The organism is Gymnodinialimonas sp. JB5-7, from assembly GCF_055693405.1.
In genome coordinates, this window is the sequence record NZ_JBVFUX010000012.1 from 2,577,613 (window position 1) to 2,799,974 (window position 222,362).

Consider the following 222,362-nt stretch of genomic DNA (forward strand, 5'->3'; position numbering starts at 1 on the left):
GGCGCGCCCTTGGCGGGTGCGCGGCAGGTTTTGCTGGACGGCCCTGCGGTGGAAGCTGGCAACGCCTTGCCGGCTCAAGTGGTCGATGGCGGTGTCTTGGTGGAGCTGCCGGAGGGCGCGCCGCTGTCGGCGCGGGCACTGTCGCGGGCGACTGAGGGCGCGGATGTCTTTGGCGCATCGGCGCGTGCGGAGGGTGGCGGCGCCGTGCTCGAAAATGATCTTCTGCGCGTCGAGATTGGCGATCACGGCATGATTGCACGGCTCTACGACAAGCGCGCAGGGCGTGAGGTGCTGAAGCCCGGAACCTTTGGCAACCGCCTGGAATTGTTTGAAGATCGACCCATCTCCTGGGACGCGTGGGACATCGACATCTTCTTTGAGGATCGCGGGGAGCTTGTGGGCGGCCTGACCCGGATCGAGGTTGTGGAAACGGGGCCGTTGCGGGCTGTGGTGGAAGTCGAACGCGCCTTTCGGCAATCCAAGATCACGCAGCGCGTGGTCCTGCGCCGAGGCTCCGCCCGGCTCGATTTCGATACGGATGTGGATTGGCATGAAACGCATCTGCTGCTGAAGGCGGCCTTCCCGGTGGATATCCGGGCCAGCCGCGCGGTGTTCGACATCCAATGGGGCCAGATCGACCGGCCCACCCATCGCAACACCTCGTGGGATGCGGCACAATTCGAGGTGCCCGCGCAGAAATGGGCGGATCTGAGCGAGGGCGATTACGGTGTCGCGCTGCTCAACGACTGCAAATACGGGTATGACGTGCGGGATGATGTGCTGCGGCTGAGCCTGATCAAATCAGCCACGATGCCCGATGCGGGTGCGGATCAGGGCGCGCATCGGTTCACCTATGCGCTGTTGCCCCATGTCGGGAACACGCGCGTGGATGTGCGGGCAGAGGCCTATGCCCTGAACTATCCGCCACGTGTGGTGCGCGGGGCCGGGCAGGGGGCGTTGGTGGAGCCTTTGGTGCGCTGCCTGTCGGGCCGCGCGGTGATCGAGACGGTGAAACCGGCCGATGATGGCGACGGGGTGATCGTGCGCCTGTTCGAGGCCCATGCGACGCGCGGCACGGTAGACGTGCGCCTTTCCCCCAGGGTGTCTGGGGTGGAGCAGGTTGGATTGCTGGAAGATGGCGGCACAAAGCTGCCGATCACGTCCGGGATGATCTCCGTGCCTCTTCGCCCTTACGAGATAATCACTCTCAGGCTCCGCCTCGACCCGTAACCAGCGGCGCAAGGCGGGGCTTGTCTTCCATTGGTCAAAAATACCTCGGGGAGTCCGAAGGACGGGGTGCAGCGCCCCCGCTCGGTCGACCGCGTCAGCGGGCGAAACCGATCATGTCACGCGACCGCCAGACCTTCATCGGAAAGCCCATGCAACCTTGGCATCAGGGACAGCAGACTTTGCGTGTAGGGATGCTGTGGATTGGCGAAGAGCGCCTCGGTCTCGGCCACCTCGACCAGCTCGCCGTTCTTCATCACACCGACCCGGTCGCACATCTGGCGCACCACCGGCAGGTCGTGGGAAATAAACAGCATCGTAAGGCCCAGATGTTCCTGCAAGTCCTTCAGGATGTTGAGGATCTGCGCCTGGATGGAGACGTCGAGGGCGGAGGTCGGCTCATCACAGATCAGGAAGCGCGGCTGTGTGGCCAGCGCGCGGGCGATGGAGATGCGTTGGCGTTGGCCGCCGGAGAATTCGTGGGGGTATTTGAGACCCGCTTCCGCGCCGAGGCCCACGCGGTCGAGCAGTTCGGCCACGCGAACCTTGAGCGCTTGCCCGGCCAGTAGCCCGTGATGGCGGGCGGGCTCGGCCACGATCTCATCCACGCGCATGCGCGGGTTGAGCGAGGAATAGGGGTCCTGAAAGATCATCTGGATCTGCTTGCGGTAGCTGTCGGGCACACCGCCGGGCTGCGGCGCGACTTGGGCGCCGTCAAACCAGACCTCGCCGCCATCAACGGCGTAAAGCCCCGCGATCATCCGCGCGATGGTCGATTTGCCGGAGCCGCTCTCGCCCACAAGGCCGAACACTTCGCCTTCCTTGATATCGAACCGCGCCTGATCGACGGCAGTGAAGTATTCCCGGTTGCGCGGCAGGATCGCGCGTTTTTGCAGGAAGGTTTTGGTCAGGCCTTTGGCTTCAACCAGCGGCTTGGCGCGGTCGACCTGCGTTGTGGGCCAGTTGCGTTTCAGGTCTTCGATGGCGAATTCTGTCACGCGGCCGCCGTAGGAGATCAGCGGGAAGCGGTGCAGCTTGACCGTCGGGCGGGGGACGGCGGCGATGAGGCTTTTGGTGTAGGGGTGGTTCGGTTTGCCGAGGACCTGTTCGGTCGTGCCGCTCTCCACCACTTCGCCCATATACATGACCGTCACCTTGTCGGTCGTATCGGCAATCACGCCCATATCGTGGGTGATGAGGATCACGCCCACCTGCCGTTCGCGGGTCAGTTCCTTGATCAGCTCAAGGATTTGCGCCTGGATCGAGACGTCGAGGGCGGTTGTCGGCTCGTCCGCGATGATGACATCGGGTTCCGAGCAGAGGGCCAGCGCGATCACCACGCGCTGCCGCATTCCGCCCGAGAATTGGTGCGGGTACTGGTCGAGGCGCGTTTCAGGGTCGGGGATGCCGACACGGTCGATCAGGTCGCGGGCGCGTTGGTTGGCCTCGTCGTCGGAGACGTCGAGATGTTCGGAGATGGTTTCGACAAGCTGCTGACGAACGGTGAAGAGCGGGTTGAGCGAGGTCAGCGGGTCCTGAAAGATCATGGAGATCTTCTTGCCACGGAGCGCGCGCATGGCGTCGGTGTCGAGGCCGGAGATCTCCTCACCCTTGTAGCGAATAATCCCGCCCGCAATGCGCCCGGGGCGGTCCAAGAGGCCCATGATGGCCGCGCCGATGGTGGACTTGCCAGCTCCGGATTCGCCCACGAGGCCGTGAATTTCGCCGGGTTCCACAGAGAGGTGCGCGTTCTTCACGGCGGTGAAGACCTGACGGCGGGTCGGGAATTCGACGGTGAGGTTTTGGATTTCGAGAAGGGACATCAGGCGCTCAATTCACTTACGGCGCGAACGACGTCTGCACCAAGTTGTCTTGTGTTCTTGGGATTTCCAGCACCATTCAAAAGGTCGACTCCAAACTTGGCGGCAAGGTCGCGCAGGACAGGTTTCGAAGGCTGGATAATCGCTTCGCCAGAGGTCACTTTGATCGTGCCATTTTCCAAAACAGAGACTTCGAATCCGTGGGTTGCGACAGAATTCTGGACCGGAATTTCGCGCAGAGGCTTGTTGGGTTTCTCCATTGCAGAGACACCTATACGGAGTTTTCCATTGTTTTCGCGCATCGTTGGTCGGGCGTCTTCAGGGCTGCCGTCGAACAATTCCTCGATCGAGACTTCTCCCTCATCGATCAATATTCGCAAAACGAGAATGCGATTCACTCTATCGAGAGTGTTTTGGTTGAACGCCACATGGTTAGACGACGTGATGGTCTTCACAGATATGCGCTCGCCCTCGGCGCTGACCACATCGTAACCTTGTTGGTTTACGTCTGACGCCATTTGGCCACGGGTGATCATGGCCGCGTAGAGTTCGCCAATTCGGCCCGTCAGGTGATTAAGTTCTGCGGGGCTTGTTCCCCAAGACAGTTCACGTTCAAACCAGCTGAGCGCTTCACTCAGAGACTGAATGATCTGAACCTGACTGAGCGCCATACTAACGCAACCTCGGATTGAGGGCATCGCGGAGCCAGTCGCCAAGCAGATTCACGCTCAGCGCCAGGACCAGCAGCGTCGCAGCAGGGAAGACCAAAATCCACCAATTGCCGGAGAACAGGAACGTCTGGCCGATGCGGATGAGGGTGCCGAGGGAGGGCTCGGTTGGGGGCGCTCCGACGCCGAGGAAGCTGAGCGTGGCTTCGGCGATGATGGCCAGCGCCAGCGAAATCGTGGCAATGACAAGGACCGGCGAGAGCACGTTGGGCAGGATATGGCGGGCCATGATGACGAAGGGTGAGCGGCCAATCAGGCGGGCGGCTTGCACGTATTCCTTGTTCTTCTCGACGAGCGTGGCGCCACGGACGACCCGTGCGAATTGCACCCAATCCGACAGGCCGATGGCGAGGATCAGGACGGCGATGGCGACCTGATCGCGGTACTCGATGGGCGTGATGCCTTTGGCAATGCCGAAGATCAGCATGGCCACGAGGATCGACGGGAAGGTGAGCTGAATGTCGGCGATGCGCATGATGATCGTTTCGGTCCAACCGCCGACGTAGGCCGCGATCAGGCCGAGGGTGACGCCGAGGACCAGCGCGAATGTGACGGCGGCAAAGCCCACGAAGAGAGACACGCGCATCCCGTAGAGGATGGTGGAGAAGACATCGCGGCCTTGGTCGTCGGTCCCCAGAAGGAAGGTCTCTCCGGTAAACGCAGACGGCACGCCGGGGGCGGTGAGGCCGTTCAAAAGGTTCAGCGTGGCGGGGTTGAACGGGTCGTGAGGCGCGATGAGCGGCGCGAAGACGGCGGCGAGGATCAGCGTCAGCGTCACGATGGCCGAGATCATGGCCACCGGCGAATGGCGAAAGGCATAGCCCACGTCGCTGTCCCACGCCCGGGCAAGGCGGCTTTGGGCGCGGGCCTCGGGGACGGCGGGAATATCGTCTGGCGTGTCGGTCATCAGCTTACCCTCAGGCGCGGGTCAATGAAGACGTAGAGGAGGTCGACGATCAGGTTGATCGCCACAAACATCACCGAAATGAGCATGAGGTACGCGGCCATCACGGGGATGTCGACGAACTGGATCGCGTTGATGAAGAGCAGGCCCACTCCGGGCCATTGGAACACCGTCTCGGTGATGATGGCGAAGGCGATGATGGAGCCGAGTTGCAGGCCCGTCACCGTGATCACCGGCACCATCGTGTTCTTGAGCGCGTGGCGGAAGTTGATGGCGCGGTCGCCAAGACCACGGGCGCGGGCGAAGCGGATGTAATCGGCGCGCAGCACCTCCAGCATTTCGGCCCGCACGAGGCGCATGATCAACGTCATCTGGTAGAGGCCCAGGGTGATGGCGGGCAGGATGATGGACTGGATGCCGTCCCATGTGGCGAAGCCCGTGGTCCAGCCGAAAATCTCGCCAGTATCGCCGCGCCCGAATGTGGGCATGCCGCCGGTGTTGAACGTCATGTCGGTGAACGGAATGCGGATGTCGATGCCCACGCCGAAGCCGTAGATCAGGAGGACGCCGATCAGGAAGGTGGGCAGCGAGACGCCAATCAGGCTGATGCTCATGACAAGGTTTGCCGTGATCCCGTCGCGTCGGATGGCCGTGAAGATGCCCAGGACGATGCCAAAAAAGAGCGCCAGGGCACCGGACACGAGCGCAAGCTCCAACGTGGCGGGCAGGCGTTCTGCGATGATCTCGGCCACAGGGCGGCCCTGGCGGTAGGAAATCCCCAGATCTCCTTGCACGGCGCGGACGAGGAAATCCCAGTATTGGATGAAGAAGGGTTTGTTCAGGCCCAATTGCTCCCGCAGGCGGTCAATATCCTCAAGCGTGCGTTCCTGACCCAGCATCGTGTCGATCGGGTCGCCCACAAAGCGGAACATCGCAAAGGCCACGAGGCCCACGACCAAAAGGACGAGGACGGATTGGAAGATGCGTCTGAGGATGAAGCTGAGCATTGATCGGTTGTGCGGCGAAGGGTGGGGGGCGTCAAGTCTGGAGCAGGGGAAAACCGGGTTGTGCGGCTTAGATCATCGAACCATCAGCTTGCTTGGCCATGGCTTGGGCATCTCCGCGATCATCTTTGTTCTCTAAATATGCCGAGGAGTCGCCCTTGGCGACGGGGCAGAGCCCCCAGAGAGCGATGGGGGAGCGCGAGGGGGGTATCCCCCTCGCATTGGTCGCCCCGGCCCAGGGCCGGGGCGAAACCACTCAATTCTCGGCGCCGACCGTCACCCAACGCAGGATGAAGAAGTTGTCAGGGCGCTGGGTCAGCTCGATCCCGTCGCGCACACCCCAGAGCAGAGGCTGGACGTACATCGTGTTGTAGACGGCATCGTCCTGAATGATCTGTGCGGCCTCATCCAACATCGCCTGACGGGCGCTGTCGTCGATTTCCGACTGGATCAGGGGCAGAAGTTCATCAATGCGGGGGTTGGAATAGCCGCCGAAGTTCCAGGTTCCCAAGCGCTCACCATTGGTGTGGACGAGGAATCGGATCGGATGCTCGGCGTCAAACGTGCCGGGCGACCAACCCAGCAGGTACATGTCGAAATTATCCTCGCGCAGCTGCGGCCAGTAGTTGGAGACCGGCATCGCGTCGAGCGTGGCGTTGAGACCCACTTGCGCCAGCATCGCCACGATGGCCTGACAGACGGCCTCATCATTCAGGTAGCGGTCATTGGGGCACGACAGGGTGAAATTTGCGCCCTCGGCCCCGGCCTCGGCAATCAGCGACCGAGCGAGGTCCGGATCGTAAGCGGGTCGCTCTGAGAGCGCCTCCGAATAGCCGCGCATGGCGGGGGAGACCAGTTGGCTGGCCTCTTCCGCGACGCCGCCCATGATCGCTTGCAGGATGGCGGGCACGTTCACGGCGTGCGCAACGGCCTGGCGGACGCGGACATCGGCGAAGATGTTCGGGTCGCCATTCAGCAGGGTTTCGTGGTCATGGGCGAAGCCCAACATGATGACGCGGGCCTCAATTCCGTCGAGCACGTAGACGCCATCGGCGTCGTTCACGCGCGCGGCGTCTTGCACGGGCACAGGGTCGATCAGGTCAATGTCACCTGCCAGAAGGGCCGCGACGGCGGTGGCGGAGTTCTGGATTGGCGTGAAGACGGCCTCGGTCACGTTATGCTCGACCTCACCCCACCAGCCGTCGAACGGGACCAGCACGGTTTCCAGATCGGGCTGGCGGGATTGCAGCATGAAGGCACCTGTGCCGTTCACATTACGGGTGGCGTAGTTTTCGGCATCTCGTGCAGGGCGTTCGGCGCCATTCTCGGCCGCCCAACCGCTGTCCATCATCATCCAGTTGGCGATACTGTCGGGAAAGATCGGCTGCGGCGAGGACGTCAGGATATCGACGGTGAAGTCATCCACCACCACCACGTCGGAGACGGGGAGAACCAGCTGGCGACATCGCTGTCCTCGGAACTGGCACGCTGATAGCTGAACAGCACATCTTCGGCGGTGAACGCTTCGCCGCCATGGAAGGTCACACCTTCGCGCAGGTTGAAGCGCCAGCCTGCGCCGTCGGGCAGCGGCTCCCAGCTTTCGGCCAGCGCGCCTTCGATGGACATGTCGCGGCCACGGCGCACGAGACCTTCGTAGACATTGTTCAGAAAGCCCAGAACCGGCGCAGAGGACACGGCATGCGGGTCCATGGTTTGCGGGTCAGTGGTGGCGGCCCACCGAAAGGTCTCGGCCTGCGCGGGCAGGGCGGTGGCCAGCGCCAGAAGACTGGCGGTCATTAGGCGATTCATGAAATCTCTCCCCAGAGTTGGTGTGCGTGCGACCCGGTCCGCCGCGTATGGCCAAACGTGACCCAACCGCGAGCATAGCACGAGGGGGGCATTGTCACGAACGCGTGATCGGCTGTCCCGGGTTGCAATTGCGCGGTCGCCTACGCTCTATGCGGGCAAGGGTCTTGAGGGTGAGGCAGGGACATGCTGGAGTTTTTCTGGGGAATGGTCGGCAGCCGACCAGTCGAGTGGATCGCCGTGGCCTGCGGCATCCTGAATGTCAGCCTGATCATCCGCCGGTCGATCTGGAATTACCCGTTCGGGTTTGCGGTTGTGACGCTGTATTTCTTCATCTTCTGGGAATATCGTCTTTATAGCGACGCGTTGTTGCAGATCTATTTCTTCGTGATCCAGATCTATGGGCTTTACTACTGGCTCAAGGGCCGCGCGCCGGATGGGCGCATTGTTGTGGCGCCATTGGGGGCGGGGGCTTTTGCCGGGTATCTGCTGGCCACGGCATTGGTCTGGCTGATCGTGGCAAGCCTGATGTCTGCCTATACGGACGCGGCGGCCCCCTATTGGGATGCGGCGGTCGCGGCGTTGAGTGTGACGGCGCAGTTCCTGTTGTCGCGTCGCCACCTGCAAAGCTGGTATCTGTGGATTGCGGTCGATGTGTTGGCCATTGGCCTGTTCTACACCCGCGGGTTGGAGCCGACGGCGGCGCTTTACGTGGTTTTCCTGGGTCTGGCGATCACGGGGCTGATCCAGTGGCGCCGTGCCGCCCGCGCAACCGCATGACCACGCGCGGCTTTCTTTTGGGGAAGTTCATGCCACCCCATGCAGGCCATTTGCATTGCGCCGAGGTCGGGCGCGCGCGGTGCGATGTGATGACAGTGCTTGTCTGCTCGACCCCCTCCGAGCCCATCGACGGGTTTTTGCGGGCGGATTGGATGCGCGCTTGCCTGACTGCGCCGGGCTACCGAGTGGTGCATATGCACCGCGACATCCCGCAAGCGCCCGAGGATCATCCCGACTTCTGGCCGATCTGGCGGGCCGCGATTGCCGAGCATCACCCAGAGCCCATCGATTGGGTCTTCGGGTCGGAGGCCTATGTGCATCGCCTTGCCGCCGAAGTCGGGGCGCGGCCGTTTCCGGTGGACCCAGAGCGGCGGGTCGTGCCGGTGTCGGCCAGTGCAATCCGCGCCGACCCGTCGGCCCATTGGGGCCATGTACCATCCCCTGTCCGAAGCTTTTTCCAGCGGCGTGTGGTTCTTCTGGGGGCCGAGAGCACCGGGAAAACCACGCTGTCGGAGGCATTGGCAAGCGACCAGGGGGCGTCCCGGTTCCGGAATACGGGCGCGATTACGATGCGTTGTTCCGGCATGGCCAGACATGGGATGCGGACGATTTTGCCGCCATCGTGGACGGCCATGCGGCCTTGGCCACGGCCATGGCGATGCGCGGTGGGCCGATGGTGATTGAGGATACCGACGCTATCCAAACGCTTGTCTGGGCCGAGGCACTGTTAGGTGCCGTGCCCGAGGCGTTGGTGGCACGGGCGCAAAACCGCGCGGGTGCGGGCAAAAGACCTACCTGCTGCTGGATCATGCAACGCCCTGGCACGACGATGGCACGCGCCACTTCCCTGACCCGGCGCGGCGGGCGTGGTTCACGGAGCGGTTGGAGGCCTGGCTGGAGGCATTCGGGGCCGATTGGCACCGGATTTCGGGCCCTGACTGGGCCGCGCGCGCCAACGCGGCCCGATCCGTTGTGAATGTGCTTAATGCACGGTCAGAACCGAGCATTCCGCCCCATGGCCGACTTTCTGGCTGACCGATCCCAGGAACAGGCTGGCCACCGAGCCGAGCCCGCGGCGGCCCATGACGATCAGGTCCGCGTCATTGAGTTTGGCGATGCGCAGGATCGTTTCAGTCGGATCGCCAGCCATGACGTGGGTGCTGGCAGGCGTGACCCCGGCCTCCGTCGCCTGGGCCAAGGCGGCTTCCATGACGGCTTTGCCAGCCTCTTCGATTTTTTCGGCGGTCAACGGCAGTTCAACAACCGAATAGCCCACGGCGACCATGGTTGTGTCGATCTGTGGTGTATGGACCAGGTGCAGCTCGGCCCCGAGTGTTTTGGCCAATTCGCATGCCTTGTCGAGCGCATGTTTGGACGGTTCCGAGCCGTCGACGGGGGCGATGATGGTCTTGAACATGGTGTGTCCTTTCCAGACTGTTCGCGCAATTGGCTGCGCTTACGAGTCTGGCAGAACGAGGGCGTGGGCGCCTTGAGATGGATCAAGCGGGGCCGGTTCGACAGATGCTCAGCCCCGCTTGGAGGGTTTGCGGAAGGGTCGCGCATCTCCACTCTGGGCCTTTGCGGATGTCTTGTGTTTTGACTTGTGGCGCTGTTTGCGCCCCCCAGAGACTTTCCCGGATCAGACGCGCTGTTGTCGGGCTTTTGGCGCTTTTTGTCGCCTGTTGTGGAATGAGGCTTGGGCTTGGGGCCGTCGGTTTTGGGTTGCGGTGGCTTGGATTTGCCGTGCGCGGGCTTGGGTTTCTTGTGGCTCTTGCTATGCGCGGGCTTTTCGCCGCGGGCCGGTTGAGCCGCGGGTTTTGCCGAGGGCTTGCCTTTGTGTTTGTGAGGCTTTTTCGCGGGCTTGTCCGTTTGGTCCGCACCATCGGACGTCTGAGCGGGCTTCGCGGGTTTGCCTTTGTGCGGCTTATGTGCGGGCGCAGGCGCGGCGGGCATGTGGGCGGCGGCGGGCGGTCCTTTGGGTGAGGCATCAAAATCCGGCAGGCCGGGCAATTGGGTCAGCTTTGCGCCTTGCTCCATCACCATCTCAGGGCCCAGTTCCTGGGTCATGGCTGGGATGGCCTCGTTGGCGATTTCGATGAAGGTTTCCTGAAACTGGACGCGAATTGCGCCGATGGTGTCCTTCGAGATGCCTGCGTTGCGGCAGATCATTGGCAGTAGCCAGCGCGGCTCGGCCCGATGCATGCGCCCAAGCGACAGGGAAAACCACGTGCTTGGCCCGAAGTCGGCATGTTCGCGGCCCTTGCGGGCGGGGCGCTCGCCGGGGGCGGGCACCGCGCTGAGCAGTTCAGGGGCGGAGTGACGCTCGCGGTAAAGGCGCAGGTAGGCGGCGGCGATTTGTTCGGGTTGGTGGAGGTTTAAAAGCTTCTCGGCAAAGGCGCGTTCCTCACCGCTGAGCGTGTCGTTCCACGCCGGATCGGCGAGGATGCGATCCTCGTCACGGGCGCGGATGTCGTCAGGGGAGGGGGCGTGCCCCATTCGGCCTGAAGTTTGCCGCCTTTGAGCAGGCGTTGGGCCTTGGCGCGTTGACGGCAAGGGACGATCAGGACGGATGTGCCTTTACGGCCCGCGCGGCCTGTGCGGCCTGAGCGGTGTAGAAGGGATTCGGAATTGGACGGAAGATCGGCGTGGATCACCAGCTCCAACCCCGGAAGGTCGATGCCACGAGCCGCCACATCGGTGGCCACACAGACCCGCGCGCGTCCGTCACGGAGCGCTTGCAGGGCGTTGGTGCGTTCGGCCTGACTAAGCTCACCGGACAGCGAAACGACGGAGAGGCCCCGATTGGAAAACTTGGCGCTGAGGCGGGCCACCATGGAGCGGGTGTTGGCGAAAACGATGGCGGTTTGCGCCTCGTGATAGCGCAGAAGGTTGATGATGGCCTTTTCGATATCGGAAGGGGCCACTTCCAGGGCGCGATAGGCGATATCGGTGTGCTGTGTATCGGCGCTGCCGATCTTGAGGCGCTGCGCGTTGTCCTTCTGGTGCGTCTGGGCGAGTTTCGTGATGCCGTGGGGCACGGTCGCCGAGAACATCAAGGTGCGCCGGTCGGCGGGGGTTTGATCGAGGATGAATTCCAGATCCTCGGCAAAGCCCATATCGAGCATTTCATCGGCTTCATCGAGCACGACGGTGCGCAGGTCGGATAGGTCGATCACACCCCGCATGGCGTGGTCGCGCAGGCGTCCCGGCGTGGCAACCACCACGTGCGCGCCCCGTTCCAGCGCGCGGCGTTCGGTGCGCGTGTCCATGCCGCCCACGGCGGAGGCGGTGACGATCCCGGCTTCGGCATAGAGCCAGTCGAATTCGCGGCGGACCTGCATGGCGAGTTCACGCGTGGGGGCGATGACGAGCGCCAGCGGCGTTGCGGCGGGACCGAAGCGGCCTTCCCCGTCGAGGATGTCGCCCGCCATTGCAAGCCCGAAGCCCACGGTCTTGCCGGACCCGGTTTGCGCAGAGACCAACAGGTCGATCCCCGAAAGGGCAGGGTCCGAGACCGCCTCTTGAACAGGGGTCAGGCCGGTATAGCCCTTTTTCAAGCGCTGTGGAGAGCGTCTTTGGAACGCCGGAAAAGTCTTGCATGGATCACCAAATGCCGGGGAAGCCGTGGCCCTAGTGCGTTTTGTGGGCGGTGTATAGCCCGCGTGGCGTACGTGTGGCGGCGGGAGCAAAGAAAAAGCCCGGCGATTTGCATCGCCGGGCGTTCTGTTTGGGTAAGGCGTGCGCCTTAGTTCAGCTCAAAATACTTGAACAGGACCTGATCGTCCGCATCCACTTCCGAGGACCAGGCATCCGAGATGCCCCAGTTCAGGACCTGGTTATGGATCGGCAAATAGATCAGCTCTTCCTCGGACATGGCAAACAGGTCCGCGATGGTCTGGTTGCGCACGTCGAGGTCCGTTTCGGACGACAGCGAGACGATCATCTCGTTCATCTCAGGATTGTCGAAGCGCGTGCCGTTCCACGAGCCACGGCCTTCGGAGCGACCGTGATAGAGGAAGTTAAAGATATACTCCGCGTCATAGGTCGGAACGCCCCAGCCGAGGAGGTAGAAATCGGTCTCCAGGTTAGCGATCAGCGGGAAGTGCTGCGCACGCGGCAGGGCCGATAGGTTCACGGTAATGCCGAGCTGCGCGAACATGCCCACGGCGGCCTGACAGATCGCTTCGTCGTTGATGTAGCGATCGTTGGGACAGTCGAGCTGAATGGTGAAGCCGTCCGGATAGCCAGCCTCTGCCATCAGGGCGCGGGCAGCGTCGATGTCATAGGCGGGGTATTCGTCCAACTCAGCCGTCCAGCCGTTGACCGGCGGGGGCGACAGAACACCGGCGGGGGCCGACTGGCCGCGCATGACGATCTGTTGGATCGCTTCGCGGTTGATGGCCATGTTCATCGCCTGGCGCACCAGCGGGTTGGCGAGCGGGTTTTCGCCCTCGACATCATCAAGCGTCAGGTCGTCGTCGCCCACGTTCATTCCGAAGAAGATCACGCGGTTCTGGGGCCCGGAGAGCAGGCCGATGCCATCGGCGGCTTCCACACGTTCAAGGTCTTGGACGGGCACGTCCTGGATGAAGTCCACTTCACCACCAAGGAACGCGGCCAGACGGGTGGCGGGGTTCTGGATCGGCGTGAAGACGATCTGGGTGATGTCCATCGGATATTCATCCGCGCCCCAATAGCCGTCGTTGCGGTTCAGGACGGTTTCGGTATCGGGCGTGCGGCTTTCAAGGATGAAAGGCCCTGTTCCGTTGACGTTGCGGGCTGCGAAGGTGTCTTCACCACCTGCATAATCCTGCACGTTTTCGGAGCCATTTTCGGTCGTCCAGCCCTCATCCATCATCATGATGTTGGTCAGGTTGTTGGGCAAAAGCGGGTTCGGGCCGTCGGTTTCGATCTCAACCGTGTAGTCGCCCGTGGCGCGGACTTCGACGACGCCGGAGAGGAGTTCCTTGAAGTTCGACGTCTCCTGCATCGCGCGGTTTAGCGAGAATACTACGTCCGACGCATCAAACGTTTCGCCGCCGTGGAATGTCACGCCTTCGCGGATCTGGAAGACCCAGACGTTCGGGTTGTCGGCCGATGGCTCCCACGAGGTGGCAAGGGTGGGGACCATGGCACCGGTCATGTCGTTGAGGACGAGCGGCTCATAAATCTGGTGCATGAGGGTCGTGGTCGGGCCCTCGTTCTGGGAATGCGGATCGAGCGTGAGGGCCTCGGCCGCGCGGGCCCATCGCAAGGTCTCGGCATTCGAAGTTGTGGCCGTCAGGGCAGTCGTGGCCAGAAGGGCCGCGCTGAAGGCGGTGAAACGGTTCATCATTGTCTTCTCCCGGTTGGTCCCCGTGTCTGGGGTCAGTCACGTCAGTCGTTGCTGATGGGTGGAAGAGTATGGACGGATTTCGAAATGTCCAGCGGGCTTGGCGATGGGCTGCATGGTGATTAAATCCGGCAAGGGACAAAGAAGGGACATGTCATGGAAACGGAATTCACGCCCTGGGCGTCGCTGGCCGGCGGTGCGATGATCGGGTTGGCGGCGGTGTTGCTGATGGCCGTGGCGGGCCGCGTCATGGGGGCCACCGGCATTTTGGCGGGCGCGCTGTTGCCGGAGGACCGCGACGATGGGCTTTGGCGCTGGGTGATGATTGCGGGCATGGTCACGGCGCCTGCGCTGTATCTGCTTGGAACAGGCGATTGGCCGGAAATCACCGTGCCAGTCAGCACGCCGATGCTTTTGGTTGGCGGCTTTCTTGTCGGTCTTGGCGTGACCTTTGGCGGTGGCTGTACCTCTGGCCACGGGGTGTGCGGGATCGCACGGTTCTCCGTCCGCTCCATCGTGGCGACGGGGGTGTTCATGGTGGCGTGTTTCGCCACCGTCTACGTCGTGCGCCATGTGGTGGGGGGCTGAGCCATGCGGTTGATCTTGATCTTTCTGATCGGGGCCTTGTTCGGCCTTGGCATCGTCATCTCAGGCATGGGAAACCCGGCCAAGGTGGTGAATTTCTTCGATATCGCGGGCACATGGGACCCAAGCCTGATCTTTGTGATGGGCGGCGCCCTGGCCGTAACCCTGGTGGGCTACCGCGTGGCCGTCCCACGTGCGCGGCCCCTGTTTGACGTGAATTTCCATTTGCCGGTTGCCAAGCAGATCGACCGGCGATTGGTGCTGGGTGCCACCACGTTCGGCGTGGGCTGGGGGATTGCCGGGTTCTGCCCCGGAGGTGCCCTGCCAGTCCTGGGCGCATTTGATGCGTCGGTGTGGCTCTTCACGGGGGCGCTTGTGGCGGGTATCCTTGTCGCACGTTTGGGGCCTGGCCTGTTGGCACGCCGCGCGTCTGCTTGAGGAGGTGAGAGAATGGCTTATCCGGTTGACATGAACGTGCATCCGAAAGTGACGGGGTTCTTCGACGAGGCGACCAATACGATCTCTTACGTGGTGCAGGACCCCGATAGCCCGGCCTGTGCAGTGATCGATACGGTTCTGGATATCGACTATGCGGCGGGACGGATCAGCTATGACAGCGCCGATGAGATCATCGCGTTCGTGCAAGAGAACGGCTTGGAGGTCGAATGGCTGATCGAAACCCATGTCCATGCAGATCACCTGTCAGCGGCGCCCTACCTGCAGGAGAAACTGGGCGGCAAGATTGGGATCGGCGAGAAGATCACGCAAGTGCAGGAGGTCTTTGGGAAGGTCTTCAACGAGGGCACGGAGTTCCAACGCGACGGATCGCAATTTGATGCGCTGTTCAAGGATGGCGACACGTACGAGGTTGGCGGCATGACCTGTTTTGCGATGGCCACACCCGGCCATACGCCTGCGTGCATGGTCCACGTTGCAGGGGATGCGGCCTTTGTTGGCGACACGCTGTTCATGCCCGACGGAGGCTCGGCCCGGTGCGATTTCCCAGGTGGCGATGCTGGGGAATTGTACGACTCGATCCAGAAGGTTCTGAGCCTGCCGGACGAGATGCGGCTGTTCATCTGCCATGATTACGGGCCCGGAGGACGTGCGATTGCGTGGGAGACGACTGTGGCCGAAGAGCGGGAGCGCAACATTCACCTTGCCGGTGGCACGTCGCGTGAAGAGTTCATCCGGGTGCGCGAAGAGCGGGATGCGACGTTGGCCATGCCCAAACTGATCATCCCCTCGCTTCAGGTGAATATGCGCGCAGGCGATATTCCAACAGATGGCGACGGGCGCCCGGTTCTGAAGGTGCCGTTGAACGGATTGTAGGGGCCGCGCGGCAGACGCTCGGCTGACGCCATCGCCCCTCCCGCCGTCCCGTAACGCGCATTATGCGGCGAGGTCGATCCAGACCGGGACGTGGTCCGACGGCTTTTCGCGGCCGCGCACGTCCTTTTCGATCCAGCAATCCTGAAGCAGGTCTGCCGCTTCCGGGCTGAGCAGGTGATGGTCGATGCGGATGCCGTCGTTTCGGTCCCATGCGCCGGCCTGATAATCCCAGAAGGAATAGAGGCCCGGCGCCTGGTTGCGGGCGCGGAAGGCTTCGGTCAGGCCGAGGCTCAGGAGGCGGCGAAAGGCGGCGCGGCTTTCCGGGCGGGCAAGCGCATCTTCCTGCCAGACCTCCGGGCGGGCCGCGTCTTCGTCCTGTGGGATAATGTTGTAATCGCCTGCCATGACGAAGGGGATTTCCTGCGCCATCATATCGGCGGCATGGGCATGGAGCCGCTCCATCCAGGCCAGTTTGTAGTCGTATTTCGGGCCCGGCACGGGGTTGCCGTTGGGCAGGTAGAGGCCGCAGAGGCGAACGGGATGGGTGTCGCCCATGACGGTGGCCTCGATCCAGCGGGCCTGTTCGTCGCTGTCATCGCCGGGCAGGCCGCGGCTCACGTCTTCCAGCGGCAGTTTCGACAGGATCGCCACGCCATTGAAGCCCTTTTGACCGTGGGTTTCGACGTTATAGCCTTTGTCCTCAAAGAGCTCGCGCGGGAAGCCTTCATCCACCGATTTGATCTCCTGCAAGAGCGCGACGTCAGGTTGCGCGGCGTCCAGCCAATCGCTGAGCGCGGCGATCCGTGCCTTGACGCCATTGATGTTGAAGGTCGCGATCTTCATGGGCCCCTCCCGGTTTGAAGGCCTTTGTGCCTGCTTGGACGGGTAATGCCAAGCAGGGCCTTGCCGATCATTATTCCCCGCCCCATCTGGGTTTTGCTGCGCTGCCGCATGGGGTAGGCAGATGGAAACGATCAACATTGAGGTAAGAGATGTTCAAGTTCCTGTTTGGTGGAAAGAAAGTTTCCGAAGAGGCTGTACCGGAGACGGATCGGGAGCAGTTCAAGCGGCTGACGACGGACCTGAACGCGTTGATCGACAGCTTGCCCACAAAGCCAAAGGTAACGTTGGACCCTGCAACTGGGCGGATCGAGTTGGAGGAGCCGGAGCAATTTGCAGATGAGGCGCTGGCTTTGCCAGCACCGGAGGCGGATGAGGAAGCGGTGGTGCCAGCCGAGGCGGACGCCAAGCCAGTTGCGGCTGACAAAATCACTGAGGGGGATGCCGTGGCCGCCGCACCAAAAGCGCCGGTGCCAAATCCGCCGAAGCCCAACCCACCGCAGCCGAGCGCCCCGGAGGCGCGCTAGGCTGTTGCAGGGGCCTTGTTCAGCCATTCGCGCGCACTGGCTTCGTCGTTGAAGCTGCGGATCTCATAGCCGGGGATCAACGCGGATTCGATCGCAGCCGCGTTGCGGAAGAAGGCGTTATGGCTGACCAGCGCCGCGCGGTCGAGTTGGTGGAGCATGGCCATCATCTGCGGCCAATGCCGCAGCTCGACCCCGATGGCGCCCACGGTCGGCCATTCCGCGCCCTCGTCGATGATCAGGACATCGCCATGGGCCATGCCCTCCATCTCGGTCGACATCTGCTGCAGCGCGACCTCCATCAGGGCCGCGTCGATCTGGCCTGCAATGGCTATGCGCAGGCTGTTTGGGCCTTCGCGGGTGATTTCGAATTTCGGGTCTGACATCTGCTTTCCTCCTTCGTTTGCTTTCGAAGAAGGATAATCAAGGCGCAGGTTAAGCGCCTTGATGCGTGTCAATTCGTCCTCAGAAAAAGGCCTGCAGGCCAGTTTGTGCGCGCCCAAGGATCAGGGCGTGGACATCATGCGTGCCTTCATAGGTGTTGACCGTCTCCAGGTTCTGGGCGTGCCGCATGACATGGTATTCGGCCATGATCCCGTTACCGCCATGCATGTCGCGGGCCTGACGCGCGATATCCAGAGCCTTGCCGCAATTGTTTCGTTTGATGAGGGAAATCATTTCCGGGGCCGCGGCGCCGTCATCCATCAGGCGGCCCACACGCAGGGCGGCTTGGAGGCCGAGGGTGATTTCGGTCTGCATGTCGGCGAGTTTCTTTTGGAAAAGCTGGGTTTGCGCCAGCGGGCGGCCGAATTGCGTGCGGTCGAGGCCGTATTGGCGGGCGCGGTGCCAGCAATCCTCAGCCGCGCCCATGGTGCCCCAGGCGATGCCGTAGCGCGCGCGGTTGAGGCAGCCAAACGGACCTTTCAGGCCCTCGACGCCGGGCAGAAGCGCATCGTCGCCAACCTCGACATTGTCCATCACGATTTCGCCCGTGACGGAGGCGCGGAGGGAGAGTTTGCCGCCGATCTTGGGGGCGGAGAGGCCTGTCATGCCCTTCTCAAGGATGAACCCACGGATCTTGCCGCCATGGGCTTCGGACTTGGCCCAGACAACGAAGACATCGGCGATGGGAGAGTTGGAGATCCACATCTTGGCGCCGTTGATGACGTAGCCGCCATTAGTCTTCTTGGCATTCGTCTTCATGCCCGCGGGATCGGAGCCCGCATCGGGTTCTGTCAGGCCGAAACAGCCGATTTTTGTGCCCGCAGCGAGGCCAGGCAGGTATTTCTGGCGCTGTTCCTCGGACCCATAGGCATGGATCGGATACATCACGAGCGAGCTCTGCACCGACATCATCGAGCGATAGCCGCTGTCGACACGCTCAACCTCACGCGCGACGAGGCCGTAGGTGACATAGCCCGCGCCGAGGCCGCCATATTCCTCCGGGATTGTGGTGCCGAGCAGGCCCATTTCGCCCATCTCTGCAAAGACCTCGGGCGTGACATGTTCTTCCAGATAAGCGTCGGTCACGCGCGGTAGCAGCTTGTCTTGCGCGAAAGTGGCCGCACTTTCGGCGACCATGCGTTCTTCTTCCGTTAGCTGGCTCTGCAGGTGGAAGGGATCCGCCCAATCGAACGGGGCAAGGGAAGGTCCGGTGTGGCGCGTCTGACCGTCGGGCATCTGGTCTCTCCTCGTGTCGTGTTTCGTGGAGTCTGGGGCTGGGACGCAGGATTGGCAAGGGCGGTGCCTTGCCGCGCCCCCTTGGGCGGGCTAGCGTTTGGGCAGGGAGAGGCAGACACAATGGCTGGTAGAGAATTACCCAAGGTTTTGAGCGGTTTGCGCCTTCCGGTGGTGGGCAGCCCGATGTTCATCGTGTCAGGCCCGGACTTGGTTATTGCGCAATGCTGCGCGGGAATCGTGGGCTCTTTCCCGGCGCTGAATGCGCGGGAGGCGGACGGCGAGCCGATCATGCTGGAGGCCTGGCTGCAGCGGATCACCGAGGCGTTGGATGCGTGGAACCAGGCAAATCCTGACCGGCCTGCCGCGCCCTTTGCCGTCAATCAGATTGTGCATCGGTCGAACACGCGGCTGGAGCGCGATCTTGAGATTTGCGCGAAGTGGAAGGTGCCGATCTGGATCACATCGCTTGGTGCACGGGTGGAGGTGAACGAGGCCGCGCATTCGTGCGGCGGCATCGCGTTGCATGACGTAATCAACAACACGTTTGCCAAAAAAGCGGTCGACAAGGGCGCGGATGGGTTGATCGCAGTGGCCGCTGGTGCGGGTGGTCATGCCGGGCCGCAATCGCCCTTTGCCCTGGTGCAGGAAATTCGGGAATGGTTTGAAGGGCCGCTGCTTTTGAGCGGGTCAATTGCCACGGGCGGCGCGGTGTTGGCGGCGCGCGCGATGGGGGCAGATCTGGCCTATATCGGCTCGCCCTTCATCGCCACGGCTGAGGCGAATGCCGTGACGGATTACAAACAGATGATTGTGGACGGTGGGGCGGAGGACATCGTGACATCTTCTTTGTTCACAGGGGTTTCCGGGAACTACTTAAAGCCGTCCATTGCGGCAGCGGGGCTCGACCCCGATGCGCTTCCGGGGCGGATGCGCGGTCAATGGATTTCGGCAAAGGCTCGGCCAAGCCCAAGGCATGGAGCCAGATCTGGGGCTCTGGCCAGGGGATTGGCGCGGTGAAAGCAGTGGAGCCGGTGGCCGAGTTCGTAGATCGGTTGGAGCGGGAATATGTCGCCGCACGGGAGGGATTGTAGATGGACCTGGGTGTTTCGGAGCGGGTGAAGCCGCTGGTCGAGGCCGTGCGCCGCATGGTGCGCGATGAGATTGCGCCGCTGGATGCCGAGTATCACGCGGAGGTGGGCAAGCACCCATCAGGCGACCGGTTTGCCATGACGGACCGGCAGGTGGAGATCCTTAAGTCTTTGAAAGAAAAGGCCCGCGCGCAGGGGCTTTGGAATTTCTGGCTGACGGATTCAGAGGAAGGTTATGGGCTGAGCACGGTCGAATATGCCTACTTGGCCGAGGAAATGGGCGCGGTGTCCATCGCGCCGGAAATCTTCAACTGCAACGCGCCGGATACGGGCAACATGGAGGTGTTGGAGCGCTACGGGACCGACGCGCAAAAGGCGCGGTGGTTACCGGATTTGATGGAGGGCAAGAGCCGGTCGGCCTATCTGATGACGGAGCCGCAGGTCGCCTCCTCCGATGCTACGCAGATTTCGTTAAAATGCGAACGGCAGGGTGAAGACTATATCCTAAACGGCGAGAAATATTGGGCAACTGGGGCAGGGGACCCGCGTTGCGCGCTGTATATCGTAATGGCCTGCACCGATCCGGATGGCCCGAAACATGCGCGGCACACGATGCTGCTGGTTCCTGCGGACAGTCGCGGGATCGAAAAGTTGCGGCCGATGGAGGTGTTCGGCCATGACGACGCACCGCACGGGCATATGCATATCCGGTTTACGGATGTCCGGGTGCCCGCCGACGCGGTTGTTCTGGGCGAAGGGCGCGGGTTCGAGGTGGCGCAAGGGCGACTTGGGCCTGGGCGGATCCACCATTGTATGCGCGCGATTGGGCGGGCGGAATATGCCCTTGAATTGATGGTGAAACGGGGCCTTTCGCGCGAGGCATTCGGCAAGCGCTTGGTCGATCTGGGGGCGAACTACGACATCATCGCCAATGCGCGAATGGAGATCGAAATGACGCGCTTGTTGTGCCTGAAAGCGGCGTGGATGATGGACCATGCGGGCGTGCGTGCGGCACAGCCCTGGATCTCTAAGGTGAAGGTCGTGGCGCCGTTGATGGCGCTCAAGGTCGTGGACGAGGCAATGCAGATGTTCGGAGCGACGGGGCTAAGCCAGGACACGCCATTGGCGCGGCTTTACTGCGACTTGCGCACGTTACGCCTGGCAGATGGACCCGATGCGGTGCACAGGCGGCAGGTGGCACGGGCGGAGCTGCGCAAGTTCTCGAACGACGCGCCATGAGCGGGCTTGATCTTGCCCGGCTCGGCCCTTGGCTGAACTTGAACCTCGGGCTGCAAGGGCCTTTTGAGGCAGAGAAATTCTCCGGCGGACAATCCAACCCGACCTTTTTGGTGAAAGGCGCGTCACGGTCGGTAGTGGTGCGCCGGAAACCGCCCGGAAAGCTGTTGAAATCCGCCCATGCCGTGGACCGCGAATTCCGGGTGCAGAAAGCGCTGGCGGGCTCGGACGTGCCTGTGGCGGAGGTTTATGCGCTGTGCGAGGACAAGGCGGTGATCGGATCGTCGTTCTACGTAATAGAAAACATCGCGGGCCGGGTCTTTGATGACCCGCGCCTGGACAGCATCACGCAACCGGAAAGACGGAGTTTTATCAAAGAGATGGGGCGCGTTCTTGCAGCGATCCACAGCGTGGATCTGGAGCAAACGGGCCTGTCGGATTATGGGCCTACGGGGAACTATTTCCGCCGCCAGATTGATCGCTGGTCCGGGCAGTACCGCGCCAGCGAAACCGGCGAGATCGCGGCCATGGACCGGTTGATTGAAGCTTTGGACCGAGCCTGCCCTGAGGATGATGGCCGGGTGACGTTGGTGCACGGCGACTACCGGATCGACAACTTGATGTTTGATACGGATGCGCCCGAAGTGCGGGCGGTTTTGGATTGGGAATTGTCGACGCTTGGCCATCCGTTTGCCGATCTGGCGGCAGTGATCATGCAGTGGCAGATGCCGCCCGGTGATCAGGGGCGGGGCTTGCGCGGGGTGGATCGTGCGGCGCAAGGCCTTGTTTCTGATGAGGAATTCGTTGCGGATTACTGTGCGCGGATGGGCATCGGGGCGATTGAGAATTTCGGCTTCTACGTCGCGTTTTGCTTCTTTCGCATGGGGGCGATCTTGCAGGGCGTGGCAAAACGGGCGCTGGACGGCAACGCGTCTGACCCGGAACGGGGCCGAAAACTGGGCGCTTTCGTGCCGCTATACGCTGCCGCGGGATTGGAGGCTTTGGGATGAGTGTTCCGCCGGACTTAGAGGAGCCATTTTATCCACTTCAACGGCATCTGGGCTACCGTTTGATGGACTGGTCCGAAGGGGCGGCGACCATCGAACAACCGCTGCTGACGCATCTGGAGAACCGGCAAGGCCTTCCCCATGGCGGGGTGCATGCGACCTTACTTGACACGGCGATGGGCTATGCGGGCTGTTTCACGGGCGACCCGGACCGCAAGCAGATGGCACTGACCCTTTCGCTGACAATCAATTTCATTTCCCGACCCAAGGGCACCCGCTTGATTGCAACAGCACGCAAAACGGGCGGGGGCAAGTCGACCTATTTCGCCGAGGGCGAAGTAAAGGACGATTTGGGGGAGTTGATTGCGACAGGAACCGGTGTTTTTCGCTATCGCAAGGGCGATTTGGTCGTCGGTTGAGCGGGCAGATGTTGCGGAAATGAGATTTTGTGAGGGCAATCTGCGCCCAGAATCCGCTTTTATTACTCTTTTCGAACCTTCATCCCCTTATGTCACGCGAAGTCTGCGACAAGCTCAGGAATGGCCTTCTTGAATCGGAAAAATCCGTGTGTCGCGTGGGGCCAAGCGGCGCTGTCCCAAGTGCGGCGGCATTCCACCAACGAAATCCCGTCCGCGCCAAGGCGTTTGCGCAAACTCCTCAAGGTCGAAGCGGCAGGGCCGACGGTGGCAAATGGAGCGACCACTTGTTCCAAGCCTTCCGATTTGACCCATTCTACGATCTCGCCAACGGAATGAGTGACCGGTCCGCGTGTGCCAAGCCTGCCTTGCCACCGTTCCAACGCATCTGTCGCCGCGGCATCGACATATGCGATGACTTTCTCACTCACGGTGCGTGGCGATCTGCGTGATGGAGATAGCAAAGCCGCACAAGCCACAGGCGCGGTGGGCAGTACATCGAGCAGATAGCCAGGTGACAGGTCATCTTCATGCAGAAGGACGCCCGTCCGCAGACCGGCTTTTACCTCACCCACATCGCGCAGCGGGCGGCGTTCGGGGTGGGGTTGCCCGGACAGGGGATCGGCCTGAGTGTTCAACCGCCATTCCGGGTTGTGGCGGCCTTCGGTGTACTTAGAGATGTTCGAAGACCGTGCGATGTAGTGTTTTCCATGGGTCTGTAGGCCGGCCACCCAGCGCCAGCTGAGCGTATTGGACGCGGGATCACCATCGAGCAAGTGACGCATGAAGAAATCTGCGCCCGCCTGCCAGGGCAGCCCCAGCGTGAAAATCCAGATTGAGGCGAACCACATCCGGGCGTGGTTGTGGAGATACCCGGTCTCTACCAGCTCGCGGGCCCAAGCATTGAAGGCGTCGATATCTGTTTCGCCGGTCTCAGCTGCCGCGACTTGAGGATCGACCTGCAACGCATTGAGAGAATTGGCATAGTCTGCCCAAACGCCTGGCCTCAGCTCCAACCAGCCTTTCCAGTAGGTGCGCCAGCAAACCTCCTGAACAAACTTTTCGGCCGTTCCCAAGGAATAGCGTCCCAAGATGGCTTGGATCACCTCCTGCTCCGTCAGGAGCCTGTGGCGGAGGTAGGGGGAAAGCCGGCTGACATGGGGATGGCCCTGATCGGGCAAGTCGTAATTGCGCTTCGCCGCATAATCGCGGCCCGATTTGGGGACAAAATCGGACAGGCGGGCGAGCGCTTCAAGTCGGGTCGGGGGGAACGGATCGGTCATGCGAGGGCGAGATATTCCTAAGACCCGGATAATCAACCGATACGAATTCGACAGGACCTGCCCTTGCAGGCCCCCATGGGCAGACATAAGACTCAAGGACCGTACCGCGATGAATTCGAGAGGCAGGCGCGATGCAAGATCCCATTGAGACGTATAACAACCTTGTTCCCATGGTCGTGGAACAGACCAGCCGCGGCGAACGCGCCTATGATATTTTCAGCCGTCTGCTGAAAGAACGTATCATTTTCGTCAACGGCCCCATCCATGACGGCATGAGCCACCTGATCGTGGCGCAGCTTCTGCACCTTGAGGCGGAAAATCCGTCCAAGGAAATCAGCATGTACATCAACTCTCCCGGCGGCGTTGTGACGTCCGGTTTGTCGATCTACGACACGATGCAATACATCAAACCGGCGGTGTCGACGCTGGTGGTGGGGCAGGCGGCCTCGATGGGTTCGATCCTGTCGGTGGGCGGGGCGAAAGATATGCGCTTCTCCCTTCCCAACAGCCGGATCATGGTGCACCAGCCCTCTGGCGGCTATCAGGGCCAGGCGACCGATATCATGATCCACGCGCAAGAAACGCAGAAGATCAAAGATAAATTGATCGGTATTTACGAAAAACACACCGGTCAAAGTGCAGAAGATATCTTTGAGGCGCTGGAGCGTGATAATTTCATGTCTCCAGAAGAAGCGAAGGCATGGGGCCATATCGACGAGATCGTTGAAAACCGGTCATCGGACGAGGGCTGAGGCCCTCGCGCAACCGTGTCAAACGGTGCGTGATTGTTCCGGAATTTGCGATTGTGGCCCGGGCAGCGCTGTTCTAGGCTGGCGCAAACTCGGGTCCAGCACCGACCCTGAGGGGGCCATTCTGCCCCCGACGGACCGCACAAGGTAGACGAGATGGCAAGTAATTCCGGCAACGACTCCAAGAACACGCTGTACTGTTCGTTCTGTGGAAAAAGCCAGCACGAGGTCCGCAAACTGATTGCAGGCCCAACCGTATTCATCTGCGATGAATGCGTTGAATTGTGCATGGATATCATCCGCGAAGAAACGAAATCGGCGGGTCTGAAATCCGACGATGGGGTGCCCTCGCCGAAAGAGATCTGCGGTGTTCTGGACGATTACGTGATCGGCCAGGCGCACGCGAAACGCGTTTTGTCGGTTGCCGTGCACAACCACTACAAACGCCTGAACCATTCCGGAAAGTCCGAGATCGAGCTGGCGAAATCAAACATCCTGCTGATTGGCCCCACGGGCTGCGGCAAGACGCTGCTGGCGCAGACGCTGGCGCGCATTCTGGATGTGCCGTTTACAATGGCAGACGCCACCACGCTGACCGAAGCGGGCTATGTGGGTGAGGATGTCGAAAACATCATCCTCAAGCTGTTGCAGGCGTCGGAATACAATGTCGACCGTGCACAGCGCGGCATCGTTTATATCGACGAGGTCGACAAGATCACGCGCAAGTCCGACAACCCCTCGATCACCCGCGATGTTTCGGGGAGGGCGTGCAGCAGGCGCTTCTGAAGATCATGGAAGGCACGGTGGCAAGCGTTCCGCCGCAAGGTGGCCGCAAGCATCCGCAGCAGGAATTCCTGCAAGTCGACACGACGAACATCCTGTTCATCTGTGGCGGCGCGTTTGCGGGGCTCGACAAGATCATCGCGCAGCGCGGCAAGGGTTCGGCCATGGGCTTTGGTGCCGATGTGCGCGACCCGGAAAGCAAGTCCGTGGGCGAATATTTCAAGGATCTGGAGCCGGAAGACCTGCTGAAGTTCGGCCTGATCCCGGAATTCGTGGGCCGCTTGCCGGTTATCGCGACGCTGGAAGATCTGGACGAGGATGCCCTTGTTACCATCCTGACCCAGCCCAAGAACGCCCTGGTCAAGCAATACCAGCGCCTGTTCGAGCTGGAAGATGTGCAACTGACCTTCACCGAGGATGCGCTGAGCGCGATTGCCAAGCGTGCGATCGAGCGCAAAACCGGCGCGCGCGGCCTGCGGTCGATCATGGAAGATATCCTGCTGGATACGATGTTCGATCTGCCGGGTGCGGAAGGCGTAGAAGAGGTTGTCGTCAACGATGACGCCGTAAACTCCGATACCCAGCCGATGATGGTCTATTCCGATAAGGCCAAGGAAGAACCGGCAAGCGCAGGGTGATCCGGCGTATCCATTCCGGTGGTCCTTTCGAAGAAAGGGTTGGCTATTGCCGCGCCGTTGTGGCGGGCGGCATGGTGCATGTTGCCGGATGCTGCGCCCATTCAGATGACATGCCGACAGACACGCCGGGGCAATGTGCATCGGCCCTTCGCGTGATCAAGCGGGCCTTGGAAGAGGCGGGCACTGATTTCGCGCATGTCGTGCGCGTCGTCTATTACATGGCGGATATCCGGGAGTTCGAATCCTGCTGGCCGCTTCTGAGAGAGGCGTTCGGAGAGAACCCGCCTGCGGCTACGGTCATCGAAGCAAAGCTCATTGATCCGATGGATACGATAGAGATCGAGGTCACGGCAGTTCTGCCCGAAGCAGGTTAGCGCAGCCAGAGCTTCTCACGCTTCAGGGTGTTTCTGATCGCCTGTTCCCGGCGCGGAAGGTTCGCGCGATCAAACAGCGCCCGGGCTTTTTGGCCTTTCCCCTGATAGATCATCCGCTTCATGGGGTCGTAGTTCTTTAAGACTTTCTTGATCTTGTTGGGGGCCGAGACCTCCTCCAACACGTCGACAACCCGCTGCTCTTCCCTTGCATAAAGAAGCGGCAGAACGCGGTAGTGGCAGGTGGTTTGGCCGTCCAGCCAGCCTGGCTCCAACGCATCCCGACCGCCCCCGAAGGAGTGGATCACAAGGGGAAGTGCGACTTGATCGAGCCAGGGGTCGAGGACCTGGCAGACGATTTCCTCCGGTCCGTTGTCGCGGATCGTGGTGGCGTATTCGGCGAAGCGTTGCCCGAATTCGTGCGGGCATTTGTAGTAGAAGAACCCAGCGTTGAAGTAGAGGTGGCGGCGCCAGTATTCCTCGGGTTGGTCCGTATCCAATGAGCTTTCGAAATCCAGCCCAAATTGGTCGTAGAGAGATTTCCAGGTGGCGGTGTAGCCGGGCCCATAAAGCTCGATCTTCGGCCAGGTGCCTTCCACGCGCAGACTGGCCGAAGGCCTTTCAAAGTCGAAGGGCACTTTGGTGAGATCATCCATCACCAGCGTATCGGTATCGAAGAAGACGAAAGGCTCACCCTTGGGCAGGGCCTTGAGCGCTTCGATCTTGTTGCCGTAGGGATAGTATTCACCGAAGTGATTGTTCTCGAACGGAATAATCTCAGCCCCAAGCTCTTCCAGCAGTCCACGGACGGCGTTGTCCCCCATGCGCGGATCCTTGGACCAGCGGTGGTTGGGTTGAGGTTCGGCGACGAATAGACGGCCCGGAAACTTTGGGTTTGCGGCCCGGAACGACGCGGCGAAGAGGGCTGCTTCGTATTGAAGCCGACCGTTTTGGCCAACGATCATGACGTTGAATGGGGGCGTCTTTGGCTTTTTCGCCATTATGGTGGTCCGCTGCTCATTATTTTTTCCGACTATAGCGGTATCACGGGCAGCGTTCCAATGGGTTTACGGGGCCATTGCGTACGAGACATCCCGCAATCGCTTGCCAGACGGATCAAAGGGGGACTCGTGCAGAATGCGCGCTTCGTGCGGTTGGCCGAGGATAGCCACATGAACCATGTCGCCCGGATCTGCGGATGCCGTCTTGATATAGGCCAGCGCCAGTGATTGGGACACGCTGTATCCGTAGGCCCCGGACGAGACCTGTCCGATGGGCGTGCCGTCGGGAAGAAAAACCGGCTCTCCCCCGCTGGCATCCGCGGTCTTTGCATCGATCGAAAGCAGAACCATCGTTTCGCGGGGGGCTTTGTCCTTGATCTTCAACCAACTGTCTTTGTTCAGAAAATTCTTGTCCGTCTTCATCAGGCCGGCCAAACCGCTTTCCTGGGGCCAGTATTCCGGTGAATAGTCCCGACCCCATGAGCCATAGCCTTTCTCAAGCCGCAAGGACATCAGCGCGCGGGAGCCGACTGGCCCTGCGTTGACGGCTTTTCCTGCATCGATCAGCGCGGTGTAGAGTGCAACCTGATCGCCCTCGGCGCAGTGCAACTCCCATCCCAGGTCGCCGGTGAAGGAAACGCGGATGGCCACGCAATCGACGCCCGCAACGGTGATGCGCTGAGACCTAAAGAAGGGGAAGGCGTCGTTGGAAAGGTCCGCATTTGTGAGGCGTTGCAATAGGTTGCGTGCCTGGGGACCAGCGGTATTGAAGCCGCAGGTGGCCTCGGTCAGGCTGTCGAAGGTTGTGCCTTCGGGCAGGGGGATGGCCCTGAAGAAGCGTTGGTGGAAGCGTTCCGCAGCCCCACCGCCAAGGATCCAGAATTCGTCGTCCGCGAGGCGAGTAACCGTGAAGTCGCCCGCCACGCCGCCGCGTTTCCCGATGAGGGGCGTCAGGCAGGAGCGGCCCATAGCTTTGGGCATTTTGTTGGGGAAAAGCGCGTTCAGCCATTTCTCAGCGCCGGCCCCTTTCACGCGGTATTTGGCGAAGTTCGAGATGTCGATGATGCCTGCGTTCTCGCGCAACATCCGCGCTTCGCGACCCACAACATCCCACCAGGGTTGGCGCGCAAAACCGGCGCTGTCGGGCGTGGTTTCGTCAAAGAACAGCGGATGCTCCCAGCCATAGTTCAAGCCGAACTTGGCCCCCATCGCGGACTGCATTTCATAGGCCGGACGCATGCGAACCGGGCGCCCTGCTTCACGTTCTTCGCCAGGGAAATGGATTTTGAAGCGGTGAGCGTATTGGTCTTCGACGCGGGCCTTGGTGAAGGCTTTGCCGGCCCAATGGCCATAGCGCGCGAGGTCCCAGCCGAAGAGATCGAGGGATGGTTCGCCTTCGACCATCCATTCGGCAGCGAGTTTGCCCAGGCCGCCGTTTTGCGAGAAGCCCGGGATGATGCCGTTGCAGCAGAAGTATCCCTTCAATTCGGGGACTGGGCCGAAAAGCGCGCTTGAGGTCGGGCGACCAGATCATCGGGCCGTTGATGACGCGCTTGATGCCCGCCGTGCCGACAACCGGCACGCGGTCGATGGCGCGCATCATGTTGGGCTCGATCCGTTCCAGATCATCGGCGAAAAGCTCGTGCCCAAAGCCTTTCGGCGTGCCGTCTTCGGCCCAAAACCGCATGTCTTTCTCATAGGCCCCGACGAGCAGGCCTTGCCCCTCCTGGCGCAGGTAATATTCTCCGTCTCGGTCCGCTACAGAGGGCAGCCGGCTCTCCATCGCGGCGATCTCGGCGATGGTCTCGGTCACGAAATATTGGTGCTCAGTCGGGATCAGCGGCAGTTCAATCCCCGCCATGGCAGCCACTTCGCGGCCCCAGAGGCCAGCGGCGTTCACGACCCAAGGCGTGCGGATGTCACCTTTTTCCGTGCGCACGATCCAGTTGCCGTCGGGTTGTTGTTCGGTGCCAGTGACAGGGCAAAAGCGGATGATTTCCGCCCCCCGCTGCCGCGCCCCAAGGGCGTAGGCGTTGGTCACGCCGGATGGGTCGACATTGCCGCCGTCGGGTTCAAACATGATGCAGCGGATGCCGTCATAGTCGACGAGCGGGTGCAGGCGTTCGGCCTCATCCCGGCTGACTTCATGGAAATTCATGTCGTAGCGGCGCGCCTTGGCCTCTTGCAGGCGCAGCTGATGTTCGCGGTCTTCGGTTTGGGCAAGATACAGGGACCCGGGCTGAAAGACGCCACAGGATTGGCCGGTTTCCTCCTCCAACTCCTTATACAAGTTCATCGTATAGTGCTGGAGCCGCGAGATATTCGTGCTGTCGTGGAGGCCATGGATATTGGCCGCCGCGTGCCAGGTGGAGCCGGACGTCAGCTCATCGCGTTCCAAAAGGACCACGTCGGTCCAGCCCGCCTTGGCAAGGTGGTAGAGGATCGAGCAGCCGACAACGCCGCCCCCGATGACGACGGCCTGGGCGTGGGTTTTCATGGGGTATGCTCCGGTCTGCGGTCCATGGAAGGAGGGTGCGCCGGGGCCGCGCGCGATTCTGGTCAGGGGGCGACGTTTGCAGGCAAAATCGCGCAAGGGGTCGCGGGGCGGGTAATTGTGGTAAGCAGTAACCGGGGGCTTTCGGGACCGTTTCTTGCAGAAACGACCCTGTCGCTTCTCGCCAGCATCCTTAGGATGCGGCGGTGGTGGGTGACCCTGGAATCGAACCAGGCGTGAGTCGCCTCGAGGGAGTTACAGTCCCCTGCCACACCTTGCGGCCTGTCACCCATTCCGACGCAGTGCGCGAAACGTGGACGCGGGATATCCATGCGCGCGGGAGGGGTCAAGCGGGAATGCGGCTTTGCATAGGCTCCATGCAACGCTAAGGGTGCGACATGGCAAAAAACCGACATGGGTGATCGACAAGGAACGCGGCAAACGGGCTGCAGCGGCGGAAACGCTATGGCTGTTCGGACTGCACGCGGTGCGCGACGCGTTGGCGAATCCCAACCGCGAGGTGTTGCGGCTGGTGGTCAGCAAAAACGCCGCCGATAAGCTGGCAGAGGCAATTGGCGCGCGGGGGATCACCCCGAGATGGCCGATCCGCGCAAATTTCCAGTGCCGCTTGATCCGGGCTCGGTCCATCAGGGGGCAGCTGTTGAGGTCAAACCGCTCGATTGGGGGGATTGGCGCGCCTTGGCGCGGGGCACGGGCGGTCGGTCTGTGGTCGTGATGCTCGACCGGGTCAGCGACCCGCACAATGTGGGCGCCATCCTGCGGTCGGCTGAGGTGTTCGGGGCGACAGCGGTGCTGGCACCCGCGCGGCATTCGGCGCCAGAGACGGGCGCATTGGCCAAGACGGCCTCCGGCGCGTTGGAGCGGATGCCATACGCGCGCATCGGCAATCTGGGTGACGCGATGGAGGCGCTCAAGGCCGATGGATTCTGGATGGTTGGTCTTGCCGAAGAGGGCGCGCAGGATATTCACGAGGTCGCGAAGGTCCACGCCGAAGGGCACGTGGCGCTTGTGATGGGCGCCGAAGGCCCGGGCTTGCGGGAACGGACACGGGAATTGTGCGATGTTCTGGCGAAAATCCCCTTTGCGCGCGATTTCGGATCGCTCAACGTCTCAAATGCGGCGGCTGTTGCCCTATATGCCCTGACGAAGGGGTAACAGATGCCACAAAACACGAAAATCGCGACCTGTTCGTATTGCGGGCGGCGTCAGACACTCAATTTCACCGCACGGCAGGGTCATGAGCTCGCCTGCGGCGCGTGCGGCGCGCCGATCCACGAGATGAAGTGGCTGAAACCGCCGGAGCAGCGGGGTGCGGTAAAACGATCCCCGCAGCGGCCTGCGCCCCATGGGTTTGGGCTGCCGGAGCGGGAGCTGAAGAGCCGCCGTAAGAAAAAGCATAAACCCAAATGGAAACGGGTGATGAAGGACGTGTTTGAAGACGCTTTCGATGTCATCGAAGATATTTTCGACTGACGCATTTTCACGAACGCGCCAGCCTGGGTTCCCTTTTGCGGAAACATGGGCATTTTGCACGGCGAACGACGCCTTCACCGGGAGCCTTCTCATGCTGACACGCCGCACGACCCTTTCCATGTTGACCGCTTCGACCGCGATCCTTCTGGCGCCGCCTGCGCTGGCGATGGAGCCGCCCGTCTATGCCGAGGGCGGGGTCGCCATCGACGGGGCGGATGCGGTTGCGTTCTTTTCGCTGGCCGAGGACGACGATCCGGTCATAGGTGTCGCGGATCACGCATTTGAGTGGAACGGGGCCACGTGGCATTTCGCAAATGCCGAAAACCGCGCCCTGTTCGCGGCCGATCCGGAGGCCTATGCGCCTGCCTTTGGCGGCTATTGCGCCTTTGCCGCGGCGCGCGGCTATGTGGCGAGCACGGTGCCCGAGGCCTGGTCAATCGTCGACGGGCGATTGTTCTTGAACTATTCCCTGCGCATCCGCCGCCGTTGGCTGCGTGAATTGCCCGAGGCGATTGGGAATGGCGACGCAAATTGGCCGGCAATTCTTGGCTAAGACAGGCGTGATCACGTTTTTGTAGCGCCTCTTTTCCAAGGCATTGGGCGACCCCATATCACTAACAGGCGCCGCGGGTCGGAACCCCGCGCGCCCATCACTGTCCCTCGTTCCGAAACTGCGCCCGCCGGATCTTCCGATGCGGGCGCCTTTTTTGTTTGCTATGAGGGGCCTATGACGACGACTCCTTCAGATGATCTGCTCCGCGAGGTCCTCAAGACCTCCAAATCCTTCGCCTGTGTGGGCGTCTCTCCCAACCCTGTGCGACCGTCGCACTATGTGGCGCGTTACCTGAGGCTGAAGGGGTACGATGTGATCCCCGTCAATCCCGGCCATGCTGGAAAAACCCTGTTTGGGGCGGAGGTTAGGTCAGATCTGGCCGACATTCCGGAGCCGTTCGATGTGGTCGATATCTTCCGGCGGCCCGAGGCTGTGCCAGATCTTGTGGACGCCGCCCTGGCGCTGGCGGTCCGGCCGAAGGTGATCTGGATGCAAATCGGTGTGACCCATGCGGAGGCTGCTGCAAAGGCGGAAGCGGAGGGTCTGATTGTGATTCAGAACCGCTGTCCCAAGATCGAGTATCAGCGTTTGTTCGGCGAGTTGAGGATGGGCGGGTTCAACACCGGAATTATTTCGTCCAAGCTGTGAAGACCGGGCGCTCCCGTGATCACCGCCAGTCGGCTTTGCCGACATGTTGGCGATCTTTGGGCCGCGCGCGCCGTTGGGCCGCAAGCGGCCCAACGGCGCGGGACGTCGCGCGGAATGGTGAGGGCAGTGCGTACGGGGGACGGTTGGATTCCTGCTGAGAGGCCGTTTGCTGGCATCTGTGCCATCAAACAGGCCGGTTCGAGTGTGGTCTGCGAGTCGGCTGCCGCGTCAAGGACAAGCCGCGCGGGCCGCGCGCGGTCGGCTGTGCCGATCCTTGACCCAGCCCTCGAGTCGCGGATGTCAGGCGCGAAGATCGGCGCGGACACGCATGAGGATTTCGCCCAATTTGTTGAGGCCCGTGCCGTCTTGACCGCCGCCCCAATAGTAATCCATCGGCGCATTTTCGACGATGCGGGCGGTGCCGGTGCCAAGAAGCAAATCGCGCGCTGCCGCATGGGTGCGAAATTTGCGTGAGACAGCGGCGTACATGATGCCGTCTTTCACCTCTTCCCAATCGGCGCGAAGGGGGACTGCGCGGGTCATGCCCAGGGCCTTGGCATCCTTGGGTTTGGAGGCGGATCGGATGCGCTCGCGGTAATCGGCGTCGTGAAACTTCATGGCCTGGAAGTAATGCTCGACGGTGCGCCAGTAGGTGCCCTCCATCTCCACGCCGAAGGGCGCGAAGTTGGAGAATTCGGCGTAGGGGTCGGTCTGGGCGTAGAAGTAGATCGTGTCAGCCACGGCTGGCCTTTTCCGCCAGGCCGGATTGGGCGCTGCGGCGGGCGAGTTCTGCCTCGATATCCGCGAGGCTCACGTCGCGGGCGGCGCACATGACGAGCAGGTGGTAGAGAGCGTCGGCGGCCTCGGATGTGAGGGCTGCGCGGTCGCCTTTGACGGCCTCAACGATGGCCTCGATGGCCTCTTCCCCGAACTTTTCCGCGCATTTTTCCGGGCCCTTGGCGAGGAGTTTGGCGGTCCACGAACTGTCGGGGTCTGCGGATTTGCGGGCTTCGATGGTGGCGGCCAGGTCTTGGATGCTCATGTCAGCCTCATTGGGATACCGGCGGCGGCCATGTGGGCCTTGGCCTCGCCGATTGTATAGGTGCCGAAGTGGAAGATTGAGGCGGCGAGCACGGCCGACGCGCCGCCCTCGGTGACACCTTCGACAAGGTGGTCGAGCGTGCCGACGCCTCCCGAGGCGATGACAGGGACGTTGACCGCATCGCTGACGGCGCGGGTCAGGGGCAGGTTGAAGCCCGCCTTCGTGCCGTCGCGGTCCATCGAGGTCAGCAGGATCTCACCAGCACCTTTGGCAACGACCGTTTTGGCGAAGGCCACGGCGTCGATACCGGTGGCTTTGCGGCCGCCATGGGTGAAGATTTCCCACTTTCCAGGCGCCACTGTCTTGGCGTCGATGGCGCAGACGATGCACTGGCTGCCGAACTTGTCGGCGGCGCGCGCGATGCAATCGGGGTCGGCCACGGCGGCGGAGTTGAACGAGACCTTGTCGGCGCCCGCCAGCAGCAGATTGCGCACGTCATCCACAGTGCGCACGCCGCCGCCGATGGTGAGCGGCATGAAGCACTGCTCAGCCGTGCGCGTGGCGAGGTCGTACATGGTGCCGCGGTTCTCATGCGTGGCCTTGATGTCGAGAAAGCACAGCTCATCCGCGCCGGCCGCGTCATAGGCGCGGGCTTGTTCGACGGGATCGCCCGCGTCGATCAGATCGACGAAATTGACGCCTTTGACGGTGCGGCCTTCGGCGACGTCGAGGCAGGGGATGATGCGGGTTTTCAACATGGGCGGGTTTTAGACCGAGACGGGCGCGCACGAAAGGGTGATTGGCGGGACGCTCCAATCGTGTGGACACTTTGCGCGAGACCAACACAAAATATGAGGTACACGATGACGCGGATGATGACACTCGCAGGAGCTTTGATCATAGCAGCCAGCCCGGTATTTGCAGAAGACTACGCGCAGCGCAGCAGCGCAGATGGCGTGGCCACGACGATGGATCGCCTGGTGGCTGCCGTGGAAAACGCAGGCGCGACCGTGTTCGCGCGGGTCAATCACGGCGCGGGGGCCGCGTCCGTTGATATGGACCTTGTGGATGCGGAGTTGCTGGTCTTTGGCAATCCGATGTTGGGCACACCGGCCTTGCAAGATGACATTCGCGCTGGCCTGCATTTGCCGTTGCGCGTGCTTGTGTACGGCGATGGTGAGGGCAGCGTGATCACATGGCAAACGCCTGAGGCCATGTTCGACGATCTCGATATTGCTGACGATGCCGCGTATCTGGAGCGGATGAACGGCGCATTAGGCAATCTCACGGCGGCGGCCGCAGGCGAGTGAATCAGTCGTCGTCGACTGAGCCGCCAAGCCAACGCACCAGAACCCACGTCACGCCTGCGATGCAGGTCAGCCCGCCTAGAATGAGAGCGCCTTGAACGATCACGGCGTTGGCGATGTTACGTCCGATATTGGCATCGCCGGTTCCGTTGCTGGCCGTCCATGCGATGGCACAGATCAACACACCTGCGGCAAGAGTGATCAGGGGACCTGTGAGTTTCATGGCTAAGCGTCCTTAAGCGTGTGATGCTCACAGCCTAGCAGATCATACCGCTATCACGCGATCAGCGCGCGGGCCTCCTGCATGCGCAGAACGGGGCGGGCCGGTGGGCCCCAACAAGCGGGCGCGGTGCGTAGATCGGGAAACAGCGTGAAAAGCTCTTCCCGGGTCCGGGCGGAAAGGGCCTGTTTGGCCATATCGCCGGGATGGAAGCTTTCCATCGGCAGGTCGTTGGCTTGGATGATTTCATGCCCATCGAAAAGCAGATGAATATACGTAACTGTCCGGGCCTTGGTATCTTGCGCAAAGAGCGCTTTGGCCGGGGCCAGCACCTCAGCCTCGCTGAACAAAAGCTGCGCGCTGGCGCCCCGCATCAGGATACGGTGCTGGGGCGAGACCTGCGTGTCGCGCGACGGAAGACCGGGTCCAAAGCTATCAGCAGGGATCGTGACCGGCGATAGGGCAGGATCATCTTCAGGTAACGCAACAGTCTGGCTGCAGATCCAGCGCAACGGTTGCAAGCCGTGATCCCGGGTGATGACCAGATCGCCCACCGACAGATCCTCAACCGCACGATAGCCTTGCGGGGTCGCAATCGCAGTGCCTGTCGTGAAGCAAAGAATCGCGCCTTGCTCAAACGTGACAATGCCAACGCCTTCATCGGCGTGCCCGGTATCGCCATCGACGGACGTATCCTCCTCAAACCGGAGCTGGATCGTATCCGTTCCCGCATTGTCATTGCGGAAGATGACATTGCCGGTGTCGGTGTCATTGCGTGTCTGGGTTTCCGCGACGGTGATCGGATTGGTGAAATCATCGCCAGTGGAGTAGGTGGACCAGCCGGAATTCACGGTGCTGCCGTTCAGGGCGGCACCACTGTCTGTGCCATTCCCGGGCTCAATTGCGATCCAGCCCACTTGTTCGGTGCCGTGCACGCCGTCCTGGCTTTCGGCCTCTTCCACGATCAGGTCGAACCCTGAGGCGGTGATATTGTAAGGATCGCTGTCGACGTTGGAGGCATCATTGTCGGACGCCACCGTGGTCAGCACCACGGGCGGGGCGGAGAACCCTGCGCCGAAGCCCACGGCCTCTCCATCGCCATCGGCATCGGCGTGACGCGCTTCGATCAGGCGGCCGTCGGGCAAGACATGGCTGCCTTCCTCGACCGCGATCCAATTGATGTCCTCGACGCGAGGATGGGGACCATCATGGTTTTCCCACTCGTCCATGGTGAACCGAAAACCGGTCGCCTCGCCAGCGGCATTGGTCTGCACGTCGATCACGCGCAGAGAGAACTTGTTGCCTCCGAAATCGGTGGCCATCAGCACGATGACAGGATCATCGAGCGGGTCCGCGAAGGTCACGACAATGGGCTCGCCCGTGACGGTGGTGTTGTCGCTGATTGTACCGGCTTCTCCGATCGCCAATGTGGGCTCCTGATCCATCGTGCTTTGTGTCCGGTTTTCGTTTGAAAACAGGAGGAAACTCGCACCTGTATACAGCTAACGGACAAATCAGTTCAGGGGGAAATGTGGCGCGACGTTGCCCCTAGCACCGGTCAGCGGGGCCTTGCCGAAACCGCGCATCGCGCAGGCGGTGGAGCGCTTAGCCAGACCCTTCGCGCCGCCGAACGACAAACTCCCAGACGCCTGCCAAAACCAACAGCGCAGCGCCGAACAGAATGCCAAGCCCATAGGCAAGTAGAGCAACACCCGAAATCCGGTCTGCGGCCGTTCCAGTTAGCCCAATCCCGGGACAGGTCCCAAATCCGTAGAGGAAATTGCCGGTACAGTTGGCCGTCAAAGCAATAAACACCACAAAGGCTGCGGTTAAAGTGACGACCCAGAAAAGCGCGCTGAGCTTGAGGATCTTGGACAGGCGCAGCGACCAGGAATGGGCGCCCCAGGCGGCAAAGGCCGCGCAGATGCACCAGGTCGGCAGCAATACGGTCAGGGATGCAACGATAAGATCGCTCACGCCAATGCGCCAAGCGCCTCGGCGAGGTCGAGCGCACCGTCGTAGAGCGCGCGGCCCGAAATGGCGCCTGAGATCACACCGGTGGCTTTGAGGGCCTGCAAGTCCGCGAGCGACGACACGCCGCCTGATGCAATCACCGGAATGGATGTCGCGCGCGCAAGATCAGCGGTGGCCTGCACATTCGGGCCACCCATCGCGCCGTCACGGTCGATGTCGGTGTAGATGATGGCGGCTACGCCCGCATCCTCAAAAGCTTGCGCGAGGTCGGTGACCATAACGTCGGTCTCTTCCGCCCAACCCTTGGTGGCGACACGGCCCTTGCGGGCGTCGATGCCGACCGCGACCTTTTCTGGGAACGCTTTTGCGGCTTCGCGCACCAGGTCGGGGTTTTCCACCGCGACAGTCCCAAGGATCACGCGCGCGATCCCCTTTTTCAGCCACATCTCGATGGTGGACATGTCGCGGATGCCGCCGCCAAGCTGCGTCGGTACGTTTGTTGCGGCGAGGATGGCCTCAACCGCTGCTCCATTCACCGGCTCCCCCGCGAAAGCGCCATTAAGATCAACGAGGTGCAGCCATTCGCAGCCAGCCTCCTCAAATGCCTTGGCTTGTGCGGCGGGGTCGGTGTTGAAGACGGTCGCTTCAGACATCTCGCCCCGCAAAAGGCGCACGGCGTTGCCGTCTTTGAGGTCGATGGCGGGGTAGAGGATCATGGGTATCTCGCGTCCAAAGGGCAGGTTTGCGCGGCTTTTGTCGCAGACAAGGCGGGCCTGCAAGGCCGCAACGTCATCCTTGCCACCATGGGTTGCACACGAAATGATCGCGCTCAGAGGAGACCAAGGGAGAACAAGGTTATGAAAAAGACGCTTCTTGGCGCCGTTTTGGCGCTAGTTGGCATGGCGGGGGCCGCGGCTGCGGATCCGTCGCATGGGGTGTGGCAGACCGAAGTGGATGACGGCAGCTATGCCTATGTCACGCTTGCGGGCTGCGGAGGGGCCGTTTGCGGCACCATCAGCCGCACGTTTGACAGCACCGGCGAATATCAAAGCCCGAACCTGGGCCGTCAGATCGTCATCGACATGGTGCCGCAGGGCGGCGGTGAGTACGAAGGCTCTGTCTGGCGCCCGTCGAATGACCGTATCTATATCGGCCGGATGAATGTCAGCGGCAACCAGTTGACGCTGCGCGGCTGCGTGGCCGGTGGCCTGATCTGCGCCCGTCAGACCTGGGTGCGCATCCAGTAGAGACTGTTCCAGAACAAAAAAAGGGGCGAGCCATTGGCGCGCCCCTTTCGCATTCTAAGGTGGCGTCTATGAGCCGCCGAAGGGTTGCCAGCGGGTCAGCTGGATCGCATTGCCCGTGCGAACGGCGTTGCGAACCTGGCTTTGCGAAGCGCAGGACAAGACATGGCCGGCGTTCTGGGTGCGGGCCGAAACACAGATGCCATCGCGGCCATTGTCGACCTCGCCCGCATAAATCGGATAGCCGAAGCCCGGGATCGGATTTGGTTCCGGCACCAGACGACAAACAGTGCGCAAGCCGTTGGAATCGTTTGAGAACTGCGTCATCGCAAGGATGCGGCCATATTCGTCTGGGACGTAGACTTCCAGATCAAACACATAGTTGCCGGTGAAGCAGTTCGCCGCCGTATAGTTCTCAGGGTAGACGGTGGTGGTCGTGGGGGTACAGGCCGAAAGGCCAACAAGCGCCAGAACGGCAACAAGCATGCGGATCAAGGGATTCTCCTCCGGGGTTAAGCGTGATCACGGATATGTGAACGTTAACTGATCGGTCCATTTTTGCCATGACCAAAAGCGCCAGCCCCACGCGTGATGTGCGGGTGTTGCACGGGTGACATGACCTTTCCGACAGTTAATCCTCTTGTGTTTAGCAAGCGTTCCGATCACCGTGTGATCCGATATTATGTATTACTTTTAGGAGTTTGAGATGTCTGATGACAACGAGGCCGGTGAATGGGCCGGCGAGATCCCATGCAAGCACAAGGGATAACGGAGACGGGTCTTCGACCACGACGTACACCTCCGCGAATTTTAACGAGAACCACTCGGAAACGACTTGGACCGCAGAGCGCACTCAATATTCAGGCGACCCAAATCTTGAGACACACAGCGTTACGATCAGGTCACATCGTGAAGACGGAGCGGTTGTTGAAGTAACCTATTCGGGGGCCCGCGATACCGAAGGTTTCAAGGAAATGATCGAGACCCTGGAAGCAGGGGAGTTGCCAAATGAAGCCGACAGTGCAGATCCCGAAGACCAGCCGAAAGAGGAGGAAGGGACGGAAAAGAAAGAACGCAAAGGGCTGCGCCGGTTTCTGAACCGCGTCGGTCGGTTCCTGGGCATCGGGGGGCGAAACGGCTTCCACATCCCTGTAAACGAAGAGGATTTCGGGCCTGGCGGACCTTTGGAGAACAGCGATGGCGGGCCGTGGGATCGCTTCCCAAACGGGCCAGTTGTCTTGATGGCCCAGGGCGACGACAAACAAGTGCTTGCCGTTGGGCCGCAAGCCGTTGCTGCGTGGATGGATAAAAATCTGCGTGGAAAGTAACGTGCGTTAGGGCCGCCAGCGCAGGAAATTCGCGATCATGCGCAGGCCTGCGGATTGGCTTTTCTCTGGGTGAAATTGCGTGCCGATCATGGTGTCGCGACCGACGATGGCCGTGACATCGCCGCCGTAATCGACATGCGCCAGACGGTGGGCAGGCGTGTCCACACGCATCGCGTAGGAGTGCACGAAGTAGGCGTGATCACCGGTAGAAACGCCTTCTAAAACAGGGTGTTGTGCGTCGATCTTCAAGTCGTTCCAGCCCATATGCGGGATCTTCAATGCCGGGGCTGAGGGGGTGATCCGGTCCACGACGCCGTCGATCCAGCCAAATCCCGCAACCTCCTGATATTCGAGGCCTAGGCGCGCCATCATTTGCATGCCAACGCAGATCCCGAAGAATGGCACGCCGCGTGCCTCGACAGCTTCAAGCAGCGCTTCTTCCAGCCCGTCAATCTCTCTAAGCCCTTGACGACACGCAGGAAAAGCGCCGTCACCGGGGAGGACGATGCGGTCTGCTTTCGCGACAGTATCGGGATCGGCGGTGACGATCAGATCGCCTGAGCCGACCTCGGCCGACATGCGCTGAAACGCTTTTTCGGCGGAGTGCAGATTGCCCGCGTCATAGTCGATCAGAACGGTGGTCATGGGCGCATCCTTGGGCATCGAGAACCAGTAAACTGTGACCAAATGGACGGATATGTGTTCATTTGGTCAGTTTTTTCGCGAAAATTGCGTCCAAATGATCACATTTTTCACAGGGCAGCAGGGCGGCCTGAATATGTGACCATTTGGACGGGTTTGCATGCCCTATAGCGTGCCCTTGGTGGAGGGGATATCGCCAGCCTTGCGGGGATCAACCTCAAGCGCGTCACGCAGGCTGCGGGCGACGGCCTTGAAGGCGGCCTCGGCAATGTGGTGGCTGTTGAAGCCCGCGCCTTGCGTGATGTGGAGCGTGATCCCGCCATGGGTCGCGAAGGCCTGGAAGAACTCTCGCACCAGCTCGGTGTCGAACGTGCCGATCTTCTGAGTTGGCATCTCAACCTCCCACACCAGAAAGGGGCGGCCGGACAGGTCCAGCGCGCAGGCGACGCGCGCGTCGTCCATCGGCAGGGTGCATTCGCCGTAACGGCGGATGCCGCGCTTGTCGCCCATGGCCTGGGTCAAGGCCTGGCCCAGTGCGATGCCAACATCTTCGACGGAGTGGTGATCATCGATGTGCAGATCGCCGGTGCAGCGCACGACCATGTCGATCAGGGCGTGGCGCGCCAACTGATCGAGCATGTGATCGAAGAATCCCACGCCGGTCTGATTGTTATAGGTGCCGGTTCCGTCGAGGTTGATCTCGACCGAAATGTCGGTTTCCGCGGTCTTGCGGCTGATCTGAGCCCTGCGCATGGTCGTGGTCCCTTGATGTCCGCCTGCCTTATAGAAACGCCAAGGGGCGTCGCCAAGGCGGGCGCGGGGCTTTTGTGGAGAGCGCGGCTATTGGGACGCGGTGAAGGATTTGGTGGGGGCGTCGGCGTGGATGCACTTGCTGGCGCGGGACCCTATTGAAGGTGGAGCAAGTACAGACTGCGCCAAAGGGCTGTAGGCATATCCGTGCCAGAGAGTTCGGTTCGCTCGATCCTGTAGCTTCCGCGCACTCTGTATTCCGTTCCCCAGCCGCCTTGGTCGACGATGGATGCCTCCATGACCTCGGCAGGGAAGGCGATGTATTGCTCACTTTGGCAGTCATTCGCGTCCCGCGGTACTTCCAGAACCAGCCAGCCGGGCATTTCGGTATCGGAAAAGGCCGCTCTGAAGCCTGTGTCTTCCGGGAGGCATGTGTCGTCCCGGTTGTCGTGCCGAAGGTCGCGATCAGGAACGCCGAAGCTGAGATCAACCTCGATTATTTCGCCGCCCACATCCTCCATCCGTCTGCGCAACGCGCGGTTTCCTTCGCAGGTGTCGGTGATGGCGGGGCAAAGTTCCCCCTGCCAGGACAGATCCCGTTCGAAAAGCTGCGCAAACAACCCTCCAACATTGAGGATCGCGCCGACACCGCTGCCGATGCTGCCGATCAAGACCAGTGCGACGATGATGGGATGTCGTTGAATCCATTCGAGCATTTTGCGCCTGCTATCTTTGCTTCGACCTTCCGAAAACCATAGGCCCGAGCCTTTGCGGTCGTAAACGACATTGTCGCGGAGATGGAACATGCGGGAGCAGGTGCACCGTGGAAATGCCCCGCGCCACCAGTCTAAAACGACGAAGGGCCGCCGGTTGGCGACCCTGTCGTAACACCCTCAAATTCCGAGGATATTTGGAGCGGGTGATGAGATTCGAACTCACGACCCTTACCTTGGCAAGGTAATGCTCTACCCCTGAGCTACACCCGCTCACTAAGTGTGCGGGCGTCTTATAAACGTTTTCGGAGGGGCGCAAGGGGAATTTCCTACCATTGTGCGAAGAGGTGGATCACGCCAGAGTGAGCGTGACCGCCCCAATGTTTCGGGGCACTGGGAGGACCGGGCCTTGACCGATCCGCTTGATAGATTCCGCGCCCGCCGATGGCGGGCTGCGGCGCATGATCCACCGGGGCGTCCAATTTCTTATGGCGCATCCGGGGATACCGGCCGGGTTGGCCTATGCTGGCCCGGATACGAAGACCCCTGAGACGGAGACAATATTTCCATGATTTCAAACCATCCCTTCCTGCCCGCGCTCGCGCTGGCAGCCACCGCTTTTGTGACACCTGCTATTGCACAGACCGAGGCGCTGACCCTTTCGAGCCTGACGGTCACCCGTTACGACACGATGCCCAATATCGACCCCGATCTGGCCTCGCCTTGCTGTGCCTTGCACACCTACGAGATCCGGTGAGGCCGAGGATTTCATCTATATCGACGCAAACTTTGCCGTTGCCTGGTCTGACGAGCTGGAACGCGTGCAGGTGCGGGCGGGCGATATTGGTCTGCAGTTGGAAAACGAGCCTGAAGCGCGCAGTGCGTGGGGGCGGTTCAATTTCTTCCCCGAGGTCGAGCGCGGCGGTAACAGCCTGAACGCGCGCCGTCCGCGGGATTGGCCGGAAGAGAATGCCGGTGGGCATCTGGACCTCGTCTTTACCGTGCCCGCAGGGGCCACAAGTGCGACCCTTGTGATCGGCGAAGGCGAGACGACGATGCGCATTCCGGTGGATCTGAACGTGCCCGTCACCGAATTGCCCGAAGCGTCGAGCTTCTTTGATGTTGCGATCAGCGGCATTTCTGCGTCGCCGGAACTGGTCACGGAAGACCGGATCGGTCGCACCAATATCCCCGGCCGGATCGTGCCGCGTCTGGGGGAGATCGTGCGGGTCGATATCTCGGTCACCGCTTTGCAGAACATCAATGTGGATGCGGAGCCGGGTGAGAACTCCTCCTTCTTCACCAACACCGATTTCGCGTTGATTGGCCCGGCGGGGTATCCGCTGCTGCCGATGGGTCGGTCGGTCTCGGGGTCGGTCCGCAACCGTTATTCGAATTCCATTAGCTGGGATGGGGAAGGGGCCTCTAACCCGGTCTCTGTCACCCTGTTCTTTCTGGGCGCCGGAACGGAAGGGGACTATGAGCTGTTCTTCTTCAACGAGACGGTTGGGAAGGTGACGTTGGGCGGGTAACGCCTTTGCAGTTGTGATGTAAGGCCCTCGGCGATGCCGGGGGCCTTTTCGTTTGTCGCCTTGAGCATTTTGCGTTTGATTGGAGTCGCAACCCGCTGCCGCGCGCCGATGACGCGAAAGCGGAACGCGATAGGATTGGCTCAGATAAGACGCAAAGTGCTTTAACGTTCGTAGGTCAGGACGGAGCCATCGGAGAGGGCAAAATCCTCGGTATGGAGCACAACGGTGTTCTTGAGGGCGAGAAGGATGCCGTAGGCACCCGGCTCATCCACCGAATCCGCGAAGGTGCCCTGGCCCAGGATCATCGGGATCTGGTGGCAGGGGCTTTTGAGGATGCTGACCGGCAGGCCGTCCGCGGAGGCATGGATGGTGCGGTGGATATGTCCGCAGATCAGGTGCTTCACATGGGGGGCCGCGTGCAGGCGTGACAGCAGGGCGTCTGCATTGGCCAGACCAATCGCGTCCATTGCCCAAAAGCCCACGGGGATGGGCGGGTGGTGGCACATGACGACCACGCTTTTGCCATCGGAGGCGGCGCGCGCAAGTTCAGCGTCCAGCCAGGCCAGCCGAGTGGCGCAAAGATAGCCATCATGTTCCAGCGGGGCCTGCCCGTCATAGTCATGGGTGTCGAGGATCAGCAGGCGCAGGGGGCCGAGGTCGAGGGCGGATTGCACGAAGCCGTCACGGTCAAGCGCGTCGGGGAAGACGGCGTGCAGGTTGTCGCGCAGGTCGTGGTTGCCCATCGTCGCGGTGATCGGGATGGGACAATCGGCCAGGGCGGGGGCGAGGTGCGCGTATTCGGCAGGGGTGCCGTTATGCGTCAGGTCCCCCAGAAGGATCAGGTGCTGGGCGTCGGGGTGACGGGCCAAGGCATGGGCGAGGCCTTGCTTGAACCGCGCCAGCGGGTCGAGGCCGATGATCGTTTCGCCCTCGGGGACGATGTGAAGATCGGTAAAGATCAGGGCTTTGTCGAAATGCTCTCCCATCTCGTGACGGTGCCGCAAGGGGCGCGGCGGGGCAAGACCCGTGCGTCAGCCGGCGCTGATTTCGACGTCGTCGATGGCGTAGAATTCATCGGATGTAGGTTCGGTCGAGTTTGATCCGACACCGAAGGTGAGCGTCTCACCCGGGTCGTCGACGGTGATTGTATAAGTCGCGCGGCTGTCATGGCCGTGGGTGCCGGAGCCCATCGGATCGTTGGTGTATTGCTGGTCCACGGTCACGGAGATGCCTGCGACAGCGGGTGCGGAGGTGGTGATATTGCCGTGGTTGTCGGAGTAGATCGCAACCGCTTGCCCGTTGACGAAGACGGTCGCGGGCGCGCCGGAGAGGTCATCGACGCCGATCAGGTCGAATGTGATGGTGGCAGCAGTCGAGCCGGCGGGCAGCGTCGCTGTGGTTGTCGCCAGCACGCCCGGGCCAAGTTGCAGGACGTGTCCGAAGCCCGCTAGGTTGACCATCTGGCCACCGGACCAACCGGCGGCGCCGGCAGAGAAGGTATCGGAAAAGATCGAGCTGAGATTGCTGAAGGGGAGGCGCCCACGCGCATATTGGCGAGGCTGTTGCCGATATCGCCTGTCAGGTTCTCGACCCCGCTGGACAGGACGGCCATGGCCGCCAGGCCAAGCCCGACAAGGCCGCCCGTCAGGACAACCCAATCGACGGTGACTGCACCGCTTTCATCCGTGGCGAATTCCGCAAACATCATTTGCGCGCCTTGTTCCTGACTGCGCCCCCAAGACATAGTAAACAGGGTCAGTTGGGCGGAAATATGGCGCGTCTTACTGCCAATTGGCCGGAAGTGGGTCAGGCGTGAGCGACTGCCACAAATAGTCATTGCCGGGCTGGGCCGCGATCACGCGGGTGGTGTAGTTGCCGTAGAGGCCTTCGGGGGTTGCAAGCGACCAGTCGCGGACATCTGCGGCCTCGAATGTCACACGGTCGCCTTGGCTCCAATCGCCCAAGTTGAACGGCTGGTTGTTGAGGAAGCCCTCAAAGCTGCCATCTTCCAATTGCCGGAACCCGGCGACCCAGATGATCTCGTCCCCGATATCCTGCGGGAAGGTCTGGAAGGCGACCTTCAGCGACCCGCCCTGCGCGATGCCGAATTCGTCGAGGACGAAATCGAGGAACAGGGGCAGGGTTGCCTGCGCCTCGGCCACGGCTTCGTTCATGACGATATGGGTGTCCTCGAACAGCTCGATGCCGTCGGCGTCGATGATTGCGGGTGCATCCTCTGGCGGGTCGGTCTTTTGCGCGAGCGCCGGGGTGGACAGCAAAACAAGGATCAGGGTCAGGCGGAGAAGCGGCATCATTTCCAATCCGGTGGCAAGATATCTGGCATGAGGCTTGCGAGAAATTCGGGGTTGTTCTGGGCAATGGCCTGCGCGCGGGCGCTGAGATAACCCCAGCGGCGTCCATCGGGGGCGACGAAGCCCCAATCGGCCAGTGCCACGTCACTTACGCTGATCGGGGTGCCTGCGGGCAGGTTGGTGTGCGGAGCCGGTGATCAGGAGGCCGTGAAACAGGCCATCCGTGTCGTGGCGGATCTGGTTCACCCAGAGGAATTCCGCGTTCGAGGAGTCCGGTGGTGAGCGGAAGGCGAACAGCAGCTGCGCGTTCGGGTGGCCCGTGCCGGTTTCGTCGAAGGCGTGGTCCATGAAGGTGGGCAGGGTCGCATCGAGCAGGCGAAAGACCATATCGAGCGGTTCTTCCCCCTCCAACAAAACGGCCGCCTGGGCATGGGCCGGTGGGGCAAGCGTGGTCAGCAGTAACGCGAGGAGGAGGCGGCGCATGGGGTCAGTTCCAGTCTGGCGGCAGAGGGTCTGGCATCAACGTCATCATAACCGCGCCGCCATCAGGGGCCCAGATTACGAAATCGCGGCCCCGGAAGTTACCATAGAAGCGGCCTTCGGAGGCGGGGGTGATGAGTTGCCAATCCCAGACCTGATCGGTGGTGAAGGTGAAGGTCTGCCCGAAGAGATGGGAGTGATGGGACATGGAGTTGCGGACGACGGTGCCTTCGTATTGGCCGTCGCCCAGGGCGCGGATGCCGCGCATGGGCTCGATGGAGCCGGAGGGGCAATCGGGGGTGAGGGTTCCGGGAGGTGGACCGAGACGTCGAGAAGGTCGGGGCCGGTGCCGTCGGTGAAGGTGTTGCGGACAAGGGTGGGAAAGCTGTCGCGGGCCGGGGTGGTATCGTAAAGCTGGATGCTTGGGGGCGAAGTTTGGCAGAGGGGGAGGGTTTGGGCGAGCGCCGGGGCGGGGAGGAGGACGCAGAGGGTGAGCAGGACGACGCGCATGGGGTGGGTCCGGTTTGGTTGGGGTCCTTTGGAATGTAGGGCTGGAGTGGGGCGTTCCCAAGCGGGGAGTGTGGATGATGAGGGGTTTGGCGTCGCAGCGAAGGGCGGGTTTGAGCCCAGACCTCCCAAATGCCGCGACGCAACGAAAGTCGGTTTAGCGCAGCGGGATCGCCGAGGACAAAACCAGCGATTTGGCCATTGCGCTGTCCAGCTGGTATCGCACCACCAACTCAGCCGACCAGCGGGTTATGGTTTGCGACGATGTACGATTCTACCCGCCAACGCGGCCAAACACAAAAAACCGCGCTACACCAAACTTTCGCCAAAGTCCTCCGCTACGTGTCAACCATGCCAATATGGAACATAATCTGGGCAACTTTCTTCGGCGGATCCTGTCTCGTTTTCGGGACTTGCGCCCTGTTCGGGTACTTTCCCGGAGAAAGCATCGGCGTCGTTATGTTTGCTCAGTTGGCCGAAAGGTTTGGTGCTATTGAAACGGGCCTTGGTACCATTTCGGTCGGCCTGATCCTGACCATCTGGTTCCTTCTGTCGCGCCCCGGGGTTGCCCATGACGGTGGTATGGGCTGCGACGGTGGCGGAGACGGCGGCGACTAGAAAACGCTCAGGTCGTTCAGTCCGATCCGCCAAAACCGGCGACACGGGTCCGCCGCCGTCATAGCACCGGGACTACCGCTTGTTTCGAACCGTCTAACTTAAAGATGATCAAAGCGGGCCTTACGAAGCGCGCTTCCGAGGTCCGCTTCGTCCGCGAAGCGGACCTATAAGCATCTCGCCAAAACCTTGACGCGGTGTGACCGGAGCGGGTGGTGCCTCACTCCAACTCCACCAGCAGATCCTTGGCGTCGATCTGGCCGCCGGGTGTGACGTGCACGGCCTTGATCGCGGCATCCTTTTCGGCGTGGAGGCCGGTTTCCATCTTCATCGCCTCGATGGTCAGTAGCAGCGTGCCTGCGGCGACCTTTTGGCCGGCTTGCACACCGACGCTCGCCACCACACCGGGCATGGGGGCGCCGATGTGGTTGGGGTTTCCGGCCTCGGCCTTGGGGCGCGCGGCCTTGCCGCCGCCTGCGATGCGGTTGGGGACGCGGACGGTGCGGGGTTGGCCGTTGAGCTCGAAGAACACGCGGACCTCGCCTTCGTCATTGGTCTCACCCACGGCGACGAGGCGGATGACGAGGGTGACGCCGGGGTCGATCTCGGCCTCGATCTCCTCGCCCTGGTCCATGCCGTAGAAGAAGGTCTTGGTGGGCAGGGTGCGGACGGGGCCGTATTCGGCGTGGCGGGTGGCGTAGTCGGTGAAGACCTTGGGGTACATGAGGTAGCCGTTGAGGTCTTCGTCGTCGATGTCGACGCCGAGTTCCTCGGCCAGTTTGGCGCGGGTGGCTTCGATGTCGACGGGGTCGAGGTGTTTGCCGGGGCGTTCGAGGTTGGGCTTTTCGCCCTTGAGGCGCCTTCTTGACGATGGCCTTGGGGAAGCCGTTGGGGGGCTGGCCCAGATCGCCCTTGAGCATGCCGATAACGGTGTCGGGGAAGGAGACTTCGGTGTTCGGGTCTTCGACCTGCGCGCGGTCGAGGCCTTGGGAGACCATCATTAGGGCCATGTCGCCGACAACCTTGGAGGACGGCGTGACCTTCACGATATCGCCGAACATCTGGTTCACGTCGGCATACATCTGCGCCACTTCGTGCCAGCGCTCTTCGAGGCCCATGGACCGCGCCTGCGCCTTGAGGTTGGTGAACTGGCCGCCGGGCATTTCATGCAGGTAGACCTCGGATGCGGGGGCCTGCATGCCGGACTCGAAGGCGGCGTAGTGGAAGCGGACGGCCTCCCAATAGTCGGAGATCTGGCGGATCGCGCCGATGTCGAGCCCGGTGTCGCGTTCGGTGAAGCGCAGGGATTCGACGATGGTGCCGAGGGTGGCCTGGGACGTGTTCCCCGAGAGCGCGTCCATGGCGCAATCGACGGCGTCCACGCCCGCTTCGGACGCGCGCAGGATGGTGCCGCAGGCGCTGCCAGCCGTGTCGTGGGTGTGGAAGTGGATCGGCAGATCGGTGGCGTCCTTGAGGGCGGGGATCAGGACCTCTGCTGCTGCTGGGCGCAGGAGGCCTGCCATATCCTTGAGGCCGAGAACGTGGGCGCCGGCCTTTTCCAGCTCCTTGGCCATGTCGACGTAATATTTCACGTCATATTTGGCGCGGTCGGGGTCGAGGATATTGCCGGTATAGCAGATCGTGCCTTCGACGATCTTGCCGGTCTCGCCCACCGCGTCCATGGCGACGCGCATGTTTTCGACCCAGTTGAGGCTGTCGAAGATGCGGAAGACATCTACGCCCGACTCCGCCGCCTGCTTGGCGAAGCCTTGCACCACGTTGTCGGGGTAGTTGGTATAGCCCACGCCGTTGGAGGCGCGCAGGAGCATCTGCGTCATGATGTTGGGCATCTTGGCGCGGATGTCGCGCAGGCGCTGCCATGGGCATTCCTGAAGGAAGCGGTAGGCGACGTCGAAGGTGGCCCCGCCCCAGCATTCGACGGAGAAGAGGCCGGAGAGGTTGTGGGCATAGGCGGGCGCGACCTTGATCATGTCGAGCGAGCGCATGCGGGTGGCGAGGAGCGATTGGTGGCCGTCGCGCATGGTCGTGTCAGTGATGAGGAGCTGTTTCTGCGCCTTCATCCACTTGGCGACGGCCTCGGGGCCTTTGTCGTCCAGCAGGTTGCGGGTGCCCGGGGGCGGGGCGTCGTAGGACACCTTTGGCGGACGCGCGGGCTTGATGTCGGCGGGCGGCGTGGGTCTGCCCTGCGTTTCCGGGTGCCCGTTGACGGTGATGTCGGCGACGTAGCGCAGGATTTTGGTGGCGCGGTCGCGGCGGGGCCGGAAATCGAAAAGCTCCGGCGTCTCGTCGATGAACTTGGTGTGGTACTGGTAGTTCAGGAACGTCGGGTGCTTGAGGAGGTTTTCCACGAAGGCGATGTTTGTGGACACACCCCGGATGCGGAATTCGCGAAGCGCGCGGTCCATCCGGGCGATGGCGGCGTCTGGCGTTGGGGCCCAGGCGGTGACTTTCTCCAGCAGGGAGTCGTAATAGCGCGTGATCACCGCGCCGGAGTAGGCCGTACCGCCGTCGAGGCGGATGCCCATGCCGGTGGCACCCCGATAGGCGGTGATGCGGCCATAGTCGGGAATGAAGTTGTTCGCCGGGTCTTCGGTTGTGACGCGGCACTGGATCGCGTGGCCGTCGAGTTTCACGTCGTATTGAGAGGCAACGCCGGTGGCGGCGGCCAGCATCTTGCCCTCGGCGATCAGGATTTGGGCGCGGACGATGTCGATGCCGGTGACTTCTTCGGTCACGGTATGTTCGACCTGCACGCGGGGGTTGACCTCGATGAAGTAGAAATTGCCCGAGTCCATATCCATCAGGAATTCGACGGTGCCCGCGCATTCGTAGTTCACGTGCTCGCAGATCTTCTTGCCGAGAAGGCAGATCTCATTGCGCTGCATGTCGGTCAGGTACGGCGCAGGCGCGCGTTCCACGACCTTCTGGTTGCGGCGCTGAACCGAGCAGTCGCGTTCGTAGAGGTGGTAGATATTGCCGTGGCTGTCGCCGAGGATCTGCACTTCCACATGGCGGGCGCGGAGGATCATCTTTTCAAGATAGCCTTCGCCGTTGCCGAAGGCGGCCTCGGCCTCGCGGCGGCCTTCGAGGACCTTTTCTTCGAGTTCATCCTCAGATGCGATGGGGCGCATGCCGCGCCCGCCGCCACCCCAAGAGGCCTTGAGCATCAGGGGATAGCCGATTTCAGCGGCTTCTTTCTTGATGGCGTCCATATCGTCGCCGAGGACTTCGGTGGCGGGGATGACGGGGACACCGGCCTCGATCGCGACGCGGCGGGCAGCAGGCCTTGTCGCCAAGGGCGCGCATGGTTTCTGCTTTGGGGCCGATGAAGGTGATGCCGTTCGCGGCGCAGGCATCCACGAAATCGGGGTTCTCCGAAAGCAGACCGTAGCCGGGGTGGATCGCGTCGGCGCCGCATTGCTTGGCGACGCGGATGATTTCTTCGATGGAAAGGTAGGCGGCGACGGGGCCCAGGCCTTCGCCGATCTTGTAGGCTTCGTCCGCCTTGAAGCGGTGCAGGCTGAGTTTGTCTTCCTCGGCATAGACGGCGACGGTGCGCTTGCCCAATTCGTTGGCGGCGCGCATCACGCGGATGGCGATTTCGCCCCGGTTTGCGACAAGGATTTTCTGGAATTCAGCCATGGGTGCACGTCCCTCAAGTAGCGAAGCGGTAGGGCGGAAAGACTGCCCTCAAGTAGCGAAGCGGTAGGGCGGAAAGACTGCCCTCAAGTAGCGAAGCGATAGGGTATTTCGGCACCCTTTCGCAGTTGCAGCAAATCTGTAAGGGCAGCGTGACCTGAGGGCAAGCGAGACGCAGGGAGGTGGCGGCAATTGCGGCTGGTCTGGAAACCAATTTCTAACGATTTGACGCTAGTTCAATTCGAGCAGCCACAAAGGCGAGGAGCTTTGCGCCGTGCATCGCGTCATCTACAGAAGCCGTGCCACGCGGTACTTTTCCGTTCAGGGCGTTGAGGCGTTGAGTGCCACGTGCCGCCGCAAAAATGCGGCGCTGGAGCTGACGGGCATTCTGGTTTTCCACGAAGGCCGGTTCTTTCAGGTTCTGGAGGGTGAGGATCAGGCGCTTCTGAATGTGATGCAGTCGATCACGAAAGACACACGGCACATGCAGCTGGAGCTGTTGGAGCATGGCCCGGTTGAACGGCGTGCCTTTCAGACATGGCGGATGGGGTATGCGATCCCGGACGGGTTGCAACGATCCCCTTTGGCGGCGTTTTCGATCCGGGATTTGTTGTCGCCGGACAGCCAGTATCGCGGGCAGGATGCGAATGTGCGCAATCACGTCCGACTGTTTCTGGCGAGTCTGCAGCAGCTTCCCAGCGCTGCGGCGAGTTAGGGACGCGCCCCGCGCAGCCGGAAGGGTTGGGTCATTTGCCAGCGGATGAGGTAATCCTCATCATAGACCTGATAGGCCACGCCGTGATGGCGGCTGACGGTCTCTATCTGGTACTCGTACTGGCTTTCGACCCCATCGGTGTCGATCAGAACCACCATCGGCTCCAACCCGGCCTCAAGCGCGTTGAACGTGGCCTGGTGCAGGCTGTCATAGGCCCCGCGCGTGCGGTCCAGTCCAACCTCGATCGCATGGGTGTCGGTCACGCAATCCACCCTGAACGTGGGACGAGACCGCATGCAGATCATAGGCGACCCGCTGCTCGGGCTCGCCGCCCAGAAGGGCGCACAGGATCAGGATGGCATCGGCCTCGGTCATGAGAACGATATAGGAACATACGCTCCGGATGTTAACCCATTGTTAATGAATTCGGTTAACGGAGTGTGAATGGGCGTGGACGGCGCGCAGGGTGCGGTAATCAGCATTCCGGCCCGATATAACGCACGCGGTTGAAGCCGGTTTGTTCAATCAAACCATCGCTGTAGATGGCGAAGGCGGCCTCGGTCACCATGCCCGTGTCGTGCTGCCCTGCGGGTGTGGAATAGGGAAAGGCAGCGGCAAAGGCATCGTCGATTTCGCGCGCGGTCATCTCGCAGCCGTTCGCCACCATCATGGCGACATACCAGTCACGCGCCTGATCCAAAGTGGTCAGGCTGCCCTGAGCCATGGCGGCAGAGGCCCAAAGGGCCAACACAGGCAGCAGAATGGGGTGTGCGGTGCGCATCGTATCAACTCCGTCCGTCGTAATAGGGCGACTTGCAAAGACGGCCCGGGATTTCGGCAAGGGTTCGCGCCCCGATCTGGGCCATATTGCTTTCCATGTCCTTTACGAGGACGTCGTGCCAATGGGCTGGGCCCTCGGCGCCGAGCGCACCAAGCGCGTAGTGCCAAGCCCGACCCATCATGACGAAATCTGCCCCAAGGGCCAGCGCACGGATCACGTCGAGCCCGCCTTCCACGCCGCTGTCGAAAATCAGGGGCAGGCGCGTGGCTGCGCGCATGTCCGGCAGCACGCCAGCCGCGCCCGGCGCGCCATCGAACTGGCGGCCGGCATGGTTCGACACCCAGATGGCATCGACGCCCTCTGTTTCGGCGCGCTTGGCGATTTCAGGCTCTGTCACGCCTTTGAGGATGAATGCGCCGTCCCATCGGTCGCGGAGCGCCGCGACATAGTCCCAGTCCGGGGCCGCGCGCAGCAGGTAGCCGATATGGGCGGTCGAGGGCAGGGGGCCTTTTTCAAGCAGCCCCTCCGCGTAGCTGTCCATCAGCCGCATGCGGGGCATGCCGCTGGCCCGGATGCCAAGCGCCCAGGCCGGGCAGCGCGCGACCTGCGCCAACAGGCGCGGCGTGAGCCGGGGCGGCTGCACCAACCCGCCGCGGGTCTGGCGTTCGCGGCGCGAGGCGGCCGGGACATCGACGGTCAGCACCAGCGTGTGAAAGCCTGCGGCCTTGGCGCGGGTCAGCATATCATCGCGGATCTCCAGCGCTTTGGGGGGATACATCTGGAACCAGCCCTGATCGGCAACCATTGGCCCGATGGCCTCGGGCAGGGCGGTCGCCACGGTGGACAGCCCGTAAGGAATGCCCGCGTGCGCGGCGTGCCGGGCCAGCAGCCCCTCCGCCTCGGGCCAGATCAGGCCCGACATGCCGACGGGCGCGATGCCGAACGGCACCGGATAGTCCCGCCCCAGAAAGGTGGCGGCGAGCGACGGGGCAACCTCACCGCGCAAGGCAGCGGGATGGAGCAAAACCGCATCGAGCGCCGCCCGGTTCCGGCGCGCCGTGGCCTCTTGCCCGGTGGCCGAGTCCAAATATTCCCAAACGAAATGCGGAATGCGCCGACGCGCGCGCGCCTTCAGATCGCTCAGGGCAGGGTATTTGGCATGCAGATCCATGGCGCCTGAATACCGCCAAACCCCCGCAACTCAATCAGATTTGTCACAAATTGCGCGCGCGCCCTCTTTGTTCCCCGAAAATGCCGGGGGAGCGCGAGGGGGCTGGCCCCCTCGCACCGGACCTCGGCTACAGACGCGGACAGAACAATCTGCGAACAAACCTTTAAAATCATGCGCGCCCGCTCTATTCTCCCGCGCATGAGCAGTTTTGACGATTCCGACGCGTTCGAGGCCGCCGCTGGCGCCTCCCTCGCGGCCCGCGCCATGGCCGCGCGGCCCATGCCCTATATGGACGGCCTGAACCCCGCGCAGCGGGAGGCGGTCGAACAACTCGACGGTCCCGTCCTGATGCTGGCGGGCGCGGGCACGGGAAAAACCCGTGCGTTGACGGCGCGGATTGCGCATCTGCTGAGCACCGGCCATGCGCGCCCCAATGACATTCTGGCCGTGACCTTCACCAACAAGGCCGCGCGCGAGATGAAGAACCGGGTGGGCCAGCTTCTGGGCCAACCGGCGGAGGGGATGCCCTGGCTGGGCACGTTCCACGCGATCTGCGTGAAACTTCTGCGGCGGCATGCGGAGTTGGTGGATCTGAAGTCGAACTTCACGATCCTCGATACCGATGATCAGAACCGGCTCTTGAAGCAGTTGATCATTGCGGCGGAGATTGACGAAAAGCGCTGGCCTGCGCGCGCCTTGGGGTCGATCATCGACGGCTGGAAAAACCGCGCGTTGTTGCCTGACAAGGTGCCCGCTGCCGACCACGGCGCGTTCAACCATCGCGGCGTGGAGCTTTATGCGCAGTATCAGGCCCGCCTGCGCGACCTGAACGCCTGCGATTTCGGCGACCTGCTGCTGCACATGATCCGGATTTTCCAGGAAAACGAGGACCTTCTGGCGCAGTACCAACGCTGGTTCCGCTACATCCTGGTGGACGAGTATCAGGATACGAACGTCGCGCAGTATCTGTGGCTGCGGCTGCTGGCGGCCGGGCATCAGAATATCTGCTGCGTGGGCGATGATGACCAGTCGATCTACGGCTGGCGCGGGGCCGAGGTGGGCAACATCCTGCGGTTCGAGAAGGATTTTCCGGGCGCCAAGGTCGTGCGGTTGGAACAGAATTACCGCTCGACGGGCCATATTCTGGCGGCGGCGTCCGGCGTGATCGAGGGCAATAAGGGGCGGCTTGGCAAGACGCTGTGGACTGCTGGCGAGGACGGCGAAAAGGTCCGCCTGATCGGCCATTGGGACGGCGATGAAGAAGCGCGCTGGGTTGGTGAAGAGATCGAAGCGATGGGGCAGGGCACGCGGGGGATGGACCCGATCGGCCCGAATTCCATTGCGATCCTCGTCCGCGCCTCGCACCAGATGCGGGCGTTTGAGGACCGATTTCTGACGATTGGACTGCCGTATCGGGTGATCGGCGGGCCGCGCTTTTATGAGCGGATGGAGATCCGCGATGCCATGGCCTATTTCCGCGTGGTCGTCAGCCCCGACGATGATCTGGCGTTTGAGCGGATTGTGAACACGCCCAAGCGGGGTCTTGGCGACAAGGCGCAGCAGACCATCCAGAAAATGGCGCGCTCCAACGGGGTGAGCCTGCTGGAAGGCGCGCGGCTGTGTGTGGAAACCAAGGCGATTGGCGGGAAGGGCGGCAAGGCGCTGGGGGAGTTGGTCGAAGGGATCGGGCGCTGGCGTCAGATGCTGACCGGGCCGCTGCGACAGGTCGGGCCTGCCGAGGATCTGATCGAGGAAGAGAACGCGCCATCCGGGGTCAGCCACATTGAACTGGCCGAGATCATTCTGGATGAGAGCGGCTACACCGCCCATTGGCAGAACGACAAGACGCCCGAGGCGCCGGGGCGGTTGGAGAACCTCAAGGAACTGGTCAAGGCGCTGGAATCGTTTGAGAACCTGCAAGGCTTCCTCGAACATGTCAGCCTAATCATGGACAACGAGATCCGACGATCAGGAGCCGAAGGTCACGATCATGACGCTGCACGCCGCGAAGGGGCTGGAATTTCCGGCGATCTTCCTGCCGGGCTGGGAAGATGGTCTGTTCCCCAGTCAGCGCAGCATGGATGAGAGCGGGATGACCGGCTTGGAGGAAGAGCGGCGGCTTGCTTATGTGGGCATCACGCGCGCCGAGGAGGTCTGCACGATCAGCTTTGCGGGCAATCGGCGGGTTTATGGGCAATGGCAAAGCCAGCTTCCCAGCCGGTTCATCGATGAATTGCCGGAGGAGCATGTGGAGGTGCTGACGCCGCCGGGGCTCTATGGGCATCAGGGATCAGTTTCGGCCAGTGCCTCACCGGTTTCGCAGACCATGGCGGGCAGCAACCTGCATGATCGGGCGTCCAAGGCGGATGTCTATAACTCGCCCGGACTGGCGGCGGTTGCAGGCCAATCAGGGGCAGCGCCCCATGCGCCAGCCGTCTGAGGCCAAGAACATGACCATCGACGCGGATGCGGTCAGCGCATTCACCATTGGCGATCGCGTTTTTCACCAGAAGTTCGGCTATGGCGAGGTCATGAGCGTTGAGGGCGACAAGCTGGGGATCGAGTTTGACAAGGCGGGCAGCAAGCACGTGGTGGGCCGGTTTCTGGTGGCGGCGGGCAGCGAAGGCGGCGACGTGCCGTTCTAGCGGCTGGCGCCTGCGGGTTAACCCGCTATCGACATTTCGCGCACAGTGCTTAGGTTTTCACGGAATTGCCCGCCGCTTTGAAGGATAACGCAATGACGATCCGCTTGTTTGCCCCCTCTCTACTGGCCATCGGCCTGTGTGCCGCACCCGTTGCCGCGCAGGAGTTTCTGAGCCGGGCGGAGGTTGAGGCGGTGATGCAGGACTTTGCGTTTTGCTATCATCCAAGCGACCGGTTTTCCTGCGCCTGGGCCGAGATTTATTCGGAATTTGGCGAGGATCACGTGATTTTGCACACGGCCTCGGCCGTGTGGGAGGAGCCGCTGGAGGTGCAGCGCTATCGCCTAAACTGGGTCGATAATGCCCTGTGCATTCCCTACGAGGATCAGGGGCTTGAGGCGGCCTGGGAGGCCGATGGCTACCGCTTTGCCTTTGATCTGTCCGGGCTGACACCGTTGGGCGATGACGTTCTGCCGGAGCGGATCGAGAACCTGCGCGAGGCCTCGCCGCGCGATTTCTGTTTCCGCTACACGATTGATGACGCCGGGCCCGATGCGTTGTTCCAGCATGTCTTCCGCGATGGCGTCGTCGATGAGGCGCTGGATCCGATTGCGCTGATCCCGCTGTTTGCCAGCGGTGTTGCGATTGCGCCGTCGGGTTAACCCTCGGACGGCAGCAGCATCGGGTAGAGCGACAGGACCAGCAGGGCGGCCATTGTCCAGTTGAACGCTTGCAGGCGGCCCGGGCCATCCAGCCAGCGTCGGATCTGCGTGCCGCCCCACGCCCAGGTGAAGACCGAGGGCAGGTTCACCATCCCGAAGACCAAAGCCACCAGGACCGCGCCGAACCAGCCGCCATCATCGGGGGCATAGGTCGTTTGCGCGTAGATCGACATATAGATGGCCTTGGGGTTCACCCACTGAAAGCCCGCGGCCTGCAGGAAGGTGAGCGGTCGTGCGTCGTGGTCCGCGTCTTTGGGTGGGGCCGCGTTGGCGACTTTCCAGGCCAGCCAGAGCAAGTAAGCGACGGAAATGACGGTCAGCGTGGTGCGCAGCCATGGGATGACCTCGAATACCTGCACGAGGCCCAGGCCCAGGATCAGCGTCATCGCGGCATGGCCCATCGACACGCCCAACATATGCGGCAGCGTGCGGGAGAGGCCGAAATTCACACCGGAGGCCATGAGCATGATGTTGTTCGGCCCCGGCGTGATCGAGGAGGCGAAGGCAAAGAGCACGAGGCCGGAGAGAAGTTCGTATGTCATGGACGCAACATTAGGCAGGTGCAGGGGCAATGAAATTGCGAAGTTGCGTGAGATGGGGTAGTTTTCGCAACAAATGACGAAGGTTGACGAAAAAGACCAGCAAATATTGCAAGAGCTGGCGCGGGACGGCCGGATCTCGAGATCTGGATCTGGCGGAACGTGTGGCGCTGTCGCCCTCGGCCACGCTGCGCCGGGTGCAGGCGCTTGAGGCAGCCGGCGTGATCAGCGGATATCGCGCGGTGTTGGATCAGGCAAAGCTGGGGATCGGCTTTATCGCCTATATTACGGTTGGTTTGGGGACGCATACCAAGGCGAGCCAGGCTGCGTTCGAGGCGGCGATTGCGCGGGCGGACGAGGTGCGGGAGTGCCATAACATCACCGGGACCGTGGAATATCTGCTGCGGGTCGAGGTGGCGGACCTGCCGACCTACAAGCAATTCCACACCGATGTTCTGGGCGCGCTGCCGCAGGTGGCGACGATCACGACTTTCGTGGTGATGGGATCGCCGAAGGACACTCGGGCCTAGAGATCAGCAGCATAAAAAAACGGCGATGATCCAAGGGAGGAGAGGATCATCGCCGCATATCTTGGCCCCTTCCAAGGGAGGAGAGGAAGGCGCCTATGGCATCGCCCCTCAAGGGAGGACGAGGAACTTTGCCGGTCGTCACGGCCCCGATTTGGGAGGAGAGGGACCGATCTTCAAGACCCGTAGCCGAGCCTTTTGTTGGTGCGGACAGACCCAAGGGAGGAGAGGGTTGCCCGCCGTCCCATGCGCCAAGGGAGGAGCGGCGCATGGTATTCCGTGAGGTGCCTCAGGCGTTCTTGCCGTAGGCGGCTTCCAGCGCGATGCGGCGGATCATCGAGGGGTTGATGCCCAGATCAGCCATTTCGCGAGCCGAAAGCTCATTCAATTCGTTCAGCGTGTTGCGGTAGACGCGCCAGTTGCGGTACGCCGCCACTGCGTCGGTGCGCAGGGCTGCAAAGCGGGCGGCAAGCGATTCAGTTGCTGCGCGGTTGCTCGTTACATATGCCATTTTACTACTCTCTCATCGATCTGCTGCGGTCCGGACCCCTTGTCCTTGAACCGCGTTGGTGATTGGGTCGTTACCCTGTCCCGATTGAATTTAGGCCAATGCTGCAATTGCACAATAACCGATGGCGAATTGCTGCTATGCAGCGAGCGCATGACACATTTCCGTTACATTACGTATGGTTAACGGGATGCTGATTGCCGGTGGAGCCTTCGCGGATCGTCAATTTCGGCTGTTTTTCGGCGGCGTGTTCTTTGCCGTGCAGGCCATTTGGATCCAGCGCGTGACTTTGGGATGGCTGGCGTGGGAGCGCACAGGCTCCGCCCGCGTCGTGGGGTTGGTTGCGGCACTGAGCCTTATGCCGACGCTCTTCGCGGGGCCGTTCTTCGGCGTTCTGGCGGACCGGGTGGATATAAAGCGCGCGGCCCTGGTCACAAACGGCTTGATGGCGCTGGTGCTGGCCGTTCTGGCGGTGATCGCGGGGGAAGTGGGGCCAGTGGGGCTCGGGGCTGCGGCTTTGGCGATTGGCATCATCTCGGCCGCGCACCATCCGATCCGGATGTCGTTGGGGCCACGGTTGGTGGGCACCGACATGGTGCAACACGTGGTTTCGGCCACGGCGCTGAATTTCAACATTGCGCGTCTGGTTGCGCCGGTCTTTGCGGGCTGGATCATTGCGACAGCAGGGGGCGGCACCGCGCTATGGATCGCGGCCGTCTGTTACGTGCCGATGCTGGCCGTGCTGCCGGTGTTGCGCCCCAGAGCTTTGGAGCCGCGCGCGACGTCGCCGTTCCTGCGCGATCTGCGCGACGGGATCGCCTATGCCGTGAAAACGCCGCTGATCCGGCAGGCGCTGCTGATCACGCTGGTCTTTGCAACGGTTGCGCGCGGCGCGCTGGAGGTTTTGCCGGTGCTGGCCGATGGCGGGTTTGGACGCGGGGCGGCGGGCCTGGGCTTTCTGACAGGGGCGGCCGGGGCCGGGGCCTTGGCGTCAGCGGTGATGAAGGCGGCCGGTGTGGGGGCCGTGGGCGCGCGCATTCCGCTGGCGGTCTGGGCGGCGGCTTTGGCCGGGCAGGGTGCCGTGATCGCCATGGGGCTGGCGCCGAGCTGGCCCATGGCGCTGGCCGCCACCGCACTGACCGGCTTTTGCGCAACTTGGTGTGGTGTCAGCCTGCAATCGGCCATCCAGACCGATCTGCCCGACGGATTGCGGGGCCGCGTGATGAGCCTGTGGGTGGTTGTGGGTTTCGGCACGGTGGCGATCGGCGCGCTTGGGATTGGCGCGCTGGCAGATGTGACCGATGTCGGCCGGGCGCTGGCCCTTGCAGGCGTTTGCGGGGCTGCGGCAATGGGGGCGGTCGCCTTGGGGGTGCGCACCTGGCGAAATCACCCTATGTGAGGGGAAAGATGCCTGTGCCCTGGAGCTTTCTGACATGTCGCAAACTCGTGAAACCATTCTGGATGCCTTGCGCGCAGTGGCCTTGCCCGATGGCGGTGATCTGGTCAGCCGGGACATGGTGCGTGCAGTTCAGGTGCAAGGCGCGAAGGTGAGCTTCATCATTGAAGCCGCAACGCCTGAGGCAGCGCAGGCTATGGGCCCGGTGCGGGACGCGGCGCAGGCGCTGGTCGAACGCATGGACGGTGTGGACAGCGCCATGGTCGCCCTGACGGCCCCGGCGCCTGCCAAGGCCGCCGCACCGCAAACACCGCCCCCAATCTGAAAGTGGGCGGGCATATGAAGCCGCAGGAAGGGTCGATGAAGCCGAGCGGCGTGCAGCGGATCATCGGCATCGGCTCGGGCAAGGGGGGCGTCGGCAAATCGACCGTGTCCACAAACCTTGCCGTGGCTCTGGCCCGGCAGGGGCGCAAGGTTGGTCTGTTGGATGCGGACATCTACGGGCCGTCCGTCCCGCGCATGATGGGGGTGAACAAGCGCCCGGCCTCGCCCGATGGGAAGACGATCATTCCGCTTCAGGGGCACGGCGTGACGCTGATGTCGATCGGCTTCATGCTGCCCGAGGAGAAGGCCGTGGTCTGGCGCGGCCCGATGCTGATGGGTGCGTTGCAACAGATGCTGACGCAGGTGGAATGGGGCGAGCTGGACGTTTTGCTCGTCGATCTGCCGCCCGGGACCGGTGATGTGGCGATGACGCTGTGCCAGAAATCGGACGTGACCGGGGCGATCATCGTGTCGACCCCGCAGGACGTGGCGCTGTTGGATGCGAAGAAAGCGCTCGACATGTTCAACACGCTCAAGACGCCGATCCTGGGCCTGATCGAGAATATGGGTGCCTTCCATTGCCCCAATTGCGGGCATGAGGCGCATATCTTCGGGCAGGGCGGGGTGATGGATGCCGCGGCTGAGGCCGGGCTGCCGTTTCTTGGAACGCTGCCAATTGATCTGGAGACGCGCGTGGCCGGCGATGCCGGTGTACCGATTGCCGCGGGCGATAGCCCTATGGCGGAGGCCTATGCCTCCCTCGCGCGGCGCTTCATCGACGGTGGGATGGCCTGATCTCGGGCCATCCTGAGGTGAAACGAGATCACCTGAAACCAGAACAAACCAAGATCGTCTGATCTGCCTTGGGATTTTCTGGGAAAAAACTTCCACATTCCTCCACTTTCTTCCCTCACCGCTTGTGAACCCCATATCGTGGGACTGTCTTCCACTGGGACACAATATGGGGCGTCTGCGGCCGTGCGTTTCACACAAGATGCAGTGTTACAGTGGAGTCAAAATCAATAGATTGGGGCAAAGTGGAGAAAAAAGGTGTTGATTGGGAGGCATTCCCATGGGACACATAGTCATCGGCAGAACGAGACACACAACGGGTCGCAAAGACCTGAACCAAAAACAAAAATAGGCAGGTTCATACAGGCATCTCATTACGCCGAACAAAGAGATCCGGCGCGCAGGCGAGCAGACATCCCCCCAGGTAGTTTGCGCAGTCGGACACCCCAGAAATGGGACGAGGGCGGCGGTTGAGGAGTGGCAGCTTCCTCAACCGCCGTTTCCATTTCCGGGACGAAGATTAAGGCCGCTTTGCGGCGAGAATGTGGCGCGACTGACGCGCCCGGGACATGAGGCAGCAGCTAGGTGGACGCGCGCTTTACAGGAACAAGCACCGTCAAGGTTGACGGGAAGGGCCGGGTCTCGCTCCCGGCTAAGTTCCGTCGTGCGTTGCAGGCCGCCGATAGCGCCTGCGGCCCCGGCGATGCGCCGCGCCTCTACATCGCTTATGGCAACCCGGCATACGATTATGTCGAGTGTCTGTCGGGCGACGCTTATGACGACCTTGATGCGCGCATTCAGGCCATGCCAGAGGGCGAGGCCGAGCGCGAAGTCCTTGAAATTCTGTTCTATTCCCTCTGCGACGAGATCGTGGTCGACGATGCAGGCCGCTTCGTTCTGCCCGGTGCGGCGCGTGAGAAGCTGGCGCTGGACGGCGAGGCCGTCTTCCAGGGCAAGGGCACCAAGTTCCACATCCTCAAGCCCGCCGACAGCGAGGCGTCGAAGGACAAGCTGGCCGCGATGCTCGCCGAAGCTTGGCGAGGGCAAGGAGTTCTTCAACCCCGTTTCCCTGGCAAATCCGCCCAAATCCACTCCGGTAAATGACGATGACGCATGACCGACAGCCCGCATATCCCCGTTCTTCTTGGCGCAATCCTGGAGCACGTGGGCCCGATCTCTGGCGTGTGGTTGGACGGAACCTTCGGCGCTGGTGGATACGCCCGTGGATTGCTGGATAGGGGGCGGATCTGGTGATTGGGGTGGATCGCGATCCTTTGGCATTTGAAATGGCTGCTGACTGGGCCGGGACCTACGGGGACCGGCTTCGGCTTGTCTCGGGCACGTTTTCTGATCTGGACGAATTGGCCGGTGAGCCCCTGGACGGGGTGACACTGGATCTTGGCGTATCTTCCATGCAGTTGGACATGGCGGAGCGCGGCTTTTCCTTCATGCGTGACGGGCCGCTGGACATGCGAATGGGGCAGGCCGGTGTGTCGGCTGAAGATGTTGTGAACGAGGCATCGGAGGCGCTGCTGGCGGACATTCTGTTTCATTACGGAGAGGAGCGTGCGGCGCGACGGATTGCCAAAGCGATTGTTGCGGAGAGATTAAAGCAACGCATTAACTCCACTTTGCAACTCACTGAGATTGTTGAGAAGTGTTTGCCGCGAAAGAAGCCGGGTCAAAGCCATCCAGCGACCCGCAGCTTTCAGGCGATCCGCATCGCGGTCAACGATGAATATGGCCAACTGGCCCAAGGCCTCATGGCCGCCGAGCGCGCGTTGAAGCCCGGCGGGAAGCTTGCGGTTGTCACGTTTCATTCGTCCGAGGATCGGATCGTGAAGCGCTTCATGACTGAACGTTCCAGCACCGGTGGCGGCGGATCGCGATATGCGCCTGAGGCCGATGCGAAGACGCCCGCCTTCACGCTGACGCCCCGCAAGGCCATTCCGCCGACGGACGTGGAAATTGCGCAAAACCCGCGTGCGCGGTCCGCGAAGTTACGGATCGCCACGCGCACGGATGCGCCTGCGCAAAGTATCGACCCAAGCCAGCTTGGCCTTCCTGATGTGAGGTTGAACTGATGCGGTTGACGACCCTTATCGCTGCGATTGTTGTGATTGGCCTTGGCTATTGGGCCTATCACCAGACGATCCAGACCCAGATGGCGGACCGTCAGGTGGACCGGTTGCAGCGCCAGATCGCGGCGGAGCATGAGCGTTTGGGCGTTTTGCGCGCCGAATGGGCCTATCTGAACCGCCCGGACCGCTTGAGGGACCTTGCGGCTTTCAATTTTGAGCGTCTTGGCCTGTTGCCGCTGGCGCCGGACCAGTTTGGCGATGTGGCGCAAATCCCGTTCCCGCCGCCGGAGCCGGAAGAGCTTGCCCCGGAACTCCTGCAAGGCACGTCGTCCTTGCCAGAAGGGGAGATTGAGCCGCTATGAGTCTGCGTATTCCCCTGCGTCCGCTGACGCGCATTCTTGATGCCCGCGCACGGGGCGAAAACCCTGATAACGTTGAGAAAGAGAACCTGCGTCTGCGTCACGAGGCGCAGCGCGACAAGCTGCGCGTCCGGGCCGAGAGCCGCCTTTTGCTGGTCGCGGCCTGCTTTGTCATGGCGTTTGGCGCGGTGGGCTACAAGATGGCCGCGCTGGCGACTTCCGAGCCCTCGGAGCCACGTATCATCAGCCAGGGTCCGACGATCCTGAACACACGCGCCGACATTACGGACCGCCACGGGCGTCTGTTGGCCACGAATTTCGCCACCAACGCGCTTTATGCGCATCCGCAAGACATCATCTACCCGCGCCGCGCGGCCGATGGTCTGGCGGCCATCTTCCCTGAGATGGATGCCGAGGACCTCTATCGCCGGTTCACGGGCGAGAGCCGCTTCATCTGGCTGCGTCGCTACATCTCGCCCGAGCAGGAGCAACAGGTGCATGACATCGGCTCCCCCGGATTGCTGTTTGGGCCGCGTGAAATGCGGCTGTATCCCAACGGCTCCATCGCGGCGCATGTTTTGGGCGGTGCGAGCTTCGGGGAAGAGGCGGTGAATGCCGCCGAGGTCATCGGGATTGCGGGCGTCGAGGCGCATTTTGACGAAGAGTTGCGCGATCCCGCGCCGTGTTGACCCGCTGATGCTGTCGCTGGATCTTACGGTGCAGGCGACGGTCGAAGAAGTGCTGGCGGGTGGCATGGCGTTGATGAACGCGCGCGGTGCGGCTGCGGTGTTGATGGATGTGCACACCGGTGAAGTCATCTCGATGGCGAGCTTGCCGGATTTCGACCCGAACGCGCGGCCCCGCCCGCTGCTGGAAGGGGATCAGGCTGACAGCCCGCTGTTCAACCGCGCCGTGCAGGGGGTTTACGAATTGGGCAGTGTTTTCAAGACGTTCACCATCGCGCAGGCGCTGGAACTGAACCTGTTCAGCCCCTATGACATGATCGATACGACCGGGCCAATCCGCATGGCTGGCTTTGCGATCCGCGACTTCTCGAATTACGGGCCAGAGCAGTCGGTGGCGGACGTTCTGATCCATTCCTCCAACATTGGCACGGCCCGTATCGCGCGGGTGATCGGGGCCTCGCGGCAGGAGAACTTCCTGGCTTCGCTGAACCTGTTGGAGCCCACGGAGGTGGAGCTGGTCGAAGCGCCGTCCGGGCGTCCGCTGACACCGCCCCGTTGGGGCGAGTTGGCGACGATGACGATCAGCTATGGTCACGGCATCTCTACCAGCCCGCTGCATTTGGCCGCCGCCTATTCCACTATCGTGAATGGCGGGACAGAGATCATTCCGACGCTGGAACGCCGCGAAGAGCCACAGAATGGCGAGCGCATCATCTCGGAGGCGACCAGCGTGGCGATGAACGCGCTGTTGCGCGCCATTGTGACGGATGGCACGGCCAGCTTTGGCGAGGTCGAGGGTTACCATGTGGGCGGCAAGACCGGCACAGCCGACTTGCCGCGCCCCAATGGCGGCTATTACGAGGACCGCAACCTCAACACGTTCGCCAGCGCGTTCCCGATGAATGATCCGCAATATGTGCTGATCGTGACCTTGCAGGAGGCGGCGGAGCTGTCTGGCCCGCAACCGCGCCGGACGGCAGGCTGGACCGCTGTTCCGGTGGCGGCCGAGATCATTCGGCGCACGGCGCCGCTTGCTGGGCTTGCGGCCTGACATTGAACATCCCCTTGGTTTGCAGCTATCCAACTCCTCGAATTGAGGGGTGAGGCGCATGGCTGCAAAACGACTCTCCGATCTGGGCCTGACGCCCCGCGGGGATGACGTGCCTGTCACGGGTGTGGTTCTGGATCTCGCGGAACGTCGAAAGAGGCAATCTTTTCGCGGCATTGCCCGGCACGCGGGTGCACGGGGCGGAGTTCATTCAATACGCGTTGCGGATGGGTGCAGGTGCGGTTCTGACGGATCGGGACGGGGCCGAAATTGCAAAGGACCGAGTTGGACGCGTCAGAGGCCGCGCTGGTTGTGGTTGAGGATCCGGCGGGGGCCTTGGCCCATGCGGCGGCGCTGTTTTTTGGCGGGCAACCGGACTGTATGGTTGCGGTGACGGGGACCAATGGCAAAACCTCGGTCGCGAGTTTCACGCGCCAGATCTGGGAAGCGCTTGGGCGCGAGGCCGTCAATATCGGCACAACCGGTGTTGAGGGCGCGTTTGCCGCGCCCGGCCTTCACACGACGCCGGAGCCTGTGACCCTGCATAAAGTGCTGGCGGATATGGCGGCGGGTGGCGTGACCCATGCGGCGATGGAGGCGTCGTCCCACGGGCTGGATCAGAAACGGATGGATGGCGTGCGGCTGGCGGCGGCGGCATTCACGAACCTGACGCAGGACCATCTGGATTATCACGGAGATATGGAGACGTATTTCCAGGCCAAGCTGCGGCTCTTCAACGATCTTTTGACCGAGGATGGCTTGGCGGTTGTCAACATGGACGACAGCTACGGCGCGCGTGTGGCCGAAGCCTGTGCTGCGCGTGGGATCGAAGTGCTGGGTGTCGGGCAATATGCGGAGGCCGCGCTGAAGATTACCGGGCGCCGGATCGATGAGACGGGGCAGGATGTGCTGTTCCGTTGGCAGGGCGAGGCGCGGCAGACGCGGCTGGACCTAATCGGTGCGTTTCAGGCGATGAACGTGCTGACGGCGGCGGGGCTGGTGATTGCAGGCGGCGAAGCGCCGGATGATGTCTTTGCTGTGCTTCCGAAGCTGGAAGGCGTGCGGGGGCGGATGCAGCTGGCGGCCCGGCGGGGCCACGGCGCGCCGATCTACGTGGATTATTCGCATACGCCGGACTCGCTGAAGGTCGCGCTGAAGGCGTTGCGCCCCCATGTTCTGGGCCGATTGATCGTGGTCTTTGGCGCCGGTGGGGACAGGGACAAGGGCAAACGCCCGCTGATGGGCAAAGCGGCGGCGGATTATGCCGATATTGCCATCGTCACGGACGACAACCCACGCAGTGAAGAGCCGGGGATCATCCGCATGGAAGTGCTGGCGGGCTGCCCCGAGGCGACCGAAGTGGGCGACCGGGCCGAGGCGATTTTGCGCGCCGTGGACATGTTGGAGCCCGGTGATGCGCTGTTGATTGCGGGCAAAGGGCACGAGACCGGACAGCAAGTGGGCGATGTGGTCTATCCCTTTGATGATGTTGAACAAGCCTCGGTTGCCGTGGCCGCGTTGGAGGGGTTGGTATGAGCCTTTGGACAGCCTCTGAGGCCGCTGAAGCGACGGGTGGTCAAGGTCGCCTCGGATTGGGTGGCGGACGGCGTTTCGATCGACACGCGGACGTTGCAGCCGGGCGATCTGTTTGTGGCGCTGTCGGACCTGACGGGACGGGCACGATTTTGTGGCGCAAGCGTTGGAGGGCGGTGCCGCGGCGGCGATGGTGAGCCGTGTGCCAGACGGCGTGGACCCTGCGCAGTGCCTGCTGGTTGAAGATGTGTTGCCCGCGTTGGAGCGGCTTGGCGTCGCGGCACGCGCCCGGACGGAGGCGAAGGTGATCGCGATCACCGGCTCGGTCGGCAAGACAACGGCCAAGGAAATGCTGCGCAAGGCGCTGGAGGGGCAGGGGAACATCCATGCAGCGGTGGCCAGCTACAACAACCATTGGGGCGTGCCGTTGACGCTGGCGCGCATGCCCGTGGACACCGACTATCGCGATCATTGAGATCGGCATGAACCATGCCGGAGAGATTGCACCGCTGACCAAGATGGCCCGGCCTCACGTGGCGATGATCACGACGATTGCACCGGCGCATCTGGAAAATCTCGGCTCGATGGAGGCGATTGCTGCCGAGAAGGGCGCGATCTTCGAAGGGCTTGAGCCGGGCGGCATTGCCGTCGTTCCGCTCGACGTGGAAACGCGCGGCATCCTGTTGGCGGCGGGTCAGGCCCATGCGGCGGAGGTTGTGACCTTTGGCGAAACGCCGGGCGCTGACCTGCAGCTAAGCGATGTGATCGTGGCCGATGACAGCACGGTGATGCGTGTGGCCACGCCGGAAGGCGCGCGGTTGGCCAAATTGTCCGTTGCCGGGCGTCACTATGCCAGCAACGCGGTCGGCGTGATGCTGACCGTTGCGGCGGCGGGGGCTGACCTGACCCAGGCCACCATGGCGCTGTCGCAATGGCAGCCGGTGGAAGGGCGGGGCCAGCGTGAGCGGATCACCTTGAGCCGGACCGATGATATCGCCATCGAACTGATTGATGATGCGTTCAACGCCAATCCAACCTCGCTGGCCGCGGGTCTGGAGGTTTTGGCGGGGATCGAGCCACCGCGCGGCGGACGGCGGATCGCTGTTCTGGGTGACATGTTGGAACTGGGGCCAGAGGCGGAGGTGATGCATGCCGAGGTCGCGGACCTGCCTGCGATGGACGCGGTGGCGGAGGTGCACACCTGCGGCCCCTTGATGGAGCATCTGCACAATGCGTTGCCCGGCGCAAAGCGCGGGCTGCACACGGAAACGGCGCAGGACATGCGCCAACAGATTGTCCGACATCTGCGGCCCGGCGACGTGGTTCTGGTCAAGGGATCAAAGGGATCGAAGGTGTCCCTCGTGGTTGACGCGCTGCGCAAACTCGGGCAATCGGTTGAGGCGTGAGAGGTGAGGAACCGCTAGATGTTGTATTGGCTGAGTGACCTTTCGGACGGCGGCGGTTTCTTCAACCTGTTTCGCTATATCACCTTTCGGGCCGGTGGCGCGTTCTTCACGGCGCTCGTCTTTGGCTTCATCTTTGGCCAGCCCCTGATCAACATGCTGCGGCGCAAGTACCAGCATGGCCAGCCGATCCGCGAGGATGGCCCCGCCAGCCATCTGGAAACCAAGGCGGGCACGCCCACGATGGGCGGGCTGTTGATTTTGGCGGCATTGACGCTGTCGACGTTGCTTTGGGCGCGGATGGACAACCCCTATGTCTGGCTGGTTCTGGGCGTCACGGTCTGCTTCGGTCTGATCGGCTTTGCCGACGATTGGGCGAAGGTCAGTCGCAACACGACCGCTGGCGTGTCCGGCAAGATCAGGTTGGCGGCGGGCTTTGCCGTGGCCTGCGCGGCCGCCCTGGTGGCGGCGCAACTGCACCCGGTCGAGCTGTCGAACCATCTGGCCTTTCCGGTGTTCAAGGACGTGCTTTTGAACATGGGCTGGCTGTTCATTCCCTTTGCGATGATCGTCATCGTGGGCTCTGCCAATGCGGTGAATCTGACGGATGGTCTGGATGGTCTGGCGATTATGCCAGTGATGATTGCGGCGGGCACACTTGGCGTGATTGCCTATGCGGTGGGCCGCGTCGATTTCACCGAATATCTTGATGTGCACTACGTGCCTGGCACGGGTGAGTTGTTGATCTTCACCGCCGGTCTGATCGGCGGGGGCCTTGGCTTTCTGTGGTACAACGCGCCTCCGGCGGCGGTGTTCATGGGCGATACCGGCTCGCTTGCCTTGGGCGGGGCCTTGGGCGCGATTGCGGTGGCCACAAAGCACGAGATTGTTCTGGCGATTGTCGGCGGATTGTTCGTGGCAGAAGCCGTTTCGGTCATCATCCAGGTCGCCTATTTCAAGGCCACCGGTAAGCGCGTCTTCCTGATGGCGCCAATCCACCACCACTACGAAAAGCGCGGATGGGCCGAGCCGCAGATCGTGATCCGCTTCTGGATCATCTCGCTGATTTTGGCGTTGATCGGTTTGGCGACGCTGAAATTGCGGTGAATGTCGCGGCCTGCGCTGGCATGCGGTGGCCGTTGCAAGGGGCGAAGGCGGTATGGCGCTGTTCGATAAATGGGTGCGGGTCGAGGTTGAGGGCCGCCGGATCGAATGTCTGAACACCTGGTTCAACGGGGCGGCGATCTTTGTCGATGGCGTTGAGGTTGCGCGCAATATGGGCAAGCTGGCGCTGGACGAAGCTCATCCCTTTGTGGACGCGCAGGTGGATGATTTGCATATCGAGATGCATATTCTGTCGATCCTGTTCACGCAGATCGAGGTGCGTGTGAACGGGCGGCATGTGGCAGGCGACCGACTGGTCAAGGAGAGCGGCGAATGATCCCGGTATTGGGTTTTGAGGGGGCCAAGGTTCTGGTTCTGGGGCTGGGGCGCTCTGGCTTGGCCGCAGCGCGCGCTTTGCGGGCTGGCGGGGCACAGGCGCTGTGCTGGGACGATGGTGAGGCGGGCCGTGCGCGCGCCGAGGAAGAGGGGTTCATGCTGCGCGTCCCGATGGGCAACGGCGCGTTTGCGGATGTCGCTTCTCTGATAACGTCACCCGGTATTCCGCACCTCTACCCCACGCCTCACCGCGCGATTGCTGCGGCCTACGCGGCGGGTGTGTCGGTGGATAATGATATCGGGCTGTTTTTCCGCTCTCTCGCGACGCCGGAATGGGACCGGATGGAAAGCCCGCCCAAGGTTGTGGCGGTGACGGGATCGAACGGGAAATCGACGACCTCTGCCCTGATTGCGCATATTCTGGAGGCGACGGGCACTGAGGTGCAATTGGCCGGGAATATCGGGCGTGGGGTCCTGGATATCGACCCGCCGACCGATGGCGGAGTGGTGGTGCTTGAGTTGAGCTCATACCAGACGGAGCTTGCGCGCGCGCTGACACCGGACATCGCGGTCTTTACCAATCTCAGCCCCGATCATCTGGACCGGCATGGCGGAATGGGCGGCTATTTCGCCGCCAAGCGCAGGCTCTTTGCGGAAGGCGGGCCGGAGCGGGCGATTGTGGGTGTGGACGAGGCCGAGGGCGCTTATCTTGCCGGGCAATTGAGCGAACGCGCCAGTGATCCCCGCGTGATCCGCGTGCGATCAGGCAAGATCGGCGATGCCCCGGGATGGGAGCTTTCGACGCGCAAAGGTTGGCTGAGCGAGGTGCGCAAAGGGCGGCAGGTTGCCTCGCTGGATCTGCGCGGTGTTCCGGGGCTGCCTGGTGCACACAATCACCAGAACGCGGCCTGCGCCTACGGTGTGGCGCGCGCTTTGGGGATCGCGCCGCGCGTGATCGAGGACGCATTCCAGACGTTCGAAGGGTTGCCGCACCGGTCCCAGCGCGTGGCCGATATCGGCGGCGTGGCCTTTGTGAACGACAGCAAGGCCACGAACGTGGATGCGGCGGCGAAGGCTTTGGGTGCGTTTAAGCGGATCCGGTGGATCTGCGGTGGGCTTGAGAAGGAAGGTGGCCTCGATGGGTTGTGGGAGGCTGCGAATTCCGTTGTGAAAGCCTATGTCATCGGGCGCGAGGCCGAGGCCTTTGCGATGCGTCTGGGCGATATCCCCAGCGAGGTGTGCGGCGATATGGCGACGGCCGTGGCGCGTGCGGCGGCTGAGGCCGAAGCGGGCGAGACGGTATTGCTGGCACCGGCGGCGGCCAGTTTCGATCAATACGACAGTTTTGAGGCGCGGGGCGCGGATTTCATTGCGCAGGTTGAGGGCCTGCCGCGTTAAGCGCGCGGGCTTGCCAGACCGCGAGGGCCGTCACCAGCAGCGCGTCGGCGGCCAAAAGGGTCGCACCGACCGGGGTGTTGACCGGGCCCAAAAGCAGTGCGGCGATCAGGATGAGGACATAAGCCGCAAGTCCCGCCAGGTTGAGACGCGTCCAATACGACGATGCTGGCGCGGCCAGAGGCCCACAGCAGCATGAGCATATGCACAAGCAGTGCGCCCCCAAGCACCTGATAGCTGGTCCCAGATAACAGCCCGATGGTTTGCGCCAGAGGCGCGGACATCAACACACCAGCCATGCCTGTCACAAGCGATGCCAGCGCGTTCGCGCGCAAGGCGCGGGGCAGGGTGGGTTTGGCGACGATCATGGCTCTGACTTTCTGCCATTCGGCCCGTCTGCGCAATGCGCGGGCAGTTTATGGGGATTTCCCCCCATATCGCGCGGGGGCCTTTCGGGCTTTATTCGCCCCAAGCCGAGCGCGTCCCCTTCACCCCTTTGCAGCCCGGTATTGATTTATCCCTCCCGAAAGGAGGCCCATTATGAAAAAGATATTTTTCCTTCTCGCCGTCGCCGCAACCTTGCCCTTTGTTTCGCCAACCCCTGCTGAGGCCTGTTTTTCCGCCGATTGTGGCGAATATACGACTGGTGCAGTCGTGCAAGGACTCGGGAACACCGAATTCATCGTTGTTCAAACCTACCCAAGCGACGGAACCAGTTGGGGTAATGATCCCTTCAACCCATTGCCCCATGCCGAAGTCATCAGCCGCACGCGGTTCGACGTTTTCGTGACGGATGCGCGCGCTGAGTGTCCCGGAAATTGGAGCAGGATTAATTGCCCTCTCGTGGTTCATGCCGACGGCCGGCAGGAGGGTATGATGATCCGCAACTATACCCATCAAGGCGCCCGGACGATTACAGTAGAACGGATTGAGTATCCTGGTTGGGTTGCAGCGACCGATGCTTCGCCGGTGCACTTTGTTGCGGTTGAGGGCTGAGAGGATGATACGCTTCGTTCTGATTGCCGCCCTTCTGGCGCCAAATGCGGCACTGTCCCAAAGCTTCTTGGATACGGTCAACGCCGGGTTGCCGCCGGTGATCGCCGAGACCCCAATGATTGTTGAGGTTTTGGCCGAGCCCGGTGCCTGCATGGTGCATCCACTGATGCCGCCGTCCGCGTGTGCCCGCGTGCGGATGCCGGACGGGTCGTTGCAGGATCACTTCATTGAAGGCTTTGACGAGGAAGGTCCGGCGAGGCTGCACGTGAACAGGCTGACCTATGATTGGTCGCAAAACACGCTGAGCCATCCGGTTGTGCCGGGCTTCTCGCTGATTGAACGGCTGGATTGAGCGCGTGCCCTACTTTTCAAAATCCACCCGCGCTGAAAGGAGGCGTCCTTTGTTCAACTTCCTTTTCGGGTTTGTCCTTGTAGCTGCCCTTCCATTTTCGGCCTTTGCGGACACTGATGTGATTTCTGTGCCAGACCAGGTGAGCCGCGTTCTGACCGGTTTCGAGCATCCGGAAACGGCACGCTCTCCCAACCGCACCGATGGCGCCATTCACCGGGCCGTGCCGCCGATCGATTACGCAACAGTGTCAAGCTATCACGACGCAACAGTTGAGCGCGTTGAGATAATTGCGGGGCCCGCGATGCACACATGCCTTTTGATATCGCGCGGTGATGGACAGGGTCGGCCAGAGATGCCGTGCGCCCATTATCTGTTCCCCGATGGTCGAACCGGCCCGTTGCAGCTTGTGGGTGACGTGGACGTTCAGATTGAATATGCGACCGCGCCGCGCGTTTTGATCGATGTGTTGAGCAGGGTAAACTTCACTTCCTGCATGGGGCACAGACCTGATGCTTGCCGGTTTACGGAGTATCATCAGGTGGTGGAGTGATCTTGGGCGCGGCCCAGGGCCGTCGGCTTGTGACGGCCCGACACACGCAAACCCTAGCCAGCCCTGCATTTTCAGGCTAAACTGACCGGATAGATCCGGGAAAACCCGGGCTTTGAGCAGAATACGCGGTGGCAAACACCGCATGGCAAGGCAGGCGACCCATGACAGAAATGGCGCATGGCACGGTAATCGTGCACACGGGCGACGCGGTTATTCCGCGATGGTGGAGCACGATCGATCGGGTCACGCTCGGCTGTATCTTTGGGCTTTTCGCCATCGGCATCCTTCTGGGCTTCGCGGCCTCGCCGCCTTTGGCCGAACGCAACGGGCATGAGCCGTTCTACTACGTGATCCGTCAGGCGCTGTTTGGCGGATTGGCGCTGAGCGTGATGGTGCTGGTGTCGATGATGACGCCAACAACCGTACGCCGGTGGGGTGTTTTGGGCTTTTTTGCCGCCGTCGCCGCCGTGGCTTTGCTGCCCGTCTTCGGGACGGATTACGGGATGGGTGCGACGCGGTGGTATTCGCTTGGCTTTGCCTCCCTCCAGCCGTCGGAATTCCTCAAGCCGATGTTCGTGGTCTTCACGGCGTGGATGATGGCGGCGAGCCAGGAGGTTGCCGGCCCACCTGGCAAGAGCGTGTCTTTGTTCGTGACCGTGATGATTGTGGGCTTCCTCGCGTTGCAGCCTGACTTTGGGCAGGCCGCGTTGATCATCTTCGCCTGGGGTGTGATCTACTTCGTGGCGGGCGCGCCGATGCTGATCCTGATGATCCTTGCGGGTGCGGTGGTCGGTGTCGGGGTGTTGGCCTACAACTCGTCTGAGCACTTTCAACGCCGGATCGACGGTTTCCTGAGCGATGAAGTGGGCGAGAATACGCAGCTGGGATTTGCCACGGATGCCATCCGCGAGGGCGGCTTGTTCGGCACCGGGCTCGGCGAGGGGTCGGTCAAATGGACGCTGCCTGATGCGCATACCGATTTCATCATCGCGGTTGCGGCGGAAGAGTATGGCTTCGTCCTGGTCGCTGTGATCATCGCGCTGTTCCTGACGATTGCCATGCGCAGCTATTTCCGCCTGATGAAAGAGCGTGACCCCTTCGCGCGCCTCGCCGGCACTGGGTTGGTCAGCCTGCTGGCGTTGCAGGCGTTCATCAACATGGGCGTGGCCGTGCGGCTTTTGCCGGCGAAAGGCATGACCTTGCCGTTTGTCAGCTATGGCGGTTCGTCCCTGATTGCGACGGGCATCGCCGTTGGTATGCTGTTGGTGTTCACGCGGACGCGGCCGCAGGGCGATATTGCGGATCATCTTCTTACGAGGTCCCGGTAAGGCATGACGCAGAAGCACCTCATCATCGCGGCGGGCGGCACGGGTGGGCATATGTTCCCGGCCCAAGCCTTGTCCGAGGTGATGTTGCGGAAAGGCTGGCGCGTGACGCTTTCGACCGACGCGCGTGGGGCAAGGTATGTCGAGCGGGTTTTCCCATGCCGTTGAGGTCCGGCAGGTGTCCAGCGCCACGTTCACACGCGGTGGTGTGTTGGCCAAGCTGGCGGTTCCGTTTCGGATTTTCGGCGGGGTGATCGGGGCGACCTTCCGCATGTGGCGGGAAAAGCCTGATGTCGTTGTGGGCTTTGGCGGCTATCCAACGATCCCTGCCATGGCGGCAGCGGTTCTGACGCGGCGACCCCGGATGCTGCATGAACAAAACGGCGTTCTGGGCCGGGTGAACCGCATCTTTGCCAAGCGTGTAGCCCATGTGGCCTGCGGCACCTGGCCGACCGAGGTGCCCGAGGGTGCCGATGCGCGCGACACCGGCAATCCAGTGCGCGCGGCGATTGTTGAGCGCGCCGGTGCCCCATACACGCCGCCGGGCGATTGGCCGATGAGCCTGCTGGTGTTCGGCGGCTCCCAAGGGGCGCGGATCCTGTCGGATATGGTGCCTGCGGCGGTGGCCCTGTTACCAGAGGATATCCGCCACCATTTGCGCGTCAGCCAACAGGCCCGCGAAGAAGATGTGGAGCGGGTGCGGCACGCTTATGACGAGATGGGCCTGCGGGCAGAAGTTGAAACGTTCCTGCACGATATGCCGACCCGGTTGGCGGAGGCGCAGCTTGTGATTTGTCGGTCTGGCGCGTCTTCCGTGGCCGATATCTGCGTTGTGGGGCGGCCTGCGATTTACGTGCCATTGGCCATTGCTGTGCGGGACGAGCAAACGGCAAACGCGCGTGGTCCGGTGGATGCGGGGGCCGCTGCCCTTATGCCGGAAAGCCAATTGACGCCTGAGGCTTTGGCCGAGATCATCAAATCAATCCTGACCCAGCCTGAGGCTGCCACGCAGATGGCGATTGCGGCCTTGTCCGTCGGCAAGCCCGATGCCACCGAAAGGCTGGTTGCGCTCGTGGAAGATCTGGCCGAAGAGCGCGCCTGAGCAAAAAAGGACTAAGCGAATGAATGCCGCCGCGACGAAACTGCCCACACAACTTGGTCCGATCCATTTTGTCGGCATCGGCGGGATCGGCATGTCGGGGATCGCGGAGGTTCTGCTGAACCACGGCTATCAGGTGCAGGGCTCTGATCTGAAGCCGTCGAAGATCACCGAAAGGCTGCGGGACCTGGGCGCGCAGATCTTCATCGGGCAGAAGGCCGAGAACCTGGAAAATGCGGAAGTCGTCGTGATCTCCAGCGCGATCAAGCCGGGCAATGCAGAATTGGACGCAGCGCGCCTGAAGGGTCTGCCGGTGGTGCGCCGGGCTGAGATGCTGGCGGAATTGATGCGTCTGCGGTCAAACATCGCCGTTGCGGGCACGCACGGCAAGACGACGACCACAACGCTTGTGGCCACACTTCTGGATCATGGCGGGGTGGACCCGACCGTGATCAACGGCGGGATCATCCACGCCTATGGCTCAAACGCGCGAGTGGGGCAGGGCGACTGGATGGTGGTGGAGGCCGACGAGAGCGATGGCACGTTCAACCGTTTGCCCGCGACCATCGCCATCGTCACCAACATCGACCCCGAGCATATGGAGCATTGGGGCACGGAGGAGAACCTGCACCAGGGTTTCCTCGATTTTGTGTCGAACATCCCTTTCTATGGCGTGGCCGTCTGCTGCACGGATGACCCCGATGTGCAGACGCTGGTGGGCCGGATCACCGACCGCCGCGTTGTGACCTTCGGCTTCAATGCGCAGGCAGATGTGCGGGCGATGAACCTGACTTATCAGGGCGGCGTGGCGCATTTCGATATTGCGTTGCAGGGCGATGACATGGTGATCGAGAATTGCCGCCTTCCGATGCCGGGAAATCACAACGTCTCCAACGCTTTGGCGGCGGTCGCTGTTGCGCGGCATCTGGGCATGAAGGCGGATGAAATCCGCGAGGCTCTGGCGGGATTCAAAGGTGTGAACCGTCGGTTCACCAAGGTGGGCGAGGTTGGCGGGATCACGGTAATCGACGATTACGGCCATCACCCGGTGGAAATTGCCGCCGTCCTGAAAGCCGCGCGCCAATCCAGCGAAGGACGTGTGATTGCCGTGCATCAGCCGCACCGCTACTCGCGCCTGCATTCGCTGTTCGAGGATTTCTGCGGCTGTTTCAGCGAAGCCGACGTGGTCGCGATTGCCGAGGTATATGCCGCCGGGGAGGAGCCGATTGAGGGCGCGTCCCGCGACGATCTGGTGGCGGGCATGATCCGCCACGGGCATCGCCATGCTCGTGCCATAATGGACGAGGATGATCTGGAGCGACTTCGTGCGCGAACAGGCGCGCCCTGGTGATATGGTTGTTTGCCTAGGTGCGGGTACGATCAGCGCATGGGCCAATGGCCTGCCTGAGCGCTTGAAGGATCTGGACAAGAAGGTGGTCGGCGGATGACAGCGAACGCGTCCGTTTGCGGAGGTTGGATGTGATGCCCGGTGTCGGCTGGATCACGATTCTTACCGTGCTTCCGGGCCTTCTGGCGTTCGGATTGTCGCGCAAGTTCGGCGCTCGCGCTGGCTGGATCGTTGTGGGCTGTGTCGCCCTTCTGAACCTGCCGAATGCTCTGGGTCATGTGAGCTTGATGATCGAACGCTCACAATCCTCGATCGGCGCGTTTGACGCGCCTGGAGATGCGGTGATTGGGGCTTCGGGCTACTTGGCGCTTGGGGCTTTCTCATTCGTCTTTGCGACGCTGCTATCGGCCGTACTGGGAACGGTTTTCGGTGCCCGCAACAGGAAAGGGGCCGCGGCATGAGCCTTGCCTTGATCCTCGCCAGCTTTTGGATTGTCGCCTCGGCCTTTCACGGCGATGCTGCCCTATCGCATGCAGTTTCCACCCGGCATTGCGTTGTTGGTGCTGTCCGTGCCGCTGCTCATCTTTATCGGTATCAGCCATGGGTTCATCTGGGTCGCATTGTTCCTATTTGCCATCGGCTCCATGTTCCGTAATCCGCTGATCTACTTTGCAAAGCGTTTGACAGGGCGGGCCACCTGATGCCGCTATCGCTGATCCTTGCCTGCATCTGGGCGTTGATTGCCTGTGCCGCTGGCATGGGGCCGCGCCGGTTCCATATCCCAGCCGCATGGGTGCTGATCCTGACAGGTATCCCGCTTCTGGGCTTCGTAACTTATCAAACCGGCCCGTTCTGGGGGATCGTCCTGCTTTTAGCCGGTGCTTCGGTTCTGCGCTGGCCCCTGATCCGGCTGGGGCAGCGCATTCGCCGCGCCCTGTTCCCGGCAGCAGGCGGAGGATGAGGCAGGGCTGATGGATACGCTGGTGCTCTATATCGGTTTTGCGATCCTCGCAGGCATGGCAGCGGGCTATATGACCGCGCGTCTTGGCACCCGGCGGATGGTGTTGGCGCTGTGGTCGGCAAGTGCGTTGACGATCACCGCAGCCATCCTGTGGTCGGATGCCCATGGCGGCAATGTGGATGCGATCTTGCTGGTCTACGGCATGCTGGTGCCATTTGCCGGGTGCGCCATTGTCGCCGGTGCCTTGGGGCTGGCGGTGCGTTCGGTCGTGGCGCGCGTTGGTTCGGAATGAGTTTTACCCTGCCGGACGTTCGGGGGCGCCTGACCCCCAATCGCGACCTGTCGGGTCTGACCTGGCTGCGCGTGGGTGGCCCGGCGGAGTGGCTGTTTCAACCTGCTGATGCGGCTGATCTTGCGGAGTTTCTAGCAGCTCTTGACCCTGATGTGCCTGTGTTCCCGATGGGCGTCGGATCGAACCTGATCGTTCGGGACGGGGGACTTCCCGGTGTCACGATCAAGCTGGGGCGTCCGTTCATGGATGTCGTGGTGGATGGTGACCGGATAACGGCCGGGGCCGCAGCCCTTGATGCGCGTGTGGCAAAGGTGGCGGCAGATGCCGGTGTGGACCTCACATTTTTGCGGACGATCCCGGGCTCGCTTGGCGGGGCCCTCAAGATGAATGCGGGGTGTTATGGCAGCTATATCGCCGATCATTTTGTATCGGCACAGGCGATCTTGCGCGATGGGACAGCGATCAGCCTGACAAAAGACGACATCATGTTCGACTACCGCCAAACTGACATACCCGATGGAGCGATCATCGTCTTTGTTACCTTGCAAGGTCCCCATGCGGAACCGGCCACGTTGCACGCCCAGATGGAAGAGCAACTCGCCAAACGCGATGCGACCCAACCCACAAAGGAGCTGACAGCGGGCTCCACCTTCCGCAATCCGGCGGGTTTCAGCTCAACCGGCAGGGCCGACGATACCCATGATCTGAAGGCCTGGAAGGTGATTGACGAGGCCGGAATGCGCGGAGCGACGCGCGGCGGGGCTAAGATGTCTGAGATGCATTCCAATTTCCTCGTGAACAAGGGTGGCGCAACTGCCGCAGATTTGGAGGGATTGGGCGAAGAGGTGCGAAAAAGGGTTTCCGAAACCCAAGGCATCGATTTACAGTGGGAAATCATGCGGGTGGGTGTTCCCATCGGCAATTCATAAAAGCAAGGGTCCGCGAAAATCGCGGGCATAACCGACCCGGCAGGCATGTATCTGATGGGCAGTTTGAGGACCAGGTGGTGGCAGGGCAGAGCAGCCTCCCCTCCCGCGTCGTCGTTTTGATGGGTGGCCCCTCGGCGGAACGCGAGGTGTCGCTGAGCACCGGAGCAGGGTGCGCCGAAGCGTTACGCGGTGAAGGTTTTGACGTGATCGAACTCGATCCCGGTGCCTTTGGCTCGGGTGAAGATTTGTGCGTGTCGCTTCGCGCCGCCAATCCCGATGTCGTGTTCAATGCATTGCACGGGCGCTGGGGCGAAGATGGCTGTGTGCAGGGTCTGCTGGAATGGATGCGCCTGCCATACACGCATTCCGGTGTGTTGGCCTCGGCGCTTGCGATGGACAAAACCCGCGCCAAGGACGTGTATCGTCGCCATGGACTGCCGGTTGCGAATTCCGTGATTGCGCCGCGCGACCAAGTGCGGGTCGAGCATGTGATGGACGCGCCTTATGTGGTGAAGCCGAACAATGAAGGCTCCTCCGTTGGCGTTTACCTGGTGCACGAGGCCGCGAATGGCCCGCCGCAGCTGGATGATCAAATGCCCGAAGACGTTCTGGTTGAGCAATTCGCGCCGGGCCGCGAGCTGACCTGTTCCGTTCTGGGCAATGGCCCGAATGATCCGGGCGCGTTGACCGTGACGGACATCATCACGGACGGCTGGTACGATTACGACGCCAAGTACAAGCCGGGCGGTTCGCGCCATGAAGTGCCCGCCAATGTGCCGGCCGAGATTTTCGACGCCTGCATGGATATGGCTGCACGTGCGCATACAGCGCTTGGATGCCGTGGCGTCAGCCGCACGGATTTCCGCTGGGACGACAGCAAAGGCCTCGGCGGTCTGATCGTGTTGGAGACAAATACGCAGCCCGGCATGACGCCCACCTCGCTGACGCCAGAACAGGCCGAGGCGAAAGGCATGTCGTTTGGGGCCTTGTGCCGCTGGTTGGTGGAGGATGCCTCATGCGATCGTTGATTGCCGGTAAGTCGTCAGTGCCGCAGCGCCCCGTTGCCCCCCATGATCCCGCACCCTCGCGGTTGAGCTACCGCGTGCAACGCCTTTGGCTGACGCCCGTTTTCCGCAAAGCGCTCAACATCGGCGTACCTCTATTCCTGCTGTTTGCTGCGATCAGTTGGTATCTGAGTGACGAAGAGCGGGTCGCGAGCCTGTTTGACGCCGCCTATGAGATCCGCCGCGAGGTGGAGAACCGCCCCGAATTCCGCGTGAACGTTCTGGGCATTGATGGCGCCAGCGACGATGTCACGGAAGAGGTGCGTGCCGCCCTTGCGATTGACCTGCCCATCTCCTCCTTCGATCTGGACCTTGAGGAATTGCGTGGTCGGCTTGAGGCGTTGCCCGCCGTGCGCACCGCCGATCTTCGCATCCAGACCGGTGGCTATCTGGCCGTGCGCATTGATGAACGCCGCCCCGCAGCGCTTTGGCTGACCCATGAGGGTCTTTCAATCATCGACCATGAAGGGCATTTCATTGCCGGTTTTGGGCAGCGTGCGTTGGATGGCCCGCTTCCGCTATTGGCAGGTGAGGGCGCAGACCTGGCCGTGCCCGAGGCGCTGGAATTGATTGAGGCCGCCTTGCCGCTTGGCGAACGTGTGCATGGCTTGGTGCGTATGGGTGAACGGCGCTGGGACGTCGTTTTGACCAATGGCACACGGGTCATGCTGCCAGAGGTCGGCGCCCGCGGGGCGTTTGACCGTGTGCTGGCCCTTCATGATGTGGGCGAGATCCTGTCGCGCGATCTGACAGCGGTTGATTTGCGCAATCCGGGCCGCCTGACGGTTCGCCTGACAGATACAGCTATGGAAGAGTTTCGCCGCATCCGTGCGTTGGTGGCGAATGGGACGAGTGGAGAGAACCAGGGATGACGTTGCTCTATCAGACGCAGCGGGCCATGCGGGCCAAGCGGACGGAAGCCATGCGGCGCGGTGTGATTGCTGTATTGGACATTGGCACTTTCAAGGTTGCCTGCCTCGTGCTGCGCTTTGACGGCGCGCAAGTTGAGGATGAGGGCATCGGCGCAATGGCCGGGCAGTCGTCGTTCCGTGTGATCGGAGCCGCGACCACAAGGTCGCGTGGCGTAAAGTTCGGCGAAATCGATACCGTCCACGAGACGGAACGCGCGATCCGAACCGCTGTGCAGGCGGCGCAGAAGATGGCGAACGCGCGCGTTGACCATGTGATCGTGTCACTCTCCGGCGCGCGGCCGCGCAGCTATGGCCTGACCGGGGAAGTTGAGATCCAAACAGGGGCTGTGGAAGATCACGATATCGGGCGCGTGCTGGCGATGTGCGATATGCCGGACATTGGGCCAGGTCGCGAGGTGCTGCATGCGCAGCCCGTAAATTTCTCGCTGGATCACCGCACGGGCCTGGGCGATCCGCGTGGTCATGTCGGCAACCGCCTTTCGTGCGATATGCACCTTTTGACGGTGGACGCCGCCGCGATTGAGACATTGCTGCACTGTGTAAAGCGCTGCGATCTTGAACTTGCCGGCGTGGCCAGCGCACCTTACGTCGCCGCGATGTCCTCGCTGGTAGAAGATGAGCAAGAGCTAGGCGCGGCCTGCATCGACCTTGGGGCAGGGGCGACTTCGCTCTCCATCTTCATGAAAAAACACATGATTTTTGCCGATACGGTGCGGATGGGCGGGGCCCATGTGACACGCGATATCAGCCAGGGACTTCAAATTCCGGTCGACGACGCAGAACGGATCAAAACCAAGTTCGGCGGGTTGATGGCCACTGGCCTGGATGATCGTGAAATCATCGAGCTTGAGGGGCAGACCGGCGATTGGCACCACGACAGGCGCACGGTCAGCCGGGCCGAGTTGATCGGCGTGATGCGCCCCCGCGTCGAAGAGATTCTTGAAGAGGTGCGCGCACGGCTTGATGCGGCCGGGTTTGAACATCTGCCGTCACAACGGATCGTCCTGACAGGCGGCAGCGCGCAGATCCCGGGTCTAGACGGCCTCGCAAGTCGCATTCTGGGCAATCAGGTGCGCCTTGGGCGTCCCATGCGCGTCGCGGGCCTGCCGCAATCGGCCTACGGGTCCGCGTTTTCGGCCTGTGTCGGCCTTTCGCTGTTCGCAGCCAGCCCGCAGGACGAGTGGTGGGACTTCGATCTGCCCGCCGACAGACTGCCTGCGCGGTCCATCCGGCGTGCCGTTAAGTGGTTCCGCGACAACTGGTAGGCCCTTCATCTGGGGTGCAGACGCTAAATCGCCGGTTTTCACGTCACATTGTGGCCACATTTCGCCCATTGGGGGTATTTTCCGCGTGACGCGCCGGAAACGAGTCGGTAGGCTTGCGTCCAATAAATGAGGCAGAACGGCGATCCGGCGCAGACTGGAAGCCAGGACAGAAACAGGCGGACAGTACCCATGACTCTTAATCTTACCATGACCGACGCTCAGCCTGAGCTGAAGCCACGTATTACAGTATTCGGCGTCGGCGGGGCCGGCGGCAATGCGGTCAACAACATGATCGACCAGCAATTGGACGGTTGTGAATTCGTCGTCGCCAATACGGACGCGCAGGCGCTGCAGCAAAGCCGTGCCCATAGCCGCATCCAGATGGGTGCGCGCGTGACCGAAGGCCTTGGCGCAGGTGCGCGTCCCGCAGTCGGCGCAAGCGCGGCGGAAGAAAGCATTGAAGATATCGTCGACCATCTGGCCGGTGCGCACATGGCGTTCATCACCGCTGGTATGGGCGGTGGCACGGGCACAGGTGCCGCGCCCATCATCGCGCAAGCCGCGCGGGAACTTGGCGTTCTGACGGTCGGCGTGGTCACCAAGCCGTTCCAGTTCGAAGGCAATAAGCGGATGAAGCAGGCCGATGAGGGGATCGAAGCCCTTCAGAAGGTTGTCGACACGCTGATCATTATCCCGAACCAGAACCTGTTCCGGCTCGCCAACGAAAAGACCACCTTCACCGAAGCCTTCGCGCTTGCGGATGATGTGCTTTATCAAGGCGTTAAGGGCGTGACCGACCTGATGGTGCGCCCGGGCCTCATCAACCTCGACTTCGCGGATGTCCGCGCCGTGATGAACGAGATGGGCAAAGCCATGATGGGCACTGGCGAGGCCGACGGCGAAAATCGCGCCTTGGCTGCGGCTGAGAAGGCCATTGCCAACCCGCTGCTCGATGAAATCAGCCTCAAGGTGCAAAAGGCGTCCTGATCAACGTGACCGGCGGCTACGACCTGACCCTGTTCGAGCTGGACGAGGCGGCCAACCGTATCCGCGAGGAAGTGGATCAGGAAGCCAACATCATCGTTGGCTCGACGCTCGACACCGACATGGAAGGCCAAATGCGCGTCAGCGTTGTGGCCACTGGCATCGACGCGGCTGAGCGCCAGGCTGAAACGCCAATGCCCGCGCGCCAGCTGGCTGCGGCTGCTGCAGCCATGACCGAGACCGAAGTGTCGGCTGAGGCTGCAGCCGCTGCCGAGATGGAAACGCCCGAAGCGACGGGGACGGAGCCGTCCTTGTTCGAGGGCTTCGATGCTGCCGCCGCATCGGCTGAAACGACCGAAGTTGCAGCGGAAGATGATGTGCCGCCGCCAGCTTATCAGCCGGCACCGGCACCAGCACCGGCCGCCGAAGCGCCTGCGCCTGTCCTGAATCAGAGCCCGACACGCGCTCCGATCGCGGCAGTGGCTGAGCAACCCCAGCAGGGTTACGTCGCTCCGAAACCGGCAGCCGCCGGATCCCCGACGCCGGAAGCATTGGCCCGCCTGCGCGCGGCGATCCAACGCGACACGCCCCGTGCCGAGGTTGAACCAGCGCAAGCGCAGGAACCAAAGCGTGGTTTTGGCATCAACTCGCTGATCAACCGGATGACGGGCAGCGCCGATGATGGACCGGCCCCGGTTGAGCGTCGCCAACCCACCATGGGCGCGGCACCTGCGCCTGCACCGGCCGCCACGCAGCCGACATCGGCGGATGATGGCATCGTTGACCCAGATCAGGAACGCATCGAAATTCCGGCATTCCTACGCCGTCAGGCGAACTGAGGCTAGTCACAACACATACGGAAAGGCCAGCCTTGCGCTGGCCTTTTTTGTATCTAAATCATCAACTTACATGGTTATCCCCAACGCACCGGCAAGAATCTGCCGACAGTTTTGGTCAATGTTGCAGTGCGTCATAAAGGTTGAGTTGCCCATGCCACCGGCCCCCGATAGGCCATATGCAGCGACAAAGGGGCTATTCCGACGTTGCATTGCCGCAGAGCGTTCGAGGTTAATGAACGCCGCGATACGGGTGGGACAGTTAGTGCAGGCGAAATGATGCAGGCGACAATCCGCAAGATGGTAACGTTCGATGGCGTTGGCCTCCACCTGGGCCAAAGCGCATCCGTTAGCATCCTTCCTCAAGCGATTAATGTTGGCATCTGGTTCCGTCGCACGGATCTGGACGATGCCCAGATGATCCCTGCACGCTACAACCTTGTTCCCGAAAGCCGCCTTTGCACGCGGCTGGTCGCGGAAGACGGCACCGAAGTTTCGACCGTTGAACACATTATGGCCGCCCTTGTCGGGTGCGGCATCCACAATGCGCTGGTTGAAGTGAACGGGCCGGAGCTTCCAATTCTGGATGGCTCGGCAGCGCCGTTTGTCCGGGGCATTCTGGATGCGGGCATCCAGCGTCAGGCAGCCCCGATCCATGCGTTCGAAGTGCTCAAGCCCGTGCGGGTCGAAGATGGTGATGCCTGGGCCGAGCTTGAACCGGCCCCTGGCCTCGAAATGGATTATACGATCAGCTTTGTGGACGAAGCGATCGGCTACCAACGGCGTGTTGAAAAGCTCGCCAACGGCAAATTCGTGCGGGAGTTGTGTGACAGCCGCACCTTCTGCCGTCGCGCCGATGTCGACATGATGCGTGAGGCAGGTCTTGCCCTTGGCGGCACGTATGAAAACGCGGTTGTTGTGGATGGCGATGTCGTCCTCAGCCCCGGCGGGTTCCGCCATGCGGATGAAGCCGTGCGCCACAAAATGCTGGACGCTCTGGGTGATCTGGCCCTCGCCGGTGCCCCGATCCTTGGCCGCTATATCGGTGTTCGCTCGGGCCACATGCTGACCAACAAATTGCTACGCGCCCTGTTTGCCACGCCGGGTGCGGTGCGGTTGGTGGAATGCAGCCCCGAACAGGCCGCGCGTTTGCCCGGTGTCGGGGTCAAAACCGGTGATTTGGCCGAGGTGGCCTAAGCTTTGCCCGGCAATCCGCAGCTTATTGAGCGCAACAGGGATTTTGCCCGCAAAAGGAATGTGCTAGATGAAAGGCAATCAGCCTCGAATGGGGCGAAATTGATTGTCTGCGCCGCTGTCTGGCGCTTGGATTTGGGGCCGTCTGCATGAGTATCACCCGCTTCCGTCTCTCCGGTGCTGCGCTTGCGCTGACACTTGTTCTGGCGGGCTGCGGTGGCGGCGGCGGATTATTTGGCGGTGGCGGCGGTCTTTTCGGCGGCGGCGGCGGTGGTGGCTTGTTTGCCAGCCGTGGGTCAAACCTTCCGCTTGAAGAACTCGACGCTCAAACGATCTACCAACAAGCCGAATTTGAGCTTGAGCGCGGGCAGGCAGATGATGCCGCAGAGCTGTTCATCGAAGTGGAACGCCTCCACCCCTATTCGGAGTGGGCAGAGCGTGCACTGATCATGGCGGCGTTTGCGTACCATGAAGATGGTGACTACGAGGCCGCCCGCGTTGCGGCACAGCGCTATCTCGATTTCTATCCCGGCAACGAAGACGCAGCTTATGCGCAGTATCTTCTGGCGCTCAGCTACTATGACCAGATCGATCAGGTTGGCCGCGATCAGGGCGTGACCTATCAGGCGCTGCAAGCGCTTCGCGTTGTGATCGAACGCTATCCCGATAGCGAATACACGCAAGATGCGATCCTGCGCTTTGACCTTGCTTTCGATCATCTTGCTGGCAAGGAAATGGAAGTCGGACGCTACTACCTGCGTCGGCAGCATTATACCTCTGCAATCAACCGCTTCCGCGTGGTTGTTGAGGAATTCCAAACTACATCTCACACACCGGAAGCCTTGCTGCGTCTTGTGGAAAGCTACCTCGCGCTCGGGCTCACCGATGAGGCACAAACCGCTGGCGCCATTCTTGGCTACAACTTCCGGTCGTCGCCCTTCTACGACGATGCCTACCGCCAGCTGACCGGGCAGGGCCTGTCGTTGGAAGCCGCCGGAGAGAACTGGCTGCGCGAAGTCTGGCAACAGACCGTGCGGGGCGATTGGCTGTAAGCGTCTTGACGCCCCCAACAGCTTAGGGAACACCCATCCCATGCTGCGCCATCTCGACATACGTGACATGCTGATCATCGACCGGCTGGAATTGGCGTTCCAGCCCGGTTTGAATGTTCTGACGGGTGAGACCGGCGCGGGTAAATCGATCCTGCTGGACTCGCTCGGGTTTGTCCTTGGCTGGCGTGGGCGCGCGGATCTTGTCCGGGCGGGCGCGCAGCAGGGTGAAGTCTTGGCCGAATTCGAACTGCCCGACGCACATCCAGCCCGCGCAGTACTGGAAGAGGCCGGTTTGCCCGTGTCCGATGAACTGATCCTGCGCCGGATCAACACGCCGGAGGGCCGCAAAACGGCCTGGGTCAATGATCGCCGCGTCTCTGGCGAAGTTTTGCGCGCTTTGTCGGATTGCCTTGTGGAGTTGCACGGGCAACAGGACGACAAGGGCCTGCTTGATCCCAAGAACCATCGCTTGATGTTGGATGAGTTTGGCGGCTTGGAGCCCGTTCGCGTGAAGGTTGCCGAGGCCTGGCGCAAAAAGGCTGCGGCGGCCAAAGCTCTAGCCGCCGCGGAAGCGCGGTTGGCTGATATGCGGGCTGAAGAGGAGTTCCTGCGCCATTCCGTGGCTGAGCTTGAGAAGCTGGCGCCTTTGGAAGGGGAGGAGGCGGAACTCGACACCCGTCGCCGCCTGATGCAGGGCGCAGAGAAGATGCGCGAAGACGTCGCGCGCGCCATCGATGGGCTTGGCCTGAACGGCGCCGAAGGCGCGATCGTTGACGCCCAACGCTGGCTGGATGGCGTTGTCGATCAGGCCGAAGGCAAGTTGGAGACACCGCTTGCCGCGCTGGAACGGGCCATGGTCGAATTGGGCGAGGCCCAGGCAGGTGTTGCGGCCTTCGCCGAACGGCTGGAATTCAACCCGTCTGAGCTTGAGATGGTTGAAGAGCGCCTCTTTGCGCTGCGCGGTTTGGCCCGAAAGCACAATATTCTGGCTGATGAACTTGCAGGATTGGCGGCAGACCTGTCGGGCCGTTTGGCAGCGCTTGATGGCGGCGAGGCTGAAATAGCCGAGCTGCGTGTACAGTTAGACACGGCAGAGCGGGCCTATCAGGACATGGCCGGGCAATTGAGCAGCAAGCGCAAAGCCGCGGCCAAGAAGCTCGACAAAGCCATGGCGGCAGAACTGGCACCGTTGAAGATGGAGCGGGCTGTGTTCGAGACCCGTTGCGAAGCGACACCCCCCGGGCCGGATGGCAGCGATGCTGTCACGTTCACTGTGGCTACCAATCCTGGCGCCCCGGCTGGTGCTCTCCAACAAGATCGCATCCGGCGGCGAGCTGTCCCGGTTCTTGCTGGCCCTCAAGGTGTGCCTGACCGCTGAAGCCTCTGGTTTGACAATGATTTTTGATGAGATCGACCGGGGCGTCGGCGGGGCTACGGCCAATGCGGTTGGCCGCCGCTTGGCCGCGTTGGCGGACGGGGGCCAGGTTCTGGTTGTCACCCACTCCCCCAGGTTGCCGCGCTTGGCGCCCATCACTGGCGCGTTGCGAAATCGGTCGAAAAGGGCGTGACCTTTAGCCGGGTCGTCCCGCTTTCCGAAGGGGAGCGTATCGACGAAGTGGCACGCATGGTCGCGGGCGATACCATAACCGACGCGGCGCGAGAGGCCGCGAAGGCGCTTTTGACCGGCGACACCTAAGCTGCAGGAGGAAACGCTGAATTGAAGAGGTGCCGGGTTTTCAAAGCCTTGGCCCTCGTCTACCACTTAACTCAGGCCACCTGATCTGCCGGCACACGCGGTACCGGGGCAGGGTATGGCCAAGGGTGCCACGCACCCCGCCAAGCAGAAAGAGAGCCCGCCGTGGCCGAACCATCTCGCGGATATGTCCAAAGCCAAGCCCATCGGCTGCTTATGGGCGCACGCGGGGCTTGGGCACTGCTTCTGGAAAAGGGACCAAGTCAGTTCCAATTCTGGTTGATCGCCCTGATCATCGGGGTCCTTGCGGGCTTCGCCGCGCTCTTGTTCCGCAAAGGGATCTCCTGGCTGCAGACCACGCTTTACGGGGTGGAGGATGTGCGCATGCTGCATTCCTTTGCTGAAAGCCTGCCCTGGTGGGTGATCCTGATAATCCCAGTGGGCGGCGGGCTGATCGTGGGCGCGATCCTGCACCACTTCACGCCGGATGGCCGGGTACGCTCAGTCGCGGACGTCATCGAAGGGGCCGCGCTGAACGAAGGCCGGGTCGAAGGACGCGCGGGCCTGGCTTCAGCGGCAGCCTCGCTGATCACTCTGGGTTCCGGCGGATCAAGTGGTCGCGAAGGGCCTGTCGTGCATTTGGCGGCCGTCATCTCTTCCAAAATCTCGCGTTGGATCAATGCGGACGGGATCACTGGCCGCGATCTTTTGGGATGCGCTGTGGCGGCTGCGGTTTCGGCCAGCTTCAATGCACCGATTGCTGGGGCGATCTTCGCCCTTGAAGTTGTCCTGCGCCACTTCGCCGTTCATGCCTTCGCCCCCATCGTCATCGCAAGTGCCGCAGGCATGATCATCAACCGGCTTGAGTTCGGCAATGTGACCGAATTCATGCTGAGCAGCGACAGTATGCTGCAATTCTACGTGGAATTGCCGGCCTTCCTTCTGCTCGGCATTGTAAGCGGGCTGGTCGCCGTTCTTTTCATGCGTGGCACGTTCTGGGCCGAAGATATGGGCACGGCCTTGCAAAACCGGATCAACCTGCCGCGCTGGCTGCGTCCTGCCATTGCAGGGCTGATGCTTGGCGGGATCGCGATCTGGTTCCCGCACATCATCGGTGTCGGATACGAGACGACCTCGGCCGCGTTGACCGGTGAGTTGTTGCTGTGGGAGGCGGTGGTCTTTGCCATTCTCAAGGCCCTTGCAGCCGCGATAACGATCGCGGGGCGTATGGGGGGTGGTGTATTCTCCCCCTCCTTGATGATCGGTGCGATCCTGGGCCTTGCCTTCGGATTGGTCGCCACGGGTATTTTCCCCGATGTCTCCGGGTCTGAAACGCTTTATGCTCTGGCCGGGATGGGGGCGGTTGCCGCCGCAGTCCTTGGCGCACCGATCTCAACGACCCTGATCGTCTTTGAACTGACGGGCGACTGGCAAACCGGCCTTGCGGTCATGGTCGCAGTATCCATGTCCACCGCCATTTCAACGAAGTTGGTGCACCGGTCCTTCTTCCTGACCCAGTTGGAGCGGCGCAATATTCATCTTGCCGCCGGGCCGCAGGCCTATCTCCTGTCGATGTTCCGCGTGGGCAATGTCATGCGGCCCATGGCCCATGAAAACGCGGCCCCGCAAGAGCGACTGTTTACGCTGATCGAGCAGGGCATTTTCACCGATACCCAATCGACACTGGAAAGCGCCTTGCCAATTTTTGAGCGCACGGGTCTGGACTTTGTGCCGGTGGTGCAGTTGTCGCCGCAAGGCGGCGCGCCCGCCCTTGAAGGAGCACTGTTTCACGTAGACGCGCTGAAGGCTTATAACCGGGCCTTGGCGGCGACAGCTGCGGAAGAACATTCCTGACGGTTCTGGAAACAGAATTTTTCTTTGGAGAAAGTGGGAAGGCACGGCATGGTTAACGCCATGTTGAACCGGATTCTGTTTCTCACATTTTCCCTTGGTTTGCTCGCAACCGGCGCCAGCGCGCAGGGTGCTGCGGATCGGCTGCAAACCATCCTGGGCCGCGTGCCCGTCGCCGCCTTGCAGGCGGGGGAGGGCGCGATTGTTGCCGGCTTTGGGAACGGCGATGCCGTGCGCTGGATCGCGGTGCGCGGCGCGCAAGCCGGGCGCAATCCCAACACGCCCAACCGGTTCGCGGCCCTACGGTCGGCTGCCCCGAACCAGCAGGCCATCATCGCTGCCAATGCCGACGCGGCCTTGCGGGCGGCGGTTGGGCTACAGGCTAGCGATTGGGTGAACACTTGGGAGGTCGCCCAAGGGACCGCCCGCGTCGGGGCGTTGGATATCTTTCCCGATAGTGAAATGCGCCTGCGGGGCGCGCTTTATGTGCGCGGACTGACGGAAGAAGATCGCGGCGGCACGCCAATCATGTGGACAGGGGACGAGGATTTCCAACCGGCGCAGGATCGTATCGATCTGGCCAATCCTTTTGGCGGGGATATGGGCTTGCCTCTGCGCATGGCCTTCCTTGGCGACCGCGCGGTCTGGGCAACCGGGTGGAGTGCGCTTGACCTCGCCTTGTCGCCAAGCGGTGAAACCGTTGCCTCCCGCGCAGATGCGCAGGCGGTAATCGCGGGCCTCAGGCGGGTCGGCAATCTGGGGGCGCTCGTCTCGGTGCGGTGCTGGTTGCGCAATGGCGCAGAGATGCCGGTCACAGGCGCGGAGGCCGGGCCGGTCGAAGGGTTGGCCCTTGCCGATTACGCCAACCGCGAAACCGAAGGTGCCGCGATGGTCCTTCTGTTGGAAGAAGGGCGTGATGCAGAAGCCCTTGCGGCCAGCCTGCGCGAGGCCTGGCCGATCCTGTCGGACCTTCCATCCCCTGCCGGGCCCGAGATCAGCGCGGGTGGCCAGACCATCACAATCACCATGCGCAGCGATTGGGGGAGAACGGCGCAGAAAGCAATGACGCCTATGATGTTTTCCTCAACGTACTGGAAGGCGGGCGCCTAGGGTTCCTACTGTCACGCTAGGACCTTTGGGCTTGCGGCGAAAACGGCAATACGCCCATGGTTTTGCATGGAAAAAACTGTCTCTCTGAAATCTTCTGCGGTCGCCGCGGCTTTGCTGCTGACCGCAACGCCATTGGCAGCTCAATCGCTGTCCCCGTTCGAAGAGGCGCTTTTGAACGTGCCCTCGAACGCTGTTGCCTTTGAGCGCCCCTATGTTGAGGTCGAATTTGGCGACCCGGACGCCTCATCGAACATCGCAGACATTCGACGCGCGGCGGGTCTGCCGTCACCCGATCCTTATGTCGCCCATCTTGGCGGGCTTCCCACATACCTTCGGCAAGCGCTTGTCCTTGTCGAACCCGATGACGTCATTCCGACCATTGGGATAGCCCCCAATGATCTGGGTGCGTCCCTGCATCTGTCCGTGCCGCCAAATGGGCTGCTGTCCATTGCGCTCGCGCCAGAAGCACGCGCTGCGATGCGCGCGGCGCTGGCCGACAGCGACACAATGACGTTCGAGCGGAGGGGCGAGGCGGAGGTGGCGTGGACGGGCGCGCAAGACTTTGCGGTCAACATCCAAAACCGCGACCCGTCCAATCCCTTTGGCGGAAATCTAGGCTTGTCCGGGCGGTACCTGCTTACCGATCCCGGTGTGCTGTGGTCGCCCGGCTGGCCTGCCATCGAAGCGGCCCTGTCAGACGCTGAACCGTTTGCCACGGAAGATCGTCTGGCGGCGATCATCGACGTGCTCGACGCGACGAACGCGGAAGCGGGTTCCGTATTGCGCCATGTCTACGGTGTTGTGGCCGACCCTGCGCAACTCCCGGCCTTTGCACAAACGATGCTGAGCAACCCGTCCATCGCCATGACCGCTCTCATGGCGTTCGACCTTGCAACGCAGGATACCGACATTGGCTTTATGGTGCTGACCTTTTCCGCGGGCACGGACGTGACAGCACTTGCTGCAAACGTACGGACGACGCTTACCGACGGCATGAGCCTTGGGGCGCGCAGGCCATTCAATCAGATTTTCGAAGACGCACCGATCGTTACCGTCCATGACGGTGAGGTTCCTGCCCTAAGCATCCGATCATCCGCGCCGGCGTCCGATGACTTTCTTCAAAACCGCCCGTCCCATACGCTAACGAACCTGCTGTTCATCGGTGATTTGGGACATGTCCTGACCCCGTGAAGGTCAGAGCTTTTCGACTGCGACCCGATCCGAATAGAAGGCGATGTGCCCGGCAATCTCGCTGACTTGATCCAGCGGGGTCTCATAGCTCCAGGCGGCATCGACGATCTCGCCATCTGGGCCGGAAACCGTGAAATACGTGGCCGTTCCCTTGTGGGGGCACCGCGTGGTCGAGGTCGTCTGTTCCAGAAAGCTCATCCCGATATCTTCGCGCGGGAAGTAGATCACCGGTGGATAGGAGCCTTCGGTCAATTCCAGGGCATTGGCGCTTTCGCCCAGAACAGCACCGCTGGCGCGAACAACCCAAGTGCCGGATACCTTACGGATCGTGATATGGTCTGCCATCGTGCCTGTCCCCCAATGTTGAACGCCGCTTCTACCCTGCTCGGTCGCAGTTGCACAAGGGAGGGGCGCGTTTGTCTTCAGATTGGCGCACACGCCGCTGCAAGCCAGGTTGCGGTCGACTTGTGCCCGCCATCCGTCAAACGTGGGCCGATCTTTTGCAGCACGTCTGAATGGTAGGAGTTCAGCCAATCGCGTTCTTCAGGGGCCAGCATATCTGCAACGATCAGGCGGCGGTCGATTGGCGCATAGGTCAGTGTCTCAAACCCCAGCATCTCACGATGTGCGTCGGCCCCTTCCGGGGCTTCGGCCACGTAAATGAGGTTCTCGATCCGAATGCCAAACGCACCTTCGCGGTAATAGCCGGGCTCGTTGGACACGATCATGCCCGCCTCAAAGGCACGCGCCCCGTCCGCGCCAACCGTTGTGGCCCTTCATGGACACTCAGATACACCCCAACGCCGTGACCCGTGCCGTGGTCGTAATCCCGGCCTGTGGCCCATAGGGGCGCGCGCGCCAATGCATCAAGATGTGCGCCACTGACACCCTTGGGAAACCGTGCGCGGTGGATGGCGATCAGGCCTTTCAGGACCAGCGTGAAGCACAACCGCTCTTCCTGCCCGACTTCGCCCACGGGCAAGGTGCGCGTGATGTCCGTGGTGCCGTCCTCATACTGCGCGCCACTGTCGATCAGGAACAACTGGCCCGGCAGGACAGGTGCGTTTGTCTTCGTGGTCACGCGGTAATGCACGATGGCGCCATTGGGTCCGGCGCCCGCAATCGAGATCGAACGACAGGTCGCGCAGCGCGCCGGTCTCCGCGCGAAAGCCTTCCAACTGCGTGGCCACGTCTATTTCCGTCAGGCCTCCCGCCGGGGCCGTTTCGTCAAACCAATGCAGGAAGCGCGCCATCGCGACACCGTCACGCAGATGGGCGTCCGCACTTCCGGCCAGTTCGGCTTCGGTCTTGCGCGCCTTTGGCAAAAGGCAGGGATCGGCGGCCTTCACGATCTCTGTGCCCGCACCCTCCAGCGCCCATCGAACCGCATCGGGGCAGGTGGCCGGATCAACGCGCACCGGGCCCTTCAACTCTGCAAGGGCGGCTTCGAACGCATCCCAAGGGGCAACGCGCACGCCCTCGCCAAGATCGAGCCGCTCGAATTTCGCAGGGTCCGAGAACACGGTCTTGGCGCCATTGGCATCAAGGATCGCAAAGGCCTGCACGACTGGCAGGTTGGCCAGATCGGACCCGCGGATATTCAGCAACCAGTTGATCGAATCCGGCAGTGTCAAAACAACGGCGCCCTGACCCTTTTCGTGCAGAATGCTCAGGATCTCTTCCCGCTTTTCCGCACTGGACCGGCCCGCAAGCGCCTCGGGATACGGCACAGCCGCTCCATCCGGTCGTCCCGGCCGATCTGCCCCCAGATCGCATCAACGGCGTTGTCGACAGGGGCCAAGCTGATCTGATGCGGCCCCACCTTGGCCTCAAGCCGCGCAATCTCGTTGATGGTGTGCAGCCAAGGGTCAAAGCCGATTTCGCCCCCACCGGGCATGTGCTCCAGCAACCAATCACCAAGTTGTACCTCGGGCCAATGTACTGGCGTGAAGTCCGCGGCAATCTGGGATTTGACCTGCACACGGTAGCGCCCGTCGATGAAGACGCCCGCGATGTCTGGCAAGATCGCGGCGAAACCGGCTGATCCGGTGAACCCCGTCAGCCAGGCCAGACGCTCATCGCGCGGGGCGACATATTCGCCCTGATGCGCATCGGCGCGGGGGACTAGAAAGCCGTCCAGACCGTTGGCTGCAAGATGGGCGCGCAGGGCTGCCAAGCGGGGCGGACCATCTTCGGGCCGCGTCTGTTCCTCAAAGTTCTGAAACATCTCGTGCTCCCCTCAATGGTGTTGCAGAGCTTGCGTCAGCCTGCCTTGCGCATCCCCATCACGCGCGCCCGCGCCCTTGGGTCCGTGTCGAAAAGCGAGGCCAGCTGTTCAGTGATCGCCCCGGCAAGCTGTTCGGCATCCGTGATCGTCACCGCGCGTTCGTAGTACCGGGTCACGTCATGGCCAATCCCGATGGCCAGCAGTTCGACCGCGCGCCGCTTCTCAACCATGGCGATCACATCACGCAGATGCTTTTCCAGATAGTTGGCCGGGTTCACCGACAAGGTGCTGTCATCCACCGGCGCGCCGTCCGAGATCACCATCAGGATCTTGCGTGCCTCGGGCCTGCCGGCCATCCGCCGATGCGCCCATTCGAGCGCCTCGCCGTCGATGTTTTCCTTGAGCAAGCCCTCTTTCATCATCAGGCCAAGATTGTCCCGCACCCGCCGCCACGGCGCGTCGGCACTCTTGTAGATGATATGGCGCAGGTCGTTCAGGCGCCCGGGCTGTTGCGGACGGCCTTGGCCAAGCCATTCCTCCCGCGCCTTGCCACCCTTCCAGGCACGTGTGGTGAAGCCGAGGATTTCGACCTTCACGCCGCACCGCTCCAGCGTGCGCGCCAGAACATCGGCGCAGATCGCAGCAATCGAAATCGGGCGCCCTCGCATGGAGCCGGAATTGTCGAGCAGCAGCGTCACGCACGTATCGCGAAACTCGGTGTCATGTTCGATCTTGAAGCTCAGCGGCGTGGTGGGGTTGGCCACAACCCGCGCCAGACGGCCGGCATCCAGAATGCCTTCTTCCTTGTCGAATTCCCACGACCGGTTCTGCTGCGCCTGCAACCGCCGTTGCAGTTTGTTGGCCAGCCGCGACACCGCGCCTTTCAGGGGCTCAAGCTGCTGGTCGAGATAGGCGCGCAGGCGCTCAAGCTCTTGCGCCTCGGCCAGATCCTCGGCGGCGATTTCCTCGTCGTTTTCGGTCGAGAACACCACGTATTCGGGGTCAGCTTCGGAATGCGGGGCAGGGGGCGGCGGATCAAGCGGGGCTTCGCCATCAGGCAGCTCCTGCTCCTCCATATCTTCCGACTCGCCATTGTCGTCCATCTCGACCTGCGCCTGGGAGGCATCCTGCTGCTCTTCCTGGCTGCGCTCGGGCGAGGCTTCGGCCTCTTCCTCCTGGTTATCGTCTTCGCCGGTCGAGTCGGGCTGATCCTCTTCCTGATCCTCGCCCGCATCCTCGTCGGACTCGTCGTCGATATCGTCCGGGTCGTCGCCCAATTGGTCGCCGTAGCCCAGATCGTCGATCAGCTGTCGCGCGAATTTTGCAAAGGAGGTCTGGTTAGACAGAACATCTTGAAGGTTTTCTAAGGTCCCATCGCAACGATCCTCGATGAAGCCGCGCCACAACTCCATCACATTGGCCGCTTCGGTCGGCATGTCACGACCGGTTGCCAAATGTCGGATCAGATATCCCGCAGCCGTGGCCAGGGGGGCGTCGGCCGCATCTCGGATCTCACCATATCCCTTGCGGCGCGCGTCCGAGCCGATTTTGGCATCAATATTGCCCGCCGTGCCCGGCATGTCGCGCGCGCCCATCGCTTCGCAGCGGGCGGTTTCCATCGCTTCCATCAGATCGCGGGCCATGGCACCTTGCGGCGCATAGCGCGCGGCAGTGCCCTGATCGTGGTACTTGTGGCGCAGGGCCAAGGCATCTGCTGTCCCGCGCGCGAGCAAGACTTCCTCGCGCGTCATCCGTCGACTGACCTGCGGTAGACGCACACTGTCACCCGACAGTCCCGGCGGGTCCACCGTGTAGGTAACCGCCAGTTCCGGGTCATCCGCCATCACACGCGTGGCCTCGGCCAGCGCCTTCTTGAACGGATCGGCAGGGTTGTCGGATGGATTGAACTTGCTCATGCCCGATATGTGGACCGCAGGGGCGGGGAGGGCAAGGGGAACTCGTGCCCCTAGGGCCCGGCCGCCCACCAGTCATCCAACGGACCCGTGCAGGGTGCGGGCAAGGCTGCTGTCCAATCCCATTCCGATAGTCTGACACGCGGAATCTCGGCACGGCCTGAATCCGCAACGGAATAGAGCACCGCCTCGGTCTCCCCTTCACCGCCGCGTTCCCCAAAAACCTCCCAATCGCCGGTCAGCATATTCACATCACAACGAAAGCCGCCCGCATCCAGCCGGTCATAGGTCGAATAGGTGAAGCCCGCGATCACAAAGGCGCTGTCACGAAAGGCAATTGTCAGCGTTTGCGACCAGGGCGACCGGCCAATCCCAATCTGCTCTGATTGCAAAAGGAGGGAGCCGTTTTCAGCTTCCTCAAGCCACGGGGCCTGCCCAAAAAGCGGGCCGTTGAATGCGATGTTGCGAACCACCTCCAAAACGGCACTGCCGTCCGACCGACGCCGGTCGGTGAAAATCACCAGATCAGCGGCGTCCGGCTCATCCGCTGAGGTCAAAAGCACCGCCGTTTCGCACCCATTGCTCCCTCAACGAGGTCGAGACAAAGGCTGTCGATCAAGCGCGGCAGTAAAGACGCCTCCGCCTCCGTCAGCTCTTGGCCGATAGCAGGGGCTGCGGCAAGCAGTCCTGCCGCGAATGCCAGATATCTCATGCGTCGTCTCCAATCTCGCCAAATCAAGGTGCGTGGTCGAACCAGCTTGCAAGGATCTCATCGCAATGCGACGGCGGCTCGCGAAATGACCACCATCGCACATCCGTTTCATCAGGAAAGGCCTGCCCGACGGTATCCCAGTCTATCGTTTCTTCGGTTGATTCCGGATCGACGCGAACAGCAACGGCGCGCCATGTCCCTGCAACCAAATCAACATCGCAGCTGAAATCGCCCCCATCGGGCGGTCATAGCTGCTGTAGGAGTAGCCAATGACCTGAAACGCATCGTCGTGATAGGCGATTTCGAGCGTTTCGAACCAGGGGTAGCGGCCATGGCTGGACTGTTGCGAATGAACCAAAAGGGCGCCGCGTTCGCCCATTGCCAACCGCGCGCGTTGACCGTCCTGATCGCTGTGCACCGCAAAATCGCGCGCAACCAATGGCGCGATCGCCTCGTTTGAGGGGACGATCAGCAGATCGACCATGCCGTCCAACGTATCCGAGGTCAGCAGCAGGACACGGTCACAGGTCGGGCCACCCGGCGCCAGCTCGATGCAAGTCGCATCTACCAAACGTGCGGCGATGGCGGCTTCCATTGCCGTTGGGGCCGGGCCGTCGGCCAATGCAGGGGCCGACGCGATCAAGGCCAGAAAAAGGCCGGTCATGTGGGATTTGGACAGCATATTCACTCCGCTCACTGCGAAGAGAGTGCCCTCAGGCCCACCATCCCGTCGAGTGCGGGAAACCCTTACAGCGCGTAGCGATCCACGCAGGATTGCACTGCCATCACCAACTCTCGGCCATCATCGGCAAGGTACGGCGTGCCGTCACCGACAAGGCGCGGATAAAAGCTGGTGCGCGCCACGCTTTCCGCATGGCTGAAATAGCCTGCTGCCAGGTCCTCGATGGCGCTCAGGCTGGCGTCACCGCCGGCCTCCTGCACCAATGTGGCAGGCGGTCCGCCAAAGGCAGCGCCTCGACCTGGGCGAGGGTATTGGCGAATTCATAGGCATGGCCATAAGCCGAAAGGACCGCTGCACAATGCAGTGCCATCGCTTCGCCTTCATCGGGCCAGTTGAGTGGTGAGGCCCCCGCGTGGGGGCGGACAGGCACACGGCAACAGCCGCGGCCCAAAGCCGTGATTGACGCATTATCTTCCCCTTCACGTGATTGCAGTCGGATCGTTTTTCCGTCCGACCGTCGCGGCCGCAGAATAGCAGACGGCGGAATTCCGCCCAAATCACAAATGAAGGTTCCGTTGCGTTATGTTGCTGCCTTGCATGATCTTTTGGCGGTCACGAACCAATCGGGCTCAGCGTTGCCGCCGCACAGCAAGACGCAAACGCGCTCCCCTGCGGATGGCACATATGCGCCAGATGTCAGTGCCGCCAGCGCCACGGCGCTGCCCGGCTCTCCGACAAGACGCGTGCCCTCCCACAGGCGTCGTGCGGCCTCATATGTGGCCGCGTCGTCCACGATGATGGCTTCATCGACATGGTTCCGGATCGCCTCAAAACTGTCGACGCCCAGGCGCGGACCACCAAGCGACCCAGCCGCCACGCCACTAGCGGACACATCGATATCCGGCCCCTCACGCAGGGATCGCTCCAGCGTGTTCGTGCCCTCGGTCTCGACCGAGACAATCTTCACCCGGTCCCGCAGCCAAGACGCCACGCCACCGATCAAACCGCCCCCACCGGTGGAGACCAGGATCGTGTCAATTCCGCCCGTTTGCTCCTCGATCTCTTGCGCAACCGTCCCCTGACCGGTCAGGGTTGGCACCGTGTCATAGGGGTGAACCGACAGCGCGCCGCTGTCCTCGGCATAGGTCGCGTATTCCGCCATGCAGTCCGCGACGGAGCCGTCCGTCAGAATAACCTCGCCTCCGAACGCCCGCATCCGGCGCAGTTTCTCTTCCTTGGCAATCGCCTCGGGCACGTAGATGCGGCTCTTGTGCCCCAGCTTGGTCGCCGCATAGGCCACCGCCGCGCCATGGTTGCCGCCGGAGGCCGCGACGATCCCCACATCTGGGACATCGCGGGTCAGCATGTTGAAAAAGGCGCCCCGTACCTTGAAAGAGCCGGTGACCTGCGTGTGCTCCAGCTTGAGCGTGATTGAACCAGAGAGGCCAAGCGCGTCTTCTGATATCGAAAGAATGGGCGTTTTGCGGATATACGGCGCGATCAGAGGCGCGGCATCGGATATCTCTTGGGGTGTTGGGTATGGCATGGCCGGACGATGGACCGGGTGGCCAGGGGCGTCAATCCACGCCTAGAGCCCGGCACACGGATCCGGCGCCTGCGGGGTCGCTGGCCGCCCCTCGATCCGCCGCGCAATTTCCTGACTGCGCCGCCAAATCCCAAGTGTATTGCCCGGAAGACCGACGGCATCCAGCACAGCCCCCTCAACCGCACCACGAACACGGCCCTGCACGTGTTGGCCGGCGCGGCATTCCGCCTCGGCCCGGCTTTGCGGGATGGTTGGGATGTTCGGCACGCCCGGCACATCGCTCAGGTTGATGCCCGGTGCGATTTCCGGGTTCAGCTGCGCATTGATATCCGGCGTCTGAATGTCCGCCACGATCGTCCCGCGCGTAGGGCATTGCAGGCGGGTGCCCTGCGGGTCAGGCCCCAATACCTGGCACACCTCACCATCGGCCAAGGTAATGGACTGGCCCGGCGAATAGACCGGCTGGCATGCACTCAGCGCACAAACAGCGATTGGTATGACAAAAAGGCGTTGCATCGCCCCTTTATGCACGGAGGCTGGCGGCCCCGTCGCGGGGAAACCCCGCGCAGTCGGCCCCTTAGCGCAGCGGACAGGCCACTGCAGCACTGCCTGCGATGCGTGTGCAGCTCGGCGGTGGACCGGGTGGCGGGGCCTCGACCTGCTCCTCTCCCGTCTCGTCAATGATGACGAAAGATGCACCGTCGCCCAACACATCCGAATGCGCCAAAAGCAGCCACATATAGTAGCGGCCAAACGGGTCCTGCGGATCGTCCGAGACCCGCGTCAGGATCTCCGCGACTTCGGCCTCCGTTAGGCCGTCGAAGCTCTCCGGGTTGGGCAGCAACAGGTCGGTTGCGAGCGCTTCAGCGGCATTTGTCTCAGGCAGGGCCGTGTAAAGTGGCAGAGCCTCTTCAATATCGGCTAGCGACAGATTGGCCCGGCCACTGACGGCTTGAAGCAAGGCTTCAACATCCGCGCCAAAATCACCTGCTGCCAACGCCTCGTCGATCCCGCGGATCACCGCCGTCAGCCGCTGCCTGCGCTCAAAATCGAAGGGCAGGGGATCAATTTCGCTGCGCAAGGCCGTCGAGCGCGTTGGCGAAACATCCGGGAACCGGCGGGTGGAAAGCTCCCGTTCCACCACCCGGCGCGACCGCTCCCAATCCTGACAATCGGCCTGCGCCTGTCGCAGGATCGTCAAAAACGGTTCAGGCGGGTCGCGCAACGGCTCGCCGCCCCGGCGCAGGACGTCTACCGCGATGTCATGCTCAGTGGCGCGCGCCTCTGCGATGGCACGGATGCGGTCAGCGGAAACACCCGACTCCTCCGCAACATCCTCCAGCCGGATCACATCACCGTAGAGGTCAACCTCGGACGCCCCCAACAGGCAGGCGGCCCCGTACCAGGCAATGGCAAATCGCATATCCTCAAGCGATTGCGGTGGGCTGAACGGCCGATCCCCCGGCGGGCTCGCCTTTGCCGGACCAAAGCAAAGCGCAGCCGCCAAAAGACCCGCAGCCACCCTCATGCCGAAGCCGCGGCGACAACATTGGCCGTGTTCAGAACAATGAATGCCGCAAAGGCCACAAGGAAAAAGCCAAGGCCCGGGCGTTTGCGCCACAAAAGACCAAGACACCCAAGAAGCAGCGGGATCGCGATCAATCCCAGCGAAAAGCCAATGAAGCCCGCCCAATCAAAGCCGGACCCAGCGCCCTCAGACAGGAGGATGTAAAGCGGAAAGCCCGCTTGCAGACCCCAAAGCAGAATGAACGTGAACAGCACCCACCACCCCGTCCGGCGACGGGGGCGTGGCGTGGGATCGACCTCGTCAGCCAAGGCTCATCGAGGCCGCGCTTTCCGGCAATTCCTCGTCAAAGCAGCGCTGGTAGAATTCCGCGACCGTCTGCCGCTCAAGCTCGTCACATTTGTTGAGGAACGAGACGCGGAACGCATAGCCCACATCGCGGAAGATCTCGGCGTTCTGCGCCCAGTTGATGATCGTCCGCGGGCTCATCACCGTCGAAAGCTCCCCGTTCATGAAGGCCGTCCGCGTCAGCTCACCCACAGTCACCATCTGGTTCATGGTCTTGCGGCCGGCTTCGGTATTGTAATGCGGGCATTTCGCCAAAACGATGTTCACCTCGGCGTCGTGGCTGAGGTAGTTCAGCGTCGCCACAAGGCTCCACCGGTCCATCTGCGCCTGGTTGATCTGCTGCACCCCGTGGTAGAGGCCCGTCGTATCGCCGAGGCCTACGGTGTTGGCCGTGGCAAACAGGCGGAAATGCGGGTTCGGCGTGATGATCTCGTTCTGATCCATCAACGTCAGCTTGCCGTCATGCTCCAGCACGCGCTGGATCACGAACATCACGTCGGCGCGGCCCGCGTCGTATTCGTCGAACACGATCGCAACCGGGTTGCGCAGGGCCCAGGGCAGGATGCCTTCGTGGAATTCGGTGACCTGCTTGCCGTCGCGCAGCTTGATCGCGTCCTTACCGATCAAGTCGATCCGGCTGATATGGCTGTCGAGGTTTACACGCACCGTCGGCCAGTTCAGCCGCGCGCCGACCTGTTCGATGTGCGTGGATTTACCTGTGCCGTGGTAGCCCTGAACCATAACGCGGCGGTTGTGGCCAAAGCCCGCAAGGATCGCCATCGTCGTGTCAGGGTCGAATTTGTAGGTGCTGTCGATCTCAGGGACACGGTCGGTGCGGTCGGCAAAGCCTTTCACCTTCATATCGGTGTCGATGCCAAAGACCTCACGAACCGAAATCTCTTCGGTGGGTTTCGCATCAATGTTCAAGCTGCTGCCGTCGGCCATGGTGCCCTCAAAATCGTCGGATGTTCGCGTCGCGTCGGGATGCAACATATATCGGGGGGCTGCAAGGGGAAGGGGTGGTTGGATCGATGCAGAATTGTGATTGGAATTATAACGATTGGCGTGCTTCTGTCAGGGGATGGCGACGCCGCAAGACCTTGAAAACATTATGGCCCGGATCAAGCTCCGGGACCGCGCGGCATTCTCCGAGCTCTACTCCGCCGCCTCAGCGAAACTTTTTGGCGTGGCCTTGCGTGTCTTGAAAGACCGCGCCGCAGCAGAGGACGTTTTGCAAGAGGTCTTCGTGAAGATCTGGAACAAGGCCGACCTCTACGCCGTGACCGGGCACAGCCCAATGACCTGGCTGATCACCATCGCGCGCAACACGTCGATTGATCGGCTGAGGGCGTCCGGCCCCGCGACGGAGGATGTGGATGAGGTTGTCAGCCTCGCAGCCGCCGGGCCAACGCCCGAGCAAGCCGCCGTCGCTGCAGGGGAAGCCCGACGGATCGTTGAATGTTTGGACGCGCTAGAGGCGGATCGCGCCAATGCGGTGCGCGGCGTTTATCTTGAGGGCCAGTCTTATCAAGACATGGCAGAGCGGTACGATGTGCCGCTCAATACAATGAAAACCTGGCTGCGGCGCAGCCTGATGAGTTTGAGGGAGTGCTTGGCGTCTTGACCAGCCGGCCAGACATATCACCCGAAATGGGGGTCCAGGCGGCGGAATACGTCCTTGGGACACTGTCGCCTGAGGACCGCGCGGCGTTTGACGCACGCCTTCGGGCGGAGCCTGCACATGTTGAAGAAGTGCGCGCGTGGGAGGTCTATTTTGCCACCATGGCAGAGGTTGAGGTCGAAGGCGTGGCCCCGCCTGCCCACGTACAGCGCGCGATTGAGGCAAAGCTTTTCGGCGCGCCCGAACGCACGATCAATGCGGCCACCCAGACGCTGTGGGAACGGGTCTCGTTCTGGCGCGGTGCCGCTTTCGCCTCTGGCGCCGTGGCCATCGTCGCGCTTGGGGTGGCCGTGCTGCCCTATCTTGAGCCTGGCGCAGTGCCCGACGGTCCGACGGCCCCCGGCATCCCCGACGGCACGATCTTGATGACCCACCTGATCCCGACCGAAAACAGCACCCTTGGTCTGGCCGTCACGCGTGAGCCCTCGGGCCAATTACAGGTGCGCCGCGTTGCCGGCGACATGTCGGCCGGGCGCGCGCAGGAACTGTGGTTGATCGTGGGCGAAAGCGCCCCGGTTTCGCTTGGGCTGCTGAATGAAGATGCGCTGACGACAATTGCACCTGATCCAGAGGTCGTGCGCCTATTCGAAGCGGGCGCCGCCCTTGCCATCTCGGATGAGCCGCCCGGCGGCTCCCCCACCGGCGCGCCAACGGGTGAAATTCTTGCCTTGGGCACCCTCGTCGCACTCTGATCTCTCGCGTCTAAGACGAGATCACGCACCTGTGCTTTCTGAAAAAATTCATAAAATGCAGAAGGTTGCGGCGTCTCAGTCTCCTTCAGCTTGATCGCTTGAAACCTTTCGCCCGCCCCTTGCGTGGCTTCTGACAGGCCCGGCAATCCCGCCGGGTCAGCGTTCCACAATGACGGGCTGCATGGTCAGGGAGGCATGTAGATCCGTCGGGCGAAGGGAAGCGGACAAAACCGCCCCTTCGCCACCCTTGTCCCCAACCTTCCTGACCCAGATCTGCGCTCGTCCGGTTACTGTCCCGTGTAACCGGCGCCCCAAATTGCGCAGACAGAAAGGCCGGGCAAATTGCCCGGCCTTTCGCTTGGATTACTGTTGGATTTGGGCCGCTGACCTTAGTTCCAGCAGCTGACACGAACGGTCATGTCTGCAGCTTCACGGCTCAGGTTTTCACGGTTCAACGCGCCTGCGGGCTGTGCGACGGTCAGGCCGACCCCCGCTTCCTGCAAGAGCCCGATCAATTGGTCCGAGCGCAGGGCAAGCGTGACTTCGTTGGGCAGGGTGCGTCCTTCGACCGTGCCGGGCAGGACCATGCCGATGACGTTGCCCGTCACATCCAGAACTGGGCCACCCGCTTCGGTATCTGCCGTTGCCACCTCAAGACGCTGAACCGTTTCCTCACCATTCACGCCCCGCAGATCGGCCAGGCGACCAAAGGTGGTCGACGCGGCCGAAAGCGCGCCGCCGAACGGATAACCCGCCACCGCGATGTCCGACCGCAGTCGGGCAGGGGCGTCCGCCATTCGTGCAAAGCCAAGCGGTGCCAGCGCCTGTGTCGGGCGCAGCACCGCAATCCCCAACGCATCATCGCGGAACGCGACCGATGCATCATAGGCATTGTCGATCAGGATTTGCTGGCACTGGCCCGTAACTTCCGTGGTGGTCAGAACCGTGCCTTGCGCGTCGAGGAAAAAGCCCGTCCGCACCAGATCAGGGGAACGGACCGTCAGGCCCGAAACCATGTCGATGCTTTCATCCAAGCCTTCCGGCACCGCTGCCGGGTCCAGCGCGCCGTCCACGGCCTGGAAGCTCGCCTGCATCATCGGCAGAACGCGGGCGATCTGGTCGTCGGCGGACGGCTCCCAGATCAAGGTGAAGCCTTTCACGGCTCCACCCACAAGCCGCGCCTCGGTGTGGCTGCGCAGATCCGGCGATTGACCGGTCAGCAGGAAGCTGTCCCCCTGCCGCTCCCGCTCGCCTTCCAGCGGCACGATCTCCAGCGTCTGCATGATCTCATAAAGGCCAAAGAGCGTCGCTCGGTCGCCCGGCTGGCTGATCAGCATGACCCGCACGCCACTGTCGTTGATTTCCTCGTACTGCGAAAACGGGAAGTTGTAGCTGTCAAAACCCACCATCGCCATCGGCAGGTCCATCTGGATGCCCGCGCGCTGATCCAGCACGTTCTGCATGCCCAACGCGGCCAACTCCCCGTTATACTCGCTCAAAAGCTGCGCACGCTGGCGCGTCGTCAGGATGCCCGTGGGCTCCATCCCGCGGTCAATCTGGTACGCCTCCATTGACCCGCGCGTGCCGGGCCCGAATGCGCCATCAATGCCGCCTGTGTAAAAGCCGAACCATTGAAGCGCGATCTGAAGCTGATCACGTTCTTCGCGGGTCAACTGCCCCTCCGATTGGCGCGCCTCCTGTGGCGTCTCGTCGGGGATCTCAACAGGCGCTGGCTCCTCTTCCACAACCGCAACTTCTTCTGCGGCAGGCGCTTCGGTCACCGCCGCCTCGGTTGTCACCGCGCCAACGCCTTGCAGCGTGTCCGTCCCCACAGGGAAGAATTGCGTGGCGTACAGATCCCCATCCTCAAGGAACGAATCCCGCGGGATCAGCCCCTGCGCCAGCAATTGCTGCAACACCAACTGCCCCAGATCCGGCTCGTACGGACCCAGCGCGACCGCATAAAGTCCCGTCGTCGCCTGAAACCCGTTCACATTCTCAACCAATTGCGAATAGGCCCGAACCCGCTGTTCAGCGGCGGCAAGGGATTGGTGCGCCTCGATCTGAACCCAAACACGGTCCTGCGCCTGTGCGCCCCCGCAGTCAAAACGCCGAAAGCGGCCACAAACGTCAGGGCCAAGACCCCCGCAAAATACGCATCGCCATGATTGTTATCGAAACCCTGTTCTTAGATACCGTGTCATTCCGCACGCCCGTGAATGCGAGCGTCAGCGGCCCAAGCGTGACGTTATCTTTGCGCGCGGTCGAATGCACCCTGATTCTCAATAGTTTTCCACAAGGCGTGGCTTAGATGGGACATGCGTGCGACTGGCCCGCGTTGACCCTTGCCGCGCGCGGGTCTAGTCAGGCGCCCAACCCGACCCCGGAGCTATGACATGGCCGAGCCCACCACCCCCCGTTCGTTTCAGGAAATCATCCTGCGGCTTCAGACCTACTGGGCCGAAAAAGGCTGCGCGATCATGCAGCCCTACGATATGGAAGTGGGCGCAGGCACCTTTCACCCGGCCACAACTCTGCGCTCGCTTGGGCCCAACCCCTGGGCCGCCGCCTATGTGCAACCCTCGCGCCGTCCCACCGATGGCCGTTACGGCGAAAACCCCAACCGGTTGCAGCACTATTATCAGTATCAGGTGCTCATCAAACCCTCGCCGCCTGACCTGCAAGACCTCTACCTCGGCTCACTCCGCGCCATCGGGATCGACACCGATATCCACGACATCCGCTTTGTCGAAGACGACTGGGAATCGCCCACACTCGGCGCTTGGGGCCTGGGGTGGGAGGTCTGGTGCGACGGCATGGAAGTCAGCCAATTCACCTATTTCCAGCAGGTCGGCGGCCATGATTGCCACCCCGTCTCGGGTGAGCTGACGTACGGCCTCGAACGTCTCGCCATGTATGTGCTTGGCATCGACCATGTGATGGACATGCCGTTCAACGACCCCGACGCACCCATCGCGTTGAAATACGGCGATGTTTTCCGCCAGACGGAGCAGGAATATTCGCGCCACAACTTCGACACGGCCACAACCGACACGCTTCTGAAGCACTTCGAAGATGCAGAGGCTGAGTGCAAACACATCCTCGACCAGGCCGCTGATGACCCCAAAACCGGCAAGCGCATCATCATGGCCCATCCCGCCTATGATCAGGCGATCAAGGCCAGCCACGTTTTCAACCTGCTCGACGCGCGTGGCGTGATCTCCGTCACCGAACGCCAAGCCTATATCGGCCGCGTCCGCGCCCTGACCAAGATGTGCGCCGACGCCTTCGTGCAGACCGAGGCCGGGGCGCAGACGCGGCATGACGTCCGGGAAGATCCTTGTTTCGGTGATCGTCGGCGTCACGGCGATCTTCGGCGCGGCCCTGTGGTGGTTCGTGAACTACGCCTTCTACGAAGAGCTTGACGACGTTGTCCTGCTCGTCCAGCGGGGCGATGGGCAGGCATTCGAAGTCCCCCTCGATCCCGCGGAAAATCAGGTCAGTGGCATCAACGCTGAAAGCTCGCCCCTGCGCTTCCGCGCCTGTTTCACTCTGGATCCGGTTGAGGCATCAGCCCTTTTATCGCAGGCCTTTCTTTACGAAGACCCGACGCCACTCGGCGCCCCCGGCTGGTTCGACTGTTTCGACGCCGTGGCCATCGGCACCGCGCTGGAGGCTGGCGAGGCGCAGGCCTTCCTGATCCAACGCGACATCACCCGGGGCGTTGACCGTGTCGGCGCGCTGTTCCCCGACGGGCGCGGCTTCATGTGGCACCAACTCAACGGCACCCTCGAATAGTCGCCTTGCTCAACCAACACACCGCGCGATAGACCGCGCTTGAACGCTTCACAGGACCCGATCCGATGCCCGACCTTCTGCTGGAACTGTTTTCCGAAGAAATCCCGGCCCGTATGCAGGGCAAGGCTGCTGATGATCTCAAGCGGCTGGTGACGGACGGTCTGGTCGAAGCGGGCCTGACCTATGCCTCCGCCGGCGCGTTCGCGACGCCGCGTCGTCTGACCCTGACGATCGAGGGGCTGACAGAGGCCTCGCCCACAACGGTCGAAGAACGTCGCGGCCCCAAGGTCGGCGCCCCCGACAAGGCCATTGAAGGCTTTCTGCGCGGGGCAGGGGTGGCCCGCGAAGATCTGGTGGAGCGCGAGGAAAAGAAAGGCGCCTTCTACTTCGCCCAAGTCACCACCCAAGGCCGCCCGGCCGCTGATATCATCGCTGATCTTGTCCCCGGCGTGATCCGCACCTTCCCCTGGCCCAAATCCATGCGCTGGGGGCGGGCAGCTTGCGCTGGGTGCGCCCGTTGCAGTCGATCCTGTGCATCCTGTCCGATGAGGCGGGCGCGGAGGTCGTGCCGTTCGAGGTTGACGGCTTTGCGTCGACCAACACGACCGAAGGCCACCGTTTCATGGCCCCGGGCCGCTTCGCTGTCTCCTCTTTCGAGGATTATGAAAGCAAGCTGCGCGCTGCCAAAGTTGTCCTCTCTGCCGAGGCGCGGGCCGAGACGATCTGGCACGACGCCACCAACATGGCTTTCGCCGCCGGTCTGGAAGTTGTTGAAGATAAAGGCCTTCTGGCCGAGGTCGCTGGCCTCGTCGAATGGCCTGTCGTCCTGATGGGCGAGATCGGTGAAGACTTCCTTGGTTTGCCGCCCGAGGTCCTGCAAACCTCCATGCGCGAACACCAGAAGTTCTTCTCTGTCCGCAACCCCGCCACCGGCCGGATCGAGCGTTTCATCACCGTCGCCAACCGCGAAACCGCCGACCAAGGTGCCACGATCATCGCGGGCAACGCGAAGGTTCTCTCCGCCCGTCTGGCCGACGCAAAATTCTTCTGGGACAACGACCTGCGCATCGCCCGCGACGGCATGGGCGACTGGAGCGAAGGCCTGAAAAACGTCACCTTCGAACGCCGCCTCGGCACCCAGGCTGAGCGCGTCGAGCGTATCGCGGCACTCGCCCGCGAAATCGCACCGATGGTTGATGCGGACCCGACCGCAGCCGAGACCGCCGCCCGCATCGCCAAGGCCGATCTGAATTCCGAAATGGTCTACGAATTCCCAGAACTTCAAGGGGTTATGGGCAAATACTACGCGCTGGAAGCAGGCCTCGACCCCGCCATCGCCGCCGTGGCTGAAGAGCACTACGCCCCCTCGGCCCCACCGACGACGTCCCCACCGCGCCGCTCTCAGTGGCCGTTGCCTTGGCCGACAAGCTCGACCTTCTGACCGGCTTCTGGGCCATCGACGAGAAACCCACCGGCTCGAAGGACCCATTCGCGCTGCGCCGCGCGGCTTTGGGGGTTATTCGGACCATCCTCGACAACCAACTTTCGCTGAAGCTACGCGTGCTGTTTGTCAGCGAGATCTCATACCGGTACGGCTTTTCCCGGCTCGGCAGTGAACTTGCTCCTTTTGAGAAGTTCGCTCGATCCGCCTACAGCGCAGGATATGATTTCATCTCGGATGAAATCATGGAGTATTTTGAGCGAGAGTCGCCTGAAATACAGGAGGGCATTGTCAAAGATGCACGTGACAATGTTCCAAGCATCTCCGACGACCTCCTCGCCTTCTTCCACGACCGCCTCAAGGTCCACCTCCGCTCGGAAAACATCCGCCACGATGTCATCGACGCGGCCCTCTCCAAGCCTCCCACCGACGACCTCACCCTCGTCGTCGCCCGCGCCCGTGCCCTCCAAGCGTTCCTCGACACGCCCGACGGCGAAAACCTGATCCAGGGCTACAAACGCTCCGCCAACATCCTCGTCCAGGCCGAGGAAAAGGACGGCGTCGAATACCGCTATGGCGCCGACGCAAAATTCGCCGAAACCGATGAGGAAAAGGCCCTCTTCACGGCCCTCGAAGCCGCCAACACAACGATCGCCCGCGCCATGGCCGACGAACGCTTCGCCGATGCCATGGCGTCGATGGCCAAGCTCCGCGCGCCCATCGACGCGTTCTTCGAGGCGGTTCAGGTCAACGCCGACAAAGACATCGTTCGCCGCAACCGCCTGAACCTTCTGCACGACATCACGCAGACCTGTGGCGCCATCGCGGATCTGTCGCGAATCGAGGGCTGACAGCCCTTCGCCGCACCGCAGCGATCACTTTTCTTTGCAAATGCAGAAAAAACGCAGCGATCTGACACTATTTGCGTCTGCTAAACTAGACACAAAGCCTTCCGGTTGTATCGTGTGTACAAGTTTACCGGAGGCGAGCCCATGCTCACCACACCCGACTTTGTCGAGATCACTCAGACCGCTGCGATCCGCAAGGACCGCCACGGCAACCGCGCGAAATGCCTGCAACGGCTAATCCGGCTGGATTTGCCGGTGCCGCACACCGTGGCACTCAGCTTCGACACCGTCCGCGCCATCGCGGACGGGCGGATGCCCGATCTGGACGCGCTTGTGGGCGTGTTCGGGCAAGGCGCGCTTCTGTCGGTGCGGTCCTCGTCCGAGACGCCGGATTGGGGCGGGCCGGGGACAATTCTCAATATCGGCATGGGCGATGACGTCGCGCGTGACCTCGCGGAAACCCACGGGCCAGACGTCGCCGATGCCGCCTATACCGCGTTCATCCGCACCTTCGCCGTCGAAGTGCATCGCCTGGACGCCGACGAATTCGAAGGCCCCATCACGCCCCGCCTCGCCAAAGAGGCCTATGAGGCCGAGATGGAAGAGCCCTTCCCACAAGACCCCACGGTCCAACTGGCCGAGGTTCTGCGCTCCATGGCGCGGGCCTGGGATGGCACAACTGCACGCCTTCTGCGTCAGGCGCAGGGCGCCCCCGCTGATGCGGGCCTAGGCCTCGTCGTGCAGAAAATGGCACTGGGCCCGGGGCAGGGGATATCCGGCGCGGGTGTGGTGCAATACGTCTCATCTGAGACGGGTGAGCCGCAGGTCACAGGCCGCTACCTGCCACGCGGGCAGGGGCGCGAGGCGCTGACCGATGGCGAGGCACAGTTCATCGAAAGTGATCCCCGCGGCGCCTCCCTCGAAGATATCGCGCCCGATCAGGTGCAGGCCTTGCGCGAAGCCGCGGCCCTGATGCGCATCCGGTTGCGCGAGGAAATGCAGACGGAATTCACGCTGATGGATGGGCAATTGTCCATCCTTGATGCCGTGCGCGCACCTCGGTCCGCCCGGGCCGAGGTTACAATCGCCGTCGCACTGGCCGAAGATGGCGTCATCCCGCGCGAAGAGGCGCTGATGCGGATTCCGCCCTTCACCCTCAATGGCTTGTTGCACCGACAGATCGCCGCCGGGGTTGAACGCGATTTGCTCACAACCGGCGTGGCGGCAGCCCCCGGTGCTGCGTCCGGCAAGATCGTCTTTTCGGCGGCCGCAGCCCAGGCCTCCGCCTCGCAGGGGAGCCCTGTATTCTCGTGCGTCGCGAAACCAGCCCGGAAGATATCCGGGGCATGCACGCGGCACAGGCAATCCTGACCGAACGGGGTGGGGCGACCTCCCATGCCGCCGTGATCGCCCGTGGGCTTGGCCTGCCCTGTGTGTCGGGCGCGACCCGTCTGCAATTGGATATGCGCAAGAAAACCCTCACCGTGCCCGGGCGCAAAGTGTTTCACGAAGGCGATGTGATCACCATCGACGGCACGGCGGGCGAAGTGCTTGCCGGAAGCGTCAATATGGTCGAACCCGCCCTTGGCGGGGCCTTCGCCACGTTGATGGATTGGTCCGATGAAGCCCGCGATATTGGCGTGCGGGCTAATGCCGACACGCCTGAAGACGCCGCCATGGCGCATCGGTTCGGCGTCGACGGGATCGGCCTTTGCCGGACCGAGCACATGTTTTTCGATCCTGTCCGCCTGACCGTGATGCGCGAGATGATTTTTGCGGAAAACGCACAGGATCGCGAAGCGGCGCTGGATCGCCTGCTGCCCATGCAACGCGCTGATTTCATTGAGCTCTTCAAGCTCATGCGCGGCCAGCCCGTCACGATCCGTCTCTTCGATCCGCCGCTGCATGAATTCCTCCCCGGCGACCGGGAAGGCACGCGCGCCTTGGCCGAAGCCCTTGATCTGCCGGTCAGCCGGGTCTCGTCGCGCATCGAAAACCTGCAGGAATTCAATCCGATGTTGGGTTTGCGGGGCGTGCGCCTTGGCGTGACCATCCCCGAAATCTACGAAATGCAGGCCCGCGCTATCTTTGAGGCGACCATCAAGGTCTCCAAGAAAGGCGCCCCGATTGTGCCCGAGATCATGATCCCCCTCGTCTCCGCCAGACGAGAGGTGGAGCTAGTGAAAGCCCGGATCGACGGCATCGCGGCCGAAGTGCGCGCCAAATCCGGCATCGATTTCGATTACCGCCTTGGTGTCATGGTCGAAACGCCGCGTGCCGCTTTGCGTGCTGGCGAGATTGCCGAGCATTCGGCGTTTCTTTCATTCGGGACGAACGACTTGACCCAAATGACCTATGGTCTGTCGCGCGATGATGCGGGGCGGTTCATGTCTGCCTATGTGCAGCAGGGCGTATTTCCCGAGGATCCGTTCCGCGAATTGGACGTCGAGGGTGTGGGCGAACTGTTGCTTTTGGGTGCCGAACGGGGCCGTGCGGCGCGCCCGGACATCACCTTGGCGCTGTGTGGAGAGCATGGTGGCCACCCCGAAGCGGTTGATTTTTCGCGAAAAGCCGGGTTCGACTACGTGTCTTGTTCCCCGTTTCGGGTGCCAGTTGCAAAGCTGGCGGCGGCGCAATTTGCCATTCGTGACAAGGGTTTGGAATAAGCCGTTAAAGTGTCGCTTTAACGCAGGCTGACCCAATAGCTAGGGGCAGGATAACCGATAAACGCAAGATTCAGAGCGAATTTTGCGATTTTTCCGAAATGCGCTACGTAGCCGAAAAAGGACAAGAGGTCCGGATCCGCTGAGCAGAGCGGGTTCATCAAAGGCCTCTGGAAGGGTACGAAAATGATGCATCGGACTTTGGCCGCGTTTGGCGCGGGCCTGATTGGTTTGTGTGTGACCACTGGGGCAGTGGCGCAGAATGTAACGGAATTGGAAGTGACGCTCAGCACGTCGGCCACGGCGTCCGGCCTGTCGAATGTGCTCGATCAGCTCATGGGCGTGGAAAATGCATCTCTCTCGGGGGTGAATGCGACACGGCTGCGCACGCTCGCCTCTCCGTTTTCCGGCAATGCGGCCGATGATCCCCGCATCATGGATGCCTCCGCCTTGATGGCGCTGCCCACTCCGCGCGGTGGCGAAGACTGGCGCTGCCTGACGGAAGCGCTTTATTTCGAGGCGCGTGGTGAGCCGGTCGAAGGCCAATATGCCGTGGCCGAGGTCATTTTGAACCGCGTCGACCATGCCAATTACCCTGATAGCATCTGCGGCGTGATCAATCAGGGCACGGGGCGGCAATTTGCCTGCCAATTCACCTATACCTGTGATGGGCGCCCCGAAGAGATCGGCGATGAGAACGCCTGGCACCGTTTGGGTCATATCGCACGCATCATGATCGACGGCGCGCCGCGCGATCTGACTGCCGGTGCGACCCACTACCACGCCGATTTCGTGAACCCGCAATGGGCCTCGCTCTATCCGATGACGGCAGATATCGGCATCCACCACTTCTATCGCCAGCAATACTGACGCCACGCGCGTCGGAATTGGACTGATACGCGCCGCAAGCTGGTCCTTGCGGTGATCGCCTCCCGTGGTATCTCGCCTTTGGCTGATTGCGAGGAGAGCCATGAGCGACGAGATCACACAGGCATTCGACCATCCGTCCGAACGCGCGAAAGCAACCGCCGGTGACGTCCCGCGCGACCGCATCTCCATGACCGACCATGTCCGCGAGGTCGAGATCGGCGCCTTCCAGGCCGAACGCGGCGTGACCCAGAAAATCCGCTTCGATGTGGTGGTTGAGGTTGAAACCCGCGCCGAGCAGGCGATTGATGATGTGGATCGGATCCTCAGCTACGACACCATTGTTGAGGCGATTGACGCAGCCCTCCACGCGGAGCGTGTGAACCTGCTAGAAACCCTCGCCGCGCGCATCGCTGACGGAATTATCGAACACCCCCTGGCCGCGCGTGTCTTCGTGCGCATCGGCAAGCTCGACCGTGGCCCGTACACGCTTGGCGTCGAAATCGTCCGCACGCCGCCACAAGGCCGTCGACGCCTTCGCCTTCTGGCCGACGCAGCCCCGCACCCGGTTGTGGTGTTTCTGTCCAACGAGGCCGTAGCCCGCCCCAATCTGTCTGCCCTTCTTGACCGGCTAGAAGACCTCGACGCGCCGCTGATCCTGTGCGTCGACACGCCCGATCTGGAACAACCCATAGCCGATCACGCCATGCCCCAGCGCCGCATCGCGCTGCTCGCGATTGAGCAGCAGGCATGGGTTCTTGCCGCCCGCGATCCGCGCTGCGTCGTCGTCGACAGCCGGACCGAGCTTGATTGGGCCATGAAACAAGGTCAGATCAGCGTCTGGGCCCCGTCCAAACTGGTCCTCGACGCCGTCGATGGCCCCGGCGCACAGGTCACGGAACCCCTGGCGCTCACCCAATGGCTGGCCGAGGCGTTTGAAGCCCGGTCCTTGCTCATGTTCGGGGCCGAAAACGCACAGTCATTTGCCGCCGATGCGCTTCCCAGCCTGGCCCAGATCACGCAAGACGCATAAGCAATTGCCCATCCGCCAGCCTGTCCTCAACCCGAAACCCGGCCTTTTCCATCACCCGCTGGGATGAGCCCGACCCCTCGGACACATGGCCAAAGAACCGCTGCGCGTTCAGCGGGCCGCGCGCATGGTCCAGCGCGGCCAGCAGGAACTCACTGGCCAATCCCTGGCCCCACATATCGGGCAGGAAGTGAAACAAAACCTCCAGCCCGTCATCGCCAAAGCCAAGGCGAAATCCACCCACACCGATATCATTGCCCGCATGCGACAGCGTCCAGGGCGAAATCCTGTGGCGGCTCCAATCCTGCATATCCCGCTCCAGATCGCCTTCTCCGCGCGCTCCAAACAGCTGCTGGTAAAGGCCAAGCGCCAGTGGGCTTGGGGCACGGCCAGACAGGCGCAGCGTGCGGAAGGCGAAACGATCGGTCATCCCGCAAAGCATTTCAGAGTTTTTGAATCTCGCGACTCTCAAGTTGATAGCTTTTACAATGCCCTGCGGCCTTGTCCGCATTCCGACTTCAAGTTACCCCGCGCCATGACCCAGTATTTCCGCCCGATCCCGTCCTGTGACCCCGCCCGACCGGCTGATGCACTGCCAATTGCAGGTGGATGGACGTGGTTTGACCGGGTCGAAGTGCTTTCGCGCACCGCCGCGCCGCAAATCGTGCCCATAACGGACGTGCCAGATGCCATTCTGGCGTCCATGACTGGCCCGCGCGCGGCCTTTGGGCCATTGGCGATGGACGTCCCGCGGCTGATGGGCATCCTCAACACCACGCCCGACAGTTTCTCGGACGGCAGCAAATTCACCCAAGTCGATGCCGCGCTGACCCACGCCAAAACCATGCTGGTCGAGGGCGCTGACCTGATCGACATCGAGGGGAATCGACCCGACCCGGCGCGGAAGAGATCGCGATAGCTGAGGAAATCGACCGAACCGCCCCGGTGATCGAGGCGCTGGCACAGCAGGACGGCGCGTTCATCAGCCTCGATACCCGCAAGGCCGGGGTGGCCGAAGCCGGGCTTGCCGCAGGCGCCGGTGCGCTCAACGATGTCTCGGGCCTTCGCTTTGATCCACGCCTTGCCGATGTGGCCGCCGCCAGCGGTAAGCCCCTGATCCTGATGCATTCCATCGAAGACCCACAGACCATGCAGGAAGCGGCAGAGACGGCCTATTCGGATGTCCTTCTCGATGTCTATGACGGCCTCCAATCCGCGATACACACCGCGGTTGCGGCGGGCGTGGACCGGGCCCGCATCATCGTGGATCCCGGCATCGGCTTCGGCAAGACCGAGGCGCAGAACCTTGCCCTGATTGCGCGGCTGTCTTTGTTTCACACTCTGGGCTGCCCGATCCTGTTGGGCGTGTCGCGCAAAGGGTTCATCGGTCGCATCTCGGGCGAGGCGCAGGCAGACCAGCGCGGGGCCGGATCGGCGGCAATCGGCCTGTGGGCCTTGGCGCAGGGCGTTCAAATTCTGCGTGTCCATGATATAAAGCTGCACAGGCAGGCAATCGACCTGTGGCGCGCCGCGAACACAGTGCAGTAATTGGAACCGGGGTACGAGCAGATATGACACGCAAACTCTTCGGCACCGATGGGGTGCGCGGGCAGGCCAATTCCTATCCGATGACCGCAGAAATGGCGCTCAAGATCGGTGCCGCTGCAGGGCGATATTTCCGCCGCGATGGGGCCGCTGGCCACCGCGTTGTGATCGGCAAGGATACGCGCCTGTCAGGCTACATGATCGAAAACGCGCTGACGGCGGGCCTGACCTCCACTGGCATGAACGTCCTGCTGTTGGGGCCGGTGCCCACACCCGCCGTTGGCATGCTGACACCGTCCATGCGCGCGGATGTGGGTGTGATGATTTCAGCCAGCCACAACCCGGCAGAAGATAACGGGATCAAGCTTTTGGGCCCGATGGCTTCAAGCTCGATGACGCCGCCGAACGCGCGATTGAAGAGATGGCCCTTGGCGACGTGGAACCTGTTCAGGCGACCAATATCGGACGGGCCAAGCGCATCGACGATGGGCGGTTCCGGTATCTTGAGCGTGTGAAATCGACCTTTCCCTCCGCTTTGCGTCTGGATGGGCTGAGGGTTGTGATCGATTGCGCCAACGGGGCCGCCTACCGCGCCGCGCCTGAAGTGCTTTGGGAATTGGGGGCCGAGGTCATCCCACTGGGAGTGGAGCCCAACGGCCTGAACATCAACTTGGGCTGTGGTTCAACCAAGCCCGAAGCGGCAGCCGCAAAGATCCGCGAAACGGGGGCCGATGTCGGGATCTGCCTCGATGGGGACGCGGATCGCGTGATCTTGATTGATGAAGCGGGCGCCGTGGCCGATGGCGACCAGATCATGGCCTTGTTCGCAAACCGATGGGCGGAAGATGGGCGGCTGAAAGGCGATACGCTCGCCGCGACCGTCATGTCGAACCTAGGGCTGGAGCGTTATCTGGCGGATCGATCGATCCGGCTGCATCGCACGGCAGTGGGCGACCGGTATGTGGTCGAGGCGATGCGCGCCAATGGCCTAAACCTCGGCGGCGAGCAATCGGGTCATATCGTGATGACCGACTATGCGACCACCGGCGACGGGTTGGTGGCCGGGCTGCAATTCCTGGCCGAGATGGTGCGCACCGGGCAGCCCGCCAGCACGCTGACCCGCAGTTTTGAGAAGGTGCCGCAACTCTTGAAAAACGTCCGCTACGGGGCAGGGGCCACGCCGTTGGAGGCGCCAGCGGTCAAGCAGGCGATTGCCGAGGCCGAGGCGCGTTTGGTTGGAGCGGGCCGCCTTTTGATCCGGAAATCCGGGACCGAGCCACTGATCCGCGTGATGGCCGAGGCCGAGGACGAGGGGCTGATGAACGAGGTCGTGGACCAGATCGTCGGCGCGGTTGAAGCCTCCGTCTGAGCGCGTTGCCCATTCAATTTTGAATAGCGGCGGTGTGGTTTCGGGCGTTTTCCATTCATTCTTGAATGATCAACGTGATACCGCGTCGCGCCCTCAACGGGCCGTGACGTAGCGTTTCGCTTTGGTTTGGCCCTCCACGGGCGCAGGCTTGCGCCATGGAAGTTTTCGATTTCGCCAAACAGATTTTCGACGCGCAGCCCTTCTCTCAGCTCCTGGGCGCCGATCTGCTGGAAGCCTCCGCTGACGGCGTTGTCGTCGCTCTCGACCTCAGGCCTGACCATCTGCAACAGCATGGCATCGTCCATGGCGGCGTGCTCAGCACGATGGCCGACATAGCGCTCGCCTTCGCAGGTGGTTTGGCGATGGGATCAGATGCCGTGACCTCGGAATTCAAGATCAACTATATCCGCCCGGCCAAGGGAAACGGTTTGATCGCCAAAGCGCAGGCCATCGGCGTCACCAAACGTCAGGCGTTGGTCCGGAGTGAGATTTTCTGTGGCGAAACCCTGTGCTGCGCGGCGCAAGGCACGATCCTCAAGGTGTGACCGGCTCTCCGGCCACATAGACCTGCGCCACGGCGCGGTCATCGCCCATCATGATCGTTGGGAAAAGGGCCTCCCAAATATCCTCCGCCCGCTCCGCGCGCTGTGCGATGGCGGGGGTTGAGGCAAGGTCGAGCACGCAGAGATCAGCCTCGATCCCGGGCTTCAGGCTGCCGATTTTGTGCTCCAGCCGCAGGGCCTCTGCCGATCCCGCCGTAGCGCGCCAGATCAACTCGGCCGGGTGCAATGCCACACCACGCAGCTGCGCAACTTCATAGGCTGCGGCCATCGTGCGCAGCATGGAAAAGCTCGACCCGCCACCGGTATCCGTCGCCAGCCCCACACGCATCCGGTCCGCCAGCCCCATGTCAAACAGGCCCGAGCCGATGAAGGTGTTGGAGGTCGGGCAATGGACAACCGCCGCGCCGACCTCGGCCAGGCGATCCACCTCGCGCGGCTCAAGATGGATGGCATGGCCGTAAACGCCGTTTGCGCCGAGGAGGCCGTGGGACTCGTAGGTATCAAGATAATCCCGCGCGTCTGGGTAAAGCGATTTGACCCATGCGATCTCATCAACTTGTTCGCTGATATGAGTCTGCATCAGGCAGTCGGGATGCTCAGCCCAAAGCGCGCCCAAGGCCTCAAGCTGCTCAGGCGAGGACGTGGGCGAGAAGCGCGGCGTGATGATGTAGGAGAGACGACCTTTTCCGTGCCAATGGGCCAGCAACCGCGCGCTATCATCATAAGCAGATTGCGCCGTGTCGCGCAGGCCGTTGGGCGCGTTGCGGTCCATGCAGGTTTTGCCGGTTAGCGCGCGCAAGCCGCGGCGCTGCGCCTCGGCGAAATATGCATCGACGGAAGCAGGATGAATGGTGGCATAGCTGGCAACGGTTGTGGTGCCGTTTGCGAGGGTTAGATCGAAGTAACGTGCTGCGATTTCAGCCGCATAAGCGGCGTCGTCAAAGCGGGTTTCTTCTGGAAATGTATAGGTGTTGAGCCAGTCGATCAGGCGTTTGCCCCAAGATGCAATAATCGCAGTCTGGGGATAGTGGGTATGAGCATCCACGAATCCCGGCAGAAGCAGGTGGTTGCCGTGATCTGTTAGGTCGGCCTGCGGATGGGCGCGACGCAGATCATCAGCCTCGCCCACGCCCGTGATGATCCCGTCCCGGATCAGCACCGCGCCGCGCGCGCTATGGCGCAGACCGGACGGGCCCGCAAGGCGAGGGTCGGCGTCGTAGAACAGGCATTGCCCAAGGATCAGGCGGTCTTGCATCTTTGGCCCCATAACTTGGCCCATTTGATAGCCCTTTGGCGTGACCCATGTTAGGGCAAAAGTGCTTTACGAACGGGGGACGCCATGGCCGAGCAGATGGAAGACATCGTCGATGACGGCCGCGATGCCTATGCGCTGGATATCTCGCTAAGGGCCGCTTTGCGCGATGCGGTTGCGGCGCAAGATGTCGAGTCCATTGACGCGTTGATGGAGCCGCTGCACCCAGCCGACATTGCCGACCTTCTGGAACAGATCACGCCGAATGAGCGCGAAGGCTGGCTGTCATTGTGGTCGAAGGGGATCGACGGCGAAGTCCTGTCGGAACTGGAAGAGGGCCTGCGCGAGGCGGTTCTGGAAATCCTGCCCGATCAGGTCATCGCCGACGCTGTGCGTGAGCTGGATTCCGACGATGTGGTCGATCTGGTCGAAGACCTCGAAGAAGAGCAGCAGGAGCAGATCCTAGAAGCGCTGGAGCCAGCGGACAGGGCGGCGGTCGAAGCGGCGCTGAGCTACCCCGAAGAGACCGCCGGACGCCTGATGCAACGCGAGATCGTCGCGGTGCCAGAGCATTGGACGGTGGGCGAAGCGATTGACTATATCCGCGGGCAGGCGGGGCATTTGCCTGAGGAATTCTACCACATCATTCTGACTGACCCACGTATGAAGCCAACGGGTTACGTGATGTTGGGCCGGCTTTTGGCGTCTGTCAGGAAAGTGCGGTTGCTGGACATCACCGAGGATTCCTTTCGGCCCATTCCAGCGAGCCAGCCAGAGGATGAGGTGGCCTATGCGTTCAATCAGTATCACCTGATCTCAGCGCCCGTCGTGGATGATGACGGGCGGCTGGTGGGTGTGATTACCATCGACGATGCGATGATCGTCTTGGACGAAGAGCACGAGGAGGACATCCTGCGCCTGGCCGGTGTGGGCGAAGAATCCTCGCTGTCGGATGGCGTGCTGGAGACAACGAAGCAGCGCTTCCCGTGGCTGTTTGTGAACTTGGTGACGTCGATCCTGGCGTCGCTGGTGATCGCACAGTTTGAAGCGGCGATTGCGCAGATCGTGGCCTTGGCCGTGTTGATGCCGATTGTGGCGTCGATGGGGGGCAATGCGGGGACGCAATCGCTGACCGTGGCGGTGCGCGCGATCGCGACGAAGGATTTGACCGCGTCGAACCTGGTGCGGGTGATCACGCGAGAGGCCGGGGTGGGACTGATCAACGGTGTGATCTTTGCCATTGTGATGGGGATCGTTGGCGTCGTGTGGTTCGGCACGGCGATGCTGGGGGTCGTGATCGGGGCTGCGATGGTGATCAACCTGCTGGTGGCGGGCTTGGCAGGGATCCTGGTGCCAGTTGTGCTCGACCGGTTACGGATTGATCCGGCCCTGGCCTCCGGCGCGTTTGTGACAACGGTGACGGATGTGGTTGGGTTCTTCTCGTTCCTGGGGCTTGCAGTGATCTTGCTGCTGTAAGCAGCCTCCACGGGGTTCTTGCAGGCTGGGATCAGCCGGGAATTTCCAGCGTCACCGTGCGCCCGTTGCGCACGTATTGCAGCGTGGTCTCGCCAATGGCGGCCACGCGTCCACCATCGAGGCGATCACCGACGGCGACGCGCACAAAGCGACCGGACGACAAGCGTACAAGGGCGCGCCGGTCGGAGTTGGTGCCGGTGACGCCGATCAGGTTCACGTTGCGCAGGCGGATGGCGTTGCGTTCGGTCGCGGCCCGGCTGACATCCGCGTTGGACGGGATATCGGGGCCGGGGGCGACGGCAGCGACCTCCACGGCGGTGGGCTGCTCAACCGGCCGGCGATCGGCGCTTGCGACAATCTGTTCGATGTTGCCGGGCCGTGTGGTGGGCAGGAGAGAGCGTGCGACAGCCAGATCAGTGCCGCCGATAGCCGCACTGACGGCGGCATCGACATCCGCGTCCGCAACGCCTCCGTCAGACGGGAAGAGCGAGGCCTGCGCGGCGGCTTCCTGTGGGGATTGCGGGCGTTCAGTGGGGCGACGTTCGCCCAATTCGGTCTGGGTCAAGCCACCAAGCACGGCCCGTTCGCGCAACTCGGCGAGGTTTGAGGGGCGTTCGGTCGGGCGGAATGTGCCCAGAACCGCATCGTCCACGTCGATGGCGGGGGCTTCCTCCTCAATTTCACGAGGACGCTGGCGGGCCGCAACGGGCGGTGTGCCCGCGACCACAAACGCGCCTTCTGGCGTCACGGCACCTTGCGGTGTGGCGGCGACAAGGCCCTGATCGGTCAGGTCAAATTCCACCCCAAAGGGCGGTGGGGGTGGAAAGCGGCGCAGCAATTCGCCCGGGTTTACGCCCGGATCGGGGAGTGCGACAGCATCAAACGCCACGATCTGAGGGTCGATCGAGGCCGTGTAGATCCGATCCAGCAAATCGAAGGGGCGCAGATCAGGGCGCTCTGGCGAACGGGCCCAAATGCCATCTTCTGCGTAAAGCGCCTCCGCCTCTTCAAGGCTGGGGTTTTGGCCCTGATCGATGGGCGGCAGCGGGGGCAGGTCCAGCTCGGCATCGATGTCGGGCAACTCGCCCTCATCGACATTGGGGGCCAGAACATCATCGGGCGCGGCGGCGTCATCCGGCAAGGCCGCAAGGTCGATCCCGTCTGCTGCCGCCTCATCTTCCAGGCTTGGGGTCGCGGTGCCGCCAATTGTCGGGGCTTGGGTAAAGACGTCTGGGGCGGGTGCGCCCGTGTCAACGCCAGCGACTTGCTGCTCGCCATCGCCAAAGCCGAACAGGCGCGCAACAGCGCTGTTTGGCAAGAAGACAGCGGACCAGATCGCGACCATTGCCAGCAAGAGCAGCAGGACTACCGTCAGGATCAGGCCCGTTTTGAAGGACGGCCCCGCAGAGGGAACAGATTTGCGGGCCAGCAGGCCAGAGGTGAAATTCTCATCCTCCGCCACCGCCGCGCCATCGGCAGGAGGTGGGGCATCCGCTTCGGGCTGGCTATTGCGACGCAAAAGGCCGCCCAATCCCGCACCGGCTTGCGCGGGCGCGCCATCGGACTTTGCGGTCCCGCCACGTCCACGCAACGCGCCACCAAGCAAACCCTTTTTGGCCCCGGAGGGCATATCATCCGACTGGCCCGGTGGCGGGCCGTCAAACGGAGAGGCGCGCAATTGCGGACCTGCGGCCTGCTCTTCCGGGGGCGAGGTTCAATCTCCACCCGTGGGCGAGGGGGCTGCGGCGCAGCGGGTCCACCCGCCTTGGGTTTGGTCTTGCTGGCATTGCGCACGCGCTGCAATTGCTCGGCCAAACGTGGCATGCCGGCATTTGAACCCGCTGGTGTGTCAGACACTGCAGGCGCGCTCTCTACGGTCTGTTGTGCGGGCTCGGCAGGGCTACCTTCGGGATGCAAGAGGCCCAGACGCGAGCTGCGCTGCCCGACCAACGAGCCAGTTTGGCTGTCTGGCGCCCCCACGCGCCCGCGATGGGCCGAGAATTGCGGCTCCCCTTCTGCGGGTGCATCCGGTGCGGGCGGCGCAGCAGACGCTTCGCCCCGGATGACGCGCGCCCGCTGGCGGGCTTCGCGCGCGGCCGGAGATGGAGCGGGTGGCAACGGATCATCGCCGCTTTCGGGATCTTCGACGGCGTCGTCGTCAGCGATCGGTTGGATCGGCGTGCTAATATCGTCGATCGCGGGAATATCGGCCAGATCAGCTTGCGCCGACATGGCAAGCGCCTCGGCCAGTGCCGGATTGGTATCCTCAATTGCGTCCTCGGCGGGCGCTTGCGCTGCATCAGCGGGGTCTGGCGCGCCGTCGGTGGCTGCGGCTACATCTTCTTCAGGTGCGCCATCTGCCGGGCTCGAGTCTGATGCAGCCGAAACTTCGGCAGTCGCCTCTGCGGCCTCGTCCGCTGTTTCTTCGGTCGGCGTGGCGTCTGGGTCGCCTGGGGCCTCGGCTTCTGCTTCGCTGACACTCTCGGCGGCGGGTTCCGGCTCCGGCTCTACTACCGGTTCCGGCTCAGGCTCGGGCTGGCCATGGGTGTCGGCACCAAAGGCGATGCCCTCTGCGGTAAAACCGAACTGCTCCTGGCCCCCCTCCACATCGAAGGTGGGGACGCCCGGGAAGCGTTCCATGGGAGGCATCGCTGCAAATCCGGCGCCGTCAAAGCCGTATTGCGCGGCGAAAGCCTTTGCCTCTTCCAGCGTCTCACGGGCGACAACCGCGATTTTCACGCGGTCCTCTTCCAGCATGCGCCAATCGTATTCGAGTTCTGTCACCGCGTAGGGTGTCATCCCGTCGAGGCCTTCCTCGATCCGGAAGGCCGTCAATTCAGGGTCCGCTGTCGGCGCGGTCAGCGAGGTGTAGAGCATCTGGTCGTCAGGCAGGACCAGAAGCGTCTTGAAGTCTTCACCTTCCCGCGCGACCGCCTCGTCACGCAGTTTTGAGAGTGCTGCCCCAAGGTCAGAAACCGCCAGTGGCGTCTCACCAATCATGGCCCAATGGCCAGCGGCTTGCCGATGGGCAAGTGCGATGCCATCCGCCGAAAGGAAGAGTGCGATATTCACCGTCAAGTCAGACCTCAGTCAATCGTACAGGGGCGTTGCGAAAGCGCCACAATCGCCCCCTCTTACAGTGCTTTGCGTCCGGGGCAAACCTTTCGCTGACCGCGCAAGCCCCATCGGCGGTTCCAGTGTAAATCTTTTGCCCGCCTCGCAAAAGGGGGCGCTGTCGGATCAAGACCGCGCCCCCGAATGGCTCGTATCCGCGTCCGGCCTTACCCTAACGCGAAATTGGTTAATTTTCCCTTCTTACGCCGCAGCAGCAGACAGAGCGCGGTCCAAATCCGCGATCAGATCGTCTGCATCCTCGGTCCCGATGGAGACGCGCACCACGTTGGGTGCGGCACCGGCGGCTTCTTGCTGTTCCGGCGTCAGCTGCCGGTGCGTGGTGGAGGCCGAATGGATGATCAGCGAGCGCGTGTCGCCCAGATTGGCCACGTGGCTGAAAATTTCCAGCGAATCGACCAGTTTCACACACGCCTCGTATCCGCCCTTCACCGCGAAGGTGAAGAGCGCGCCCGCGCCCTTCGGGCACACGGTTTTGGTGCGCTCGTAATAAGGAGAGGATTCGAGCCCGGCATAGGTCACGAAATCGACGCGGGGGTCGTTCTCCAGCCAGTTGGCGATTTTCACCGCGTTCTCGACATGGCGCTCCATCCGCAGGCTGAGGGTCTCGATGCCCATCAGCGTATAGTGTGCGGCCTGGGGGTTCATCGTCATGCCCAGATCGCGCAGGCCGATGGCGATGCCGTGGAAGGTGTAGGCGAGCGGGCCGAATGTCTCGTGGAATTTCAGGCCGTGATAGGCAGGCTCCGCCGCGCTGAGCGAGGGGAATTTGTCCGATGCCGACCAATCGAACTTGCCTGAATCCACCACACAGCCGCCGGTAACCGTGCCGTTGCCGGTGAGATATTTGGTGGTGGAATGCACCACAAGCGTCGCACCATGCTCAATCGGGCGGTGCAGGTAAGGCGTGGCCGTGGTGTTGTCGATGATCAGGGGAATACCGGCTGCATCGGCCACATCGGCTACTGCGCGGACATCCATGATATAGCCGCCGGGATTGGCGATGGCTTCGCCAAAGACGGCGCGGGTCTTGTCATCAATAGCAGCTTTGACGGCATCAAGATCGTCCATGTCGACGAACTTGGCCTCCCACCCGAAGCGTTTGATGGTTTGGGAGAATTGGGTGACCGTACCGCCGTAGAGACGGGTGGAGACGACAACGTTGCAGCCCGGCTGCATCAATGGGAACAGCGCCATGATCTGTGCGGCATGGCCGGAGGAACAGCAAACGGCGCCCGCGCCGCCTTCGAGCGTCGCAATCCGCTCCTGCAACACGGCAACTGTCGGGTTGGTCAGGCGCGAGTAGATGTAGCCGACTTCCTGAAGGTTGAAGAGCGCCGCCGCATGTTCCGCATCGCGGAACACGTAGGCCGTGCTTTGGTAGATCGGTGTCTGCCGCGCGCCTGTGGCTGGGTCGGGCCGTGCGCCCGCGTGGATTTGCAGCGTGTCAAAGCCGTAGCTGGGTCCGTCGGTCATGGGTGTCTCCCTCGTCATGCTTTGGCGCGCTTGTAGAACAGGGCGCCCACGGGCTGCAATCACCGCGCGGAAAGGAAGGCCATTTGTTCCAACGCGCACCAATCCTGCAAAACGCCTATCCTTCCTTGTTTCAAAAATACCTCGGGGGTCAGCGATCTTTTTCGCCGAAAAAGTCGCGAAGGGGGCAGCGCCCCCATCAAAAACAAAATACCTTGCGGCGCAGCCGCTCCTTTTGGTCACAAGCGCGACGGCTTGGCACTGGACGCCCGGCGTCCAAACGGGCAAAACCCACCCAAACGACCCATGCGAGGCCAGACATGCTCGATTTCCTCAAACGCTCCGTGACCTGGTGGAATGGCCAGACCCTTGGCACGCAGCTTTTCACCGCTCGCAATGGGGAGCGTGTCGGTGAGGATGCGCAGGGCAACATCTTCTACCGCAACGCCGATGATACGAAGCGCTGGGTGATCTATAACGGTGAGGCCGAGGCCAGCCGGGTCGAGGCTGAATGGCATGGCTGGCTGCACCATACTTGGGATGAGCCGCCCACCGACAAACCGCTGGTCCACAAGGATTGGGAAAAGCCGCACCTGCCGAACCTGACGGGCTCGGCAGCCGCCTATGCGCCCGCGGGCTCGATCCGCCGCGCCGATCCGAAAGAACGCCGCGATTATGAGGCCTGGTCGCCGGAATAAAGGTGCCGGGGAAAGGGGGCGGGCAACCTCCCCTTGGCCTTGCCCTCCGCGCCAGCTATCCCGGTCCCATGGCTGATACAGACTATTCCATCACCGAGATTGCGACGGGCGGCGCCGTATTGGCTGCGGCCTTTGGCTTTTTCCTTTATGCAAGCGGGTCCGGCGGCGGGGCGGGCGGGTCGTCCTACGATCTTCAGGCGCATTTCCGATCCGCCGAGGGGATCGGTATCGGCACCGAAGTCCGCCTGGGTGGTGTGCAGATCGGCACTGTGACGGACATGGAACTGAACCCGGAGACCTTCCTTGCCGAGACCACCATCAGTGTGGCGGACAGCATTATCCTGCCCGATGACAGCGCGATCGCCATAGCCTCGGAAGGCCTGCTTGGCGGGTCATTTGTGGAAGTGATCCCGGGCGGCTCACCGTTCAACATGGAAGCGGGGGGCGAATTCATCGACACGCAATCCTCGGTCAGCCTGATCACGCTGCTCTTGCGGTTCTTTGGCGGAAGTGGAGAGAGTTGATGCTGCGCGCAGGTTTGTTCTCAATTCTCCTTATTTCCGGTGCGGCACCTGTCGCGGCACAGCAATTCGACAATTTCGATGGCGACAACACCTTTGATGACTTCCAGCTTGATACAGGTGACGGGGAAGGCACTGGCCTGACCCTGTCAGAAGATGGTGGTCTGGTGCCGGACGGGGGCGGCGGGGATATCCAGCTGAACCTTGGTGACGGCGGCTCGCAAGGTACGTTTGAAAGCTTTCCGGGTGTCTCTGGCCCGGTCACATCAGTCAGCCAGCCTGCGACCGAGCAAGGCACGATCGTAACCCTGCGTGCGCTCGACAAGATGCTGGGGCAGCCCACGGATGTAGAGCTGTCTATGGGGCAGACAGTCGTTTTTGGTCGCATTGCGATCCGCGCCGTGGAGTGCCGTTACCCGGCTGGCGACCCGGGCGGCGATGCATTCGCGCACCTTGAAGTGCTTGATCTGGAAGGGAATTCCTTTTTGACGGGTGGATGATCGCCTCCAGCCCTGCGCTCAACGCGCTGGAACATTCCCGCTACGATGTCTGGGTCCTGCGCTGCACTGCTTGATGCACGTCAGAGGACGAGGGGTGCGTCTTCCGGAAGGGCATGGAAATCGGCGGGCAGCAAAAGCGCACGGCTAAGTTCCGCCCGGTAATCGGTCCGGGGCAGTTCCACAGCGCCAAGAGAGACCAGGTGATCCGTCACAAATTGCGTATCGAACAGTGTGAATCCGCCTGCGCGCAACCGATGGATCAGATGACCAAGGGCCAGCTTCGAGGCGTCTGTGCGCCGTGAAAACATGCTCTCCCCAAAGAAGGCAGAGCCCAGAACCACGCCGAACACACCCCCGGCGAGGCCCTCTGCATCCCAGATCTCGACGGAATGGGCGAGGCCCTGCGCATGCAGGACCTGATAGCAGGCCATCAGGTCATGGTTGATCCATGTGGGGTCGCGGTCGGCGCAGCCATCCACGACACCCGCAAAATCGCGATTGAGATGAACGGTGTAGCCGCCGCGCTTGATGCGTTTTCGCAGGGATCGTGACGCGTGGAAGGCATCGAGCGGAAACACGCCGCGCCTTTGCGGGTCGACCCAGAACACGTTCGGGTCATCATTTCCCTCGGACATCGGGAAGATCCCGGCGGCGTAGGCGCGCACCATCAGCTCTGGCGTCAGGAGCGGTCGGTCCTCTGGGTACATGTCATGCGCCATAGTGGACACTTAGGCGCGGAACGCCAAAAGGCCCATAAAAAATTGGCCAAAATTGGCCTCGTCGAAAAAATCTGCTCCATTTACCGTCAATTAACGGCTGTATGGTCATATGTTGCCCATCAATTTCAGGATACCTGCCGGATAAATCTGCAGGATTTGGGCGAAGATCGATGGAGTGCTGGCCCTCCCCGTGGGGCAGCGCAATGTGGCCTTCACCTGCCAAGCGAAGTGTTCATCCGTATGAACGCTTTCTGCTGCATCAGAAACGGCGCTTCGGGTTCTCACCCCGTGGCGCCGTTTCGCATTGGGCTTAGCCCATATTCTCTTCCAGCCAGCCTTCCAGCCAGTGGATGGTATAGTCGCCGGTCTGAACGGCATCGGTCTGCAGGAGTTCGTGGAACAGCGGCACCGTGGTGTCGATGCCGTCCACGATCAACTCCCCTAGCGCGCGGTTGAGGCGCGCCAGCGCTTCGGGCCGGTCACGACCGTGTACGATCAGCTTGGCAATAAGCGAGTCGTAGTAGGGCGGGATGCGGTAGCCGTCATAAAGGGCCGAATCCATCCGGACGCCAAGCCCGCCAGGGGCGTGATACTGGGTGATCGTACCGGGGCAGGGCGCGAAGTTCGGCAGCTTCTCGGCGTTGATGCGCACTTCGATGGCGTGGCCCTGGACTTGCAGGTCATCTTGGCTGAACGACATCGGCTCCCCTGCGGCGACGCGGATCTGTTCGCGGACAAGGTCCACGCCCATGATCGCCTCGGTCACGGGATGTTCCACTTGCAAACGCGTGTTCATCTCGATGAAGAAGAATTCACCGTCCTCGTATAGGAATTCGATGGTGCCCGCGCCCTCATAGCCCAGATCGGCTACGGCCTTGGCGCAGGTCTCTCCGATGCGAGCGCGTGTCTCAGCGTCGATCGCGGGGCCGGGGGCCTCTTCAAAGACCTTTTGGTGGCGGCGCTGGAGCGAACAATCGCGTTCGGCCAGATGCACGGCCTGGCCCTTGCCGTCGCCAAAAATCTGCACCTCGATATGGCGGGGCCGGCCGAGGTATTTCTCGATATAGACCTCATCATTGCCGAAGGCTGATTTGGCCTCGGACCGTGCGGAGCGGAAGGCGATTTCCATCTCGTCGCGCGATTTCGCGAGCTTCATGCCGCGCCCGCCGCCGCCTGCCGTGGCTTTGACGATCACAGGGTAGCCCGCCGCATCGCCGACTTTGTAGGCAGCCTCCAGATCCGGGACGCCGCCGTCCGAGCCAGGCACGCAAGGCACGCCCAGTTTGATCATGGTGTCCTTGGCGGTAATCTTGTCGCCCATCATGCGGATATGTTCAGCGGACGGGCCGATGAACTTGATGCCGTGATCTTCGACCGCTTGGACGAAAGCCGCGTTTTCAGACAGGAAGCCATAGCCCGGATGGATCGCCTCAGCGCCGGTGATTTCACAGGCGGACAGGATCGCGGACATTGACAAATAGCTGTCGGTTCCCGGTGCAGGGCCGATGCAGACCGACTCGTCCGCCATGCGCACATGCATCGCATCGGCGTCGGCGGTGGAATGGACGGCGACCGTTTCAACGCCCATCTCGCGCGCGGCGCGGATAACACGAAGCGCAATCTCGCCCCGGTTGGCGATCAGGATCTTGCGGAACATGGGAAATCCCTTTCCGATTTATTCGATGATCATCAGGGGCGCGCCGTATTCCACGGGGGCGCCATCTTCGACCAGAATGCGTTTGACCGTACCGGCGCGGGGCGCGGGGATCTGGTTCATCGTCTTCATTGCTTCAACAATCAGCAGGGTCTGCCCTTCGCTGACCTTGTCGCCAACGCTGACAAAGGATGGCGAGCCGGGCTCAGCCTGAAGATAAACGGTGCCCACCATGGGTGAGGTGACAGCGCCGGGCGCTTGTGCGGGATCTTCGGGTGCCTCGGCCGAAGCCGCAGCTGCGGCAGGTGCCGCTGCGGCCGCGGGTGCGGCGGCCATGGGGGCCGCAGCAACAGTCGCGGCCACCGGTGCAGCGATGATCTGGCGCGCGACGCGCACGTTCAGCCAATCGCTTTCGGCATATTCGCGCTTTACGTGCAGTTCTGTCAGGTCGTTTTCCCGCAGAAGCTCTGCCAGGGCCTTGATGAAGGCCACATCTTCGTCGCGTGTTTTTTCAGCCATGTCGCTCCTCGCCGTTGCGATGATGCCCGTCTGCGGGTCTGTTGGTCCAACGCGCTATAGCGCAGGGTTGACGCGGGGAAAAGCCGCTGCGTTCGGGAACATGTGGGGGCGGGGCCGGGCGAATGCACGCGCAAGGTGCACAAAATCAGGGCGATCGGCCCTTTCAGGTGCAAAAATCCTGCCATGGGCATCCCCAGATTTTTTACCATTTGATAAATTTTCGAATGCGTGCCAGCCTGATCTGCAACCAAGCCATTCGATCAGCGAGGGATATGCCGCATGACGAACAGCCCATTCACGCCAGGAATTGCACCGGCCCGCTTGCCGGAAGAGGCGCTGGCCCAGAACTTCACTGACCTGCACGCGCCCTTGGATGGGCATGAGGCGCTGGTGGCCGCGGATCGCTGCTATTTCTGCCACGACGCGCCCTGCATTACGGCCTGTCCGACTGATATCGACATCCCTCTGTTCATCCGGCAGATCGCCACAGGCACGCCGGAAGCGGCGGCTGAGACCATCTTTGACCAGAACATCCTTGGCGGCATGTGCGCACGCGTGTGCCCGACGGAGACTCTCTGCGAAGAGGCCTGCGTGCGCGAGGCGGCGGAAGGCAAGCCCGTCGAAATCGGGCGGTTGCAGCGCTTTGCGACGGACACGGTGATGGCCAAGGGCGTGCATCCGTTTGAACGGGCCCCCGCGACCGGAAAAACAGTGGCTGTTGTTGGGGCCGGGCCTGCGGGGCTGGCCTGCGCGCACCGATTGGCCATGCACGGCCATTCCGTCACGATCTTCGACGCGCGGCCCAAGCCCGGCGGGCTGAACGAATACGGGATCGCCAGCTACAAAAGCGTCGACAACTTCGCGCAAGCGGAGGTCGATTGGCTTCTCAAGATCGGCGGGATCGAGATCAAATATGGCACCGCGTTGAATGGCGATGTGACCATGGCGGCTTTGCAGGAAAACTTCGACGCGGTCTTCCTTGGGATGGGCCTCGGCGGTGTGAACGCGCTGCGGGCTGAAGGCGAGACGCGCGATGGCGTTGTGGATGCTGTTGAATTCATTTCAGATCTTCGTCAGGCCAACGATCTGAGCACGCTGCCTGTCGGGCGCAATGTGGTGGTCATCGGCGGCGGGATGACGGCAATTGATGCGGCGGTTCAATCAAAGCTGCTCGGGGCCGAGAATGTCACCGTCCTCTACCGCCGTGGACGGGACGCGATGCCTGCAAGCGCTTATGAACAGGATCTCGCGGCCTCCAAAGGCGTACGGTTCATCTTCAACGCGATGCCACTTGAGGTGCTTGGGAATGGGGCCGCAACGGCGCTGAGATGTGAATATACGAAGGTGGAGGGACGGTCCGTTCAGGGCACTGGGGAGACGTTCGATATCCCTGCCGATCAGGTGCTCAAGGCCATTGGGCAGACGTTGGACGGCGCGCCGGACGGACTGAAGCTTGATGGCGGCAAGATTGCCGTGACCGGCGCAGGGCGGACCAGCCTGAGCGGCGTCTGGGCCGGGGGCGATTGCGCCAGTGGCGGCGAAGACCTGACCGTGACAGCCGTGGCCGAGGGGCGCGACGCGGCGGAGGATATTCACATGCAAATAAGCAAAGCATGATCAAGTCTGGGTGCCGGAGGATGATGTAGCATGACCTTTTTCCAAATAGATTAGGAGGCTGCTATGACCTTGGAGAGCGACGTGGCGCGGCACTACACGACCGGCAAATTGCTGGCACGGATCGATGCTGCATTGGGGGAAGCCGGGGCAGACCCCGCGCATCCGACGCTCGATGATCTCAAGCCAGTTGATGAGTTCCACACCGGCGGATTGGACGCGACGCTTGCGTTGCTCGACCAGATCAAGTTGACCTCCGACAGCGTGGTTTATGATCTCGGATGCGGCATTGGCGGCACCGCACGCCACATTGCCGACCGGTATGGCGCTTCGGTTGAAGGCATTGATCTAACACAGGAATACATCGACGCGGGCTTTGCGTTGAACGACCGGCTTGGTATGGGGGATGCGATCAAGCTGCACCAGGGCTCGATCCTGGAGCTGCCTTGGGACGCCGCAAGCGCCGACCTCGTGACCATGCTACATGTCGGCATGAACATCGCCGACAAACAGACGCTGTTTGCGCAAGTTGCCCGGTGCCTGAAACCCGGCGGACGTTTTGCGGTTTTCGACGTGATGCGCGGCGCCGAAGATGGCGACCTGCTCTTTCCTTTGCCATGGTCGACGGTCGCCGAGACAAGCCATGTTGAGGCTCCGTCTATCTACGGTGAGGCTGCACAGGCTGCCGGTCTGGAAATCGAGGCGGAACGCGACCGATCCGATTTCGCCAAGGCGTATTTTGAGCGTGTGTCGCGATACGTGGCAGCGAACGGCATTCCGCCGATTGGAATTCATCTGATGATGTCGGGCGACCCGGCGCAGAAGTTGGAAAACTACCTGACAAACCTTCATGCCGGTCGGATTGCGCCGACCGAGATGATTTTCCGCAAACCGCCAATCTGATGGCGCCATCCGAGTGAGGTTCCCATGGCCGACCTAACCAGCGACTTTATTGGTATCAAATCGCCCAATCCGTTCTGGCTCGCCTCGGCGCCGCCGACCGATAAAGAATACAATGTCCGCCGTGCGTTCGAGGCGGGGTGGGGCGGAGTCGTGTGGAAGACATTGGGGGCCGAGGGGTTGCCCGTCGTCAACGTGAACGGGCCGCGATACGGTGCGATTTACGGGGCGGATCGGCGGCTGTTGGGCCTTAATAACATTGAACTTATTACCGACCGCGACCTTTACACCAACCTTGAAGAGATCAAGCGCGTGAAGGCAGATTACCCTGACCGCGCGATGATCGTGTCGATCATGGTGCCGTGTGAGGAAGAGGCGTGGAAAGCCATCCTGCCGCTTGGTGGAGGACACCGGCGCGGATGGGATCGAGCTGAACTTCGGCTGCCCACACGGCATGTCGGAACGCGGCATGGGCGCGGCGGTCGGGCAAGTGCCCGAATACATCGAGATGGTCACGCGGTGGTGCAAGCAGTATTACTCCAAGCCCGTGATCGTGAAGCTGACCCCCAATATCACCGACATTCGCAAGCCCGCGGAGGCCGCGAAGCGCGGCGGGGCGGATGCGGTGAGCCTGATTAACACAATCAACTCAATCACTTCCGTGAACCTCGACACGATGTCTCCTGAGCCGTCGATTGACGGCAAGGGATCGCACGGCGGCTATTGCGGCCCGGCGGTGAAGCCGATTGCGATGTCGATGGTGTCCGAGATTGCGCGGAATGCGGAAACCCATGGCCTGCCTATTTCAGGCATTGGCGGGATCACGACCTGGCGCGATGCGGCGGAATTCATGGCGCTGGGGGCGGGCAATGTGCAGGTTTGCACGGCGGCGATGACCTATGGCTTCAAGATCGTGTCCGAGATGATTTCGGGCCTGTCGCAGTATTTGGATGAAAAGGGCATGAGCCTGGATGATCTGGTGGGCCGCGCCGTGCCGAATGTCACGGATTGGCAGTACCTGAACCTGAATTATGTAACGAAAGCAAGGATTTCTCAGGATGACTGCATCAAGTGCGGTCGTTGTTATGCGGCCTGTGAAGACACCTCGCATCAGGCGATTTCGATGTCCGAGGACCGCGTGTTTGAGGTGATCGATGCGGAATGCGTGGCCTGCAACCTGTGTGTGAATGTCTGCCCGGTGGAGGGCTGCATCACGATGGAGGAATTGGCCGCCGGCACGATGGACGAGCGGACGGGCAATGTCGTGTCGCCGGACTATGCGAACTGGACGACCCATCCCAACAACCCCGGTGCGGTGAAGGCCGCGGAGTGATCGAACGGCTCGATCATGTGAACCTGCAGACCGTCCAACTGGACGCGATGATCCGTTGGTATTCGCATTTTTTGCAGCTGAAACAGGGGTATAGGCCCAATTTTCCATTCCCCGGCGCGTGGATGTACGCAGGCGACGTGCCGGTCGTTCATCTTGTGCCGGTGGAGGTTGCGCCGCCAAAAGCGACCGATTTGGCACTGGAGCATGCGGCGTTCCGGGCGAAAGGGCTGCCCGCTTTCCTGCGCCGTTTGGCGGAGGGTGATCAGCCGAACCGGGTGGTACGGGTGCCCGATATTCCGCTTGTTCAGGTCAATGTCTGGGACCCGGACGGGAACCATCTGCACGTGGATTTCCATGCAGATGAGGCGGAGGGTTTGGATCTTGAGGCGTTCAGTATCTCAAAGATAACTGTTTAAGAGCAGCGGTTTACGGCTCTAGAAGCCGGGTGAACAGCGTGTCGAGAAAGACCTCGGCCTCCGCGATTGGATCACGGCCTTCGCCCAGAACGGCGCGGACCTGAACGTCAAAATCCGCGTAATGCTGGGTCAGCGCCCAGATGGAGAAGATCAGGTGGTGCGGGTCGATTTGCGCCAGTTTGCCTGCCGCGGTCCATCGTTTCAGGACCACTGCCTTCTCATCGACAAGGGCCTTCAGATCGGTCGCCAACCCCTCCTTCATGCGGGGGCGCCTTGAACGATCTCTTGTGCGAAAAGCCTTGATTCTCTTGGGAAATCTCGACTCATCTGAAGTTTTCGGCGGACATAAGCGCGCAATTCCTGCTGTGGATCGCCATCCTCTTTCAGGTCGCGCAGCGGGTCGAGCCAGGTGTCGACCAGCCCTTCCAAAAGCGTGACGTGGATCTCGTCCTTGGAGGAGAAATAGTAGAGCAGATTGGGCTTCGACAGCCCGGCCTCGCGTGCGATTTCATCAAGCGTTGCGCCGCGAAAGCCATGCTTTGAAAAGACCTCCAACGCGGCTTCCAGTACACGTGCGCGGTTCTTTTCCTGGATGCGAGTGCGGGGTTTTTCCTGCGTCATCGGTTTGCCCATTTGACGGGCGAGATGTGCCCAATTGGTCGGAATTGCGTTCATCTGGTCGGACTTTTTGCCAAAAATGCGTCCAACTGGTCGCATCTGTCGGTCGTTTCCGTTGACTGGCCCTTGGCTTTTGCTAGCGTGGTCTTGACCATTTGGTCAAAAAGAAAATGCGCCGCGCGCCGGTGCGGGGGAGACAGCCATGGCACTTGACCGTAGCAATCCAGTTCCAAATGACCTGAGTGCGTTTTGGATGCCGTTCACCGCGAACCGGCAATTCAAGCAGACGCCGCGCATGTTCGTGGGTGCCGACAAGATGCACTACACGACTGCCGACGGGCGGCAGGTGCTGGATGGGACCGCCGGTTTGTGGTGCTGCAATGCGGGCCACAATCAGCCGCGCATCGTGGAGGCGATCCAGAAGCAAGCGGCGGAGATGGATTATGCGCCCGCGTTTCAGATGGGCCACCCCAAGGCGTTCGAGCTGGCCAACCGGTTGCGCGATATGGCGCCGGAGCCGTTTGAGCATGTGTTTTACACGAACTCCGGCAGTGAGTCGGTTGAGACCGCATTGAAGATCGCCATCGCCTATCAGCGGGCGATCGGGCAGGGGTCTCGCACGCGCCTGATCGGGCGCGAGCGAGGCTATCACGGCGTAAATTTCGGCGGGATCAGCGTCGGCGGGATCGTGAACAATCGCAAGGTTTTCGGTTCATTGTTGACGGGTGTGGATCATTTGCCCGCGACCCATTTGCCCGATCAGAACAGCTACGTGCGCGGCCAGCCGGAACATGGCGCGCACCTGGCCGAGGAATTAGAGCGGATCGTGGCGCTGCACGGGGCCGAGACGATTGCGGCTTGTATCGTTGAGCCGATGGCGGGCTCCACGGGTGTGCTTGATGCCGCCCAAGGGCTATCTGGAACGGCTGCGGGAGATCTGCACCAAGCACGGGATCATCCTGATCTTTGATGAGGTGATTACCGGGTTCGGGCGGCTTGGCAGCAGCTTCGCCGCCGAACATTTTAACGTGATGCCGGACCTCATCACCTGCGCCAAGGGGCTGACAAATGGGGTTATTCCCATGGGCGCCGTGCTGGCGACCAAGGGCATTCACGATGCGTTCATGCAAGGGCCGGAGCATCTGATCGAGCTGTTCCACGGCTATACCTATTCGGGCAATCCGATTGCGTCGGCCGCCGGGATTGCGACGCTGGAAACCTACAAGGAAGAAGGGTTGTTCGAGCGCGCGGCGGAGTTGGCACCTTACTGGGAAGAGGGGCTGCATTCGTTGAAGGGCCTCCCCCATGTGATCGACATCCGCAATATGGGTCTGATTGGTGCCGTGGAGTTGGAGCCGATTGCGGGTGAGCCGACAAAGCGGGCCTTCCAGGCGTTCCTTGATTGCTATGACCGAGGTGTTCTGATCCGCACGACCGGCGATATCATCGCGATGTCGCCACCGCTGATTATCTCAAAAAGTGAGATAGATCAGTTGTTTGGAACGCTTGGTGATGTGTTGAAAGGTCTGCACTGAATGGCGCCTGTGTCCGACACCTCTGCCATGATTGCGGGCATGAACCCGGAACGGATGCCGGGACGTTGGGCGTTTCGCACGGTCGCGGAGGATGAACTGTCGCCGTTGTTGCCGGAGGCCCTAGCGGTGTTTCGAGAGGCAGAAGGAATTTCGGTTCTGGTGCCCGCCGAGGCGGAGGAAGACGCGATGGCGCAGATCACGCTGATGGTCTTTTCCTCGTTAGAGGGGATTGGGCTGACGGCGGCGGTCTCAACCGTTTTGGCCGAGGCCGGGATTGCGTGCAATGTGATCGCGGCAACACTGCATGATCATGTGTTCGTCCCGGAAGATCGCGCGGATGAGGCGGTGGCCCTTCTGAAGGCGCGCGCAGCAGTGGAGGCCGCCTGATGGCCGAAGCGCGGGCTGAGATGCTGATTGATGATGACCGCGTGCGGGTCACCCGGTTTGACTTCGCGCCCGGGGATGAAACGGGCTGGCACGTGCATGGCATGGATTACGTCATCACTACGTTGACCGATTGCCAGATGCGGCTGGAAGAACCCGGTGGTGAGACGCGCGACGTGATGATCCCGGCGGGCACGGTGTATCGCCGGGAGCAGGGCGTTGAGCACAATGTCATAAATGGCGGTGACGCGCCGATGACGTTCATTGAGACAGAGTTGAAGTAGGACAGACCCATGGCAGCGGCCCCCGGCGAGAACATGAAGATCAACGGCGAGCGCCTGTGGGACTCGCTGATGGAGATGGCCAAGATCGGCCCTGGTATCGCGGGCGGCAACAACCGCCAGACGCTGACCGATGAGGACAGCGAGGGGCGGCACCTGTTTCAGCGGTGGTGTGAGGATGGCGGGCTGCACCATGGGTGTCGACGAGATCGGCAACATGTTCGCGCGGCGTGAGGGGACGGACCCGGACGCACTGCCGGTCTATGTCGGATCGCATCTTGATACGCAGCCCACGGGCGGCAAGTATGACGGGGTTCTGGGTGTGCTCGGCGGCCTGGAAATCCTGCGTACGATGAATGATCTGGGGATCAAGACGAAGCACCCGATTGTTGTGACGAACTGGACCAATGAGGAAGGCACGCGGTATGCTCCCGCGATGCTCGCCTCCGGCGTGTTTCGCGGGCAAGCACACGCTCGAATGGGCCAATGACCGCGTGGATGCGGAGGGCAAACGGTTCGGCGATGAGCTGGAGCGGATCGGCTGGAAGGGGACCGAGAAGGTCGGCGACCGAAAGATGCACGCCTTCTTCGAGCTTGCATATCGAACAGGGCCCGATCTTGGAGGCCGAGGGCAAGGACATTGGCGTTGTCACGCACGGGCAGGGCCTGCGCTGGATCGAGTGCACCGTGACGGGCAAGGAAAGCCACACAGGCTCCACGCCCATGCATATGCGCAAGAATGCGGGGCGGGGTCTGGCGCTGATCACCGAGCTGGTCCACGAGATTGCGATGAAGAACCAGCCCAATGCGGTTGGGGCGATTGGGCATATCGATGTTTACCCGAATTCGCGTAACATCATTCCGGGTAAGGTTGTGTTCACCGTCGACATGCGGACGCACATCCTCGACAAGCTTAACGGTATGGTTGACGAGTTGATGGAACGCGCGCCGAAGATCTGCGAAGAGATCGGTGTGACGTTTGAGGCCGAGATCGTCGGCCAGTTCAATCCACCCGCCTTTGATGACACATGTGTCACAGCCATCCGCCAAGCGGCTGAAAGGCTTGGATATTCGCATATGGATATCGTATCCGGGGCAGGGCACGATGCGTGCTGGATTAATGATGTGGCCCCGACGGCGATGGTGATGTGTCCCTGCGTGGACGGCCTGAGCCATAACGAGGCCGAGGAAATAAGCCCCGAATGGGCTGCGGCCGGCACGGATGTTCTGTTCCATGCGGTCGTTGAAACGGCGGAGATAGTGGAATGAAACGAGGTATTTGGCTGGCAGTGGGTGCGAGCGTTGTGTTGGCGGGCTGTGTGTCGACCACGCCTACGGGCCAGGTCGAGGATGCGCTGCCGGAGGAAGTGCTGGCGCTGGTGGCGCCGGGGCAGGATGTCAATTCGGTCCGGTTGGAGGCTGACGGGTGCTACTGGTATCTGCACAACGGCCCGGTCGAGAGCACCTACCTGCCGCTAATGACGCGGGATCAGCGGATGATTTGCGTGACGGCATAAGGGTTTAACCAACGGGGGATCGTATGAGCAAGGTGATCAAGGGCGGCACGATTGTGACCGCTGACCGCCAATGGCAGGCGGATGTGCTGATCGAGGGCGAGAAGATCGCGGAGATTGGCGAGAACCTTTCGGGCGACGAGGTCATCGACGCCTCCGACGCCTATGTGATCCCCGGCGGGATTGACCCGCATACCCATCTGGAAATGCCCTTCATGGGCACCACGGCGGCGGAGACGTTCGAGACGGGGACGTTTGCCGCGGCGGCGGGCGGGACCACGATGCTGGTCGATTTCTGCTTGCCGGGCGAGGATGGCTCGCTTCTGAATGCAATCGACGAATGGGACCGGAAGTCCAAGGATCAGATCTGCGTCGACATCTCGTACCACATGGCGATCACTGGCTGGAATGAGAGCATTTTCAACGAGATGGAAGCCGTTGTTAAAGAGCGCGGCATCAACACGTTCAAGCATTTCATGGCCTATAAAGGCGCGCTGATGATCGAGGACGACGAGATGTTCGCCTCCTTCAAGCGCTGCGCGGAATTGGGCGCGCTGCCGCTGGTCCATGCCGAGAACGGCGACATCGTGGCGGAGCTTCAGCAGAAGTATCTGGCCGAGGGTGTCTTTGGGCCGGAGGGGCATGCGTATAGCCGTCCCCCGGAGGTTGAGGGCGAGGCCGCGAACCGGGCGATCATGATTGCGGATGCGGCAGGGACGCCCTTGTACATCGTGCATGTGTCCTGCGAGCAGGCCCATGAGGCGATCCGGCGGGCGCGGCAGAAGGGCATGCGGGTCTATGGCGAGCCGCTGATCCAGCACCTGACGCTGGATGAGACGCGAGTATTTCGACAAGGATTGGCAATACGCGGCGCGCCGGGTGATGTCGCCGCCCTTCCGGTCGAAGGACCATCAGGATGGGCTGTGGAACGGCTTGGCTGCGGGATCGTTGCAGGTGGTGGCGACGGACCACGCGGCGTTTACCGATGAGCAGAAGCGCATGGGTGTCGATAACTTCGCGATGATCCCCAACGGGACCGGCGGGCTTGAAGAGCGGATGGCGATGCTCTGGACGCAAGCGGGGTCGAGACGGGCCGCCTGACGCCGGAGGAATTCGTGGCGGTGACGTCCTCGAACATCGCGAAGATCCTCAACATCTACCCGATGAAGGGTGGGATCAACGTTGGCGGCGACGCCGATGTCGTGGTCTGGGACCCGAAATTGGGGCGGACGATTTCGACGGCGACGGCGAAATGCTATCCTTGATTACAACGTGTTCGAGGGGATGGAGGTGAGTGCGTCGCCGCCGCTACACGCTTTCGCGTGGAGATGTGGTTTGGGCCGCGGGGCAGAACTCGCAGCCGCAACCCGGGCGTGGTCGCTTCGTGAAGCGGCCGCCGGCGGCGAGTCCGTCACAGGCGCTGAGCAAGTGGAAGGCGTTGAACACGCCGCGGAAGATCGAGCGGGATCCGCTGAACATTCCGGCGGGGGTTTGAGTGGGCGGCATGCGACGCCAAGTAGTGATATTGGCGATTTCTGCAGTGATTGGAGCCGTGCCCGCGTTTGGGCAAACCTTGGAATTGGAAGGTGTCTACGGAAATGTCCGCGGCTGTCGGCTGGTTGCGAGGCCTGCCAGTCGAAGTCCATCGAACATATTTGGATCAACCAAAGCGGAGCTGCAACTTTACGACGAGCTATGAACGGAAGTAGCTTTTTCTGGCACTAGCCCGATCGACGGTTCTGCCACGTGCGAGTATCAGCGGCCCAATTACCTTTGCGCTGGAACAGAACGACGCCAGATGGGTTCGAGTTGCGTATTGGCTCCACTAGAGTGGGGGAGCACCTACAACGCTGTGCATTGGAACCAGTGGCCGAAAACGACATCCCGCAAGGGCGCTGGGCAGATGATGGGGGCTGCCGTCTGCTTTCCGGCGACTATGACGGACAACCCTTCACTGTCCTGACCCGCGATGAGATCCAGTTCAACGAACGGAACTGCAGCGTGAACAACACGATGCAGGTTGATGGACAAGAAGCACTGCGAATAGATGCCGAAGCTATGCGACAGGAACTACGAATATACTGAACCCACCGTTTAAGTCTTCTTAGGACTGGTGAGGGCGTACGTCCATTGAGGATCACGACTGAGACAGGCGAATGGGAGGCGTTTCTGAGTGAATGCTGATTGCCACTTTGGTGGGTGCCAGAGACGAGGATACTTGGTTTGACCGTCATCTCCGCCCAATCCCTGAACCTCACGTTCGAGACCAACGATGGCCCGGTCCACGCGCTCAAGGACGTGGACCTCAATATCGAGAAAGGCGATTTCGTTTCGTTCATCGGGCCGTCTGGCTGCGGGAAGACCACGTTCCTGCGGGTGATTGCGGCGTTGGAGCAGCCGACGGGCGGGACCGTCACCGTGAACGGGATGACCCCGGACGACGCGCGCAAGGCGCGGGCTTATGGGTATGTATTTCAGGCGGCGGGTTTGTATCCGTGGCGGACGATTGAGAAGAACATCAAGCTGCCGTTGGAGATCATGGGCTACTCCGCCGCCGACCAGCAGGATCGCGTGAACCACGTCTTGCAACTTGTTGATCTGGAAGGGTTTGGGAAGAAATTCCCGTGGCAGCTTTCGGGTGGGATGCAGCAGCGGGCCTCCATCGCGCGGGCGCTGGCGTTCGATGCGGATATCCTTGCTGATGGACGAGCCATTCGGCGCGCTGGATGAGATCGTGCGGGACCGGTTGAACGAGGAGCTTCTGAAGCTTTGGGCGCGGACGGAGAAGACGATTGGGTTTGTGACGCACTCGATCCCCGAGGCGGTTTACCTGAGCACCAAGATCGTCGTCATGTCGCCCCGTCCTGGGCGCATCACGGATGTGATCGAGAGCGATCTGCCGCGGGAACGGCCCCTCGATATTCGGGACACACCGGAATTCCTGGCACTGGCGCATCGGGTGCGGGAAGGGCTGCGCGAGGGGCATGCCTATGATGAATGAGGGGCCAGTGATCCGGCGGGCAGAGGCGCGAGACACGGACGCTTGCGCAGACATCCTCAACGATTGGATCGACGGGCGGGCGTGGATGCCGCGGGTGCATTCAGTCCAAGAGGTTCGGGATTTCTACCGCGATTTCGTGTTCGTGAAGCGCGATCTCTATGTGGCGGGTGACCCGCCGGTAGGTTTCATGGCGCTGGACCGGGACGAGGATTATGTGACCGCCCTTTATGTGCGCCGCGCCGGGCAAGGGGTTGGGCAAACGCTTCCTCGATTTTGCCAAGTCGGGGCGGGATGTGCTGCGTCTGTGGACGTTTCAGGCCAACTTGGCGGCGCAAAGGTTTTATCGGCGCGAGGGCTTCATGGAGGAGCGGCGCACGGACGGCGACAATGAAGAGGGGCTGCCGGATATCCTGTTTCAGTGGGAGGCGGCATGAGCGTGGCTGAGGCCCAAGCCCCGCCTTGCGCCTTCTGCATGGCGATGCGGCGGATCTCTATGGCAATCCTTCCGGTGCTGACGGTGGTGAGTGTGATCGTGGCGATCTGGTATGGCGGCGCGTATTTGATGAACCGCTGGGTGACCTTGGATACCGCGCAGCGGCAGGGTGTTGAGCTGTCCTTCAATGAGGTCTTTGCGGACACGATGGCGCAGGAGCGCCCGCGCCTGCCTGCGCCGCATCAGGTGGCGGCGGAGCTGTGGAACACGACGGCGGGCGAAGAGCTTGTTCCGCGAGCGCCGGGGGAGTTGCGGCCCAATCCGCGCAATCTGTTGTTCCATGCCTATCAGACGCTTGCGCCGACCTTGCTGGGGTTTGTGATTGGATCATTGGCCGGGCTGCTGCTGGCCATCGGGATCGTGCACAACCGGGCGATGGACCTGAGTGTGATGCCTTGGGCGATCGCCTCGCAGACCATTCCGATCCTAGCCGTGGCACCTATCGTGATCGTGGTTCTGAACGCGGTGGGGCTGACGGGGGTGGTGCCGAAATCGTTGATCTCGGCCTACCTGAGTTTCTTCCCGGTGGTTGTGGGCATGGTGAAGGGGCTGCGCAGCCCGGGCGCGATGGATCTGGACCTTCTGCGCACCTATTCGGCGAGCCGGACGGAGACGTTGTTCAAGCTGCGCCTGCCGGCTTCGGTGCCGTTTCTGTTTGCCTCGCTCAAGGTGGGGATTGCGGCGGCACTGGTGGGGACCATCGTGGCGGAGTTGCCGACGGGCGCGCGGTTCGGGCTGGGCGCGCGGCTGTTGACGGGGAGTTATTACGGGCAGACGATCCAGATCTGGAGCGCGCTGTTCATGGCGGCGATTTGTGCGGCCATTCTGGTCGCAATCCTGGGCTTGATCGAACGCGCGACGCTGCGGCGCATGGGGTTGAACCGATGAATGCGGCTTTGCGGAATATCCCGATCCTGCCTGTGGCGGCTGTTGTGGTGCTGGTCTTCGCTGGGTTCTACGACTTGCGGCTCTGGGTATTGTTGGCGGTATGGCTGGGGGCCTGGTACATCAACACGCGGCTTGCGCGCAGCGATGGGCCGGTTGCGGCGCTCTGGGTGCCCGTGATCTTTGGCCTGACCTTGGTGGGCCTGTGGGAGCTGACCGTGCGCCTTTACGAGGTCAGCCCGGTGATCCTGCCCGCGCCTTCGGCCATCGCAGCGGCGTTCGCGCAGAACACCGACATTCTGTGGGCAGACTTCGTGCAGACCATCTTGAAGGGCGCGTTGGTGGGCTATGTCATCGGCTGCGGGGCGGCGTTTCTGGTGGCCTTGGCGGTCGACCGTTCGCCCTTTTTGCAAAGGGCATGTTGCCGGTGGGCAGCTTCCTTGCGGCCTTGCCGATTGTGGGGACGGCGCCGATTTTCGTGATGTGGCTGGGGTTTGGCCCGGCGTCGAAGGCGGCGGTGGTCGTCGCGATGGTGTTCTTCCCGATGCTGGTGAACGCGGTTGAGGGGCTGAAGGCGTCTGACAAGATGCAGCGCGACCTGATGCACACCTATGCGGCGTCTTACTGGCAGAGCCTGGTGAAATTGCGCCTGCCCACGGCATTGCCGTTCCTGTTCAACGGGTTGAAAATTTGCACAACCCTTGCGCTGATCGGTGCTATCGTTGCTGAATTCTTTGGCTCTCCGACCGTTGGGATGGGCTTTCGCATCAAGATTGAGGTCGGACGGCTGGCGATGGATGTCGTCTGGGCCGAGATTACGGTCGCGGCCCTGGCGGGCACGGGGTTTTACGGGCTTATGACGCTGTTGGAGCGGCAACTGACATTCTGGCACCCGTCACAAAGATAGGGCCACCTTGACTACCAACCTGGAGGGAAAAACGATGAAAAAACTGACATTTGCGGGGGCTGCACTTCTGGCCTCGGGCGGTATGGCATTTGCCGATGGGCATCTGGATGAGGTGAACCTGCAGCTTCAGTGGGTCACGCAAGCGCAGTTCGCGGGCTACTATGTGGCGCTGGAGAATGGCTATTACGAGGATGAGGGCCTCGCCGTGAACATCATCCCTGGCGGGCCGGACATCGCCCCGCCGCAGGTGCTTGCTGGTGGCGGCGCCGATGTGATGCTGAACTGGATGCCGTCGGCATTGGCCGCACGTGAGGGTGGATTGCCGGTGGTGAACATCGCGCAGCCGTTCGTGCGGTCTGGCCTGATGCTGACCTGCTGGGCGGATAGCGGCATTACGGAGCCCGTCCGATCTGGCCGGTGCCACGGTGGCGCACTGGTTCTTTGGCAACGAATATCCGTTCCTGTCGTGGATGTCCCAGTTGGGCATCGGCGTGGACGGCGGCGATGATGGCGTGACCCTGCTTGCAGGCGGGCTTCAACGTGGATCCGCTGATCCAACGGCAGGCCGATTGCATGTCGACGATGACCTACAATGAGTATTGGCAGGTGATCGATGCGGGCGTGACGCCGGAAGAGCTGGTGACGTTCCGCTATGAAGATCAGGGTGTGGCCACGCTGGAAGACGGCATCTGGGCGCTGGAAGAGAACCTGGAGGACCCGGACTTCGTGGACCGCATGACGCGCTTTGTGCGCGCCTCGATGCAGGGTTGGGCCTGGGCCGCGGAGAACCCCGATGACGCGGCGATGATCGTTCTGGATTACGATGAAACCGGCGCGCAGACCGAAGAGCATCAGCTGCGCATGATGGGTGAGATTGCGCTACTGGTCGAAGGCGGCGATGGCCGTCTGGACGAGGAAGCCTATCAGCGCACGGTCGATACACTGTTGGCCGGTGGCTCGGACCCGGTGATCTCGGCCGCGCCTGAGGGAGCGTTCACCCATATGATCACGGATGCGGCCTTGGCTGAGTAATCAGCCGCGCAACACGTCAAAGCGGCCCTGCGCATCCGTGCGTGGGGCCGTTTTGCATTCTGGGCGCTGCCGGGATCAGCGGCGGATGTCGACGGTGGGCGAGGATGGGTTGGGCGTGCCGCTTTTGTAGGGCGACGCCTCCGACAAGGCCGCGTCCGCCGCGGTCTGATCGGCATCGGGCGAGTTGGCAGCTCCGGCGGGTTCGCGCGGATCGCTTTCCTGGTCTTCTGTCGGTGATGCCGCGTCCGCGGGTTCGGGTATGTCCCACGCGACCATTGCAAGAGCTTGGCGTGGCGGGTCCGGCGGCACGGGCAGATCGTCATTGTCGCCGACCTGAAAGACATCCAGTGGCTTGATGGCCCGCTCAGATGCCGGATCTGGGCCATTTGCCTTGTCGGCTGCAATGACAGGATTGGCGGTTTCCGCACGCCCGGTCACGTCGCCGGGTTTGAGGCGAGCCTCTGCTGACGGCTGAGCGACCGCCAGTTCCGGTCTTGGTGGCGTATTGGTTATGTCCATCTCTGCGCTCCTCACACGCGATGCGTACTGAGGCCCCCACGGCCAAACTGGATATCCGGCGCGCCTTAACAGCAGGTAAACACGTGCGGGGTGCTTTGCGCAGATTTCGTTCAAATCCCGTTGTTTGGCTCCTGTACGGGCCGTAAAGTTTGTTCTGTAAATTCTCTGTAAAGCCAGTAAAGTTCGCTTCATGAAACCTGCAGCGTCCTCAGATATCACCGGCAGCCGCATTCGCGAGCAGCGTTTGGCGCGTGGGATGAAACAGGGGGCCTTGGCGGAAGCGGTGGGTGTGTCGCCCTCCTACCTCAACCTGATTGAGCACAATCACCGCCGCATCGGGGGCAAGCTGCTGCTGGAGCTTGCGCGTGTGCTGGATGTGGAGCCTTCGGTTCTGACCGAAGGGGCGGATGCGGAGTTGAGCGCGCTTCTGGATGCGGCGGCCCGCTCTCAAGTCGGGCTGGGGGCGGAAACCGATCGGATCGATGAGATGGGCGCGCGGTTTCCGGGGTGGACGGCTTTGATCGCGGCGCAGGAGGCACGGCTGCAAGCCCTTGATGCGCAGGTGGAAGCGCTGCGCGATAGGCTGAGCCATGACCCCGTACTGGCAGAGGCGATGCACGATGTCCTGTCGTCGGTTGCCGCGATCCGGTCGACATCGGACATTTTGGTGCGCGAGACGGACCTTGACCCGGCCTGGCGGGGCCGTTTCCACCGCAACCTGCATGAAGAGGCCGAGCGGCTTTCCAATCAGGCGACCGGTTTGCTGGCACAGTTCGAGGCCCCGGATGCGGAGGGCGGATCGCCCGCAGAAACGGTCGAGGCGATGTTCGACGCGGCGGGCCATGTCTTTCCGCAGATTGATGCAGATGGTGTCGCGGTCATTGACGCGATCCTGGATCAGACTCCGGGGATGGACAATGCGGCCACCCGTGCCATGGGGCGCACGCGCTTGAAGGAATATGCCGCCGATGCAGCCCTTTGCCGATGGAGCCATTCGTTGCCGCGGCGCGCGACGTTGGCTTTGATCCGGTGGCCCTGGTGGGCCGTTTGGGCGTGGGTGTGGCCCCTGTTTTGCGCCGCATGGCGAGTTTGCAGCCCGAGACCGGCGCGCCGCCTACGGGATTGGCGATATGCGATGCGTCGGGCGCGATGGTGCATCGGCGCAGGCTGTCGGGCTTTGCCTTGCCTCGTGTGGTGGCAGGCTGCCCGCTTTGGCCGATCTACACCGCCTTGTCCCGGCCGGGGCAGGCGGAGGAGGCCGAAATCGAGATGCCTCACGGCGCGAGGTTCCACGCCTGGGCCGTGGCCGAAGCCAGTGAGGGCCGGGCGTTTGGTGCAGCCCCTGCGCTGCAGGGCACCATGCTGATCATGGAGGCGTCGCCCCGAGACCGGCCCCTGCCGACAATCGCCGCGGGGCCTGGATGCGAGACCTGTGCCCGGATCGGTTGCGACGCGCGCCGGGGCGGAAATGCCGGGCCTTGATGCGAATTTCTTGCGTGTTGCCCAAGCATTGGGCACACTTGCAACACCAGGCCCGGGGCGAATGACCACTACCCGGGGGGAGGACTGGGTATGACAGTGAACCACCAACCAACTAGTGCGGAGCCGATCTCCGGGCGAGACGCCGGACCGGGCACCGTCCTGATTGTCGAGGATGAGAGCAATATCCTTGAGGCGCTGACGTTCATCCTGAGCCGTGCGGGATGGGATGTGCGCGGCCATGGCAAGGGCGACACGGCCTTGGCAGAGGTTGCCCGCGTGCGCCCGGATATTCTTGTGCTCGACGTGATGTTGCCGGGCCAATCGGGGTTCGACATTCTCCGCGCGCTCAGGGCTGAGCCTGCAACGCGCAATCTGCCCGTGGTCATGTTGACGGCCAAAGGACAGGCGCAGGACCGGGACCACGCCATGGGTCTTGGGGCAAGTGCGTTTTTGACCAAGCCCTTCTCGAACGACGAATTGGTGGCCGTCATCAAGGATTTGGCGCTAGCCCTCACGGATCGGCCTGCCGCTGCCGGGCAGGGGTGAGCCATGGCCTCCAGGCTGTTTCTTGAGCGCCGCAGATACAGGCTGAACCGATTGCAGGATGCCGCGCGGCTGTTGCCGATCCTTGGCCTGATCCTGATCTTTGTTCCGATCTTCATTCGCGGATCAGAGGCTGAGGCGGAAAGCCTATCGGCCAGGCTGGTCTACTATTTCGGCATCTGGATCGGGTTGATCGCGCTGTCTGCTTTAGTCAGCGCCGCCCTGTCGCGTCTTGGCGTTCAGGATGAAATAAGCCCTTCCGCAGAGCCGGGGCATAGCCAGAACACGTCCGAGGACGTGTAAGATGCTGAGTTTCAACAGCCTCGTCTCGATCTGCATTCTCTATGTTCTGGTGCTGTTTGCCGTGGCCTTCTGGGCCGAGCGCAGCGCCAAGGCGGGACGGGTGCGCTGGCTGAATTCGCCGATCACCTACACGCTATCGCTGTCGATTTATGCGACGGCCTGGACATTTTATGGCGCGGTCGGGTCGGCGGCGCGGTCGGGGTTGGAATATCTGACGATCTACCTGGGCCCGACGCTGGTGTTCATCGGATGGTTCTGGTTGTTGCGCAAGATGGTGCGTATCGGACGCGCGCAGCGGGTCACGTCGATCGCTGACATGATCTCAAGCCGGTATGGCAAATCGGGCGGTTTGGCGGTGCTGGTGACGTTGTTGGCGGTGTTGGGCACGACGCCGTATATCGCGCTGCAATTGCAGTCGGTCACGCTGTCCTTCTCGGTGTTTACCAATGCGGGCACGGGCGCGGGCACGCCGAATACGGCGATCTGGATTGCAGTTGGTCTGGCGCTTTTCACGATCATATTCGGCACGCGGTCCCTCGACCTGAACGAACGGCATCCCGGTCTGGTCAGCGCCATTGCCGCCGAGGCGGTGGTGAAGCTGGCGGCCATCGTGGCCGTGGGGGTTTTCGTGGTTTGGGGGGTCGCGGACGGGCCAAGCGACATGCTGGCGCGGATCGAGGCCTCGCCCGTGGCCGACACGCCGCTCAACGGTGCGCGCTGGTTGGGGCTGACGGCATTGGCGGGCGCTGCGATCCTGTGTCTGCCGCGCATGTTTCAGGTGCTGGTGGTCGAGAATTCAGACGAGCGGCATCTGGCGACGGCCGGATGGGCCTTTCCGCTGTATCTGTTGCTAATTTCGCTTTTCGTCGTGCCGATCGCGGTTGCGGGCATGAGCTTGCCGGGCACGGGCGACAACCCTGACCTGTACGTTCTGACCGTGCCGTTGAGCCTCGGGCAGGACGCGCTGGCCTTGCTCGTCTTTCTGGGCGGCTTTTCGGCGGCGACGTCGATGGTCATCGTCGCGGCGCTGGCCCTGTCCACGATGGTATCAAACCATGTGATTGTGCCGCTCTGGCTGCGCAGCTCCCAGGACGGTGTGGTTCTGAGCCAGGATATGCGCAAGGTGGCGCTGACGGCGCGGCGCGTCTCCATCGCGGCGATCCTCTTTCTGGGCTGGGTCTACTACCGCCTGTCGGGCGGCACGGCTGCGTTGGCGTCGATTGGCCTGATTTCGTTTCTGGGTGTGTCGCAAATTCTGCCTGCCTTGGTCGGAGGCATCCTGTGGCGAGGGGCGACGCGGTTGGGTGCGGCCCTGGGGATCGGGGCAGGCTTCCTGATTTGGGCGTGGCTGCTGCTGCTGCCGAATATTGCGGAAACGGGTGGGCTGATGCCCGATGTCTTGGCAGAGGGGCCCTGGGGGATCGGATGGCTCGCCCCCGATAGCCCGCTTGGCTTGCAAGCCAGTGACCCGCTTTTGACGGCGATGGTTCTGTCGCTTGGTGCGAACACTGCGCTGTTCATTCTGGGCTCTCTCTTCAGCTTTCCTAGTCCGTTGGAGCGGTTGCAGGGCGCGCAGTTTGTCAACGTCTTCGACCATTCGCGTGCAGTGAAAGGCTGGACCGGGGCGGCGGGGGCGGCTGATGATCTGCGGATCATGGCGCAGCGGATCATGGGCGACGACCGGGCCATCGCCTTGTTCCGAAACGCCGCGCGGGAGCAGGGCCGCGACGGTGAGTTGCCCGAGCCAACGCCTGATTTCCTCGACCATCTGGAACGCGAGCTTGCCGGCTCCGTTGGGGCCGCGACGGCGCATGCAATGGTGGCGCAGATCACGGGCGCTGCCAGCGTGGGCGTGGGCGATCTGCTGGCTGTGGCCGATGAGACGGCGCAGATTATGGAGTATTCCAGCCAGCTTGAGGCCAAGTCAGAGGAGCTGGCGCAGACCGCCGGACGCCTACGGGAAGTCAACGCGAAGCTAACGGAATTGTCCGTGCAAAAGGACGCCTTTCTGAGCCAGATCAGCCACGAATTGCGCACGCCGATGACTTCGATCCGATCCTTCTCGGAGATCCTGATGCAGGCCGACAAGGTGGACGACGCGGCGCGCACCGGTTTTCGCGGATCATCCATGACGAAAGCCTGCGTCTGACGCGTCTATTGGATGATCTGCTGGACCTCAGCGTTCTGGAGAACGGGCGCGTGACGTTGAATATGTCTGAGGCGCAACTGGGCGATGTTTTGGACCGCGCCATTCATGCGGCGGGCGCCGAGGCGGGGGACGGCATTACGCTGGTGCGGGATCGCGCGCGTGAGGCGGTGGCGCTGTGGACAGATCCCGATCGTTTGGCGCAGGTCTTCATCAACCTGATCTCGAACGCACGGAAATACTGCGACGCGGCAGTGCCGGAACTGGTGATCTCGGTCGTTGATACGCGACAAGGTCTCGAGATTGAGTTTGCGGACAATGGCTCGGGCATTCCGACGCGACAGGAGGCGTTGATTTTCGAGAAATTCGCCCGCCTCGACACGGCGCGGGGGGCGCCGGGCGCGGGGCTTGGCCTCGCCATCAGCCGTGAGATCATGGCCCGCCTGGATGGGGACCTTGTCTTTGTTCCAGGGCAGGGTGGGGCGACGTTCCGGGTGCGGCTTCCCGCGCGTGCGTTGAAAGCGGCCTAGGCGGAAAAAGCACCGGAGTAAGGGCTTCGTTAACGGCTTTTGTGGCATGGCTACGCGCACGAGACCCCGTTTCCGTTTGCCAGAAGGCACTTGAACGCCCATGCCCGCGACCGACCAGCGCAATGTTCTGGCCCGCAAGATTGCGGCGCATGCCGGTGTTCAGCAGCGCCCGGATGATCTTGTCCCGGCGCTTGAGACTGGCTTGACCCGCTCCGTCCGCCGGGCCGCTGCGCCTTTGGACGGGTTCAGCGTGGCGCTGGATGCCATTGAAATCACGATGCAGGCCGATCTGGACGCAGCCCTTGAAGCGTTGCCGGAGCATGGGTTGATTGCCGCGACCGAGGACCGTGACGGCAGGCGTGGCCTGTTGGCGCTTGAACATTCGCTGGTAGATGCGTTGATCGAGGTGCAGACCACAGGCCGTGTGGAAGAGGTCCAGGGTCCGCCACGCCCAGTTACGCGCATTGACGAGGCCCTGTGCCGCGACTTCATCGACCTGTTCTTTGCGAGTTTGGCCCATGAGACGGGTGGTGTTCCCGGGCGCGACTGGCCGGACCGGATTGTCTACGGAAGCCAGATCAAGGACCGAAGCCAGATCAATCTGCTTCTGCCGGCAAAGGGGTTTCATCTATTGCATGCCACCGTCAGTGCGGCGGGCCTGAAATCAGGCCGGTTTCTGGTTTTGTTGCCAGCCGACCCCAGCCTTGCCCGCCGCGTCTCAAAGAAGCTGGAGGCCAAGCCACCCGCCCGGCCCGAGACCTGGGCCGACGACATGTTGGCGGCGTTGGGCCCCGCGCCGCTTGCGCTGAATGCGATCTTGCTGCGGTTACATATGCCCCTGTCGCGGGTCGAAAGCTTGAAGGATGGCGATCTGGTTCCCTTTGACCGGAGCGATCTGGAAATGGTGACCTTGGAGGATGACAAAGGTCACATCTTCACACGAGGCAAACTGGGTCAGATCGGCGGGCGGCGTGCGGTCAGGCTTGGGAGGGGCCGAACGAAAGATGGGCAGGCATCCGAGCCTGCCTTAAGCCCCGCGCAAAGCGTTCCAGGCCCCGCACCAGTGGCGCAAATGCCCAGTGCCAATTCTGCGTCGCCGGGGGCGGACGATGCGCCCACTGCGCACGGCATGTTTGAGGGCGGCGATGTCGGCGTTGGCGATCCACTCCCGGATCTGCCCATGGCTGACTTCGACCCCAACGCCCCGATTGCCTGACGGCGCGCCGCGTCTCGGTTTGTTTGCGACGGCGCACGGGAACCTGTCTGGCTGAGTGCCTGCAACCTGTCCCTTCGGCTTGTGTTCCGCGAGTGGGAAAGCCAATGTCCGGTCACCGGATTGGCACCGTGCTGATCCTTGCCTTGGGGGGATGCGTCTATGTCGATATCGGAATTCCGCGCAAAAGTGATTGGCGGAACACCCTTGGCGGGCACGTTCATGAAAACGCCAAGCGTCGACATGCTTGAGGTGCTGATCCTGTCCGGTCTGGATTTCGTTTGCCTTGATTGTGAACATGCCCCGTTTGATCGCACGACGATCAGTGCCTGCATGGCCCTGGCCCGCGCCGCCGATTTCCCGGTGCTGGTCCGCGTGCCCTCTGGCGCGCCGGAAAACATAGGCAAAGCGCTGGACGATGGGGCCGTTGGCGTGGTCGTGCCCCATGTCACCTCGGCTGAGGTTGCCGAAAAGGTGGCGCGGTCTGCCCGGTTCGGCCATGGCGGACGGGGCTATGCGGGATCGACCCGGTGGGCGGGATACGCCACGCGCGCCATGCCGGATATCCTGGCGCAAAGCGCGGCTGAGACGGTTGTGATTGCCCAAATCGAGGACCCGGAAGGGGTGGAGGCGGCCGATGCCATCGCGGCGACCCCGGGCATTGACGCGTTATTCCTGGGGCCGGCTGATCTGAGCGTGGCCTATGGCCATGACCACCAAACCAGCGCTGATCTGCGGACAGCCATGGAACGGACCGGTGCAGCAGCCAAGGCCCATGGCAAGGGATATGTGACCTTCGTGGCCGATGCAGACCGCGCAGCTGCGATCCGCAAGCACGGTTTCTCGATGTTCTTTATCGCCTCCGAACATGCGTGGATTTTGCAGGGCGCACGGGCCCAGGTTGCGGGTATTCGGGCGCTCGACTAACGGCCCTCGCTCAAGGGGTTGCGGCCACAATCCTGCCGCATTTGTCAAAAATCAGCCTTAATGCGGGCGGATTGTTTCCACGTAAACACCCCCAAATCATCACACACCCTCCGCCTTTGTGCCCTGCTTTTTAGGCAAATTGGCTGTGTTCCGGCAAAAAACGACCGGAACGCGTAACGAACAAGCCATGTGCAACGGCAAGTCTCGGAGGCCCGTCGGCGTCCGATGTGCAGGAGAAATACCATGATGAAATCCCGTTTCATCCCCGCAATCGTTCTTGGTGCAGCCTTGGCTGTTTCCGGCTGTGTCGGTGGCGTTGATGTGTCGCGCGAAGTCGCTTTCGATACACCACCGCCCGCGGTCGAAAACATCGTGATCCAGGATTGGGATGTTGTTGCCGTCGACGTCGACGTGCCGCGCACCCTGACGGTGAGCGAGGCCAACACGATCAAACCCCGTGCAGACATTGTTTGGCGTGAGGACCCGATCGGCGATCGTCACACGCAGGTTGATGATCTGATGACCGAAGCCCTGACGCCCGCGTTCGAGGCTGTCACAGGCTCGATCCCTGTGATCGTCAACATCGAGATCACACGGTTCCACGCCCAGACCCAGCGCGTGCGTTATTCGAACCTGCCGTCCGAGCAGGAAATCGAGTTCATTCTGACCGTTGTTCATGCCGAAACCGGCGTGATCCTGTCCGGCCCGGAAGAGCTTGATCTGACCTTCCCGGCGCTTGGCGGCAACGACGCCATCGAGGCGGACGCCGCCGGCCTGACACAGCGCCTGCGCATCACGCGCCGCTTGCAAGATTGGGTTCAGGCCGAATTCATCGGAACCGTTGCGCCAAGCGTTCTTGTCGCCGCGGCTGAGTGAGCCTTTTCCCCATCTGAAGAACCCGCTAGAGGGGGCGCCATGACCGCGCCCCCTTTTCCTGTTCTGCGTCTAAAACCCAAGGCCGATGCCCGACGCATCCGCCACGGCCATCCGTGGGCCTGGGCCGACGACCTTGTTCTCGATCGCCGTGCCAAAGCCGTGCCTGCCGGCGCATTGGCCCTGTTGCAGGATGCAAACCGTGAGCCGCTTGGGATTGGCGTTGCCAGTGTTGGCGCGCGGATCGGGCTTCGGATCCTGGATCGCAACCCGGACGCCACCATTGACCGCGCGTGGTTGGCGGCCAAAGTGGACCGTGCGCTTTCCTTGCGGACGGCGCTGTATGATGCGCCCTTCTATCGGATGATCCATGCCGAGGGCGATGGCTTGCCTGGACTGATCGTCGACCGATTTGGCGACACGCTTGTGATGCAGCCCAATGCGATCTGGCTGGAAGAGCGGTTGGCGGACCTGACCGATATCCTGACCCAGGCCACGGGCTGCACGACCCTGATCAAGAATGGCACCTCGCGCGCCCGCGCGCAGGAGGGGCTTGAGGAAGATATGGCGGTGTTGACAGGCACAGCCCCCGATGGGCCGATCCCGGTGCCGATGAACGGCGCGACGTATATGGCCGATGTCATGGGCGGGCAGAAGACCGGCCTTTTCTACGACCAGCGACCGAACCACGCCTTTGCGGCCGGTTTGGCCGAAGGTGCGCGCGTGCTGGATGTGTTTTCCCATGTGGGCGGCTTCGCGTTGGCGGCCTTGGCCGCGGGAGCACGCGATGCATTGGCCGTTGATGCCTCCGGCCCTGCGCTGGAACTGGCCACGTCCGGGGCAGGGGCCATGGGGATGGAGGACCGATTCACGACCCGCGTGGGCGATGCGTTTGCGACCATGGAGGCGCTGGCCGCCGAGGGCGCGGAGTTTGACCTTGTGGTTGCCGACCCGCCCGCGCTTTGCGCCATCAAAACCGGCGCTCGACAAGGGCTTGCGTGCCTATGAACGGGTCGCGCGTCTTGCGGCACCTCTGGTGGCTGAGGGGGGCACGTTGGTTCTGTGTTCGTGTTCCCATGCCGCCGATGTCGCGAAATTCCGCGCATCTTGTCTGCGCGGCATTGGCCGGGCCGGGCGTGAACCGCGGATCCTGCACACGGGCTTTGCGGGCCCAGATCATCCTGTCCATCCGAGCTTGAGCGATACGGGATACCTCAAGGCCATTGCGTTCCGCTTATGATCGCCGTCCTTGATGCCTGCGTCCTTTACCCCACAGTGCTGCGGCAGATCCTGTTGGGCAGTGCGGAACGTGGGCTGTTCACGCCGATCTGGTCCGACCGCCTGCTGGAGGAATGGCGCCGCGCCGCCCGTCGCAATGGCGGTGAGGCGGATGCCGCTTTGGCCGATGCCGAGATTGCGCGCGCCAATGCGCGCTTTCCGGCGGCCCTCACCGCGCCAGGCGACGAGGCACCGCTTTGGCTGCCGGACCCGGCCGACATTCATGTGCTTGGCTCTGCCGTTGTGGGTCAAGCCGAGATGATTGTGACCCTTAATCTACGCGACTTCCCCGCGCGCGAACTGTCCGGCCACGGGATCGTTGCGCGCGCGCCGGATGTGCTGTTGATGGATCTTTGGCTCGATGTGCCCGATCGCGTGGAAGAGGCCGTGATGGCCACACATGCCGAGGCGGAGCGTTTGTCGGGCGAAAACCTGCCCCTGCGCGCCCTTCTAATACGTGCGCGTCTGCCGCGATTGGGCAAGGCCCTCACACGCTAGACCCGCCCTCTTTGTTCCATGAAAATGCATAAGACGGCCTTTGCAGCGCGTCACTCAGGCTGACCGCTTTCGTGCCAGCGGGCCTCCATCGCCTCGATGGCCGAGATCCTTTCAGCGGTTTTCGGATGGCTCATCAACCAGGCCGGCGCGCCGCCGCCTTTCAGCCCGACCAGCCCTTCGAGTTTCGCGAAGAGGGATTTTTGCGGACCGGTACCGATCCCGGCAGAGACAAGCAGCGCAGAGGCATAGGCGTCGGCCTCATACTCATCCTGACGGCTGAGCCGCGCGGCCAGAAGCGAGGCAACCATACCGCCGATCCATGGGCCGATACCGGGGATGATGCGCCCCAAGACCCCGGCCAGAACGGCGCGCACCGCGTTCTGCCCCGAAAAGTCGATCATCCGCCGCCGGGTATGGCCGAGGGCCACGTGCCCAAGTTCATGCGCGATGACGCTGGCCAGTTCTTCCGCACTCACTTCGCCCGCGCGGTAGCGGTCGTAAAACCCGCGGGTGATGAAGATGCGCCCATCGGGGGCGGCCAGGCCGTTGACCGCCTCAACCTCATAGACATTGACGCGGATCCGATCGACGTCGAGCACGCGGGCAAACTTGTCCGTCAGTGCAATCAGATCGCGATCGGCCAGCTCGGACGACCGCGCGTCCAGCTCCCGCTTCGTGCGCCAGGACGAGAACAGGTACATCACCAGGCCATAGCCCACGGCCAGCAGGATCGGGGTCAACTTCAACATACGCCTGATATGGGGTCGATGCGCGCCTTGGGCAATGTCGTTTACGACACCGACAACAGGCCCGTGCCGTGGCGCGAGAGGCGTTCGGCCCCAGCGGATGTCACCAGGACCGTATGGCCAAGTGTCATAGCGAGGCCTGCCGCGCTGTCCATCACGATCATATGCAGGAAAAAGCCTGATTTTCCTGCATGATCAGGGGGTTGCCCTCGAAGAACATCGGGAATTCCACCCAGATCGGATTGTACGCAATCCCCATGCCATAGCCGCAGGCCTGAAGACGGGCATGGGCAAGGCCGCGTTTGTCGAATACCTCGGCATGGGCGGTGTAGACATCACCCATGGGTCGGCCTGGGTGGATGGCGGCCTCGCACGCCTCCAGCGCTTCAACGCAGGCATCATGCATCGCGCGCTGCTGATCTGACGGCGGGCCCACAACGATCGTGCGCATGGCGGCAGCATGGTAGCGGGCTGCAGAGCCGGACCATTCCAGCGTCAGTTGATCCCGCGCGTCGAGATGCCGGCGCCCCGCGAAGGAGCGGCAGAGAAGCGCATTGGGGCCGGAGCCGATCACGGTCTCATTGCCCGCAGGCTCGCCCCCTTCGACAGGATCGCGGACTGCATGGCGGCGTGGATGTCGCCCTCAAACGCGCCGGGCGCGGTGAAGGAGAGGGCGGCGTCGAGCGCGTCATCTGTCATCTCGGCCGCGCGCCGGATCATCGTGATCTCGGCGTCTGACTTCACGCGGCGCAGGGCAGGGATCAGGTCGGACGCATCGCGTAGGTCCGGCACCACTTCGGCAATCGCTACGCCATTGGCATGAGGTCAGCCCGGCGGTGCGCGTTTCCCAACCAATGCGCTTACCGGTCAGATCGCGGGCCACAAGCAGGTCAGCCAGATCACGGGCCGGGTTGGCGCCCTGATGCTCGGGCCAGATATGGATACTGTCATGGGGGATTACGGATGTATTCTGCGCTTGGCGCAGGTCGGGCAGGCGGGTCAGCAGGTCGACCCGGCCATCAGCGTCCAGCACCATGGCCTGAAACATCGCAAAGCCAAACGTGTCGTAGCCGGTCAGCCAGTACATGCTTTCGGGGGCAAAGATCAGGAGAGCGTCCAGCCCCGCCTCGGCAAGGGCGGCTGTGGCGCGGGCTTGCCGTGCCTGAAATTCCGCGTGCGAGAAGTGCGGCGGATCCATTGTTTCGGTCATGTCTATTTCCCCAAGTCCCGCATGCCGCGGTCAATGCCTTCCAGCGTCATCGGGACCATGCGGCCCTCGAATATCTCGTCGATCATCTGGGTCGATTGCGTGTAGCGCCAGTGACGCTCGGGCGTCGGATTGATCCAGAGGTGATCGGGCCATTGGGTGCGCGCACGTTGCAACCACGTGCTGCCGGCCTCTTCATTCCAATGCTCGTTCGCGCCGCCGGGAAAGGCGATCTCGTAGGGGGACATGGCGGCGTCGCCCACAAAGATACATTTGTAATCAGGCCCGTAGGTATTCATCACCTCAAAGGTCGGGATCTGTTCCGACCACCGCCTTCGATTGTCGCGCCAGACGGCTTCATAGAGGCAATTGTGGAAGTAGTAGTATTCGAGATGCTTGAATTCGGCCTTGGCGGCGCTGAACAGCTCTTCAACGACCTTCACATGGTCGTCCATTGAGCCACCCACGTCGAGGAACAGGATCACCTTGACTGCATTGCGCCGCTCGGCGCGGGTCTTCACATCCAGCCAACCCTGTTCGGCGGTGGCGCGGATGGTGCCGTCGAGATCCAGCTCCTCCGCCGCGCCGTCGCGGGCCCATTGGCGCAGGCGTTTGAGCGCAACCTTGATGTTGCGGGTGCCCAGTTCCACATCGCCGTCGAGGTTTTTGAATTCGCGCTTGTCCCAGACCTTCACCGCCTTGCGATGGCGGCTTTCGTGCTGCCCGATCCGAACGCCTTCGGGGTTGTAGCCGTAGGCGCCGAATGGAGACGTACCTGCGGTGCCGATCCACTTGCTCCCGCCCTGATGGCGCTTTTCCTGTTCCTTGAGGCGTTGGCGCAGGGTTTCCATCAACTTGTCGAAGCCGCCCATCGCCTCAATCTCGGCGCGCTCTTCTTCGGACAGGTGCTTTTCCGCCAGTTTCTCAAGCCATTCGCGTGGGATTTCGGTTGCCTCCAGCACATCATCGAAACTGATCGCCTCAAGACCGGCAAAGGCATGGGCAAAGGCTTGATCGAAGCGGTCCAGATGGCGTTCGTCCTTCACCATCGCTGTGCGAGCGAGGTAGTAGAAGCCGTCCACATCATAGGTGACGAGGCCGCGGCTCATCCCCTCCAAGAACGCGAGGTATTCCCGAAGCGAGACTGGAATGCGCGCAGCGCGGAGGGTTTCGAAGAAGGGCAGAAACATGGGAGTGTTTTAGCGCGATGCTAGAGCCGCGTCGAACAGGAAAGCGAGCTGCTTATCACGCGTGATAAGGTGATTTAAGTGGTTGATTTAACTAGGGAAAGAGCGTTCGCTTTGCGTGCCGCTTACCAAGATTGCATGACCTTGGGGCCGCGCGATGTCATTGCGGGGCAGGTACGATCAGCATGACAATTGTGCCGATGAGGAACCCGATCAACGCAAACACTGCTGACCATTGCGCCATGTCTTGCCAATTGCCCTTGCGCCGCCACGCCAGCAGTGCGCCGATGGCAATACCGAAGCCAGCCCCGATGAAGTTCAGCATGTTGTGCCCCAGCCTTTACTGCCCTGGCGACAGCGCCGCCACCTCGGTCAGGCGCGCGCCAACGGCGGACTGACCGCCGAAGCCATATCGGCCCCATGCGAGGGAGTCTAGTCGGACAGATCGGGCTTCTGACGCGCGGCCTGCATCCTCCAGCGCTTCCGCGCGGATCATCAGCAACGTCGAGAGAAGCGAGGCATTTTGCGCCCGCGTTGCGGCCGGCATGGCGCGTGCGGTGAGCGTCAGCGCCTCGTCGACCTGGCCGGCAGACAGGGCGAATGCGGCCAATTGCATATCCACATGGGCTGATTGGATGCCGCCGGGTGCGACCCTGTCAAAGAGGACGGAGGCCTGTTGGAAAGCCTGAATGGAGGCTTCCACATCGCGACTGAGCGTCAGGCGTCCAAGGGCGAAATAGGCGAATGCGGTGCGCGTGTCGTTCCAGTTCTGGTTCCGGGCCAACCGGACGGCGCGCTCGGCTGCCGCGATCCTTGCCGTGTCCGACGAGCCCGGCCCAAGCGCGGTTTCAATGGCTGAAATCCAGGGACGCGGGGTTTGCGACCCGCGACCACCGCCTGTGGCGGACCCGCCGCGCGGGTTCAGGCGCGAGAGGATCGCGGGCAGACGCGCGGCAACCTCGCCCCGGGTGAGGCCAGATTGCAGGTCCGCATCGTAATAGGCGCGCAGGATGAGCATGTCGAAGCCGGTCAGCACGGCGTTGAAGTTGTCGTCGTTAAAGACGCTATCCGACAGGCGGTAGAGATCGTTGAGGGGGCCTAACGCCTGCGCGATTTCTTCGTGCAGGCAATCGCGCATTTCTTGAGGAGAGACATCCGAGGGGATGAACACAGCGACCCGTTCGCGGGTGTCGAGTGTGGTCCAATCCAGCGTGCCGCCCGAGCGGTTGCGCCGGAATTCGGCCCACGAGCTGACGCGCGGAACCACGAAGCAAGCGGCCTGCGGCACAACGCGCTGCATGCGCGCGCGGGGCATGGTTTCGACGGTAATGGACGCATCACTTGTAACCCGGGTGATCGGAATTCCGGCCTCAGTTCGCAAACGTGCCAGAAGCTGATCCAGATCCGCACTCATCGAGGCGGGAACAGAGCCAGTGATGGCCACCGTGACGGGGCCTTCAAAGCGGCTTATCCGTTCAATCACCCGGCCCGATTCCATCTGAAAGCTGAGGTCGAGGAAGTCGGCGGCGATGGATGTGTTGGAGCGGCTTGGTGCCTGCGCCCTGGCCTGGCCGAACGTGTTCATCGGCGGCAGAGCCTCGGGCAGGGCAGCAATGCGTCGTTCGGCGACATCAGCGCCCGTGGTGGGGGCACAGGCCGCGAGCGCAAGGGCGGCGACAGGGATCAGGCGGGACAGGGTACGGAACAAGAAGGGCGCCTCACGCTCGGGAATATTTCATGAAATCAGTTGGTTCGCCAATACGGTCGTACAGGGTACGCGCCGTCGCATTGGATTGGCGGGTCATCCAGTAGACGACAGGCCGCCCGGCTGCATCGGCATCGGCATAAACCGTTTCGATCAAGGCACGGCCCACGCCCGTGCCGCGGACACGGGGCAGGGCAAAGAGATCTTGCAGATAGGTGACATCCGCCGCGCGCCAGGTGTGGGCGTGCACGATGATCTGCACCAGGCCCACAAGCCCGTCTGCATCTTCGGCGACCCAGGCTTGCATGTTTGTGCGATCAGGATCTGTCAGGCGGTCAAACAGCAGGTCATCGTGGGATGGGTCGATCTCAGCCGCGTAAAAGTCGAGATAGCCCCGCCATAGCACGCCCCAATCGGACCGATCCCGCCGCCCGAGGGGCGAATTTCGAACGCTTTGCTCACGTGAGTTGCTACCTTAACATCGGGTGCGGCAAGGGTGCTTTGCCAGATAGTGCCGCCTGATTATGGCAGGAATCGGGCAGCACGATAGGGGAGGTTTTCTTTTGCCACGCGGTCTGTGGCACGCGCGCCATGGGCATCGGCAAAGACGCGCCTTAGCGCTGGCCGCGGGCCATAAACGCCAAACGCTCAAACAGGGCCACGTCCTGTTCGTTCTTCAGAAGTGCCCCATGCAATTTCGGGAGCGCATTTGCCCCGTCGCGACGCAGATCCTCAGGCGTCAGGTCTTCGGCGAGGAGCAGCTTGAGCCAATCCAGCACTTCGGAGGTTGACGGCTTTTTCTTCAGTCCCTGTTGTTCGCGGATCTCATAGAACTGCGTGAGGGCGGCGGTCAGAAGGTCCTGTTTGATGCCCGGATGGTGCACCTCGACGATCTTGCGCATGACATCGGCGTCGGGAAAGCGGATGTAATGGAAGAAACAGCGGCGCAAAAACGCGTCTGGCAGTTCCTTTTCGTTGTTTGAGGTGATGATGACGATGGGGCGCACCTTGGCGCTGATCGTCTCACCGGTCTCATAGACAAAAAACTCCATCCGATCGAGTTCCTGCAGCAGATCGTTCGGGAATTCGATATCGGCCTTGTCGATCTCATCAATCAGCAGGACGCACTTCCCCTCTGCCTCAAAGGCCTGCCAAAGCTTGCCTTTGCGGATGTAGTTCTTGACGTCATGGACCCGTTCTTCGCCCAACTGGCTGTCGCGCAGACGGCTGACGGCGTCATATTCGTAAAGGCCCTGTTGCGCGCGGGTGGTCGATTTGATGTGCCATTCGATGATCGGCAGGCCAAGCGATTGCGAGACTTGGCGCGCGAGCTCTGTCTTGCCGGTGCCGGGCTCCCCTTGACCAAAAGGGGACGTTCCAAGGTGACGGCGGCGTTCACTGCGACGGTCAGATCGTCGGTTGCGACATAGTCTTCGGTGCCCTGAAAGTGCATGGCATTTCCCTGCGAAAGAACGGCTTTGAAGACGGGTATGGGTTGCGCCCCGGAAAGGCAAGTCACGCGTTTCAGGCACATTTTACCGCCCGAAAGCACGCGGAAGCCGATCAACGGAAATTCATTTCACGTGAAAGTAGAAACCTGCTTTTCTGCGCGTGACAAAGCCGCTCCGCCCGTGTAATCGGACGCTCATAGGCTGTATGGACTCCGCATAAGGGCGAGACACCATGAACGACACCAGCCTCTCTGAGGGGAGCACGATGAAAGCAGAGATTTTCCTGCCGGATGACTATCGCCCGGCCGAAGACGAACCATTTATGAACGACAAGCAGCTTGAGTATTTTCGCCGCAAGCTGCTGACCTGGAAAAACGATTTGCTGGATGAGAGCCGTTCGACCGTCTCGACCCTGCAAGACGGCACCCGCAACATTCCTGACGTCGCAGACCGCGCCAGCGAAGAAACGGACCGCGCGCTTGAACTGCGCACCCGCGACCGCCAGCGCAAGTTGATCGCCAAGATCGATCAGGCGCTGCGTCGGGTGGAAGAGGGCGAGTACGGCTATTGCGAAGTGACAGGCGAGCCGATTTCGCTGAAGCGTCTGGACGCGCGCCCGATTGCCACGATGAGCCTTGAGGCCCAGGAACGGCATGAGCGCCGCGAAAAGGTCCACCGCGACGACTGACCGCTTGGCGGATCGCAAACGGAAGGGGCATCCAGCGGGTGCCCTTTTTCATTTGGAGGCAGATGCGTGTTGATCGGCAAACCCGTTACGGTGTTGGGCGGCGGTGTCGGCGGCCTGGCGGTGGCTTTGGCCTGTGCCCAACGGGGGGCCGTAGTCACGGTTCTGGAACAGGCCGGCGAGATTGCGGAGGTTGGGGCCGGCTTGCAGGTGTCGCCAAATGGCTGGGTTGTGCTCCGGGCCCTTGGGATCGCTGACACTATCGCGGCGCGGTCCATCCGTTCGACAACCGTGCGCCTGCGCGATTTTCGGCGCGGGGCAGAGGTTTTTGCAATGCCGCTCGGCAGCCCGTTCCATCTGGTGCACCGTGCGGATCTCATCGACACGCTGCACGGAGCCTGCCGGGATGCCGGTGTCGAGGTCCGGTTGAACACCCGCGTCGCGGGAGTTGAGATCGATGGGTCCGTCAACACACTCAAACTTGCGGATGGGACGGAGGAGGTGCATGGCCTGACCTTGGCCGCTGACGGGCTGCACTCTGCCGCCCGGCACGTCTTCAATCCGCGCTCGAAGCCCTTCTTCACGGGCCAGGTTGCATGGCGCGCGACCCTTCCCGGCCGTGATCTGCCGCCTGAGGCGCATGTCTTTATGGGACCGGGGCGCCATTTGGTCCGCTATCCGCTGCGTGGCGGAGACCTCACCAATATCGTGGCCGTGGAGGAACGTGATCAATGGGCGGTCGAGGATTGGGCCCATGAGGATGACCCGAAGAACTTGCGCGCGGCGTTCACCGACTTTTGCCCTGAAATCAAAGATTTGCTGGCGGATGTTCAAGCGCCAAACCTATGGGGCCTGTTTCGGCACCCAGTGGCCAAGGTCTGGCATTCGGACAACCTGGCCCTTTTAGGCGATGCGGCCCATCCGACGCTGCCGTTCCTTGCACAGGGGGCCAATCTTGCGCTGGAAGATGCCTACGTGCTGGCACGTTGCCTGGCGGATGACGCGGAGAACAGCGAGGCGCTGGCTGTCTATGCGGCGCTGCGCAAACCCCGCGCCCTGCAAGTGATCGAAGCGGCCAATGACAACGCCACGAACTACCACCTACGGCCTGGCCCAATGCGATTTGCCGCGCATACCGCCCTGCGCCTGGCGTCACGCTACGCGCCCCATGTGGTGGCCAATCGCTTCCGCTGGATCCACGCCCACGACGTCACGCGATAGGCGGACGCGGCGCAGTCCCTAATCGAGAGAATAGTCGGGGAGGGTATCAAACGCCTCTCGCAGCTTTTCGCCCCAACCCGATGAAATCTCGGCGAAAAATGCGTCGTCCGCTTCAATGCGGCGGATTGGGCCGTGCCGGAAGCTTTCCGCCTCATACAGATGCAGGTCAAACGGCATCCCGACGCTCAAATTCGCCTTGATGGTGGAATCGAAGCTGAGGAGAAGCAGTTTCACGGCTTCCTCGAACCGCATCTCCGGATCGTAGGCGCGCACGAGGATGGGTTTGCCGTATTTCGTCTCACCAATCTGGAAGAATGGCGTGTCATCGCAGGCCTCAACAAAATTGCCTTCGGGATAGATCAGGAACAGACGCGGCTCACCGCCTTTGACCTGACCACCGAGGATCAGCGTGGCACCGAAGGGGCTGTCGGCTTGAGGGCCCTCAAGCCCGGATTGCTGCGAAATCACCTCGCGGAGCGTTTCCCCCACCAGCTTGGCGATTTGGAACATCGACGGGGCTTCGATGATTGAAAGCGTTCCGCGTTCGTCCGCCGGAAGGGCGCGTTCGTTCAAGAGGCTCACGACCGCCTGCGTGGTGGCCAGATTGCCCGCCGTCATCAGGGTGATGGAGCGTTCGCCCGCAACCTCCCACTGGAACATCTTCTTGAAAACGCTGATGTTATCGACACCGGCATTGGTACGGGTGTCCGACATGAACACCAGCCCCCGGTTCAGTTTCAGCCCCACGCAATAGGTCACGGCCCGATCCCCCAGATCCCGATGCGGTGTCTATAGCACCGCTTGCTTAAGGTTGGTTTACTGCTGCGCCACCTGAATGTCGACGGCCATGGCTTCCCCTTCCGCACCGTAATGGAGGCCCGAGATTGGTGCCGCTTCCGCATAGTCGAGGCCCGTTGCGACGCGCACATAGCGCGGATCGGGTGAGATCCCGTTCGACACATCGAAGCCAACCCATCCAAGGCCTGAAACATGGGCCTCGGCCCAGGCATGGCTCGCGTCTTGGTGGACGCGGTCGTCCATCATCAGATAGCCCGAAACGTAGCGCGCCGGGTGTCCCATCGCGCGGGCTGCGGCAAGGAAGATGTGGGTGTGATCCTGGCAGACACCTGCGCCTATGGTGATTGCCTCTTCGGCATCAGTGCCGGATTGCGTGCGGCCAATCTCGTACGGGACCGCCGACAAAATGCGGGTCGACAGGGTGTGCAGCCGCGTCACGTCGTCGTCGCTTTCCTGTTGCAGCCCCTTGAGAAGGCCGCGCACACCGGCGCCCGCGCGCGTCAACGCTGTTGAGCGCTGGTAGTACCAAAGCGGGGCAAAGCCCGCATGTTTTCCGATCACACCGGCATTATCCGCGGTCTCGACCGTGCCTTGGCACGTGATTGTGACATCCATCGCGTCGGCGGCAAGGGACACGAGTGTCACGGTATTGCGGTGCTGATCTGTAAATTGCGTCTCGATCTTGCCGCCCTGCACATCCATCTGCCATGAGCCCACGCTTTGGCCGTTATGGTTCTTTGGCGTGAGCCGCAATTGCTGCAGCCCGTACGTCGCGGGGGCTGCAAAGCGGTACGTTGTGGTATGCTGGATGGAGAGTTTCATGGCGCTCACCCCAGGAACCGAAAATCTTGTTCGATCTGGCCGCCCAACCGGCCCAGATCACCAAGGAACTCGGTCAGAAATTCATGCAACCCTTCTTCGAACACGTCGTCGATGGTGCCGTGCTGCAAGCGGGCCTGCAGAACATCGATCTGATCGTGGCACGTGTGGCGCTGCCCGTAATTCTCTTCCAGATAGCTGAGGTTGGAGCCGATCTTGCGCACCGCAAACCGAAGGCTGCGCGGCATGCGACCGTCGAAGATCAGGAAATCGGCAATGCCCTTGGGGGTGATGTTGCCCTGGGTCAGCCACCGGTAGGACCGCGCACCGGCAACGGATCGCAGGATCGTTTCCCACTGAACATTGTCGAGGCTGGAGCCGATCTGCGTGACCGAGGGCAGCAGCACGTAGTATTTCACGTCGAGGATACGAGCCGTGTTGTCTGCGCGTTCCAGGAACGTCCCAAGGCGGCAGAAATCGAAAATATCATTGCGCAACATGGTGCCGTGCATTGCGCCGCGGACAAGGGCGGAGTGCTGACGGATGCTCCCCAGAACCTCGGGCAAATGCTTTGGCGAGACAGGGCGCTGGAGCGTTTCTTTCAGGCCCATATAGGCGTCATTGATCGCTTCCCAGACTTCACGGGTCAGCGCGGTGCGGGTCAGGCGGGCGTTTTGGCGTGCATTTGCGATGGCAGACAGAACGGATGACGGATTCTCCTTGTCGCGAAGCAGGAAGTCTATCGCCTTGGCCTGGTCCACATCGCCGTGCCGGGCCGCGTAGAGCTGATCAACGGCGGCTGTTTGCAAGACCGAATGCCATTCATCATCTGATCCCCCGGGCCGGGTCAGCGCGATGCGAAAGCCGGTCTCAATCAGCCGCGTCGTATTCTCAGACCGTTCGAGGTAACGGAACAGCCAGAAAAGGCCACCTGCAGTTTTGCCGAGCATTGCCTTACTCCTCCAAAACCCAGGTGTCTTTGGTGCCGCCGCCCTGCGATGAGTTCACCACAAGGCTGCCCTCTTTCAGCGCCACGCGGGTCAACCCGCCGGGTGTGAGCGTGATCTTGTCGGGCGACATCAACGCGAAGGGCCGCAGGTCGACATGGCGCGGGGCAAGCCCTTTGGCGGTCAGGATCGGGCAGGTCGAGAGGGCGAGCGTGGGCTGCGCGATGTAGTTTGACGGTCTCGCCTCCAGCTTCTTGCGGAACTCCTCAATCTCTTTCTTCGATGCGGCGGGGCCGACCAGCATCCCGTACCCACCTGATCCGTGGACCTCTTTCACGACAAGCTCGGGCAGATGGTCCAGCACATATTTGAGGGTGTCCGGCTCAGAACAGCGATGGGTCGGCACGTTTTGTAAGATCGCCTTTTCGCCCGTGTAGAATTCAACGATATCCGGCATGTAGCTGTAGATTGCCTTGTCGTCGGAGATCCCCGTACCGGGTGCATTGGCAATCGTGATCCCGCCCGCGCGGTAGACATCCATGATGCCTGGCACCCCAAGCATCGAGTCCGGGTTGAAGTTCAGTGGATCGAGGAAGTCGTCATCGACACGGCGATAGAGCACATCAATCGCCTTGTAGCCTTCGGTGGTACGCATGGCGATGCGGCCATCCTGGACGCGCAGGTCATGGCCCTCGACCAACTCGACTCCCATCTGATCGGCCAAAAAGGCATGTTCGAAATAAGCGGAGTTGTGGATGCCGGGGGTCAGCACGACGACCGTGCATTCACCATCGCAGGCAACAGGCGAACAGGCCGCAAGCGAACGGCGCAGACTTGTGGGGTAAGAGCCGACTGGCTGAACCTTGATGCGCGAAAACAGCTCTGGGAACATCTGCAGCATCGTTTCGCGGTTCTCCAGCATGTAGCTGACGCCGCTTGGGGTTCTGGCATTGTCTTCAAGGACAAAGAATTCATCCTCGCCAGTCCGAACGAGGTCGGTGCCCACGATATGCGTATAGACGCCACCGGGCGGTGAGACGCCGATCATCTGGGGCAGAAAAGCCTCATTCTTATCAATCAACTCACGCGGTACGCGGCCTGCGCGCAGGATCTCCTGTCGGTGATAGATGTCGTAGAGAAACGCATTGATCGCGCGCACACGCTGCTCGATGCCCTTGGTCAATTTCGCCCATTCGCGGGCCGAAATGATGCGCGGCACGATGTCGAACGGGATCAGGCGTTCATCGGCCTCGGCTGCACCATAGACGTTGAAGGTGATGCCCGTGCGGCGGAAGAAACTCTCTGCGTCGCTGTTTTTCTGGCGCAAATCCTTGAGGTCTTCGCCGTTGAACCAGGTGGCGTAAGCGCCGTATGGCGCGCGTGGATCCGGTTGCCCGGCGGTCATTTCATCGAAAAATCGGCTGTCGTCGGTCATGTGTCCTCCCACCCCTAACGCTAACAGACGAGGTTCTGAGCGAAAGGGCCAGCGATTTCAGGTGGTTTCGCAGGGGGTTGGAGAAAGGTTGCCCAATTATTAGGCGAAGTGCCGGGCGCAGGTTTTCGCGAAAGCCGTCTGGACTACGCGGTGTTCAACTACGCCGAAGTGTCCAGCCAAAGCGTGACGGGGCCGTCGTTGACAAGGCTGACCGCCATGTCCGCACCGAACTGCCCCGTTTCAACCGGGATGCCGTGGCTGTGTAGGGCTTTGGCAAAATGCAGATACAAGCGCTCACCCTGCGATGGCGGTGCCGCGGTTGAAAAGCCCGGCCGATTACCGCGAGACGTGTCGCCCGCCAAAGTGAACTGGCTGACCACCAGCGCTGCGCCGCCTACATCCGCTAGCGAGCGGTTCATCTTTCCAGCCTCATCCTTGAAGATCCGGAGCTTGGCGATCTTCGCCGCGAGTTTCTCGCCCTCGGCCTCCGTATCGCCTTGCATGGCGCAGATAAGAACGAGAAGGCCCGGGCCGCATTGGCCGATCAGATCGCCGTCGACTTCAACCTTGGCCTCTGTGACGCGCTGGATCAGCGCCCTCATGCAATCTCGTCCAGGCGAGGCGGGTTTGCACCGGCGCGGCTGACCGTAATCGCTGCGGCTTTTACGCCAAGGGTCATCGCCTCGCGCAGCGTCTCTTCGGTCAAACCCTTGCGGATCATGCCCTTGTCGAGCGCGCCTGCCTGGGCCAGGCCCGCCAGTACGCCACCGTTGAAGGTGTCACCGGCCCCGACCGTGTCGACGACTTCTACCATCTGAGCGTCGATATGGACTTTGCCGCCGTCAAAGTATGCTGTGACCCCGTCGCCGCCTTGCGTGACGAGTACGAGAGCGGGGCCTTTTGCAAGCGTCCGCTCCGCCAGAACCGGGATGCCATGGTCGCCCAGAAGCCAATGCAGGTCCTCGTCCGAGGCTTTCACGATGTCGCACGCGGCCAGCATCCGGTCCATGCGCGCACGAAAGCGGGCTTCGTCCTTGATGAAACTGGGGCGGATGTTGGGATCCATCATCACGACATGGCCCTGGCTGGCGCGCTCGGCCATCTCGGCATAGGCCTCGGCGCAGGGCTCTACCGCCAGGGAGATACCGCCAAAGAAGCAAGCCATTGCGCTTTCCGGGATCGCGGGCAGGTCCGCCGCCGTCAGCATGCGCCCGGCGGTGTTTTCATCGTAGAAGGCATAGCTGGCCTGGCCATCCGTTAGCGTCACGAAGGCCAGCGTCGTGGGCCTGTCCGAGCGATGGGCGAGGGTGGAGCCTACGCCATTGGCCATCATAACGCCTGCCAGCCGTTCACCGAACAGGTCCGTTGATAGACCCGTGAAGAATTCAACGGGCTGGCCAAGACGGGCCAATGCTACGGCCGTGTTGAACACCGACCCACCGGGGTAAGGTGCGAAGGCGGCTTCGCCTGCCTCCGTTTTGCGGGGCAGCATATCGATCAGGGCTTCACCGGCGCATAAGATCATCGTGGACCTCCCTCGTTCGCGCGCCTTGTTAGCGGTAACGCGGCTGCGAGGGAAGCCGGGAAACCGACGTCCAGCCGAAAGGAAGGCCGTCGGGGCCGGGGAGGGGCCGTTACTGGTCCATCACCTCAAGCCCGTAGAACACCGCCGCTGCAAGAATGATGGCGCCAATCACGGCCAGCGCGATCTTGCCTGCACTCCAAGGCCGTTCGCCTTGCACCTTGCCGGATTGGGCGTTGACCACGAACCGGTAGGACTTTCCGCGATATTTGTAGGCCGCGATCCAGACTGGCAGCAGGATATGCTTGAAGGTTGTCTTGTCGACATGGGTGTTCATGGAGTCGATCCGCTGTGCGTCGCCGCCAATGTCGCGGCGGATGTCGCGCTGGATCTGCGCATCCATGATCTGGCGGGCTTCGACCATGCCTTCGTCGAGTTCGACCGTGTAGCCCTCGGCCCGGAAACCAGACAGGAACTCGGGGCGATATTCCGCCAGCCCGGATAGATCCCATGGTGCCAATGCATCGGTGTAGCGCTTGGGCAGGGATTTGGAGGCCAGCACGAGGATGTCGTCGAAGAACCGGCTGACACGGCCCGAGGTGCGGGTCCAGCGGATGCGGCGTTCCTGACGCGGTTTGCCATCGGGTCCGTTGACGGTGACGTAGTAGGCCGTGCCACGCTGGCCGCGATAGCTCGTGTCCGTGTCGGCGTCGTAAGTCCAATAAGGGACGTAGATGCCATTCAACTCGCGCCCCTGACGGGCATATTCCTTCAGCCCGTTGGGCGCGAACCAGAGGCCGCCAAGCCAGTCTTCCATGGCTTTATGCGCCTCGCGTTCTTCCAATTGGAACGGCACGAGGCCCTTGGGCTTGATATGGCGGTGGGTGCCGGTGTCGGTGACAACGGGTGTGGCGCAGAACGGGCAGTCCTGGCTGTGCACATCGGCATCAAATTGCACTTGTGCGCCGCAAGATGGGCATTGGGAAACCCGGGTTTCCTCAATCTCCACATTGTCCATCTGCCCGCGCAGGGCCGCTTCAAAATCGTTCTCGACCAAACCTTCGCCACCTTGGTCGGGCGGCACTTCAATCGCTTCTTCATTGCCGCAATGGTCACAGACCATTTTGCCCTCGGTCGGCGCATAGCGCATGTCCGACCCGCAGTTGGAGCAGGGAAAGCGGTGTTCATCTTCGGGGCGGGCGGTTTCAGGCTCTTGGTCATACGTGTCGGTCATTGAAGGGTCTTTGTCGCAATGAAGGGGTGCGCTCACCATTTCGCGACTGGCGGCGTAACTCAAGCAAGGAAAACCGGATGTTGGCGGGTCACAGGAACCGATGGAGCGCGCGAGGCGCCATGATGCGCAGGGCGTTGTCACGCAAACGGACATGCCGCCAAATGTGAAATGCACCATGGGCCAAAACGATCAGGGCCAGCGCATAGAATTGGTAAACATGCAGCCAGGACACGATGGCATGGGCTTGCGGCAGGTTCAGTGGCGGCGCGATTGGCACAACCCCGCCCGCGCGGAGTAGAACAGCCGATGTGAGGCCAAGGCCGAACCCACCCAGGGCGACCAGAAACAGCCCCCAAATCAACGTTTTGTGCAGAATTGGATGCAGCCGCCGGGCGAAGGGGGCAGTTTTGGACCCGGTCGGGACGCTAGGCCCTTTTGCAGATGTGTCCCTGTCCAGATCAGAGCCAGTGTGACAAAGATCAGCCCGTTGATGGAATGGAGTTGAAACCAGCCCGGCCCCATGCGGCGCAGCGCATCGGGGTCTGCGAATATGAACCAGATAAAGAACGGGATAATCCCCCAGTGCAGCCCTTTCAATACCGTCCGGCGATGCGGCAAGCGGATACGGGTCAAGATCGAGGCGACAGGCATGAAAGCTCCATTCATCGTGGGCAGTGTAGCCACGGGTGGTGTCGAGCAAAAGTTTCATGCCTGCGATACGTTGCACCCACCTTCGCCTTGAGGGAGAAGCATGCAACGCCGCTTTTGACCCAAGGAGATACGGTCATGATCACCCTCGACCAGGCCCGCACCATCATTTCCACTGCCCGTGCAAAGGGCCGGGATATGGAGCTAAAGCCACTTTCAGTCGTCGTGCTGGATGCTGGCGGCCATGTTCTTGCGTTTGAGCGCGAGGATGGCGCGGCCCCGGGCCGTTTCGAGATTGCGCAAGGCAAGGCGTATGGCGCGGTGATGCTTGGCATGCCCGGCAGCGCGCAGATGGCCCGCGCAGAGGCGCAGGCCTATTTCATGGCAGCGGTGAACGGGGTCTATGGCGGCAAAGTGGTGCCTGTTCCAGGCGGCGTTTTGGTGATGCGCGATGGCGTGGTCCTGGGCGCGGTGGGCGTGACCGGCGACACATCGGACAATGACGCCGAGGCCGCGGTGGCCGGGATCGAGGCCGCGGGCTTCGAAGCGATGGCCTGAGCGCATGCCGGCTTACAGCTTGAGGATGACGGATGCAGGCGCACGAAGGCCGGGGCGACGCAAGTAGCGCGGCATCTCGGCGAGTTGCAGGTCGGAGCGGCCTGCAAAAAGGCGGTCTAGGGCAATGGAGGCCTCGATCCGGGCCAGTTGCATGCCAAGGCAAACATGCGGACCGAAGCCGAACCCAAGATGAGCATTGGGCTTGCGGTCGGGGATGAAGGTTTCCGGTGTCTCGAACCTTTCCGGATCGAGGTTTGCGGCAAGAAGCAGGGGCGCCACCATCTCTCCCTTCTTGATGGGCGCACCCAGGATGTCGGTGTCCTGGGCTGCAAACATCATCTTCGTGGTCATCACAGGCGATATGTGACGCATGAATTCTTCGATCAGAAGGTGCCGCGTGTCCGGATTTTCCGCGAAATGCGCGCGTAAGTCGGGATCTGTGGCAAGCCCTACAATGGCTGCGTTGATCAAGTGGACGGTGGTCTCATGGCCTGCAAGAAAGAGAAGAAGTACCATTGAAAGTAGCTGATCTTCTGTCAGCTTCTGCCCATCCTCTTCCGCGTGAACCAGCGCAGAGATCAAGCCCGGGCCGGGTGTTTCACGGGCTTGTGCGAACAGATCCCGGAAGTCCGCCAAGACGCCGCGCAAGCGAAGAACAGCATATATCGCACGAAACGGGTTTGTGACCGCACTGAGTGGCGCCATGCGGCGGGTCAGGGCATCGTGCCGGTCTTCGGGGATGCCAAGAAGGGTGCAAATCGCAAGGAAGGGCAGGGGGCGGGTATAGTGTTTAACGATATCGACCCGTCCCGAGGGCACTGCGTCCAAAAGGCCATCCGCCATTTTGGTGAGTTGCGGGCGAAGATCTTCGATCGTTGCACGGGCAAAGGCGAGTTCCACCAACCGGCGCATCTGCCGGTGGGCCGGGTCGTCCATCACGATCATCGTGTCCAGCAGCGGTTTGAAAAAGCCGGGCATCCACCAGAAACGCTTGGCGAGCGGCTTGCCGGTGATCGGCCCGGGATCGCGGCGGAACAGATCGGGGTTCTTTAAAAGCGTGCGCGCAGCGGCATCGCTTGTGGTCATCCAGATTTGGCCGACGAAGGGGAGTTTGACCTTCACCAAGGGCCCCTCGGCCCGCATTTGGGCAAGCGTTGGTGCCGGGTCAGCCAGAAAATCGGGATCGTTGAGGCGGTACACCATGGGAATGCCTATTTTCGCGTCATGTGCGCAAATGCGCCGCGACCTGCGCGCAGCCACGCCTTTTCCTTCGGGCGCTTGACGGTTAGGTAATGTTTCAACTGCAATATTGGAAGAACCATGCCCCGTCCTGTAATCGGCATCATCGGAAACCATTACCTCATCAATGATGAGTACCCGACCCACGCGGGCGGCACGATGAACTCCGAAGCCGTGGCAGAGGTTTCCGACGGATTGCCGATGATCATCCCGTCGGATCCGCGTTTCGTCGATGTGGACCAGCTGCTTGAGGTGTGTGACGGCTTTCTTCTGACCGGCGGCAGGCCCAATGTGCACCCCGAGGAATATGGCGAGGATTATACCGACGCCCATGGCATGATGGACAGAAACCGCGATGCAGTGGCTCTCGCCCTTGTGCGGGCCTGTGTGGATCGGGGCCAGCCCTTTTTGGGCGTGTGCCGCGGCTTTCAGGAGGTGAACGTGGCGATGGGCGGGTCGCTCTACCCCGAAATTCGGGATCTGCCCGGTCGTATGAACCATCGCATGCCACCAGATGGCACTATTGAAGAGAAGTTTGCCCTCCGCCACGAAGTGACGTTTGGCGAGAATGGGCCGTTTCACCGGCTTATGGGCTCACAATCGGTGATGACGAACACCTTGCATGGGCAGGGCATCAAGGTGCCCGGTCCGCGTGTCGTTATCGACGGCCACGCCCCCGATGGCACGCCAGAAGCCATCTACATCGCCGACGCGCCCGGCTTTACATTGGCCGTGCAATGGCATCCCGAATATTGCGCCGCCGATGACCCGGTCTCGCGCCCATTGTTCGCAGCATTTGGCGAAGCCGCGCGCGAATGGGCGTCTGGCCGCCGACCTGTGCCGGTCAGCGACGTGGCCTGAGCGCCGCGGATTATCCTTGCTCCACAATGATTGATTGAGGCAGGCTATTGCTTACGAAACGGCATTAGGCGCAGCTTGTGCGTCTTCCCTTTGCCGTGGCACCGCGCCCATGCCCGTTCAAACGGACCGGCGGCACGGATCGCGATTGAAAGGCCCACATACATGTTTTCAAGACTTTTCAGCAGCTCACTGGCCGTGTTGGCCTGTCTCAGCGCGCCCGCATTTGCCGATTGGGGCGCGAACCTGATCACGCTTGGGGCAGATGCGCCCGGGGCCACGGGGAGTGTTGAGTGCGCGCCAGGTGGCGTGACCGGCGCCGTTTGGGGCACGGGCACTTATACGTCCGACAGCTCTATCTGTACGGCTGCCGTTCACTTCGGTTGGATCACGCAGGCTGAGGGCGGAACGGTCAGCTTCCGTCAGGTCGGCGGGATGGATGCCTATCAAGGCTCGGACCAGAACGGCGTCACCTCATCGGACTATGGCAGCTGGGGGTCGAGTTTCCAGATCACCGGTGTTGTGCCTCTGGCAGGCGCACCCGCGCATACCCCGATCGACTGGGGCACCAGCCTGGATGCAGCCGGGTTTGGCGAGGATAGCGGCAGCTTGCATACGTTCCAGTGCCCTCCGGGCGGCAATGCGAATTCCACGATCTGGGGCACAGATGTCTATACGTCGGACAGCCCCATCTGCGTCGCGGCCCTGCATCGCGGCTTGGTGGACCTCAACGCAGGTGGTGTTGTGACGGTTCTGGTTCTGGGCAATCAGCCCGCATACACCGGATCGGCGCGCAACGGCGTCACGTCCACGGACTACCCCGCATGGGATCGCAGCTACGTCTTCCAGTGAAGCAAAATAGGCCCCGGCGCAGCGTTGCCGGGGCCCGTTGACTAAGTCTGTTTCGCGCCGCGCATTTCCTTGATGTGCAGCCGGATTTTGTCCCACTTCCGGCTTTCGGCGGTGTTTTGCGCATCGCGGGCCTTTTGCGCAGCTTCGGCTTCGGCCTTGTCGCCATGGGCGGCGTACAGGGCATGGGCGTATTGAGTGATATCGCTTTGAAGCATCTTCCAAATCCTCCAGGTTAGGGGTTCGGGAGCCGTAGTATAGCATTTTGTCGCTGAAATTGCAGGTCCGGTGGGCTGCCAACACCCCAAGCCACGATATGGGGAAACTCCCCCAGTGTTTGAGCCGGGGGCAATTTGTAGGGTTTGGTCATACTGCAGATAGTGCGGTCTAGTTTGAACCCCTTCAGCCCGGGGCAATCCGGGACATTACATTACGAAAGACAAAGCCATGTTTAAATCCGTCCTCATTACGGTTGCCACCCTCGCAAGCCTGACCCTTGGCGCAGGTGCTGCACTTGCCGACTCGCCGCCCGTTCCGCAAGCCGCGTGGTCAGCGTCCGCAGACAGTTTGGGCCTGAATTCCCATGGCGGGCGGATCACGCATCTTTGCACGCCCGGCGGGTCAGCCCATACGATCTGGGGTGCCGGCGACTACACCTCTGACAGCTCGATCTGCACGGCAGCCGTGCATGCAGGCCATATCACCTTCCACAATGGTGGCCGCGTGGTTGTCGAGATCAACCAGGGCCGCGCGTCCTTTGATGGGGCGACCTGGAATGGCGTCACCTCGCACAGCTATGGCCAATGGCCGCGCAGCTTCCGTATCGTCGGGTCGGAATTCGTGACGCCCGCACAAGTGATCGGTGCCAATACGAATGCAATTGATCTTGGCATCGCCGGGCAGGCGGGGTCGGTTCATTCCTTCATCTGTCCGCCCATCGGCAACAACCCTTCGACGATTTGGGGCGACGGCATCTACACGTCCGACAGTGCGATTTGTGTGGCGGCGGCCCATGCTGGCGTGATCCCGCGATCCTCAGGTGGTCGCGTCTCCATCGCGGTCAGTGGCGGGCGGTCCAGCTACGGCAGCACCCACCGCAATGGCATCCCGTCGCAGCCCTATGGCCAGTGGGGCGCATCTTACAGCTTCCGCTGAAACCGGGCGTTCGATTATCTGACTGAAGATCCGCCGCGCGAAAGCCCCTTCGCGCGGCGTTTTCGGTCGATGTCAGCCGTATTGCGCCAACATCTGGTTCAGGTCGTCGAGCGTGTTCGCTTCCTGCAGCGGTTTGTCCTTGCGCCACCGGGCGATGCGCGGAAAGCGTAACGCAACGCCGGATTTGTGGCGCGGGCTGGCCTGGATCCCTTCAAACGCGATCTCAAAGACATGGTGCGGCGTGACTTGCCGCACCGGGCCAAACCGGTCGGTGGTATTCTTGCGGACCCACGCAGTGATTTCGCGGAATTCCGCATCCGTCAGGCCGGAATAGGCCTTGGTGAAGGGCACCAGATCGTTGCCCTTCCAAACTGCGAAGGTGAAATCGGTGTAAAGCGTCGCGCGCCTGCCGGAACCCGCCTGAGCATAGATCATCACCGCGTCGATCGTGAGCGGATCAACCTTCCATTTCCACCAATCGCCCTTCTTCCGACCCGCCAGATAGGGTGCGTTCAGGCGCTTCAGCATCAGCCCTTCGGCGCCAATTTCGCGGCTGATCGCACGTGCTTGGGCCAACCCATCCCAATCATCTGCTTCAACGCGCGGACTGATCCGAAGGGGAAGGACGGGCGGAAGGGCTGCTATAGCCTCCTCAAGGATCGAACGGCGGTCTGCCAGTGGCGTTTGGCGCAGATCAGCGCCCTGCCATTCCAGCAAATCGTAGGCCATTAGAATGCAGGGCGCCTCAGTCAGCAACTTCTTGGGCACGGTTTTGCGCCCGATGCGGGGCTGAAGTCTGTTGAAGCTGAGCGGAGCCTCGGCTGCACGATCATAGGCCAGAACCTCACCATCGATCACGGTGCCAGACGGTAGAAAGTCGATGAGCTGCGCGAATTCCGGGAACCGATCGGTCATCAGCTCTTCGCCCCGCGACCAGAGGTAGCGTTCGCCGCCGCGCAGGATCAACTGGCCGCGGATGCCGTCCCATTTTCTTTCTGCAAGCCAATCACTTACGTCCCCAAGTTCATGTGATTCCTGTTCAAGCTGATAGGCGAGGTAAAACGGATAGGGGCGGCTGAGATCCGCTGTCGGATCGGGGGCTTCGATCAGGCTTTCCCAGGACACGCTGTCAGGTGACCAATCCCCCATCAGGCGGTGGGTCAGCTCTGCCTCTTCAATACCGGTTGCCTTGGCGAGCGCCCGCGTCATCAGCTTTTGGCTCACACCCATGCGCCAGCCGCCGGTGATGAGCTTGTTGAACACGAACCGCTCAATGGGTGGCAGGCCGTCCCATGCCTCAAGGATCGTAGCCTTGCGCACGTCGTCCTCGGCATTATCGAGCCCGCGCAGCGTGGCGATCCACGCGCTCAGGCTCTTTTCGACGCGCGATTGCGGCTCTGGCAGGACCAGGGCGATGGTTTCGCTCAGATCACCCACAACTGGGTAGCAGGCCTCAAACAGCCACAGCGGAATCCCGGCATGTTCCGCCGCCCATTCCCGCAGCTTCGTGGTCGTTATCGCGCGGCGGGGGCGGCGACCCGACAGGAGTGCTATGGTCCAAATCTTGTCGTCTTTGGGGGCGGACACGAAGTAGTCCGCAAGTGCTGCCGTTTTCACGCTGGTTTTGGTGGTTTGATCCAGCGCGGTAAAGAGGGCGGCGAAGTCCTTCATGTGTTGGCTTTGATAAAGCTGGCCAATTCGGCGATGGCACGGTCGGCGACCGGCATCAAACCCGCATGAAGATGCCAGACATGCATAAGACCGGGCCATAGATCGAGCGTGGCCTCGTCCATCGCCTCAGCGATCCGCGCGCTGTCTTGCGCCAGGGCCTCACCCTCCGCGGCCTGGATCAGCGTGGGCGGCAGGCCGGTCAGATCGCCTAGAAGCGGCGATATTTTTGGATCGGTCCGATCCAGTCCAGGCAGGTAGGCGTCCTTGATCCGGGCGGGCCATTGAGGGGGATAAGAAGTTCGTTGCTTGCCCCTTCGAACCGTTCCTCAACCTCGCCCGACAGATCAGCCACCGGCCCGATGAGGCAGACGCATTTGGGTAAGGGAAGGCCGGTGTCGCGGGCATGTTGCAAGACCGACAGCGCAAGGCATCCGCCGGCACTGTCGCCCCCTATGGCAACCGGTGGCGTGCCTGCTTCGACCAGCCGCTCATAGGCTGCGATCACATCCTCGCGTGCTGCGGGAAAGGGATGTTCAGGTGCAAGGCGATAGCGCGGCGCATAGGCGCGAAGCCCCGTGGCCTGCGCAATGGCCCCGATCAGGGGCGCATGCGTCCGGGGAGATCCCACGGTGAAGCCGCCGCCATGAATGTAAAGCAGGATGGGCGCGTCGCGGTCCACGCCGTCTGGGCGAAACCACAGCCCGTCCGCCTTGTCGCGGATCGGGATCATGCCGCTTGGCAATTTGCCCCCAAGGCGCGTGCTGATTGCGAACAGAACCCTGCAGGACGCGCTGCGGCCCAACAAAGCGCAAAACCGCACGCTCCAACGTGCGGGCCTGAAAGACAAAGAAACGATCAAGGGCGCCTAGATGTTTCATGCAGCATTATCCTCGGCTTCATCCAGGTCTTCGCCCCCAAATTCGGTCTGCACGATGCCTGCATCATAGCCCTGTTCGTTCAGCCACTGGCTGAATTGTGCTGTGTAGCCGTGGGTGACAAAGACACGCTCGGCCCCTGTCTGCGCAATGGCCCAGTTCAATCCCTTCCAATCGGCGTGGTCGCTAACCACAAAGCCACGATCTGCCGCACGCCTGCGACGGACGCCGCGCAGGCGCATCCAACCGGACGCAAACCCGGTCGAGACGGCACCAAACCGCTTCATCCACGCCGATCCTAGGGCCGAGGGCGGCGCCAGAACAATCGCATTGGGGTGGCTTTTCGCATCCACGCCATCCACCACCGGGACGGTGTCGGGCAGGGTAAGCCCTTGGTCGCGCAGGACTTTGTTGGTGGCCTCAACCGCGCCATGGGTCAGGATCGGACCAATTGCGGGATCAAGCAGCCGCAAGATGCGTTGCGCTTTGCCAAGCGCATAGACGCCAAGGACAGCGCGTTTGCCCTCGGCCACGCACGTCGCCCACCACCCGTTCAGATCGCGCGCGAGGACCTCTTGCTCGGGCCAATCGTAGATCGGGAGCCCGAAGGTGCTTTCGGTAATGAAGGCGTGGCATTTGACCGGTTCAAATGGCTCTGAAAGGCCATCGTCGATCACCTTGTAATCGCCAGAGGCAACCCAGACCTCGCCGTCAACCTCCACCCTGATCTGGGCGGAGCCCGGAACATGTCCGGCGGGATGGAAGCTGATATCGGCATCGCCAATCCGGTGTTTGAGACCATAGGGCGTGGTTTCCATGCGGATATCACCCAGGCGGTGGCGCATTACGGGCGCTGCCGCTTCAGTTGCCAGATAGGCCCCCATGCCAGGTCGCGCATGGTCAGAATGACCATGGGTGATCAATGCGCGCGGAACCGGCCGCCAGGGGTCGATATAGGCATCAGCGGCCGGGCAGTAGATGCCCGCTTCGGTGAATTCCAAAACCATGGGCAGGAAGATAGGGCCTTAACGGGTCCGGGGCGAGGGGTTGGTTGCGCAGCCCGCTCCGGGAATTGCCAAGACCATGCCTGGACGGTGGTAAGGGGTCACTCCCCGGGCGGCAAAGGGATATCTCACCATCGGCCTCAAGCTCACGAATGGCCGCGATGACCTCGGCCATTGCCGCTTCACCCTCTTCGGGCTTTGGGGCGCTTCGCGCCTCGGCATCGTCGCGCATCTGTTCCGCCAAACGTTTCGACATGTTTTCCAGCAGGAATTCCACCGTCAGCGGGGCCGCGGATTTGCCTGCGGCCAACGCCGTTACGGCAGTCTCACCGTCCACCTTGCGCATGATAAGCGGCACATCGGCCGGTTCCACCCGTGTCGGGATGTGCGGGAAGGCAAAGATGGATTTGCGCACCTCGGCCGCAAAGGGCTCATCACGCGCTTGCAACCCCTCAAGCATCCGGTCGCGCGCCTCCTGCGGGGTCGCATTCAGGATCGCGCCGACCCGTTCTGCCGCCGCTTTCTCAAATGCATTGATCGGCGCAGAGTCCAGAACACCCGCCAAATGCACACCGATCCGGTCCACAAGGTCAGGCGTAATGGTCTCGGTCAGAGCCATGGAATGCGCCAGAATATCAGACCGATCCGCAGGCAGTTCCCCCAGCAATTCGGCCGCCTTGGCGACACCGAGTTTGGAAAGAAGGACTGAGCACACTTCGGCGCTTTCGCTGGCAAGAAGGGGGCGCAGGCGTTCAACCGGTTGACGGGAAATTCGGCCCCACGGATCGCTGGTATCGCTACGCTCGGCGGCTGCGCGCAGCTTTCCCAAGGCGCCGGGCGCCAGATACGGCTCAAGCAATTCAACCGTTTCTGACAAATCGCGCGGAAAGCTGAGGGCCAGATTGTCGATCTGCCCTGTAAATTCCTGCACAACCTTTGCAAGCGTTGCCTTGTCGATATTCCCCAGGGCCGCGATCGTGTGCGCCAAAGTGTTTTGATCTTCGGCAGGCAGCTTGCTGACCCCAAGCGACACGCCATGGCCCAAAAGTAACCGGACAATGACGGCGGCCTTTTGCTTTTTGCTTAGCCGGCGCGGCGTGACGTCGACCATGCGAAAGTCGCTGTCGATTTCACCTTCCAAGACAATCGAGGAATGGTCCGTGGCAAAGGTATCTTGCATATCAGGCGCCCCGTTTCGAAACCCGGGGTCGTGCGTAGAACCTTCGCGTTAAAAGAACGTAAGAGATGGCGGAAAAGCAGACTAAACTTTTAAGAAAAAGGACCGGGGCAATCGGGTTGCCACCGGTCCACAAAGTCGATGTTGGCGTCGCGGTTAGCTTGACGCGACTGCGACGCAGGCCATGGCGGTTGCGTCCCACGTTGTACCGTCTGCGCAGCTGATGGCGGCCTCTTGAGTGCCATAATCCCAATTGCACTGGGCTTGTGCCATAACCGGCACGAGCATCAGCACCGATGCGGTCAGAATGGTCTTGAGTGTCATTTCGCGCGCTCCCGTTTCAAATAGTTGCATCTGAAAAGTAGCACGGCTTGACGCGGGGTCAAAATCACGCTTCTCCGAAGACCCGCCTAAAGATCGTGTCCACATGTTTGGTATGGTAGCCCATATCAAATTTTTCGCGGATCGCATCTTCACCCAAAGCGGCAACAACCTCGGCGTCGGCCAGAAGAAGCTCTTGGAAATCAAGGCGTTCCTCCCAGACTTTCAGCGCGTTGCGTTGCACCATGGCATAGGCGTCTTCGCGGCTGACGCCCGCTTGCGTCAGTGCCAGAAGCACACGCTGCGACATGACCAGCCCGGGAAACTTGTTCATGTTCTCAAGCATGTTTTCGGGGAAGATCAGCATCTTTTCGATCACACCGGCCAGCCGGTTCAGGGCAAAGTTGAGGGTGATCGTCGCATCTGGCCCGATCATGCGTTCGACCGAGGAATGTGAGATATCGCGCTCATGCCACAGCGCCACGTTTTCCATCGCAGGGACAACCGCCATGCGCACCAGGCGCGCAAGGCCGGTCAGGTTCTCGGTCAGCACCGGGTTCTTCTTGTGCGGCATGGCGGAGGAGCCTTTTGCCCCATCGAGAAGAACTCCGCCCCCTCCAGCACCTCGGTGCGCTGCATGTGGCGGATTTCCACCGCGATATTCTCGATCGAGCTGGCAATCACACCAAGCGTCGCAAAGAAGGCTGCGTGGCGGTCGCGCGGGATCACCTGCGTGGAGATCGGCTCAGGCTCTAGCCCCAATTGCGCGCAGACATGCTCTTCCACGCGCGGGTCAATATTGGCGAACGTGCCGACTGCACCAGAAATGGCACCCGTGGCGATCTCGGCGCGCGCAGCCTGCATCCGGGTCTTGTTGCGGTCCATCTCGGCATAAAAGCGGGCGAACGTCAGGCCCATGGTGGTCGGCTCGGCGTGTATGCCGTGGGACCGACCAACCCGTAGGGTATCCTTCTGCTCCATCGCGCGGGTCTTCAGCGCGGCGAGAACACGGTCCAGATCGGCCAGCAGGATATCGGCCGCCCGCACCAGTTGCACGTTCAGGCACGTATCCAGCACGTCCGATGAGGTCATACCTTGGTGTACAAAGCGCGCCTCTTCACTGCCCACATGTTCGGCCAAATGGGTCAGGAAGGCGATCACGTCATGCTTGGTGACAGCCTCGATCTCATCAATCCGCGCGACGTCGAATTCGACATCCTTGGCTTTCCACACGGCCTCCGCATTTTCGCGCGGGATCACGCCCAGATCAGCCATAGCGTCGCAGGCATGCGCCTCGATTTCGTACCAAATTCGGAACTTTGTTGCGGGCTCCCAAATGGCGACCATCTCGGGGCGGGAATAGCGGGGATCATGGGCTTGCCTTTCGCTGCGGCTTGTCGCTGTCTGATAGGCGGATCAACCGGAGGGAACAAGCCGATGCGGGCAATTGGGCGAGCCGTCACGCTGTCGCTGATCGTCGCGGGCGCGGCACAGGCGCAGGATTGGATTGTGATGAATGGCGCTGAGATCACAGAGGTCCTGACGGACCGCTCCGTCACCTACGATAACGGCGCTACTCAACGTTTCTTCGCGTCGGGCCGGACGCTTTACACCCATGGGGAGCCGTCTTGGGGCTCCTGGCGCGTCGAAGGCAATGAATACTGTTCGCTCTGGCCGCCGTCACCTGATTGGGATTGCTATGCGGTGCAAAGCGCCAACCCGGACGGGATCGTTTTCCTTGATGATTTCGGTAACCGTTTTGGAGGCCGGATTGATCCGCAATGATTGCACTGACTGATCTTGAGGGACGCTGGCAGCTTTCGCGCGTGATCGAGGATACTTATTCCGGCCTGACAGGGCATTTGGAGGGGCAGGCAATCTGGTCCGCCTATGACGACGGGCTTGTGCAGGACGAATCCGGGCTGCTGCACTACGGCGATGGTCCACCGATGCACGCCACACGCCGTTACCTGTGGCGCGCTGACGGGTCTGATATCGCCGTCTTTTTCGACGACGGCCGACCCTTTCACACCTTGCCTGATGCGGGGCGGGAGGCCGTGCACCATTGCGACCCGGACCTCTATCGCGTGACTTACAAGTTCGATTTGCCGGACGGGTTCACGCAAACATGGCGCGTCACAGGGCCCCGTAAGGACGCGGTGCTGACCAGCCGGTTCACCCGGCTTTGAGGGAATCCTTGCCTTGGCCGGTCCAAGCCGTGAAGCTTGGTCCATTGAGCTTAAGGAGTATTCCGATGTCCTTTTTTCGTGCCTTGCCCGCCGCGATCTGCCTTGCCGCGCCAGCCGCTGCGCAAGAAGCCTTTGTCTGGCACTACGACGCGCTTTATCCCGTTGATCCGACCGCCACCGAATTGAACCTTGTGGCAACGCAAGAAGGATTTGGCCGCGACACGCCGGACGGGCGCTTGCCCGGCGGGCTGATCTGGGCCCGGTGCTTTCCCTATATCGACGGCGGGAACGTGAGCCTGCGGTTTGAGGCGTTCCCGGTCTCGGCTTTGGCGGAAGATGCCTACGCGTTCCAATTGAACGACGGTGCGGGAACGGTCGTGACTTTGCATGGTCCGCTCATTTCGCGCGGATTGAATGAGCCTACGGGCGGGCTTGAGGTGGTCGTCGACCATGACGGGCCCGAGATGGCGATGCTCTCCTCCACCCCCATTCTGACGTACGGGATCGTGGGTTTCACGGATTTTCAATATGCGTTCGATCTGTCGGGAAATCAGTCCTATGTTTCTGATTTTGCGCAGGATTGCGGCGATCTCACAGAGGTGCTGAACGCCCCTCCACCGGCTCCGGAAGCGCCGGTGGCGCAATCCCTCACGCCGGAGCTTGGCGCGGACATATCCGGCCATGTCTGGACCCGGTTCACACAACTCGACCCCGACGACCCGTTCGGCATTTTTGTGAGCATGAGTTACGCCGTGCCGGAATCCGATGATGTGGTCATCCTCGGCGAGTGTGCAGTCGATGCAGCAGATCCATTTGTTTACCTTCAGGTGACGGCGGATGTTTCCGGGCTGCAGAATGGCGACCCGGCACAGCTTCGCGTCAGCATCCCCGACGGACGCAGCACAATCCTGGACGGGAACGTCATTGGCGTCGGTGCGGAGTTCGGCGTCGCCGGCATTGAAGTCACCGCCGAAGTTTCGGACCCCGCCTGGCTAGTGATCGCAGGCGACAGGACCGTGCGCTTTGACCGGCCCGAGACCGGCATCGGTCTGACGATCACCGGGAACGGCCCCAACACCATCGGCCCATTTCTTGCCGATTGCGCAGAGGTCGGACAGCTGGATGCAGCAAGGCCCGCCGCCTCCAGCGCGCCGATTGATCCACAGCCGGGCTACCTGGCCTGCGATAACTTTGGGCGCGTCTCGTCGCGCGATACTGGCGCGGCGCAGGTGGTGAATTTTATCAATTCATCCGACGGTATTCGCATCTTGAACTGGGTCGAGCCCAGTGGCGCGGTCACCGGTATCACCGCCCTCAACCCCGGTCAGGCAGCAGCGTATACTACCGATCCCGGGCACATCTGGATGACCATGGATGAAGGCGGAACCTGTATGGAGATGATGCAAATCCCTGCCGGTGTGACGGATTATCGAATGACCGTCCTGGGGCAGTGACCGACCGTTTATGGGGAATCTAATGGGCTCAGGTTGGCCTAGTCGCCAGCCTCCGCCTCCGCCTCTGCCTTTGAGGCGGCGATCAGGCGGTCGGCCTTTTTGCGCACCAACACACTCCGCAGGTCATGCATGGCCAACAGCAATCGGTCCGTGACATCTTCCAGATCATCATCGCTCGCGCGGCTCTGCGCCCATTGCGTCGTCAGGTTCAGGTAGTCGACCGCACGGTGGATGTCGTCGATATCGCGCTCATGCAGAACGGCCCGACGCTCTTCCATCCACTCCGCGATAACGCTGTTTTCCTCGTCGCTCAGAACATGGTCGCCATGGGGTTTGACATTGCCATTGCGGATGTTCACGACCGCGATTTCGTCCATCTCGATCCGGCGCTGTCGGTTCTCGGTCGATACCCGAAAAACCGCCGCGCCGTTCTCACGGATGCGGAAGTAATAGTCGGGAAGTTCCGTCATAAGGTGGACCTGCTGCGCACTTTTGTTCTTGGACAGGGACCATCCTGCCAAAGTGCGCAGCCGTCAACCCGTGCAGCTCAGGGTTTGCGGGCCACAACAAAATGCGATGGCATCTTGCGCGGGTAATCGCCCGTTTCCACAATTTCAAACCCCGCCTCAGTGATCATGCGCTCCAAAGCACTTACCTTGAAGAACTGCACGTCAGAGGGCGCCTTCCCAAACAGGCGCAACGCACCCACGGCGGGTCCAAGGAACCAGCGCTTCCCCGCCATGCACGGCGTTTTCGAGATGAAGCGCCCACCGGATGGAAGCTGCGCATAGACTTGGCGGATCGCCGCTTCGGGGTCAGCCAGGAGATGCAGCAGATTGAACGCCAGGATTGCGTCGAACGGACCATCAAGGCCGGGATCACCGATCACACCCTGAACCGGGGCAACGTTCGAGATACCGGCATCCCAGACCTTTTCCTTTCCGATCGCGATCATCTCAGCCGAGATGTCGGATGCGGTGATATGTGCCACCTCCGACGCGAGCAAAAGCGCGGTCGATGAGGTGCCGCAACCCATCTCCAACACACGGTCAGTGGCGTGCAAGTGCAGCCGGGTGCGCGCCATGGAGGCCTCATACGCTTCCATATCGCTGATCTTGCTTTGCGCGTACTTTCGGGCGGCGCCGTCCCAAAAGGCGGCATCGGTTGTTTGTGTCATGGCAGTCATTCCAGCCTCCTAAACATGTGCCTTGGGTATACGGCACCGAGGTTTCAAACGAAATTGCATGAGATCTAATGTGTGTTATGCATCTGTGTATGAATTGGGATGCGATCAGCTTTGATTGGAACCAGGCCCGGGCCTTCCTGGCCACGGCAGAGGAAGGCAGCCTGTCGGGTGCTGCGCGGGTCCTGCACACGACCCAGCCCACGGTCGGGCGGCAGGTCTCGGCGTTGGAGGCCGCTTTGGGCGTTGCGCTGTTTGAGCGCGTCGGCCGCGGTCTGGTGCTGACGCCATCCGGCGCGGAGGTGCTGGAGGAGGTGCGTGCGATGGGCGATACGGCGGCGCGCGTGTCGCTGGTGGCGGCCGGTCGCAATGACACCGTCGCGGGCAAGGTCGCGATCAGCGTGTCGGACATGATGGCGATCCATGTCATGCCGGACATACTTGGTGCGCTGTCCCAAGCAGAGCCGGAATTGGAAATCGAGTTGATCGTGACCAACGATATTTCGGACCTGTTGCGGCGCGAGGCCGATATTGCCGTGCGCCACATGGCGCCGACCGAGCCCGAATTGATCGGACGAGAGCTCACGGGCAGCAAGGCGCGGTTCTATGCCAGCGAAGGGTTCGTCCAGCGCCACGGAAATCCCCGCACAATGGCGGACGCGCGGGACATGCCCTTCATCGGCTTTGGGCCGCCTGAAGATATGGCCCGTGAATTGGGGCTGCGCGGGATCAATCTGCCCGCAGGATCCGGGCGGCTTTACTCCAAGACCATATTCGCCGCTTGGCAAATGGTCTGCGCCGGGTTGGGGATTGGGATCATGGCAGATGATATCGCTGCCCGAAGCTCAGGCATCGTGCCGGTCCTTGCGGAGGAGGAGGTGATGCCCGTCGATTTATGGATCGTCACCCATCGCGAATTGCGCCATTCCCGTCGCATTCGTCTGGTTTGGGAGACCTTGCTTGAGCGTCTCGGCGGTTAGTCTCGCATCGGTGCGAGGCCGCGGACGATCCAGCGTTGCGCCACGATGAAAACCACCAGCGGCGGAAGCATAGCCACAGCCGCGAGCGCCAGCGAGGGTGGGGAGCCGATCCGCAGGAGCGCCAGCCCGCTGACCACAGTGGCCCGATCCGGCAGGGAAGGGGACGCCACCAGTGGCCAAAGGTACTGGTTCCAACCCAGCACGAAAAAGAACGCCAGAAGCGCTGCAATCGCCGGCAGGCAAAGAGGCAGATAGATGTCCCACATCGCCCGCAGCGGTCCTGCGCCATCGAGGCGGGCGGCCTCAAGAATTTCGGGCGGCATCTGTTTGATCTGCGCGCGCAAGATCAGGGTGCCGAGGCCGGTGGCCGTCACGGGCAGGATCAGGCCGGTATAGCTGTTCAGCAGCCCCAGCGCGTCGGTGACGAGGATCGTGGGCAAGAGTCGGCTTTCGATGGGAAGAAAGAGCGGCAAAAGCAGCAGCGCCATGAGGCCCGATGCATAAGGGATACGGAAAAGCGACAGCGCGTAGGCGGCGAGGAACGAGACCGTTGTTTTGACCAGCGCAACGCCCGTGGCAATCGCGAGCGAGGTGCCGAGCATCTGGGCGAGGGAGGGGCGATGCGGTTGGTCGGCGAGAAGGGGCGTGATGGCGTTGGTGGAAAAACCCGCGCTCAGGACAAGCGCCAGCGGTGCCAGCATCACGACGCAGCCGAGGATCAGGATCAGATGGTCAGTGAGGCGCGCGCGGGGCATGGGATCGGCCTATAGGGAGGCGGGGCGGGGAACAAGGTTCTCAAGGTTGATCACGCGTGATCAGGCGGGTTTCTTGAACGGAAAATAAGCAAAATCAATGGCTTGGGATTCTTGATATTTCTATGATTCTAGAAGTGTCCGCAACATGGTTAACGTGGATTTTCGTCAGGCGATTGACGGTTGTGGGCGCCATGGTGGCCCCGCACGGATGATCCGACGCCTTCTGTCAGGGGCCCTCACCCGACCCGAGGATGCGGTCCATCAGTTCCGTCAAGGCGCCGCCGGTCCCGGCGCACCCGCGCGCTTGCAGATCGTCGAGGCCGAGAAACGCACCGTAGAACAGCACGGCGAGGGCGCGGGGCTGGCCGCAGGCCTCCAGCAGGTCCGCGGTGTAGTCGATACGCTTGCCGTCGATCTCGGCCACGGCATTGGCGACGTTCGGATCATGGAGCGACCAAGCGCGGATTGCGGGTTCGATCAACAGGCCGCCGAAGCGCTCAGGGGCGCCGTCATTTGCGAGGGCGGCCAGCGCGCGGAGCTTGGCCTCGGGCGTGGGCATATGGGCCAGCCCTTCGACGATGCCGGTGAAGGCTTTGTCCTGCCACAGCGCCAACATCGCGGCGTGGTAGGCGGGGACGTCCTTGAAGTGGTGGTAAAAGCTGCCCTTGGTCGTCTTGAGGCTGCGCGCGAGGGCCTCGGCCTTTAGCGCTTGTGGGCCACTCTCGGCTAAGGCGCGGAAGCCTGCCGCAACCCAATCCTCTTTGGTGAGACGATTTGACATGCCCTAACCATACGGTGGCGTATTGTTTTGCGCAACGAGATGTTCCATACGGTAGCGTATGGAATCAATCGGAGGATGTCTCATGGACCAGAAACGCGTGAACCCTGGCTACGCGATTGCGGGCGGATTGTTTGTGGCAACGGCTGCGATCCACGCCTTTGTGGGCGGGCCGGAAGTGAATGCGCCGGTGCAGGGCAGTGGGCTGGACCCGCTGGTCCGCGCGGTGTCGGCGGTGGTGTGGCACGCGCTTACGGCGTTGTTCGTGGTGTTCGCGGGGGCCTTGTTCTGGGCGGCCTTGCATGGAGCGCGGGCGCTGGTGCTGACGGTGCTGGCGGTGAACGTGGCGTTTATCGGGTTGTTTTTGGCGATTGGGATCGTGGTGCTTGGAACTGTGTGGCCGATGCCGCAATGGGTGCTGTTTGGGATCATCTCTGGTGTGATGGTCTGGGGTTTGCAAGCGGAGCGTGCGCGGGCTTGGGACGCGGCGCAGCCGGAGCAAGGCAAGTATTGAAAGCATACCGTAGATTGCGCAGGCTGGACGAAGACAAGAGGACATCTCATGAAATTTCTTCGGCGGCTTTCGGTGAAAACTTTCCTTGCACTGTCCTGCGCTTTTCCCGCCGCGGCACAGGACCTGACGGGAGCGATCTGGTCAGTCTGCGGCTATGATGGGCAATACACCTGGCACGACACGCGGTTGGTCTTTGAAACGCAGGCCCCCGGGTCGCCCGGTTGGGCGGTGTCGGGCTATTTTGACTGGCAAAGCTCGGGCGGCCATTCGGGGCGGGAGCGGTTCAACGGCACACTCGCGCCCAACGGTGCGCTGACGCTTTTGGGTCATTCGCTGGAGGGTGGTGCAAGCATTGTAACCTCGCGCTATCTGGCAAATGTCTCAGACGATGGGATGACGATTGTCGAAGGCGTCTGGCTTGACGGTGTGCCGGGCATCTGGGCTGCCGTGCGCGATGGAGGTGCGGGGACTGCTCAAGGGCTGTGCGAGGCAGAGGCGCAGCTGTCTTGAGGTAATCGTTGTTCGCGCCGCCAATGCTACGTCCGGCGGCGCGATGTCGGTTCAGCTGAGCGACGCGCAGAAATCCTGGATGCGCGTACACGCCTCTTTCAGGTTCTCGTCGGACGTGGCGTAGCTGACGCGGAAGGCTGGCGACAAACCGAACGCACCGCCGAACACCACCGCGACGCCTTTTTCCTCAAGCAGGGCTTTGGCGAAGGTCTCATCCGTATCGATCACCGTGCCTGCGGGCGTCGTTTTGCCCATGCAGCCGTGGATCGAGGGGTAGACGTAGAACGCGCCTTCCGGCGTTGGGCAGGTGATGCCCTCGGCCTTGTTCAGCATCTCGACCACGAGGTTGCGGCGGCGCACGAAGAGCTCGTTGTTTGGCGCGAGGAAGTCTTGCGTTCCATTCAGGGCCTCGACCGCCGCCCATTGCGAGATGGAGCAAGGGTTGGAGGTGCTCTGCGACTGCACCTTGCGCATTGCTTTGATCAGCTCTTCGGGGCCTGCGGCATAGCCGATGCGCCAGCCGGTCATGGCATAGGCCTTGGAGACGCCGTTGCAGGTGAGGGTGCGGTCATAGAGGCCCGGTTCGACCTGTGCGGGCGTGGCGAATTCGAAATCGTCGTAGACGAGGTGTTCGTACATGTCGTCGGTCATCACCCAGACATGGGGGTGCTTCATCAGTACGTCCGTTAGGCCCTTGAGTTCTTCGGCCGTGTAGCCCGCCCCAGTGGGGTTGGAGGGCGAGTTGAAGATGAACCACTTGGTCTTTGGCGTGATCGCGGCCTCAAGCTGGTCGGGCGTGATCTTGTAGCCGGTCTGCGACGGGCCTTCGACGAAGACGGGCTCGCCGCCTGCCAGCAGGACCATATCGGGGTAGGAGACCCAGTAGGGCGCGGGGATGATGACCTCATCGCCGGGGTTCAAGGTCGCCATGAGCGCGTTGTAGAGGATCTGCTTGCCGCCGGTCCCGACGGAGACCTGCGCGGGCGTATAGTCGAGGCCATTGTCGCGCTTGAACTTGGCGCAGATCGCCTCTTTCAGTTCTGGGATGCCGTCAACGCCCGTGTATTTTGTCTTGCCCGCATCCATCGCGGCTTTGGCCGCATCCTTGATGTTTTCGGGCGTGTCGAAATCCGGCTCCCCCGCGCCGAGGCCGATCACATCCTTGCCCTGACGCTTGAGGTCTGCGGCGAGATTGGAGACGGCGATGGTGGGCGAGGGCTTCACCCGGGCGAGCGTGTCGGAAAGGAAGGGCATCGTGTCGCGTCCTATGGCTTTGGTTTGCCCGGTAATGGGCTATATGAACATGGGCACTGATACGGGCGTGCCTGCACGCATTCAAGCTATCTAAAGGACATTGTCATGGGCGATCTGTCGCTATCCCCCGATTGGTTTGACGCCGAGACCACCACGTTCGGCGACCGTGTGACCGGTGCGCGCGAAGCGGCGGGGCTGGGGCAGGCCGAACTGGCCAAGCGCCTTGGCGTGAAGGTCAAGACCGTGCGCGGCTGGGAGAATGACCAGAACGAGCCACGGGCCAACAAGCTGTCGATGCTGGCGGGTATTCTGGGCGTGTCCATGATGTGGCTTTTGAGCGGGCAGGGGGAGGGGCTGGATAGCCCCGAAGAGATGGAGCCGGTGGACGAAGATATGGAGCGGCTGTTGCTGGACATTCGCCAGATGCGGCAGGAACAGACGCAACTGGCCGAACGGATGGGACGGTTGGAGAAGCGCCTGCGGACGGCGTTGGCGGGCGTATGAGCGAGACACCGGAGATCCGACTGAAGCGGCTGCGCATGCGGGCCTGGCACCGAGGCATCAAGGAGATGGACCTGATCCTGGGCGGATGGGCGGACCGTTTTCTGGCGGACGCTGATGCTGAGACCGTGGACGCATTTGAGGTTGTCCTGGCTGAGGCCGACCATGACCTTTATCAGTGGGTCTCGGGGCAGGTTGATCCGCCTGCGGCTTTGGCGCCGATGATCGAGCGTCTGGCACGCGACATGCGGCCAACTCTGGGCCAAGGCGCCTGATTTCAAAAGATTTTTCCCGCTTAACGGAATTTTTTCGTTTTTCACCGAATCTTGGGCGAAAGCAGTGATTGCGGAGCCTAAATCATGAGTATGCATGCGCCCCTCGCGACGCCCGCCCAGACCGGTATTCTGGGGGCGTATCTGGAATCCCTCTCGATGGTGGAGCGCCTGCATCGGCTGCTTCTCGACGTCATCAAGGATGAATTCGAACGCCTGGGGATCCTCGACATCAACGCGGTCCAGGCGTTGCTTCTGTTCAACATCGGTGAAAATGAGGTGACGGCTGGCGAGTTGAAGTCGCGCGGCTATTACCAAGGCTCAAATGTCAGCTACAACCTCAAGAAGCTGGTCGACATGGGCTATATGCACCATCAGCGGTGCGAGATTGATCGCCGTTCGGTTCGTGTGCGGTTGACCGAAAAGGGACGGAACGTGCGAGACACGGTGGACCTTCTGTTCGCCCGCCATTCCGAAAGCCTGGAGAAGCATGGCGTGATCGACGCAGACGGGTTTGACCGCCTGAACCATTCGCTGAAGCGCATGGAGCGGTTCTGGACCGATCAGATTCGCTACATCTATTGAACGCCTTACATTTACTGAACGCATTGTCGGGCCAGAATGCGCCTGCGGTTTCAGGTCGGGGCCATGGCGAACTCTGCCCATTGCGTGGCTAAGGCGATTTGAGAGCATGCTCTTTTGGATGAGAGCGCATTTGGTGGAAGAGAGCGGGTTGTCGACGGAGCGCCGGTTCCCTTCCAGACTGATCGGGGTCGACGATGCAAAGCTGAACCGTTGGTCCTGGTTTCCAAGTCCAATTAGTGGATCGCTTCGCGGATTGGCTGACCAAGTCAGCTGCGTAACTGGTGGTGCGGATTGTGAAGCGCGCTGACCGGTTTGGCTTGAGCGCGGATTAATAGCTGTGTCGTCACGCAGAGCGCTCAAGTGCAGGCTAAAAGTCGCCTCAAAGAAGGTGTTGGCGCATGTTGCCTCAGCCCACGGCCGGGTGAAAGCAGTTAGGCGCGCAAAGCAAGACGAGTAGTGAGCCCACCAATTCGTTGGCGCCTTGGGACGGCTTAGTTTGTCTCGATCTCGGAAAGATCAGGCAATTCGGGAAGGGTATAGCCCAACTCTGCCAATGCGGGACGCACCTGATTTTCAAGTGATCTGCGCACGATCGGCCCACGGAAGTGCAAAACCACGACACCATCGGCATTGATGAAGAATGTCTCTGGCATTGCGATCACGCCCCAATCCCGGCCATTGACGGCTGTCGGGTCGGCGCCGATCAAAGCATAGGGGTTTCCGAGTTCGTCCAGAAAGCTGAGGGCCTGAACCTCCCGATCGCGATAATTGACGCCGTAAAGCGGCACGCCGGCCTCAGCCAGATCCGTCAGGGTCGGATGCTCGGCCCGGCACGGCGGGCACCACGAGGCGAAGAAATTCAGAATGACCAACTCTTCCCCCTCCAACGCCTCCCGCGTCAGAAGCGGGGTGTCGCCAAGGGCCACAAGGTTCAGCGGTGGGGCCGCATTGCCCTGTTGTGCAGAGGGAAGGGCGGTTGTGTCGACACCCGCGCTCAGATCATCACTGTTATTGGCCAACTGCCATCCGGCAACGCCGAAAAAGGCAGTTGTCAGCGCCAGAGGCAGAACCATGAGCCAATTGATCTTCATCTGACGCGGGCCTCTCTCCGGCGCTCCATCTCAGCCAGTCGCCGCGCGACGGACCTGGCGCGCACAACCGAGGCGATGATCAGGGCAGCCAGCACGATGATGGCCCCGGCATAGGCCGAAAGCACCTCAACCGCGTATTGGCCCAGATCGAGGCTCATGCCATTTGCTCCTGCGCGATCAGGGCCTTGAGGCGGCGCGCGCGGATTTCGGTGCGTGTGCGGTAGAGCACCAGCGCCAGAAACAGGAATACGAAGCCCGCAAGCGATGTCAGCATCGGATATAGGAATACGCTGGAGACGCCTTCATTCTCCTCCACCCCCACACCGACCGTGCTGACGGTCGTGCCCTGGTGCAGCCCCTGGTTCCAGAACACGAGCGCGTACCGCGACAGGATCGCGAAAATCGACCCGACAAGGCAGAGGACCGAGGTCAGATCCGCGGCCTGGTCCGGATTTTCGATAGCCTCCCAAAGCGCCATGTAGCCCAGATAGAAGAGAAACAGGATCAGGAAGGAGGTCAGTCGCGGGTCCCATTCCCACCACGTTCCCCACATCGGCTGCCCCCAAACGGCCCCGGTGAAGAGCGCGATGAGTGTGAAGACCATGCCGACTGGTGCGGCGGCTTTGGCGGCAAGCGCGCTGACATGGTGGCGTCGGATCAGCCAGATCAGCGAGCAGACCAACATCATGAACCACGCATTGATGGCCATGATCGCCGTGGGCACATGAATGTAGATGATTTTTACAGTCGCGCCCTGGCGGAAGTCATTCGGGGTAAAGAAGAACCCCCAGACAAGCCCGCCGATCAGGCAAATCGCTGTCAGGCCCACCACCCACGGCAAGAGTGCGGCGGAGGTGGCCATAAACCGGCGCGGGTTTGCATATTCCCAGATCGACGACATGGGCGCGAACATAGGCGCGGCGATTCCGGGTCACAATGGGGCGTTGCGGCGCAAGGGCCGGACAAATGAGCGCGGTCTTCAGCGCAAGTTGACGCGAAGGGCCGCGGCGGCGGCAAACGGCAAAAGTGCCATACAGCCCAATGTGATGCCCAGTGTCAGCACCAAGGGCGTGGTCGCATCCAGCCCTTGCGCCCCGCGCGTTGCGGCCAATGCCCCGAACAGAAGCGTCGGCACGTAGAGCGGCAGGACCAGCAGGGACAAAAGCAGACCGCCGCGCTTTATGCCGACGGTCAGCGCGGCCCCGAACGTGCCGATGGCCGACAGTGCGGGCGTGCCTGCAAGCAAGGACAGCACCAGCGGGATATAGGCCGGGCCGGGAAGGTTCAGGATTAGGCCAAGGACGGGGGCGGCAATCACAAGCGGCAATCCGGTGGTCAGCCAATGGGCCAGCGCCTTGAGGGCGGCAAGCGCCTCCAGCGGCAGGGGCGAGGTGGCCAGCAGGTCAAGCGAGCCGTCCTCCCAATCCAGCTGAAAGATACGGTCGAGCGACAAAAGGCAGGCGAGCAGCGCCCCCAACCACAAAAGGCCCGCCGCTATGTCTGCCAGGCGACCGGTTTCCGGGCCGATGCCGAAGGGCACGAGGGCCGTGAAGATCAGGAAGAAGGCCAGCGACAGCCCAAACCCACCGCCCGCCCGCACGGCCAGCGCCAGATCCCGCCGCAGAAGACCGATCATGGGAGCGCCTCGAACATGTCGTCACCGAACGGGTCTGACGCGGACACGCCCTTTGCGACGAAAGGTGAGATGTCGAGCGTTCGTGCGGTGGGCAGACCGAGGTCGATATGCGTGGCGATGATCGCGCATCCGCCGCCTGTCAGGTGCGCCTCGACGGCGGATGCGAAGCGGGCCGTGTTTTCGGTGTCCAAGGAGACGGTAGGCTCGTCCAGGCACCATACGGGCCGATCCGTGACCAGCAGGCGAGCGAGGGACAATCGGCGCTTTTGGCCGGCCGACAACTCGCCCGCGCGGCGGTCGGCAAGCGCGGTCAGGTCAAATGCGGTCATGGCGCGGCTGAGGTCGTGGGTTCCGAAAACACCAGCCCAGAACGTGAGGTTCTCTGTTACCGTCAACTGGCTTTTGAGGCCGTCCGCATGGCCGGCATAGGCGATGCTGCCGTCCTCAGTTGCGATGGTCCCCGCCAAGGGGGCGTCAGCCCGGCAAGCGTGCGCAGCAATGTGGTTTTGCCGGCACCGTTGGGGCCGCGCAGGATCAGTGCCTCGCCCGGGTTCACGGAAAACGACACATTCGCAAGGACTTGCGCAGGCCCGCGGGCGCAGGCGAGATCGGTGACGGTAAGCGCCATGGCCCAAGCGGTAGCGGGTTTGGCGGGGCTGGGGAAGGGGCGCGGTGGCGCAACGCCCACCCACCCGCCCCGTTGCACCACCGCGCCCATCGCAATGGAATGCCTATGGTCCGCCCGCCGAAGCCGAGCATTCGCGTTGTGAAGAGGGTTGTCAGGCACAAGGACCGGCAGGGGGCATCGCCAATGTCCTGAAGGGCTTGGCAAACGGTATGCAATGGCATACAGAGCGCGCGAGACGATTTGTTCCATTGCAGGGCCGCCCAATGGATGGCACCCCGCGCAGGACCAAACCCATTCCGCAGCTAGACCCGGATAGAGGAGCGCATTTTATGCCCATCACCGTCGGCCACGATTCATCGAAGACTCGCAAAACACTGACCGTTGGGGGCCAGTCGGTCGCCTATTATTCGATTGAGGCCGCCGAGGCTGCGGGCCTTGGCGACTTCTCGCGCCTTCCCGCTGCACTGAAAGTGGTGCTGGAAAACATGCTGCGGTTTGAGGATGGCAAGACCGTTTCGGTCGACGACATCAAGGCGTTCAGCGAATGGGCTGACAAGGGCGGGAAGAACCCCCGCGAGATCGCCTATCGCCCGGCGCGCGTGCTGATGCAGGATTTCACCGGCGTGCCTGCCGTGGTGGACCTTGCGGCCATGCGCGACGGCATCAAGGCGCTGGGCGGGGATCCACAGAAGATCAACCCGCTTAACCCCGTGGACCTCGTCATCGACCATTCCGTGATGATCGACGAATTCGGTAACCCGCGCGCGTTCCAGATGAACGTCGACCGCGAATATGAGCGGAATATGGAGCGCTACACCTTCCTCAAATGGGGTCAGACCGCATTCAACAATTTCCGCGTTGTGCCCCCCGGCACAGGCATCTGCCACCAGGTGAACCTTGAATATCTCGCGCAGACCGTCTGGACCGACACGGACCAGACCGGCGCTGAAGTGGCCTACCCAGATACTCTGGTGGGCACCGACAGTCACACCACGATGGTGAACGGTGCGGCTGTTCTCGGCTGGGGCGTTGGCGGGATCGAGGCTGAGGCCGCCATGCTGGGTCAGCCGATTTCCATGTTGATCCCCGAAGTGGTCGGCTTTGAGCTGACCGGTGCCATGATGGAAGGCACGACCGGCACCGACCTTGTCCTGAAAGTTGTTGAGATGCTGCGCGAGCGCGGCGTGGTGGGCAAGTTCGTGGAATTCTACGGCGCTGGCCTCGACTCACTGCCTTTGGCGGATCGTGCCACCATTGCAAACATGGCGCCGGAATACGGCGCTACCTGTGGCTTCTTCCCGATCGACGGCGAAACGCTGCGCTACTTGCGCACCACGGGCCGCGACGAAGACCGGATCGCACTGGTGGAGGCCTACGCGAAAGAAAATGGCTTCTGGCGCGGTGATGATTACGCGCCGGTCTATACCGACACTCTGCACCTCGACATGGGCACCATTGTTCCTGCGATCTCTGGCCCCAAACGGCCCCAGGATTACGTGGCGCTGACCGAGGCGAAGGCCGCCTTCCACCAGGAAATGTCGGAGACGTTCAAGCGCCCGATGGGCAAGGAAGTGGCGGTTGAGGGCGAAGACTATACGATGGAGTCGGGCAAGGTTGTGATCGCCTCGATCACCTCGTGCACCAACACCTCCAACCCCTACGTCATGATCGGCGCGGGTCTTGTGGCGCGCAAAGCGCACGCCCTTGGCCTGAACCGCAAGCCTTGGGTGAAGACCTCGCTCGCGCCCGGCAGCCAAGTCGTCTCGGCCTATCTGGAAGCGGCGGAGTTGCAGGACGATCTGGACGCTATCGGCTTCAACCTTGTGGGCTATGGCTGCACGACCTGCATCGGTAACTCTGGCCCGCTGCAGGAGGAGATCTCAAAGGCGATCCACGAAGGAGACCTCGTGGCGACCTCCGTTCTGTCGGGCAACCGCAACTTTGAAGGCCGGATCAGCCCGGACGTGCGGGCGAACTACCTCGCCTCGCCGCCGTTGGTGGTGGCCTATGCGTTGGCCGGGACCATGGACATCAACCTGGCCACGGATGTGATTGCTACGACACCGGACGGCAAAGACGTTTACTTGAAGGACATCTGGCCATCGACTCAGGAGATCGCGGAGCTGGTGGAAGAAACCGTGACGCGCGAGAGCTTCCAGGAGAAATACGCATCCGTCTTCACCGGCGATGAGAAATGGCAGGGCGTTGAGGTTCCGCAACAGGAAACCTACGATTGGCCTGCGACCTCGACCTACATCCAGAACCCGCCCTATTTCCAGGGCATGACCATGGACACCAAAGAGATCGAAAATATCGAGGGTGCAAAGGTTCTGGCGCTGCTGGGGGATATGATCACCACTGACCATATCTCGCCCGCAGGCTCGTTCAAGGAAACCCATCCCGCCGGTCAATATCTGGTGGAGCGTCAGGTGCCCGTGCGCGAGTTCAACTCCTACGGCTCGCGCCGGGGCAACCATGAGGTGATGATGCGCGGGACCTTCGCCAATATCCGCATCAAGAACGAGATGCTGGATGGGGTTGAGGGCGGATATACCCTTGGGCCGGATGGTCAGCAGACGTCGATCTTTGATGCCGCCATGGCGTATCAGGAACAGGGCACACCGTTGGTGATCTTTGGCGGCGAGCAATATGGCGCGGGCTCCAGCCGCGACTGGGCTGCGAAAGGCACCAATCTTCTGGGCGTGAAGGCGGTGATTGCGGAAAGCTTTGAGCGTATCCACCGCTCCAACCTCGTTGGCATGGGCGTGATCCCGTTCGAATTCACGAATGGCGATACCCGCAAGACACTGGGTCTGAAGGGGGACGAGACGGTTTCGATCCACGGCCTCGACAGCGTGACACCGCTGGCCGAGGTGCCTTGCACGATCACCATGGGCGATGGCAGCGTGAAAGAGATCACGCTGAAGTGCCGGATCGATACCGGTGTGGAGATCGAGTACATCGAGAATGGTGGCGTGCTGCACTACGTGCTGCGCAACCTCGCCAAAGCGCCCGTCGCGGCGGAATAAGCGTGCGACCGGTCCGGTTCGGCCCTTGGGCCAACCGGGGAACGACCGCGAGGCGGGGGCCAGTTCGGCCCCCGTTTTCGTTCAGGTGAGCGTTGCGGGGTCGTATTGGGTGCGCACCCAATCCTCCATCCCGATGCCTGTCGTGTCATGGGCGCTCGCATAGGCATCCAGAAGCCGGTTCACGATCCGCGCCTTGCCCCACGGATTGTGAATGTAGCGCAGGCCAAGCTGCTTGCGGGCCTCCGCCAGGGGCACACCCTTGAAGGCGTGCAGGTAGATCACGGATGCCAGCCCGGTGCGGTCGGACCCGGATTTACAATGGATCACCAGCGGTTTGGGCATATCGCGCATATAGTCGAACACTTGCAGCAGTTGCGCAGGCGCTGGCAGGGCGAGGGCGCGCAGGGGCACCGCTTCGAACGGCAGGCCAAGACGCGCGCACTCGGCTGCCTCCATCTTGCTGATGGCGCCGTTGCGCCCGCGCAACGACAGGATCGAGGCCGCACCCATGGCCTGCAATTGTGCAAGGCGGGCCGGGCTGGGGTGATTGTGGCGCCAGACCTCATCATCAAGCTTGTGGAAATTCGTCCAGATCGTGCGGAGGAATCCGTGATCTTTCAGCCAATAGAGCCGGCGCACCTCGGCGGGTGAGAAGTGTGGCTCAGACGGCGGAGTGGGGGCAGCAGGCTCCATGACAGGCGCGGTATCACGGGCGGCGGGCCATCGTCCAGCAGGCTTGCGCATCGCCGCGCGTCCGGGCCAGATGCGGGCATGAAAGGTTTTCCCGATCTCCCGCCCCTGTGGCTTGTGCTGTTCATGGGTCTGGCCTGGCTTCTGGCGCGGTTTGTGCCCTTGGTCGGCACCGTTGATCCTTTGATGCAGCGGTTTGGGATGCTTCTGGCGGGTCTGGGCCTATTGTTCATTTTCTGGGCCGCGCTTTGGTTCTGGAAGAAAAAGACCACGATCGAGCCGCACCACACGCCCGGGACGTTGATTGTGGAAGGCCCGTACCGGCTCAGCCGAAACCCTATCTACCTCGGCATGATCCTGATCCTGTCGGGTCAGGTTCTTTGGCTGGGGGCGCTGAGCCCGGCCTTTCTGATCCCGCTGTTTCTGACCGTACTTACGGTACGTTTTGCGGTGCCCGAAGAGCGCGCGCTTGAAGAGGCATTCGGGGCGGAGGGGCGTGCCTACCTGGAGGCGACGCGGCGTTGGTTGTGAGGAGATCTGTCACACAGTCTCGCGAACGCTTGATTGGCCAAATGCGGGGGGATGGCCTAGCTATGGCGATGACATGCGAAGAAACGACAGGCAAACCATGCGACATCTTTCCTTGATTGCGGCACTGGCCGGGGGCTTTGCGGCATCGGCGGCGCTCGCGGACGGGCCCGTGGTGGTGGAATTGTTCACATCGCAGGGCTGCTCATCCTGCCCGCCGGCGGATGCGTTTTTGGCCGAGCTTGCGAACCGCGATGACATCATCGCGCTGGCGCTGCATGTGGATTACTGGGATTATATCGGGTGGGCGGACACGTTCGCGAACCCCGCCTTCACGGCCCGCCAGCAGGCCTATGCGCATACGGCAGGCTCCACCGTGGTCTACACACCGCAAATGGTGATTGGCGGGGTCGATCATGTCGCGGGCAATCAGCCCATGGACATTGTGGATCGCATCACCGCGCATCGTGAAGCCGCAAATCCGGTCACGGTTGAGGCTGTTCCCGCGCAAGGTGGCTGGCAGGTGCGCGCAAGCTGGACCGGCGCGTCGACCGACATGCCCGCGATGGTTGTACAGGTCGTCACCTACCTGCCGATGCAGGAGGTCGAGATCACGCGTGGCGAAAATGCCGGCCTGTCGACGGCCTACCACAATATCGTTCAATCCTGGCAGGCGGTGGCCGAATGGTCCGGGGCCGATCCGTTTGAGGCGCAGGTGAATGCAGCGGGCGACATGCCCCATGTCGTGATCGTTCAGGCCAGCGGCCATGGCGCCATTCTGGGGGCTGCGCGCCTCGATTGATGCAACAGCGGCAGGCTTGCAGCACTTTGCGTTTGATTTGAATCGCAACCCGCTGCCTCGCGCCGATGGCGCGAACGCGGAACGCGATAAGACTACCTCAGATAAAGCGCAAATTGCTTTAATCGTAGGTCGCCGACTTTCGTGCGGCCTTTTCCTGGCGGGCGGGTTTCCAGCGATCATGCAGCCAAAACCATTGCTCTGGCATGGCGCGCACCCGCGCCGCCAAACTGTCGTTGAGCGCCTGCGTCATTGTTTTTGGGTCCGAATGCGGGATTGGCGCCTCAAGCTCGATATCGAAATCAAGGCCATTCTCGGCCCGTGTCGAGTAGATCGGCACCAGAAGCGCGTCGTATTTGAGGGCCATTTCAGCCGCCGCCGGTGAGGTCGGCGCAGGATGGCCCAGAAAATCGTGGATCGGCCCGCCAAAGAAATATTGGTCGATCAGGATTGCACCCTGTCCGCCGCCGCGCAGGTGTTTCACGAACCCTGCCAACCCGCGCCTGTCCCGGGTAAAGGCGCCGCCGCCGACATTCTCAATGGTCGCGATGTAATGGTCGTTGAGATAGGCGTTGTTCAGCGGCCGGTAGAGCCCGCCCATCTGATAGCCGCGTGCATTAAGCGCCGCGCGCCCGGCTTGGTAATTGCCGTAATGGCCCGAGATGAACAGGATTGGCCGCCCCGCGGCCCGCGCGGCCTCTGCCGCGTCCCAACCGGGGCCGCGCGGCTGCCAATTCAAGGCGCGCTCCATCTGGTCGGCTGTCGCGTAATTCTCCATCACGACGCGGCCAACATTGTCTGTCACGGCGCGCGTGATGCGGCGGCGCTCAGGCTCCTGCATGTCGGGAAACACCATCGCGAGGTTGCGTCCGGCCAATGCGCTGCGTCCCGACAAGGGGCCAACTATCCGCGAAAAGAGCCATCCCATGGCCCGTACGCGCACCCGGTGCGGCAAGCGCAGCGCGCCCCAGATCACGCCGCGCCAAAGCCGATCCACAAGCCAGTTGCCGAGCGAGCGCCCGGTATTGGAAGTGGCATCTGCGCGTGCTTGCGAAATGATCGTGGTCCCGTTTTCAGGTGGCGTTGCGGGACGATGTCGAACGGTGCGGCCACCCCGTCATCGCCCCGAGCCGAGCCCGGCTGCCCTGTCGTTCAGGCGGTATTCTGCGCGGCGGCCGCTTCCAAGGCGGGGCGCAATTGTTCAAACGGATAGCCGTGCGAGGTTGCGATCTCGATGATCTGGTCGACCGGCACATGGCCCGCTGCGCCAAAGGCCCAGACAACAGTTGATCGGTTGCCCGAGGCGCAATAGGCCACGACCGGCCCTTCTGATCCGGCAATCGCATCGGCCTGTTCATCGACATTGTCTTGGGTCAGCGTATGCCCTTGGAACGGATTGAAGACATAGGCGATACCATGGGCTTCAGCCTCGGCCTGGATGGCGGCCGCCTGAAGGGGGGCGGATTTTCCATATCCGGGCGATTGCAGATCAGGGTTTTCACGCCCTGTGCCGCAAGGGTTGCGACATCTGAAGGCTCGATCTGAGGGGTCACGCTATATCCGTCGGCGATCTGGCGCAGGTCCATGGGGCAGGCTCCGGCTGTGGCAATGCGAGGTTGCGCGGAACCTGCCCCAATTGGGCGAGAAGGAAAAGGGGCCTGTCAGCGGCCGGGCAGCAGATCGTGTCCAAGCTGGTGGGCGAGGCCCAGAATGTCGAACGGCAACCAGTTCTCGATGATCAGGCCGTCTTCGTCGAAATGGTAGAAGTCCATCACATCCATATGCACCGATTTCCCGGTCGCTGGGATGCCCAGATAGGGCGCGGAATGGGTGGCGTAGAGCCGCCCGCCGGTCACAGCCAGCGGCCCGTCCCCGATGCGCACGAAATGCCCCTTGGAATGGCGGTCGGGGAAAGCGGCCCGGAACGGTGCCTGATGATGAAGCCGAAACCCCTCCACCCCGCGGCACATGCCGATGCCGGCGCTGGCGTAGTACATGAAATCAGGGTGCCAATGGTGCATCGGCACGTTCGAGACATCGGCGCCAATGCCCAACGCCTGATGCATGTCGAGCACGCGCGCCATGGACGCCGCGCCAGCCTTTGGCATCGCCGCCCCCATCCGCACGCCAGCCCCATAGCGCGGGCCGGGCCAAATGCCCCGGGCACCGGTCTGGGGCAGGTCGGGAAAGCACCCTGCCTGATCCATCAGGTCCAGAAAATCGGGCAAGATCCAGCTGCGCGCGATCTGCCCCTGCGCGTTGAGGTGGTGCACCTCGCAGATCCGCAGATGAACGACGCCACCGGTCGCTGGGATACCCAGCAGCGGGCGCGTGAAGGTACCTTGCCAATGGCCAAGTGAGGCCACCTGTGGGGAGACCCTTGGCCCGTCCATCCGATCATCGGGATGGTTGTCGCCGCCGATAAAGAACTCTGGCCGCCAGGTCGCATCTGGCAGGGCGCGGCGCAGTTCGTCGTAGAAGCGGGCGATTTGGTCTACGCCATCTAGCGTGCCATAGGGATGCGCGACGTCTGCAATCGCGTCTTCCGCAAAGACGTCAGCCACAGCGGCTCCGTTGCTTAACGCCTCCAAGTGCAACCAGACCGTCGCTTTCTCAGCTGCCAGTTCCGACATTCTCGTCTGCCTTTTTTGCAATCCTATGCAAAAGCCTTGCGCCATGTGACGGCGGCTGTCTAGATGGCCGAAATGGATTAGCGGGTAAGGGGGCACGTCCCATGGCACAAATCCGGTTGAACCACGTCAGCAAACGCTGGGGAAGCTTTGTTGGGGTCGATGATTTTCACCTCGACATTGCGGATCAGGAGTTCCTGGTGCTTCTCGGACCATCGGGCTGCGGCAAAACCACGACGATGCGGATGATCGCGGGGTTGGAGGATCCGACCGACGGCGAGATCTGGATCGGCGACCGCGAAGTGACCACGCTCGACCCCAAGGATCGCGACGTGGCGATGGTGTTCCAGAGCTATGGCCTCTACCCGAACATGTCGGTGTGGGAGAATATCCGCTTCCCGCTGAAGGTGCGCAAAGTGCCGGAAAGCGAACATGAAGAGCGCGTGGCCAAGGCAGCCGCGATGGTGGAGCTTGAGCAATTCCTGGATCGCAAGCCCGCGGCCCTGTCGGGCGGTCAGCGGCAGCGCGTGGCGCTGGCCCGCGCCATTGTGCGCGAGCCGCAGGTGTTCCTGATGGACGAGCCCCTGTCGAACCTGGACGCAAAGCTGCGGGTCAGCACCCGCGCGCAGATCAAGAACCTCAGCCATGAGCTGAAGGTCACGACGATCTACGTGACCCATGACCAGATCGAGGCGATGACGCTGGCCGACCGCGTGGTGGTGATGAAGGCTGGAATTGTGCAGCAGGTTGGCACGCCCACGGACATCTACGACAAGCCCGCAAATACCTTTGTGGCGGGTTTCATCGGCTCACCCGCGATGAACCTGATGGACGGAGAGGTCACGGACGGCACGTTCAAGGGCGAGAATGTCGAGGTGCCGGGTGTTTCTGGAGCGGGCAAGGTGACGCTTGGCTTCCGGGCCGAGGATGCCCATGTGACCGAAGCCGGGCAGGGCGCGATCAACGCCAATGTCTACTCGATGGAGCTTTTGGGCGATGCGACCATGGTCACGGTCCGCGCAGGGGGCGCAATGGTGGCTGTGAAAGCGGCCAAGGATTACCGCGCCCAGATTGGGGAGCCTGTTGGCATCGCCTTGCCCGACGGGATCACCCATTTGTTTGACGCCAGCACCGGACAGCGCATCGACTGACACAGCCTTGTGTTTTTTGGGGACGTGCCACTTCCGAGCGGTGCGTCCTTTTCTTGAGCAATGAAGATGAGGAGAGCCGGGATGAAGGGAAGCCGCCCCGAACAAGCTACGCTGACACGCGAGACGGACCTGTCGAAAACTGACGAAACGCGAGCCGTGATCGAAGGCATGGTGGACGGGCTGAACGACCACCGGATCGCGGATATCGGCGAGTTCTTCGCAGAAGGGTTCCGCTGGATGGGCAATCGCGGTTGCGGGACCAAGACCGGGCTGCGCGAGTTTCAGGACAACTGGCAAAAACCGTTCCAGGCCGCGTTCTCGGACAAGGTCTGCGTGGATGAGGCGCGGCTTTACATGGGCGAATGGGCAGCGGCCTTCGGTCGGCAAGAGGCTGTGCATTCGGGCGAATTCATGGGCGTGGCGGCCACAGGCAAGCGCGTGACTATCCGGTACATGGATTTCTGGAAGGTCGTGGACGGCAAGATCGTCGACAATTACGTGATGGTCGATTTCCCCGATGTGTTGGCGCAACTGGGCGTGGATGTGTTTGGCGGCGAGGGCTGGGAAGCCTTTGATGAAGGCCGCAAAGCGCCGCCCAGGCCGTGACCTGACCTGGAGGAGCGGCTGCGCCGCAAGTTTTTCGCCTCGCCGTCGCGTGTGCCACGCTTTGGGCTCAGTTTCGGGGGGCGCTGCCCCCGGCTACGCCTCCCCCGAGGTATTTGGGACCAGTGGAAGCAGGGGCTTACTGTCCGAGGGCGATGCCTTCGCGGCGCGGGTCGGCGGCGCCTATCAGCCCGTCAGGGGTGATTGCGATGGCGTGGAGGCCGGAATTCAGGCCGCGGATATTGACCTCGTAGCCCATGGCCGTGAGCGGTTCGGCCAGCGCCTCGGCGGACGTGCCTTCCTCCAGATCGTAGGTTCCGAAGCGGTTGACGGCATGGGGCAGCGAAAGCGCGTCTTGCAGATCCAGGCCCCAATCGTAATGGGCGATGATGGCCGTGGCGACGTATCCGATGATGCGGCTGCCGCCGGGCGAGCCGATCGCAAGGATCGGTTCTCCATCCTGCATCACGATGGTGGGCGACATGGAGGAGCGCGGGCGTTTGCCCGGCTCCAGCCGGTTGGCGATGGGCACGCCGTCACGGTGGGTGCGGAAGCTGAAATCGGTGAGTTCGTTGTTCAAAAGGAAGCCGCCCGGGGCCATGAGGCGGGAGCCGAAGCCGTTTTCGATGGTGGTCGTCATGCTGAGGACATTGCCGTAGCTGTCGACGATGGAGATGTGCGAAGTGCTTGGAAACTCGAGGCTTTCATCGTCTGCCCAAAGCTGCGCGTGGTCCCAAGTAGGATTGCCGGGGGCGACCTCGGGCAGGGCCGTGCCGGGATCCAAGCGGTCGCCTTCGATGAGTTGCGCGCGTTCGTCAAGATAGGCGGGATCGACCAGCCCCTCGGTCGGCATGGGAACGAAATCGCTGTCGGCCATGTACCGGCCACGGTCTGCGAACGCGAGGCGAGAGGCGTCGCCGATCAGGCGCCAATCATCGGCGTTCTCAGGACCTTCCAAGGCGAAATTGTCCACCATTCCAAGGATTTGCCCGACCGTGAGAGCGCCAGAAGAGGGCGGACCCATGCCGCAGACATCCATACCGCGATAGGCGGCGCAGACGGCGGGGCGTTCGATGACGCGGTAGGCGGCGAGGTCACGGAGCGACAGGACGCCGGGATTGCCTTCGGCCGAACGCACGGTGTCGATGATGCCTTCGGCGATGGGGCCTTCGTAGATCGCATCGGCGCCATGGATCTGCATGGCGCGCAGGGTGTCGGCATAGGCAGGGTTCTGGAGCAGGGCGCCCTCGGCCAGAGGCGCGCCATCGGGCAGGAAATACGCGTCGGTGGCCGGGAAGGTGGCGAGGCGTTCGGCGTCGTTGGCGATGGCACCGGCCATCCGGGCGGAGACGCTAAAGCCCTCATCCGCAAGGGAAATCGCCGGGTCGAGCAAGCTTTGCCAATTCGCGCGGCCCCAGCGGCGATGGGCATCCTCCATTAGCGCAGGCGTGCCGGGCGTGCCGACGGAAAGGCCGCCGATCACGGCGTCGAAGAAGCCGAGCGGCTCGCCCATTTCGTCCTGGAACAGCGTGGGCGTGGCAGCGAGAGGGGCGGTTTCGCGACCGTCGAGCGTGGTCAATTCGCCCGTAAGTGCATCAAAATAAACAAGAAACGCGCCTCCGCCGAGGCCGGAGCTTTGCGGCTCTACCAGGCCGAGCACGGCTTGGACCGCGACCATGGCATCGGCGGCGGTGCCGCCAGCCTCCAGAACGTCTGCGCCGGCCTCAACCGCAAGCGGGTTGGCGGCGGCGACCATCCAATCCTGGGCCGTGACCGGATCGCCGGCATCGCGTGCCGCAAGCGCCGCCATCGCGCGTTCGGACAAGCCCGAAGCACCTGTTTCCGTTGCATTTTCTGGCGCCACGGCATCTGCCGCTTCTTGCGCGAGGAGGGGTGTGGCCAGCATCAAAGTGACGAATAGCGGAAGGGCAGAACGCATGGGGCATCTCCGGGGGCAGGGGTGTCTGCCTTTCAGGATGCGCTGTGCTGACGCAAAGTAAAGCGGGGCGTTCGGGATGGGCCAAAAGCTGCCGGTTCAGCCGAGGAAGACGCCCAACACCACGCACATCAGGCCGAGGACCGACAGCAAAAGCGCGCCCATGTTGATGGCGACGATCTTTTGCAGCTGCTGGCGCATTTCAGCGTCTTCCAGCCCGGCCTTCTTGATGGAAAAAGCTGAATATATACAATAGCCTAACAGGCCGATGCCGACCACCGCCATGGCTGTTCCCAGCAAGACCAACCAACCCATTTCGCGCGCTCCCTGACGTGTTGCGGGGACCTTAGCGTGCCCATCTGGCACCGCAAGTCTTGCAGCCCGCGTGGCGCCCCGTTATCCGGTGGTTTCCAGCCGTAACTCACCTGAAAGGCCGCCTTCCATGGATGACATGTCCGACGCCTCTGCCCGCCCTGACAGCTACCGCGTGACCGCTGATGAGTTGCGCCAGTTTATCGAGCGTTATGAACGGCTTGAGGCTGAGAAGAAGGATATTGCCGATCAGCAGAAAGAGGTGATGGCCGAGGCGAAATCGCGCGGGTACGACACCAAGGTTCTGCGCAAGGTCGTGGCCCTGCGCAAGCGCGAGCCCGACGATATCGCCGAGGAAGAGGCGGTGCTTGAGATGTACAAGGAAGCATTGGGCATGCGGTGAAACTGCGTCCATCTGGTCGCAGTTCCGTTCATCTGGTCACATTTTTCGCGAAAAATGCGTCCATTTGGTCAGAGTTTTCCTGAACGCGCTGAAATGTCTGCCCGACTTTGATCGGAGGCGCGTTCGCCCGCCTATGGCGTCAGCAGCGTCACCCCGGGAATACGCGCGATCACGTCCAGATCGGCGTCGTAACTTTCCGACATTTCGTTGATCAACGCCTCGTTCCAGCCGGGCAGGTTCAGGGTTTCCTGAATCTCGTTATCCAGCGCGTAGCGTTCGAGGAAGGCAGCCAGCACCCGGCGGCGTTGGGTCTCGGTCTCGGGCGGGTTGTCGCCGAGCCAGGTCTGCATCCGGGAAAAGCCGTCTTCCTCCATGATGCTCTGGACCAGATCGTCGACGCCATCGAGGTCGGCTTGCGGGGCGACGCCTGCCATCTCACGCATGATCTGACCCCATAGCAGGGGCGTATCCTCATTACACCAGACGGTGATCCGCGCATCGGGATGCGCCACGGACAGGCGGCGCAGCATCTCGGACCAAGCGACGGCATGGGGCTGCATGTTCTCGGTAAACTCCGCAAAATCCGAGAAGCGAGAGGCCTTGAACAGGGCAGGGATCAGGGTGCCGGGATCGCGCATGCCGATAAAGAATTCCGCAGGCGATGTTGGGAACAGGGCGCGCAATTGGGTCGTGGCCCGTTCGATCATGGGCCAGATCTGCGGGCCTTGGACAACAAGGCGGTTGATGCAGACAAAGCGGGGATCCGACAGGATCAGCCGATCAATGGCGGCATCGTCGAGTATGGCGTCGAGCAGCGCGTCCTGCACTTCATCGCCCGCTGCCCGCCCTTTGAGCGCACGTGCGGTGTCGCGAACCACAGCGCGGTAGCGGCCCGGCGGCGGCACTGCGATACCGGCCTGCGCCAGCCGCAGCCGGTTCTTGAGCAGCGAAAGGATCAGCTGATCGCCATCGGTGCAGGGGGCGCCGAGGTGAAAGACAACCTGCATGGTGGATGTGTCGCCTGCTTTTGTGGATGGGCCTGCTTTACGGGTTGTATACCGGCCCGACCGATCCGGTGCAAATCGTTGCGCGCCAAGACGCCGGATTGCGTATTGCCCGAGCGATGCAAACTTGCTATCGCCCCACCGTGATAGGCCAACGGCCTGTCCGTGCCCCTATAGCTCAGCTGGTAGAGCAACTGATTTGTAATCAGTAGGTCCGCGGTTCGAGTCCGTGTGGGGGCACCATTTTTCTCGTCTTTTCCGTGCCTTGTTTGCGAAGCGTTTAGCCGTTGGCGGCGCTTGCCGGGTGAATGTGAGACTGGGCGCGGGGTGGTTCGGCAAGCGTTCCGATGCAAAAGGCGGTTGCGAAAGGACTCAGCCGCAACACGTGGCCTGTGCCCGTCACGCGGAGGCGGGACATCTCATGCATGAAATCAGGTCTTTCCAACGGGCTTTAGCTCCGCAAACGCCTGGCCGGTGGCGTCCTCATATTCGGTTTCATCCCAAAAGCCGATCAGGATGCCGTCCTGGGCGGCCCGTTTCTGGCGGGCGAGGACGGCGGGGGTTGCGGTGATCCGCGTGTGGTGGCGCGTCGCCCAGTGGAGGAGTGCGGCCTCCATCCGGGTCCGTACGGCGATGTGTTCGGGATGGTCGGATTGGCCAAGGTCCTTTAGTTCGCAGGGGTCCATTTCAACGTCGAACATGATGGGCTCGAACCCCTCGCAGCGAATGTATTTCCAGCGGCCGTCGAAGATCATGGTCGTATGCGCGTCTTCTTGGGGCACGTCGAGCGCACGCGCCATTTCGGACCAATGGTAATCATGTTCACTGATGACATAGGTCCGCGAAAAGCCGTCGGTCCCATGCAGAAGTGGCGTCAGATCACGGCCTTCGATGACGTGCGGTTTCGCCTCGCAGCCCAAGGCGTTCATGAAGGTTGGGGCTAGGTCGATCATCTCGACCAAGTCCTCGGACACGGTCCCGCGGGTGGCGTCGGCCTGCGGTCTTGGATCGGCGATGATGAGCGGAACCTTCACCGCCATCTCATGATAAAAATCCTTATCGCCCATCCAATGATCGCCCATGTAGTCGCCGTGATCAGAGGTGAAGGCGATGATGGTGTTCTGGCTCAGGCCCTGTTCGTCCATCCAGGCAAACAAGCGGCCCAGATTGTCATCGAGCTGTTTGATCAGCCCCATATAGGCGGGGATGACGTGTTCCCGCACATGATCGCGCGAGAAACTGCGGCAGACGCGCGCCCCGAGGTAGGCGCGCATCAGGGGGTGAGCGGCCTGACGTTCCGCGTCGGATCGGACGGGATCGACGATATGTGCCTCGTCATACATGTCGTGATAGGGCGCGGGGACGATGTAGGGCCAATGGGGCTTGATATAGCTGAGGTGGCACATCCAGGGCCGTCCGTCTGCCTCGGCCTCCCGCATGAAGTCCACGGCGCGGTCGGTCATATAGGCCGTCTCGGAATGCTCTTCGGGCACATTGGCCGGCAGGCGCGAGTTTTTCAGAAGCCAGGCCGAGAGCAATTCGCCATCGTCGTCCAGGCCGGAATTGGCGAAGTCTTCCCAGGGATTGTCACTCTCAAACCCATGGGCGACGAGGTAGTCGTCATAGGCCGACCATTGCTGGCGCGGGCTGTCGGGGTGCAGGCCATCGTCCCGCTCAAACGGCTCGAATCCGCACTCAGACCGTCGCACGCCAATCTCGCTTTTGGGATCGATGCCGAGCCACGCCATGCCTTCGCGGTCGGCGATCATATGGGTTTTGCCCACCAACACGGCGCGCGCCCCGGCGTCGCGCAAATGGTCGCCCAGGGTCGGCTCCCCCACGCGCAGGGGCATGCCGTTCCAGGTTGAGCCATGGCTGCGCACATAGCGCCCGGTATAGGCCGACATGCGCGACGGGCCGCAGACCGGCGATTGCACATAGGCCTTGTTGAACTGCACGCCGCGCGCGGCCAGCGCGTCGATATGGGGCGTGTGCAGGTGCGGATGGCCGTAGCAACTGAGGTAATCGAACCTGAGTTGATCGGCCATGATCCAAAGCACATTCGGGCGATCGGTCATGGCGCTGCCTTTGCGGTTGGGCTTTTGGGCAACGGGGCCTCAACAAAAGCTTCGAAACGGTCGATGAGTTTGATGAAGGTATCCACTTCGTCTTCCGAGAAGGTCCGGGACAGGGCCGCGCGGCGGGCGGACATGACGACGGAGGTTTCCTGAAAGACCTCATGCCCGAAGCCGGTCAGTGCGATCATGGACTGCCTGCGGTCGGTTTCACTGACGCTGGTGGTCACATACCCCTTGCGGACCATTCCGGGGATCGCGCGGCTGATCAGGGCATGATCGGTCCGTTGAATGGCCGCCATTTCCGTCACGGTCAGCGGGCCTGCTTCGGCTAGATCCCAGAGGACCCGCCATTCGGTGATGGAAAGCTCTCCGGCAGATTTCAGCATGCGTTGCGCCTGAACGCGAGAGGCCAGGGACGCCGCAGACAGGCGACCGAACAGATTGCGGTTCTGTTCAAGCAGGCGCGCTTTGACCTTGTCTGGCTTGGTTCTGATCTGGTTAGTCATGTGATCTCCCTGCCGGGATAAGAGCAGCAAACATTTTACGTGACAAGTCACATAATCTTTGCAACGGTGCTTTTGGGAAACCCGCGGGAAGCGGGTCATTTGCCTGCGCCAAGGCGCTGCATTGGGAGGAAGCCATGATCAGAAAAACCATCGCCGGGGCGATTTTGGCCGCGTTGCCGACCGCCGTGTTTGCACAAGCGACCCTTACGGCCGAGACAACGTCACCCGGGTCGACCCCGCACTATATCGATACAACCCTTGCGGCCGTTCTGGATTCTGCGGGCGTTGCCACGATGCAGATCACCGAAGGGGCCACACTCACCAATTCCGTGCAGGCTGTTGCGGAAGGCCAGTTGGACATGGCACCGGCCCCCCTGATCCTGCCGTTCCTCCTGTCGCGGGGCGTCGGGCCCTATTCCGGCCTTGGGGAAGAGCGCGGGGCCGAGTTGGCCGGGAACCTGCGGGCGCTGTTCTTCTCTGCGCCGTCTGCCCAACTTTTGGTCACTACAACAGCGGCGCCATTCAAAGCCCTGACGACATCGAAGGCATGCGCATCTACAACGGCCCGCCGCGGGGCGCGGCCCTGACGACGGGGCGCGCGGCGATCCAGTTGCTCAGCGGTTTGCAGGACGGTGAAGGCTATGAAGGCGTGCAGACGCCGTGGCCGGATACGGTTTCCACGATCACGGGCGGTGCGGTTGACGGCTGGACGCTGCCCGAGGGATTGCCCTCCGGTCGCCAGATCGCCATTGCGGCTGCGGGTGGCACGACGCTTTACGACATTCCATCGGACATTCTGGAAAGCGAGCTTGGGCAGCAGATTCTGAACGCGCCCGGCAACGTCGCCTATTCCATCCCGGTGGAAGAATATCGCGCGGCCTACGCAGGCAATGACATCACGATCGTCACCGATGACGATACGTTCGACACCTTCGCGCTGGCATTCGCGCAGATCGTTCCGGCCTCGATGGATGAAGAACTGGCCTACCAGATCACCCGCGCTTACCTCGCGGGGCAGGAACGCTTCCTTACCGGTTCGCCACGCGGCCCGTACCTGTTCCTGAGCTTCGGTGACATTGACGGGGCATCGCAGGGCATTTGCGGGGCGGTCACCCTGACCATGCATCCCGGAGCGATCCGTGCCTATGAAGAGGCGGGTCATACGGTCGCCGATTGCGTGCGGCCGTAAGGGACACCTGCTCGGGCGGTAAAATTCTGTGAACGACGCACAGACTTTAAGACCAAAGGGACAGCGCATTGCGCTGTTCCTTGCGTTTGTTCTGGTGTTTGTCGGTATGCTCAACACCTTGCCCGAAATCCCCGGGCTTCAGGATTGGGCGCGGGAGGTCACCGGCATCAGGTTCTTCCGCATTTCCGGTTTCCCGACAGAATTCTTCTTTCCGCCAATCTTTGTGCTGATGATGGTGATCGTCGCCCTCGACGCGAGCCTGTATCGCACATGGCGCACGACACGGCCCCGGCGCGCCTGGTTGGGGCTGGTCCTGGATGTGGGTCTTGTCTTGGCCGCATTGGCGGGCGCGGTCGGGTTCTGGATTGAAATCGACTCTGTCTGTCTGATCGACCAGATCACCGGCGAACGGGCGCGCCTGATCGAAGAAGCGCTGGAGCGGTCTGCCAATCTGATCCCCGGTATGACCCTTGAGGCCGAGGTGCCAGCCTGTCAGGCCCGTCTGGGCATCTGGGTTCTGCCACTTCTGTTCACGATCATCCTGTTGTTCTTTCTCTACAACGTGCGGGTCTGGGGGCTGCCGCTGGTGATCGTGGCGAGCATCGTTGTGCTCTACACCGTTGCAACGGCCTTGATCTGGGTCTTCGACCTGAGCGAGCAGAACTTCTTTCTGACCAAGCTGGGGGCGGATGGGGGGATGCTTTGGCCGCAGCGATCCAGAAGGCCACGAATGTCTTCATCACGCCCGATGGGTTCATGGGCCGGTTCATGGACATCATCATCAATCAGGTCTTTCCTTACGTTGTTCTGGGCGCGCTGTTCGGGTCATCGGCGGGCGGCACGTCGCTGATCAAACTCGCCGTGCGGCTGACGCGGAACCTGCGCGGCGGGCCCGCGCACGCCGCCATCGTCTCGTCGGCCATGTTCGGCACCATCACCGGTGGGCCTGTCACGAATGTGCTTTCGACCGGTCGGCTGACCATCCCGATGATGCGGCGCAATGGCTTTTCGCCGCAATTCGCCGGCGGGGTAGAGGCCGCTGCCTCCTCGGGCGGGCAGATCATGCCACCGGTCATGGGGATCGCGGCCTTCGTCCTCGTCGCGCTGACGGCCGTGCCCTACACAAAGGTCATCACGGCGGCCTTCATCCCGGCCATCGCCTTCTTCTTCTCCATCTTCCTCGCTGTCATGTTCCAGGCCCGCCGCGAACGGGTGGAGCCGATGCGGACCATCCCCGATGATCTGATCATGGAGCGGCAGGACTGGCGTAACCTCTGGATCATCTTCCTGCCCATTCTGGTGATCCTGTTCCTGCTGCTGGGAAACAAGGATGCGATCGGTGAAAGCTGGATCGCCTTTGTGCTGCCGGATGCGGTCGTCCAGACCATCGTGAACGCGACCGGCGACGCCGTCTCCGCCGGGTGGTGGGCCGTAGCGGTCTTACTGCCGCTCATGCTTCTGGACCCGGAAACGCGCGCCCATCCGCGCAAGATCGCAATCGCGCTGGGCGAGGGGGGCATCCTCATCTCCCGCTTGTTCCTGTTGCTTTTCGCGGTGTCGATCATCGCCGCGTTCCTGAACGAAAGTGGTCTGACCGGAGAGCTGACCCGAGCCGTCACAACCTGGCTGGAGCAGGTCACATCGATCCGCATCCTCGGCTATGAGATCGCGATTGCGGGCGGCGTCTACCTGATGCTCGCACTCGTCTGCGCCATGTTCTGCGCGATCCTTCTGGGCATGGGGATGCCGACCGTCCCGGCCTATGTGAACGTCGCGCTGCTGCTTGGGCCGCTTCTGGCGCAGCTTGGGGTGAGCTTCTTCACCGCCAATATGTTTGTCTTCTATTTCGCTGTGGCCTCTGCCATTACGCCGCCGGTTGCAGTGGCGGCCTTTGCCGCGTCGTCGATCACCGGATCCGAGCCCATGCGGACGGCTTTCTCGGCGGTCCGGGTCGGCATCGTGATGTTCACGATCCCCTTTGTTTTCGCCTGGTACCCCGAATTGCTGCTGATCCCCGAGGCAGTCACGATCACCGACGAGACCGGGCGGCGTGTGTTGATGGAGGGGTATTCCGGCGAAACGGATTTCGGGGCGCTTGCGCTGCTGCTGTTGCGGCTCCTTGCGGCGCTCTACCTGTTGGCTTCCGCCTTGGCCCGTTACGACCATAAGGCTCTGTCAGGGTGGGAAATGTCACTGCGGATTCTTGCAGCGATCCTCATTCTCTGGAAAGCGCCGATGGTGATGGTCGCCGGGGCGGTGCTGGCGTGCGGTTTGGTGGCGGTACACTATTTGCGTGGCAGAGCGGGCGGGTGAGACGCTTACGCGACCTGAAATCACATCCAATCTCGCATGGTTTCCATAGTGTGGCGGGCAGTTGCAATCGGCCCTAGGGCAGGGCGACAGATTGGGATGACAGCGACACGGTGAAGCTGAGCGATCCTTCGTTGACCAGCCATTTGCGCACCTCGTAGGTGCGTGCGCCGGCTTGGTGCATCGGATCCCCGTCGGCGATGGCGCGGGCGGCGTCGAGATCGGCCGCGCGGTAGATGATCATGCCTTCCGCCTCCATCATCTCGCCACTTGCGTCGGAGACTGGCCCGGCCATGACGAGGGTGCCTGCGGCCTCCATGTCCTTCTGGTAGGCGAGGTGGGCGGGCAGGGTGGCTTTGACGAGGTCCATATCGCCTGCCGGGATCGACCTTACGACAAACAACTCCATGGCCAGTGCGCCACGGGATTTCGCTTCGGATTTGTAGTCTTCCCATTTCGGCATTTCGCGACTCCCACCTTTTTGATGCTTCAGCTTAGCCTCGATATTTTTCGACTTGAAACATAAAAATCGATTTTATTGGACACACGGTGAAAATCGCGACAGTTTTGCGGAACGATTCTGGGAGGGGTTGATGGCGGACGGTGCGTCACAGGAAGATCTGCGGGCCGCGGCCCAAGCCGATGTGCGCGACATGCGCGCCACCCTTCAAACGCTCAGCCAGGCCGAGATCGAGCTGATCCTGACCAAGGCGCGCTCCCACTACGCGTGGACCGACCGGCCCGTCTCGGACGATTTGCTGCACCGCATTTTTGACATCACCAAGATGGGCCCGACCAGCATGAATACGTGCCCCGCGCGGTTCATCTTCGTGCGCTCCGACGAGGGGAAGGCGCGGATCGCGAAATCGCTGAAGCCCGCCAATGTTCCTAAAGTGATGGGCGCGCCTGTGACCGCCATCATCGCCTATGATCTGGATTTCTGGACGGAACTGCCACGGCTCTTCCCCCACGAAGACCGCCGCCCGCACTTCGAAGGCAAGCCCCAACATGCCGAGACGACGGCGTTTCGAAACGGCACACTGCAAGGGGCGTATTTCATGATCGCGGCCCGCGCCCTTGGCCTCGACGTTGGCGCAATATCGGGCTTCGACAATGCGGCGGTGGATGCGGAATTCTTCGAGGGCACCACGCTGAAATCCAACTTCCTTTGCAACCTTGGCTACGCCGATGAGAGCGCGCTTTTCCAACGGCTGCCGCGGTTCGACTTCGACGATGTCTGCGAAATTCTCTGACGTAAGGACGGCCGCCCCATGGCGATAAAGATGAAAACCTCCGTGACGCTGTCCATCGACGCGACCTGTCACGGGCATTCCGTGGCACAAGTGCGCACGCGTGATTTGGTGCAGATCATTGACGAGCCGGTGGAACGGCACGGCACGAACCTGGGCTTCACGCCCACGGACACGGCGCTGAGTGCGCTGGCGGGGTGCACCAACACCATCGGGCACAAATGCGCGGCCAAGCTGGGTGTGGACATCGGCAACCTGAACATCTCGGTGAAATGCCGGTTCAACCGGTTGGGCGTGACCTTGGCCGAAGAGATCGAGGTGCCGTTTGAAGAAATCGACCTTGTCGTCGTGGCGGATGGAAGCGCCACCGATGACGAGTTGCAGGCGGTTGCCGCCGAAGTCGCGAAGTTTTGCCCGTTGGCAAAGCTCTTTCGCGGGTCAGGCACCGTCATAAACGAAACCTGGCGCACAGCCGGGTGAGGATTTTCTGGGAGGAGAAGACCATGAAACTTACACGACGTTTTGCTTTGGCGACTTCGGTCGCCCTTGGACTGACGGGGGCCTTGGGAGGGGCCGCCTCGGCCCAAGAAGTCATCGAATTGACGGCTATTGATGGATATCCCGAACGCTCCATGTGGGTCGCGGAATTCTCGGGCTTTTTCATCCCGCGTGTGGATGAACTGCTGGCCGAGCAGGGCAATTACCAGATCAACTGGATGGAAGCCTATGGCGGCCAGATCGTGCGCCCGCGCGGTGTGCTGGAAGGGATCAACCTTGGTCTGGGCGATATCGGGATCGTGACGACCATCTTCCACAACTCCGCGCTGCCCTCGCAGGGCATTTCGGCCGTGACGCCGTTCGTGGCGGCAGACGCTCGCGTCGTGGCGCAGGCCGTGGATGAGATCGCGCGCGAATTCCCGCAGATGGCCGCCGAGCTTGCCGCCGAAAACCAGGTCTATCTGGCCACTGGCGTGGTACTCGACACCTATCAAGTGTTCTCGACCGAGCCGATCAGCTCGCTATCGGACCTTGAAGGTCTGCGGATCGCAGGCGCGGGCTACAACCTGCGGTATCTGGAAGGCATTCCGGGTGCGGCTGGCGTGCGCGGCGGTCTGCCGGACTTCTACAACATGCTGCAAACCGGCGTGGTCGAGGCCGCGATGCTTTGGCCAGAGGCTGCGGGCACCTTCAACATCGCCGAGGTGGCGCCTTACATGCTGCAGGCTGATCTGGGCGCAGTGAACTCCAAGACCGTGACCGTGAATGCCGACGTCTGGGCAAGCCTGCCTGAGGAAGTCCAAGGCGTGCTGCAGCAAGTCGCCATCGAGTATCGCGACCATGTCGCCGGCATCGCCATGGACCGGGCCGAGGCCGCCCGTCAGGCCTATATCGACGGCGGCGGCACCATCGTTGAGATGAGCGCGGAAGAGCGACAGGCCTGGGCCGACAGCATGCCCAACATTGCCCAGGAATGGGCGGCCAACCTCGATGCCACCGGCGCGCCGGGCACCGAGATGCTTGTCGCCTACATGGACAAGCTGCGCGACGCGGGCTTCACGCCGCTGCGCGACTGGGCGGCTGAGTAAAGCCGGGACTGGACCATAAACATGATCGTCACGGGTCTGAGAAAAATTGAACGCCTCGTCGTGGCGATCGCCATCATTGCCAATGTCAGCGGTGCCTTTGTGCTGCTGACATTGGTGGCGATCATGAATGTTGATGTGGTCTCGCGGAACTTGTTCAACGCGCCGTTCCGTGGGGTCGTCGAAGTCGTTATTTTCTCATTGGCGCTGATCGTCTTCCTGCAGCTGCCGGATGTTGTCCGCACCGGGCGTCTGACCCGCTCGGACGGGTTTCTGGGCCTGATGCGCAGCCGCGCGCCGCGTTTCGGGGCGACGCTGACCCGAGTGCTGGATGCAACCGCCTGCGTGTTCATGTGCCTGATCGTTTGGACGGTCTGGCCGGAATTCGTGGAAAGTTTTGAAAGCTGCCATTTCTTCACGCCGCCGGATTTCGGCCCGGAGCCCACCGGCAACCTGTGGGTGGACTTCAAAGCGGGTCTGGCGCGCTGCGATTACTTCGGAACCCCCGGCATCTTGCAGGCGCCATGGTGGCCGGTGCGCCTTGCCATCGCCTTTGGCTGTGCCTGGGCCGCCGTGCTGTTCTTCTTCAAGGCCGTGTTGGGCGACACGCAGGCCCCGCGCCACGTCACCGCGCAATCCAGTGGCGAGGTCTAGGGGATGGATCCGCTTACAATTGGCATGCTGTCGGTGGCGGCGATCGTCGTCCTCGTCTATCTCGGCCTTTATATTCCCGTGGCCCTTGGCCTTGTGTCGTTTGTGTCGATCTGGCTGATGTCGGGCCGGCCCATCCTGGCGTTCAACTTTCTGAAAGTGGCGGTCGGGGATGGGGTCACCGAATACAACTTTGCGACCATCCCGCTTTTCACGCTGATGGGCTTGCTGGTGTCGAAGGCGCGATTGGGCAGGGACATCTACGACGTGATGAACTCCGCCTTCCGCAAGGTCCTGGCGGGGATCGGCATGGCCACAGTCGGGGCCAATGCGATTTTTGCGGCGGTGACGGGGTCGTCCATCGCCTCTGCCTCCGTCTTTACCAAGATCGCCGTGCCGCAGATGCTGCGCTACAACTACAACAAGCGTTTTGCCGTGGGCGTTGTCGCCGGATCGTCGGTTCTGGGCATGATCATCCCTCCGTCTGCGATGCTGATCATCTATTCCTTCGTGGCCGAAGTGTCGGTGGGCGACATGTTCCTTGCGGGCATCATCCCGGGCCTTTTGCTGACCGCCGTGTACATCGCCGCCATCTTCCTGATGGCGCGGTTCTGGCCCTCTTTCATCGGCACGGACATTAAGGCCGACACCCTGCCTGCCATGCCGCCTGCCGAGATGTTCCGCAAAGCCTGGCCGGTTGTGGCGCTGATCCTGCTGGTTCTGGGCGGCATCTACACCGGCTGGCTGACACCGGTGGAGGCCGGGGCGGCGGGTGCGGCCCTCGCCTTGATCGTGGCCCTTGCCAGAAAATCCATGTCGCGTCGCGAATTCTGGGAAACGCTGGTGGAAACCGGCCATATCAGCGCCGCGATCCTGCTGCTGATCGCCATGGCGTCCTTCTACAGCCGTATGCTGGGATATGCGGGCCTGCCCAACCAGCTCGACACGCTGTTGCAGGGGTGGGACCTGTCGTTCTTCCAGATCATGTTGCTTTACGTGATCTTGATGCTGGTCCTTGGCACGTTGCTGGATACGGCCTCCATCATTCTGATCGTGGTGCCCCTGTTCATCACCTTGATCGAGGGCATGGGCTTCAGCCTGATCTGGTTTGGCATTGTCACGGTCATCGGTGCGGAGATCGGGCTGCTGACGCCACCGCTCGGGATCTCGTGTTTCGTGATCAAGAGCACGCTCAATGACCCCAATATTTCGCTCAAGGATGTGTTCCTCGGCTCACTTCCCTTCGCTTTCCTCATGCTGCTGGTGCTGATTGTGATCATCCAGTTCCCGATCCTGTCCACCGCGCTGCTTTAACCCTGACGGAGCTTTTGCCCGATGAAGAACGTCACAATAGACACCATCACGCAGGCCTTTGTGGACTACTGCGCGGACGACACGGACCCGCGCACGATGTTCTTGCTCTCCAAGCTGGTTGAGCATCTGCATGCCTTCGCCAAGGAAACGCAGCTGACCCACGCGGAATGGAGCCGGGCGCTGAAATTCGCCACCGATGCGGGCAAGATAACGGACGAGGAACGCAACGAGTTTGTGCTGATCTCGGATGTCACGGGCCTGTCGTCGCTGGTGGACATGATCGGCTCGCAGCACGGGGGCACGTCTTCAAGCGTGCTTGGCCCGTTTCACTCTGTGGGCGCGCCCTTGCTGCCAGTGGGAGGTGACCTGAAAAAGGACAATGACGGCGCGACAGTCGTGATCGAAGGCCATGTGCGCGATCTGGACGGGAACCCCGTCGAGGGCGCGATGATCGAGCTGTGGCAGACCGCAGAGAACGGCCTCTACTATTCCCAGGACGGCGGCCAGGATGACTTCAACCTGACCTGTTCGATGAAGACCGGTGCCGATGGCCGCTATGCCATGACCACGGTCAAACCCGCCCCTTACAAAGTGCCCGATGATGGCCCGGTGGGGGAGCTTTTCCGCGCCACCGGGCGTACGCCCTGGCGCCCGTCGCACCTGCATTTCATCGTGCAGGCTCCGGGTCTGAAATCGCTGGTCACCGAAGTCTTCGCAAACGGCGATCCCTATCTCGACCAAGACGCAGTCTTCGGCGTGCGCACCGATCTGATCATGGATTACGTGGAATGCCACGACCTCGACGCGCTGCCGGATGATCTCGAGATTGGACGCAACGCCACGATCCCCTATTTCAAGGTCGATTTTGATTTCGTCCTTGTTCCTGACTCTAAGAATTTCTGACCTGTAGAAGGAATGCACAGATGCGCGAAACACATCTTGAAGACGGCAAATGGTGGGTCAGCCCGTACAATTTTGAAAGCGACGTCCGGGGCGCGTTGAACCTGCCGGAAAAGGTGGAAATCCACGACGCCACCTTGCGCGATGGGGAACAGACACCGGGCGTGGTGTTTTCCGTCGACGACAAGATCGAGATTGCGACGAAGCTGGATGAATTGGGCGTGGACCGGATCGAAGCCGGGATGCCTGCCGTTTCGCCCGACGACAAGACCGCGATCACGGAAATCTCCAAACTCGGCCTGAACTCCAAGATTTTCACCTTTGCCCGCGCCATGCAGAAAGACATCGACCTGGCGTTGGAATGCGGCGCGGACGGTGTCGTGATCGAGGTGCCGATTGGCTACCCCAAGCTGGTCACGCAATTCGGCTGGACCTGGGAAGATGTGGCCAAGAAGACCGCGCCGGTGATCAACTACGCCCGCGAAAACGGACTGCATGCGCTGTTCTTCCCGTATGACACGACGCGCGCGCGCAAGGACGATCTGACCAACCTGTGCAACTACATCATGGACAACGCGCCGCCCGACAGCATCGGCATTGTCGACACGATGGGCTGCGCCACGCCCGAGGCGATCAAGCACATGGTGCGCTGGGTCAACGACATGACCGGCCTGCCGATCGAGATCCACACCCACAACGATTTCGGCATGGGCGTGGCCACCGAACTGGCCGCCGTCACCGCAGGCGCGGTCTGCGTGCATTCTTGCGCCAATGGTCTGGGAGAGCGAACCGGCAACGCCGCGTTGGAAGAGCTGATGATGGGCCTGCACCTGCTCTACGGCTACGACACGCAATACAAGTTGGACAAAATCCCCGAACTGGCCGAGATGATTTCGGCCAAATCCAACATCCCGATTGCGCGGAACAAACCCGTACTGGGCCACGGAAATTTCATCCGGGAGAGTGGCATCGGCATCAATTATGTGATGAACGATCCGCTGGTGATGTTTGCCACGCACCCGTCCTTGACGGGCAAGGAAGGGGAGGTCGTTTTGGGCAAGAAATCTGGCAAGGCCTCCATCATCTACAAGATGGGCGAATTGGGCATGGGCGAGCTTGAGGACGAGAAGATCGGGGCCATCCTCGATGAGGTCAAAAAGGCCGGTATCGCCAAGCGCGATGTGCTGTCCAACGAGGAATTCGCCAATATCGTCGCCGCCGTCAAAGCGGCCTGAACGGAGGACCAGACGATCCCTTTCCAGTCTCTTCCAACGCAAGCGGAATCCTCGACCAAGCTGGCCTATCGCCAGCTGCGCCAGATGCTTCTGACCGGCGGGCTTGCCCCCGGTGAGAAGCTGAAGATCGAGCGTTTGCGGAAGGTGCTGGATGTCGGCGCGTCGCCCATTCGCGAAGCCCTTAGTCTGCTGGTGTCGGACCAGCTTGTGGTCCGGCACGAACAACGCGGGTTTCAGGCGGCGTTGACCAGCCGTGAGAATTTCGACGAAATTCTCAGCCTGCGCAGCACGTTAGAGGGCAAAGCACTCCGCAAAAGCATGGAGCGCGCGACACCGGAATGGATCGAAGACCTTGTCCTCATCCACCACCGGATGACCCGCACGAAATCCGAAGGGGTTGAGGCGTTTGAGGTCGAGCACAAGAATTTCCACATGGCCCTGATCGGGAACTGTAATTCGCCCTTGCTGATCCGAATTTGTGACCAGTTATACGACCTCAATATTCGGTACCGCTATATCGCCGGGCGCTCCAAGGACTACAAAGGGCGCAGAGTAGATGATGAACATCAGGACATCCTGAATGCTGTCATCGCCGAGGACCCCAGCGAAGCCGTGCGGCTTCTATTGCTTCACTATGAAAGGACCGGTGACTTTCTGAAGGCGTTTATCGCTTAGTCAACGGCATCTCGTCCTCGGCCGTTTTCACGAAACTTGCCGTGCTTTTCCCGGAAAAGGTGCCCCGTTCGGGTCCAGATTTTTTCCAGTTTGTTCTGCGCCAGTGCCCCCTGTCCGCGTCAGACGGAGAGGCCAACGCGGCTTTCATGTGCGGCTTCTTTGCGGAGGCGGGTCGTCGCCATTTGTCAAAGTCAGTACGGACGCGTAAGAGCGGTCGGACCGTCATACCCGATGCGCACAAGGCCTGCGAAATAGACGATTGATGACATACCGACGCGAAATAGATGGCTTGCGCGCCGTGGCGGTTTTGGGGGTCATCCTTTACCATTTCGCCATCCCCGGCTTTTCCGGCGGCTATGTTGGCGTCGACGTGTTTTTCGTCATCAGCGGATACCTCATCACGCGCATTCTTGTGGATGACCTGCGCGCAGGCACCTTCTCGATCGTCCGCTTCTACAAGCGGCGCATTTTGCGGATCATGCCGGCTTTGCTGGTGGTGCTGGCGGCCACGACACTTGCGGCATGGACGCTTCTCGGCCCTCCATCGTTTGCAGAATACTCAAGAACGTTGACCGCGACGTCGACCTTTGTGGCCAATATCTATTTCTCGCAGCAGGCCGACTACTTCGCACCCGCCGCGGCCAGCGTGCCGCTGTTGCATATGTGGAGCCTTGCCGTCGAAGAGCAGTTCTACCTGTTCTTCCCGCCCTTGCTGTTTTTCGTATGGAAATTGGGCATCCGTTGGGTGGGCATGGGCCTCGCAGCCATCATTTTGGTCAGCTTTTCGTATGGTCTTTGGGGACAATTCGCCGGGAATGAGGAGCTTTTCTTCCAGACCCGTGCGCGGGCCTGGGAATTGGTGATTGGGGCGGGATGTGCCCTGATGCCCGCGTTTTCCAACGAAGCCATTGCGCGCCGCGCCTCTGATCTGGGGCTGATTGCAATTGCGTGCGCCATCGGGTTCGGGGGCTGGATTGACCCATCCTTTTCGCAGATCTGGGTCGCCATCCCGGTGCTTGGAACGGCCCTGGTGATCTTGGGGCCCAAGACTGCGTTGGCCGCCCGCCTGCTGTCGACGCGTGTTTTGGTGGGGATCGGGTTGATCAGTTACTCGGCCTACCTGATCCATCAACCGGTCTCGGCCTTTCATCATATCATCACGGTCGAACGTGCGCCCATGATCACGCGTATGGGCTTGATCGCTGTGGTGCTGGCGCTGGCCTATCTGAGCTACCGTTTCGTTGAGACGCCGTTTCGGGGCGCGCGGGCAAGGTCCGTGCATGGTGCACCGTTATTCCTTGGAACGCTGGCGGCCGTTTTCGCGTTTGTGGCCGTTGGCGTGTATGGACATGCCAATCGCGGCGTGCCGTCGCGGTTTGCCGCCGACCCGGAGCTTCTGTCCTATTCCGAGACGGCAATCAGCAGCCCCGTTCGGGCAGCCTGCCACACGGAAGGGGCATCCTATCTGTCGCCGAGTGAGGCGTGTATCCACGGCGATGGGCCCCTGGGCATGGCCGTTTTGGGCGATAGTCACGGCGTGGAATTGGCCGCCGCCATTGGAAACGCACTCACCCCTGAGATGAGCGTGCT

The 222,362-nt window shown here is 61.9% G+C and carries 213 protein-coding genes, 3 tRNA genes and 38 pseudogenes (2 of these 254 only partly in view); 140 read left to right on the forward strand and 114 right to left on the reverse strand.

All coding sequences use genetic code 11. The features are described from left to right. Nucleotides 1–1,230, forward strand: the 3' end of a protein-coding gene (locus ACZ1HK_RS21900; RefSeq protein ID WP_472630474.1) for an alpha-mannosidase. 1,884 nt of this gene lie to the left of the window's left edge; 1,230 of the gene's 3,114 nt are visible here — the last part of the coding sequence; the start codon falls outside the window, past its left edge; it ends in the stop codon at nt 1,228–1,230. Nucleotides 1,231–1,346: 116 nt separating this feature from the next. On the opposite strand, the gene ACZ1HK_RS21905 is transcribed toward ACZ1HK_RS21900, so the two are convergent. From ACZ1HK_RS21905 to ACZ1HK_RS21930, 6 genes are all read right to left on the reverse strand, one after another. Then, complete coding sequence (locus tag ACZ1HK_RS21905; protein ID WP_472630475.1) at nt 1,347–3,050, reverse strand: ABC transporter ATP-binding protein; 1,704 nt, start codon at nt 3,048–3,050, stop codon at nt 1,347–1,349. Then, nucleotides 3,050–3,718, reverse strand: coding sequence for a DUF6998 domain-containing protein (locus ACZ1HK_RS21910; RefSeq protein WP_472630476.1), 669 nt, complete (start codon nt 3,716–3,718; stop codon nt 3,050–3,052). Before ACZ1HK_RS21910 ends, ACZ1HK_RS21905 begins: the two co-directional genes overlap by 1 nt. A 1-nt stretch (nt 3,719) precedes the next feature. Then, complete coding sequence (locus ACZ1HK_RS21915) at nt 3,720–4,682, reverse strand: ABC transporter permease (protein ID WP_472630477.1); 963 nt, start codon at nt 4,680–4,682, stop codon at nt 3,720–3,722. Next, nucleotides 4,682–5,686: an ABC transporter permease gene (locus ACZ1HK_RS21920; protein WP_472630478.1), complete on the reverse strand. Its 1,005-nt coding sequence runs from the start codon at nt 5,684–5,686 to the stop codon at nt 4,682–4,684. The genes ACZ1HK_RS21915 and ACZ1HK_RS21920 overlap by 1 nt, the downstream gene beginning before the upstream one ends. 253 nt (nt 5,687–5,939) lie before the next feature. Beyond that, nucleotides 5,940–7,109 carry an ABC transporter substrate-binding protein gene (locus tag ACZ1HK_RS21925; protein WP_472630479.1) on the reverse strand — a complete coding sequence of 390 codons (1,170 nt, stop codon included), beginning with the start codon at nt 7,107–7,109 and terminating at the stop codon, nt 5,940–5,942. Then, nucleotides 7,082–7,480, reverse strand: coding sequence for an ABC transporter substrate-binding protein (locus tag ACZ1HK_RS21930; RefSeq protein WP_472630480.1), 399 nt, complete (start codon nt 7,478–7,480; stop codon nt 7,082–7,084). The genes ACZ1HK_RS21925 and ACZ1HK_RS21930 overlap by 28 nt, the downstream gene beginning before the upstream one ends. Before the next feature lie 195 nt (nt 7,481–7,675). Here ACZ1HK_RS21930 and pnuC point away from each other — a divergent pair, with 195 nt between their 5' ends. The 3 genes from pnuC to ACZ1HK_RS21945 all read left to right on the forward strand — a co-directional run bounded on the left by pnuC (nt 7,676) and on the right by ACZ1HK_RS21945 (nt 9,304). Further along, nucleotides 7,676–8,269 (forward strand): nicotinamide riboside transporter PnuC, encoded by a 594-nt coding sequence (gene pnuC / locus ACZ1HK_RS21935; protein WP_472630481.1) that lies wholly within the window; start codon nt 7,676–7,678, stop codon nt 8,267–8,269. Then, nucleotides 8,266–8,949: a hypothetical protein gene (locus ACZ1HK_RS21940; protein WP_472630482.1), complete on the forward strand. Its 684-nt coding sequence runs from the start codon at nt 8,266–8,268 to the stop codon at nt 8,947–8,949. Before pnuC ends, ACZ1HK_RS21940 begins: the two co-directional genes overlap by 4 nt. 121 nt (nt 8,950–9,070) lie before the next feature. Further along, complete coding sequence (locus ACZ1HK_RS21945; RefSeq protein ID WP_472630914.1) at nt 9,071–9,304, forward strand: hypothetical protein; 234 nt, start codon at nt 9,071–9,073, stop codon at nt 9,302–9,304. On the opposite strand, the gene ACZ1HK_RS21950 is transcribed toward ACZ1HK_RS21945, so the two are convergent. The 3 genes and pseudogenes from ACZ1HK_RS21950 to ACZ1HK_RS21960 form a co-directional block, all read right to left on the reverse strand. Then, the gene (locus ACZ1HK_RS21950) at nt 9,252–9,686 is read right to left on the reverse strand and encodes a universal stress protein (protein ID WP_472630483.1); all 435 of its coding nucleotides are present in this window, start codon (nt 9,684–9,686) and stop codon (nt 9,252–9,254) included. The genes ACZ1HK_RS21945 and ACZ1HK_RS21950 overlap by 53 nt on opposite strands. A 656-nt stretch (nt 9,687–10,342) precedes the next feature. Then, nucleotides 10,343–11,869 (reverse strand): annotated as a pseudogene (locus ACZ1HK_RS21955) (DEAD/DEAH box helicase); the annotation flags it as partial. 145 nt (nt 11,870–12,014) lie between these two features. Further along, a complete protein-coding gene (locus tag ACZ1HK_RS21960; RefSeq protein ID WP_472630484.1) occupies nt 12,015–13,604 on the reverse strand; it encodes an ABC transporter substrate-binding protein in 1,590 nt (529 codons plus the stop codon). A 153-nt stretch (nt 13,605–13,757) separates the two neighbouring features. Here ACZ1HK_RS21960 and ACZ1HK_RS21965 point away from each other — a divergent pair, with 153 nt between their 5' ends. Genes ACZ1HK_RS21965 through ACZ1HK_RS21975 form a run of 3 tightly spaced genes read left to right on the forward strand, consistent with a single transcriptional unit; the run spans nt 13,758 to nt 15,518 of the window. Further along, nucleotides 13,758–14,189: a YeeE/YedE family protein gene (locus ACZ1HK_RS21965; RefSeq protein WP_472630485.1), complete on the forward strand. Its 432-nt coding sequence runs from the start codon at nt 13,758–13,760 to the stop codon at nt 14,187–14,189. A gap of 3 nt (nt 14,190–14,192) precedes the next feature. Next, the gene (locus ACZ1HK_RS21970; protein WP_472630486.1) at nt 14,193–14,624 is read left to right on the forward strand and encodes a DUF6691 family protein; all 432 of its coding nucleotides are present in this window, start codon (nt 14,193–14,195) and stop codon (nt 14,622–14,624) included. A gap of 12 nt (nt 14,625–14,636) precedes the next feature. Further along, a complete protein-coding gene (locus ACZ1HK_RS21975) occupies nt 14,637–15,518 on the forward strand; it encodes an MBL fold metallo-hydrolase (RefSeq protein ID WP_472630487.1) in 882 nt (293 codons plus the stop codon). 60 nt (nt 15,519–15,578) lie between these two features. Here the strand turns inward: ACZ1HK_RS21975 and xth are convergent, their stop codons facing one another. Next, entirely contained in the window at nt 15,579–16,361 is a 783-nt protein-coding gene (gene xth, locus ACZ1HK_RS21980; RefSeq protein ID WP_472630488.1) for an exodeoxyribonuclease III, read from the reverse strand. Between the two features lie 149 nt (nt 16,362–16,510). Between xth and ACZ1HK_RS21985 the strand changes: the two genes are divergently transcribed. Next, entirely contained in the window at nt 16,511–16,885 is a 375-nt protein-coding gene (locus ACZ1HK_RS21985) for a hypothetical protein (protein ID WP_472630489.1), read from the forward strand. Here ACZ1HK_RS21985 and ACZ1HK_RS21990 read toward each other — a convergent pair. Both ACZ1HK_RS21990 and ACZ1HK_RS21995 read right to left on the reverse strand, forming a co-directional pair. Next, entirely contained in the window at nt 16,882–17,268 is a 387-nt protein-coding gene (locus ACZ1HK_RS21990) for a SpoIIAA family protein (protein WP_472630490.1), read from the reverse strand. The genes ACZ1HK_RS21985 and ACZ1HK_RS21990 overlap by 4 nt on opposite strands. 79 nt (nt 17,269–17,347) lie before the next feature. Further along, the gene (locus tag ACZ1HK_RS21995) at nt 17,348–18,562 is read right to left on the reverse strand and encodes an acyl-CoA dehydrogenase (RefSeq protein ID WP_472630491.1); all 1,215 of its coding nucleotides are present in this window, start codon (nt 18,560–18,562) and stop codon (nt 17,348–17,350) included. A 120-nt stretch (nt 18,563–18,682) separates the two neighbouring features. Here ACZ1HK_RS21995 and ACZ1HK_RS22000 point away from each other — a divergent pair. The 4 genes and pseudogenes from ACZ1HK_RS22000 (at nt 18,683) to ACZ1HK_RS22015 (ending at nt 22,312) form a co-directional block, all read left to right on the forward strand. After that, nucleotides 18,683–19,653: pseudogene (locus ACZ1HK_RS22000) on the forward strand (NAD(P)H-dependent flavin oxidoreductase). Further along, nucleotides 19,654–20,889 carry an acyl-CoA dehydrogenase family protein gene (locus ACZ1HK_RS22005; RefSeq protein WP_472630492.1) on the forward strand — a complete coding sequence of 412 codons (1,236 nt, stop codon included), beginning with the start codon at nt 19,654–19,656 and terminating at the stop codon, nt 20,887–20,889. Then, nucleotides 20,886–21,896, forward strand: coding sequence for a phosphotransferase family protein (locus tag ACZ1HK_RS22010; RefSeq protein WP_472630493.1), 1,011 nt, complete (start codon nt 20,886–20,888; stop codon nt 21,894–21,896). Before ACZ1HK_RS22005 ends, ACZ1HK_RS22010 begins: the two co-directional genes overlap by 4 nt. Continuing rightward, a complete protein-coding gene (locus tag ACZ1HK_RS22015; protein WP_472630494.1) occupies nt 21,893–22,312 on the forward strand; it encodes a PaaI family thioesterase in 420 nt (139 codons plus the stop codon). The genes ACZ1HK_RS22010 and ACZ1HK_RS22015 overlap by 4 nt, the downstream gene beginning before the upstream one ends. Before the next feature lie 92 nt (nt 22,313–22,404). Here ACZ1HK_RS22015 and ACZ1HK_RS22020 read toward each other — a convergent pair whose 3' ends face one another. Continuing rightward, on the reverse strand, nt 22,405–23,592 hold the full coding sequence (locus ACZ1HK_RS22020; RefSeq protein ID WP_472630495.1) for an FAD-binding domain-containing protein: 1,188 nt from the start codon (nt 23,590–23,592) through the stop codon (nt 22,405–22,407). A 131-nt stretch (nt 23,593–23,723) separates the two neighbouring features. Here ACZ1HK_RS22020 and ACZ1HK_RS22025 point away from each other — a divergent pair, with 131 nt between their 5' ends. The 3 genes and pseudogenes from ACZ1HK_RS22025 (at nt 23,724) to ACZ1HK_RS22035 (ending at nt 26,136) form a co-directional block, all read left to right on the forward strand. Then, nucleotides 23,724–24,344, forward strand: coding sequence for an ATP-dependent Clp protease proteolytic subunit (locus ACZ1HK_RS22025; RefSeq protein WP_472630496.1), 621 nt, complete (start codon nt 23,724–23,726; stop codon nt 24,342–24,344). Nucleotides 24,345–24,497: 153 nt separating this feature from the next. Next, nucleotides 24,498–25,762 (forward strand): annotated as a pseudogene (gene clpX / locus ACZ1HK_RS22030) (ATP-dependent Clp protease ATP-binding subunit ClpX). Beyond that, nucleotides 25,759–26,136, forward strand: coding sequence for a Rid family hydrolase (locus ACZ1HK_RS22035; RefSeq protein ID WP_472630497.1), 378 nt, complete (start codon nt 25,759–25,761; stop codon nt 26,134–26,136). Before clpX ends, ACZ1HK_RS22035 begins: the two are co-directional and overlap by 4 nt. Here the strand turns inward: ACZ1HK_RS22035 and ACZ1HK_RS22040 are convergent. The 4 genes and pseudogenes from ACZ1HK_RS22040 to ACZ1HK_RS22055 form a co-directional block, all read right to left on the reverse strand. Next, on the reverse strand, nt 26,133–27,134 hold the full coding sequence (locus ACZ1HK_RS22040; protein WP_472630498.1) for a hypothetical protein: 1,002 nt from the start codon (nt 27,132–27,134) through the stop codon (nt 26,133–26,135). The genes ACZ1HK_RS22035 and ACZ1HK_RS22040 overlap by 4 nt on opposite strands. Nucleotides 27,135–27,200: 66 nt before the next feature. Continuing rightward, nucleotides 27,201–28,538, reverse strand: coding sequence for a glycine cleavage T C-terminal barrel domain-containing protein (locus ACZ1HK_RS22045; protein ID WP_472630499.1), 1,338 nt, complete (start codon nt 28,536–28,538; stop codon nt 27,201–27,203). Nucleotides 28,539–28,638: 100 nt separating this feature from the next. After that, nucleotides 28,639–29,631: pseudogene (locus ACZ1HK_RS22050) on the reverse strand (NAD(P)/FAD-dependent oxidoreductase); the annotation flags it as partial. 204 nt (nt 29,632–29,835) lie between these two features. Then, a tRNA-Tyr gene (locus ACZ1HK_RS22055) sits at nt 29,836–29,919 on the reverse strand. A gap of 100 nt (nt 29,920–30,019) precedes the next feature. Between ACZ1HK_RS22055 and rlmB the strand changes: the two are divergent. The 4 genes and pseudogenes from rlmB (at nt 30,020) to ACZ1HK_RS22075 (ending at nt 32,323) form a co-directional block, all read left to right on the forward strand. Then, a pseudogene (gene rlmB, locus ACZ1HK_RS22060) lies at nt 30,020–30,804 on the forward strand (23S rRNA (guanosine(2251)-2'-O)-methyltransferase RlmB). A 123-nt stretch (nt 30,805–30,927) separates the two neighbouring features. Then, complete coding sequence (locus ACZ1HK_RS22065; RefSeq protein WP_472630500.1) at nt 30,928–31,122, forward strand: hypothetical protein; 195 nt, start codon at nt 30,928–30,930, stop codon at nt 31,120–31,122. 91 nt (nt 31,123–31,213) lie between these two features. Then, a complete protein-coding gene (locus ACZ1HK_RS22070) occupies nt 31,214–31,675 on the forward strand; it encodes a YHS domain-containing (seleno)protein (RefSeq protein WP_472630501.1) in 462 nt (153 codons plus the stop codon). 174 nt (nt 31,676–31,849) lie between these two features. Beyond that, nucleotides 31,850–32,323: a CoA-binding protein gene (locus ACZ1HK_RS22075; RefSeq protein WP_472630502.1), complete on the forward strand. Its 474-nt coding sequence runs from the start codon at nt 31,850–31,852 to the stop codon at nt 32,321–32,323. 300 nt (nt 32,324–32,623) lie between these two features. On the opposite strand, the gene ACZ1HK_RS22080 is transcribed toward ACZ1HK_RS22075, so the two are convergent. The 3 genes from ACZ1HK_RS22080 to hisF are packed head-to-tail and all read right to left on the reverse strand — an operon-like array spanning nt 32,624 to nt 34,123. Beyond that, nucleotides 32,624–33,064: an NADAR family protein gene (locus ACZ1HK_RS22080; protein ID WP_472630503.1), complete on the reverse strand. Its 441-nt coding sequence runs from the start codon at nt 33,062–33,064 to the stop codon at nt 32,624–32,626. Further along, nucleotides 33,057–33,365, reverse strand: coding sequence for a phosphoribosyl-ATP diphosphatase (locus ACZ1HK_RS22085; protein ID WP_472630504.1), 309 nt, complete (start codon nt 33,363–33,365; stop codon nt 33,057–33,059). Before ACZ1HK_RS22085 ends, ACZ1HK_RS22080 begins: the two co-directional genes overlap by 8 nt. Next, nucleotides 33,362–34,123 carry an imidazole glycerol phosphate synthase subunit HisF gene (gene hisF / locus ACZ1HK_RS22090; RefSeq protein WP_472630505.1) on the reverse strand — a complete coding sequence of 254 codons (762 nt, stop codon included), beginning with the start codon at nt 34,121–34,123 and terminating at the stop codon, nt 33,362–33,364. The genes ACZ1HK_RS22085 and hisF overlap by 4 nt, the downstream gene beginning before the upstream one ends. 105 nt (nt 34,124–34,228) lie before the next feature. Here hisF and ACZ1HK_RS22095 point away from each other — a divergent pair, with 105 nt between their 5' ends. Further along, entirely contained in the window at nt 34,229–34,675 is a 447-nt protein-coding gene (locus tag ACZ1HK_RS22095; protein WP_472630506.1) for a DUF302 domain-containing protein, read from the forward strand. A 1-nt stretch (nt 34,676) separates the two neighbouring features. Here the strand turns inward: ACZ1HK_RS22095 and ACZ1HK_RS22100 are convergent, their stop codons facing one another. The 4 genes from ACZ1HK_RS22100 to hisA all read right to left on the reverse strand — a co-directional run bounded on the left by ACZ1HK_RS22100 (nt 34,677) and on the right by hisA (nt 37,582). Beyond that, nucleotides 34,677–34,895, reverse strand: coding sequence for a hypothetical protein (locus ACZ1HK_RS22100; protein WP_472630507.1), 219 nt, complete (start codon nt 34,893–34,895; stop codon nt 34,677–34,679). A gap of 53 nt (nt 34,896–34,948) precedes the next feature. Beyond that, nucleotides 34,949–36,319, reverse strand: coding sequence for a Hint domain-containing protein (locus ACZ1HK_RS22105; protein ID WP_472630508.1), 1,371 nt, complete (start codon nt 36,317–36,319; stop codon nt 34,949–34,951). Nucleotides 36,320–36,497: 178 nt separating this feature from the next. Then, nucleotides 36,498–36,869 (reverse strand): hypothetical protein, encoded by a 372-nt coding sequence (locus ACZ1HK_RS22110; RefSeq protein ID WP_472630509.1) that lies wholly within the window; start codon nt 36,867–36,869, stop codon nt 36,498–36,500. Beyond that, nucleotides 36,866–37,582 carry a 1-(5-phosphoribosyl)-5-[(5-phosphoribosylamino)methylideneamino]imidazole-4-carboxamide isomerase gene (gene hisA / locus ACZ1HK_RS22115; protein WP_472630510.1) on the reverse strand — a complete coding sequence of 239 codons (717 nt, stop codon included), beginning with the start codon at nt 37,580–37,582 and terminating at the stop codon, nt 36,866–36,868. Before hisA ends, ACZ1HK_RS22110 begins: the two co-directional genes overlap by 4 nt. Nucleotides 37,583–37,723: 141 nt before the next feature. Between hisA and ACZ1HK_RS22120 the strand changes: the two genes are divergently transcribed. Then, on the forward strand, nt 37,724–38,113 hold the full coding sequence (locus ACZ1HK_RS22120; RefSeq protein ID WP_472630511.1) for a DUF2147 domain-containing protein: 390 nt from the start codon (nt 37,724–37,726) through the stop codon (nt 38,111–38,113). A gap of 66 nt (nt 38,114–38,179) precedes the next feature. Here ACZ1HK_RS22120 and ACZ1HK_RS22125 read toward each other — a convergent pair whose 3' ends face one another. Beyond that, nucleotides 38,180–38,605, reverse strand: a complete 426-nt coding sequence (locus ACZ1HK_RS22125; protein WP_472630512.1) for a hypothetical protein — start codon at nt 38,603–38,605, stop codon at nt 38,180–38,182. Nucleotides 38,606–39,084: 479 nt separating this feature from the next. Here ACZ1HK_RS22125 and ACZ1HK_RS22130 point away from each other — a divergent pair, with 479 nt between their 5' ends. Continuing rightward, entirely contained in the window at nt 39,085–39,438 is a 354-nt protein-coding gene (locus tag ACZ1HK_RS22130) for a hypothetical protein (RefSeq protein WP_472630513.1), read from the forward strand. A gap of 6 nt (nt 39,439–39,444) precedes the next feature. Here ACZ1HK_RS22130 and hisH read toward each other — a convergent pair whose 3' ends face one another. The 4 genes from hisH to ACZ1HK_RS22150 form a co-directional block, all read right to left on the reverse strand. After that, complete coding sequence (gene hisH / locus ACZ1HK_RS22135; protein ID WP_472630514.1) at nt 39,445–40,083, reverse strand: imidazole glycerol phosphate synthase subunit HisH; 639 nt, start codon at nt 40,081–40,083, stop codon at nt 39,445–39,447. A 162-nt stretch (nt 40,084–40,245) separates the two neighbouring features. Next, nucleotides 40,246–40,833, reverse strand: coding sequence for an imidazoleglycerol-phosphate dehydratase HisB (gene hisB / locus ACZ1HK_RS22140; protein WP_472630515.1), 588 nt, complete (start codon nt 40,831–40,833; stop codon nt 40,246–40,248). 152 nt (nt 40,834–40,985) lie between these two features. Continuing rightward, nucleotides 40,986–41,546: a hypothetical protein gene (locus tag ACZ1HK_RS22145; protein WP_472630516.1), complete on the reverse strand. Its 561-nt coding sequence runs from the start codon at nt 41,544–41,546 to the stop codon at nt 40,986–40,988. Nucleotides 41,547–41,741: 195 nt separating this feature from the next. Then, a tRNA-Gly gene (locus ACZ1HK_RS22150) sits at nt 41,742–41,816 on the reverse strand. Nucleotides 41,817–42,111: 295 nt separating this feature from the next. Between ACZ1HK_RS22150 and ACZ1HK_RS22155 the strand changes: the two genes are divergently transcribed. Continuing rightward, nucleotides 42,112–42,300 (forward strand): hypothetical protein, encoded by a 189-nt coding sequence (locus ACZ1HK_RS22155; RefSeq protein ID WP_472630517.1) that lies wholly within the window; start codon nt 42,112–42,114, stop codon nt 42,298–42,300. Continuing rightward, entirely contained in the window at nt 42,272–43,075 is an 804-nt protein-coding gene (locus ACZ1HK_RS22160) for a hypothetical protein (RefSeq protein ID WP_472630518.1), read from the forward strand. Before ACZ1HK_RS22155 ends, ACZ1HK_RS22160 begins: the two co-directional genes overlap by 29 nt. A gap of 161 nt (nt 43,076–43,236) precedes the next feature. On the opposite strand, the gene ACZ1HK_RS22165 is transcribed toward ACZ1HK_RS22160, so the two are convergent. The 7 genes from ACZ1HK_RS22165 to ACZ1HK_RS22195 all read right to left on the reverse strand — a co-directional run bounded on the left by ACZ1HK_RS22165 (nt 43,237) and on the right by ACZ1HK_RS22195 (nt 46,135). Continuing rightward, on the reverse strand, nt 43,237–44,061 hold the full coding sequence (locus ACZ1HK_RS22165) for a metallophosphoesterase (protein WP_472630519.1): 825 nt from the start codon (nt 44,059–44,061) through the stop codon (nt 43,237–43,239). 45 nt (nt 44,062–44,106) lie between these two features. Then, nucleotides 44,107–44,535 carry a hypothetical protein gene (locus ACZ1HK_RS22170; RefSeq protein WP_472630520.1) on the reverse strand — a complete coding sequence of 143 codons (429 nt, stop codon included), beginning with the start codon at nt 44,533–44,535 and terminating at the stop codon, nt 44,107–44,109. Beyond that, complete coding sequence (locus ACZ1HK_RS22175; protein WP_472630521.1) at nt 44,523–44,783, reverse strand: pilus assembly protein; 261 nt, start codon at nt 44,781–44,783, stop codon at nt 44,523–44,525. Before ACZ1HK_RS22175 ends, ACZ1HK_RS22170 begins: the two co-directional genes overlap by 13 nt. Nucleotides 44,784–44,856: 73 nt before the next feature. Further along, nucleotides 44,857–45,390 carry a DUF2314 domain-containing protein gene (locus tag ACZ1HK_RS22180; RefSeq protein WP_472630522.1) on the reverse strand — a complete coding sequence of 178 codons (534 nt, stop codon included), beginning with the start codon at nt 45,388–45,390 and terminating at the stop codon, nt 44,857–44,859. After that, nucleotides 45,387–45,530, reverse strand: coding sequence for a hypothetical protein (locus ACZ1HK_RS22185; RefSeq protein ID WP_472630523.1), 144 nt, complete (start codon nt 45,528–45,530; stop codon nt 45,387–45,389). Before ACZ1HK_RS22185 ends, ACZ1HK_RS22180 begins: the two co-directional genes overlap by 4 nt. A gap of 1 nt (nt 45,531) precedes the next feature. Beyond that, nucleotides 45,532–45,870, reverse strand: coding sequence for a hypothetical protein (locus tag ACZ1HK_RS22190; RefSeq protein WP_472630524.1), 339 nt, complete (start codon nt 45,868–45,870; stop codon nt 45,532–45,534). Nucleotides 45,871–45,874: 4 nt separating this feature from the next. Then, nucleotides 45,875–46,135, reverse strand: a complete 261-nt coding sequence (locus tag ACZ1HK_RS22195) for a hypothetical protein (RefSeq protein WP_472630525.1) — start codon at nt 46,133–46,135, stop codon at nt 45,875–45,877. 47 nt (nt 46,136–46,182) lie between these two features. Here ACZ1HK_RS22195 and ACZ1HK_RS22200 point away from each other — a divergent pair, with 47 nt between their 5' ends. Together ACZ1HK_RS22200 and ACZ1HK_RS22205 are read left to right on the forward strand one after the other, a co-directional pair. Next, nucleotides 46,183–46,416, forward strand: a complete 234-nt coding sequence (locus tag ACZ1HK_RS22200; RefSeq protein WP_472630526.1) for a hypothetical protein — start codon at nt 46,183–46,185, stop codon at nt 46,414–46,416. Nucleotides 46,417–46,833: 417 nt separating this feature from the next. Then, the gene (locus ACZ1HK_RS22205; protein WP_472630527.1) at nt 46,834–46,992 is read left to right on the forward strand and encodes a hypothetical protein; all 159 of its coding nucleotides are present in this window, start codon (nt 46,834–46,836) and stop codon (nt 46,990–46,992) included. A 217-nt stretch (nt 46,993–47,209) separates the two neighbouring features. Here the strand turns inward: ACZ1HK_RS22205 and ACZ1HK_RS22210 are convergent. After that, a pseudogene (locus tag ACZ1HK_RS22210) lies at nt 47,210–50,652 on the reverse strand (pyruvate carboxylase). 271 nt (nt 50,653–50,923) lie between these two features. On the opposite strand from ACZ1HK_RS22210, the gene ACZ1HK_RS22215 reads away from it, so the two are divergent. Further along, entirely contained in the window at nt 50,924–51,364 is a 441-nt protein-coding gene (locus ACZ1HK_RS22215) for a BLUF domain-containing protein (protein WP_472630528.1), read from the forward strand. Here the strand turns inward: ACZ1HK_RS22215 and ACZ1HK_RS22220 are convergent. From ACZ1HK_RS22220 to ACZ1HK_RS22230, 3 genes are all read right to left on the reverse strand, one after another. Continuing rightward, a complete protein-coding gene (locus tag ACZ1HK_RS22220; RefSeq protein WP_472630529.1) occupies nt 51,361–51,627 on the reverse strand; it encodes a hypothetical protein in 267 nt (88 codons plus the stop codon). The two genes, ACZ1HK_RS22215 and ACZ1HK_RS22220, sit on opposite strands and share 4 nt — an antisense overlap. A 212-nt stretch (nt 51,628–51,839) precedes the next feature. Further along, a complete protein-coding gene (locus ACZ1HK_RS22225) occupies nt 51,840–52,145 on the reverse strand; it encodes a hypothetical protein (RefSeq protein ID WP_472630530.1) in 306 nt (101 codons plus the stop codon). 4 nt (nt 52,146–52,149) lie between these two features. Next, nucleotides 52,150–53,316, reverse strand: coding sequence for an alpha-hydroxy acid oxidase (locus ACZ1HK_RS22230; RefSeq protein WP_472630531.1), 1,167 nt, complete (start codon nt 53,314–53,316; stop codon nt 52,150–52,152). A gap of 198 nt (nt 53,317–53,514) precedes the next feature. Here ACZ1HK_RS22230 and ACZ1HK_RS22235 point away from each other — a divergent pair, with 198 nt between their 5' ends. The 4 genes from ACZ1HK_RS22235 to ACZ1HK_RS22250 all read left to right on the forward strand — a co-directional run bounded on the left by ACZ1HK_RS22235 (nt 53,515) and on the right by ACZ1HK_RS22250 (nt 56,620). Beyond that, nucleotides 53,515–55,401 carry an ATP-dependent helicase gene (locus ACZ1HK_RS22235; protein WP_472630532.1) on the forward strand — a complete coding sequence of 629 codons (1,887 nt, stop codon included), beginning with the start codon at nt 53,515–53,517 and terminating at the stop codon, nt 55,399–55,401. Further along, the gene (locus ACZ1HK_RS22240; RefSeq protein WP_472630533.1) at nt 55,307–55,756 is read left to right on the forward strand and encodes a 3'-5' exonuclease; all 450 of its coding nucleotides are present in this window, start codon (nt 55,307–55,309) and stop codon (nt 55,754–55,756) included. The genes ACZ1HK_RS22235 and ACZ1HK_RS22240 overlap by 95 nt, the downstream gene beginning before the upstream one ends. A 10-nt stretch (nt 55,757–55,766) precedes the next feature. Continuing rightward, a complete protein-coding gene (locus ACZ1HK_RS22245; protein WP_472630534.1) occupies nt 55,767–55,961 on the forward strand; it encodes a hypothetical protein in 195 nt (64 codons plus the stop codon). A gap of 92 nt (nt 55,962–56,053) precedes the next feature. After that, entirely contained in the window at nt 56,054–56,620 is a 567-nt protein-coding gene (locus ACZ1HK_RS22250) for a hypothetical protein (RefSeq protein ID WP_472630535.1), read from the forward strand. Here ACZ1HK_RS22250 and ACZ1HK_RS22255 read toward each other — a convergent pair. Then, entirely contained in the window at nt 56,617–57,222 is a 606-nt protein-coding gene (locus ACZ1HK_RS22255; protein ID WP_472630536.1) for a LysE family translocator, read from the reverse strand. The genes ACZ1HK_RS22250 and ACZ1HK_RS22255 overlap by 4 nt on opposite strands. A 73-nt stretch (nt 57,223–57,295) precedes the next feature. Here ACZ1HK_RS22255 and ACZ1HK_RS22260 point away from each other — a divergent pair. Further along, a pseudogene (locus tag ACZ1HK_RS22260) lies at nt 57,296–57,749 on the forward strand (Lrp/AsnC family transcriptional regulator). A 286-nt stretch (nt 57,750–58,035) separates the two neighbouring features. On the opposite strand, the gene ACZ1HK_RS22265 reads toward ACZ1HK_RS22260, so the two are convergent. Next, nucleotides 58,036–58,257 (reverse strand): DUF1127 domain-containing protein, encoded by a 222-nt coding sequence (locus ACZ1HK_RS22265; RefSeq protein ID WP_472630537.1) that lies wholly within the window; start codon nt 58,255–58,257, stop codon nt 58,036–58,038. A 187-nt stretch (nt 58,258–58,444) separates the two neighbouring features. Between ACZ1HK_RS22265 and ACZ1HK_RS22270 the strand changes: the two genes are divergently transcribed. The 32 genes and pseudogenes from ACZ1HK_RS22270 (at nt 58,445) to ACZ1HK_RS22425 (ending at nt 91,735) form a co-directional block, all read left to right on the forward strand. Continuing rightward, a complete protein-coding gene (locus tag ACZ1HK_RS22270; protein WP_472630538.1) occupies nt 58,445–59,653 on the forward strand; it encodes an MFS transporter in 1,209 nt (402 codons plus the stop codon). Nucleotides 59,654–59,687: 34 nt separating this feature from the next. After that, nucleotides 59,688–60,769, forward strand: a pseudogene (locus ACZ1HK_RS22275) (Mrp/NBP35 family ATP-binding protein). 582 nt (nt 60,770–61,351) lie between these two features. Further along, the gene (locus tag ACZ1HK_RS22280) at nt 61,352–61,870 is read left to right on the forward strand and encodes a division/cell wall cluster transcriptional repressor MraZ (protein ID WP_472630539.1); all 519 of its coding nucleotides are present in this window, start codon (nt 61,352–61,354) and stop codon (nt 61,868–61,870) included. Between the two features lie 9 nt (nt 61,871–61,879). After that, nucleotides 61,880–62,850: pseudogene (gene rsmH, locus ACZ1HK_RS22285) on the forward strand (16S rRNA (cytosine(1402)-N(4))-methyltransferase RsmH). Next, nucleotides 62,850–63,209 carry a cell division protein FtsL gene (gene ftsL, locus ACZ1HK_RS22290; RefSeq protein WP_472630540.1) on the forward strand — a complete coding sequence of 120 codons (360 nt, stop codon included), beginning with the start codon at nt 62,850–62,852 and terminating at the stop codon, nt 63,207–63,209. The pseudogene rsmH and the gene ftsL overlap by 1 nt, the downstream one beginning before the upstream one ends. Continuing rightward, nucleotides 63,206–64,989: pseudogene (locus ACZ1HK_RS22295) on the forward strand (peptidoglycan D,D-transpeptidase FtsI family protein). The gene ftsL and the pseudogene ACZ1HK_RS22295 overlap by 4 nt, the downstream one beginning before the upstream one ends. Nucleotides 64,990–65,001: 12 nt before the next feature. Continuing rightward, nucleotides 65,002–66,476: pseudogene (locus ACZ1HK_RS22300) on the forward strand (UDP-N-acetylmuramoyl-L-alanyl-D-glutamate--2,6-diaminopimelate ligase). After that, nucleotides 66,473–67,879: pseudogene (locus ACZ1HK_RS22305) on the forward strand (UDP-N-acetylmuramoyl-tripeptide--D-alanyl-D-alanine ligase). Before ACZ1HK_RS22300 ends, ACZ1HK_RS22305 begins: the two co-directional pseudogenes overlap by 4 nt. Before the next feature lie 18 nt (nt 67,880–67,897). Then, the gene (gene mraY, locus ACZ1HK_RS22310) at nt 67,898–68,983 is read left to right on the forward strand and encodes a phospho-N-acetylmuramoyl-pentapeptide-transferase (protein ID WP_472630541.1); all 1,086 of its coding nucleotides are present in this window, start codon (nt 67,898–67,900) and stop codon (nt 68,981–68,983) included. A gap of 52 nt (nt 68,984–69,035) precedes the next feature. Further along, nucleotides 69,036–69,317, forward strand: a complete 282-nt coding sequence (locus ACZ1HK_RS22315; protein WP_472630542.1) for a hypothetical protein — start codon at nt 69,036–69,038, stop codon at nt 69,315–69,317. Next, nucleotides 69,314–70,714 carry a UDP-N-acetylmuramoyl-L-alanine--D-glutamate ligase gene (gene murD, locus ACZ1HK_RS22320; RefSeq protein ID WP_472630543.1) on the forward strand — a complete coding sequence of 467 codons (1,401 nt, stop codon included), beginning with the start codon at nt 69,314–69,316 and terminating at the stop codon, nt 70,712–70,714. Before ACZ1HK_RS22315 ends, murD begins: the two co-directional genes overlap by 4 nt. Before the next feature lie 537 nt (nt 70,715–71,251). Next, on the forward strand, nt 71,252–71,707 hold the full coding sequence (locus ACZ1HK_RS22325) for a hypothetical protein (RefSeq protein ID WP_472630544.1): 456 nt from the start codon (nt 71,252–71,254) through the stop codon (nt 71,705–71,707). Between the two features lie 4 nt (nt 71,708–71,711). Next, nucleotides 71,712–72,059 carry a hypothetical protein gene (locus ACZ1HK_RS22330; protein ID WP_472630545.1) on the forward strand — a complete coding sequence of 116 codons (348 nt, stop codon included), beginning with the start codon at nt 71,712–71,714 and terminating at the stop codon, nt 72,057–72,059. A 49-nt stretch (nt 72,060–72,108) separates the two neighbouring features. Then, the gene (locus tag ACZ1HK_RS22335) at nt 72,109–72,609 is read left to right on the forward strand and encodes a hypothetical protein (protein WP_472630546.1); all 501 of its coding nucleotides are present in this window, start codon (nt 72,109–72,111) and stop codon (nt 72,607–72,609) included. Between the two features lie 161 nt (nt 72,610–72,770). Then, the gene (gene ftsW, locus ACZ1HK_RS22340) at nt 72,771–73,937 is read left to right on the forward strand and encodes a putative lipid II flippase FtsW (protein ID WP_472630547.1); all 1,167 of its coding nucleotides are present in this window, start codon (nt 72,771–72,773) and stop codon (nt 73,935–73,937) included. A gap of 3 nt (nt 73,938–73,940) precedes the next feature. Next, nucleotides 73,941–75,036, forward strand: a pseudogene (locus ACZ1HK_RS22345) (UDP-N-acetylglucosamine--N-acetylmuramyl-(pentapeptide) pyrophosphoryl-undecaprenol N-acetylglucosamine transferase). Between the two features lie 19 nt (nt 75,037–75,055). Next, nucleotides 75,056–76,481: pseudogene (gene murC, locus ACZ1HK_RS22350) on the forward strand (UDP-N-acetylmuramate--L-alanine ligase). 34 nt (nt 76,482–76,515) lie between these two features. Then, nucleotides 76,516–76,842, forward strand: a complete 327-nt coding sequence (locus tag ACZ1HK_RS22355) for a hypothetical protein (RefSeq protein WP_472630548.1) — start codon at nt 76,516–76,518, stop codon at nt 76,840–76,842. A 54-nt stretch (nt 76,843–76,896) separates the two neighbouring features. After that, nucleotides 76,897–77,082, forward strand: coding sequence for a DUF2484 family protein (locus ACZ1HK_RS22360; protein WP_472630915.1), 186 nt, complete (start codon nt 76,897–76,899; stop codon nt 77,080–77,082). Further along, the gene (locus tag ACZ1HK_RS22365) at nt 77,082–77,342 is read left to right on the forward strand and encodes a DUF2484 family protein (RefSeq protein WP_472630549.1); all 261 of its coding nucleotides are present in this window, start codon (nt 77,082–77,084) and stop codon (nt 77,340–77,342) included. Before ACZ1HK_RS22360 ends, ACZ1HK_RS22365 begins: the two co-directional genes overlap by 1 nt. 10 nt (nt 77,343–77,352) lie before the next feature. Next, nucleotides 77,353–77,634: a hypothetical protein gene (locus ACZ1HK_RS22370; protein WP_472630550.1), complete on the forward strand. Its 282-nt coding sequence runs from the start codon at nt 77,353–77,355 to the stop codon at nt 77,632–77,634. Next, entirely contained in the window at nt 77,631–78,563 is a 933-nt protein-coding gene (murB, locus tag ACZ1HK_RS22375; protein ID WP_472630551.1) for a UDP-N-acetylmuramate dehydrogenase, read from the forward strand. Before ACZ1HK_RS22370 ends, murB begins: the two co-directional genes overlap by 4 nt. Before the next feature lie 119 nt (nt 78,564–78,682). Beyond that, entirely contained in the window at nt 78,683–79,591 is a 909-nt protein-coding gene (locus ACZ1HK_RS22380; RefSeq protein ID WP_472630916.1) for a D-alanine--D-alanine ligase, read from the forward strand. Next, nucleotides 79,579–80,499 carry a cell division protein FtsQ/DivIB gene (locus ACZ1HK_RS22385; RefSeq protein WP_472630552.1) on the forward strand — a complete coding sequence of 307 codons (921 nt, stop codon included), beginning with the start codon at nt 79,579–79,581 and terminating at the stop codon, nt 80,497–80,499. The genes ACZ1HK_RS22380 and ACZ1HK_RS22385 overlap by 13 nt, the downstream gene beginning before the upstream one ends. After that, complete coding sequence (gene ftsA / locus ACZ1HK_RS22390) at nt 80,496–81,824, forward strand: cell division protein FtsA (RefSeq protein ID WP_472630553.1); 1,329 nt, start codon at nt 80,496–80,498, stop codon at nt 81,822–81,824. The genes ACZ1HK_RS22385 and ftsA overlap by 4 nt, the downstream gene beginning before the upstream one ends. Before the next feature lie 189 nt (nt 81,825–82,013). Beyond that, nucleotides 82,014–83,647, forward strand: a pseudogene (gene ftsZ, locus ACZ1HK_RS22395) (cell division protein FtsZ). A gap of 276 nt (nt 83,648–83,923) precedes the next feature. Next, complete coding sequence (gene lpxC, locus ACZ1HK_RS22400; protein ID WP_472630917.1) at nt 83,924–84,841, forward strand: UDP-3-O-acyl-N-acetylglucosamine deacetylase; 918 nt, start codon at nt 83,924–83,926, stop codon at nt 84,839–84,841. Between the two features lie 146 nt (nt 84,842–84,987). Continuing rightward, nucleotides 84,988–85,890: an outer membrane protein assembly factor BamD gene (locus tag ACZ1HK_RS22405; RefSeq protein WP_472630554.1), complete on the forward strand. Its 903-nt coding sequence runs from the start codon at nt 84,988–84,990 to the stop codon at nt 85,888–85,890. Nucleotides 85,891–85,930: 40 nt separating this feature from the next. Further along, nucleotides 85,931–87,586: pseudogene (gene recN / locus ACZ1HK_RS22410) on the forward strand (DNA repair protein RecN). A 213-nt stretch (nt 87,587–87,799) separates the two neighbouring features. Then, nucleotides 87,800–89,437: a chloride channel protein gene (locus ACZ1HK_RS22415; RefSeq protein ID WP_472630918.1), complete on the forward strand. Its 1,638-nt coding sequence runs from the start codon at nt 87,800–87,802 to the stop codon at nt 89,435–89,437. 48 nt (nt 89,438–89,485) lie between these two features. Beyond that, nucleotides 89,486–90,544, forward strand: a complete 1,059-nt coding sequence (locus tag ACZ1HK_RS22420; RefSeq protein WP_472630555.1) for a hypothetical protein — start codon at nt 89,486–89,488, stop codon at nt 90,542–90,544. 66 nt (nt 90,545–90,610) lie between these two features. Continuing rightward, a complete protein-coding gene (locus tag ACZ1HK_RS22425) occupies nt 90,611–91,735 on the forward strand; it encodes a hypothetical protein (protein ID WP_472630556.1) in 1,125 nt (374 codons plus the stop codon). Nucleotides 91,736–91,738: 3 nt separating this feature from the next. On the opposite strand, the gene ACZ1HK_RS22430 is transcribed toward ACZ1HK_RS22425, so the two are convergent. The 12 genes and pseudogenes from ACZ1HK_RS22430 to cobS form a co-directional block, all read right to left on the reverse strand. After that, nucleotides 91,739–92,080, reverse strand: a complete 342-nt coding sequence (locus ACZ1HK_RS22430) for a DUF427 domain-containing protein (RefSeq protein WP_472630557.1) — start codon at nt 92,078–92,080, stop codon at nt 91,739–91,741. A 77-nt stretch (nt 92,081–92,157) separates the two neighbouring features. Continuing rightward, nucleotides 92,158–93,962 (reverse strand): annotated as a pseudogene (locus tag ACZ1HK_RS22435) (aminopeptidase P family protein). Nucleotides 93,963–93,997: 35 nt separating this feature from the next. After that, on the reverse strand, nt 93,998–95,878 hold the full coding sequence (gene cobT, locus ACZ1HK_RS22440) for a cobaltochelatase subunit CobT (RefSeq protein WP_472630558.1): 1,881 nt from the start codon (nt 95,876–95,878) through the stop codon (nt 93,998–94,000). A gap of 50 nt (nt 95,879–95,928) precedes the next feature. After that, a complete protein-coding gene (locus ACZ1HK_RS22445; protein ID WP_472630559.1) occupies nt 95,929–96,432 on the reverse strand; it encodes a hypothetical protein in 504 nt (167 codons plus the stop codon). A gap of 297 nt (nt 96,433–96,729) precedes the next feature. Next, nucleotides 96,730–97,269, reverse strand: coding sequence for a hypothetical protein (locus ACZ1HK_RS22450; RefSeq protein ID WP_472630560.1), 540 nt, complete (start codon nt 97,267–97,269; stop codon nt 96,730–96,732). A gap of 65 nt (nt 97,270–97,334) precedes the next feature. Further along, entirely contained in the window at nt 97,335–97,529 is a 195-nt protein-coding gene (locus ACZ1HK_RS22455; protein WP_472630561.1) for a hypothetical protein, read from the reverse strand. Further along, the gene (locus tag ACZ1HK_RS22460; RefSeq protein ID WP_472630562.1) at nt 97,499–97,639 is read right to left on the reverse strand and encodes a hypothetical protein; all 141 of its coding nucleotides are present in this window, start codon (nt 97,637–97,639) and stop codon (nt 97,499–97,501) included. Before ACZ1HK_RS22460 ends, ACZ1HK_RS22455 begins: the two co-directional genes overlap by 31 nt. Nucleotides 97,640–97,849: 210 nt before the next feature. Continuing rightward, complete coding sequence (locus ACZ1HK_RS22465; protein WP_472630563.1) at nt 97,850–98,815, reverse strand: threonine/serine dehydratase; 966 nt, start codon at nt 98,813–98,815, stop codon at nt 97,850–97,852. Between the two features lie 42 nt (nt 98,816–98,857). Continuing rightward, nucleotides 98,858–99,331 (reverse strand): hypothetical protein, encoded by a 474-nt coding sequence (locus ACZ1HK_RS22470; protein ID WP_472630564.1) that lies wholly within the window; start codon nt 99,329–99,331, stop codon nt 98,858–98,860. A 61-nt stretch (nt 99,332–99,392) separates the two neighbouring features. Continuing rightward, nucleotides 99,393–100,343, reverse strand: a complete 951-nt coding sequence (locus ACZ1HK_RS22475) for a hypothetical protein (RefSeq protein WP_472630565.1) — start codon at nt 100,341–100,343, stop codon at nt 99,393–99,395. Next, complete coding sequence (locus ACZ1HK_RS22480; protein WP_472630566.1) at nt 100,340–100,651, reverse strand: hypothetical protein; 312 nt, start codon at nt 100,649–100,651, stop codon at nt 100,340–100,342. Before ACZ1HK_RS22480 ends, ACZ1HK_RS22475 begins: the two co-directional genes overlap by 4 nt. Next, nucleotides 100,644–101,633: a cobaltochelatase subunit CobS gene (gene cobS, locus ACZ1HK_RS22485; RefSeq protein ID WP_472630567.1), complete on the reverse strand. Its 990-nt coding sequence runs from the start codon at nt 101,631–101,633 to the stop codon at nt 100,644–100,646. Before cobS ends, ACZ1HK_RS22480 begins: the two co-directional genes overlap by 8 nt. 136 nt (nt 101,634–101,769) lie before the next feature. Here cobS and ACZ1HK_RS22490 point away from each other — a divergent pair, with 136 nt between their 5' ends. Next, the gene (locus tag ACZ1HK_RS22490; protein WP_472630568.1) at nt 101,770–102,312 is read left to right on the forward strand and encodes a sigma-70 family RNA polymerase sigma factor; all 543 of its coding nucleotides are present in this window, start codon (nt 101,770–101,772) and stop codon (nt 102,310–102,312) included. Beyond that, nucleotides 102,309–103,061, forward strand: a complete 753-nt coding sequence (locus tag ACZ1HK_RS22495) for an anti-sigma factor (protein WP_472630569.1) — start codon at nt 102,309–102,311, stop codon at nt 103,059–103,061. Before ACZ1HK_RS22490 ends, ACZ1HK_RS22495 begins: the two co-directional genes overlap by 4 nt. Nucleotides 103,062–103,450: 389 nt before the next feature. Here ACZ1HK_RS22495 and ACZ1HK_RS22500 read toward each other — a convergent pair whose 3' ends face one another. After that, nucleotides 103,451–105,055 carry a serine protease gene (locus tag ACZ1HK_RS22500; RefSeq protein WP_472630570.1) on the reverse strand — a complete coding sequence of 535 codons (1,605 nt, stop codon included), beginning with the start codon at nt 105,053–105,055 and terminating at the stop codon, nt 103,451–103,453. A gap of 402 nt (nt 105,056–105,457) precedes the next feature. Between ACZ1HK_RS22500 and ACZ1HK_RS22505 the strand changes: the two genes are divergently transcribed. The 6 genes and pseudogenes from ACZ1HK_RS22505 (at nt 105,458) to ACZ1HK_RS22530 (ending at nt 113,711) form a co-directional block, all read left to right on the forward strand. Further along, nucleotides 105,458–106,486 (forward strand): glycine--tRNA ligase subunit alpha, encoded by a 1,029-nt coding sequence (locus ACZ1HK_RS22505; RefSeq protein WP_472630571.1) that lies wholly within the window; start codon nt 105,458–105,460, stop codon nt 106,484–106,486. Beyond that, on the forward strand, nt 106,410–106,859 hold the full coding sequence (locus ACZ1HK_RS22510) for a DUF6446 family protein (RefSeq protein WP_472630572.1): 450 nt from the start codon (nt 106,410–106,412) through the stop codon (nt 106,857–106,859). Before ACZ1HK_RS22505 ends, ACZ1HK_RS22510 begins: the two co-directional genes overlap by 77 nt. A gap of 65 nt (nt 106,860–106,924) precedes the next feature. Beyond that, nucleotides 106,925–109,151: pseudogene (gene glyS, locus ACZ1HK_RS22515) on the forward strand (glycine--tRNA ligase subunit beta). Nucleotides 109,152–109,292: 141 nt separating this feature from the next. Further along, nucleotides 109,293–111,814: pseudogene (locus ACZ1HK_RS22520) on the forward strand (putative PEP-binding protein). 183 nt (nt 111,815–111,997) lie between these two features. Then, nucleotides 111,998–112,681 (forward strand): cell wall hydrolase, encoded by a 684-nt coding sequence (locus ACZ1HK_RS22525; protein WP_472630573.1) that lies wholly within the window; start codon nt 111,998–112,000, stop codon nt 112,679–112,681. Nucleotides 112,682–112,781: 100 nt separating this feature from the next. Continuing rightward, nucleotides 112,782–113,711, forward strand: a complete 930-nt coding sequence (locus ACZ1HK_RS22530) for a dihydroneopterin aldolase (protein WP_472630574.1) — start codon at nt 112,782–112,784, stop codon at nt 113,709–113,711. Here the strand turns inward: ACZ1HK_RS22530 and ACZ1HK_RS22535 are convergent. Beyond that, the gene (locus tag ACZ1HK_RS22535; protein ID WP_472630575.1) at nt 113,695–114,138 is read right to left on the reverse strand and encodes a GNAT family N-acetyltransferase; all 444 of its coding nucleotides are present in this window, start codon (nt 114,136–114,138) and stop codon (nt 113,695–113,697) included. The two genes, ACZ1HK_RS22530 and ACZ1HK_RS22535, sit on opposite strands and share 17 nt — an antisense overlap. Before the next feature lie 105 nt (nt 114,139–114,243). Here ACZ1HK_RS22535 and folP point away from each other — a divergent pair. From folP to ACZ1HK_RS22550, 3 genes and pseudogenes are all read left to right on the forward strand, one after another. Continuing rightward, nucleotides 114,244–115,256, forward strand: a pseudogene (gene folP / locus ACZ1HK_RS22540) (dihydropteroate synthase). Between the two features lie 23 nt (nt 115,257–115,279). Then, nucleotides 115,280–116,622, forward strand: a pseudogene (gene glmM, locus ACZ1HK_RS22545) (phosphoglucosamine mutase). A 155-nt stretch (nt 116,623–116,777) separates the two neighbouring features. After that, nucleotides 116,778–117,167, forward strand: a complete 390-nt coding sequence (locus tag ACZ1HK_RS22550; RefSeq protein ID WP_472630576.1) for a PaaI family thioesterase — start codon at nt 116,778–116,780, stop codon at nt 117,165–117,167. On the opposite strand, the gene guaD is transcribed toward ACZ1HK_RS22550, so the two are convergent. After that, on the reverse strand, nt 117,157–118,464 hold the full coding sequence (gene guaD, locus ACZ1HK_RS22555) for a guanine deaminase (protein ID WP_472630577.1): 1,308 nt from the start codon (nt 118,462–118,464) through the stop codon (nt 117,157–117,159). The genes ACZ1HK_RS22550 and guaD overlap by 11 nt on opposite strands. A 60-nt stretch (nt 118,465–118,524) precedes the next feature. Between guaD and mgtE the strand changes: the two genes are divergently transcribed. After that, complete coding sequence (gene mgtE, locus ACZ1HK_RS22560; protein WP_472630578.1) at nt 118,525–119,913, forward strand: magnesium transporter; 1,389 nt, start codon at nt 118,525–118,527, stop codon at nt 119,911–119,913. A 31-nt stretch (nt 119,914–119,944) separates the two neighbouring features. On the opposite strand, the gene ACZ1HK_RS22565 is transcribed toward mgtE, so the two are convergent. From ACZ1HK_RS22565 to ACZ1HK_RS22575, 3 genes are all read right to left on the reverse strand, one after another. Further along, a complete protein-coding gene (locus ACZ1HK_RS22565; protein WP_472630579.1) occupies nt 119,945–121,375 on the reverse strand; it encodes a hypothetical protein in 1,431 nt (476 codons plus the stop codon). Next, nucleotides 121,291–122,991: a hypothetical protein gene (locus tag ACZ1HK_RS22570; RefSeq protein WP_472630580.1), complete on the reverse strand. Its 1,701-nt coding sequence runs from the start codon at nt 122,989–122,991 to the stop codon at nt 121,291–121,293. The genes ACZ1HK_RS22565 and ACZ1HK_RS22570 overlap by 85 nt, the downstream gene beginning before the upstream one ends. Before the next feature lie 237 nt (nt 122,992–123,228). Next, the gene (locus tag ACZ1HK_RS22575) at nt 123,229–124,521 is read right to left on the reverse strand and encodes an O-acetylhomoserine aminocarboxypropyltransferase/cysteine synthase family protein (protein ID WP_472630581.1); all 1,293 of its coding nucleotides are present in this window, start codon (nt 124,519–124,521) and stop codon (nt 123,229–123,231) included. 317 nt (nt 124,522–124,838) lie between these two features. Here ACZ1HK_RS22575 and ACZ1HK_RS22580 point away from each other — a divergent pair, with 317 nt between their 5' ends. The 3 genes and pseudogenes from ACZ1HK_RS22580 to ACZ1HK_RS22590 all read left to right on the forward strand — a co-directional run bounded on the left by ACZ1HK_RS22580 (nt 124,839) and on the right by ACZ1HK_RS22590 (nt 126,311). After that, nucleotides 124,839–125,216, forward strand: a complete 378-nt coding sequence (locus ACZ1HK_RS22580) for an NADH:ubiquinone oxidoreductase subunit NDUFA12 (RefSeq protein WP_472630582.1) — start codon at nt 124,839–124,841, stop codon at nt 125,214–125,216. A 68-nt stretch (nt 125,217–125,284) separates the two neighbouring features. Continuing rightward, complete coding sequence (gene mlaD / locus ACZ1HK_RS22585) at nt 125,285–125,740, forward strand: outer membrane lipid asymmetry maintenance protein MlaD (RefSeq protein ID WP_472630583.1); 456 nt, start codon at nt 125,285–125,287, stop codon at nt 125,738–125,740. Between the two features lie 194 nt (nt 125,741–125,934). Continuing rightward, nucleotides 125,935–126,311 (forward strand): annotated as a pseudogene (locus ACZ1HK_RS22590) (DUF2155 domain-containing protein). A 6-nt stretch (nt 126,312–126,317) separates the two neighbouring features. Here ACZ1HK_RS22590 and aat read toward each other — a convergent pair. The 3 genes from aat to accB form a co-directional block, all read right to left on the reverse strand. Then, nucleotides 126,318–126,944, reverse strand: a complete 627-nt coding sequence (aat, locus tag ACZ1HK_RS22595) for a leucyl/phenylalanyl-tRNA--protein transferase (protein WP_472630584.1) — start codon at nt 126,942–126,944, stop codon at nt 126,318–126,320. A 322-nt stretch (nt 126,945–127,266) separates the two neighbouring features. Further along, complete coding sequence (gene accC / locus ACZ1HK_RS22600) at nt 127,267–128,613, reverse strand: acetyl-CoA carboxylase biotin carboxylase subunit (RefSeq protein WP_472630585.1); 1,347 nt, start codon at nt 128,611–128,613, stop codon at nt 127,267–127,269. An 18-nt stretch (nt 128,614–128,631) separates the two neighbouring features. Next, nucleotides 128,632–129,129 carry an acetyl-CoA carboxylase biotin carboxyl carrier protein gene (gene accB / locus ACZ1HK_RS22605; protein WP_472630586.1) on the reverse strand — a complete coding sequence of 166 codons (498 nt, stop codon included), beginning with the start codon at nt 129,127–129,129 and terminating at the stop codon, nt 128,632–128,634. 279 nt (nt 129,130–129,408) lie between these two features. On the opposite strand from accB, the gene ACZ1HK_RS22610 reads away from it, so the two are divergent. From ACZ1HK_RS22610 to ACZ1HK_RS22625, 4 genes and pseudogenes are all read left to right on the forward strand, one after another. After that, nucleotides 129,409–130,746 (forward strand): NAD(P)-dependent oxidoreductase, encoded by a 1,338-nt coding sequence (locus tag ACZ1HK_RS22610; protein ID WP_472630587.1) that lies wholly within the window; start codon nt 129,409–129,411, stop codon nt 130,744–130,746. 63 nt (nt 130,747–130,809) lie between these two features. Continuing rightward, nucleotides 130,810–131,646 (forward strand): class I SAM-dependent methyltransferase, encoded by an 837-nt coding sequence (locus ACZ1HK_RS22615; protein ID WP_472630588.1) that lies wholly within the window; start codon nt 130,810–130,812, stop codon nt 131,644–131,646. 24 nt (nt 131,647–131,670) lie between these two features. Further along, nucleotides 131,671–132,976, forward strand: a pseudogene (gene preA / locus ACZ1HK_RS22620) (NAD-dependent dihydropyrimidine dehydrogenase subunit PreA). Further along, a complete protein-coding gene (locus ACZ1HK_RS22625; protein WP_472630589.1) occupies nt 132,973–133,392 on the forward strand; it encodes a VOC family protein in 420 nt (139 codons plus the stop codon). The pseudogene preA and the gene ACZ1HK_RS22625 overlap by 4 nt, the downstream one beginning before the upstream one ends. 10 nt (nt 133,393–133,402) lie before the next feature. Here the strand turns inward: ACZ1HK_RS22625 and ACZ1HK_RS22630 are convergent. After that, nucleotides 133,403–134,013, reverse strand: a pseudogene (locus ACZ1HK_RS22630) (TetR family transcriptional regulator C-terminal domain-containing protein). Nucleotides 134,014–134,212: 199 nt separating this feature from the next. Between ACZ1HK_RS22630 and aptA the strand changes: the two are divergent. The 12 genes and pseudogenes from aptA to ACZ1HK_RS22690 all read left to right on the forward strand — a co-directional run bounded on the left by aptA (nt 134,213) and on the right by ACZ1HK_RS22690 (nt 144,042). Beyond that, nucleotides 134,213–135,545: pseudogene (gene aptA, locus ACZ1HK_RS22635) on the forward strand (omega-aminotransferase AptA). After that, entirely contained in the window at nt 135,546–135,932 is a 387-nt protein-coding gene (locus tag ACZ1HK_RS22640) for an ACT domain-containing protein (protein ID WP_472630590.1), read from the forward strand. It begins immediately after the preceding pseudogene. Further along, nucleotides 135,932–136,213 (forward strand): cupin domain-containing protein, encoded by a 282-nt coding sequence (locus tag ACZ1HK_RS22645; protein ID WP_472630591.1) that lies wholly within the window; start codon nt 135,932–135,934, stop codon nt 136,211–136,213. The genes ACZ1HK_RS22640 and ACZ1HK_RS22645 overlap by 1 nt, the downstream gene beginning before the upstream one ends. A 9-nt stretch (nt 136,214–136,222) precedes the next feature. Continuing rightward, nucleotides 136,223–137,479, forward strand: a pseudogene (locus ACZ1HK_RS22650) (Zn-dependent hydrolase). Beyond that, the gene (locus ACZ1HK_RS22655; protein WP_472630592.1) at nt 137,476–137,727 is read left to right on the forward strand and encodes a hypothetical protein; all 252 of its coding nucleotides are present in this window, start codon (nt 137,476–137,478) and stop codon (nt 137,725–137,727) included. The pseudogene ACZ1HK_RS22650 and the gene ACZ1HK_RS22655 overlap by 4 nt, the downstream one beginning before the upstream one ends. Nucleotides 137,728–137,750: 23 nt before the next feature. Continuing rightward, a pseudogene (hydA, locus tag ACZ1HK_RS22660) lies at nt 137,751–139,219 on the forward strand (dihydropyrimidinase). A gap of 371 nt (nt 139,220–139,590) precedes the next feature. After that, nucleotides 139,591–139,809: a hypothetical protein gene (locus ACZ1HK_RS22665; RefSeq protein ID WP_472630593.1), complete on the forward strand. Its 219-nt coding sequence runs from the start codon at nt 139,591–139,593 to the stop codon at nt 139,807–139,809. Nucleotides 139,810–139,938: 129 nt separating this feature from the next. Then, nucleotides 139,939–140,725: pseudogene (locus ACZ1HK_RS22670) on the forward strand (ABC transporter ATP-binding protein). Next, complete coding sequence (locus ACZ1HK_RS22675) at nt 140,709–141,116, forward strand: hypothetical protein (RefSeq protein ID WP_472630594.1); 408 nt, start codon at nt 140,709–140,711, stop codon at nt 141,114–141,116. Before ACZ1HK_RS22670 ends, ACZ1HK_RS22675 begins: the two are co-directional and overlap by 17 nt. A gap of 87 nt (nt 141,117–141,203) precedes the next feature. Continuing rightward, complete coding sequence (locus tag ACZ1HK_RS22680; RefSeq protein WP_472630919.1) at nt 141,204–142,106, forward strand: ABC transporter permease; 903 nt, start codon at nt 141,204–141,206, stop codon at nt 142,104–142,106. Next, nucleotides 142,103–143,010, forward strand: a pseudogene (locus ACZ1HK_RS22685) (ABC transporter permease). The gene ACZ1HK_RS22680 and the pseudogene ACZ1HK_RS22685 overlap by 4 nt, the downstream one beginning before the upstream one ends. A 34-nt stretch (nt 143,011–143,044) precedes the next feature. Further along, nucleotides 143,045–144,042, forward strand: a pseudogene (locus ACZ1HK_RS22690) (ABC transporter substrate-binding protein). 75 nt (nt 144,043–144,117) lie between these two features. On the opposite strand, the gene ACZ1HK_RS22695 reads toward ACZ1HK_RS22690, so the two are convergent. After that, nucleotides 144,118–144,561 carry a hypothetical protein gene (locus ACZ1HK_RS22695; protein ID WP_472630595.1) on the reverse strand — a complete coding sequence of 148 codons (444 nt, stop codon included), beginning with the start codon at nt 144,559–144,561 and terminating at the stop codon, nt 144,118–144,120. A gap of 190 nt (nt 144,562–144,751) precedes the next feature. On the opposite strand from ACZ1HK_RS22695, the pseudogene ACZ1HK_RS22700 reads away from it, so the two are divergent. From ACZ1HK_RS22700 to ACZ1HK_RS22745, 10 genes and pseudogenes are all read left to right on the forward strand, one after another. After that, nucleotides 144,752–144,940: pseudogene (locus ACZ1HK_RS22700) on the forward strand (helix-turn-helix domain-containing protein); the annotation flags it as partial. Between the two features lie 770 nt (nt 144,941–145,710). Then, nucleotides 145,711–146,043 (forward strand): short-chain fatty acyl-CoA regulator family protein, encoded by a 333-nt coding sequence (locus ACZ1HK_RS22705; protein ID WP_472630596.1) that lies wholly within the window; start codon nt 145,711–145,713, stop codon nt 146,041–146,043. A gap of 90 nt (nt 146,044–146,133) precedes the next feature. Further along, nucleotides 146,134–146,589: a response regulator transcription factor gene (locus tag ACZ1HK_RS22710; protein WP_472630597.1), complete on the forward strand. Its 456-nt coding sequence runs from the start codon at nt 146,134–146,136 to the stop codon at nt 146,587–146,589. A 3-nt stretch (nt 146,590–146,592) separates the two neighbouring features. Further along, nucleotides 146,593–146,889, forward strand: a complete 297-nt coding sequence (locus tag ACZ1HK_RS22715) for a hypothetical protein (RefSeq protein ID WP_472630598.1) — start codon at nt 146,593–146,595, stop codon at nt 146,887–146,889. A 1-nt stretch (nt 146,890) separates the two neighbouring features. Then, nucleotides 146,891–149,565, forward strand: a pseudogene (locus ACZ1HK_RS22720) (ATP-binding protein). Nucleotides 149,566–149,665: 100 nt separating this feature from the next. Continuing rightward, nucleotides 149,666–150,781, forward strand: coding sequence for a FliM/FliN family flagellar motor switch protein (locus tag ACZ1HK_RS22725; protein WP_472630599.1), 1,116 nt, complete (start codon nt 149,666–149,668; stop codon nt 150,779–150,781). 159 nt (nt 150,782–150,940) lie between these two features. Further along, a complete protein-coding gene (locus tag ACZ1HK_RS22730; protein ID WP_472630600.1) occupies nt 150,941–151,705 on the forward strand; it encodes an HpcH/HpaI aldolase family protein in 765 nt (254 codons plus the stop codon). Nucleotides 151,706–151,948: 243 nt separating this feature from the next. Beyond that, on the forward strand, nt 151,949–152,581 hold the full coding sequence (locus ACZ1HK_RS22735) for a DUF6778 family protein (protein ID WP_472630601.1): 633 nt from the start codon (nt 151,949–151,951) through the stop codon (nt 152,579–152,581). Nucleotides 152,582–152,620: 39 nt separating this feature from the next. Next, nucleotides 152,621–153,818 (forward strand): annotated as a pseudogene (locus ACZ1HK_RS22740) (RSP_2647 family RNA methyltransferase). Continuing rightward, entirely contained in the window at nt 153,815–154,354 is a 540-nt protein-coding gene (locus ACZ1HK_RS22745; protein WP_472630602.1) for an RSP_2648 family PIN domain-containing protein, read from the forward strand. Before ACZ1HK_RS22740 ends, ACZ1HK_RS22745 begins: the two are co-directional and overlap by 4 nt. Nucleotides 154,355–154,404: 50 nt before the next feature. Here the strand turns inward: ACZ1HK_RS22745 and ACZ1HK_RS22750 are convergent, their stop codons facing one another. The 9 genes and pseudogenes from ACZ1HK_RS22750 to ACZ1HK_RS22790 all read right to left on the reverse strand — a co-directional run bounded on the left by ACZ1HK_RS22750 (nt 154,405) and on the right by ACZ1HK_RS22790 (nt 160,652). Next, nucleotides 154,405–155,103, reverse strand: coding sequence for a M48 family metallopeptidase (locus ACZ1HK_RS22750; RefSeq protein ID WP_472630603.1), 699 nt, complete (start codon nt 155,101–155,103; stop codon nt 154,405–154,407). 157 nt (nt 155,104–155,260) lie between these two features. Beyond that, complete coding sequence (locus ACZ1HK_RS22755) at nt 155,261–155,674, reverse strand: M24 family metallopeptidase (protein ID WP_472630604.1); 414 nt, start codon at nt 155,672–155,674, stop codon at nt 155,261–155,263. Continuing rightward, nucleotides 155,671–155,799 (reverse strand): hypothetical protein, encoded by a 129-nt coding sequence (locus ACZ1HK_RS22760; RefSeq protein WP_472630605.1) that lies wholly within the window; start codon nt 155,797–155,799, stop codon nt 155,671–155,673. The genes ACZ1HK_RS22755 and ACZ1HK_RS22760 overlap by 4 nt, the downstream gene beginning before the upstream one ends. Next, nucleotides 155,789–156,310, reverse strand: a complete 522-nt coding sequence (locus ACZ1HK_RS22765; RefSeq protein WP_472630606.1) for an aminopeptidase P family N-terminal domain-containing protein — start codon at nt 156,308–156,310, stop codon at nt 155,789–155,791. The genes ACZ1HK_RS22760 and ACZ1HK_RS22765 overlap by 11 nt, the downstream gene beginning before the upstream one ends. A gap of 2 nt (nt 156,311–156,312) precedes the next feature. Then, the gene (locus ACZ1HK_RS22770; protein WP_472630607.1) at nt 156,313–157,497 is read right to left on the reverse strand and encodes a vWA domain-containing protein; all 1,185 of its coding nucleotides are present in this window, start codon (nt 157,495–157,497) and stop codon (nt 156,313–156,315) included. A gap of 157 nt (nt 157,498–157,654) precedes the next feature. Continuing rightward, entirely contained in the window at nt 157,655–157,819 is a 165-nt protein-coding gene (locus tag ACZ1HK_RS22775) for a hypothetical protein (protein WP_472630608.1), read from the reverse strand. A 15-nt stretch (nt 157,820–157,834) separates the two neighbouring features. Beyond that, nucleotides 157,835–159,202 carry a DUF2927 domain-containing protein gene (locus ACZ1HK_RS22780; RefSeq protein ID WP_472630609.1) on the reverse strand — a complete coding sequence of 456 codons (1,368 nt, stop codon included), beginning with the start codon at nt 159,200–159,202 and terminating at the stop codon, nt 157,835–157,837. A gap of 10 nt (nt 159,203–159,212) precedes the next feature. After that, complete coding sequence (locus ACZ1HK_RS22785; protein WP_472630610.1) at nt 159,213–159,605, reverse strand: GNAT family N-acetyltransferase; 393 nt, start codon at nt 159,603–159,605, stop codon at nt 159,213–159,215. A 208-nt stretch (nt 159,606–159,813) separates the two neighbouring features. Beyond that, nucleotides 159,814–160,652: pseudogene (locus ACZ1HK_RS22790) on the reverse strand (AAA family ATPase). Between the two features lie 230 nt (nt 160,653–160,882). Between ACZ1HK_RS22790 and dksA the strand changes: the two are divergent. Together dksA and ACZ1HK_RS22800 are read left to right on the forward strand one after the other, a co-directional pair. Continuing rightward, entirely contained in the window at nt 160,883–161,338 is a 456-nt protein-coding gene (dksA, locus tag ACZ1HK_RS22795) for an RNA polymerase-binding protein DksA (protein WP_368474674.1), read from the forward strand. A 66-nt stretch (nt 161,339–161,404) separates the two neighbouring features. Beyond that, nucleotides 161,405–162,556 (forward strand): FAD-dependent monooxygenase, encoded by a 1,152-nt coding sequence (locus ACZ1HK_RS22800; protein ID WP_472630611.1) that lies wholly within the window; start codon nt 161,405–161,407, stop codon nt 162,554–162,556. Between the two features lie 18 nt (nt 162,557–162,574). Here the strand turns inward: ACZ1HK_RS22800 and ACZ1HK_RS22805 are convergent, their stop codons facing one another. The 9 genes from ACZ1HK_RS22805 to ACZ1HK_RS22845 form a co-directional block, all read right to left on the reverse strand. Continuing rightward, nucleotides 162,575–163,315 (reverse strand): proteasome-type protease, encoded by a 741-nt coding sequence (locus tag ACZ1HK_RS22805; RefSeq protein WP_472630612.1) that lies wholly within the window; start codon nt 163,313–163,315, stop codon nt 162,575–162,577. Between the two features lie 57 nt (nt 163,316–163,372). Further along, nucleotides 163,373–164,176 carry a transglutaminase family protein gene (locus ACZ1HK_RS22810; RefSeq protein WP_472630613.1) on the reverse strand — a complete coding sequence of 268 codons (804 nt, stop codon included), beginning with the start codon at nt 164,174–164,176 and terminating at the stop codon, nt 163,373–163,375. A 5-nt stretch (nt 164,177–164,181) separates the two neighbouring features. After that, nucleotides 164,182–165,123, reverse strand: coding sequence for an alpha-E domain-containing protein (locus ACZ1HK_RS22815; RefSeq protein WP_472630614.1), 942 nt, complete (start codon nt 165,121–165,123; stop codon nt 164,182–164,184). 4 nt (nt 165,124–165,127) lie between these two features. After that, nucleotides 165,128–166,555, reverse strand: a complete 1,428-nt coding sequence (locus tag ACZ1HK_RS22820; protein WP_472630615.1) for a circularly permuted type 2 ATP-grasp protein — start codon at nt 166,553–166,555, stop codon at nt 165,128–165,130. A 158-nt stretch (nt 166,556–166,713) separates the two neighbouring features. Beyond that, complete coding sequence (gene dtd / locus ACZ1HK_RS22825) at nt 166,714–167,157, reverse strand: D-aminoacyl-tRNA deacylase (protein WP_472630616.1); 444 nt, start codon at nt 167,155–167,157, stop codon at nt 166,714–166,716. Then, nucleotides 167,154–168,080 carry a carbohydrate kinase family protein gene (locus ACZ1HK_RS22830; RefSeq protein ID WP_472630617.1) on the reverse strand — a complete coding sequence of 309 codons (927 nt, stop codon included), beginning with the start codon at nt 168,078–168,080 and terminating at the stop codon, nt 167,154–167,156. The genes dtd and ACZ1HK_RS22830 overlap by 4 nt, the downstream gene beginning before the upstream one ends. A 109-nt stretch (nt 168,081–168,189) precedes the next feature. Then, a complete protein-coding gene (locus tag ACZ1HK_RS22835) occupies nt 168,190–169,311 on the reverse strand; it encodes a TFIIB-type zinc finger domain-containing protein (protein ID WP_472630618.1) in 1,122 nt (373 codons plus the stop codon). An 88-nt stretch (nt 169,312–169,399) separates the two neighbouring features. Then, nucleotides 169,400–169,672 carry a hypothetical protein gene (locus tag ACZ1HK_RS22840; RefSeq protein ID WP_472630619.1) on the reverse strand — a complete coding sequence of 91 codons (273 nt, stop codon included), beginning with the start codon at nt 169,670–169,672 and terminating at the stop codon, nt 169,400–169,402. Continuing rightward, nucleotides 169,669–169,962 (reverse strand): hypothetical protein, encoded by a 294-nt coding sequence (locus tag ACZ1HK_RS22845; RefSeq protein WP_472630620.1) that lies wholly within the window; start codon nt 169,960–169,962, stop codon nt 169,669–169,671. Before ACZ1HK_RS22845 ends, ACZ1HK_RS22840 begins: the two co-directional genes overlap by 4 nt. Nucleotides 169,963–170,097: 135 nt before the next feature. On the opposite strand from ACZ1HK_RS22845, the gene ACZ1HK_RS22850 reads away from it, so the two are divergent. Continuing rightward, nucleotides 170,098–170,517, forward strand: a complete 420-nt coding sequence (locus ACZ1HK_RS22850) for a GlcG/HbpS family heme-binding protein (RefSeq protein ID WP_472630621.1) — start codon at nt 170,098–170,100, stop codon at nt 170,515–170,517. A 12-nt stretch (nt 170,518–170,529) separates the two neighbouring features. On the opposite strand, the gene ACZ1HK_RS22855 is transcribed toward ACZ1HK_RS22850, so the two are convergent. After that, nucleotides 170,530–171,720 carry a cytochrome P450 gene (locus ACZ1HK_RS22855; RefSeq protein ID WP_472630622.1) on the reverse strand — a complete coding sequence of 397 codons (1,191 nt, stop codon included), beginning with the start codon at nt 171,718–171,720 and terminating at the stop codon, nt 170,530–170,532. A 117-nt stretch (nt 171,721–171,837) separates the two neighbouring features. On the opposite strand from ACZ1HK_RS22855, the gene ACZ1HK_RS22860 reads away from it, so the two are divergent. Then, nucleotides 171,838–172,617 (forward strand): gamma-glutamyl-gamma-aminobutyrate hydrolase family protein, encoded by a 780-nt coding sequence (locus ACZ1HK_RS22860; RefSeq protein WP_472630623.1) that lies wholly within the window; start codon nt 171,838–171,840, stop codon nt 172,615–172,617. A 162-nt stretch (nt 172,618–172,779) separates the two neighbouring features. After that, a complete protein-coding gene (locus ACZ1HK_RS22865) occupies nt 172,780–173,466 on the forward strand; it encodes an LCCL domain-containing protein (protein WP_472630624.1) in 687 nt (228 codons plus the stop codon). Between the two features lie 41 nt (nt 173,467–173,507). On the opposite strand, the gene ACZ1HK_RS22870 is transcribed toward ACZ1HK_RS22865, so the two are convergent. Beyond that, nucleotides 173,508–173,681, reverse strand: a complete 174-nt coding sequence (locus tag ACZ1HK_RS22870) for a hypothetical protein (protein WP_368474688.1) — start codon at nt 173,679–173,681, stop codon at nt 173,508–173,510. A gap of 229 nt (nt 173,682–173,910) precedes the next feature. On the opposite strand from ACZ1HK_RS22870, the gene ACZ1HK_RS22875 reads away from it, so the two are divergent. Next, nucleotides 173,911–174,618 carry an LCCL domain-containing protein gene (locus ACZ1HK_RS22875; protein ID WP_472630625.1) on the forward strand — a complete coding sequence of 236 codons (708 nt, stop codon included), beginning with the start codon at nt 173,911–173,913 and terminating at the stop codon, nt 174,616–174,618. 72 nt (nt 174,619–174,690) lie between these two features. Here the strand turns inward: ACZ1HK_RS22875 and ACZ1HK_RS22880 are convergent, their stop codons facing one another. The 8 genes and pseudogenes from ACZ1HK_RS22880 to purB all read right to left on the reverse strand — a co-directional run bounded on the left by ACZ1HK_RS22880 (nt 174,691) and on the right by purB (nt 181,013). Then, complete coding sequence (locus ACZ1HK_RS22880) at nt 174,691–176,289, reverse strand: ATP-dependent DNA ligase (protein WP_472630626.1); 1,599 nt, start codon at nt 176,287–176,289, stop codon at nt 174,691–174,693. Further along, nucleotides 176,286–176,411: a hypothetical protein gene (locus ACZ1HK_RS22885; protein WP_472630627.1), complete on the reverse strand. Its 126-nt coding sequence runs from the start codon at nt 176,409–176,411 to the stop codon at nt 176,286–176,288. The genes ACZ1HK_RS22880 and ACZ1HK_RS22885 overlap by 4 nt, the downstream gene beginning before the upstream one ends. A 9-nt stretch (nt 176,412–176,420) precedes the next feature. After that, nucleotides 176,421–176,558: pseudogene (locus tag ACZ1HK_RS22890) on the reverse strand (alpha/beta hydrolase fold domain-containing protein); the annotation flags it as partial. After that, nucleotides 176,498–177,019 (reverse strand): alpha/beta hydrolase, encoded by a 522-nt coding sequence (locus ACZ1HK_RS22895; RefSeq protein ID WP_472630628.1) that lies wholly within the window; start codon nt 177,017–177,019, stop codon nt 176,498–176,500. The gene ACZ1HK_RS22895 and the pseudogene ACZ1HK_RS22890, both read right to left, overlap by 61 nt. Nucleotides 177,020–177,163: 144 nt before the next feature. After that, nucleotides 177,164–178,171: a ligase-associated DNA damage response exonuclease gene (locus tag ACZ1HK_RS22900; RefSeq protein WP_472630629.1), complete on the reverse strand. Its 1,008-nt coding sequence runs from the start codon at nt 178,169–178,171 to the stop codon at nt 177,164–177,166. After that, a complete protein-coding gene (locus tag ACZ1HK_RS22905; protein ID WP_472630630.1) occupies nt 178,125–179,348 on the reverse strand; it encodes a FliG C-terminal domain-containing protein in 1,224 nt (407 codons plus the stop codon). Before ACZ1HK_RS22905 ends, ACZ1HK_RS22900 begins: the two co-directional genes overlap by 47 nt. 153 nt (nt 179,349–179,501) lie before the next feature. Next, complete coding sequence (locus ACZ1HK_RS22910; RefSeq protein ID WP_472630631.1) at nt 179,502–179,669, reverse strand: hypothetical protein; 168 nt, start codon at nt 179,667–179,669, stop codon at nt 179,502–179,504. Between the two features lie 64 nt (nt 179,670–179,733). Further along, nucleotides 179,734–181,013: pseudogene (gene purB / locus ACZ1HK_RS22915) on the reverse strand (adenylosuccinate lyase). A 90-nt stretch (nt 181,014–181,103) separates the two neighbouring features. Between purB and ACZ1HK_RS22920 the strand changes: the two are divergent. The 3 genes from ACZ1HK_RS22920 (at nt 181,104) to ACZ1HK_RS22930 (ending at nt 183,309) form a co-directional block, all read left to right on the forward strand. Continuing rightward, the gene (locus ACZ1HK_RS22920; protein WP_472630632.1) at nt 181,104–181,451 is read left to right on the forward strand and encodes a hypothetical protein; all 348 of its coding nucleotides are present in this window, start codon (nt 181,104–181,106) and stop codon (nt 181,449–181,451) included. Then, a complete protein-coding gene (locus ACZ1HK_RS22925) occupies nt 181,448–181,855 on the forward strand; it encodes a DUF6314 family protein (RefSeq protein WP_472630633.1) in 408 nt (135 codons plus the stop codon). The genes ACZ1HK_RS22920 and ACZ1HK_RS22925 overlap by 4 nt, the downstream gene beginning before the upstream one ends. Nucleotides 181,856–181,920: 65 nt before the next feature. Continuing rightward, the gene (locus tag ACZ1HK_RS22930) at nt 181,921–183,309 is read left to right on the forward strand and encodes a hypothetical protein (RefSeq protein WP_472630634.1); all 1,389 of its coding nucleotides are present in this window, start codon (nt 181,921–181,923) and stop codon (nt 183,307–183,309) included. Nucleotides 183,310–183,347: 38 nt separating this feature from the next. Here ACZ1HK_RS22930 and ACZ1HK_RS22935 read toward each other — a convergent pair whose 3' ends face one another. Both ACZ1HK_RS22935 and ACZ1HK_RS22940 read right to left on the reverse strand, forming a co-directional pair. Then, nucleotides 183,348–183,779, reverse strand: a complete 432-nt coding sequence (locus ACZ1HK_RS22935; RefSeq protein WP_472630635.1) for a hypothetical protein — start codon at nt 183,777–183,779, stop codon at nt 183,348–183,350. 77 nt (nt 183,780–183,856) lie between these two features. Continuing rightward, on the reverse strand, nt 183,857–184,486 hold the full coding sequence (locus ACZ1HK_RS22940; RefSeq protein WP_472630636.1) for a class I SAM-dependent methyltransferase: 630 nt from the start codon (nt 184,484–184,486) through the stop codon (nt 183,857–183,859). A gap of 98 nt (nt 184,487–184,584) precedes the next feature. Here ACZ1HK_RS22940 and ACZ1HK_RS22945 point away from each other — a divergent pair, with 98 nt between their 5' ends. After that, nucleotides 184,585–185,472 (forward strand): LysR family transcriptional regulator, encoded by an 888-nt coding sequence (locus ACZ1HK_RS22945; RefSeq protein ID WP_472630637.1) that lies wholly within the window; start codon nt 184,585–184,587, stop codon nt 185,470–185,472. Here ACZ1HK_RS22945 and ACZ1HK_RS22950 read toward each other — a convergent pair. Next, a complete protein-coding gene (locus ACZ1HK_RS22950) occupies nt 185,469–186,227 on the reverse strand; it encodes a carbohydrate ABC transporter permease (protein WP_472630638.1) in 759 nt (252 codons plus the stop codon). The two genes, ACZ1HK_RS22945 and ACZ1HK_RS22950, sit on opposite strands and share 4 nt — an antisense overlap. Before the next feature lie 226 nt (nt 186,228–186,453). Further along, nucleotides 186,454–187,008 carry a TetR/AcrR family transcriptional regulator gene (locus ACZ1HK_RS22955; RefSeq protein ID WP_472630639.1) on the reverse strand — a complete coding sequence of 185 codons (555 nt, stop codon included), beginning with the start codon at nt 187,006–187,008 and terminating at the stop codon, nt 186,454–186,456. Nucleotides 187,009–187,090: 82 nt separating this feature from the next. Here ACZ1HK_RS22955 and ACZ1HK_RS22960 point away from each other — a divergent pair, with 82 nt between their 5' ends. Then, nucleotides 187,091–187,519 (forward strand): hypothetical protein, encoded by a 429-nt coding sequence (locus ACZ1HK_RS22960; protein WP_472630640.1) that lies wholly within the window; start codon nt 187,091–187,093, stop codon nt 187,517–187,519. Between the two features lie 48 nt (nt 187,520–187,567). After that, nucleotides 187,568–188,029 (forward strand): hypothetical protein, encoded by a 462-nt coding sequence (locus ACZ1HK_RS22965; protein WP_472630641.1) that lies wholly within the window; start codon nt 187,568–187,570, stop codon nt 188,027–188,029. A gap of 51 nt (nt 188,030–188,080) precedes the next feature. Here ACZ1HK_RS22965 and ACZ1HK_RS22970 read toward each other — a convergent pair whose 3' ends face one another. Further along, a complete protein-coding gene (locus ACZ1HK_RS22970; protein ID WP_472630642.1) occupies nt 188,081–189,283 on the reverse strand; it encodes a pyridoxal phosphate-dependent aminotransferase in 1,203 nt (400 codons plus the stop codon). 105 nt (nt 189,284–189,388) lie between these two features. Here ACZ1HK_RS22970 and ACZ1HK_RS22975 point away from each other — a divergent pair, with 105 nt between their 5' ends. The 3 genes from ACZ1HK_RS22975 to ACZ1HK_RS22985 all read left to right on the forward strand — a co-directional run bounded on the left by ACZ1HK_RS22975 (nt 189,389) and on the right by ACZ1HK_RS22985 (nt 190,641). Next, complete coding sequence (locus ACZ1HK_RS22975; RefSeq protein WP_472630643.1) at nt 189,389–189,787, forward strand: helix-turn-helix domain-containing protein; 399 nt, start codon at nt 189,389–189,391, stop codon at nt 189,785–189,787. After that, complete coding sequence (locus ACZ1HK_RS22980; protein WP_472630644.1) at nt 189,784–190,059, forward strand: succinate dehydrogenase assembly factor 2; 276 nt, start codon at nt 189,784–189,786, stop codon at nt 190,057–190,059. The genes ACZ1HK_RS22975 and ACZ1HK_RS22980 overlap by 4 nt, the downstream gene beginning before the upstream one ends. Before the next feature lie 84 nt (nt 190,060–190,143). Next, nucleotides 190,144–190,641: a MarR family winged helix-turn-helix transcriptional regulator gene (locus tag ACZ1HK_RS22985; RefSeq protein WP_472630645.1), complete on the forward strand. Its 498-nt coding sequence runs from the start codon at nt 190,144–190,146 to the stop codon at nt 190,639–190,641. 491 nt (nt 190,642–191,132) lie between these two features. Here ACZ1HK_RS22985 and ACZ1HK_RS22990 read toward each other — a convergent pair whose 3' ends face one another. The 5 genes and pseudogenes from ACZ1HK_RS22990 to ccmA form a co-directional block, all read right to left on the reverse strand. Next, the gene (locus ACZ1HK_RS22990) at nt 191,133–191,732 is read right to left on the reverse strand and encodes a DsbE family thiol:disulfide interchange protein (protein WP_472630646.1); all 600 of its coding nucleotides are present in this window, start codon (nt 191,730–191,732) and stop codon (nt 191,133–191,135) included. Further along, nucleotides 191,729–191,890, reverse strand: coding sequence for a heme exporter protein CcmD (ccmD, locus tag ACZ1HK_RS22995; RefSeq protein ID WP_472630647.1), 162 nt, complete (start codon nt 191,888–191,890; stop codon nt 191,729–191,731). The genes ACZ1HK_RS22990 and ccmD overlap by 4 nt, the downstream gene beginning before the upstream one ends. Further along, the gene (locus ACZ1HK_RS23000) at nt 191,887–192,645 is read right to left on the reverse strand and encodes a heme ABC transporter permease (protein WP_472630648.1); all 759 of its coding nucleotides are present in this window, start codon (nt 192,643–192,645) and stop codon (nt 191,887–191,889) included. The genes ccmD and ACZ1HK_RS23000 overlap by 4 nt, the downstream gene beginning before the upstream one ends. Nucleotides 192,646–192,711: 66 nt before the next feature. Then, the gene (ccmB, locus tag ACZ1HK_RS23005; RefSeq protein WP_472630649.1) at nt 192,712–193,368 is read right to left on the reverse strand and encodes a heme exporter protein CcmB; all 657 of its coding nucleotides are present in this window, start codon (nt 193,366–193,368) and stop codon (nt 192,712–192,714) included. Beyond that, a pseudogene (gene ccmA, locus ACZ1HK_RS23010) lies at nt 193,365–194,245 on the reverse strand (heme ABC exporter ATP-binding protein CcmA). The gene ccmB and the pseudogene ccmA overlap by 4 nt, the downstream one beginning before the upstream one ends. Before the next feature lie 80 nt (nt 194,246–194,325). Between ccmA and acnA the strand changes: the two are divergent. Further along, entirely contained in the window at nt 194,326–197,025 is a 2,700-nt protein-coding gene (acnA, locus tag ACZ1HK_RS23015) for an aconitate hydratase AcnA (protein ID WP_472630650.1), read from the forward strand. 81 nt (nt 197,026–197,106) lie between these two features. Here acnA and ACZ1HK_RS23020 read toward each other — a convergent pair whose 3' ends face one another. Beyond that, complete coding sequence (locus tag ACZ1HK_RS23020) at nt 197,107–197,769, reverse strand: tyrosine-protein phosphatase (protein WP_472630651.1); 663 nt, start codon at nt 197,767–197,769, stop codon at nt 197,107–197,109. A gap of 27 nt (nt 197,770–197,796) precedes the next feature. Between ACZ1HK_RS23020 and ACZ1HK_RS23025 the strand changes: the two genes are divergently transcribed. Continuing rightward, entirely contained in the window at nt 197,797–198,246 is a 450-nt protein-coding gene (locus tag ACZ1HK_RS23025) for a methyltransferase family protein (RefSeq protein WP_472630652.1), read from the forward strand. 97 nt (nt 198,247–198,343) lie between these two features. After that, nucleotides 198,344–199,045: a DUF1223 domain-containing protein gene (locus ACZ1HK_RS23030; protein WP_472630653.1), complete on the forward strand. Its 702-nt coding sequence runs from the start codon at nt 198,344–198,346 to the stop codon at nt 199,043–199,045. A 118-nt stretch (nt 199,046–199,163) separates the two neighbouring features. Here ACZ1HK_RS23030 and ACZ1HK_RS23035 read toward each other — a convergent pair whose 3' ends face one another. The 4 genes and pseudogenes from ACZ1HK_RS23035 to ACZ1HK_RS23050 all read right to left on the reverse strand — a co-directional run bounded on the left by ACZ1HK_RS23035 (nt 199,164) and on the right by ACZ1HK_RS23050 (nt 201,675). Further along, on the reverse strand, nt 199,164–200,039 hold the full coding sequence (locus ACZ1HK_RS23035) for a lysophospholipid acyltransferase family protein (RefSeq protein ID WP_472630654.1): 876 nt from the start codon (nt 200,037–200,039) through the stop codon (nt 199,164–199,166). Nucleotides 200,040–200,194: 155 nt separating this feature from the next. After that, nucleotides 200,195–200,359 (reverse strand): hypothetical protein, encoded by a 165-nt coding sequence (locus tag ACZ1HK_RS23040; RefSeq protein ID WP_472630938.1) that lies wholly within the window; start codon nt 200,357–200,359, stop codon nt 200,195–200,197. Continuing rightward, nucleotides 200,360–200,628, reverse strand: a pseudogene (locus ACZ1HK_RS23045) (protein tyrosine phosphatase family protein); the annotation flags it as partial. Nucleotides 200,629–200,703: 75 nt separating this feature from the next. Continuing rightward, complete coding sequence (locus tag ACZ1HK_RS23050; RefSeq protein WP_472630655.1) at nt 200,704–201,675, reverse strand: ester cyclase; 972 nt, start codon at nt 201,673–201,675, stop codon at nt 200,704–200,706. Between the two features lie 101 nt (nt 201,676–201,776). On the opposite strand from ACZ1HK_RS23050, the gene ACZ1HK_RS23055 reads away from it, so the two are divergent. Further along, complete coding sequence (locus ACZ1HK_RS23055) at nt 201,777–202,823, forward strand: ABC transporter ATP-binding protein (protein ID WP_472630656.1); 1,047 nt, start codon at nt 201,777–201,779, stop codon at nt 202,821–202,823. A gap of 81 nt (nt 202,824–202,904) precedes the next feature. Then, a complete protein-coding gene (locus ACZ1HK_RS23060; RefSeq protein WP_472630657.1) occupies nt 202,905–203,429 on the forward strand; it encodes an ester cyclase in 525 nt (174 codons plus the stop codon). Between the two features lie 136 nt (nt 203,430–203,565). Here ACZ1HK_RS23060 and ggt read toward each other — a convergent pair whose 3' ends face one another. Then, entirely contained in the window at nt 203,566–205,365 is a 1,800-nt protein-coding gene (ggt, locus tag ACZ1HK_RS23065; RefSeq protein ID WP_472630658.1) for a gamma-glutamyltransferase, read from the reverse strand. Nucleotides 205,366–205,461: 96 nt separating this feature from the next. Then, a complete protein-coding gene (locus ACZ1HK_RS23070) occupies nt 205,462–205,677 on the reverse strand; it encodes a hypothetical protein (protein ID WP_472630659.1) in 216 nt (71 codons plus the stop codon). Between the two features lie 127 nt (nt 205,678–205,804). Between ACZ1HK_RS23070 and ACZ1HK_RS23075 the strand changes: the two genes are divergently transcribed. Further along, nucleotides 205,805–206,077, forward strand: coding sequence for a DUF2312 domain-containing protein (locus tag ACZ1HK_RS23075; RefSeq protein WP_472630660.1), 273 nt, complete (start codon nt 205,805–205,807; stop codon nt 206,075–206,077). A gap of 131 nt (nt 206,078–206,208) precedes the next feature. Here ACZ1HK_RS23075 and ACZ1HK_RS23080 read toward each other — a convergent pair whose 3' ends face one another. Further along, nucleotides 206,209–207,084 carry a hypothetical protein gene (locus tag ACZ1HK_RS23080; RefSeq protein WP_472630661.1) on the reverse strand — a complete coding sequence of 292 codons (876 nt, stop codon included), beginning with the start codon at nt 207,082–207,084 and terminating at the stop codon, nt 206,209–206,211. Between the two features lie 164 nt (nt 207,085–207,248). Between ACZ1HK_RS23080 and ACZ1HK_RS23085 the strand changes: the two genes are divergently transcribed. Beyond that, nucleotides 207,249–207,324 (forward strand) — tRNA-Thr (locus ACZ1HK_RS23085). Between the two features lie 188 nt (nt 207,325–207,512). On the opposite strand, the gene ACZ1HK_RS23090 is transcribed toward ACZ1HK_RS23085, so the two are convergent. Together ACZ1HK_RS23090 and ACZ1HK_RS23095 are read right to left on the reverse strand one after the other, a co-directional pair. Beyond that, nucleotides 207,513–209,159 (reverse strand): sulfatase-like hydrolase/transferase, encoded by a 1,647-nt coding sequence (locus ACZ1HK_RS23090; protein WP_472630662.1) that lies wholly within the window; start codon nt 209,157–209,159, stop codon nt 207,513–207,515. Next, complete coding sequence (locus ACZ1HK_RS23095; RefSeq protein WP_472630663.1) at nt 209,156–209,665, reverse strand: MarR family winged helix-turn-helix transcriptional regulator; 510 nt, start codon at nt 209,663–209,665, stop codon at nt 209,156–209,158. The genes ACZ1HK_RS23090 and ACZ1HK_RS23095 overlap by 4 nt, the downstream gene beginning before the upstream one ends. A 134-nt stretch (nt 209,666–209,799) precedes the next feature. On the opposite strand from ACZ1HK_RS23095, the gene ACZ1HK_RS23100 reads away from it, so the two are divergent. From ACZ1HK_RS23100 to ACZ1HK_RS23115, 4 genes are read left to right on the forward strand one after another with little or no spacing between them, the layout of a single operon-like run. Continuing rightward, the gene (locus ACZ1HK_RS23100) at nt 209,800–210,252 is read left to right on the forward strand and encodes a TAXI family TRAP transporter solute-binding subunit (protein WP_472630664.1); all 453 of its coding nucleotides are present in this window, start codon (nt 209,800–209,802) and stop codon (nt 210,250–210,252) included. Then, nucleotides 210,213–210,854, forward strand: coding sequence for a TAXI family TRAP transporter solute-binding subunit (locus tag ACZ1HK_RS23105; RefSeq protein WP_472630665.1), 642 nt, complete (start codon nt 210,213–210,215; stop codon nt 210,852–210,854). The genes ACZ1HK_RS23100 and ACZ1HK_RS23105 overlap by 40 nt, the downstream gene beginning before the upstream one ends. Before the next feature lie 28 nt (nt 210,855–210,882). After that, nucleotides 210,883–211,704 carry a hypothetical protein gene (locus ACZ1HK_RS23110; RefSeq protein ID WP_472630666.1) on the forward strand — a complete coding sequence of 274 codons (822 nt, stop codon included), beginning with the start codon at nt 210,883–210,885 and terminating at the stop codon, nt 211,702–211,704. Next, on the forward strand, nt 211,623–213,167 hold the full coding sequence (locus ACZ1HK_RS23115) for a TRAP transporter fused permease subunit (RefSeq protein WP_472630920.1): 1,545 nt from the start codon (nt 211,623–211,625) through the stop codon (nt 213,165–213,167). Before ACZ1HK_RS23110 ends, ACZ1HK_RS23115 begins: the two co-directional genes overlap by 82 nt. 73 nt (nt 213,168–213,240) lie before the next feature. On the opposite strand, the gene ACZ1HK_RS23120 is transcribed toward ACZ1HK_RS23115, so the two are convergent. Next, nucleotides 213,241–213,627, reverse strand: a complete 387-nt coding sequence (locus ACZ1HK_RS23120; protein ID WP_472630667.1) for a YciI family protein — start codon at nt 213,625–213,627, stop codon at nt 213,241–213,243. A gap of 130 nt (nt 213,628–213,757) precedes the next feature. Between ACZ1HK_RS23120 and ACZ1HK_RS23125 the strand changes: the two genes are divergently transcribed. From ACZ1HK_RS23125 to ACZ1HK_RS23165, 9 genes are all read left to right on the forward strand, one after another. Beyond that, nucleotides 213,758–214,417 carry a malonic semialdehyde reductase gene (locus ACZ1HK_RS23125; protein ID WP_472630668.1) on the forward strand — a complete coding sequence of 220 codons (660 nt, stop codon included), beginning with the start codon at nt 213,758–213,760 and terminating at the stop codon, nt 214,415–214,417. An 18-nt stretch (nt 214,418–214,435) separates the two neighbouring features. Further along, entirely contained in the window at nt 214,436–214,894 is a 459-nt protein-coding gene (locus ACZ1HK_RS23130; RefSeq protein WP_472630669.1) for an OsmC family protein, read from the forward strand. 23 nt (nt 214,895–214,917) lie between these two features. Then, nucleotides 214,918–216,000 carry a C4-dicarboxylate TRAP transporter substrate-binding protein gene (locus tag ACZ1HK_RS23135; protein ID WP_472630670.1) on the forward strand — a complete coding sequence of 361 codons (1,083 nt, stop codon included), beginning with the start codon at nt 214,918–214,920 and terminating at the stop codon, nt 215,998–216,000. Between the two features lie 21 nt (nt 216,001–216,021). Further along, nucleotides 216,022–216,651: a TRAP transporter small permease subunit gene (locus ACZ1HK_RS23140; protein ID WP_472630671.1), complete on the forward strand. Its 630-nt coding sequence runs from the start codon at nt 216,022–216,024 to the stop codon at nt 216,649–216,651. A gap of 3 nt (nt 216,652–216,654) precedes the next feature. After that, the gene (locus ACZ1HK_RS23145) at nt 216,655–217,962 is read left to right on the forward strand and encodes a TRAP transporter large permease (RefSeq protein WP_472630672.1); all 1,308 of its coding nucleotides are present in this window, start codon (nt 216,655–216,657) and stop codon (nt 217,960–217,962) included. Between the two features lie 21 nt (nt 217,963–217,983). Further along, on the forward strand, nt 217,984–218,865 hold the full coding sequence (locus tag ACZ1HK_RS23150; RefSeq protein ID WP_472630673.1) for a dioxygenase family protein: 882 nt from the start codon (nt 217,984–217,986) through the stop codon (nt 218,863–218,865). 20 nt (nt 218,866–218,885) lie between these two features. Beyond that, a complete protein-coding gene (locus ACZ1HK_RS23155) occupies nt 218,886–220,097 on the forward strand; it encodes a LeuA family protein (protein WP_472630674.1) in 1,212 nt (403 codons plus the stop codon). A gap of 60 nt (nt 220,098–220,157) precedes the next feature. Beyond that, nucleotides 220,158–220,772, forward strand: a complete 615-nt coding sequence (locus ACZ1HK_RS23160; RefSeq protein ID WP_472630921.1) for a GntR family transcriptional regulator — start codon at nt 220,158–220,160, stop codon at nt 220,770–220,772. Between the two features lie 262 nt (nt 220,773–221,034). After that, nucleotides 221,035–222,362 carry the 5' portion of an acyltransferase family protein gene (locus tag ACZ1HK_RS23165; RefSeq protein WP_472630675.1) on the forward strand. It continues 577 nt past the right edge of the window, so 1,328 of the gene's 1,905 nt are visible here — the first part of the coding sequence; it begins with the start codon at nt 221,035–221,037; the stop codon falls past the right edge of the window.

Bases quoted from the DNA above. Each gene is read 5' to 3' on its own strand.
- ACZ1HK_RS21905 (WP_472630475.1), bottom strand. From the start codon at position 3,050: ATGTCCCTTCTCGAAATCCAAAACCTCACCGTCGAATTCCCGACCCGC.
- ACZ1HK_RS21910 (WP_472630476.1), bottom strand. From the start codon at position 3,718: ATGGCGCTCAGTCAGGTTCAGATCATTCAGTCTCTGAGTGAAGCGCTC.
- ACZ1HK_RS21915 (WP_472630477.1), bottom strand. From the start codon at position 4,682: ATGACCGACACGCCAGACGATATTCCCGCCGTCCCCGAGGCCCGCGCC.
- ACZ1HK_RS21920 (WP_472630478.1), bottom strand. From the start codon at position 5,686: ATGCTCAGCTTCATCCTCAGACGCATCTTCCAATCCGTCCTCGTCCTT.
- ACZ1HK_RS21930 (WP_472630480.1), bottom strand. From the start codon at position 7,480: ATGACCGCCAGTCTTCTGGCGCTGGCCACCGCCCTGCCCGCGCAGGCC.
- pnuC (WP_472630481.1), top strand. From the start codon at position 7,676: ATGCTGGAGTTTTTCTGGGGAATGGTCGGCAGCCGACCAGTCGAGTGG.
- ACZ1HK_RS21940 (WP_472630482.1), top strand. From the start codon at position 8,266: ATGACCACGCGCGGCTTTCTTTTGGGGAAGTTCATGCCACCCCATGCA.
- ACZ1HK_RS21950 (WP_472630483.1), bottom strand. From the start codon at position 9,686: ATGTTCAAGACCATCATCGCCCCCGTCGACGGCTCGGAACCGTCCAAA.
- ACZ1HK_RS21960 (WP_472630484.1), bottom strand. From the start codon at position 13,604: ATGATGAACCGTTTCACCGCCTTCAGCGCGGCCCTTCTGGCCACGACT.
- ACZ1HK_RS21965 (WP_472630485.1), top strand. From the start codon at position 13,758: ATGGAAACGGAATTCACGCCCTGGGCGTCGCTGGCCGGCGGTGCGATG.
- ACZ1HK_RS21970 (WP_472630486.1), top strand. From the start codon at position 14,193: ATGCGGTTGATCTTGATCTTTCTGATCGGGGCCTTGTTCGGCCTTGGC.
- ACZ1HK_RS21975 (WP_472630487.1), top strand. From the start codon at position 14,637: ATGGCTTATCCGGTTGACATGAACGTGCATCCGAAAGTGACGGGGTTC.
- xth (WP_472630488.1), bottom strand. From the start codon at position 16,361: ATGAAGATCGCGACCTTCAACATCAATGGCGTCAAGGCACGGATCGCC.
- ACZ1HK_RS21985 (WP_472630489.1), top strand. From the start codon at position 16,511: ATGTTCAAGTTCCTGTTTGGTGGAAAGAAAGTTTCCGAAGAGGCTGTA.
- ACZ1HK_RS21990 (WP_472630490.1), bottom strand. From the start codon at position 17,268: ATGTCAGACCCGAAATTCGAAATCACCCGCGAAGGCCCAAACAGCCTG.
- ACZ1HK_RS21995 (WP_472630491.1), bottom strand. From the start codon at position 18,562: ATGCCCGACGGTCAGACGCGCCACACCGGACCTTCCCTTGCCCCGTTC.
- ACZ1HK_RS22005 (WP_472630492.1), top strand. From the start codon at position 19,654: ATGGACCTGGGTGTTTCGGAGCGGGTGAAGCCGCTGGTCGAGGCCGTG.
- ACZ1HK_RS22010 (WP_472630493.1), top strand. From the start codon at position 20,886: ATGAGCGGGCTTGATCTTGCCCGGCTCGGCCCTTGGCTGAACTTGAAC.
- ACZ1HK_RS22015 (WP_472630494.1), top strand. From the start codon at position 21,893: ATGAGTGTTCCGCCGGACTTAGAGGAGCCATTTTATCCACTTCAACGG.
- ACZ1HK_RS22020 (WP_472630495.1), bottom strand. From the start codon at position 23,592: ATGACCGATCCGTTCCCCCCGACCCGACTTGAAGCGCTCGCCCGCCTG.
- ACZ1HK_RS22025 (WP_472630496.1), top strand. From the start codon at position 23,724: ATGCAAGATCCCATTGAGACGTATAACAACCTTGTTCCCATGGTCGTG.
- ACZ1HK_RS22040 (WP_472630498.1), bottom strand. From the start codon at position 27,134: ATGGCGAAAAAGCCAAAGACGCCCCCATTCAACGTCATGATCGTTGGC.
- ACZ1HK_RS22045 (WP_472630499.1), bottom strand. From the start codon at position 28,538: ATGGTCGAAGGCGAACCATCCCTCGATCTCTTCGGCTGGGACCTCGCG.
- ACZ1HK_RS22065 (WP_472630500.1), top strand. From the start codon at position 30,928: ATGAAGTGGCTGAAACCGCCGGAGCAGCGGGGTGCGGTAAAACGATCC.
- ACZ1HK_RS22070 (WP_472630501.1), top strand. From the start codon at position 31,214: ATGCTGACACGCCGCACGACCCTTTCCATGTTGACCGCTTCGACCGCG.
- ACZ1HK_RS22075 (WP_472630502.1), top strand. From the start codon at position 31,850: ATGACGACGACTCCTTCAGATGATCTGCTCCGCGAGGTCCTCAAGACC.
- ACZ1HK_RS22085 (WP_472630504.1), bottom strand. From the start codon at position 33,365: ATGAGCATCCAAGACCTGGCCGCCACCATCGAAGCCCGCAAATCCGCA.
- hisF (WP_472630505.1), bottom strand. From the start codon at position 34,123: ATGTTGAAAACCCGCATCATCCCCTGCCTCGACGTCGCCGAAGGCCGC.
- ACZ1HK_RS22095 (WP_472630506.1), top strand. From the start codon at position 34,229: ATGACGCGGATGATGACACTCGCAGGAGCTTTGATCATAGCAGCCAGC.
- ACZ1HK_RS22100 (WP_472630507.1), bottom strand. From the start codon at position 34,895: ATGAAACTCACAGGTCCCCTGATCACTCTTGCCGCAGGTGTGTTGATC.
- hisA (WP_472630510.1), bottom strand. From the start codon at position 37,582: ATGATCCTCTACCCCGCCATCGACCTCAAAGACGGCAACGCCGTGCGC.
- ACZ1HK_RS22120 (WP_472630511.1), top strand. From the start codon at position 37,724: ATGAAAAAGACGCTTCTTGGCGCCGTTTTGGCGCTAGTTGGCATGGCG.
- ACZ1HK_RS22130 (WP_472630513.1), top strand. From the start codon at position 39,085: ATGATCGAGACCCTGGAAGCAGGGGAGTTGCCAAATGAAGCCGACAGT.
- hisH (WP_472630514.1), bottom strand. From the start codon at position 40,083: ATGACCACCGTTCTGATCGACTATGACGCGGGCAATCTGCACTCCGCC.
- hisB (WP_472630515.1), bottom strand. From the start codon at position 40,833: ATGCGCAGGGCTCAGATCAGCCGCAAGACCGCGGAAACCGACATTTCG.
- ACZ1HK_RS22145 (WP_472630516.1), bottom strand. From the start codon at position 41,546: ATGCTCGAATGGATTCAACGACATCCCATCATCGTCGCACTGGTCTTG.
- ACZ1HK_RS22155 (WP_472630517.1), top strand. From the start codon at position 42,112: ATGATTTCAAACCATCCCTTCCTGCCCGCGCTCGCGCTGGCAGCCACC.
- ACZ1HK_RS22165 (WP_472630519.1), bottom strand. From the start codon at position 44,061: ATGGGAGAGCATTTCGACAAAGCCCTGATCTTTACCGATCTTCACATC.
- ACZ1HK_RS22170 (WP_472630520.1), bottom strand. From the start codon at position 44,535: ATGGTCAACCTAGCGGGCTTCGGACACGTCCTGCAACTTGGCCCGGGC.
- ACZ1HK_RS22175 (WP_472630521.1), bottom strand. From the start codon at position 44,783: ATGATGTTTGCGGAATTCGCCACGGATGAAAGCGGTGCAGTCACCGTC.
- ACZ1HK_RS22180 (WP_472630522.1), bottom strand. From the start codon at position 45,390: ATGATGCCGCTTCTCCGCCTGACCCTGATCCTTGTTTTGCTGTCCACC.
- ACZ1HK_RS22190 (WP_472630524.1), bottom strand. From the start codon at position 45,870: ATGCGCCGCCTCCTCCTCGCGTTACTGCTGACCACGCTTGCCCCACCG.
- ACZ1HK_RS22195 (WP_472630525.1), bottom strand. From the start codon at position 46,135: ATGCGCGGCATCCGCGCCCTGGGCGACGGCCAATACGAAGGCACCGTC.
- ACZ1HK_RS22205 (WP_472630527.1), top strand. From the start codon at position 46,834: ATGTTTGCTCAGTTGGCCGAAAGGTTTGGTGCTATTGAAACGGGCCTT.
- ACZ1HK_RS22225 (WP_472630530.1), bottom strand. From the start codon at position 52,145: ATGCGCACCGCACACCCCATTCTGCTGCCTGTGTTGGCCCTTTGGGCC.
- ACZ1HK_RS22230 (WP_472630531.1), bottom strand. From the start codon at position 53,316: ATGGATCTGCATGCCAAATACCCTGCCCTGAGCGATCTGAAGGCGCGC.
- ACZ1HK_RS22235 (WP_472630532.1), top strand. From the start codon at position 53,515: ATGAGCAGTTTTGACGATTCCGACGCGTTCGAGGCCGCCGCTGGCGCC.
- ACZ1HK_RS22240 (WP_472630533.1), top strand. From the start codon at position 55,307: ATGACGCTGCACGCCGCGAAGGGGCTGGAATTTCCGGCGATCTTCCTG.
- ACZ1HK_RS22245 (WP_472630534.1), top strand. From the start codon at position 55,767: ATGACCATCGACGCGGATGCGGTCAGCGCATTCACCATTGGCGATCGC.
- ACZ1HK_RS22250 (WP_472630535.1), top strand. From the start codon at position 56,054: ATGACGATCCGCTTGTTTGCCCCCTCTCTACTGGCCATCGGCCTGTGT.
- ACZ1HK_RS22255 (WP_472630536.1), bottom strand. From the start codon at position 57,222: ATGACATACGAACTTCTCTCCGGCCTCGTGCTCTTTGCCTTCGCCTCC.
- ACZ1HK_RS22265 (WP_472630537.1), bottom strand. From the start codon at position 58,257: ATGGCATATGTAACGAGCAACCGCGCAGCAACTGAATCGCTTGCCGCC.
- ACZ1HK_RS22270 (WP_472630538.1), top strand. From the start codon at position 58,445: ATGCTGATTGCCGGTGGAGCCTTCGCGGATCGTCAATTTCGGCTGTTT.
- ftsL (WP_472630540.1), top strand. From the start codon at position 62,850: ATGCGGTTGACGACCCTTATCGCTGCGATTGTTGTGATTGGCCTTGGC.
- mraY (WP_472630541.1), top strand. From the start codon at position 67,898: ATGTTGTATTGGCTGAGTGACCTTTCGGACGGCGGCGGTTTCTTCAAC.
- ACZ1HK_RS22315 (WP_472630542.1), top strand. From the start codon at position 69,036: ATGGCGCTGTTCGATAAATGGGTGCGGGTCGAGGTTGAGGGCCGCCGG.
- murD (WP_472630543.1), top strand. From the start codon at position 69,314: ATGATCCCGGTATTGGGTTTTGAGGGGGCCAAGGTTCTGGTTCTGGGG.
- ACZ1HK_RS22325 (WP_472630544.1), top strand. From the start codon at position 71,252: ATGAAAAAGATATTTTTCCTTCTCGCCGTCGCCGCAACCTTGCCCTTT.
- ACZ1HK_RS22330 (WP_472630545.1), top strand. From the start codon at position 71,712: ATGATACGCTTCGTTCTGATTGCCGCCCTTCTGGCGCCAAATGCGGCA.
- ftsW (WP_472630547.1), top strand. From the start codon at position 72,771: ATGACAGAAATGGCGCATGGCACGGTAATCGTGCACACGGGCGACGCG.
- ACZ1HK_RS22355 (WP_472630548.1), top strand. From the start codon at position 76,516: ATGCCCGGTGTCGGCTGGATCACGATTCTTACCGTGCTTCCGGGCCTT.
- ACZ1HK_RS22360 (WP_472630915.1), top strand. From the start codon at position 76,897: ATGCTGCCCTATCGCATGCAGTTTCCACCCGGCATTGCGTTGTTGGTG.
- ACZ1HK_RS22365 (WP_472630549.1), top strand. From the start codon at position 77,082: ATGCCGCTATCGCTGATCCTTGCCTGCATCTGGGCGTTGATTGCCTGT.
- ACZ1HK_RS22370 (WP_472630550.1), top strand. From the start codon at position 77,353: ATGGATACGCTGGTGCTCTATATCGGTTTTGCGATCCTCGCAGGCATG.
- murB (WP_472630551.1), top strand. From the start codon at position 77,631: ATGAGTTTTACCCTGCCGGACGTTCGGGGGCGCCTGACCCCCAATCGC.
- ACZ1HK_RS22380 (WP_472630916.1), top strand. From the start codon at position 78,683: ATGGGTGGCCCCTCGGCGGAACGCGAGGTGTCGCTGAGCACCGGAGCA.
- ACZ1HK_RS22385 (WP_472630552.1), top strand. From the start codon at position 79,579: ATGCGATCGTTGATTGCCGGTAAGTCGTCAGTGCCGCAGCGCCCCGTT.
- ftsA (WP_472630553.1), top strand. From the start codon at position 80,496: ATGACGTTGCTCTATCAGACGCAGCGGGCCATGCGGGCCAAGCGGACG.
- lpxC (WP_472630917.1), top strand. From the start codon at position 83,924: ATGCAGGCGACAATCCGCAAGATGGTAACGTTCGATGGCGTTGGCCTC.
- ACZ1HK_RS22405 (WP_472630554.1), top strand. From the start codon at position 84,988: ATGAGTATCACCCGCTTCCGTCTCTCCGGTGCTGCGCTTGCGCTGACA.
- ACZ1HK_RS22415 (WP_472630918.1), top strand. From the start codon at position 87,800: ATGGGCGCACGCGGGGCTTGGGCACTGCTTCTGGAAAAGGGACCAAGT.
- ACZ1HK_RS22420 (WP_472630555.1), top strand. From the start codon at position 89,486: ATGGTTAACGCCATGTTGAACCGGATTCTGTTTCTCACATTTTCCCTT.
- ACZ1HK_RS22425 (WP_472630556.1), top strand. From the start codon at position 90,611: ATGGAAAAAACTGTCTCTCTGAAATCTTCTGCGGTCGCCGCGGCTTTG.
- ACZ1HK_RS22430 (WP_472630557.1), bottom strand. From the start codon at position 92,080: ATGGCAGACCATATCACGATCCGTAAGGTATCCGGCACTTGGGTTGTT.
- cobT (WP_472630558.1), bottom strand. From the start codon at position 95,878: ATGAGCAAGTTCAATCCATCCGACAACCCTGCCGATCCGTTCAAGAAG.
- ACZ1HK_RS22450 (WP_472630560.1), bottom strand. From the start codon at position 97,269: ATGCTGTCCAAATCCCACATGACCGGCCTTTTTCTGGCCTTGATCGCG.
- ACZ1HK_RS22460 (WP_472630562.1), bottom strand. From the start codon at position 97,639: ATGGCACTGCATTGTGCAGCGGTCCTTTCGGCTTATGGCCATGCCTAT.
- ACZ1HK_RS22465 (WP_472630563.1), bottom strand. From the start codon at position 98,815: ATGCCATACCCAACACCCCAAGAGATATCCGATGCCGCGCCTCTGATC.
- ACZ1HK_RS22470 (WP_472630564.1), bottom strand. From the start codon at position 99,331: ATGCAACGCCTTTTTGTCATACCAATCGCTGTTTGTGCGCTGAGTGCA.
- ACZ1HK_RS22475 (WP_472630565.1), bottom strand. From the start codon at position 100,343: ATGAGGGTGGCTGCGGGTCTTTTGGCGGCTGCGCTTTGCTTTGGTCCG.
- cobS (WP_472630567.1), bottom strand. From the start codon at position 101,633: ATGGCCGACGGCAGCAGCTTGAACATTGATGCGAAACCCACCGAAGAG.
- ACZ1HK_RS22490 (WP_472630568.1), top strand. From the start codon at position 101,770: ATGGCGACGCCGCAAGACCTTGAAAACATTATGGCCCGGATCAAGCTC.
- ACZ1HK_RS22505 (WP_472630571.1), top strand. From the start codon at position 105,458: ATGGCCGAGCCCACCACCCCCCGTTCGTTTCAGGAAATCATCCTGCGG.
- ACZ1HK_RS22525 (WP_472630573.1), top strand. From the start codon at position 111,998: ATGATGCATCGGACTTTGGCCGCGTTTGGCGCGGGCCTGATTGGTTTG.
- ACZ1HK_RS22530 (WP_472630574.1), top strand. From the start codon at position 112,782: ATGAGCGACGAGATCACACAGGCATTCGACCATCCGTCCGAACGCGCG.
- ACZ1HK_RS22535 (WP_472630575.1), bottom strand. From the start codon at position 114,138: ATGACCGATCGTTTCGCCTTCCGCACGCTGCGCCTGTCTGGCCGTGCC.
- ACZ1HK_RS22550 (WP_472630576.1), top strand. From the start codon at position 116,778: ATGGAAGTTTTCGATTTCGCCAAACAGATTTTCGACGCGCAGCCCTTC.
- guaD (WP_472630577.1), bottom strand. From the start codon at position 118,464: ATGGGCCAAGTTATGGGGCCAAAGATGCAAGACCGCCTGATCCTTGGG.
- mgtE (WP_472630578.1), top strand. From the start codon at position 118,525: ATGGCCGAGCAGATGGAAGACATCGTCGATGACGGCCGCGATGCCTAT.
- ACZ1HK_RS22575 (WP_472630581.1), bottom strand. From the start codon at position 124,521: ATGACCGACGGACCCAGCTACGGCTTTGACACGCTGCAAATCCACGCG.
- ACZ1HK_RS22580 (WP_472630582.1), top strand. From the start codon at position 124,839: ATGCTCGATTTCCTCAAACGCTCCGTGACCTGGTGGAATGGCCAGACC.
- mlaD (WP_472630583.1), top strand. From the start codon at position 125,285: ATGGCTGATACAGACTATTCCATCACCGAGATTGCGACGGGCGGCGCC.
- aat (WP_472630584.1), bottom strand. From the start codon at position 126,944: ATGTACCCAGAGGACCGACCGCTCCTGACGCCAGAGCTGATGGTGCGC.
- accC (WP_472630585.1), bottom strand. From the start codon at position 128,613: ATGTTCCGCAAGATCCTGATCGCCAACCGGGGCGAGATTGCGCTTCGT.
- accB (WP_472630586.1), bottom strand. From the start codon at position 129,129: ATGGCTGAAAAAACACGCGACGAAGATGTGGCCTTCATCAAGGCCCTG.
- ACZ1HK_RS22610 (WP_472630587.1), top strand. From the start codon at position 129,409: ATGACGAACAGCCCATTCACGCCAGGAATTGCACCGGCCCGCTTGCCG.
- ACZ1HK_RS22615 (WP_472630588.1), top strand. From the start codon at position 130,810: ATGACCTTGGAGAGCGACGTGGCGCGGCACTACACGACCGGCAAATTG.
- ACZ1HK_RS22640 (WP_472630590.1), top strand. From the start codon at position 135,546: ATGGCGCCTGTGTCCGACACCTCTGCCATGATTGCGGGCATGAACCCG.
- ACZ1HK_RS22645 (WP_472630591.1), top strand. From the start codon at position 135,932: ATGGCCGAAGCGCGGGCTGAGATGCTGATTGATGATGACCGCGTGCGG.
- ACZ1HK_RS22655 (WP_472630592.1), top strand. From the start codon at position 137,476: ATGAAACGAGGTATTTGGCTGGCAGTGGGTGCGAGCGTTGTGTTGGCG.
- ACZ1HK_RS22675 (WP_472630594.1), top strand. From the start codon at position 140,709: ATGCCTATGATGAATGAGGGGCCAGTGATCCGGCGGGCAGAGGCGCGA.
- ACZ1HK_RS22680 (WP_472630919.1), top strand. From the start codon at position 141,204: ATGCGGCGGATCTCTATGGCAATCCTTCCGGTGCTGACGGTGGTGAGT.
- ACZ1HK_RS22695 (WP_472630595.1), bottom strand. From the start codon at position 144,561: ATGGACATAACCAATACGCCACCAAGACCGGAACTGGCGGTCGCTCAG.
- ACZ1HK_RS22705 (WP_472630596.1), top strand. From the start codon at position 145,711: ATGGTGCATCGGCGCAGGCTGTCGGGCTTTGCCTTGCCTCGTGTGGTG.
- ACZ1HK_RS22710 (WP_472630597.1), top strand. From the start codon at position 146,134: ATGACAGTGAACCACCAACCAACTAGTGCGGAGCCGATCTCCGGGCGA.
- ACZ1HK_RS22715 (WP_472630598.1), top strand. From the start codon at position 146,593: ATGGCCTCCAGGCTGTTTCTTGAGCGCCGCAGATACAGGCTGAACCGA.
- ACZ1HK_RS22725 (WP_472630599.1), top strand. From the start codon at position 149,666: ATGCCCGCGACCGACCAGCGCAATGTTCTGGCCCGCAAGATTGCGGCG.
- ACZ1HK_RS22730 (WP_472630600.1), top strand. From the start codon at position 150,941: ATGTCGATATCGGAATTCCGCGCAAAAGTGATTGGCGGAACACCCTTG.
- ACZ1HK_RS22735 (WP_472630601.1), top strand. From the start codon at position 151,949: ATGATGAAATCCCGTTTCATCCCCGCAATCGTTCTTGGTGCAGCCTTG.
- ACZ1HK_RS22745 (WP_472630602.1), top strand. From the start codon at position 153,815: ATGATCGCCGTCCTTGATGCCTGCGTCCTTTACCCCACAGTGCTGCGG.
- ACZ1HK_RS22750 (WP_472630603.1), bottom strand. From the start codon at position 155,103: ATGTTGAAGTTGACCCCGATCCTGCTGGCCGTGGGCTATGGCCTGGTG.
- ACZ1HK_RS22760 (WP_472630605.1), bottom strand. From the start codon at position 155,799: ATGACAGATGACGCGCTCGACGCCGCCCTCTCCTTCACCGCGCCCGGC.
- ACZ1HK_RS22765 (WP_472630606.1), bottom strand. From the start codon at position 156,310: ATGACCGAAACAATGGATCCGCCGCACTTCTCGCACGCGGAATTTCAG.
- ACZ1HK_RS22770 (WP_472630607.1), bottom strand. From the start codon at position 157,497: ATGTTTCTGCCCTTCTTCGAAACCCTCCGCGCTGCGCGCATTCCAGTC.
- ACZ1HK_RS22775 (WP_472630608.1), bottom strand. From the start codon at position 157,819: ATGCTGAACTTCATCGGGGCTGGCTTCGGTATTGCCATCGGCGCACTG.
- dksA (WP_368474674.1), top strand. From the start codon at position 160,883: ATGAACGACACCAGCCTCTCTGAGGGGAGCACGATGAAAGCAGAGATT.
- ACZ1HK_RS22810 (WP_472630613.1), bottom strand. From the start codon at position 164,176: ATGAAACTCTCCATCCAGCATACCACAACGTACCGCTTTGCAGCCCCC.
- ACZ1HK_RS22815 (WP_472630614.1), bottom strand. From the start codon at position 165,123: ATGCTCGGCAAAACTGCAGGTGGCCTTTTCTGGCTGTTCCGTTACCTC.
- ACZ1HK_RS22820 (WP_472630615.1), bottom strand. From the start codon at position 166,555: ATGACCGACGACAGCCGATTTTTCGATGAAATGACCGCCGGGCAACCG.
- dtd (WP_472630616.1), bottom strand. From the start codon at position 167,157: ATGAGGGCGCTGATCCAGCGCGTCACAGAGGCCAAGGTTGAAGTCGAC.
- ACZ1HK_RS22830 (WP_472630617.1), bottom strand. From the start codon at position 168,080: ATGATCTTATGCGCCGGTGAAGCCCTGATCGATATGCTGCCCCGCAAA.
- ACZ1HK_RS22835 (WP_472630618.1), bottom strand. From the start codon at position 169,311: ATGACCGACACGTATGACCAAGAGCCTGAAACCGCCCGCCCCGAAGAT.
- ACZ1HK_RS22845 (WP_472630620.1), bottom strand. From the start codon at position 169,962: ATGCCTGTCGCCTCGATCTTGACCCGTATCCGCTTGCCGCATCGCCGG.
- ACZ1HK_RS22850 (WP_472630621.1), top strand. From the start codon at position 170,098: ATGATCACCCTCGACCAGGCCCGCACCATCATTTCCACTGCCCGTGCA.
- ACZ1HK_RS22855 (WP_472630622.1), bottom strand. From the start codon at position 171,720: ATGGTGTACCGCCTCAACGATCCCGATTTTCTGGCTGACCCGGCACCA.
- ACZ1HK_RS22860 (WP_472630623.1), top strand. From the start codon at position 171,838: ATGCCCCGTCCTGTAATCGGCATCATCGGAAACCATTACCTCATCAAT.
- ACZ1HK_RS22865 (WP_472630624.1), top strand. From the start codon at position 172,780: ATGTTTTCAAGACTTTTCAGCAGCTCACTGGCCGTGTTGGCCTGTCTC.
- ACZ1HK_RS22870 (WP_368474688.1), bottom strand. From the start codon at position 173,681: ATGCTTCAAAGCGATATCACTCAATACGCCCATGCCCTGTACGCCGCC.
- ACZ1HK_RS22875 (WP_472630625.1), top strand. From the start codon at position 173,911: ATGTTTAAATCCGTCCTCATTACGGTTGCCACCCTCGCAAGCCTGACC.
- ACZ1HK_RS22880 (WP_472630626.1), bottom strand. From the start codon at position 176,289: ATGAAGGACTTCGCCGCCCTCTTTACCGCGCTGGATCAAACCACCAAA.
- ACZ1HK_RS22885 (WP_472630627.1), bottom strand. From the start codon at position 176,411: ATGGACGAGGCCACGCTCGATCTATGGCCCGGTCTTATGCATGTCTGG.
- ACZ1HK_RS22895 (WP_472630628.1), bottom strand. From the start codon at position 177,019: ATGATCCCGATCCGCGACAAGGCGGACGGGCTGTGGTTTCGCCCAGAC.
- ACZ1HK_RS22900 (WP_472630629.1), bottom strand. From the start codon at position 178,171: ATGGTTTTGGAATTCACCGAAGCGGGCATCTACTGCCCGGCCGCTGAT.
- ACZ1HK_RS22905 (WP_472630630.1), bottom strand. From the start codon at position 179,348: ATGCAAGATACCTTTGCCACGGACCATTCCTCGATTGTCTTGGAAGGT.
- ACZ1HK_RS22910 (WP_472630631.1), bottom strand. From the start codon at position 179,669: ATGACACTCAAGACCATTCTGACCGCATCGGTGCTGATGCTCGTGCCG.
- ACZ1HK_RS22920 (WP_472630632.1), top strand. From the start codon at position 181,104: ATGCGGGCAATTGGGCGAGCCGTCACGCTGTCGCTGATCGTCGCGGGC.
- ACZ1HK_RS22925 (WP_472630633.1), top strand. From the start codon at position 181,448: ATGATTGCACTGACTGATCTTGAGGGACGCTGGCAGCTTTCGCGCGTG.
- ACZ1HK_RS22930 (WP_472630634.1), top strand. From the start codon at position 181,921: ATGTCCTTTTTTCGTGCCTTGCCCGCCGCGATCTGCCTTGCCGCGCCA.
- ACZ1HK_RS22935 (WP_472630635.1), bottom strand. From the start codon at position 183,779: ATGACGGAACTTCCCGACTATTACTTCCGCATCCGTGAGAACGGCGCG.
- ACZ1HK_RS22940 (WP_472630636.1), bottom strand. From the start codon at position 184,486: ATGACACAAACAACCGATGCCGCCTTTTGGGACGGCGCCGCCCGAAAG.
- ACZ1HK_RS22945 (WP_472630637.1), top strand. From the start codon at position 184,585: ATGAATTGGGATGCGATCAGCTTTGATTGGAACCAGGCCCGGGCCTTC.
- ACZ1HK_RS22950 (WP_472630638.1), bottom strand. From the start codon at position 186,227: ATGCCCCGCGCGCGCCTCACTGACCATCTGATCCTGATCCTCGGCTGC.
- ACZ1HK_RS22955 (WP_472630639.1), bottom strand. From the start codon at position 187,008: ATGTCAAATCGTCTCACCAAAGAGGATTGGGTTGCGGCAGGCTTCCGC.
- ACZ1HK_RS22960 (WP_472630640.1), top strand. From the start codon at position 187,091: ATGGACCAGAAACGCGTGAACCCTGGCTACGCGATTGCGGGCGGATTG.
- ACZ1HK_RS22965 (WP_472630641.1), top strand. From the start codon at position 187,568: ATGAAATTTCTTCGGCGGCTTTCGGTGAAAACTTTCCTTGCACTGTCC.
- ACZ1HK_RS22970 (WP_472630642.1), bottom strand. From the start codon at position 189,283: ATGCCCTTCCTTTCCGACACGCTCGCCCGGGTGAAGCCCTCGCCCACC.
- ACZ1HK_RS22975 (WP_472630643.1), top strand. From the start codon at position 189,389: ATGGGCGATCTGTCGCTATCCCCCGATTGGTTTGACGCCGAGACCACC.
- ACZ1HK_RS22980 (WP_472630644.1), top strand. From the start codon at position 189,784: ATGAGCGAGACACCGGAGATCCGACTGAAGCGGCTGCGCATGCGGGCC.
- ACZ1HK_RS22985 (WP_472630645.1), top strand. From the start codon at position 190,144: ATGAGTATGCATGCGCCCCTCGCGACGCCCGCCCAGACCGGTATTCTG.
- ACZ1HK_RS22990 (WP_472630646.1), bottom strand. From the start codon at position 191,732: ATGAAGATCAATTGGCTCATGGTTCTGCCTCTGGCGCTGACAACTGCC.
- ccmD (WP_472630647.1), bottom strand. From the start codon at position 191,890: ATGAGCCTCGATCTGGGCCAATACGCGGTTGAGGTGCTTTCGGCCTAT.
- ACZ1HK_RS23000 (WP_472630648.1), bottom strand. From the start codon at position 192,645: ATGTTCGCGCCCATGTCGTCGATCTGGGAATATGCAAACCCGCGCCGG.
- ccmB (WP_472630649.1), bottom strand. From the start codon at position 193,368: ATGATCGGTCTTCTGCGGCGGGATCTGGCGCTGGCCGTGCGGGCGGGC.
- acnA (WP_472630650.1), top strand. From the start codon at position 194,326: ATGCCCATCACCGTCGGCCACGATTCATCGAAGACTCGCAAAACACTG.
- ACZ1HK_RS23020 (WP_472630651.1), bottom strand. From the start codon at position 197,769: ATGCGCAAGCCTGCTGGACGATGGCCCGCCGCCCGTGATACCGCGCCT.
- ACZ1HK_RS23025 (WP_472630652.1), top strand. From the start codon at position 197,797: ATGAAAGGTTTTCCCGATCTCCCGCCCCTGTGGCTTGTGCTGTTCATG.
- ACZ1HK_RS23030 (WP_472630653.1), top strand. From the start codon at position 198,344: ATGCGACATCTTTCCTTGATTGCGGCACTGGCCGGGGGCTTTGCGGCA.
- ACZ1HK_RS23050 (WP_472630655.1), bottom strand. From the start codon at position 201,675: ATGTCGGAACTGGCAGCTGAGAAAGCGACGGTCTGGTTGCACTTGGAG.
- ACZ1HK_RS23055 (WP_472630656.1), top strand. From the start codon at position 201,777: ATGGCACAAATCCGGTTGAACCACGTCAGCAAACGCTGGGGAAGCTTT.
- ACZ1HK_RS23060 (WP_472630657.1), top strand. From the start codon at position 202,905: ATGAAGGGAAGCCGCCCCGAACAAGCTACGCTGACACGCGAGACGGAC.
- ggt (WP_472630658.1), bottom strand. From the start codon at position 205,365: ATGCGTTCTGCCCTTCCGCTATTCGTCACTTTGATGCTGGCCACACCC.
- ACZ1HK_RS23070 (WP_472630659.1), bottom strand. From the start codon at position 205,677: ATGGGTTGGTTGGTCTTGCTGGGAACAGCCATGGCGGTGGTCGGCATC.
- ACZ1HK_RS23075 (WP_472630660.1), top strand. From the start codon at position 205,805: ATGGATGACATGTCCGACGCCTCTGCCCGCCCTGACAGCTACCGCGTG.
- ACZ1HK_RS23080 (WP_472630661.1), bottom strand. From the start codon at position 207,084: ATGCAGGTTGTCTTTCACCTCGGCGCCCCCTGCACCGATGGCGATCAG.
- ACZ1HK_RS23090 (WP_472630662.1), bottom strand. From the start codon at position 209,159: ATGACCGATCGCCCGAATGTGCTTTGGATCATGGCCGATCAACTCAGG.
- ACZ1HK_RS23095 (WP_472630663.1), bottom strand. From the start codon at position 209,665: ATGACTAACCAGATCAGAACCAAGCCAGACAAGGTCAAAGCGCGCCTG.
- ACZ1HK_RS23100 (WP_472630664.1), top strand. From the start codon at position 209,800: ATGATCAGAAAAACCATCGCCGGGGCGATTTTGGCCGCGTTGCCGACC.
- ACZ1HK_RS23105 (WP_472630665.1), top strand. From the start codon at position 210,213: ATGCGCATCTACAACGGCCCGCCGCGGGGCGCGGCCCTGACGACGGGG.
- ACZ1HK_RS23115 (WP_472630920.1), top strand. From the start codon at position 211,623: ATGGACATCATCATCAATCAGGTCTTTCCTTACGTTGTTCTGGGCGCG.
- ACZ1HK_RS23120 (WP_472630667.1), bottom strand. From the start codon at position 213,627: ATGCCGAAATGGGAAGACTACAAATCCGAAGCGAAATCCCGTGGCGCA.
- ACZ1HK_RS23125 (WP_472630668.1), top strand. From the start codon at position 213,758: ATGGCGGACGGTGCGTCACAGGAAGATCTGCGGGCCGCGGCCCAAGCC.
- ACZ1HK_RS23130 (WP_472630669.1), top strand. From the start codon at position 214,436: ATGGCGATAAAGATGAAAACCTCCGTGACGCTGTCCATCGACGCGACC.
- ACZ1HK_RS23135 (WP_472630670.1), top strand. From the start codon at position 214,918: ATGAAACTTACACGACGTTTTGCTTTGGCGACTTCGGTCGCCCTTGGA.
- ACZ1HK_RS23140 (WP_472630671.1), top strand. From the start codon at position 216,022: ATGATCGTCACGGGTCTGAGAAAAATTGAACGCCTCGTCGTGGCGATC.
- ACZ1HK_RS23145 (WP_472630672.1), top strand. From the start codon at position 216,655: ATGGATCCGCTTACAATTGGCATGCTGTCGGTGGCGGCGATCGTCGTC.
- ACZ1HK_RS23150 (WP_472630673.1), top strand. From the start codon at position 217,984: ATGAAGAACGTCACAATAGACACCATCACGCAGGCCTTTGTGGACTAC.
- ACZ1HK_RS23155 (WP_472630674.1), top strand. From the start codon at position 218,886: ATGCGCGAAACACATCTTGAAGACGGCAAATGGTGGGTCAGCCCGTAC.